Consider the following 230686-nt stretch of genomic DNA (forward strand, 5'->3'; position numbering starts at 1 on the left):
TAAAGAAGATAATCAGCAGGCGGACTACGCGATTATCCACAACACTTTACAAAAGGACCCTACCAACTCTGAAAAAGAAGCGGTAGAGCACATTTACCGTCAATTGCGTAACGCAGAACCGCCCGATGAGGAGACCGCACGTGGTATCATCAACAAGTTGTTCTTCTCTGACCAGAGATACAACTTGGGAGAGGTAGGACGTTACCGAATGAACAAAAAACTCGGTTTGGATATCGATATGGACAAGCAAGTGCTGACCAAAGAAGATATCATTACCATTATCAAGTATTTGATTGAATTGATCAACTCAAAAGCAGAGATCGATGATATCGACCACTTGTCTAACCGTCGTGTGCGTACGGTAGGAGAGCAGCTTTCGTCTCAGTTTGGCGTAGGTTTGGCTCGTATGGCCCGTACTATTCGTGAGCGAATGAACGTACGAGATAACGAGGTATTTACTCCGATCGACTTGATCAACGCGAAGACCCTTTCTTCTGTGATCAACTCTTTCTTTGGAACCAATCAGTTGTCTCAGTTCATGGACCAGACCAACCCACTGGCAGAGATCACGCACAAGCGTAGACTATCTGCACTAGGGCCTGGAGGTCTTTCTCGTGAGCGCGCCGGATTCGAGGTTCGAGACGTACACTACACCCACTACGGGCGTTTGTGTCCTATCGAAACTCCTGAAGGTCCGAACATTGGACTTATCTCTTCACTTTCTGTGTATGCCAAGGTGAACAACCTCGGATTCATTGAGACTCCTTACCGCAAGGTGCAGAACGGTAAAGTTGACTTGAAGTCAGAACCGATCTACCTATCTGCAGAAGAGGAAGAAGAGAAACTAATTGCTCAGGCAAACATTCCGCTTAAAAAAGACGGAACTATCGATAACGATCGTGTAATTGCTCGTATGGAAGGTGACTTCCCAGTAGTAGACCCTAAAGAGGTACACTACACGGATGTAGCGCCAAACCAGATCTCTTCGATCTCGGCTTCGCTTATTCCTTTCTTGGAGCACGATGATGCGAACCGTGCCTTGATGGGATCAAACATGATGCGTCAGGCAGTACCGCTTCTAATTGCAGATTCTCCAATTGTGGGAACTGGATTGGAGCGTCAGGTTGCTTCGGATTCACGAGTATTGATCAATGCAGAAGGCGATGGAGTTGTAGAATATGTTGACTCTCGTGAGATCACTATCAAATACGACCGCACCGATACGGAGCGTTTGGTAAGTTTTGATGGCGACTCTAAGACCTATCAGCTGATCAAATTCCGCAAGACCAACCAGAGTACTTCTATCAACCTGAAGCCTATTGTTCGCAAAGGCGACCGTGTGGCGAAAGGACAAGTACTTTGTCAAGGTTATGCAACAGAAGACGGAGAATTGGCACTTGGACGTAACATGAAAGTGGCCTTTATGCCATGGAAGGGTTACAACTTCGAGGATGCGATTGTGATCTCAGAAAAAGTGGTACGTGAAGATATCTTTACCTCTATCCATATCGATGAGTATTCTCTAGAAGTTCGCGATACCAAATTGGGTAACGAAGAATTGACTAGTGATATCCCGAACGTATCCGAAGAGGCTACCAAAGACTTGGACGAGCACGGTATGATCCGTGTGGGTGCCGAGGTGAAGCCTGGTGATATCCTTATCGGTAAGATCACTCCAAAAGGAGAGAGCGATCCGACTCCGGAAGAAAAACTACTACGCGCCATCTTTGGTGACAAAGCAGGTGATGTAAAAGATGCTTCTTTGAAAGCTTCTCCATCACTAAGTGGAGTAGTAATTGACAAAAAACTATTTGCACGCGCTATTAAAGACAAGCGCAAGCGTGCTAAAGATAAAGAAGACATCAACGAGCTTGAATTGAAGTACGAAACCAAATTCGCTGCTTTGAAAGACGTGCTTGTTGAGAAGCTCTTTGAGATCGTGGGTGGTAAAACTGCTCAAGGTGTAATGAATGACTTGGGCGAAGAGATCTTCCCTAAAGGAAAGAAATACACCCTTAAGATGCTTAACGCTGTAGACGATTATACGCACCTTACTCAAGGTACGTGGACTACAGATAAGGACACCAATAAATTGGTAGCCGAGTTGTTGCACAATTACAAGATCAAAGAGAATGACCTACAGGGTAACCTGAGACGCGAGAAGTTTACCATCTCTGTTGGAGATGAGCTTCCTTCTGGAATCTTGAAACTTGCTAAAGTGTACATCGCTAAGAAACGTAAGCTTAAGGTAGGTGATAAGATGGCAGGACGTCACGGTAACAAAGGTATCGTTGCACGTATTGTACGTGAAGAGGATATGCCATTCCTAGAAGACGGTACGCCTGTAGATATCGTACTTAACCCACTTGGGGTACCATCGCGTATGAACATCGGACAGATCTACGAAACGGTACTAGGATGGGCTGGTCAGAAATTGGGTCGCAAGTTTGCTACACCTATTTTCGACGGAGCCACTCTAGATCAGATCAATGAGTTGACCGACGAAGCTGGTATTCCACGATTCGGACACACCTATCTATATGACGGTGGAACTGGAGAGCGTTTTGATCAGCCGGCAACTGTTGGTGTGATCTACATGCTTAAGTTGGGTCACATGGTAGATGACAAGATGCACGCCCGTTCTATTGGACCTTACTCGCTCATTACGCAGCAGCCACTTGGTGGTAAGGCACAATTTGGTGGTCAGCGTTTTGGAGAGATGGAGGTATGGGCGCTCGAAGCATACGGAGCATCCAGCACCTTGCGCGAAATTCTAACGGTTAAATCCGATGACGTTATCGGACGTGCCAAGACTTATGAAGCAATCGTTAAAGGCGAAAGCATGCCAGAACCTGGTCTGCCGGAGTCGTTCAACGTATTGATGCACGAATTGAAAGGTCTTGGATTGGATATCCGTTTAGAAGAGTAATTGCCCGATTGGGGAAAAGATAAAGTGTAGCTCACTTTAGCAATAAAATAGCATAGCATATTAGCATTATGGCAAGAAATAAAGATAACAACACGGTAAAGAAATTCAACAAGATTTCTATTGGTTTGGCTTCGCCGGAGTCTATTTTGGCAGAATCTCGCGGAGAGGTACTAAAACCAGAAACCATTAACTACCGTACCCACAAACCCGAGCGCGACGGATTGTTCTGCGAGCGTATTTTTGGACCTGTTAAGGACTACGAATGTGCCTGTGGAAAGTACAAGCGTATCCGCTATAAAGGAATCGTTTGTGACCGTTGTGGGGTAGAAGTTACCGAAAAGAAAGTGCGTCGTGATCGTGTAGGTCACATCAACTTGGTTGTACCTGTTGCGCACATTTGGTACTTCAGAAGTCTTCCGAACAAGATCGGATACCTTCTTGGATTGCCGTCCAAGAAGTTGGATATGATTATCTATTATGAGCGTTATGTGGTAATTCAGCCAGGTATCGCCAAAAACGAAGAGGGAGAGCCATTGCAAAAAATGGATTTCCTCACTGAAGAAGAGTATTTGAACGTATTGGATACCCTTCCTCAAGAGAATATGTACTTAGAAGATTCAGACCCCAACAAATTCATCGCTAAGATGGGTGCGGAGTGTTTGATCGAATTGTTGAACCGCATCGATCTAGATGCCTTGTCTTATGACCTGCGTCATAAGGCTAACAACGAGACTTCTAAGCAGCGTAAAACAGAAGCCTTAAAGCGTCTGCAAGTAGTAGAGGCTTTACGCGAGGCTAACAACAATCGAGAAAACCGTCCAGAGTGGATGATCATGAAGGTAGTTCCGGTAATTCCACCAGAATTGCGTCCATTGGTACCGCTAGATGGTGGGCGTTTCGCAACTTCGGACTTGAACGACCTTTACCGTCGTGTGATCATCCGTAACAACCGTTTGAAGCGTTTGGTAGAGATCAAAGCTCCGGAAGTGATCTTGCGTAACGAAAAGCGTATGCTACAGGAATCTGTAGACTCACTATTCGACAATACCCGTAAGTCATCCGCAGTAAAAACAGACTCTAACCGTCCACTGAAGTCACTTTCTGACTCGCTAAAAGGTAAGCAAGGACGTTTCCGTCAGAACTTACTTGGTAAGCGTGTGGATTATTCAGCGCGTTCGGTAATTGTTGTTGGACCTGAATTGAAACTATACGAATGTGGTCTGCCTAAGAACATGGCTGCAGAACTATACAAGCCGTTTGTGATCCGTAAACTGATCGAGCGTGGTATCGTGAAGACGGTAAAATCGGCTAAAAAGATCATCGATAAGAAAGAGCCTGTAGTTTGGGATATCTTGGAGAACGTTCTTAAAGGACATCCAGTGCTCCTGAACCGTGCTCCTACGCTTCACCGTTTGGGTATCCAAGCGTTCCAGCCTAAGCTTATCGAAGGGAAAGCGATTCAGCTACACCCACTAGTGTGTACGGCATTTAACGCCGACTTTGATGGTGACCAAATGGCGGTTCACCTTCCACTTGGGCCAGAAGCGATTCTGGAAGCACAGCTGCTTATGCTTGCCTCTCACAACATTTTGAACCCAGCGAATGGGTCTCCGGTAGCTGTACCTTCCCAGGATATGGTATTGGGTCTGTACTACATGACCAAGCCGCGTAAATCTACCAAAGAGCACCTTGTTAAAGGAGAAGGCTTGACCTTCTACTCTGCAGAAGAGGTAATCATTGCATACAATGAGAAGCGTGTAGACCTTAACGCGATCATCAAGATCCGCACTAAGGACTTCAACGAAGCAGGAGAATTGGTATATCAGATCATCGAATCTACTGTAGGTCGTGTGATCTTTAACGAAGAAGTGCCAGAGGCTGCAGGTTATATCAACGAAGTATTGACCAAGAAATCCTTGCGTGATATCATTGGTGGTATTTTAAAGGTAACCGACGTACCTACAACTGCTGAGTTCTTAGACTCTATTAAAGACCTAGGATATAAGTTCGCTTTTGAAGGTGGTCTGTCCTTTAGCCTTGGGGATATCATTATTCCGCAGGAAAAGCACGGCATGATCGACGACGCGAACGAGCAAGTAGACGGTATCATTGCCAACTACAACATGGGTCTTATCACCAACAACGAGCGTTACAACCAGGTAATTGATATTTGGACTGCGACCAACGCGAACTTGACGGAGCTTTCTATGAAGCGTATCCGTGAAGATCAGCAAGGGTTTAACTCTGTGTATATGATGCTTGACTCTGGAGCGCGTGGTTCTAAGGAGCAGATCCGTCAGTTGACAGGTATGCGTGGTCTGATGGCCAAGCCGAAGAAATCGAACTCTGGTGGTGGTGAAATTATTGAAAACCCGATCCTTTCTAACTTTAAGGAAGGACTATCGATCTTAGAATACTTTATCTCTACGCACGGTGCGCGTAAAGGTCTTGCGGATACGGCTCTTAAGACGGCGGATGCAGGATACTTGACCCGTCGTTTGGTAGATGTATCTCAGGATGTGATTATCAACGAGCACGATTGTGGTACGCTACGAGGAGTAGAGGTAACTCCTTTGAAAAAGAACGAAGAAGTAGTGGAGTCCCTAGGAGAGCGTATCGTTGGACGTACTTCACTAAACGATGTTTACGATCCACTTACCAACGAGTTGTTGGTTAGCGCGGGAGATCACATTGACGAGGCTATCGCCAAAAAAGTTGATGCTTCTCCAGTTGAGAGCGTAGAGGTTCGTTCTGCTTTGACCTGTGAGGCCAAAAAAGGTATCTGTGCCCAGTGTTACGGCCGCAACTTGGCGACCGGAAAAATGGTACAGATCGGTGAAGCTGTTGGTGTTGTGGCTGCTCAGTCTATTGGAGAGCCTGGTACACAGCTTACACTACGTACCTTCCACGTGGGTGGTATTGCCGGAAACATCTCCGAAGAGAACAAACTCATCGTGAAGTTCGACGGAAAGGCCGAGATAGAAGACTTGAAGACCGTAAAAGGAGAAGATGCAGAAGGAAACGAGGTAGATATCGTGATCTCTCGCACTTCTGAGATCAAAGTGGTTGACAAGAAAACTGGAATTGTCCTAAGTACTAACAACATCCCATATGGTTCTTCCATCTTTGTAAAAGACGGACAGACCCTTAAGAAAGGTGATGTAGTATGTCAGTGGGATCCATATAACGGGGTAATCATCTCTGAATTTGCTGGTAAGATCAAGTACGAGAATATCGAACAAGGTGTTACGTATCAAGTAGAGATTGACGAACAAACCGGATTCCAAGAGAAAGTGATCTCTGAATCGAGAAACAAGAAACTGATCCCAACGCTTCATATCTGCGGCGCTAAAGGAGAAGTGATCCGTTCATACAACTTACCAGTAGGGGCTCACCTTATGGTAGACGATGCCGAGAAGATCAAGGTTGGTAAGATCTTGGTTAAGATTCCACGTAAATCTGCGAAAGCGGGTGATATTACAGGGGGTCTTCCACGAGTTACTGAGCTTTTCGAAGCGCGTAACCCATCGAACCCTGCAGTTGTAAGTGAGATCGACGGAGTTGTTTCTTTTGGTAAGATCAAGCGTGGTAACCGCGAGATCATTGTAGAATCTAAATTAGGTGACATTAAGAAATACTTGGTGAAGCTGTCTAATCAGATCCTGGTACAGGAGAACGATTACATCCGCGCCGGTATGCCACTTTCTGATGGTTCTATCACTCCGGAGGATATCTTGAAGATCAAAGGCCCATCCGCAGTACAACAATACTTGGTGAACGAAGTTCAAGAAGTATACCGTCTGCAAGGGGTGAAGATCAACGATAAGCACTTTGAGGTAGTAGTGCGTCAAATGATGCGTAAGGTGAAGATCAACGATCCGGGAGACACTATCTTCTTAGAGAATCAATTGACGCATAAATACGACTTCATCGAAGAGAACGACAAGATCTTTGGTATGAAGGTAGTATCTAGCGCAGGAGACTCAGAAACCTTGAAAGAGGGACAGATCGTTTCTCCACGTCAGTTGCGCGATGAGAACTCTATTTTGAGACGTGCAGATAAAGCCTTGGTAGAAGCTCGTGATGCAGTACCTGCAACAGCGACTCCTATCTTGCAAGGTATTACGCGTGCTTCGCTACAGACCAAGTCCTTCATTTCTGCGGCTTCCTTCCAGGAGACCACAAAGGTATTGAACGAGGCTGCGGTAAGCGGAAAAGTAGACAACCTAGAAGGCTTGAAAGAGAACGTAATAGTAGGTCACAGAATTCCTGCCGGAACCGGTATGCGTCATTACGACCATATCATTGTAGGTTCTAAAGAAGAGCTGGAGCAAATGACCGAAGAGAAGCAAGAGGTTAACTACAATTAATCCTTGACTATAAATAATTTGCAGAATCCCGTTATATAGCGGGATTCTGTGTTTATACACCTAAAATCATGAGCGATAATAAAGAACAAAAAAAAGGGCAGATCAATATTGAATTGGACGAAGCAGTAGCCGAAGGAATCTACAGCAATCTTGCCATTATAAACCACTCTGTTTCTGAGTTTGTGATCGATTATGTTACCATTATGCCGGGCACTCCTAAGAGCAAGGTTAAGGCGAGAATTATCCTAACTCCACAGCACGCCAAAAGATTCCACAAAGCTTTGGGAGATAATATCAAACGATTTGAAGCGGCTAATGGCAGTATTCAAGATGTTGAGCAGCCGCCAATTCCCTTGAATTTTGGCCCGACTGGAGAGGCCTAGCGGGCTTTTTCAAACTCGCTGACAAAATGTAGAGTAACGTTGGGATATTTTTGTTGTGTCATTTGCAGGGTAAAGGAAGAATCTGCAAAGAACACAAGCTGTCCGCGTTTGTCTTTAGCCAAGAATTTTGACTTCACTCTTTTGAATTCTGCAAACTCTGCACTTTTCGGATCCTTGGGGTCTACCCAACAGGCTTTATGAACGTTTAAGGTTTCGTAAGAACACTTGGCTCCGTATTCGTGTTCCAAGCGGTATTGAATCACCTCAAATTGTAGTGCGCCAACGGTACCAATGACTTTACGGCCGTTTAGCTCGAGTATGAACAACTGAGCAACACCTTCATCCATCAGCTGATCGATTCCTTTTTCCAGTTGTTTGGATTTCATCGGATCGGCATTGTTGATGTACTTAAAGTGCTCCGGAGAAAAACTCGGAATGCCCTTATAAAGCATCTCTTCTCCTTCAGTTAGGGTGTCTCCGATCTTGAAATTTCCTGTGTCATGCAGTCCAACTATATCTCCGGGATAGGAAAAATCTACAATCTGTTTCTTCTCAGCAAAAAAGGCGTTCGGACTGGAAAACTTGAATTTTTTACCCTGACGCACATGCAAATAGGGTTTGTTCCGCTCAAAGGTGCCTGAAACTACTTTTACGAACGCTAGGCGATCGCGGTGTTTCGGGTCCATATTGGCGTGAATCTTGAACACAAACCCACTAAAGGCATCTTCGCCAGGATTGACCAAACGCGTATCGCTTTCTTTTGGTCGAGGAGGAGGAGCTATATTCACAAAGCAATCTAGCAATTCTCTTACTCCGAAGTTATTCAAAGCAGAGCCAAAGAATACCGGCTGTAGTTTTCCGGCCAAATATGCTTGTTTGTCAAACTCCGGATATATACCCGTAACTAATTCCAGTTCTTCTCGAAGAACAGTGGCAGCATCTTCGCTGATGAGTTTATCGAGCTTGGTGTCGCTGAGATCGTTAATCTCTACTGTTTCTTCTATGTTTTTTCGAGAGTCTCCGCTGAAGAGATTCACATTGTTCTCCCAAAGATTGTAGATCCCCTTGAAATCATAACCCATTCCTATTGGGAAACTCATCGGAGTAACCTTCAGATCTAGCTTTTGTTCTATTTCGTCAAGGAGTTCAAAAGCGTCTTTTCCTTCTCGATCTAATTTGTTGATAAACACGATCATCGGAATATTACGCATCCTACAAACAGATACTAACTTCTCCGTTTGCTCCTCAACCCCTTTAGCCACGTCAATAACAACTATAACACTGTCTACAGCAGTTAATGTCCTAAAGGTATCCTCGGCAAAATCCTTGTGCCCGGGAGTATCGAGAATGTTGATCTTGGTGCCTTTATATTCAAATGCCAATACTGAAGTCGCCACAGAAATACCACGCTGACGTTCGATCTCCATAAAATCACTAGTCGCTCCTTTTTTGATCTTATTAGATTTAACAGCTCCGGCCTCTTGAATCGCTCCACCAAATAATAATAGCTTTTCGGTAAGTGTTGTTTTACCGGCATCGGGGTGCGAGATAATTCCGAAAGTTCGCCTACGGGCTATTTCTTTTTTTAAACTCATAAAAGGAGGGATCGACTTTTCGAATGCAAATATACAGTTTGTGTTAGGAGGTAATTCTTTACGGGCCCAATTTTTATCAAATTAAATTACTGATATGTGATTAGTCTCCTGCTAAATGTGATAATACTCCAACAGTAGCCTGAATCTTTCGATCTGATCACCTAACTATCTTAAATTGATGGTTTAAGATTGTTAAAGGGCATTGGAATTGGCTAAGATCTTAGTTGCTATGCAGCAATACCCAGAACTAGTAATTCATATAGAATCTCATACGGACAGTAGAGCTACTGACCGATATAACGAAATCCTATCCGAGCGTCGAGCGCAATCGACCATGGCTTGGTTGGTAGAGCGCGGAATTGCTCCGTCGCGACTATCTGCAAAGGGCTATGGAGAGACGCGATTGGTTAACCAGTGTGCCAACGGAGTGGAATGTAGTGAAGAAGAGCATCAGCTCAACAGACGATCCATGTTTATCATACAGGATTAAGACTTCCCAATTAACCTCACCAAAAAGGCGCTTGTATGAGCGCCTTTTTGCATTTATAGGAAAGCATTTTCGTACTTTTGTGTAAAAGCGTGTTTATGAAAGAAGAAATGGTGGTATTGGTCAATGAGCAGGACGAGCAAGTTGGGCTTATGCCAAAAATGGAGGCACACGAGAAAGCAATATTGCATCGTGCATTTTCTGTCTTCATCTTTAACCAAGACGGCGAACTGCTGCTGCAGCAGCGCGCCTTGTCGAAATACCATTCTCCAGGGCTTTGGACCAATACCTGTTGTAGTCATCAGCGCGAAGGGGAATCCAATTTGGAAGCTGGGGCCAGAAGGCTACAAGAAGAAATGGGTTTTCAAACGCCCTTGAAAGAAGTAACCTGGTTTATTTATAAGGCGCCCTTTGACAATGGTCTTACCGAACATGAGTTGGACCATATAATGGTAGGACATTACGAAGGAGAGCCGCAGATCAACCCAGAAGAGGTAGAGGCGTGGAAATGGATGCCTTTAGAAGATGTCAAGGCAGATATCGTGGCCCATCCGGAGCAATACACAGCTTGGTTTAAGATCATCTTTGAGAAGTATTATCAGCATATCAGTCTATAAATGAGTCTAACTGTATACAGAAGAGCCCATTTTAATGCAGCGCATCGTTTGTACAATCCCGCTTGGGATGAAGCCGAGAATGCTGCTGTATTCGGAAAATGCAGCAATCCACATTACCACGGCCACAATTACGAGTTGGTTGTAGGAGTGACGGGAGAGGTGGATCCTGAAACTGGCTTTGTAATAAGTATAGAAGACTTAAAGGCGATCATTAAGACGGAGGTTGAAGATCCTTACGATCATAAGAATCTCAATTTGGAGGTTAAGGATTTTGAGCAATTGAACCCTACGGCAGAGAATATCGCTATTTGTATTTACGATAGACTTCGTCCTCATTTAGCGGATAATCTAGAGTTGGAGGTTACTCTCTATGAAACCCCGCGCAATTTTGTAACCTACAAAGGATAAGTTATGGCCCTAGAAATTGGCGATCGACTACCTGCATTCAAATTAAAGGATCAAGAAGGTAATGAGTTTGACAGTCAAAAAGAATTGGCTGGACAAGCAGCCGTGATCTATTTTTATCCCAAGAATTTCACCCCGGGATGTACTGCTGAGGCTTGTAGTTTTAGAGATCATTTTGAAGACTTCACTGCAGCAGGAGTACGGGTGGTTGGCATCAGTGGAGATTCAGAGCAGTCTCATGCAAAGTTTGCAAAACGATTTAACTTACCCTTCACGTTATTGGTCGATGCCAAAAGGCAGGTTCGTCGAATGTTCGGTGTAAAAAGTGCATTGCTTGGTATCTTGCCGGGCAGAGAAACCTACGTGTTCAATGCAGATGGTATTTTAATAAAGCGTTTTAAGGCCTTGGCGGCCGATCCGCATATCCGCATGGCACTTAGGGAATTAAACAAATTATAAGCAATGGATGCAATGCCCCTTTACGCCCTTAAATTTGACCCTATCCTTAAAGACAAGGTGTGGGGAGGAACCAAACTCAAAACGCATTTTGGTAAACAGACAGCTCTCCCTAATGTAGGAGAAAGCTGGGAACTCTCTGGAGTTCCAGGAAGCATTTCTGTGGTTAACAATGGTCCTTTGGCGGGTAAGGATTTAAACACTTTACTCAAGCAATATCCTGCAGAGATGTTAGGAGAAAGGCTTTATGCCAAGCACGGTCCTGTGTTTCCTTTACTCTTTAAGTTTATAGACGCTGCCTTGGACCTTTCCGTTCAGGTGCATCCTGCGGATGAGTATGCAAAAAAGCACCACGATTCCTTTGGAAAATCGGAGATGTGGTACATCATGCAAGCCGATAAGGACGCAGGCCTAATCGTTGATTTCAAGGCTCCTACAAGTAAAGAGACCTATTCTGAGGCGCTCGATAATAAAGAATTAGGAACGCTCCTTAATTTCCATAAAGTTGAAGCCGGAGATAGCTATTTTATTGCCCCCGGTACCATACATGCTATTTGCGGAGGAGTTATGGTGGCCGAGATACAACAGACCTCGGACATAACCTATCGCGTTTACGATTGGGATAGACCAGGAACTGACGGAAAAATGCGCGAATTACACACCCAAGAGGCCTTGGATGTACTGAATTTTAATGCTCCTAACGACCAAAAGCTCAATTACACGAAAAAAGACAATACCAGCAACCAGGTGTGTAAATCCGATTTTTTTGATACGCGCTATTTGCCTTTAACAACTAATGTTACACAAGATCTGTCCGATACTGATTCTTTTGTGGTATATATGTGTTTGAGTGGAACCGTTAGTTTCACACTAAACGGATATGAGACCACTTTGATTAAAGGGCAAACAGCCATGATACCTGCCGCGGCAAGCGGTGTAGTTATTAAAACTGACGGTGCAGAACTTTTAGAAGTTCGTGTTCCATAATGTCGCTTAAAAGCTTACTTTTACCCCATAAAATAAAGTACTATGGCTAGTGTTAGAGATTTAAAGAAGGATTTGAATTTTGTTTTGGGAGACATCATCGAAGCCGTTTACGGCTGGGAGCTAGAAAACCCAAAGGCAGACAGTAAAAAATCCGAAGCCATTATAGACGAGGCTATCACCACTTTTGATGAGCTTACGGCTAAGATTAATCAGAAAGATGTTGAGAATAAAAAGGCGCATTTCAATGCCATTTCCAAAGAATTGGAAGACCGTGGCAACGCCCTTTTAGACAAACTCGCGAAGCTTTAATTATTGTTCATTGGCAGCGGCCTGCTGCTCTTTGATCAAGGCGTACAGGGCTTTTCCATAAGTTCCTGTTCTAACGCTGTCCTGTAGGGCATTGTATACTGTGTCCAGGTAATTCGTATTGGCTACACGTACCTCATTAAGCACCACATAAGGCGATGCGGCATAGGCGGTGTTGTTCGTGGCGAAGTTTATAGTGGCCAAATACTTTGAGCGAACCAGTTGTAGTTGTTGAGCTTCAATTGCTGCAGTTAGCGAATCGTTTTGCTGCTTTCCAGATTCTATCAAAGCCTTGATAAGCTCTAAGTTCCTATCCGTAAAACGACTCATATTCTGCTTGTATTCCATCCATTTGTCGTGGTTTTGAGAGCCTTTTATTACAGCCGCACCCTGCAGGTTGTTTAAGCGCGTGCTCAGTTCTACGGTGCCCTTTTCCATAAAGATTGGAATGCGGGTATCAATTAGCTCACTTGCATCTACCAAAACATGCACGTATAATACTTCTGGGCTCTCTAAGTTGGTGCCCAAAGTAAGGGGAGACTGTCCGTCTACCAAAACAGAATCAATGCGAATCAAACTGCTGTCTTGCAAGCGTTCCAAGTAGACCTTTCCTTTATTGAGGTCTTTGATGTTGGCCACTAAAATGCTATTATTTTCGGCTTGCTCGGAGCAGCTCAGCAAACCTAAAATCATCAAAACAGAAGCGAAAATTCGTGTGTGCATGGTTGAAATTATTTGCGGCAAATATCTGTATTTTTTGGCGCTTCTCCTAAGAGGCTGCAGCCAATTGCATTAAAAATGTACAAGCCACTGCACCTAAGGTTCCTATGGCATATCCAAAGACTGCTAAGAGTACTCCTACCGTGGTCAGAGAGCTGTGAAATGCAGAGGCTACGATAGGGGCAGAGGCGGCTCCACCCACATTGGCTTGACTCCCTACAGCCAAGAAAAAGTAGGGCGCGCGTATCAATTTAGCCATGCCAATTAGGATACCTGCATGAACTGCCATCCAAACAAAACCAACTACAATCAATCCAGGGTTATTAAAGATGAGTCTTAAGTCCATTTTCATACCTATGGTGGCTACAAGGATGTATATAAAGACGCTTCCCATTTTACTAGCGCCGGCTCCTTCTAAATTACGGGCTTTGGTGTAACTCAAGAGTACTCCGATCAAAGTCGCAATAGTGACCATCCAAAAGAATGAACTGCCTAAAAAGCTAAATACGTTCTTGGTCAGTCCGCTAAGTCCATCTACCCATCCGGAGAGCGCAGCAGCCATTATATCGCCTAACCAGTGCGAAGCTCCAACGGCTCCAAAAGCCAAGGCGCCTAAGACCATGAGTTCGCTTAAAGAGGGATTGTGACTCACTTTTTCGGTAAAAGCGGTCATTTTTTGCTTGAGCGATTCGATGGCAGTATTGTCTGCTTTGAGCCAGCGGTCTATGCGGGCTGACTTTCCAATCCCTATAAGGATGATAGCCATCCAAACGTTAGCTACCAAAATATCGACAAATACCATTTGTCCGTATAGTTTCTGATTGTAGCCATAGATCTCTAGCATAGCACTCTGATTGGCTCCACCACCGATCCAGCTTCCTGCCAGGGTCGATAGCCCTCGCCATACAGCATCGGCGCCTTCACCACCTACGGTTTCTGGAGAAATACTGCCTACAATAAGCACTGCTAAAGGTCCGCCTAAAATGATACCCGCGGTACCTGCCAAGAACATCCATAAGGCTTTTGGCCCCAGGTTGAATACGCCTTTTAGATCTAAGCTCAAGGTCATTAATACCAAAGCTGCTGGCAATAAATAGCGACTGGCCATATGGTAAAGATCAGAACTTGCTTCTGTCGCTGTTCCATCCGCAGCAACGCTAGTCCATTCTGGTGCTATGATGCCCGTAGTAGTTAAGATAGCCGGCACAAAATAGGCCATAAAGAGGGCAGGGATGTATTTGTAGAATTTTGCCCAAGGCCCACTTTTTTTGCTAGAGGTATAAAAAACAAAGCCCAAGCAGAGCATGAGTAGTCCAAAAACGATCTTGTCGTTAGTAATGAGAGGCGTGGTGTCTTTAACTACCTCGGTAATTAATAAGGTCATTTAGCAGTTGTTTGGCTGCAAAATACGATTTCCAAGTGGAAAGCGGAAGTACAATTGCTCAGTCCTTAGGGTCCTCCTTCTTTTTAGGCAACCTTTTCGCCTCTTTGAGCACCTGGTGCAGCATCCATTCGATCTGGCCATTGGTAGATCTGAACTCATCGGCTGCCCATTTCTCGACAGCCTTCATGAGGTCTTCATTGATCCGCAATGCAAAAGCCTTCTTTTTGGCCATGATTATTGGTTTACAAAGTCCACTACGATCTCTAAGAATCCTGGACTTAAAGGTTTGTTCGGTTCGTTATAGGATTTTGCGTTTTCCATATCGCTGCCTTCTATGAACTTTAGAACGTGATTCATGTTTTCCACTACAGCGAATTGGGCATCCGGTTTTGCCTGGGCAAGAAGTTGCGCTTCTTCTACATCTACCTGCAAGTCTTTGCTGCCATTTACTATTAGTACAGGGCAGCTTAATTTTGTGATCTCAACTTTTGGATCGTACTGCATCCAAGAAAGCATAAAGGGCTGTATGTCTTTTCTAAAAATTGAGGCTAAGCCCGGACTAAATTGTTCTGCCTTGCCTTGTGTGCGGAGGTCATTAAAGGCGGCTCTGGCATTTTCTGCCAATCCTGGAGCCTGTCTTTCTAGCTGGTCGATGATCACTTCGTCTATGGATTGACCTGCTCCTGCCAAAGAAATAAAACCGTCAGCTCCTTCTTGTGCAGCAAGCATACCAACTAACGACCCTTGAGAATGCCCTGCAATATGGATCTCACTAAAAGCTCCGCTGTTTTGAAAGTATGTCAGTACTGCTTTAGCATCGTCCACAAAGTCATTGAAAGAGAGTGTAGCTTCATTTAAGGTTCTGTTGCGCAACATGGGCATGATTCGTTTGTCGTAACGAAAACTGGCAATTCCAGCCTCACTTAAACCTTGCGCCAAATATTTTAAGGAGTTGTTCATCACCATAGGTTGGTTCCCATCACGATCTGTTGGTCCAGAGCCTTGAATGATGATCACTAAGGGCACTGCAGACTGATCCGCCGGGCGTAGTAAGGTTCCTTCCACCAAGGAAGTTACTTTCAGGTCTACACTTTCAAAGTTGACATCTTGTGCCAGTGCCTGAGCGGTTAGTATTGTGGATAAAATAAGGACCTTAATTAGCTTCATGACCAGTTGTTTTTAAGTAATAGTTTATGGCTGAGGTGGCCGCATCTTTTTGTTGAGTTCCGATAAGTACCTTCTTTCCGTTCTTGAGTTCGAGTTGTATTCCGACATTGCCGGAAACATTATAGGCCTTGCCTTTGGATTTACTAAAACTCACACGATAGCCCCAACCTCCGTATTCGCCAATCGCACTGTAGTTACGTACATAGACTTTAGAGATCGCATCCCACGATTGCAGATTGTTCTTGCCGGGAATCGGATGAAACCCGTAGTGGATCCCTTTTTCATCGATCCGAGTTTCCAACCGGAAGATGAACATAATAAAGAACAACAGACCTAAAGTCAATGCCATAGAGCCTCCAACAGCGATAAGCTCAGTTTGTCCAATGCCTTGCCAATCAACTAAAAAGAAAACAGGCAGTGTGGTCAAGCCTGCTACCGAGATCAGTACCACTCTTAACCACCCTTGATTGAACTTTTGTGTTTCGTTAAAAACGCGCATATTAAGTATTTAAAGTTCCTGTGTTAACTACGGGAGAAGCATCTTTATCTCCACATAAGATCACCATAAGATTACTAACCATGGCTGCCTTACGCTCCTCGTCCAAGTCTACTACTTGTTTTTTGCTGAGCTCTTCTAAGGCCATTTCTACCATGCTCACAGCGCCTTCCACGATCTTGTGTCGCGCAGCAACAATTGCAGTAGCTTGTTGACGCTTCAGCATCGCCGAGGCGATCTCATTGGAATAGGCTAAATAACCAATACGTGACTCCAGCACTTCGATTCCTGCTATTGCCAAACGATCTGTCAATTCGTTTTCTAGGGCCTGATTCACCTCTTGGGTGCTCGAGCGCAGGGTGATCTCTTCTTCAAGGCCTTCGTCTGCAAAGTTGTCGTACGGATACATACTGGCAAGTTCTCTTACAGCAGCATCAGTCTGCACGCGAACAAAATGCTCGTAGTTATCAACGTCAAAAGCCGCCTTATGCGTATCCTGAACACGCCAAACTAAAATAGTACTGATAATTACAGGGTTGCCCAGTTTGTCGTTCACCTTTAAACGCTCACTATCGAAGTTTCGAGCACGCAGAGAGATCTTTTTCTTGGTGTAAAAAGGATTGACCCAAAACAGGCCGTTCTTCTTTATAGTACCAACATACTTACCAAATAGCAGCAGAACGCGGCTTCCGTTTGGGTTGATCATTACAAAGCCAGGTAGGAGAAAGAAACCTAGAATCAGTAAACCGGCCATCCAAGGATTACGCAGGGCAATGATACCCACAATCCCACCGATAATAGCAGCAAGGGTAAAGAACAGCATGATATAGCCGTTCATGGGTACGATGATTTTTTCGTTTGTCATAGTGTTAGATTTAAAATGATATCAATATGATATAATAAAAGTATCACTTTTGTCAAAAACGTTACACTTTTTTCAAATTTTTTTTACGAGGCAATAGTTATCTTTGAAAAAAACCCAACTATGCGACTACGTACTTCCCTTTTAATATTGGTCTTTTTAATGACTGCTCAAGTTTCTTTTGCAGATTGGGGCAAGACCGGGCATCGCGCTACTGGTGAAATAGCCACCAAGTATCTAACTCCAAAAGCCCTTGCAGCTGTAAATGCCTTGCTGGATAATAAATCGCTTGCCTTGGTCTCTACCTATGCGGATGAGATTAAAAGCGACACGCTCTACAGAGCTTACGGGGCTTGGCATTATGTGAACTATCCCTTCGGAAGTGATTATGACAAACACCCCAAGAGTGAGTATGGTGATCTTATGGTAGGTATAGATACAGCTATTAAAGTGCTCAAAGATCCGAAATCGAGTAAAGAGGAAAAGGCCTTTCATTTAAAGATGCTTGTGCATTTTGTGGGTGATCTGCATCAGCCGTTACATGTAGGGATAGCTGACGACCGCGGCGGAAACCGTTTCCAAGTGCAGTGGTTTGACGAGGGAACAAACTTGCACAGAATTTGGGACAGCAGCCTTCTAGATTATTATAAAATGTCATACACAGAATTAGCTAATACAGCGCCTTATCTCAGTCCAGATGAGGTTGAGGCTGTCGCTCAAGGAACCCATTACGACTGGATGCGAGAATCTCGAGCTTTGTGTGAGGATATCTATGCCAACACCAAAGTTGGCGCCAACTTAAAATACCGCTACGCTTACCTTTATATGGATAAATTACGCATGCAATTGCACAAGGGAGGTATCCGTCTAGCCATTATTTTAAATGAGGTTTTTGCGTAAGAAATTCTGAGATGTTCTGCGTAATTTGCTTCTACCCATGAAGCAATCTACGAACCTCACTATATTCCTCCGCTATATGGCCGGTTTTCTGATCGGCGGTCACGGCATTTACAGAATACTTCTGTTGGAGCAGTATACGGCTTATGTAAGCACTCAATTTGACGAAGTACTTCCGCCAGGAAACCTTTCAGAAGCTCTTATAATGATGTTTCCCTTTGCCGAATTCTTTGTAGGCGCTTTAATTGTCAGTAATCTGGTCATACGCGAGGCCCTGAACCTTGGGGTGTATATCACCTTAATTATATTGGCTTTTTTGTTTATTCGGACACCAGACATCCATATTCTTTATCATGTAGGCACTTTGGCCATATTGATCTATTTAAAGTCGGCCTATCGCGCTCTAGAATGGACTAAATCAGAACTCTAAAGGTTAGATTTATCCTAGGGCCGACTTCTTTTTTTGTTTTAGGGATCTGATGTTGCCAGAGATGTTGCGTTGCGCCTTGCATTAGGAGTAAACTACCAGCTGATAGTTCTAGCTTATAGGTGTTGCTTTTGTCGGCTTTTTCGCGAAACTTAAACAGGCGTGATGCTCCAAAACTCAAGCTAGCTATTACAGGGTTTGGTCCCAATTCTTTTTCGTCGTCTGCATGCCAACCATTAGAATCGTTGCCATCGCGATACAAATTCAATAAGACTGTTGTAAAAGCTGTATCTGTGACTGTCTCTATCCGCTCTTTTAGATTAAGCAGTAAAGGAGTAAACGGCCTTGGGTACATGGTGATGTTGGAGTAGGAGTAGGGTTGTTCGTTTTCCGCATACAGGGCTGTAAGCCTTGGCTGGGCGTAGACCTTTCCAAATACCTTTATATTATCCTGCTGCCAGGCTGTTTCTAAGAGTAATTGCTCAAAAAGAACCTCAGACTCATTGGCAGCAATAAAATTAGGGTAGTACATGGCCTCTGCTCCAGCTAGGGGCAGGCGAATAGGTTCTGGTTCTCTATTGCCAAACAGATCAGACATATTGCCAAGCCCAATACATCAGTCCAAACTGTAAGGGAACACGCAGTAGCAATACCCAAACAGGTAATTTCATTCGCGCTTCCTTTTCCTGTAACATATAAATATGGACTGGTAAGAATAAGATCAGCAGTACAATGATACCCCAAGCAGCCACTCTGGTGGTTCCGTCACTGCTAACAAGCATAAGGCCAAAGACCATTTCTAGCATGCCGCTAATAATGATCAAGCTGTCATGTGCTGGTAAGTAGGGTGGCATGATCTTTTTATAGATCTGTGGCCATTTAAAATGTGCTGCGCCAGCCGCGATAAAGATCACGGCCAGTAAATATTGGTGCCAGGGAAAGTTCATTAGGGTTTCAGGGAATTGATCCAAGCATTGATTTTCTCTTCTAAAAGGGCGAGTGGCAAACTACCGCTTTCCAATACTTCATTATGGAACGATTTGATGTCAAAATTATCGCCCAACTCCTGTTCAGCTTTGGCGCGTAGCTCCAAGATCTTTAGCTGCCCGATCTTATAAGACAGCGCTTGTCCCGGAATAGCCATATAACGTTCTATCTCTGCAGTAATACTGGCTTCGCTTTCCGCTTCATTGTCTAAGGAGTATTGGATAGCCTTCTCACGGCTCCAGCCTTTGGTGTGAATTCCGGTGTCTACCACCAAGCGAATGGCGCGGTGCATCTCTGCGCTCAACATTCCAAAGTATTGATATGGATCGTCATAAAGACCCAATTCTTTACCTAAAGATTCTGTATACAAGGCCCAGCCCTCTCCATAAGCAGAATACCACAGCGTCTTGCGGAATTGAGGCAGATTCTCGTTCTCTTGGGTCAAGGATACTTGAAAGTGATGTCCAGGTATTGCCTCGTGCAAGAACAGATCCTCATCCGAATAAATATTATAGCTGGTAACGTCTGGAATCGGTACATAGAAAATCCCTGGGCGGGTACCGTCTAAGGATCCTGGGTTGTATTGCGCACTGGCAGAAGCCTCACGGAACTTTTCCGTTCTGCGGACCTCGAACTCGGTCTTGGGTTGCATGTCGAACAATTTGTCGATCTGCGGTTTCATTTTGTCGTGAATGGCGTTGAAGTTGTCTATTACTTGCTGCGGATCTGTAAAAGGCATGAGCTCCTTATTGGTGCGCACATGATCAAAGAAAGCCTTTAGATCTCCCTCAAAACCAACCTGAGCTTTTACTTGTTCCATGGCTGCACGAATACGCGCCACTTCGTTGAGCCCCAGTTGATGAATCTCATCCGCAGTCATATCTGTAGTGGTGTACAATTTGATCAAACGGTTGTATTGCTCAGCGCCTCCGGGAATATCAGAATAACCCGAGCTCTCACGACTGGCTGGCAAGTAGGTATTCTCAAGATAGTTGTACAGCTGCTCTAGTTTAGGGGAAAGCTTGTCGTTGATCATGGTGGTGTAGGCCTGGGTAAGGCTGTCTTTTACCGCTTGGTCCATATCTTCCGGCAGCATTCGTATTGGACTGTAAAACAAACTTTGCTCCGCAGATTCACTTACCAAGCTCTTAATTTGAGGCAATACCTTTTTGGTCAAAGCTTGAGGTAAAACAATGCCTTGAGCAATTCCTTTTTCCATATTCACCATGGCCGTATCTACTATGGGTAGCATAGCGTCAAGACGTTCTAACCAGTTGGTATAATCTTTTTTGTTAGTAAAGGGTTGCGCACTTTGTCCACTACCTAATTGAGCAAACATTAAAATAGGTGAGTTGAACTGATCTACAGGCAAGAGTTCTCCAGGAAAATCTTTGCCTTCTATGTTTCGCTCACATTCCCACAGCAAAATCTTTTTGCTCAGCAGTTCGTTCTCGTCCAGATCTGCGTCGTCTATGGCGCTAACAGCTTCTTTGTACTTCTTGTAATAAGCCAATTCTTTGTCGCGAAATTCCATGGTGTAAAAGTTGGGCAGCAAGTTATTAAAACGGCTGTCGCCTTCGAATGTGGCGTTCCACGGATAGAGTTCATAACTCTCGGCTTTAAAATCGTCGAGGAGTTGTCCTAAGGCTTCGGAGCCGTCAACGGCCGGACTTTTCTCTTCAGCTTCTTTACACGAAAAAAGTACAAACAGCAGTAACGATAGTGAAAATAGAATGCGCATTTTAGTTTGGTTTAGTCTTTTTGATGTTTCTAAGATACAAAAAAGCCGCCCTTTAAGGCGGCTTTGCATTGTTTTGTCAAGCTTACTTGATCATGTCATAACTGCGTTTTATGAACTCGGTAAGGGCTTCTCCCTTGAGTAAGTTCTGCGACAGTTTGGCCAAGTCTAGGGCCTGATTGATAAGGCGCTCTTTCTTTTTCTGGGTTTTGGTCTCCAAAATCTGTCCAATGAGCTCGTGGTTGGTATTGACCACCAAATTGTACATCTCCGGCATATTGCCCATTCCAAACATACCTCCTCCGGTCTGTTGCATCTCTTTCATACGACGCATGAATTCAGGTTGGGTGATCACAAATGGATTTGCTTCGGAGTCCATAGCTTCCAGTTGTACGCTGAATTTATCTTGGGGAATCACCTCGGTCAGCAAGCTAGAAAGTGTCTCTTTTTGCTCGTCAGAAAGCTTGGAGATGGTTGTATCGTCTTTTTTGATGAGATTGTCAATATGATCTCCATCTACACGAACAAAACTGGTGTTCTCAAACTTCGACTCCAATTTCTGGATCAGATGTGATACAATAGGACTGTCTAACAGCAATACCTCATAGCCTTTTGCTTTGGCCGTTTCTATATAAGCGTGCTGCGCCTCTATGTCAGAAGCGTAAAGCACGACCAATTTGTCGTCTTTGTCGGTTTGCGCGTCTTTGATCTTTTCGCGTAATTCTTCGAAGGTGTAATAGGTGCCATCTACTGTAGGATACAAGGCAAAATCCTGTGCTTTTTCGTAGAACTTATCCTCAGAGAGCATCCCGTATTCTATAACGATCTTAATGTCGTTCCACTTTTGCTCAAAAGCCTCGCGGTCATTCTTAAAGAGCGATTTTAGCTTATCTGCCACCTTGCGGGTAATGTAGCTTGAAATCTTCTTTACAGCGCCATCAGCTTGCAAGTAACTTCTTGAAACGTTTAGTGGAATATCCGGAGAATCTATCACCCCGCGGAGCATGGTCAAGAATTCCGGTACTATACCTTCTACATTGTCGGTTACGAATACCTGATTCTGATACAACTGAATACGATCTTTCTGAATGTTCAGATCGTTGCTGAGTTTGGGGAAATACAAGATTCCTGTCAAGTTGAACGGGTAGTCCACATTCAGGTGAATGTGGAACAGCGGCTGCTCGAACTGCATCGGGTACATCTCTCGATAGAAATCTGCATAGTCCTTTTCTTCAAGGTCTGCAGGAGCTTTGGTCCAAGCTGGGTTGGGGTTATTGACAATGCGATCTACCTCTACGGTTTCTGGTTTGGCATCGTCTGCAGCGTCTTCCGGTAGGGGAAGGGTTTCGGTCTTGGTTCCAAATTTGATCGGGATTGGCATGAACTTGTTGTATTTGGTCAACAATTCCATGATGCGGCCTTCTTCTAAAAACTCGGTGCTGTCTTCTGCAATGTGCAAAATGATCTCTGTACCGCGGTTGGCCTTATCGTGAGCTTCTAGTGTATATTTTGGAGAGCCATCACAAGTCCAGTGCGCTGCAGGAGCGTCGGTGTAGGACTTGGTTATGATCTCAACCTTATCGGCCACCATAAAGGCGGAATAGAATCCCAATCCAAAGTGACCAATGATACCTGCTTCATCGCCTTCTTTGTCCTTGTATTTTTCAATGAACTCTTCTGCGCCCGAGAAAGCGATCTGGTTGATGTATTTCTCTACCTCCTCTGCGCTCATACCAATTCCTTGGTCAATGATTCTCAGGGTGTTGGTGTCCTTATCGGCAATGATCTCGATCTTAGGATCGCCGTATTCTACTTTGGCTTCGCCAATAGAAGTGAGGTGTTTGAGTTTTAAAGTTGCATCCGTAGCATTAGAGATCAATTCTCGTAAAAAGATCTCGTGATCGCTGTAGAGGAACTTCTTGATTAATGGAAAGATGTTTTCTACTGATACATTGATATTTCCGGTGCTCATAGTGTAGCGTTTTTCATTTTTTAACGACAAACCAATAAGCAAATAAAATACCAAGCCTCCCTGGGCTGACAGCTTGTCACGAGCTGGCAAAAATATCCTTAATTTTTGTTTAAAGTATTTTATAAAAGATTAAACATTTAGTAAATTTGTACAAATTATCCACCATGACTGCAAAAAAGAAAAATTTATCGGCCAACGACATCATTAACAAGTATATGGAATATGTGATGGAGCACGAGCACGAGCCAGTTTCTGTCTATAAATTCTGCAAGCACGAAGAGATCCCCGAAGATCAGTTTTACCAAGTGGCAGGATCTTTCGAAGCCCTGAGAAAGAACATCTGGAAGCAATTCTTTGACAACACGCACGAGGTGATGCTGCAGGCAGACGGTTACGAGGCCCTCTCTGCCAAGGACAAAATGTTAACTATGTTTTACACCTTGTTCGAAGTGTTGACAGCCAACCGAAGCTATGTACTGTTTAGTTTGAAAGGCAAAAAGGATAAGATGAAATCGCTGAAAGAGCTCAGTGAGCTCAGAAAAGCGATCAAGGAGTTTTCCGGGGAGTTGATTCAAGAGAATAACGACGAAAAACAACTCAAAATATTAAAGCATCCGGTTTCTATCTTTTCAGAGGGTGCCTGGGTACAGTTCTTATTCCTGCTCAAATATTGGATGGATGACACCTCCAAAGGATTCGAAAAGACAGACGTGGCTATCGAGAAGTCGGTCCGTGTGATCTTTGACGTATTTGAGACTACGCCTTTAGAAAGTATAATCGATTTTGGAAAGTTCCTCTGGAAGGAAAAAATGGCATAATCGAATCTAACGATCACAAACAGAAACATATAGATGAAGACCATAGATAAGATCCCTACTAATAAATTACAGCGTGCCTCAAAGCTGGTTACTACAGGGGTTAAGGTTGGAGGCAATTATTTGAAGTACTACGGCGAAAAACTCGTCAACCCCGAGCTGTCAAAAGACAAGCTCAACGAAGACAATGCCGCAGACATCTATGACGGTTTAAAACAACTCAAAGGAAGTGCATTGAAAGTGGCACAGATGCTCAGTATGGAAAAGAGCATTTTGCCCAAAGCTTATGTAGAGAAATTCTCCTTGGCGCAGTTCTCAGTACCTCCTTTGTCGGCCCCTTTAGTACGTAAGACCTTTAAACGTTACTTCGGAGAGTATCCAGAGAGCTTATACGACGGCTTCAACCCGGAATCTGTAGCAGCTGCTTCCATTGGGCAAGTACACAAGGCAGAGAAAGACGGGAAGGAGCTTGCTGTTAAGATCCAATATCCTGGGGTAGCAGACAGTATTAGTAGTGATCTGGCCTTGGTAAAACCGGTAGCGACAAAAATGTTCAACCTGAAAGGAAAGGACTCCGCAAAATACTTTAAAGAAGTAGAAGAAAAACTTTTGGAAGAGACCGATTATGTCTTAGAGGTAAAACAAAGTCAAGACATTTCTAAAGCTTGTGGCCATATCGATAATTTGGTTTTCCCGACCTATTATCCAGAGCTTTCAAACGAGCGCATCATTACCATGGACTATATGCATGGGAAACACCTCAGTGAGTTTGCCGCCTTAAATGCGGATCAGGCTTTGGCCGATAAGATAGGGCAAACCCTTTGGGATTTTTATATGTATCAGATGCACGAGCTAAAAGCAGTGCATGCCGACCCGCATCCAGGGAATTTTTTGGTCAACGAAGCCGGTCAGCTAATCGCAATAGACTTTGGTTGCATCAAAAAAGTACCGGAAGAGTTCTACACGCCTTATTTTCAATTGGCCGAACCAGGAGCTATTGAGAATGAAAGCTTCTTTGCAGAGAAATTAGAACAATTAGAGATCATTAAGAACACCGATACTCCAGAAGAGCGTGTATTCTTTACAGAACTCTTTAAAGAAATGCTGAGTTTATTCACCCAACCATTCCACAAGGAGGTCTTCGACTTTTCTGATGAGGTCTTTTTTGGAAAGATCGCAGAGCTTGGTGAAAAGTATTCTAAGGACACTGAGTTGCGTAAAATGAACGGGAACCGAGGGTCTAAGCACTTCTTATACATTAACAGAACCTTCTTTGGATTGTATAATTTGCTCAACGATCTGGGAGCAACAGTCCGCATAAACAACTTCAAGGCTTTTGCGTAAGCTGATTAAACTACGCAAAAGCCTTGAAAGGTTTATTTTGTACGCTTCGATTAGTTCTTAAAACTCTCCGAACCAGTACTCAATTCTTGTGACTTCTTGTTCTTTACATAGGTCTCTAACCAAGTATCTTGTTCCCAAAGTAGGTGCATAATACTTTCCTTAGCACGATATCCATGACTTTCCTTAGGGAGCATCACCAAACGTGCCGTTGCCCCTAATCCTTTTAAAGCATTGAAATAACGCTCACTTTGCAGTGGGTAAGTCCCGGAGTTGTTATCGGCCTCCCCGTGTACTAACAACAGCGGAGTTTTCATTTTATCCGCATGCATAAACGGCGACATGGTGTAATAGGTCTCAGGAGAATCCCAATAGCTGCGTTGCTCGCTTTGGAATCCAAAAGGTGTCAAGGTTCTGTTGTAAGCTCCAGAACGCGCAATTCCGGCGGCAAACAGATCAGAATGACTCAGCAGGTTAGCAACCATAAAAGCGCCGTAACTGTGTCCGCCTACCCCAACTCGAGATCTGTCTATATAGCCCATGGCATCAACGGCATCAATTGCAGCCTTTGCATTGGCCACCAATTGCGGTCTAAAAGTATCATTGGGCTCTTCGTCTCCTTCGCCAACAATGGGGAATGCCGCATCATCCAAGATCACATAACCACGGGTTACCCAGTAAATAGGCGACCCATAATATGGGTATATGAACTCATTAGGGTTGGTGGTGCTTTGAGAAGCAGAGCTTTTGTCCTTGTATTCTCTAGGATAAGCCCAAAGGATCATCGGCATCTTCTCCTTTTTCTCTTTATCATATCCTATTGGCAGATATAGGGTTCCCTCCAGATCCAAACCGTCATCGCGCTTATAGGTGATTACTTCTTTGTGAACACCTTGCAGACTTTTGAACGGATTCTCAAAAGAGGTCAGTGGTTTTAGCGCATTTTTCTTTTTGATGTTTCTGATGTAATAATTCGGATACTCTGTTTGTCCTTCTATACGTACCAGGATCTCTCCTTTTTTCATATCGATGGCAGAGTAGAGGCGCTCTAACTTATCGGTGTATTCGGATTGATACAATCTTTTGGTCTTTTGTGTAGCTAGGTCCATTTCGTCCACAAAGGGGAATTGTCCTTCTGGAGTATAACCAGCTCCCATTAAAAAGGCCTTGCCGTTTTGAACGTCTAACACATAACGATCGTATTTGTTTTTTGTAGTCACAAAATCTCCCGGATCGCTATACTGATCCTGATAGTTTCTGTCTGTGATCACTTTTGGGTCCATTTCTGGCTTGGACGGACTGAACAAATAGGTCTTAGTGTTTCGAGTGTTCCACCAGTAATCATAAAGTACCGCAGTGTTTTCGGTTCCCCAAGTGATACCGCTAAAACGATTAATCGTTCTTGTCACCATTTCTTTTTCTCCCTTAAACGGAGCTTCCAATTGATAGACAAAATCCCGGAACGGCACTTCTATGGCAGGGTCACCTTCGTCTTGTGCTTCTGCCCAATAAAGAGTAGCAGCTTTGTCTGCGCGCCAACTCATGTTTCGCTTGCCTTTGCGGGTGGCCATAAAACCTTTGGGTTGTACCTCATTAAGCGGAACATCGTTTACTGTGGCAACAAAGTTTCCATCGTTGGTGTAAACAGTTTCATCGAATGTGAACCTGCTGTATGGTACTATATAGGAGAAGGGCTTTTTGATCTTGGTGATCATAACGTATTTCCCATCCGGAGAAAAACTCATCCCTCTGTACATGGCCGGAGGTAAAAAGTTACTGATGGTTCCGTTTAGACTAACTTTTTTGATCTCAGAAATGGCGAGCTGTTCAAAGTTGTGCTCGTCGTTCGGGTTTTTTAGCAGATCCTGATAGGTTCTGTTCTGTGCTTTGGCACCATCACTGACAGAGATGGTTGGTCCGGTCGGTACTGCTTCCGCAACATTTATAAGCGGTTTTCTGTTTTTGGGTAGCATTTTTACAAGCATGGCATCTCCAGATTTGAACCAGCGGATGGCTCCGCCCATATTGGCGTTCACAGAAGCGTCGGTTAGTTTGGTAACCTTAGCCTCAGCGATGTCCAGTACCCAAACTTCAACACCGCTATCCGTGGTGTTCAAACAAGCGATCTTGGATTCGTCAGGAGACCAGCTGAATCCGCTGAGTCTTGGATTTGCCGGCAAACCAGTAACTTGAGTGGCTTCCTTATCTTCGGTACGCTTAACTTTTAGGTTGTTGTAAAAGGTTGTACGACTCCCAATATTGGTTTTAGGATTGATCCTCAGACCACCCAAGCGCATCTCTGGAGCAGAGAGCTCTGCTATGCTTTTAAAGGCATCGCGATAGATCAAGACCGCATTTTCCCCTTTAGAATCGATTTGTACTCCAGGAGCTAATGGCGCATCGACCAGCTCTAGAATTTCTTGTGGTGGTTTTTGATATTCCAGGTTTTCTTGTGCTTGTGCCCAGCCAAAGCTCAGCAACAAGACAAGTAAAAAGAACTTGTTTTGCATGGTTGTGAATTTTCCCAAAAAGGTACTTCAAAATTTAGATAAAGTGATGTTAAAACTTATTATGCGCGCATAACAGATAAAGCCTTGATATTGGGGTCGGAGCGCGAATAACCGTATCTTTACCAGCTAATAATCTTTTATGTATACATCTCGAATTTCTGGCTTGGGATTCTACGTTCCTGAGCATGTGGTGACCAATGACGATCTTTCTAAAGTAATGGATACCAATGACGCTTGGATACAAGAGCGTACGGGTATCAAGGAGCGTCGCCACATTCTTCCCGGCGATGGTAATACTACCAGCGTTATGGGAACCAAGGCAGCCCGAATTGCTATTGAGCGTGCGGGAATTGACCCTAACGATATTGAACTTATAATCTTTGCCACTTTGAGTCCGGATATGTATTTTCCAGGCGGAGGGGTACAAGTACAAGACCAACTTGGAATAGGAACCGTACCAGCGCTAGACGTACGCAACCAGTGTAGCGGCTTTGTTTACGCACTTTCTACTGCAGATCAATACATTAAAACGGGGATGTACAAAAATGTATTGGTTATCGGTAGTGAGAACCACAGTGGTGGCTTGGACATGACCACTCGAGGTCGCGGAGTTTCTGTGATCTTTGGCGACGGGGCTGGAGCTGCTGTTGTTTCTAGAAATGAAACAGGGGCAGGAGGTATACTTTCTACGCATCTGCACTCCGAAGGAAAACACAAGGACGAATTAGCCCTACAAGGACCAAGTACCGGTTATTGGGTACCACAGATCATTGAAGAGGATCCGCAGGAAGACATTCCGTATTACCCTTATATGAATGGTCAGTTTGTATTTAAGAATGCCGTAGTGCGTTTCTCTGAAGTGATCCAAGAAGGCTTGCAAGCCAATGGGTTTGGTGTGGACGATATTGCCATGCTGATTCCGCATCAGGCTAACCTCAGAATCTCACAATTCATTCAAAAGAAGTTTGGACTGAGCGACGATCAGGTATTCAATAACATTCAAAAGTACGGAAACACCACTGCTGCTTCTATTCCTATTGCATTAACAGAAGCCTGGGAGGCCGGAAAGATCAAATCCGGAGACCTGGTAGTCTTAGCCGCTTTTGGTAGCGGATTCACTTGGGGAAGCGCTATTATTCGTTGGGCTTAAACTCAAAACAAATATAGAACGAAAAACGCCCTCCAAAAGAGGGCGTTTCTATTTTTGCTTCACGGGGTTTTAATACTTAAATGGCTAATTCAAATAAATTATAACCTTGCGAGTGAGTACTATAATAGACTCATAAACGGTGCCAATGTTTCATTGGCACCTTGAGTTTAACGTTTTTATAACAGTATCAGATAGTTAGAAGATTCCACCGCTGCCTTGTTTCTCGTCATTATCACGACGTTTTCTGGACTTGGCACGGTATTTTCCACCTCCGAAGCGGTAGTTGAGTCCAACAAACACGGTGTTGCTTTCCCAGTTGAACTGTCCTTGTTGCAAGTACGGATTCTGTCCGACGAATTTAAAGCGCATGCTGTTAAAGATGTCGTTGTAGTTCACCGAGAAAGTACCCTGTCCGTCCCAAAGCGAAACACGTGCGCCGAGGTTTACCATGACCATAGGGTCAACATCGAACTGAATGTTCTTGTTTTTACCGCGGTACATCCCAAAGGCGGTAAAGGTCACGGTCTTGGTCACTTTAAAGTTGTTGATCATTCTAAAGTTCCAGGCCGTGTTGGTAACGGCTACCGTATTGGTTTCTATATTGTCGGCTGTGGGGTTCTCTATGCTGCTGTCTATCTGTTCTGTGATCCCTTTTTGTTTTTGAGAGAACAGATCGAAGCTGGTATTGAAATTCCACCATTTTGTCGGACGGTAGTTGCTTGAAAGCTCAAAACCGTAGGCGGTTGTATTGCTAAAATTGTCAAAGGTCAAGATCACCTTGTTCACGTCTGTTCTATCAATGAACAGGGCACGGTTGATCTCGTCTTCAATGATTCTATAGAACACTCCGGCCGTGATGGATCCTTTTTCTAGGTTACGCGTGTAATTCGTCTCTATGGAGTTTGTGAACTGAGGCTCTAAGTTGGTATTACCGAAAGAAGAGATTAGTGGGGTACTCCATTCGCGAATAGGGTTTACTTGTCCAACTCCAGGACGGTCAACACGACGGCTGTAGCTCACCTGAAACTGATTCTTCTCAGAAGGTGAATAGGTCAAGAAAGCCGAGGGATACACCTGCACATAGTCATTGGTAAAGGCGCGAACCGAATTGGTGTCTGCGCGAACTTCTACCGTCTCTGCACGGGCCCCCAACTGCCAGCTCCATTTCTCATAATTCTTCCCTAAGCTCACATAAGCGGAGTAGATATCACGAGAGTACTTAAAATTAGTACTTGGCGTATTGATCAGATCACCGTTGGCGTTCAATGTTTGCCCAGTTGAGTTATAGTCGATATCGGTATTGAATAGTCGTGCTTGCATACCTGCTTCCAGCTTCATGCTTTCGCTTAATGGATTGGTGTAGTCCAAGTTAACGGTCAAGCGGCTGCGCTCGGTATCTACAAAGTCCATATAGTCTGTTGTGGTACTATTGCCTCTGAACCTGAAGTTGGCATCCTCGTCACTTTCAAAGTCGTTGTAATCTGCTTCCAACTCAACACTGTGGCCTTCTTTGGCAAGATCTAACTTATAGTTAAAGTTGTACTGCTGACTCATATTGTCAATGGCATTGTCAAAAAGTTGACTCTGATCCAAACTCGGATTGTCGAAGAACAAAATATCTGTTGTTCCGTCCACGCCTCCGTCAAAGAGGTTTTGGTTGGTAAAGAACGAAATGGTGTTCTTGTCGTTCAAATAAAAGTCGATCCCCACTTTAAAGAGATTGGACTTGTTGTTGTCTAAAAAGTTGAATCGTTGATCTGAATTGTCGTTGGGTCTAAATACATTCCCGAAGTTCTCATTCTTAGAGTAGTTTCCTCCGTAACTTCCGTAGAGGTTGAACTTTCCATTGCGGTAGTTGAGGTTTAGTCCGGTGTTGAATTTAGCCTGACGTTGATAGGTCAAGCCTACATTAATGTCTCCGTTAAAACCAACCAAGGCATTCTTTTTCAAAACGATATTAATGATCCCGCTCATCCCTTCCGGATTGTACTTAGCCGATGGGTTGGTGATCAATTCGATTTTCTCAATAGAGGTCGATGGGATCTGTCTTAAAAGTTGAGCCGCAGGAACATTGGTCAACTTGCCGTCTACCATCACCTGAACATTCTGGTTTCCTCTTAAAGCAATGGCTCCGGTTTGTTGGTCCACGCTCACAGAAGGCAGATTGTTCATAATGTCTGAGGCAGTTGGTCCTGCTGTGGTAAGGTCTTTTCCAACGGTGATCACTTTTCTGTCGAGTTTTTGCTCTATGGTGGTGCGTTCTGCAGTAACGACTACTTCGTCAAGAGATTCAATGTCTTCTTCTAGGTCTACGCGGCCCAGATCTATCTTGCGATTCGCTCTTGAGATCTCAACTTCCTTGATATAATTTTTGTATCCTATATATTGGATATCAACTTTAACCTTGCCGATAGGAATGTCTTTGATCTCGAATTGACCGTTGTCGTCCGTAATACCTCCGGTAATGACCTGACCTTCCATATCCATGATCGCCACGGTTACGTAAGGTATAGGTTCCTGAAGATTCTTGTCGTAAACTACTCCACTAATGGTCCCGATCTTTTCGCTATCAGGGTTCGGGTTGGAATAGGCAATAAAGGGTAGGCATAGCAATAGCCATACTGCTAACTGTTTCATTTTTCGATTGTTTGATTGATGATGAATTCAAAGCTTCTCTCCGCAGTAATGCTGATAAAAAAGCTATGTCAATAAGACTGCCTAGATAAAATCTTGTTACAAGAAATTTTCATTTTAACATTTTATAAGCATTAGCGCCCTAAAATGAACAAACCCGGACTAAAGTAGACCGGGTTTGAGACCTTACTGCAATAATTAACACTAACCATCAACGTAAAAAATTGTAGCAGTAAGAAAGAAATATTTCTATTCTATAGACGGCTTAGTAAGTCAGGTGTTACAGATAATTTCAATTTTAACTTTGTTTTAAGTTAATTTTGAAATTGAACTTCGACCCTTTATAAAAGACTAACGAGCTATGAATCAGAACAATGGAAAAACTTTAGTTTTAGGAGCTAGTTTAAAGCCCAATCGGTATTCCTATTACGCCATAGAGCGCTTGGTAGATAAGGGAGAGCAGGTTGTGGCCGTTGGGCTTCGGCAGGGAGAAGTTGCGGGGGTAGAAGTGGCAGCAACACTGCTGCCTTTTGAGGGTGTTGACACAGTTACGCTGTACTTGAACCTCGAGCGCCAAAAACAGTATTACGACTACATCATCGGGCTTAAGCCCAGACGTGTCATTTTCAATCCGGGAACTGAGAATCCGGAGTTCGAAAATAAGCTACACAGCCTAGGTATTTTGGCCGACCGTGCCTGTACGCTCGTCCTTCTCAGTACGGATCAGTACTAAGCCTAAAAGGGTCAAGGCGCCGTTGAGTATCAGAATAAAGAATCCCCAGTCGAAATTCAGATAAGCAGAAGATGCCCAGCTTATGGCATAACCTACAAAGGGTGTCACTATGGCAATAGCGGGAACCAAATGATCTTTCACCTTCCAGTTAGAGAATAATCCAAAGGCGTATAAGCCCAATAAGGGGCCGTAGGTATACCCAGCGTAAGTGAGTAGTTTGGTAATCACACTTTGGTCTGCTATAAGGTATTTAAAACCAATGATCACCAAGAGTAAAACAAAAGACATGGCCACGTGTACCCGTTTGCGGATGCGTTTCGCTTCTGCTTCGGATTTATTCTCTTCAATGTCTAATATGTCTATGCTAAAGCTCGTAGTCAGGGAAGTCAAGGCGCTGTCTGCGCTAGAATAGGCCGCTGCTATCAATCCTAACATGAAGAGCGCAGCTATGCCAATGCCCAGGCCAGATTCTACAGCAACTGTGGGGAATAGCTGATCCCGCACGGCATCTATGCCGTTGTTGTTGGCATAAACCGTAAGCAACAAGCCCAAGGCCAAGAAGATAAAGTTTACCACCGTTAGTACTATGGTGAACCAAAACATATTCTTTTGCGCATCGCCTATATTCTTACAGGTCAAATTCTTTTGCATCATGTCTTGATCCAAACCGGTCATCACTATAGCAATAAAGGCTCCGCTTATAAATTGTTTTACAAAATGTTGCCCAGACTTCCAGTCGTCAAAAAAGAACATCTTGGAAAGCTCGCTCTCTGCAATGAGATCCGTCAAACCTCCCAGAGACAAACCCATATCCGCAGCAATTATATATATGGCAACTCCAACGGCTACAAGCATGAACAAGGTCTGTAGGGTATCTGTCCAAACTATGGTCTTTATGCCACTTTTAAAAGTGTACAACCAGATCAAGAGAATGGTTATGGCTACAGTAACTGCAAAAGGAACTCCCGTACCACCCATAAATGGCATTTTGTCAAAAACTAAGTACTGCAACACGTTCGCCACCAAATAAAGCCTAAAACTTGCGCCGACTATTCGAGATAACAAGAAAAAAGAGGCTCCGGTCTTATAGGATTTTTCCCCAAATCGCACCTTTAAATATCCGTAGATAGAGGTCAGATTTAGTCGATAATAAAGCGGCATAAGCACCAAGCCAATTACTGCATAACCAACTGTGTATCCAAGCACAACCTGAAAGTAACTGAACTGAGAAGCGGCCACTTGGCCAGGGACCGAAATAAACGTAACCCCGCTTAAACTGGCGCCTATCATGCCAAAGGCAACTACGTACCATGGAGATCTGTTGCTAGCTTTAAAGAAATCTGCATTGCTGCCACCTTTGTTGGTGAGCATCGAGATTAGAATCAAGATTCCAAAATATCCGGCAATTAATAGGAGAATGTGGGTAGGGTTCATGAGCGCTAACTTGTTTAAAATGTATAAGAAATCCAAATTTCGATTCGTATATTTGAAAGTCTTCAAAAAAAATCAACCATGAAAAAACTACTACTACTTGCCGCAGTTGCTTTGACTGGCTGGGGCACCACTACTAGTCAGGCTCAAGAATACCTCGATATGATTGAGGCCGGAACATTCACAATCGACGAAATAAGAACCAGTGCAGAAGCCTACTTTGAAGTTGTAGGAACTGGTCGTGGCACCGGCTTTAAGCAATTCAAGCGCTGGGAATATATGGCAGAGCGCCAACAAGACGACGATGGTCGCTTAAAGCCAGAGACCTATTATATCAATGAGCTCAGACAATTCGAGGCTTATTTGAATGAGAACCCAAGTGCACGTTCTGCTGCTGGCGGAACAGGCGACTGGGTAGAAGAGGGGCCGACCTCTTGGGATGATTATCAAGGCTGGAACCCAGGAATCGGTCGTGTAACTGGTTTTGCTGTGGATCCTGCGGATAATAATCACATTGTTATAGGGTCGCAAACCGGAGGTGTTTGGAAAACCTTGGACGGAGGAACTAGCTGGATCCCACTTACCGATTATTTCATTAATCTGGATGTGTATTCTGTCGCTATGGATCCGCAAGATTCCAATACCTATTTTATCGGTTCTTTTTCTGGGATCATTTACAAATCTACAGATGCAGGAGCTACCTGGGCACAGATCGGAACTGCCGGAGGTGCTTCTGTGGTAAATAAGATTTTGATCCACCCAACAGACTCTAACATCATGTTCGCTAGCGTACAGAATCAAGGAATTTATCGATCTACAAACGGTGGAGCTACTTGGAGTGATGCTGTTCCGAGTGCAAACAGAGGTTACGACGTCGAGTTCAAGCCTGGTGATCCTATGACGGTATACGCTTCTGGAAATGGATTCTATAAATCAACAGACGGAGGGGCGACTTTTTCAACCATTAGCGGTTTCACTGTAAACCCTACCATGATAGGGGTTACTCCTGCAGATCCGGACCGCGTTTACGCAGTTCAATCTAACGGAAATCGTTTTGGTGGTTTCTTTAGTTCCGTGGACAGCGGTGATACTTTTACAAATATCCCGCACGGGTCGACCAATTATTTTGGTTACAGTGTCTTTGGTTCGGATACGGCCGGACAGGCACCAAGAGATATGGATATCATTGTTAGTCCTACTGATGCTGACGAGGTGCTGATCGCTGGAATTTTAGTGTGGCGCTCTTTTAATGCGGGTGTAGATTTCGAATGTACTTCGGGCTGGGCCTTGTTTGAGTCAAGTACTCATAATGTGGGTTACTGTCATGCCGATGTGGATATCTTGGAATATGTAGGTGATAAGGTATATGCAGGAACCGACGGTGGTTTGTTTATTGCCGAGGATCCTCAAGCGACCATGTCTCAGAGTTTCTGGACAGATCTATCCTTTGGTTTGGGAATCCGTCAATTCTACAAGATTGGGATCTCTCAGTCTGACCCAATTATCATTACCGGAGGATCTCAAGACAATGGAACATCAGTATACACTACTGCTGGCGAATGGAGAGACTGGCTAGGTGCAGACGGGATGGAGAGTTTTGTAGATAAGACCAACAACAATGTGCTTTACGGAACTACCCAATTTGGGCAGTTATACCGTTCTAATAATGGTGGAGTTTCTTATTCTAATTTAAACGAACCTTCGCCTGGAAGTGGGAACTGGGTAAGTCCTTTCGAGCAAGATCCAGTGGCTACCGGTACCGTATATGTTGCTTATAATCGTGTTCATAAGTCTACCAATTCTGGTGGATCTTGGACTCCGATATCGCAAGTCTTTCCGACAAATTTAGACAATCTGAAGATTGCCAACACAGATAGCAACGTCATGTGGGCTTCCTGGGATGCCGCGCTATTGAAAACAGAAGATGGTGGAGCTACTCCTTGGCAATCGGTTACCGGAGTTGCAGGAAATATTAACAGTATTGCAATTCACCCGAATGATCCAAATAAAGTGGCATTAGCTACTTCTTACTCTGGAGCGCGCGTTTACGTAACTCTAGATGGCGGAGCTACTTGGTTGAACTATAAAAAGAATCTTCCGAACTTTACGGCCTTGTCTGTGGTTTGGGATGATACCTCTGTAAATGGTCTATACGTAGGAATGAACTACGGTATTTTCTATATAGACGACACTATGAGCGACTGGCAAGTTTACAATACGAATCTGCCAAATGTACGTGTGAACGAGTTGGAGATCAATAATGCGACAGATCGCATTTACGCAGGAACATATGGTCGCGGCGTTTGGTCATCTCCGGTTTACGACAATCCGTTGAGTGTTGCAGATAACAACTTTGAATCTTTGGTGAGCTTGTATCCTAACCCAGCTCGCGACGAAGTAAGTATTAGTTGGCCAACCAACAGTGAGGTCGATGTGCAAGTATTTGATATCAATGGCCGTTTGCTTATCAATGAGAAAGATGTAAATGTGCAAGGCGTTTACAACCTAAATATTTCTAGACTCAATAGCGGAGTGCATTTTGTACGATTGTCTAGCGAGGGGAAAATGATCGTGAAAAAGTTGATCGTCAACTAATCCACAGCTCATAAAATCACAAATAAATTGCTCCGAGAGACCGCTGCGTTTCTCGGAGCTTTTTTATCTTTAGGCCTGTGGATTTCTCTTCAAAATTATTAGCCGAAGCGGTAGATGAGGTTTCGTTACTTCCTGGAATTGGAAAACGAACAGCACTCCGTTTGGTATTGCATTTGCTCAAACAGCCGCAAGGGCAAACCCTGCGATTGGCAGAAAGTCTCACGGCATTGCGAAGTCAGATCCAATTCTGTGAGAACTGTCACAACATTTCAGACAGCCCGCGTTGCGATATCTGTTCCAATCCTAATCGAGACGACAGCGTGGTTTGTGTGGTAGAAGACATACGCGATGTGATGGCAATAGAACACACGGCTCAATTTAGGGGCAAATATCATGTCTTAGGGGGGAAGATATCACCTATGGAGGGTATAGGTCCTGGCGATCTGCAAATAGACTCCTTAGTGCAGAAAGTGGCCTCGGGTCTGGTAAAAGAAGTCATCTTTGCCATGAGTTCGACCATGGAAGGAGATACTACCAATTTCTTTATCTACAAACAACTGGCGCCCTATGAGGTTGCCACAACTACTATTGCTCGTGGAATTGCAGTAGGCGATGAACTAGAGTACGCAGATCAGGTCACCTTAGGACGCAGTATACTGCAACGAATTCCCTTTGAAAATTCCCTTAAAAGTAACGGCTCGTGACCTTGTCGGTTGTCATTCTTAACTACAATGTGCGCTATTTTCTGGAGCACTGCCTTTACAGTGTGGTTAAGGCCACTCATAATATGGAAGCCGAGATCATCGTGGTAGACAATGCTTCTGCAGATGATAGTGTGGCCATGGTTCGTGACAAATTTCCACAAGTCAAACTTATCGAAAGCCCGAATAACGGTGGTTTTAGCGCCGGCAACAATTTGGGGGTAGCTGCTGCAAAAGGAAAGTATATCTGTCTGCTTAATCCAGACACCATGGTTGCAGAAGAGACTTTTGTAAAGGCCTTGGAGAAAGCAATTTCTTTAAAGGAACTCGGGACCTTGGGCGTAAAGATGATCGATGGAACGGGTTGTTTTTTGCCGGAGTCTAAACGCAAGGTACCTTTTATCTCGTCTGCTTTTAAAAAATTACTGGGCTTGGGCTCTGGTGCTGGCTATTATCAGCAAGAGATAGCAGAAAATGGCCAAGGTGAAGTAGGAGTGTTGGTCGGTGCGTTCATGTTATTTAGAAAAGACCGTTACCTGGAAGTTGGTGGCTTGGACGAACGTTATTTTATGTACGGTGAAGACATTGATCTGTCGTACAGTTTTACAAAGGCCGGTTATAAGAACTATTACTTGGGGACTACGGCGATCATACATTACAAAGGGGAAAGCACTGCCAGAGATAAGGCTTATTGGGACCGTTTCTACGGAGCCATGCAGCTCTTTTATGACAAACATTTCCCTAAACAGAAATGGTTGCAGCCGCTGCTTAAGATCGGTCTTTGGGTCTTAAAGCGTTTTGCGGTTTGGTCTTACAGAAACAAGAGCAATGCAATATTACCTGTAAGACAGACCGTCCTTTTATCCGAGCAGCTCAGTTTGCGCAAACAACTGGAACAAATGTCGGAGTTCGATACTCTTAGTACACGATCTAAATCTTGGGCCTTTGACGGTGCTATCTCGCAAACTCTGTTGGTCATGGATACTGACTATATAGAATACGAACAGATCATTCGTCTAATGCAAGAACTAAAAAATTCTGGGAATCGCTTTAGAATACATCCCAAAGGCAGTAATTTTATCCTTGGAAGCGATTATAGTGATCAAAAAGGAGAAATTATTCACTGGTAAATTATTGAAAACTATTTAGTGTTAGCCCGCTTTTTTGATTAATTTTGCAACGCATTACACCTTAGAACTCTATTTTTTGAGAATATGGCAAAGTTTGAATTAAAGCTCCCTAAGATGGGAGAAAGTGTAGCAGAAGCTACATTAACCGCTTGGCTTAAAGAGGTTGGCGATACCATCGAGGCCGATGAACCGGTTCTAGAAATCGCAACCGACAAGGTCGATTCTGAAGTCCCTAGCGAAGTGGATGGAGTTTTAGTGGAAAAACTTTTTGAGGTGGACGATGTGATCCAAGTAGGCCAAACCATTGCGATTATTGAAGTCGATGGCGATGAGGCTCCTGCAAGCGCTCCTGAACCTGCCGCAGTAGCTTCGGAGGCTCCTGCAGAGGTTGCCGCCGTAGCAGAGACTGTTGCAACTGCGCAAGCAAGCGTGGCTCCCGCTCAGAAAAGCAATAGCGAGGACCGTTTCTATTCACCATTGGTCAAGAATATTGCCAAGGCAGAAGGAATCTCTCAATCGGAATTGGATGCCATTCCAGGTTCTGGATTAGAGGGTCGCGTGACCAAGAATGATATTATGGGCTATCTGAAAAGTCGTGGTAGTAGTGCTGCTGCAACTTCGGCGCAAACAGCATCAGCTGTTGCAAGCCCTGCATCAGAAGCCAAAAAACCTGCAGCCCAAGCGGCTCCTGTTTCAGTAAATGGAGAAGATGAGGTTATTGAAATGACCCGTATGGGCAAACTCATTGCGCATCACATGCGAGCGAGCGTTGAAACTTCTGCGCACGTGCAGTCCTTTGTGGAGGTAGATGTGACCAACATTTGGAACTGGAGAAACAAGGTTAAAAAATCCTTTGAGACTAGAGAAGGAGAGAAGATCACTTTTACGCCGATCTTTATGGAAGCAGTTGCCAAGGCTTTGCGCGACTTCCCGATGATGAATATTCAGGTAGACGGAGATCGCATCATTAAAAAGAAAAACATCAACTTAGGTATGGCTGCTGCCCTGCCAGATGGTAACCTTATCGTTCCAGTGATCAAGAATGCCGATCAGCTTAATTTGGTTGGAATGACCAAAGCAGTTAACGACTTGGCGGGCCGTGCGCGAAACAATGCTTTAAAGCCAGATGAGATCCAAGGCGGAACTTATACCGTAACTAATGTGGGCACTTTTGGCAGCGTTATGGGAACCCCTATCATTAACCAACCTCAAGTGGGGATCTTAGCCTTAGGAGCTATTCGCAAAGTGCCAGCTGTCATTGAAACTGCGGAGGGCGACTTTATCGGTATCCGTCATAAAATGTTCTTGTCGCACTCTTATGATCACCGTGTGGTCAATGGAGCTTTGGGAGGAATGTTCGTAAAACGTGTTGCTGAGTACTTAGAGGCCTGGGACATGAATCGCGAGATCTAAGGTGTTTAGACCGGGAATATTCCCCTGCATTTTAGTAGTAATTTCCCTCAAATTATAAGTAAATTTGTGGGATAAACTCAATGCATGCAACTAGTTTTAAGACGACCTATTTGTTTTTTTGATCTCGAGACCACGGGAACCAATGTGGCCCAAGACCGAATCGTAGAGATTTCCATTTTAAAAGTATTTCCTAACGGTAACAAAGAGAGTCATACCTGGAAGGTAAATCCAGGAGTGCCCATACCAAAAGAAGCTTCAGATATTCACGGCATAACCGATGAGATGGTTGCGACCGAGCCGAGTTTCAAGGAATTGGCCCCAAAAGTGATGGCTTTGCTTAAAGATTGCGACTTGGGCGGATTCAACTCCAACCGTTTTGATATTCCACTCTTGGCCGAAGAACTCCTTAGAGCTGAGGTAGATCTAGACCTTAAAAAAGCCATGTCTGTTGATGTACAGACCATATTCCACAAAATGGAGAAGCGTACCTTGGGTGCGGCCTATAAGTTCTATTGCGACAAGAATTTAGAGGATGCCCACTCGGCAGAAGCAGACACCAATGCCACCTACGAAGTGCTATTGGCCCAATTGGAGAGATACCAAGACTTGGAGAACGATGTTAAATATTTAGCCGAATTCTCCTCACACAAAAATTTTGCAGACTTCGCTGGCTTTGTCGGTTTTGACAAAGAAGGGCGAGAGATTTTCACCTTTGGGAAATACAAAGGAACTCTGGTAGAAGAGGTATTAGACAAGGAGCCAGGTTACTTTGGTTGGTTATTAAATGCCGATTTCCCACTGTACACCAAAAAAGTATTAACGCGCATCAAACTGAATCGTTTCAATAATAAATTGCTGTAAATCATGAAGATCATTTGCATCGGAAGAAATTACACTAAGCATATTGAAGAATTGGACAACGAACGTCCGGAACATCCGGTGGTGTTCATGAAACCCGACACTTCAATTTTACTTAAGAAAAACCCTTTTATCATACCCGAATTCACTCAGGAGGTCCACCACGAGGTAGAAGTGCTGGTTAAGATCAATCGCATCGGTAAGCATATAGACAAAAAATTTGCGCATAAGTATTTTGACCAGATTGGTTTAGGGATCGATTTTACCGCTCGTGATATTCAAAATCAAGTAAAAGACAAGGGGCTTCCATGGGAAAAGGCAAAAGCATTTGACGGATCTGCAGTGATTGGCAAGTGGTTTGATAAGAACAAGTACGAAGACCTGAATAATTTGAATTTCAGTTTGCAAAGAAATGATACTGTAGTACAAGATGGGAATACCTCTTTAATGCTTTGGAAAATAGATGAGATCATCGAATATGTTTCCAGATATTTTACATTGAAGATCGGAGATATTATATTTACCGGCACTCCTGCCGGGGTAGGCCCGGTAGCCCCAAATGATCGTTTGGTTGGATTTTTAGAACAAGATCTCGCCTTCGATATAAAAGTTAAATAAATGAGTAAACACTATTCCCCAGAAAGCCTTGACGCCCTTGCTGACGGAGACGATGAGTTTAAAGCTGTTGTGGCAGAAACTTTTCTTGAGGAAATACCTACAGACCTAAGGGCTTTAGAAGAGGCTATCGCCGTAAACAATAAGGAACTCGCTTATCAGTTTGCGCATAAAATGAAGCCGAATCTAGAAATGTTTGGCATAGATGTCGTAGACGATGTTCGCGCCATTGAGGCTTGGACCAAGGCTTCGCAGCCAGTTTCTGCTGTTGAGGATATACTGACCAAAGTAAGCGGGATTCTCAATGCCGTTTTTGACGAACTAAGAGCCGATTTCAACCTGTAAATGCAAGCCGAGATCATCACCATAGGCGATGAGATCCTTATAGGGCAAATTGTAGATACCAATTCTGCCTACATTGCTGCGGAGTTGAACAAGATAGGCATCCAAGTCTATCAGATCACCTCGGTTCAAGACGAACGCCAACACATATTAGACGCTCTAGCTAAGGCAAAAGCTCGTTCTCAGGTAGTTATAGTTACTGGGGGCCTAGGGCCAACCAAAGACGATATTACCAAACAGACCTTTTGTGAATTCTTTGAGGATGAGTTGGTGGAGAATGCGGATGTAATCCGCCAGATTCATGAGCTTTTCACGACCTATGTAAAACGCAAACCACTACCAGCAAACCTAACGCAGGCCATGGTGCCTTCTAAGGCCATGGTGCTTCCCAATCAACACGGAACAGCACCTGGCATGTGGATGCAGCAAGATGGAGTGGTCTTTGTATCGCTTCCAGGGGTACCTTATGAAATGAAAGGGCTGATGCAAGATTCGGTCTTGCCAAAATTGCAAGAGACTTTTGACAGACCGTTCATATACCACAAAACATTATTGACCTATGGCGAAGGCGAGAGTAGTATTGCCAATCGCATTGAGGCCTGGGAAGACGCATTGCCAGCACATATAAAACTGGCTTATTTGCCTTCTTTAGGTCGCGTTCGGCTCAGACTTTCTGCAAAGGGCAAGGACAAAGATCAGGTCATATCAGATGTAGAGGCGCAGATCAAGGCTTTGATGCCTATGGTTGAGCATATTTTTGTAGGTTTTGAAGAAGACGGTGCTATAGAAGAAGCTGTGGCAAAACTATTGACCGATATGGGAAAGACCCTCAGCATAGCCGAGAGTTGCACTGGGGGGCGAATAGCACAGACCTTTATTTCTCGCTCCGGAGCCTCTGCCTATTTTAAAGGTGGTATAACGCCTTATGAGACTTACATGAAGGTGAAGCTCCTTGGCGTACCTCAGGCATTAATAGATAAGCATAGTGTGGTCAGCGCAGAAGTTGCTGCGTCAATGGCTACGCAAGTAAGAGAGTTATTTGGGAGTGATTACGCCATAAGTACTACCGGGAACGCTGGTCCTTCTCTGGGAGATAGTGCAGCACCCGTTGGAACCGTATTTATTGGAATTGCTGGACCTGAGGGAGTAATTACAGAAGAACATCGCTTTGGGAAACACCGCGATAAGGTGATACAAAGAGCTACAAATAAGGCCTTGGAGCTCCTGAGAAAGCAATTGGTAAAAAACAGCTGATTTTTCACTATTTGCAGGCTTGGATCAGAAAAATTGAAACTTTCTGAAAAAACACTGAATTCTCTTTTGCTCAGGAGATTTAATTTTGCTAAATTTGCACCCTGTTTAAAAATAACATTTTAAAGTATAGCACAATGTCAAGAGTTTGTGAGCTTACTGGAAAAAGAGCAATGGTAGGGAACAACGTATCTCACGCCATGAATAAGACAAAACGCACCTTCGATGTGAATTTGATCAAGAAGCGTTTTTATATCCCAGAGGAAGACAATTGGATCACCCTTAAGATCTCTACTTCTGCTTTGAAAGATATTAACAAGCGAGGAATCTCTGCTGTGCTTAAAGAAGCCCGCGAAAAAGGATTTCTTAAAAAATAACACCTAAAGGTCTCTAACCATGGCAAAGAAAGGAAACAGAGTACAGGTTATTTTGGAGTGCACAGAGCACAAGGAGTCAGGAATGCCTGGAACCTCTCGTTACATCACGACCAAGAATAAAAAAAATACGCCAGACCGTATCGAATTGAAAAAATTCAACCCGATCCTTAAGCGTATGACTGTTCACAAAGAAATTAAGTAAGTACGGAGCCGCTGGCACCTAAAAACTAGAATTATGGCAAAGAAATCAGTAGCATCCTTACAGACCGGATCAAAGCGATTGACCAAAGCGGTAAAAATGGTAAAGTCTCCTAAAACTGGAGCTTACACTTTTGTTGAGTCTATCATGGCTCCAGACGCCGTTAACGACTGGTTAAACAAGCAGTAAACGCTTTTAGCGTAACGATATTCAGGGCTGTCTTTTTAAAAAGACGGCCCTTTGTTTTTTGTATCTTTGCTAGCTCTTATAGTCAATAATCAAAAGCATTCATGAGCTTTTTCAAGAAAATATTTACCAAAGAAAAGAAGGAAACCCTAGACAAGGGCTTAGAGAAATCTAAGGAGAGCTTCTTTGACAAACTCTCTAAGGCCGTAGCCGGTAAGTCTAAAGTAGATGACGACGTACTCGATGAGCTGGAAGAGGTTTTGGTTCGATCTGATGTAGGTGTAAATACTACCCTTAAGATCATAGACCGTATTGAGGCCCGTGTGGCCAAAGACAAATACTTGGGTACTGACGAACTCAACCAGATCCTTCGCGAGGAGATTGCTGGTTTATTGTCCGAAACGCATGATGACCAGAACGATCCCTTCGGATTGGAAACGGCAGACAAGCCCTATGTGATCATGGTGGTAGGTGTTAACGGGGTCGGAAAAACAACGACTATCGGAAAGCTGGCTAGCCAGTATAAGGCTGCTGGTAAATCTGTGGTTTTAGGAGCTGCGGACACCTTTAGAGCCGCGGCCATAGATCAGTTACAGATCTGGGCAGATCGCGTGGATGTGCCCATCGTAAAGCAAAAGATGGGAAGCGACCCGGCTTCTGTGGCTTATGATTCTGTAGAGAACGGTAAAGCAAATGGGGCAGATGTGGTCATCATTGATACCGCAGGGCGTTTGCACAACAAGGTCAATTTAATGAACGAGCTGACCAAGATCAAGCGGGTTATGCAAAAGGTAGTTCCTGGAGCGCCGCATGAGGTTTTATTGGTATTGGACGGATCCACCGGACAAAACGCCTTTGAACAGGCCAAACAATTCTCCGCAGCAACAGAAGTTACCGCTCTTGCTATCACTAAACTAGACGGAACTGCCAAGGGTGGCGTAGTAATAGGCATTAGTGATCAATTGCAAGTGCCTGTAAAGTACATTGGAGTGGGCGAAGGCATAGACGACCTGCAGATCTTTGATCGTTTGGAATTTGTAGATTCATTCTTCAAGCAATAAGCCATGCGTACCAAAAGCAGAAAGAAGAACAAGATCAATGTGGTCACCTTAGGGTGCTCCAAGAACGTATACGATTCCGAAGTGTTGATGGGCCAATTGCGCGCCAACAACAAAGAAGTTGTGCACGAGGAGGAAGGCAATATCGTGGTGATCAATACCTGCGGATTCATTGCCAATGCCAAAGAGGAAAGTGTCAACACCATACTGGATTTTGTACAGCAAAAAGAAGATGGCCTTGTCGACAAGGTCTTTGTGACTGGATGCCTTTCTGAACGCTACAAGCCAGATCTGCAGCAAGAGATACCAGACGTTGACCAGTATTTTGGAACTACAGAGCTGCCTGGCCTTTTAAAGGCACTAGGAGCAGATTATAAGCACGAGCTCATCGGTGAGCGCTTAACTACTACACCTAAGAATTACGCTTATCTAAAAATTGCCGAGGGTTGTGACAGACCCTGTTCGTTCTGTGCAATTCCGCTAATGCGTGGCAAACACCGTTCTACACCGATTGAAGATCTAGTAGTTGAAGCAGAAAAGCTCGCTGCAGATGGTGTCAAAGAGCTTGTCCTGATCGCTCAGGATTTGACTTACTACGGACTGGATCTGTACAAAAAACGCCGTTTGGCAGACCTGCTCAAGGCCTTGGTACAGGTAGACGGTATCGAATGGATTCGATTACATTATGCCTTTCCAACGGGCTTTCCAGAAGATGTGCTAGATGTTATCAAAGAGGAGCCTAAGGTGTGCAATTATATTGACATTCCGCTACAGCATATCTCTACAGACATCTTAAAGTCCATGCGTCGTGGGACCACTTTTGAGAAGACCAACGCTTTATTGAAACTCTTCCGTGAGAAAGTTCCGGGAATGGCTATTCGAACTACTTTAATTGTCGGATATCCTGGCGAAACAGAAGAACACTTCCAAGAATTAAAGCAATGGGTTGCAGACATGCGTTTTGAACGCTTGGGCTGTTTTACCTATTCTCATGAAGAGAATACCCACGCCTACAATTTAGAGGACAATGTTCCTGAGGAGGTGAAACAAGACCGCGCCAATCAGATCATGGAACTGCAAGCGCAGATCTCTTGGGAGCTGAATCAGGAAAAGATCGGGCAGGAATTCAAGGTGCTTATAGACAGAAAAGAAGGCAATCACTACATTGGTCGTACTGAATTCGACTCTCCGGATGTAGATAACGAGGTGCTTCTAGATGCAACTAGCCAATACCTTAAAACGGGCGACTTTGTCCAGGTCAAGATCACGGAAGCTACTGATTTTGATTTATATGGTGAAGTGGTTAGGTAACACGAACAGATTTTTTGTATTAAGCATCCTACTTTTTGGTTTCTCCTGCCAGCAATCGGAGCAAGCATCCAATGAACCGTTTGAAATAGAGAATCCCAGTATGGGCTATGCGGGCATGTCTCGTTTGTATGCCACAGACGACTTACTCTATATGAGTTGGGTAGAACAGGCAGATTCACTGGCGGTGCTCAAATATGCCACTTACGATGGGAATACTTGGTCCGATAGTCAGACCATAACCTCGGGTTCAGATTGGTTTGTCAATTGGGCAGACTTTCCACAGATCGCGGTAAATAAGGGCAATATCTTTGTGCATTATCTGCAAAAATCGGCGCCAGATACCTACGCCTACGATATTAAATATCAAGTATACAATGCTGTAAACAAGCGTTGGACTCCTTCGCAGAAATTGCATACAGACAGCACACAAAGCGAACACGGATTTGTAGATGTAATCGCCTATAAAGACGGCTTTATGGCGAGCTGGTTAGACGGTCGAACTACGGTGAATCGTCCTGATTCCCTGCGACAAATGACTGTTAGGGCTGGGATCATTAATGCAGATGGTACCCTGGGCAAGCAGTGGCAATTGGACGAGCGTGTATGTGATTGCTGCGCTACTTCTATAGCCAATACTGCGGACGGACCTATGGTGGTCTACAGAGATCGTTCTGTCGATGAGGTTCGCGATATGTATGGAGTACGTTTACAGGATACTACATGGAGCACTCCCAAGGCCGTTTATAATGATAACTGGCAAATTGCCGGCTGTCCAGTCAATGGGCCTGCTATTGCTAGTAATGGACTTACAGCTGTTGGTTGGTTTACTATGGTAGATGACAAACCTATGGTCAAACTGGCCACGAAAAGAGCTGGATCGTGGTTCGATGAATTCTCTGTCCTAGAAGCCAGTAAAGCCATAGGACGCGTGGATGTAGCTGTAGACGCCAATAGCAATAGTTTTGCATTGTATCTGACCGACGAAGGCAGCACTGCCAATCTCAATCTTACTCAAATTAAAGCTTCCGGAGAAGAGGTCCGATATGTGCTCAGTAAAATGAGCCCAGAACGAGCGAGTGGGTTTCCGCAACTGCAATTGTTTCAAGGAGCCCTTATGGTCTCTTATACGGAGACCGATAGTATAGGCTCACGTATCCGAACACTGCAATTTCCTTACGATAGTTTCTCTCAATGATCGTCAAAAAAGTCTTGTTTATTGGTCACGGACTGCCTCAGCCACAGCATACTGGCGCCGGGGTATACATGATTCAATTATTAGACTTATTTGCCCAAGCGGGCTGTGAACTTTTGTTCTGTTCTGCAGCAGCTCCGCCTGAATCCGGAATACTTATAGAAAAGAATATTCCCTACACGCAAATAGCATTGAATGCAGATTCCTTTAATGATTTTCTGAAGGAATTACAGCCGGATATTGTTGTTTTTGATCGTTTTATGACCGAGGAACAATACAGTTGGCGTGTACAAGAGCATTGTCCGAATGCGCTACGGATCTTAGACACCGAAGACTTACATTTTTTAAGGGATCACAGAAAAAGTACAGGCAAGTTGGAAGCTCCAAAGACCTTGACCGACATGGCCAAACGCGAATTGGCTGCTATTTTTAGATCAGACTTAAGTTTGATCATCTCTGAGGCAGAAGTAAAACTGTTGACTCAACAGTATCAGGTGCCAAGCGAGCTGCTATTTCATTTACCTTTTTTGATCTCGGAGGTTCCCCAGACGTCATCCTTACCGAGTCTTGATACCCGTAGCGGCTTTTGTTTTGTCGGGACAGCCAAACACAAGCCCAATGTGCAGGCTATAAAAGATCTGGTCGCCTTATGGCCAAGCTTGCGCGAGCAACATCCGCAGGAAAGTTTGCACATCTACGGTTCTTATTTTACAGAGGCAATTTTACAATTACACAAGCCTAAGCTAGGAATCCATGTGCATGGTTTTGTAGCATATCTAGATGCTGCACTCCGATCGCACAAACTCTTGCTTGCACCTTTACAATTTGGGGCCGGTCAAAAGCGCAAAGTATTTGACGCGTGGCTAGCCGGATGTCCTGTGGTCACAACAGCGGTTGGCGCAGAAGGAATTGGGGTTGCAATAGATTTTGGAGGAGAAATCACTTCTGATGTGGCTGCGGACTTTATCGCATCCGTAGCAAAACTACTAGACCCTACAGCATGGCAAGCTGCCCAACAAAAAGGCTTGGAGCTACTCCATACACAATTCAATTTGGAAACTGGAGCTAATGGATTTAAGGCCTTAATTGACGATCGATTGCAGCATCTAGAATCTTACCGCCAAAACAATACTATAGGACAAATGCTCTGGCACCAGAGCTTACAAAGCAGTAAGTACCTCTCTAAGTGGATCATGGCTAAAAATAGCTAATCACTGCATGCGCGCTAAGTCTGCCTCCGCAGCGATAAAGCCAAAACTGGCCCAATCATCTCCGTCTAAGATATCCTCTATAATCATCATGGCCTGTTCTTGCTGCTCATTGAGATAGCTCCATCTGGCCAAACCGTATTTCAAGGCCGTATTGCTGGAGTTGATCTCGGCCTGCGGATTGTAGAGTTCTTGCAGAGATTTAACCCCTTTGTAATAAAGACAGGCATCTAGGTAAGAGGCGTTTTCTATAACTTCGAGATCTTCTGTTATAGGTTCTAAATAGGCAGCGATCTCAGCATCTCTCTCCAAGGCCTTAAGTGATAAAACGATCCAATGTGTGGCAGAAACTAGCCCGTCATTGTTTTGAGACAGTTCCAAACATTTCTTATAGGCAAATAGGGCTTGCTCGTAATTGCCCTTTAAATAATGCGCCAAGCCTAAATGATAATATATGTTTCCGTGCTTGGTGGTAAGCCGAATTCCTTGTGCATTGGGCATGCCGTCATCTTCTAAGGAGTTTTCTTGGTCCAGGATCAAGTTTACAGCGCACTGCAGATCCGCGATGGCCCTGTCGATCTTGCGAATAGAAATATTGCGATGCCCGCGGTGGCGCAGCAAACGGGAGTTCTTGGGAAACTGCTTCAGTCCTTCAGAATAGATTTGGATAGCGCCTTTGTAATCGCCGGTATAGGCAGTAAAGCGACCATACCAGATCAGTTTATCCAAGTCCGAGGAATCTTGCATATAAGCCTGTTGTTTTTCTACAAACTGCGCTTGAAGTTTATCATTCACAGACGGTGCATATAAGGTATCTCCCAAAAGTGAAATGGCTTGGTAATAGTCGGTTTTGGGCTCAGTTTCTAGAATTTGGTCTGGTTTGTTGGTTTCATTCTTGCAATTGCTTAGCAAGAGTAGGGTGCAAAAGGCGAGTGTTAGTTGAGTGGATTTCATAATCCCAAGATACTAATCACTGCGGATTTGAATCTCATATCTCATTAATTTTAAATAACTTAAAAAAAGTTTGGGCGTGTTATGTAACTAGTAGTGTTGCTCTGGCGTCAGATAAACAGTAAAATACCAGACATGAAACAACTAAAAAGAACAATTAGAGCCAGTGTAGTGTTTTTCGTGCTATTTGCTACTGGTCTAGCAACTGCTCAAGATCTTAAAACCAATATAGATGCCATGTTGGCTGCACAGTATCCTGCAGATGCGCCCGGCATCACTGCCCTTGTAGCCAAAGACAGAAAAGTGATCTACAAGAACGCCTTTGGCCTTGCGAACCTAGAACTACAAGTGCCTATGAACCCAGAAAACGTCTTTGAGTTGGGTTCCATTACCAAGCAATTTACCGCAGTGGCTATTTTAATGCTGCAAGAACAAGGAAAGCTCAGTGTTCAGGATCCGATCACTAAATTCTTTCCAGACTACCCAACAGACGGAAACGAGATCACCGTACATCATTTGCTCAATCACACCTCTGGGATAAAAAGCTATACTGGCATGCAGAGCTTTCAGGCTAATGCTCGTAAAGATATGACTCCTTTAGAGATCATCGATTTCTTTAAAAACGAGCCTATGGACTTCAAAACAGGAGAACAATGGCTCTACAATAACTCGGGCTATATCATTTTGGGAGCTATCATTGAAAAAGTGGCCAATATGAGCTATGCCGATTACATAGAAAAGAACATCTTTAAGCCACTTGGCATGAAGCATTCCTATTACGGTAGCAAAACAGCCTTGATACCCAACCGGGCTTGGGGCTATCAACCCACCGAAAGTGGATGGCGCAATGCAGATTATTTGAGTATGAGCCTTCCCTATGCAGCAGGGTCATTGATGAGTAATGTAGACGATATGCTGATCTGGCAAGAAGCCTTGAACGATGAAAAACTATTGCCAAAGGACAAATTGGCGGCTGCCTTTGTGAATACTAAGCTCAACAACGGGAAACCGACATACTACGGTTACGGCTGGCAAGTCAATGAGATCAATAACAGTCCAACGGTGGAACACGGGGGAGGTATCTTCGGATACAATACCTACGGAATTTATCTGCCTAAGGAAGATGTTTATGTGATCGCCTTGTGCAACTCCAACGGAAATTCACCTACCGAAGTAGCCATAAAGATGGCTGCTATGGCAATTGGGAAGCCCTATCCGGATGATGTTGCTGGAGTTTCATTGACCGATGAGCAGCTACAGGCATGGGTTGGCGCTTATAAATTTGACAATGACGTGGTCCGATTTATTACCAAAGAGAATGGCCAACTTTTCAGTCAGCGTGAAGGAAGTACCAAATTGCCGTTGGTGGCAGTTTCACCGACAGAATTCTTTTTTAAAGGCAGCACTACCAAATACACTTTTCAGGTAGGCGAGGGGAGCAAGCAGGTCTTGTTTGAAGATCGCATCAACAAATCCATGGGTGTTGAAACCGAAATGGAGGCGCCAGTTGCTCCGACGGAGATTACTCTTCCGGTTAGTGTTCTTAAGAATTACGAGGGTACTTACGAGCTGCAGCCCGGATTTGAGATCCGCGTGTTTGTTGAGGGCGGAAATTTAATGGTTCAGGCTACAGGTCAAAGCAAAGCACAGATCTTTGCCAGTGCAGAACACAAGTTCTTTTTAAAAGTAGTACCGGGGGAACTCATCTTTGATGTAGATGCCAATGGTAAGGCCACAGGACTCACCTTGAATCAAGGCGGGCAATCTTTACCTGCAAAACGGATCGACTAGCCGTTCAGACCATAAAAAAAAAGCCGAACGATTTGTTCGGCTTTCTTGTTTTTTTCTGAGGTCTTATAGTCTAAAAACATTACTGTTCACCATGAAAATACCGTTGACCAAAAGTAGTTTTCCATTTTCCCAAAACGAACGGAACATAGGGTTGTCTACCATATAGACCACGCTTCCGCGACCCATGCGTTGTTCGCCAAACACCAAGGAGTTCTTTAGTGAGGCCTTTGCAGCTGCTCCTGAGAACCCAGCTACACTTTCCGCGTCTCCATCTATATAGCCAACATTGTAGCCATTATCTAAATGTTTAAAGGAGCTGCTACCAAGTTTAAGGCTGTAATAGGTCTCACCAAAACCAAAGGCCATAGGGTGCGTATCGTCCATTTTGATCTTGTAGATCGCTCCAGTGATGAAGTTCTTTAAGCTCTCACGCTCACGCTGGTCATAGGGAGTAAGGTTACCACCCTCATTGTCACTGCTCTCGCTCTCATTATTCTCTAAACCAAACCCTTCTTTTCCGCTAAAGGCATTCACAGCGCGTCCAACGGCAATTAATTTTCCTCCACTGCGGATCCAACTTTTAAGATCGTCTAAAGTGTTTCCGTTGGTCACACTGCCGTACCAGCCTTCTGGCATGATAAGCACATCAAAGTCTTGCAGCATAGACGGTCTAAAGTTGTCTGTGTTTATAGAAGTGATGGGGTAGTGTAATTGTTGCTCGAAGAAATGCCATAGTGCACCATAACTCAGTGAAGAGGTGCCTTCACCTTGAAGCATTGCCACACGCTGCGGATTGATCAGTTTAATATCCGGAGATCCAAAATCTGGTGTACGATCTGCAAAAGATGTATTTGAAGCGTATAAAAAGCGATCGTGCTTTTTTGCGGCATCAATTAAGTTCTGAGGGAAATCCGGATTGTTTCTGTTGTCGCTTTTGGTGATCACCAAACTTCCACGTGCAAAGTTCTTGCCGTTGAGTTGCATAGGTTTTTCAGTAAAGCGAACGCGAACTCCCGCTTGCAATATACTTGATAAGAAACGAGCATCTGCCAAACTGTTCCATTTGGCAATATACCCTGCCGCAGTTGTATTTACTGTTTCATAATTCGTCCCAGGAGCGCTGCCGTTCCCGCTTACTTTAGTGGCGCTGGCAACACCATCAAGTCCGTAGGCGTGTACCAGATTCCAAGCAGTAATATCATAAGTAAGCGGTTCTTCCAAGGCTGCATCCGGTTCAAACAGTACTTTTACCATTTTTCCTTTAGGCTGATCGGTATGAATAATGAGCGCTCCTTGGTTACTCACGCTTCCTTTAGCTTGTGTTGAGTATTTATAACCGCTAGATGAGCCACTGCTGCCAAACTGATATTTGATCTCGTGTCTGTCGAGTAGCTTTGTCAAGGCTTTGATATTGTCCGCGTTCCCTGTCAACACAAAACTCTTGTAATTCAAATTAGAGGTATTGAAGAACTTCTGAAACTCGTCGTTTAGCTTTGTGGCATTTTTAGATCCCATTTCTACTGTAGATAAACCTGTAGTAGTATGGTGCAATACACGATCCACAAGCGTTAGCTCGTAGCCTTCGTCTGTATCTATTCCCAGGCCGGCACGCCCATGACCAGCTTGTTCGTAAGTCATACCAATGGCTCCCATAAAGGTAGGATAGGTATCTCCATAACTCGGATATAACAAATCAAAGCGCTCACGAGTAAAGAATAGCCAGCCTTCGCTGTCAAAGTATTTAGCGTGATTTCTTCCTATAGCCTCTTGGAAATCATATTGCCAATCGCTAATGATCTCATGGTATGGAGCCGCGGCAGGAGCAAAGTAATACGGCTCATTGATGCCTTGTTCGTGGAAATCCACGTGAATGTGTGGCATCCATTGGTTGTATAATTTTAAACGAGCTTGTGATTCTATCTGAGAAGCCCAGGCCCAATCTCTATTGAGGTCAAATAAGTAGTGGTTCGGACGCCCACCTGGCCAAGGCTCGTTGTGTTCTGTGGCGACTTGTGCACTGTTGTAAGGCGTAGCTTTAACCTGATTGTACCAATTGGCGTAACGATCACGACCATCCGGATTGATACAAGGGTCCATAATAACCACAGTGTTCTTAAGCCAATCTTGTTTTTCTGTGATCAGTTTGTACAAAGTCAACATAGAAGCTTCGGTACTAGAGGCTTCGTTGCCATGCACATTATAACTCAGCCAAACAATAGCTATCTCCGGATCCGCAGATCCGTTCGCCAACCCAATGCTTTTTAGGTTGTCTGTTCTAATCTGATCCAGCTTGGCTAGGTTCTCCGGAGTAGAGACCACCGCATAGGTAAGCGGTCTGCGCTCGTAAGTCTTTCCGTAAGTATCGTAAACAACCATAGGGCTGTTGTCTGCTACGTGATTAAAATAGGCGACAACATCCGCATGTCTGCTAAATTGGGTTCCAATAGGATAGCCTAAAAATTCTTCAGGTGATTGCAACTGCGCCTGCCCAACAAGACCGACAAACAGTAAAATGACTAAGGTAAATTTTCGCATTGGTTGGTTGTTAAAATAAGCTTCTAAACTACGAAAAATGGGACAATGCAAGTACATCGGCCTACTAACATTAACGAATCTTTTAGAATCGGTATTGGCGAAGTTCGTATTTTTACCTTCCAATTGCAGCCAACCCATATGTCCGCAGCATACGTACCCTATTCCAAGACCGGTTTTTTCTCAAAGACTGTATGCGATTATTTGGCACAGGAAGAAAGCATTCGCCCGTTTTACAATCGTTTCCCTTCCTTGGATTCCTTGGGAGCGCAGATTGCAGAAAAAGAGCAGTCGCAGGCTTGCTCGCCAGAATGGCGCAAAAAATTAGCGGACAATCTGTTGGCAGCATATGGCTCCGTCGCCATAAGTGAAGCAACGCAGCACAACATAGAATTGCTCGCGGCCACCAATAGCTTTACCATCACAACAGGACATCAGCTTAATTTGTTTACCGGACCCTTGTACTTTTTGTATAAGATCGTTTCTGTGATCAACTTTTGTAAGCAGGCCAAAGACGCATATCCGAAACACGAGTTCATTCCAGTTTATTGGATGGCCACAGAAGATCACGATTTCGATGAGATCAATTACTTTAATTTCAAAGGAAGTAAGATTGTTTGGAACCGCAAAGATGGCGGAGCTGTAGGTGAACTCACCACCGAGGGCTTGGAAGAGGTGGCAGAGGTTATCCGAGCTGCCACAGGCAAAAGTACACAAGCCGCGTATTTACAAGAGCTTTTTGAAAGTGCCTACCTAAAATACACCGACTTGGCAGCGGCAACCCGCTATCTGGCCAATGCGCTTTTTGCCGAGCAGGGCCTTGTAATTGTAGACGGCAACAACAGCGAGTTAAAAAAGGCCTTTGCTCCATACGCTAAACGGGAGCTGTTATCGCAAACCGGATACGAGGTCATTACGGCAAGCACGGAAAAGTTGGTCCTTTCTGGTTATAAGCAGCAAGTGCATCCGCGTGAGATCAACTTATTCTATCTAGATAAGGGTGTGCGGGAACGTATTGTAGCTCAAAATGGCAAATTCTATATAAACGAAACGGAGCTTGTTTTTTCTGAGGAGGAGATCCTAAAGCTGTTAGAATCGAATCCGGAGAAGTTTTCTCCGAATGCACTGCTAAGACCGCTTTTTCAAGAAGTCATCTTACCGAATCTCTGTTATATTGGAGGTGGCGGTGAATTGGCCTATTGGTTGCAGCTCAAAGCGTATTTCGAAACCGTGGGAGTTGTTTTTCCCATGCTGATGTTGCGAAACTCTGCCTTGCTCATAACCGAGAAGCAAATAGGTAAATGGGAGCGCTTAGACCTTAACATTGAAGATCTCTTTAAGACAGTCGATAAGCTGGCTGCTCGTTTGGTGGAGATTCACAGCAGTTTACCGGTCAATTTCGATTCGCAGAAAGAACATCTGAAAAAACAGTTCGAGGCGCTCTATGAACTGGCCAAACAAACGGATCCTTCTTTCTTAGGGGCGGTAGCAGCACAAGAGAAAAAACAGATCAACGGTCTTAACAACCTCGAGAAGCGCTTACGCAAAGCGGAGAAACGCAATCACAACGACCGTATTATTCGTGCTCAGGAATTGCAAGCTGCCTTATTCCCAGCAGGAAGTCTACAAGAGCGCAATACCAATTTCTCGGACTTCTATTTAGAAGTGGGCGACGGCCTGATTCCGTTGCTTCTAAAAGAGCTGGATCCCTTTAAATCGGAATTTTCGGTAATTCGTCTGTAAGTGTTGATTAGTGGTTAATTTTTTTGACCGACTTTTTTAGCGAGTCGTCAAATTTCAACTACTTTTGCACATGCAAAACAACGTACTCATTCTCGATTTTGGTTCGCAGTACACCCAACTCATCGCTAGACGCGTTCGCGAACTCAATATTTATTGTGAAATTCACCCTTATCACAAGGTTCCAGAAAATCTAGGCAACTTTAAAGCGGTTATCCTTTCTGGGAGTCCATTCTCTGTTCGTGCAGAAGACGCTCCTCACCCGGATCTTTCTCAAATTAAAGGCCACAAGCCACTCTTGGGGGTTTGCTACGGTGCCCAGTACCTAGCGCATTTTCACGGAGGAAACGTAGCTCCATCCAACACCAGAGAATACGGAAGAGCTCGTTTGGCTGAGATCACGCCTAATGAAACTTTGTTTGCCCATATAGAAGCAGGATCACAAGTGTGGATGAGTCATAGCGATACCATAGCAGAATTGCCGGAAGGAGCGGTACGCCTTGCATCTACGCATGACGTTGCCAATGCAGCTTATAAAATACAAGGAGAGGCTACTTATGCCATCCAATTCCACCCAGAAGTATATCACAGTACCGACGGAAAACAGCTTTTAGAGAACTTTTTGATCCATATCGCAGGGATCACTCCTGATTGGACTCCGGCGCACTTTGTAGAAACTACGGTAGCCGAACTTAAAGAAAAACTAGGGGACGATAAAGTTGTGCTTGGTCTTTCTGGGGGAGTAGATTCTAGCGTTGCTGCCGTGTTACTGCACAAGGCAATTGGAAAGAATCTCTATTGCATCTTTGTGAATAACGGATTGTTGCGCAAGAACGAGTTCGAGAACGTTCTAGAACAATACCAAGGCATGGGCTTGAATGTAAAAGGAGTAGACGCCTCGGCACGCTTTTTGGATGCCTTGAAAGGCGTAACAGATCCGGAAGCCAAACGCAAGGCTATTGGCCGTGTGTTTATCGAAGTTTTTGACGATGAAGCGCATCAAGTAGCAGGCGTGGACTGGCTTGGCCAAGGAACCATTTATCCAGACGTAATTGAAAGCGTTTCTGTAAATGGGCCTTCCGTTACCATCAAATCGCATCACAATGTGGGCGGTTTGCCGGATTTTATGAAATTAAAAGTCGTAGAACCCCTGCGTATGTTGTTTAAAGATGAGGTAAGACGCGTTGGGTCTCAATTAGAGATCAGCCCAGACATTTTAGGGCGTCATCCGTTTCCGGGTCCTGGTTTGGGGATTCGTATTCTGGGAGATATCACTTCAGAAAAAGTGCGTATCTTACAGGAGGTAGATCACATTTTTATTGACGGTTTAAAAAAATGGGGTCTTTACGACAAAGTATGGCAGGCAGGAGCAATGCTGCTACCCATACAATCTGTTGGTGTGATGGGGGACGAACGCACCTATGAACAGGTAGTTGCACTGCGCGCTGTAGAATCTACAGACGGAATGACTGCCGATTGGGTGGATTTACCACATGACTTCCTGCAGGAAACTTCCAACAGCATAATAAATCGAGTGAAAGGCGTTAATAGAGTAGTGTACGATATCAGTTCTAAACCGCCAGCAACTATTGAATGGGAATAATGAAAGGAATTAAAATTGGGTTTTTGCTGTTCTTTGTAGCCCTCACTACTGCCGCTGCAGCACAGACCAGTTACAAAAGCCACAATGTAAAACAAGGGGAAACCGTTTTTAGTATCGCCAAGCAATACGGTGTTACCGAGGAGGCTATTTATCGCTTGAACCCCGATGCCCGAAAAGGCATTCAAGAGAATAATATCCTGATCATTCCGGCACAGGATGATCAACAAAACTACAGCGAACAAGTTGTCGATTTTACAAGACATCGCGTAAAGCGCAAAGAGACCCTATTTAGTATTGCACAGAAATACGGGGTCACTGTAGAAGACATTAAAAAGTACAACAAGCAGCTTTACTCTGAGCAGCTTCGCAAGGGCGATAGGATCATGATCCCTGTTCTGACCCGAACTGTGGTGGTCACTACAGACAACAATACCGGAAATACTGGAACAGAGCTAGATACAATTGTGCTCAAGGACACTACAAAGACCCACACGGTATTGCCCAAAGAAACAAAATACGGGATTGCCCGTAAATACGGAATTAGTATTTCTGAGTTGGAAGCAATGAACCCCAATATGGGCGATACGCTTCAGATGGGGGTAGTACTTAAAGTGCCAGATCAGGAAGTAGTTGCAGATGCTACCGTAGACGATTCCATTTACGATTTTTACGAAGTGCAACCCAAAGAAGGATTCTACCGTCTTAAGGTAAAGTTTGGTTTGACAGAAGAAGAGATCGTGGCCCTGAATCCTTATGCGAAAGATGGCCTAAAGGCCGGAATGATTTTAAAGCTGCCAAAAATGGGAGCCGCCGGAACCGAGGCTAGCGCCAATACTGTTGATCTGGAATACCAACTAAACAATTACGAAACCAAGAATTTGGTCGTGATGTTGCCCTTTGATCTCTCTAAGGTTTCTAGGGACTCTGTCAAGGCCAATGAAGAACTCTTGGTCAACAGCAGAACGCTCAATATAGCCTTAGACTTCTACAGTGGAGTTATGATGGCTGCTGACTTTGCCAAGGACAAAGGTCTATCTGTCAACTTGGAGGTTATGGATACCCAGGGCAAGGCATCTCGTGTGGCTCAACTGATAGCCCAAGGCAGTTTTGATGAGGTAGATGCTGTTATTGGACCTCTGTTCCAAAAGAACGCCACTAGTGCTAGTAATGCCTTGCGCCGAGAAGATGTTCCGGTCTTGTCTCCACTGAGTAATCAGCAGGCCAATGGTGGGCGCAACTTTTTCAATACTGTTCCGTCTAACGAGTTCCTAGAAGCGCAAATGTTGGACTATCTAAAAGCCAATGCAGTTGGGAAGAATTTGATCATCATTGCAGATGCTAAAAAGTCCCGCGAGAAGAATTTGTTGCGCAATAATTTCCCGAATGCAAAGGTCTTGGATCCGCGCGACGAGCAGTTCCTCTATGTGGTCGATATTCAACAAAAATTAGATCCACTGGCAGAGAATTGGGTGATCTTAGCTTCGGATAACCCCGTGTTGGTGTCTAATGTTATCGGTTTGCTCAATGGTTTGCCGCCAGACAAAGGTGTACGCCTATTTACTTTGGACAAGTCCGATGCCTATGAGTTTGAAGATATTCAAAACACCAACTTGGCCCGTTTAAAATTCACTTATCCGTCTGTGTATCGCAGCTTTGACTACGACAATCCGGATGCTTTTGTAACCAGTTATAAGAACAAGTACGGAGTTTACCCAAATCGCTTTGCGATCCGTGGCTTTGATGTTACCTATGATTGTCTTTTGCGTCTGGGGATAGCCGAAAGTCTTTATGAGGCTGTTGATCTGGATGGGGAAACGCAATACGTTGGTAATAAATTCTTTTACGTCCGCAGCGGAAGTGGTTACGCCAATAACGCAGGATACATCATGATGTACGGAGAGGACCTTAAACTGATCGTGGTAGAATGAGCACAGCCAAAGTGACCTATTTGGGAGGTCTCAGAACCCAAAATCAACATATAAAATCTGGTGGGGAATACTACACGGACGCTCCAACTGACAATCACGGAAAAGGAGAAGCTTTTTCTCCTACAGATACCGTTGCTACAGGGCTCGCCAATTGTATGCTAACCGTTATGGGAATCAAGGCCAATCAAATGGAGGTCAATATGGATGGGAGTTATGCGGAGGTGACCAAAGTGATGGCAAGCGATCCACGAAGAATCTCTGAGATCCATGTTAGTTTACATTTACCAGCTGCTTTGGACTCTAAAACCCGTAGGATATTGCAGCGTATTGGAGAGACTTGCCCAGTGCACTACAGCTTACATCCAGACATTAAAAAGGTCGTTAATTTTAACTGGGACCTATAAGCGCACTCAATAATGCGCCTGGCTTTGCGTTATTGAACTATGCGAAGATTACTTCTTTATTTGTGTTGTGTTGTTTTTTTAACGGCTGCGGATACGGCCGAAGAACGCATTGCCTGGAATGAATCTTATAAGCTCACCTGGGCCGATTTTAAAGCTACCCCTAGAAGCGGCAATGTTTATGTGGCCAGCACCAGTTCCGGACTTTCATTTTCCTACGGATTTAAAACCATAAATGACCAACCCACCTCGGACTTTACATACGAAGTAACGGCTTATTTCTATCCGCAGAATTCTTGGTATGATCCTTCTCGGGTCAGTCCAAGGGTCCTACAGCACGAACAGACGCATTTTGATATTACCGAGCTGCATGCGCGCTTATTGCGCAAACGTATCGCTGAATTCAACTTCTCCACCAATGTGAAAGAAGAACTGGATGCTCTCTACGATCAAGTAGAGCGAGAACGCCGCGCCATGCAATCGCAATACGATTTGGAATCTGATCATTCGGTGATCCGCGATAGGGAGGCAGCCTGGGTTGCTCGTGTTCAAGAAATGCTAAAACAAACTGAAGCTTGGAGTCAGTAAATCCGCAGCGAGAGCATCTAATTGCACTGGCAAACTACAAAATGCCCTTTGGGAAATACAAAGACCGCTATCTCATAGATCTGCCCGAGGCCTATTTGGTCTGGTTCAGACAGAAAGGATTTCCCGAAGGAAAATTAGGCCGTTATTTGCAAGAAGTTCACGAACTTAAAATAAACGGCCTAGAGCCTTTAGTGCGAAAGTTTATTCGTTGAGGAACTAAATAGAAGCAGTCCAAATTCTGTGGAAAATATCTGTAATTATCCCTCGGGGTATCCCACATAAATTACTTACCTTTACATCCCGTAGAGTTGTTATACCCACCACAAGCATGGACACCACCAAATATATCTTCGTTACGGGCGGAGTATCTTCTTCATTAGGTAAAGGAATTATCGCAGCGTCACTGGCTAAGTTGTTACAAGCCAGAGGTTTTCGTGTGACCATTCAGAAATTAGATCCTTACATAAACGTTGACCCGGGAACGCTCAATCCTTATGAGCATGGCGAATGTTATGTAACTGATGATGGCGCAGAAACTGACCTTGACCTAGGGCATTATGAACGTTTCTTGAACGTGCCAACCTCTCAAGATAACAACGTAACTACCGGACGAATTTATCAGAGTGTGATCCAAAAGGAACGCAAAGGAGAATTTCTAGGTAAAACGGTACAGGTAATTCCACATATTACCAACGAGATCAAAGAGCGTGTTCAAATGCTCGGTAAATCTGGTGATTATGACATTGTCATTACAGAAATCGGGGGAACTGTAGGTGATATCGAGTCTTTGCCTTATATAGAATCTGTACGTCAACTTAAATGGGATTTAGGGAAAGACAACACCTTGGTGGTACATTTGACCTTGATCCCGTATTTGTCGGCAGCAGGGGAGCTTAAAACCAAACCAACACAACACTCGGTTAAGACCTTGATGGAAAGTGGTATCCAAGCTGATATACTCGTGTGTCGTACCGAACACGAACTCTCTGACGACTTGAAAAGAAAGTTAGCGTTGTTCTGCAACGTGGAGACTGAGGCAGTGATCCAATCCATAGATGCCTCCACGATCTATGATGTTCCAAACCTGATGTTAGAAGAAGGCTTGGACAAAATCGCTTTGAAGAAATTAAAACTCAGTACCGATTCCACGCCAAATCTAACTGGCTGGAACGCGTTCCTCAGCAGACATAGAAACCCAAAGGATGTAGTGAACATCGGATTGATAGGGAAATATGTGGAGCTGCAGGATTCTTATAAATCCATTTTAGAAAGCTTTATCCATGCCGGAGCGGCCAATGAGTTACAAGTAAACGTACACTCCATTCACTCCGAACACATAACCGAAGAGAACGCTGCAGAACAGATCGAAAAACTCGATGGGGTTTTAGTAGCTCCCGGATTTGGAGAACGCGGTATAGAAGGGAAGATAGAAGCGGTTCGCTTGGCAAGAGAGCACGGAATTCCGTTTTTAGGGATCTGCTTAGGTATGCAGATGGCCGTAATTGAGTACGCCCGAAACATACTACAGCTAGAAGATGCCAATTCTACCGAAATGAATCCTGACACGCCGCATCCAGTGATCGACCTAATGGAAGCACAAAAGAACATCACCAACATGGGTGGAACCATGCGTTTAGGAGCTTGGAAGTGTGAATTAATGCCGGGCAGTATTGCCTCCGAAGTATACGGAACTAAGATCATAGAAGAACGTCACAGACACCGTTACGAATATAACGACAACTACCGCGAAGCCCTTGAGAACGCTGGGCTTAAAGCTACAGGGTTGAATCCTAATACCGGCTTGGTAGAAATCGTGGAGTTGCCAGATCATCCTTGGTATGTAGGTGTGCAATACCACCCCGAATACAAGAGTACCGTTGCCAACCCGCATCCTTTGTTTGTTGCCTTTGTGGCAGCAGCCTATCGTTATGCAACGGCCAAAAAAGATGTCAGTATGGCATAATTGCCCTTTACGGCTAAGTTATTGTTGTAAGCGAGCAGATCAAAAAACTAATTAAACATCCCGCTTGAGGGAGTCACCATATGGAAGAAAAGAAGTTCGATTTAAATTCATTGATCGGTTTTATACTGATAGGGGTTATTATCCTGTACATGCTCTATCAAAATGCACCAACTCCGGAGGAGTTAGAAGAGCGCGCCAAGCAAGAACAAATTGACAAAGAAATTGAGCCGGAACAGCAGGCGGGTCAAGCTACTTTAGATCTTTCTGAAACTTCGGATGCAATAGTGTTAAATCCTACAGATTCACTGGCTACTGCCGCTGCCCAAAATGCCTTGGGCGCTTTTGCTTATTCGGCAGGGCTGTCATCTGCTACCGACAATGAAACCCTCTTTGAGAACGATGTTCTGGAACTTAAGATCAGTAACCGCGGAGGTTATATCACCGAGGCACGTCTTAAGGAGTTTGTGACCTACAAGGATGCACCTGTTTATTTGATCAAAGACGGAAATGCTTCTTTAGATCTGGTTTTTAACCATCAGAACAGAACCCTGCATTCTAAAGAACTCTTTTTTGAGCCTTCTCTTTCTGCGGATGGGAATACTCTTTCTATGAAGCTGAAGATCTCTCCAACCCAGTATTTGGAGTATCGATACACCTTGAAACCAGGTGATTATATGATGGACTTCTCAGTTCGTACGCAAGGTCTTTCTGATGTTTTGGACACCTCTAATGACGCTGTCTTGCATTGGGAATTGGCAGGATACCGTCGTGCCAAAAGTGTCGCTTACGAAAACCGCTACACCGAGCTTATCTGGGAATACGAAGGCGGAAAAGACGATTACCTAGGGCAACAGCAACGCACCACAGACGAATCTGTAGATGTTACTTATGTGGCCTTTAAACAACACTTCTTTAGTTCCATATTGCTAACGGACAAGCCCTGGAAAACGGCGAGCTTTGTTAGTGAGAATCTGGTGGAAGACGAGGATATAGATACGCTCTACACCAAAAAGTTCAAAGCAGAATTGCCTCTGGAGTACTCTGGAGGAGAATTGGCTTACGATATGGATTGGTACTACGGACCAACCGATTACAAGACCTTAAACGACTACAACCGCAATTTGGACGAGGTGGTGCCTTTGGGCTGGGGTATCTTCGGATGGATCAACCGCTATTTGTTCATTCCGCTCTTTGGATTCCTTTCGTCTTTCTTGCCTTATGGTATTTCGATCATTGTGATGACCATATTAGTCCGTTTAGCGCTGAGTCCTGTGACCTACAAATCGTATTTGTCTCAGGCTAAAATGAAAGTTTTAAGACCAGAGATCACTGAGATCAATGAAAAGCATAAAGACAATGCCATGAAGCGTCAACAAGAGACCATGGCCTTGTATCGCAAAGCAGGAGCAAGCCCAATGGCGGGATGTATTCCAGCCTTATTGCAGTTGCCAGTGTTCTATGCCTTGTTTCAATTCTTCCCCTCGGCCTTTGCCTTGAGACAAAAGAGTTTCCTATGGGCAGAAGACTTGTCAAGCTACGATACGGTATATGAATTGCCATTCCACATTCCGCTTTACGGAGACCATATCAGTTTGTTCCCAATTCTTGCGTCTATAGCGATCTTTATCTATATGACCATGACAACTGGACAAACCATGCAACAACAACAGCCGGGTATGCCAAACATGAAATTCATCATGTATATCTCTCCGCTGTTCATGTTGGTGTTCTTTAACAACTACGCCAGTGGTCTTTCTTTGTATTACTTTATCTCTAACCTGATCACAATCGGAATCATGTTGGTGATCAAGAATTATATCATAGACGAAGACAAGATCCACGCGAAGATCCAGGAGAACAAGAAAAAGCCTAAGAAGCAAAATCGTTTTCAGCGTAAGATGGCAGAGATGATGGAGCAGGCTGAGGCGCAGCAACAGCAGCGCGGAAAGAAAAAATAGCATAACATACTGCACTATTTTGCGTTAGCACTAAAAAGCGAAATCATGCGATTAAAAGCAGTTTACTTTCTATTATTCTTTAGCCTATCGGCAGTAGTTTCTGCTCAAGATGCAGTGAACCAATTCGATGCCGATGGCCAGCGTCATGGGATTTGGAAAAAATACTTTCCCAATAGCAAACAACTGCGCTATCAAGGGGAGTTCAATCATGGAAAAGAAGTAGGTACATTTAAGTTTTACTGCGAAGATTGTGGGGCGCAGCCGGCCCTTGTAAAGGAATTCGAAGCTGGTTCAGATCGCGCTACATTGACGTATTATTCCCAAAGCGGAAAACTGATCAGTACGGGTCAAATGGACGGTAAGCAAAAGACAGGAACTTGGCTTTACTATCACAAGGATGGTAAAACGGTCATGACCGAAGAGAATTACCTCAACGACCTCTTGGATGGTCCTATGACCACCTTTTATCCCAACGGAAATAAAACAGAGACCGTTGTTTACAAGCAAGGTAAAAAAGAAGGGGAGAGTCGTTATTATTCGCCCGCTGGTGTTGAGATCAAGTTCTTTACCTACGCTAATGACAAACTTAACGGCCCTGTTAAGTACTATGATGCCACGGGTAATCTGATCGTGAGTGGTTCGTATAAGAACGACGCAAAACACGGTTTGTGGCAGTATTATGACAAGGGTAAAGTGGTCAAAGAAGAACGTTTCCCGAAACCTAACGGGCAGCGTTAATCTGCTAATTTTTCGTATTTTTGCGCCCCAGAAATTTTTAAAATGAAACGAGTAGTCGTTGGACTTAGTGGAGGAGTAGATTCCAGTGTGGCCGCCTATTTGCTTAAAGAGCAAGGCTATGAGGTCATAGGGATCTTTATGAAGAATTGGCACGACGATTCGGTGACCATCTCTAACGAGTGTCCTTGGTTAGAAGATTCTAACGACGCCATGCTGGTGGCTGACAAACTGGGCATTCCTTTTCAAACGGTCGATTTAAGTGAGCAGTATAAGGAGCGAATTGTGGACTATATGTTCCGCGAATACGAAATGGGAAGAACCCCTAATCCGGATGTGCTTTGTAATAGGGAGATCAAGTTCGATGTGTTCCTTAAGATCGCTATGGATCTGGGTGCAGATTATGTAGCTACCGGACACTATTGCCGTAAAGGCACGCAATTCATTGACGGGCAAGAGGTGTATTCCTTATTGTCCGGAGCAGATCCGAATAAGGATCAATCTTACTTCTTGTGTCAGCTTTCCCAAGAACAATTGGCCAAAACACTTTTCCCTGTAGGAGAACTGCAAAAGGCTGAGGTGCGTAAAATTGCTGCGGAGCAGGACCTGATTACCGCAGAGAAGCGGGACTCACAAGGCCTTTGCTTTATCGGAAAAGTACGCTTGCCGGATTTCTTACAACAACAATTAGCCCCCAAAGAAGGACAAATTGTTGAAGTTCCTGCAGATCATCCGGCCTATGCAGCTATGGAACCGCAAGATAATACCCTGGAGACCTTAGTTTCTAAATACGCCTATGCTCCAGCAGATGGGAAGGTTGTTGGTAACCATCAGGGAGCACATTATTTTACCAAAGGGCAACGCAAAGGTTTGGCCGTTGGAGGAACTAAAGAGCCACTCTTTGTTATCGATACCGACGTAGAAAAGAACATCATCTATACCGGGCAGGGTAAGGATCATCCCGGCTTGTTTCGCAAAGGTTTGTACGTACAACAGCCGGAGGTGCATTGGGTACGAGAGGACCTGCGTTTAGAAGTAGACCAAACCCTAGAAGTTATGGCGCGAATCAGATACCGTCAACCTTTGCAAAAAGCAAGCTTACATCAAACTACGGCAGGTATGTATGTCATCTTTGAAGAGCCGCAGTCTGCTATTACCGAAGGTCAGTTCGTGGCCTGGTACCAAGACGATGAACTGCTTGGTAGTGGTGTTATTTCCTAGCCTGATCAGGCGTAAATCGGCCCAATTATTCGTACTTTTCTGAAGTCAAAATAAACTGCAGATGAGTAAGGCGATCACTTCATTATTCGGAATTCAATATCCAATAGTTCAAGGCGGTATGATTTGGAATAGCGGCTGGCGTTTGGCCAGTGCGGTCAGTAATGCAGGTGGTTTGGGACTTATCGGTGCAGGAAGTATGTATCCCGAAGTACTGCGCGAACACATCCAGAAATGTAAAAATGCCACAAGCAAACCCTTTGGTGTAAACGTGCCGATGCTGTATCCAGATATCGAAGAGATCATAGCAATTATCATTCAAGAAAGTGTGCCGATAGTATTCACCTCCGCAGGAAACCCAAAGACCTATACCCAGAAATTAAAGGATGAGGGGATTACCGTTGTGCACGTGGTGAGCAGTGTAAAATTTGCTTTGAAGGCACAAGAGGCAGGCGTCGACGCCGTTGTTGCAGAAGGTTTTGAGGCCGGAGGACATAACGGCAGAGAAGAGACCACTACGCTTACCCTTATCCCTATGGTCAAGGAGCACTTGAAAGTTCCGCTTATAGCCGCCGGGGGTATCGCTACAGGAAAGGCTATGCTGGCCGCCATGGTCTTGGGTGCAGATGGGGTTCAGCTTGGGAGTCGTTTTGTCGCTTCGGAAGAATCTTCTGCCCACCAATTATTTAAAGAGGCTGTAGTTGCTGCCAAAGAAGGCGATACCGAACTTACCTTAAAGGAATTAGCTCCTGTGCGACTTTTAAAGAACAAGTTCTATAAGGATGTAAAAGAGTTATATAAGACAGCCCCGACCGTTGAAGAGCTCAAAATGCTTTTAGGGAGGGCCAGAGCCAAGCGCGGTATGTTCGAAGGCGATATGGTAGAAGGCGAATTAGAGATCGGTCAGATCGCCGGACTTATTCACGATATTAAACCTGCTGGCGAGATCGTAGCGGAGATGATGACCGAGTATGAAGCCGCCAAGGCAGCTGTAAATCAGTTATTTTAATGGGAGCTGTCCATTTGCTTAACGGGGATGCACTTTTGGAACGCTTTCCGGATACTATTTCAGGTGACTTATTAGTTTGTCGCGAATGCCTTATTGATGGGCCATTGCAAGGTCGCAACCCAGAGACTTTCTTTGCCAATCGCATGGCTTATTTAGATGCAGCCTATGAAGATCCTGGAGCTGATTTTTACTTGGAGGCCGTATTGCCACAGTTCGAACTGATGATGAACATTCCGGAGCAATCTGAGGTCTATTTTTGGTTTGAGGCGGATCTGTTCTGTCAGTTCAACTTTTGGTTTTGCGCCTCTCTGATGGATACGAGCTCGAGCTGCGAGTACTATTTGGTATTACCACCAGAGCCACATCAATACGGTTTTTCAGGCTTGAAGAATTCTGAGCTTGAATCGTTACAACAAAATGCGATTCCCATCTCAGCCTTACTAATGGCTTCCATTCAAGAGTTGTGGAAAGCCACTCGGAAAGGCGATCGTAAAAAAGCACTCACCTTGGCAACCATGGTAAGTATAGCGGTGCCCGGCCTAAAACAGCTTCCGCAGCACTTAGAAGCCTATTATAAAGAAGAGCACTTAAAACTACTGGCAAGTTTGATAGCCGAAAACCCTAAGGGAGAATTTGGCTCTATTTTTAGGGCTTTCTGCCAGCAGGCGCCAGAATATGGTTTTGGAGATCTGCTACTGTTTAGGTTCTATCAAGAACTTATTTCTTAGGTAAATACTTCCCGATTGTGACCAAAGTCACATTTTAGATCATTGATTTTCACTACTTTTCTTCTATGAATAAAAAGTGGGTCAAAATGTTAATGGTTTGTGCTATTTGCTTGGGTGTGATATACCTCTTGGCTTTACTTATTCAATTTTTCAACAACTAAAAAACAGAGGTCATGAAAAAAAACATGGGAACTTTAGATCGTTTACTACGCATAGTCTTAGCTGTAGTTGCTGTCGCATTGTATTATTTTGAAGTGGTAAGCGGCACCTTGGGAATCGTATTAATGATCTTGGCTGCAGTATTTGTACTGACCAGCTTTGTGGCTTTTTGCCCTTTGTACTTGCCTTTCGGACTGAATACTTGCAAGGTCAAAGAATCTTAATGCTAGCGAAAACGTTAGCGTAAATAGTTTTGTGTTTGTGCCTCGGTTGATCGCCGTTCTATCCTTCAAATTCCTTAAATTTAAGTGATAATTGAGGGCTTATGCAACAGACCAAAATGGAGCGGTTTGACAATTATGTCAGATCGCGTTACAACGTTTACAACAGTATTTTTACAACGCTCCCGTTTGATTTGATCACCAACACGGGAGTATTGCTACCGCTATTTGCCAAAGTTTGCGAGCAGGGTTACAACAAGAAAGAGAACCCTACACAGATCGTCAATGCCTTCTTTGAGAAATACGCTGAAGATCTCAACGACAAACAGCGCTTGGATCTGTTGTTTCGCTTTATTCAATACATTGAGCGGCAAGTGGTGCTTTTTGACGCCATAGAAGATGCCGCTTTTCCAATAATTTACAACTTAGAAGGCCGAGGAACGCTCAGAGGGGTAAAAGAAGAAGCGCAAGAGACCTACGCCACCAAGGCATTGCGCGAATATATGAAGGGCTTTCAGGTGCGCACTGTGCTCACTGCCCACCCAACACAGTTCTACCCGGGCCAGGTACTAGGGATCATTACAGATCTGGCAAAGGCCATAGAGAACAATGCCTTGACAGATATTCAAAAGCTCTTGGGGCAGCTAGGTAAAACTCCCTTCTTCAAAAAAGAGAAGCCCACTCCGTATGAAGAGGCTGTGCGCCTAATATGGTATTTAGAGAATGTCTTTTACACTTCGGTATCCAATATCTTCAAATACATAAATACACACATCTTTGAGGGAGAAACTTTAGATAACCCTATTGTCAGCGTTGGTTTTTGGCCGGGAGGTGATAGAGATGGAAACCCTTTTGTGACCACTCAGACCACCTTAGATGTAGCGCAGCGTTTGCGTACAACCCTATTCAGGAATTATTACCGAGATATGCGGGCACTGAGACGCCGATTGACCTTTAAAGGCATCGATGAGCGAACAGCTGTCTTACAACAAGAACTATATGATCATATTTTCCTCAACCACGATGAGGTTCGCTTAACACCGGCCTATTTGCTTAAAGAACTGGGAGAAATTCGCGAAACCTTAATAACACAACATCAAAGTCTCTATTTAGACCAGTTGGATTCCTTTATTGGAAAGGTCAAGCTTTTCGGCTGTCATTTTGCAAGCTTGGATATCCGTCAGGACTCACGGGTGCACTCTCGGGTGGTAGAAGCCATAGCCTCTGAGACCGAGGGCGTTTTACCCGAAAATTATGCTAGCCTTTCTGACCAGGAGAAGATATCGGCCTTAGTGCAGATTCAGGCCAGTATCGATCCGCAGCAATTGCAAGACGAAATGGCGCAGAAGACCCTTGGCGCAATCTACGCCATGAAAACCATACAAAAGGCTAATGGAGAAGTGGGGTGTAGCCGATATATCATTTCTAACAACGGTTCTGTGTTAAACGTAATGGAGGCTTTTGCCATGCTGTTTATGTGTGACTGGCCAACGCCAACGGTCGATGTGGTTCCACTTTTTGAGACCATAGACGATCTCGCCATGGCAGATGAGGTTATGGCCACCTTATACCAACACCCAGATTATTTGGCACACCTTAAGCGTCGGGGTATGAAACAGACCGTTATGCTTGGTTTTAGTGATGGAACCAAGGACGGTGGTTATTTAATGGCCAATTGGTCCATTTACCGCGCTAAAGAGAATATCACTCGTGTGTCTAGACAACACGGGATCAGCGTGTCCTTTTTTGACGGTCGCGGCGGACCTCCTGCGCGAGGTGGTGGTAAAACCCATCAGTTCTACGCTTCTCTTGGGCCAAATATTGAGCATAATGTGGTAGAGCTAACCATCCAAGGGCAAACCATTAGTTCCAATTTTGGAACTCCAGAGAGTTGCCAGTACAACCTAGAACAACTGCTGAGTTCTGGAATTAGTGGTGAGGTGTTTGCTGCGGATAAGAATTTGTTTTCTCAGGCCGATAGGGCTACTATGGAAAAATTGGGTCAACGCAGTTATGCGGCCTATCAGGAATTTAAGAACCACGACTGCTTTTTACCCTATTTGGAGCGCATGAGTACGCTGAAGTATTACGCAAAGACGAATATAGGTAGCCGCCCTTCAAAGCGCGGGGGTAAAAGTGAATTGGTCTTTAGTGATCTGCGGGCAATTCCTTTTGTAGGTAGCTGGAGTCAATTAAAGCAGAATGTGCCTGGGTTCTATGGACTTGGAACTGCGCTGCAAGCTATGAAAGCGTCAGGACAGTGGGAGGATGCCGTTGCCCTTTACAAGAATTCGGTCTTTTTTAAGACCTTAGTGGAAAATGCGATGATGAGCATGTCCAAGTCGTTCTTTCCGCTAACTGCCTATATGCAAGACGATCCGGAATTCGGGGCCTTTTGGAATATGATCTTTGAGGAGTTCGAGCGCACTCGTGACCTGCTCTTGGAGCTTACCGGTAGTAAACAACTGATGGAAGACGCGCCGGTTATGCGCGCCTCCATTCAGATGAGAGAACAAATTGTATTACCCCTGTTGACCATTCAACAGTTTGCATTACGTGAAATTCAAAAACTCAGAGCTGCTGGTGCCAAAGAGGCATATCTGGCCGTATTCGAGAAAATGGTGACCCGTTCTCTCTTTGGGAATATCAATGCTGCACGGAATTCGGCTTAACACTTGATTTATCAGTAAAAAAAACCACTTGTTTAAAACAAGTGGTTTTGACTTTTATAAAATGGATAATCTAGTACTTTTCTTTTTTCCCGCCTCCGCAGTTCTTGATTGCATCGTTAAAAGCATTTATAAAACGCTCCGGGTTGTCAGTCAGTTCGCCAAGTTGGTTGTATTTGATAGCGAATTCATTCACCATAGCATTTTCACCCTGTTTAATAAGGTCTTTGCTGTTGTTGGTCTTGACAACGTAAGAATTCACGCCATAGTACGGACTGTTCTCCACGATCTCAATACTCTTAATATCGCTCAATTTGAATTCGTATTTGGTTTCAACATCGTAGTCGTTTCGGCCCGATCTGTCGTCCTTTACCCAAGAATACTTTTGGTTCAAAATCACTGCGCAATTTGCTGCATCGTAATCAATGGTATAGGTGTAGATCTCTGTGTAACCTCTACGCGTTAACGAACCTTCGAAATACTTGTTCATTTTAATATCCGGGAGTTTTCCGGAAATCCAGTCGAGCGCCTCTTGAACTGTTTCTGTTGCAGCAGGGGATAAGGCCGCATTTTGCGCCAAGCCGCTCATGGGGATCATGAAAAGCAGCATGAAAAGAAGTTTTAATTGCTTGGTCATTGTGTTAAAAGTTAAGTTTAATGTGCTAAAAATAAGATTTCTACGAAAAAATCAAAAAATCTAATAGTTTCCTTTTGAATATTGTTCGCATTGCTTCGGATGTTTATGCTCCAAAACCAATATTTTCTACAACAAAAATGCAAGGTGAAAAATCACATAGAAAAATAGTACCTTAGGGCGACATACTACTTAACTAACAACCAAACTCTTAGATGAAAAAAGTATTCCGTTTCCTCGGGTTGGCCCTTTTAGTGCTGATCGCGATAGTACTTATCAAAACCTTTACCTTAAGTTCCAAGCAAGTTCCAGCCGGCAGTATTGAATCCGTTACTGTAGCTGATGATGTATTTCAAAACCTTTCAGAAGCTGTTACCTACAAGACCATTTCCTTTAGCGAAGACACCCCGCCAGACTCTACAGCCTTTTACGGTTTTCACAGGTTTTTGGAGCGCGCCTTTCCGCTGATCCACAGTAAGCTGACCTTAGATAAGATCAATGATTACAGCTTACTATATACCTGGCAGGGCAGTGATGCTTCTTTAAAACCCATGATCTTGATGTCTCATATGGATGTAGTTCCTGTGGATCAACCCACCATTGGGGATTGGGAGGCCGGACCCTTTGAGGGAAAGATAACCCAGACCGACATTATCGGTAGAGGGACCATGGACGACAAAGGTACCCTGATGGCTGTGATGGAAGCTGTGGAGAAAATGCTGGAAGAGAATTTCTCACCCAAGCGAACAATTTACTTAGCATTTGGGCACGATGAAGAAGTGGGTGGCCCAAGAGGTGCCAAGCAGATCGCGGATCATCTTAAGAAACAAGGCGTGCAGGCTGCAATTACCATAGATGAAGGAGGCTTTCTTGCAGAAGATCTGGTTCCAGGAATAGACAGCCCTGTGGCCATGATCAATTTGGCGGAGAAGGGGTTTGCTTCCTTCCGCCTTATTGTGGAGACCAATGGCGGACACAGTTCAGCTCCACCAGAAGAGAATACCATCGGTATATTAGCCCAGGCAATAGTAGATTTAGAAGACAATCAGCGGCCCTATAAATTGGTAAATCCTGTCGATTATCAATTGGAGTATATGGGTCCGGAAATGCCCTTCATGCAGCGCATGGCTTTTGCCAACCCTTGGCTGTTCAAGAAGCCAATTCTCGAGGCATTGAATGCACACACAACTACTGCACCGACTATCATTGAGGGCGGTGTAAAAAACAATGTAATACCAACGGTTGCAGAGGCGACCATTAATTTTAGAATTCTGCCAGGGGAGACTATCGAGTCTGTTAAGGAGCATATCGTAAATACCGTATCAGATAAGGTTCGGGTAGAAGAGGTGGGCTTTTTGACAAATCCTTCGCCAGTTTCCAGCGTGGAGTCTGAGAATTTCAAGATCCTAGAACAAACCATTCGAGATATTTATCCAAACAGTATAGTGGTTCCTGGTCTGGTAGGCGGCGGAACCGATGCGCGTTATTTCTACGATATTTCAGACGATGTCTATCGATTTTACCCCATAAAGCTAGCGCCCGACAGTATGAGTCGGTTTCACGGCATAGACGAAAAGATCAGTAAAGAGAATTATATGGAGATCATAACCTTCTCCTATCATCTGATAAAACGCTTCAATTGATCCATCAGTAAGCAACTAACACAAACAATATGGAAAACACAAATAAAGGCGTTGATCGTCGCAAATTCTTAAAACAAGCTTCTCTGGCCACCTTGGCTTCTGGCGCTTTGCTCTCTTGGACTCCACCGCTCCCGCCAACTGCAGTGAGCGGATTGAACGATCTTAATATAGTAGGCCCTAAAGAAGGGTTTACCCCTCAAGTGGGGACTCTGGTCTCTATGATGAATTGGATGCGCTTTGTTATTTTAAGACCGGTAGAAGGGATGAGTGTTAAAGATCTGGACTATCTGGTAGACGACAAGGCCAATTCCATTGGTGCAATGTTGTATCATTTGGCAGCTACGGAGCGCTTTTATCAGATCCACACCTTTGAAAACCGCGATTGGGGCGATTGGGATAAGGCGGACGCCGAGGAGTTTGGTATTGCTATGGGCTTAGGAGATAATGCAAGAGCGAGCATTAAGGGAAATCCGCTGGAGTTCTATATGGAAAAACTTGAGCGCGTTCGCGCCACCTCTTTGGAAGAACTCGCCAAACGCGATGACGACTGGCTCTTGGCGGTAGACGAGGCCTGGCCTTGGGGTCCGACCAACAATTATTGCAAATGGTTCCATGTGGTGGAACACGAATCTAACCACAACGGACAGTTCAAGTTTATAAAAAGCCGTTTACCTGCCTAGATCATGTTGAAGTTCTTTCGGGATATTCGGCTAAAGTTAGTTCGAGATAAACGACTGGGGAATTATCTGATCTATGCCTTTGGGGAGATCATTTTGATTGTTGTCGGTATACTTTTGGCCTTACAGATCGATGCTTGGAAACAGCAAAGTGATGATAGAGCCACGGAGCGAATGCTCTTGGCGGAGTTGCATAACGAGTTTAAAGCCAATAAGACCCAATGGGATACCGTGATGCATTATCACAGACTCAGTTTGGCCTCGACAGCATATGTCTATTCGCAACTTCCTATTGACCTAAAAACGGTAGATCTGGATTCGCTTTCGCATCACCTGTACTATATGACCTGGGTTTTTACCTACAACCCTTCTAACGGGGTAGCCAAAAGCATTTTGGACAATTCCACTTTTGATGTGATCCGGAACGATGAGCTCAGACGCTTACTTATCCGTTGGAACGATATGTTGGTGGACTATCAGGAAGAAGAGATTCGGGCTTTTCGCAATTTTGAGAACAGGCTCAAGCCCTATATGAAAAAGCATTTGCTCTTTACCAGTGAAACTGAAAAGGCCTTGCGAGACCCGCGGATCGACCTGAATTTCTTGACCAGTTTGGAGTTCGATAATTTTGTCATGGACAGGTATTTGGATCTGGATGAGATTCTGGACAATATGACAGGAGAACTCGAGCTTATGGAGAATAGTATCAATCGTATATTGGAACTATCAGCTCCAGAGAATTAATTCGTACCTTAAAGCTTCTAAAAACCAGCAATTATGAAGCCGCTTAAAAAAGAAGATATCCCACAAGAGGTCTTTGATCTCTACGACGACTACGCCCATAACAAGATAGACCGCAGAGGTTTTGTACAACGCTTGGGCCTTTATGCGGCAGGTAGTGTTACCGTTGGTTCCCTGCTGAGTTTTATGGAGCCAAATTACCGCAATACTGCTATGGTCGCAGCAGACGATCAAGACATCCAATCAGACTATGTGTTGTATGACTCTCCCAAAGGTGGAGGCGAAATCAGAGGCTTATTGTCTATGCCCAAGGATCCCCAGGAAAAACTCCCTGGTATCGTGGTAGTTCATGAGAACAGAGGGCTAAATCCGTATATAGAAGATGTAGGTCGTCGAGCGGCTAAGGCTAATTTTATCAGTTTGGCTCCAGATGCGCTCTGGCCCTTGGGTGGCTATCCTGGAAACGATGACGATGGTAGAACCATGCAAAGGCAGCGCGATCGCGAAGAGATGCTGCAAGATTTCATCGCCGCCTTTGATTATTTAAAGAACCATCCGCAGTGCAGCGGCAAGATCGGAGTAGTTGGGTTTTGCTTCGGAGGTTATATTTCCAATATGATGGCGGTGCGCGTGCCAGAACTAGCCGCAGCCGTTCCTTATTATGGGAAGCAACCCTCTGCGGAAGATGCAGCTAAGGTCAAAGCGCCTTTATTGCTGCAATATGCGGAATTGGATACGCGAGTGAATGCCGGTTGGCCGGAATATGAAGCTATTTTAAAGGCGAACAATATTGAATATACTGCTCATATGTACGCGAAAGTGAATCACGGATTTCACAACAATACAACGCCGCGATATGACGAAGCTGCAGCCATGCTTTCTTGGGAACGGACCATAGCTTTCTTTGACAAACATTTGCGCTAATGGGAAGGTACATCATTCAGGCCGCAGAGGGTGTTTGCAGCCGTTTGGCTGAGGCCATGAAAGCCTGCCCACAAGTAAGCGATACTTTTACCGATAGCGGCTATTGGTACAGCAATGGGGAAACAGGGCCGGAGTGGTTTACCGTTACCTTAGAGGGCGATTACCGGCAGCGAGATAAGATCGATGAATTCCTAAAGCAAGTTTGCGAAAAATACAATTTAAGCTACGGCAATGCCTATTGGGGTTGAACCCAAATTTTGTAGTTAAATAAGCCGGATTAAAGCCGGCGTCTTCGTATCTTTATGTGTCCATAAAAAGGATAATGCTATGGACGATACCCGAACCGTCGTCATTGTGGGTGGAGGTTTTGCTGGCCTGGAACTCATTAAGCGTTTAGGAGGCGACAAACGCTACAATCTCATCCTAGTCGACGCCAATAATTACAACTTTTTTCCACCATTGATCTATCAGGTTTCTGCTGGTTTTATGGAACCGTCGGCCATTAGTTATCCTTTCCGGAAGATCTTGCGTAAACACAAGAACACGCGCTTTCGTTTGGGAGAGCTGCAAGCAATTCATCCGCAGCAAAACAAGATCGTACTCAACAACGGAGAACTGCATTACGACAAACTCGTTTTAGCAACAGGAGCGGAAACCAATTATTTCGGCAACGAGAATATAGCCAAGTACAGCCTTCCTATGAAGACCATTAGCGATGCGCTTTCTCTGCGCAATGTGATCTTTACGCGACTAGACAGAGCTACTCGTATGAAAGACCCGGTTCATCGCAAGCGTCACTTGACCTTTGTCATAGCCGGTGCAGGGCCTACTGGAGTAGAATTGTCTGGGATCTTTGCAGAAATGCAAACCCATGTTTTGCAGAAAGACTACCCGGAACTCGCTGTAGAAGACTTGGGAGAGATCTATCTCTTGGACGGAAACGATACTGTGCTGGCGCCTATGTCTGCGGCTTCTCAGCGCTATACCCATAAAAAGTTAGAAGAGCTAGGAGTGAAGATCCGCCTTAATACTCGGGTAAATGATTTCAAAGATAATGTGGTTTATCTTTCAGACGGAACTACCATAGAAGCCATTAATCTCATCTGGGCAGCGGGGGTCTCTGCCAAGACTTTTGAAGGTATTCCTGCCGATGCGCTGGGTCCTGGAAAACGCATGAAGACCAACGGGTTCAATCAGGTGGAAGGCTTTGAGAATATCTTTGCCTTGGGAGATTGCGCCTTTGTAGCCGATGATCCCGAGCATCCGCATGGGCATCCACAGTTAGCGCAGCCGGCAATTCAACAGGCTAAGAATTTAGCTGCAAATTTAAAACGAGCCCCAGAGTACTGGCGCCCGTTTCGTTATAAGGATCTCGGTGCCTTGGCTATTATTGGCCGCAATAAGGCCGTGATGGATACTCCTGGCCAAAAGACAACTTTTAAAGGTTTCTTTGCCTGGTTGATCTGGATCTTTGTCCATATCATGGGCTTAGTGAACTTTAAGAATCGCGTGCGAACCTTTTACAATTGGATAGGCTACTACATCTACAAAGACCAGTACTTTCGCATGATCATTAAACCGAGAGATCGGGATCTGGGTTAGTATTACACCAACTGATTTCTGATCAGATCTTCAAAGGTCTCCCGCTTGCGAATAAGCTTCCAATCCCCATCTATAAAAAGGGCTTCGGCTGGGCGGTAGCGGCTGTTGTAATTACTTGCCATAGTAAAACAGTACGCTCCGGCATTGCTAAAACTTAAGATGTCGCTTTCTGAAATTTCTGCAATACGCCTATTATTTGCAAAGGTATCTGTTTCGCAGATATAGCCTACTACGGAATAAAAACGCTCTTTTCCTTCTGGATTAGAGATATTTCTGATCTGATGCTGCGCGCCGTAGAGCATTGGGCGTATCAAATGATTAAAACCACTATCAACTTGTGCAAAAACCGTTGAGGTGGTTTGTTTAATGGCATTTACGCGCACTAAGAATTGTCCGGCTTGGCTGACCAAAAATTTTCCAGGCTCAAACGCCAAAGTAAGTGGACGTCCGTACTCTGCTTGGAAATCGTTGAAGCGTTGGCTTAGTTTTTCGCCAAATTCTTCCACATTGGTTTCGATATCGCCCGCTTTGTAGGGTACTTTAAATCCACTTCCGAAGTCGATAAAATCCAAAGTCTTGAAATGTTTGGCCGTTTCAAAGAGGATCTCTGAAGCATATAAGAACACCTCTACATCTAGAATGTCACTACCAGTATGCATATGGATACCGTTTATATGCATTCCGGTGTTCTCCACTATCCGCAGTATATGTGGCAACTGATGGATGGAGATACCGAATTTACTATCGATATGCCCTACGGAAATATTGGTATTGCCGCCGGCCATAACGTGTGGATTGATGCGGATACAAACAGGCACTTTAGGATGTGCAGTTCCGAACTGCTCTAAAATGGCCAGATTGTCGATATTGATCTGCACTCCCATACCGGCAACTTGTTCAATTTCTTCAAAAGAAACACCGTTGGGAGTATAAATAATGTCTTTCGGATCTACTCCTGCCTCCAAGCCCAAAAGCACTTCTTGAACAGAAACTGTATCCAATCCGGCACCAAGGCTGTTGATGAGCTTTAAAATGGACAAATTGTTCGAAGCTTTGACCGCGTAGTGGATCTTGAGCTTGTCTACCTGTTTAAATGCTGCGGTCAGGCGTTTGTATTGAGATGCGATCATATTGGCATCGTACACATACAAAGGGCTGTCAAAGCGATCTACAGCAGTTAAAAGGTCTTGATTTGTCATTGTTTTTAAATTTTAGCCCACTAAATTAAGCAAGCCTGTTAAATCTTCTGCAAGTCAGAGTCGCTAAAAAACTGTTAAGCTTTCGATAAGTGACTTATTTTCTAGGCAAATTTTGTTGGAACAGACCACTAGCATTTGCTACCTTTGCAGAACAGAAAAAAAGACTACCGAGCATATGAATCTACACGAATATCAAGGCAAGGAAATATTAAATAGTTTTGGCGTACAGATCCAAAGAGGATATGTGGCAGAAACTCCTGAGCAAGCTGTTGAGGCTGCCAAAAAACTAACCGAAGAAACCGGAACCGGCTGGCATGTTATCAAGGCCCAGGTTCACGCGGGAGGCCGCGGTAAAGGTGGCGGTGTAAAATTGGCCAAAAGCTTGGATGAGGTTCGCGATCTGTCTAACCAGATCTTGGGCATGCAACTCATCACCCCTCAAACATCCGCAGAAGGTAAAACAGTACACCAAGTTTTGATCGCAGAGGATGTTTACTATCCTGGAGATTCAGAGCCGAAAGAATATTATATGAGCGTCTTGTTAGACCGTGCGGCCGGAAAGAACATGATCATGTATTCTCCACAAGGAGGGATGGACATTGAAGCCGTTGCAGAAGAGACACCAGAATTGATCTTTACAGAAACTGTGGAGCCAGATACTGGTTTGCTTCCTTTCCAAGCCCGTCGTATAGCATTTAACTTAGGCTTGAGTGGAAAGGCTTTCAAGGAGATGACCAAGTTTGTCTTTGCGCTTTACAAAGCCTATGAGAATTCAGACAGTTCTCTTTTTGAGATCAACCCTGTGCTTAAGACCAGTGACGATCGTGTGATCGCGGTGGATTCTAAAGTAACTATAGATGATAATGCACTTTACCGTCACAAGGATTACGCTGAGATGCGTGATGTACGCGAGGAGAATCCTATTGAGGTTGAGGCGAAAGCCGTTGGACTAAACTACGTTGATCTAGACGGAAACGTTGGATGTATGGTTAACGGAGCAGGTTTGGCGATGGCTACTATGGATCTTATTAAAATGGCAGGTGGAGAGCCAGCTAACTTCCTTGACGTTGGAGGTACTGCAGACGCAGAGCGTGTGGAGACAGCCTTTAAGATCATCTTGCGCGACCCGAATGTTAAAGCCATCTTGGTGAACATCTTTGGTGGAATTGTACGTTGCGATCGTGTGGCACAAGGTATCGTTGATGCCTACAAGAATATTGGAGATATTCCTGTACCAATTATTGTTCGTCTGCAAGGAACCAATGCCGAGCTAGCTAAAGAAATTATCGATAATAGCGGTTTGGATGTGCATTCTGCAGTTGAGTTTAAAGAAGCTTCAGATAAAGTTCAGGCCTTACTAGCCTAAGACTTTGTAACATACTTGAACTCCCGTAAACACTGGTTTTCGGGAGTTTTTTAATGCCCTAATTTTAATGTTAAGCAGTTCAAATAATCGTTAAACTGTCGTTAAATCAGCAGCTTAGCGGTAACTATTTGATTTTTGAGCAGTCTATTAGGTGTACATCAATTAAAATCGAACAGTAATGCGAAAATTAAGTTTATTGGTAGTTGCCCTAGCGTTTTTTGTAGGGACTACCGCAAATGCGGCCACCGAGCCAAACGAATCGAACCCAGTAACGATCACTCAGGAGATCGGGAAGTTTTTAGCCAACCCAGATTTTGATTTTGGATCAGAGGAGATCGCCAAGGTTTCTTTTATGATCAACAAAGACAACGAGGTGGTTGTACTGTCGGTAGACTCAGAAAATGATACTGTGGTGTCTTACATCAAATCCAGACTGAATTACCAGAAATTGGAAGCTAATGCTCAGACAGGAATGGAATATACAGTGCCCGTGCGATTGAAGACGGTAGTGTAGGTAGTGCACTGTATTTAAAAGAAGAATCCCGATGCTATCGCTCGGGATTTTTTTTGTCCTCGCTTTTCCCTATTTTTACTCGGATTAACTACCATGGAAGACAAAGAGGAAAAATTAGGATTACTCAGCGACCTTATCGCACTGGCTCAAGCAGATCATCATATTTCTGAAGAGGAATATCAATTCATCATGACCTTGGCCAAACGTTTCGATATCGATAAAGAAACGGTTCACGACCTCTTTCACAATCCTGTCGAATCTAAGCCTATAGTTACTGAACTTGGGCGTATTACCCACTTCCATAAGTTGGTATTGATGATGAATATCGACCTTAAGACCAAGGATGCAGAAGTTGCTGCCTTGCGCAATTTTGGACTCAAAATGGGTATCCGCATGGAGATCATCGATCAGGTAATGCTCCGTATGGATAAGTACGAGAACAAGCTCATTCCTACAGAAGAATTGGTGCGTATCTTTCAGGCTTACTACAACTAAACTGTCAAAACGACATTCTATTTACCTTAAATTACGCCATAATGGCGTGAAAATAGCATTGGAATCGAATTTGCTATATACCAAGAGTAAATAAATTTTTCATGTTATGAGTTTAGTTAAAAGAAATACCCGATTCGGTTTTCCTTCACTTCTGGACGATCTATTTATGAACGATCGTTTAGACGTTTGGGGAGGACAACGTACCCAAGTGCCTGCGGCCAATATAAAAGAGACAGAAAATGATTTTCAAGTAGCTCTTGCAGCGCCAGGCCTTAAAAAAGAAGATTTTAAAATCGATATAGAAGATGACGTTCTAACTGTGTCTTCTAGCATTGAGAACACAACAGAGGTAAAAGAAGACCACGGGCGCTATACTCGCAAGGAGTTTAGCTTTGCGAGCTTTAGCAGATCGTTCAGCTTACCGGAAGATGTGAAACAAGAAGAGATTTCAGCCACCTATACCGATGGTGTTTTGACCATCTTTGTTCCAAAGAACAAAGAGGTGCAGCTGTCTCAGAAACGCACAATTGCAATTTCATAGTTATCCTAAAAGTCTATTAGGAAATTTGGTTAGTTAGTTGTAGTAAGCCGCACCTTGGCAATTGGGGTGCGGTTTTTTTATAGAACTCATTTATCCTTCTAGTCTAAATAAGTTCAGAAATTTATTCGAGTGACTATCGTCTGCGGCGTCTGCGCGGAGTTTGAGCTGCAGATACTTTAGAAGAAGTGCTGACCATCGCCTCGATCTCTTGTAGCTCTTTTGCTGTTAGATCTCGCCATTTGCCCTCTGGAATACCTTCTAAGGTGATATTCATGATGCGGACTCTTTGCAAACGGGTGACTTCATAGCCTAAATACTCACACATTCTGCGGATCTGCCTGTTAAGGCCTTGCACCAAGATGATCTTGAACACAAATCTGCTTAGGCGTTCGACCTTGCATTTTTTGGTCACGGTTCCTAAGATAGGAATACCACCAGCCATGCGCTTTACAAATTCTTCAGTGATCGGGCGATCTACGGTGACTATATATTCTTTTTCATGCTGATTTCCAGCACGTAAAATTTTATTGACTATATCACCATTGTTGGTCAAAAAGATCAATCCTTCACTGGGTTTGTCCAAGCGTCCAACATGAAAGATTCTTTCTGGATGATTGATATAACTGATTATATTACCCGGGATGCTTTCGTCTGTAGTACAGGTAATGCCTACAGGTTTGTTAAAAGCAATAAAGACATCTTCTTGTTTTTTATTGGCCGATTTTCCGTCTACTCGGATTTCATCATTGGGGAGCACACGATCACCTAATACAGCTTTGCGACCATTAATGGTAACTCGGCCTTGTTCGATTAGCGTATCTGCTTGTCGACGGGAGCAAAATCCTTGTTCGCTCAAGGCTTTATTGATCCGTATGGAGTCTGGTTCGTGTTCCATTATTCCAGAGTTTCCATTTCCTTTTGATATTGTTTTATCTGATCCCGAAGCTTAGCAGCCAACATAAAATCGAGCTCTTTGGCCGCTTTCTCCATGGCCTTACGGGTATCTCGAATCCGTTTTTCGATCTGCGGTTTGGTCAAATATTCTTCCGGACGCTCTTGCAGTAATTCCTCTGCCGTATCAAAGGAAAAGCGCTCTGTTTTCTTTTTGGTCAGCGCGTTGTCTAGGGATTTTTTAATTGCTGTTGGAGTGATCCCGTGCTTTTCATTGTAGGCGATCTGTTTTGCCCTACGATAATTTGTACCGTCCATGGTTTCTTGCATGCTGCGCGTTATCTTATCGGCATACATGATTGCCTTTCCGTTGATATGTCTTGCCGCCCGACCAACGGTCTGGGTGAGCGAGCGGTTGGATCGTAAGAATCCTTCTTTGTCTGCATCTAGGATCGCTACTAGAGATACCTCCGGCAAGTCCAATCCTTCACGCAATAAGTTTACACCGATCAAGACGTCGAATAGGCCCAAACGCAGATCCTGCATGATCTCAACGCGTTCTAAAGTGTCTACATCGCTGTGAATGTAGCGGCAACGAATCTGTATTCGGGTCAAGTATTTGGTCAGCTCTTCTGCCATGCGTTTGGTCAAGGTGGTTACCAACACCCGTTCGTCTTTTTCAACGCGAATTTGAATCTCTTCGATCAGATCGTCGATCTGATGCAAACTTGGCCTTATCTCGATCTCGGGATCCAATAAGCCCGTTGGTCTGATAATCTGCTCAATGTAGACTCCTTCGGTCTTGCCTAATTCGTAATCGGCTGGGGTGGCACTCACATAGATCACTTGGTTTTGTAGCATCTCGAATTCTTCAAACTTTAGCGGACGGTTATCCAAAGCAGCGGGCAATCTAAAACCGTATTCCACCAGATTTTCTTTTCGGGAGCGATCCCCACCGTACATGGCACTTACCTGCGGGATCGAAACGTGACTCTCATCCACCACCATCAAATAATCATCAGGAAAATAATCCAACAAACAGAAAGGACGGGTTCCTGGTTCTCGGCCATCTAAATAACGGGAATAGTTCTCAATTCCAGAGCAGTAGCCCAATTCTCGGATCATCTCCAAGTCAAAGTTGGTGCGCTCTTCCAAGCGTTTAGCCTCCAAAGGCTTACCTACTTCTCTAAAAAAATCCATCTGTTTGACCAGATCGTCTTGTATATTGTGGATCGCATGTTGTAAAACATCCGGAGAGGTCACAAACATATTGGCCGGATAGATAGTCAAACGGTCGTAACGCTCAATTCGGTCATTGGTCCCTGGGTCGAAAGCTTCGATTTCCTCGATCTCATCGCCAAAGAAATGAATGCGGAAAGCGATATCCGCATAACTCGGATAAACATCTAAGGTGTCTCCCTTTATTCTGAAGTTTCCATGGCTGAATTCCGCTTCGGTTCTGGAGTAAAGACTCTGCACCAATTTATGAAGCAAGTCCGTTCTGGAGATCATTTCACCTTCGTGTAGTTTGATCACGTTCTTCTGGAATTCTATAGGGTTTCCAATACCGTACAAACAAGAAACAGAAGCAACTACCAATACATCGCGTCTGCCCGAGAGGAGGGAAGAAGTGGCACTTAATCGCAACTTTTCTATCTCTTCGTTGATCGAAAGATCCTTTTCAATATAGGTTCCGCTGGTTGGAATATAGGCCTCCGGTTGGTAGTAATCGTAATAGGAAACAAAGTATTCCACGGCATTGTTTGGGAAGAATTGCTTAAACTCTGTATAAAGTTGCGCAGCCAGTGTCTTGTTGTGAGCCAATACCAAGGTGGGTCGCTGCACCTCTTCAATAACATTAGCCACTGTAAAGGTTTTTCCACTCCCGGTAACACCAAGTAGTGTCTGGTATCTTTCGCCAGATTCAATGCCTTCTGCGAGGGCTTTTATCGCATCAGGCTGATCTCCCGTCGGTTTAAAATCAGAAACAATGGTGAATTTCATATACTGCTATCTCTCCACAAAACGAACCTTAAAATTACGCTTTTTTAAGGGCATTCTAAAACAAAAACGGCTCGTATTGAAACGAGCCGTTTGGATTCATTGAGGAGGCTCATTGGCCTGCGTAATTAATAATTCAAATACACCCAACCGCTGTAGAGTTGCTCGGTTTCTGTGGATTGAGAACTATCTGGCGAATCGTTGAGTTGCAGGGTATAGAAATATGTTCCTACCGGTAACAACTCTCCGTTTTGCGCTGCAGCACGTCCGTCCCATTGATCAGTACTGGCATTGGCGCTATAAACCATGATACCGCGACGATCAAAGATCTTAAGTTCAAAGTTCGGATGATTCTCTAAGCCAAGAATTGCAAAGGTATCGTTGAAGCCATCGCCATTAGGAGAAATACCTTGTGGAATCTCAATAACACAACTGATTATACTGAAACCAGCCAAACCGACCGCGTAGCAACCATTTGCAGAGGTCCCTCGGACGTAGATTGTAGCTCCATCTCCACTGAAGGTATAATTCGCGGGATCACTTATCGGATTATCACCAGTTTCTGCGTCGTCCGCAGTGGTGTGATAAGTATAATTCAAACTAGCTTCTGAAGAGCCAATTTCTGCTATCAAAGTAGTCAGATCAAAATCTGCAGTCCCACTAGAACCAGTTGCGCAGAGTTCAATGAAATCCAAAGCGGCTAAGGGTGGAACCACATCAACGGTCAATTCCACCGTAGTGGTGTTGAAACAACCAGTAGCTAGATTCACCACCCGGATGTAAACGATCTCAGGGTTGCTTGAGTTGGTGTAATTCAATGGTAATGGATTATCGCCGCTAGCAGCATCAGCCTCACTGTTGTGGAAGGTCGCAGTTAGATCGGCATCGCCACCGCTCACAACAGCGATCAGTGGTTCAAGGTCGAACACGGCTGTTGGTCCATCGTTACTGCACTCCAGAAGTGGTTCTGGAGCAATTACCACCGGTAGCGGTAAAACAATCAAGGTCAATTCCGTAGTACTGAAACAGCCTGTTGCAGGATCGGTCACACGGACATAGACCGTTTGCGGATTGCTGGTATTGGTATACGGACTTACCAAGGCAGCTGTTCCGGCTTCTGCGTCAGCTTCGGTTTCGTGATAAGTCACCTCTAGACTAGCATCACCCCCAGCGATCTCAGCATCTTTAACAGTAAGGTCAAAGGCTTCGATCTCATCTCCAGGATTGTTATTATCGCACAATTCTAAAGGTGTTGGCGCTGTTATTGCTGGTCCTGCCAGGACTTCAAGAACCAAAGATTCAATGCTGAAACAGCCTGTGGCGTTATCTTCTACACGAGCAAAAACAGTCTGCGGATTCGTAGTATTGGTATATGGACTACTCAAGGCCGCAGCAGTGTCACCAGTTGCGGCTTCTTCCTCAGTCAAATAGTAGCTCACTGTAAGACCTGGAGCGCCTTCAGTGATCTCTACATCTCTCGAGGTCAAGTTGAATTCGGCAAAGCCATCAAAAGGCAGCATATCGCATAACTCATACGGAGCTGGTGCATTGGTCAAAGGTCCTGGGTTTACTATGAGTTCAAAACTTCCAACAGTAAAACAGCCTGTTGTCGGATCGCTTAGGCGCACCCATATCAGCTGCGGATTGGAAGTGTTCGTATAAGTGGTAGGATCTCCAATTGCTCCTGTATCTGCAACTGCGTCGGCCTCAGTCTCATGGAAACTTACGTCAACAGCAGTTTCTGTAGTGATCTCAGAGATCCAGAAGGTCAGGTCAAAAACGGTAGAACCGTCAGGCGTCTCATCATCACAGAGTTCAAAACTCCCAATAGGATCATTGATCTCTGGCGAATTCAAGACCGTAATGGTAAAGCTCACCACATCGAAACAACCTCCTGAATTCTCGATCCTAGCCCAAACCACTTGCGGATTCTCCACATTGGTATAAGGCATTGACAATTCCGAACCTGCTATACCTGCAATAGCCTCGGCTTCGGTCACATAATAGGTAACGACCGTATCGGGCTGACCGGCAATGATCTCCGCATCAGCCAGATTCAAGTCAAATTCGGCAAAACCGTCGTTATCATCATCACAGACCGTTAGATCTGTTGGTGTATTCGCTACAGGTGTATCAAAAAAGGTCACCACAACTGTATCAGCAACGGTACATTCCCCGTCGGTAGCCTCACAGCGATAGGTTCCTGAGGTAGTTGCGTCATAGGTGGGATCTGTGGCACCAACAATAGGAGCATCGTCTAAGAACCATTGATAAGTAACCCCTGCAGTTCCCGTATCGGCATCCAAAGTGATTGGGTCAGTATCGCAGGTCCCAATATCTTCTCCTAAATTAAAGCTAAAAGTGGCATTGGTCGTTACGGTTACGGTATCTTCTACGGTAACGGTTTCTCCATTACAGTTTAGGTAATCAACACGGGCGGTATAGGTTTGTGTGCCAGCAGGGCATACCGTAATATCTGCAGTGTCTCCAACAACTGCTCCCGATTCATCCAGCCAAGTGATGCTGGTAACGCTTGGTCCGTTAGGTATGAAGCGCCAAGCCTCAAATTCAGTTGTCCATGGAGAGTCCGAGGTATTCCTCCCCGGAGGAACAAATGCTTCGGTTCCTTCATTGTTTTGTATTCCAAGAACTGCGTTTCCGCTGTTCCAGGTCTCACAAGTGGGTTTGTTTAATATATATACATCTATGATGTTGGTGGTCTCATAAAGCACCGCCATTTGTGTAGCTAGTAGATCACCACAACTGGCTGAGAACATAGGTACCTCATAATACGAAACAACCAAAACTCGATTCGGGGCTGTTCCGAGCACTTCATAGCCGATCTCCTCTGTGTCACTTGTGGCAGGGTTGATATCGTGTCCGGGGGTAAAGATATTGGCCTCTCCCAAGGTTGGATTATCATTGTTGGGTAGGTCTTCGCTAAATGACCATCCATTGGAGGTGTCTGAAGCATCAACTTCAAAACGGATCACTCCATTGGAGCCCACTTGGAACTGGGTTTCAGTCCCTCCGAAGAAACAAAAGTCAAAAGGTAATTCTTCTACACCAGACCAGGCATCATCAATGTCAGGATTCAAACTATTGGCCAAACCATTAAAGGAGAATGGTGGGTCAAAAGGGATAGGCACTACATTATAGGTTGTCGTTTCTCCAATGGAGAGAAAGTCCGCACTCAGATCTGCACAGATCTCACCAGAAGAACAATCTAAGGTAACATCGGGTCCTGCATCCACAAAAGGATTCCCTACAGACACGTCAAACTCCACATCGGCTATCAGTTCAATGCGCGATTGATCAACGCAACCTGCTGCATCTGTTGCCGTGAAGCTAATTGGATAAAGGCCTGGCGAGCTGTAGGAGTGCATGGCTGTCAAGCCACTCATAATTGTCCCATCGCCAAAGTCCCATTCGTAGGTGGCTCCGACATCAGATCCGGCAAATACAGCAGAGGCATTAACGGTAATTAATTCGTCAACATCCGCAGCTATGATACCACCAGCCGCAGCAGGGGTAGAACCTTCAAAAGTGGTTGAGATCTCTTGACAACAGCTCAGTTGCGCTTCCCAGCCGATAGAGGTGAAGAATTCATTGGATGCAAATTCAAAGGTCAAACAACCAGAGGTGTTAGTCGGTGATGGACGCACGATTCCCGGGCTGTTGGTTCCGGAGAAATCTCCAATAACGGGTGAGGAGGTATCCGGTCCATCATAAATGGTCAAAACGTCGTTAGGCGTCTCTGTCGTAAAACTGGTAAAGTCTACCTGTAAAATGCCGCCGCTACCATCATCACATAAGGTCAAGACCAAGTTTTCATTGTTCGCATAGGGTCCGGCAGCGCCTCCTGAATCGTAGAAGTTTCCGGCACAGACGTTAAAGCTGCCGTTTTGCATATTGATATCTTGTGCCCAGCTTGTCCAACAAAGTAGCCCAAGAAGAAGTGAGATTTTTGTTTTCATGAGCTTATTGTTTGCGTTCTTGAGGTTGAATAACTATGAGATAATCTGTGCCGTCTATGCGATAGATGATCTTAGTCGCAGCGTAAAAATCGAACTGATATTTGAAAGGATTGAACTCCTGCAGATCGAACCCAGTATCTCTTGTCACTGCTGGATTGTAAAGATTGTATAGTGGTACTTCTGAAAGTAGTTTTAGGCTGTTATCTAGATCGAGCTTTTCTGCATCGCTCTTTACAAAAGTGATGCGGTTCTCATAAAGCGCTTTCATATAAGCATATCTGCGGGTATCTGGATTAATAAAATCGGCCCCAGAACCAGTGTATACCTGAGCGATAAATCGATCAAAATTAGCAGGATCGGGTTTACTTACTTGAGCCTGAAGTGAAGAAAGGTTGAAGGCAAGCAAAAGCAAGCTCAGCCAGACGGTTTTAATTAGTGACATTTTAGTTGAATTTTTACGGTAAGTTACGCAATTTCTAATCGTAAAAATCTTTCCGTTTATCGATAAAAAAAAGCCTTCAAATCTAAATTTGAAGGCTTTTTCTTAATAGTGGAAATCTACTTAGTAATTCAAATAGACCCAACCAGAGTATAGTTGTTCTACATCGGAGAAAGGATCTCCGGGCGCATCATTGAGTTGAAGCGTGTAGAAATAAGTTCCAACTGGTAGTAACTCACCATTCTTCTCTAGCGCTCTACCGTCCCATTCTTGAGTACTTCCGTTTCCGGAGTATACTAGAAGTCCGCGACGATCAAAGATCTTGAGCTCGAAATTCGGATGAAGTTCTAATCCGTTGATAGAGAAGGTGTCGTTGAATCCATCGCCGTTTGGTGAAATCCCTTGAGGAATCTCGATCTCACATGCTACCACACTGATCTCCACTGAAGTTGTTTGGAAACAACCTTCGTCATTGGCAACTCGGATATAAATGGTCTCCGGAGTTGTGGCGTTAGTGTAGCTTGTCGGATTTGCAATTGGATTACTACCGTCTTCTGCATCAGCCGTATTGGTGTGGTAAGTAACTGTCAGTCCAGAAACATCAATACCCAATTCAACGTTAAAGGCCGTAAGATCGAACTGATTCGTTAAGCCTGAAGCACCGTCTGCTGGGCAGCTTTCTACTGCAGCTGGCATAGCTAACGGATCGATCACTAAGGCAACCAATTCTAAAGTAGTCGTGCTGAAACAACCCGTAACATCGTCTAGAACACGGACATAAACCGTTTGAGGGTTTGAAGTGTTCGTATATGGAGATGTCAGTGGATTGTCTCCAGTTTCGGCATCTGCTTCAGATACGTGATAGGTCACTGTTACACCAGATGTTCCACCGGTGATCTCGCTGTCACGGCTGCTTAAGTCGAACTCCGCTACTCCCGCAGGGGTTCCGCAAAGTTCATAAGCAGCCGGCATGTTGATCGCAGGGCTGTCAGGATACATTATCTCATACGGCCCTGGATCGTCAGCTTGACAAGAACCAAGGTCAACCAAAATATCCGTGTAGGTTCCTTGATCCAATCCTGAGATAGTAATGGTACCTGTTCCATCGGCCGTTAAGGCTAATGGACCTTCAGGAGTGCCATTAAAGCTGTAGGATACATCGTAAGTCGTGCCTGCAGATAGACCAGAGATCACAATACTTCCGTCTGCAGAACAAGTTGCAGGATCATTCACGGTAACCGTAAATGTTGGGTTATCCGGATAATTGATCACAAATGGGCCAGCTAAAGTAGTGGCACATTCAACAATTTCTACGGTTACATCTGTATAAGTTCCTTGATCTAAACTTCCAATTATAATGTTACCCGAAGCATCGGTTGTAAAGGCAACTGGGCCAACTACAACTCCGTCTACTGTATAGGTCACATTGTAAGTTGTATCTGGGAGAAGACCTTCTATCAACAAGGCTCCGTTAGGTCCGCAGACGTCAGAATCTTCTTCGGTTATCGTAAAGCTTGGAGATTCTGGATCAAACAACTCGATCGGTGCGGGTTGCGTGAAAGAACAGTCGTTCAAGGTCAAAACCCCATCGGCATAAATACCAGCTAATAGCCCGGTGATCACTATGGTTCCTGAGGCATCAGAGGTCACAGTTATAGGACCAACTGGTACACCGTTAAAGGTATAAGTAAGGGTAAAGGACGTGTTCGGGAATACATTGCTAATGATCACCTCTCCTGTAGGACCACAAGTTACAGGATCAACGCCAGTGATAACGGCACCACCTAAAGATGGGCGTGTTAAAACGAACGGTCCGGCCGCTGTGTAGGTACATTCGTTGAGTACGATAGTAATGTCGGTATAAGAACCTTCGTCCAAACCACTGATTATGAATTGACCTGTGGCGTCTGTAGTCACTGTGATAGGGCCAACTAAAACTCCATCGAGTAAATAGGTAACCTCATAGGTGGTGTCTGGAGCAAGTCCGTCTACAGTAAGAGACCCATCAGAATCACAATTTACAGGATCCGCAGGAGTAACTACTGGAGTGAAGTCAGGATACTCAAGTGTGTAAGGTCCTGGATCTGTAAAGGAACAAGTACCTTGCTCTAATGTTATGTCTGTAATGGTAACTTCCCCTAGACCAGTAATAAAGATGCTTCCAGTTGCGTCAGATAGCACGGTAGCTGGTCCGATAACCGTTGCGTCTTGTGTATAGGTCAGGTCGTATGATGTTGCTGGCGCTAGGCCTTGAAGTTCAAGACTACCGTCCATGTCACACGCTACAGGTTGATTTACCACTACGGTGAACGTAGGAGCACCTGGATCTTCAATTACGATAGGCCCCGGATTTTCAAAGAAACATCCTGCATCGTTGGTGAATACAAAGTCTGTATACACACCTGCATCCAAACCTCCAATGATCAAAGAACCAGTCATGTCTGCTGGTAAAGTGATAGGTCCAACAGGAACACCATCATCCACATAGGAGATATTATAATCGATATCACCTAAAAGCCCAGTTACTACAATAGCACCGTCACTAGCACCACAAGCTGAAGGGCTCTGTGGGGTCAAGGTAATAAAGGTCGGATCAACTCCACCTCCAGTGAAGTCTCTAAATACGTAGAAGTAGGTAAAGGTTACAGATTCTCCAGGAGCAAGATCTCCGAAGAAATAGGCAATAGAAATGGCCTCATCTGCAGTATTTGTCGCCCCTTCTGTTTGTTCAAAACCAACCCCGTTCCAAATATCGGACGGATCACGGTTAGTGAAACCTCCAAAGGTCACACGAGCTCGCTCGTCTTGTACATAATAACAAACACTTGATCCGTTAGCGTCAACACCACCCAATGGACCTTGAGAAGCACAAACAAATCCCAAGATGTCCAATCCGCCAGAAGGCTGAGCAATCAGCTCCTGATCGGTGGTAAAACTTCCGTTAATCGTTTGGTTGTTGTCTGGATCCACATTGTTCATCCAGTACAAATTCGTTTTAGGCACATCGTCTAAGTTGGTCAAACGCTGCTCCATTCGAATGAAAAGTCCGTCGCGAGAAACAGAGAAATTACGAATAATTTCTATTCCATCGATAAAACCGTTCCATGAAACTTGGGCAAAATCTCCAAAACACGGATCGGTAAGTATTCCAGCGCCACTAACAGCACCAGGAATCTGATTAGGACTCGCCAAGTTGTTGTTCCAGGTAGCTCCGTCGTACTCGATGGCCCATCCTTCCTCTGGAGAACCAGGAGTAAAGAAATCTCCGTCATAATCGACCCATCCGTCCATTACCGGGTTAGCGATAAAGCCAAAAAGATCGTTTCCGGTTTCACGACTATCATGATACGGTGGACCAGGATTCTGGCTGTTTGGAACACCAAAAGTTCCGTTCTGGTTGATTCCAATTTCAATGAAATTCCCTTTTGCAAAGGCGTCGTCCAAAGACAACTGCGCATCTAGCTGTGCCTGACCTTGTTGAAGGCCTAGAAAAAGGAATGCCAGAGCGATTATTGATTGTAAGAATCTAGGAGTAATATTTCTCATAGAAGGCGGCTGTTAATTGTATGAATTGATGTCTAAAAGATAAATGTAAGAGATTATTTTAAGTCTGTAAAAGAATTGCACAAAACTTAGACGTAATTTTTGTTTTGAACGATGTAGGTAAAAAAATTGACCTAAAAACGGGGCTTAAATGTTAAAAAAAAAGTGCCTGCTCTTCGCGTGAAATGAGCTTATTCTCTATTTAAATAGAGCCAGCCACTCAAAGTATCATAATTTTCATCTCCCAAGAACAATACGTAGTAATAAACTCCCGGTGAGACAGGGCCGGAACTCCTCGCAAGTCCTTTGTTTGGTACTCCGTTCCAATGTCCAGTTTGGTTGTTACCCGTGTAGATCAAATTCCCGAGTCGGGAATAAATTTCCAAGCGATGATCGGGAAAAACATCCAACAGGCCAACAATTTCAAAGAGGTCGTTAATGCCATCGCCGTTCGGTGAGAAACCTTGGGGGATTACCGGAGGGCAATTTTCTACAGAAAGTTCAAAGCTAACAATGTCAAAACAGATCGAATTGTCGAATCGCACATAAATTTGCTGCGGATTGCTACTGTTGTTGAACTGCCTCGGATTCACTATCGCTCCGATTCCTAACAAAGCGTCAGAAGCAGAGGTGAAATAGCGAATCTCGCCTGTTAAGTCCTCAAAATTCTCTTCTGTAATTTGGGTAAGATCAAAGGTCGCAGTATCAAAACCGAGATCGCAAGCCGAGAGGTCTGGGAGTGTAGGAAGCTCCGGAATATTTTCAAAGCGCACTGTGGTCTTGAAAGTGTTATTGGTCTCGTCTAATTCTTCCACCGTGCCGCTTCCGTCTCCGAGGTCATCTACAACCGCCATTAGGCTAAATTCATCGGGCAGCGCTGTATCTAATGCTAGTTGAAATTCCAAGTCTATAAAACCACCGATTGCAATAGGTGTGGGAGTGTCTAGACCTAAGAAAAAAACACCGTCGACGTAAAGGGAGATAGGCGTTCCCGCGGGAAGTGGAGCTGTTCCTGCTGTGTTAAAAACCCTAAGGGTCAAATCCAAAATACGGCCTCGGCAAGCTGTGATCGGAACGGGTAAGGAGACTGATGCATCGGGTAGTGGACAAATGATCACTCGGATCTCAAAGGAGCTCACCACAAAACAGTCTGCATTAGCAACGCGCACATAGATGGTTTGCGTTGTGCTTAGGGGTAAATAATTTGTAGGATCAACTATAGGATTGTCTCCGGTATTTGCATCTGCTTCGGATTCGTGAAAGCTCAGTATCAATTCTGGGTCTATCCCTGTTAAGGCGTCGTTCAGATCAAAGAGTTCATCTCCAACGGTGTCACAGCGTTCCAGATCTTGCGGTAAAGGAAATTCCGGGAATTTGAGCAGACGTACAGGCAGCTCCGCTTCATTATTGGTCTCATTCAGCTCTGCAACCACACCAGTTCCGCTACCTGTATCATCGGCAACGATTCGCAAGTTAAAGGTATTGGGAACAGCTTCCAGGATATTCAGTGAGATAGCTTGTGACTCTTGCCCATCAATTGGAATATCGGCCAAAGTTGCTGCTGTACCAACCAAGGTAGCATCTGCATAAAAGGCTATAGGTGTGCCGGCCAAAAGGACATCCGTACTGTTTATGTTGTAAATGGTAAAGTCCACTAGTAGTTGGCGTTCTCCGCAGCTGGGGTCGCTTACTGTATCTATACTGGCAGTAGCATCGGGTAATTGACTGTTAAGAACGGTGACAATATTATTGATCATCACAAAATCTTGCCCTGAGGTTAGCTCTATGAGTGCCGAAGTGTCGCCAGGTTCTATATTGTCCTCAATGGAGTAGAAGTCAATGTCCATATTGTAAAGCACATCAGATCCAGTAAAGGAGTTGGTACTGTTAAAGGCATTATCTGCTGGGTTTAGCGGCGGATTGCTTATTATATCTCCATTGATGCTGAGGGTTTCCGTTACGCTCAGGGCAGCATCGCCCTCCCAAGCCAGAAAGCCGATCTTGGCACCTTCGTCGTCCAGCACATTAAGGCTCTCTAGTTCTATGCTGATGGTTTCCGGGACGCGCTCCAATCCTTCGTACATATTGAGTTGGTTCAAGGGCAAGTCCGGATCCTCATAAACGATCACAATAGACCAACCCGCAAAATTGGTTCCGGTTGGGCAGTAGGTCTCAATGATACTACTCAGGTCGAGTTCTGATAAGGTATAGGTGCCGCTTCCTGTGGATTGAACAAGTTCTGTTATGTCTGTCACGGCGGCAAAGAAAGAACGGGTATCGTCTAGGGCAAGGGCAAAGGTTCTGTCTGGCCTTATTTCACTGCCGTTGAGCTGTACTTCAAAATCTCCTGTGCCAGAGCCTGCCCAGTACAAAAGGGCATTGATGACCGTTTGGTCAGGCTCCAAAGAAAGCTCCGCAGCAGAAGAGGTTAAGATCTCACAAGGAGCACCTCCGCCGTTTTCTGCAGTATTTAGGGTATTGCCAATAGCAGTGTAGTCGTATCGGCCGTTGAATTGATTCAGCAAGCTAACCTCTTGTGCAACACAGTAGGCATGCCAGAAGAGCAGTAAAAGCCCTAAAGACCGATTCAGTTTCATAGCTATCTGATTTTCTTAAAGATATAAATATTTCTTTAGCGGACGAGACTAAAGTGCGAACGCAGCTCGCGTCCGTCTTCAAAGATCACGCGGAACCAATAGTCGCTAGACGGCATAGGGTTGCCGTTGTAGATTCCATCCCAACCTGGACTAAGGGGATTAAGGCGTGTCAGCATTTTCCCATAGCGATCGTAGATATAGATCTGGGCTTGGGATTCAAAATCAGGACGCACTCCCAAAACCTGCCAAAAGTCATTGATGCCATCGCCGTTTGGGGTGAAGAAATTCGGATATCCAAGCACAGAAACTACTTCTTCACTAATGCCACATCCCAATCGATCTCTTACATATACAGTATAGACCCCTGGTTTGACGTTCGTAAAAGTGTTTTCCAACTGATAAGGCCCTGTCGGGTCGTTCAAAGCGTATTCGTATTCTCCCGGACCGCTAACATTCACAATCAGCGTATTGGTCTCAGAAAGGTCTGTGACTACTATGCTTTCTATGGTCGCCGGACGCGAACCAACAACAGTAATGGTTCGTCTTTTGGAGCAGCCTTCCGGATTAATAATGTCCACAAAGTAAATACCTGCTTCATTGATTGCGATGGTGGGAGTGATCTCTCCCGTAGACCACAGATAACTATATGCTTCCAAGGGGCTGTCATCGTCAATTATAGGACCAACCTCTATGGTAATGGTATCTGGAAAGCTGTTCAGACAATACAAGGCCTCATCTTGAGTAACAATATTGGGCAGCTCGTACACTTTTAAGAAGATCCGAGCAATTCCAAAGCAGTCATTACCTTGCTCCAATCGGGCATAGACCGTTTGCTGGTAGGCTTGTTGGTTGGTGTAGGAAGTTGGGATGGGATTGGTCTCTGCTAGGACATCTTCTAAAGTGGCATAGAAGCTCAAGCTGAGATCTGCAGGTAAGCCGTCTAAGATAATTGCGGCCGCCTCTCCAAGGTCGAAGACAGTTATACCATCCTCAGTCGCATCATCACATTGGCTCAAAAAAACATTGTCTATCTGCGTTCCTGCTACAACTAATTCTAATTGCGCAATACTCGCACATCCCGCCTGATCAAAAACACGGGCAAAGATAGTTTGCGGATTGCTGAGGTTGGCGTAAGCAGTTTCTGGTAAAGGCGATTCGTTATTCTCTGCTTGCAATAGGGTCTGATGAAAACTCACATCCAAACCAGCAACACCTCCCGTTAAATCAGGGATGGCTTCTGTGAGGTTAAAAATACTAAAGCCATCATTGTTGCCGTCTGCATCACATTGGGTCAGCAAGCTGTCAAAGGCTTCTGGCAGTGGGTTGATGATCACATTGGCTTGCCCTATTATTGGACATTCGCCATTCATAGGGTCTATCTCTACACGATACACACCTGTGGTACTCACCACAAGATCAAAATCGGTTTCTGGTAGAAGCACCTCATCTCTGGTCCAAACATAGGTCGCTCCGGGAATATCTGGAGCCACTAGCGTAAAGCTGTCGCCTTCGCAAAGGTTTAAGGTGGTGGCAGATTCACCGTTCTGAATAATATCTACGGTATTGAGAAACAATGATTGAATAAACGGAGGCAAACCAAAATTTCCAGTCCTTCCGCCGAGCGATACCGCTGCTCGCTGATAATTGGCTCCTGTACCAGCCGTGTTGGGATCATTGATAACATCTAAGGAGGCTTGGTTCAAGATCACCCGATAGATTCGCCCATCGATACCCAATTGTAAAGCACCTGTGGAATTGTCATTAGTGCTCAATACCGTTCTGGTAGCCGATGGATCTGTAGCCGAAAGGTCGAATTGGTAGACCTCACCAAAAGCAAAGCCATCAGTATCATAAACGCCAGCGCAAGTATAAACTAAATTGGAATCCGGAGAGAATTCCACCCCATAAGGCGAGTTTCCATTTACATCCAGATCAAGCCCGCCGGAGGCAACTCCCGTTGCTGTATCAAAATCATAGACCAAGAGCGCTCCTGGTGAACCAGCATCACTTGCAGGGTTCTCATTCAAGGTAGCGTGAGCAATGGCAAGTTTACTACCATCCGGGCTGGATTTTAAGTAACCTAAAGCGTTGTCTCGATAGCCAATAAGAGGAACTTCTGGTTCTACCAACGATTCAACAGGCGTTGTGTTAACGCCGGCTCCGCTCACATCGTAAGCATAGAATCGGTCTACAAAATGCGTAATGACCCAAATGGATTCACAGTCGGCATTGCGCACCGCAGTGATCTTCTCCGAATTGGTTGGCAGCAGATTGATATTCTTCTCTGCCGCAACAACATCGCCCAGACCTCCATCTAAATTCATGTCTACGGTGGAATAGTTCAATCCGCGAAGTGCAGCAGGATCGTTCTCCCCAGGAAACAAGCCATCTACCGTAAATATGTAATAGATATTGGCTTGCTGCGGATTGGGTACTATGATAGCCGATTGGGTAGAAGTATCTTCTCCTAAAAGGCCTGTCCCATTGGGCATAACCTGATGGTCTCGGTTCCAGACCAGAGTTCCATTGGTGTAAAAAAGTAAGTTTCCGGCACTGTCGCTTATTGTTGCACAGCCTTCTAAAGTTTCTAAGGCTCCGTCTGTCAAGGGCGTTGGTGGACTAGTATTGAAATTAAGCCCAGCCCGATCTCCAAAATACCAATTCGCTGCTTCTCCCTGTGCCTGAACGTTTAGGGCAAAGAGCAGCCAAAAGAGACCGAAAATAAATAACTTTTTCATTGCAATGAGGTGAAGGCAGCGGCGCACTGGCAGCTGCCCTTCCGATTGTTCGGAAGCCTCAGCAAGATACTATAAATCTCGTTTTTTCAGAATGAGTAAGGACCAATAATTGAATAAGAAGGTCCACGCAGAAACAATAGCCACTTTCAATAAGGTCACATCATATGACTTTGTGAATTCGGCCCCCAATTGGGTCGCAGCAGATTGTACCGCATTAAAGCGCGTGAATGGTTCAATGATCAAATTCTGCATACTCGTAAGCGGAAGGAATTGCATGATCTGATCTGGTAAATCCGAGCCATCTGGTAGTTTGGTCATCAAAATCAAATACATCGCTCCTTCAAGTATCCACCATATTAACAGGAACCCTAATGCAAACGCTGATCGCTTGACAAGTACTCCTAAGAATAAGCAGAAGGAGAAAAAGGCCAAGAGTTTCAAGAAATAGGCAAAGACGTATTCTAAGTCACGCACTATGATCCCGAACTCGGTATAATCAGAAAAAATCAAACCTAAGATCAGCGATACGATAAATATGAAAGCCGTAGAAACCGCAGCAAACACAAAGACTGTAATGAACTTAGACAAGACGAACTCGCGCTTGCTCAAACCGTCAATTAGGTTTTGTTTTAGGGTTCTGTGGGTGTATTCATTAGCCATCATAGAGACGATGACTATAGCTAGGAACATTTTTAGCAATGCTGCGATCCAGGTATTGAAATGCCAGATGAAGGGGAAGTTAAAGATCCCTTGATCGGCCAGTCTGAAACTGAAGTTCCCAAAATTGAATTTGATCGAAGCCAGTAGCGACATCAAAGAGATCAATATAAAATAGACGGCTGTGATTACGCGTGCCGATTTGTTATGGATGAGTTTGTGGTATTCTATCTGAAGTAATCTAAGCATGCTGTTCGATTTTGTTGGTTAATTCTAGGAATTGCTCTTCTAGGCTTTCTTTGCGCTTGTCTAGTTTAGACAACACAATTCCTTCTTTGAATAACATTTCGTTGAGCATGCTGGCTTCTAATGGCTCGTTCAAATAAGCAACCAGACTTTCGCCTTCTTCTTTGATTTTTCCGAAACTAACATTGCCTTCCAAATAGGCACGTAAGCGAACCATATCATTAGCTTGCAGAGTAAAGAACCCGTGGCTAGCATTCATGCCTTCTACAGGACCTGAATACAGGGAAACTCCTTTACGCAAGATCACTACGTGCGAACACACCTTTTCAACCTCATCCAAAAGGTGAGAGGCCAAAAGTATGGTAGTACCGCCTTTGGCGATCTTCTTGATAATTTCTCTGATTTGATGAATTCCCTGCGGATCTAAACCGTTAGTAGGTTCATCTAAGATCAGGATCTCAGGGTCGTTGAGCAGCGCCGAGGCGATGGCCAGGCGTTGTTTCATTCCTAAAGAAAAGGTTTTAAAGCGACTATCCTTGCGATCTAGCAGCCCTACCAATTCTAATTTCTCTTCGATCTTATCTTCGCCAACTCCTTTGATCTTGGCCACCAAGGCTAAGTTCTGAACCGCACTCATGTACGGATAGAAGTTTGGACGTTCAATAATAGCGCCCACGCGTTTAAGTGCATCGTGGGTAGAGGTGTTGCCGTCGAACCAGGTAAAGTCACCTGAGCTTCTGTTTACGACATTCAATACGATTCCGAGTGTGGTTGATTTTCCACTTCCGTTAGGGCCCAAAATACCGTAAACATTACCTTTCTCTATGGTAAAAGAGAGGTTATTTACTGCAGTCAATGGCCCAAAACGTTTGGTGAGATTGGTAAGCGTTAGGATGGGTTGCATTTATGGTTGTTTAGTAAAACTGATGTCTGTAAGACGAAGCAGTCCCATAAATGTTACACGGCTTTAAAATTCATTTTTAGACAGGTCTAGGAGCTTTGCTCTCGGTTAAAGTAAACCAGATAATAGTACATCTGGCGTTCCTCGTCCCAGCCTTTTTCTACAAATTTATCGGCACTCTCTGGGTTGATAAAATCCATTTTGATCTGAATGTTGGTGTCTAATTGAATCACATTCTTGATCTTTTTACGCGCAGCGGTTACAGCCGTGTTGGCAATGGAAAAATCTGAAAGGTCTTCTATGCTGTATTTCGGGCCGCGTTCTGCTTTGAAGTGTTTAAACTCTGGGATCAGCTCCGGATTGTCTATCACTTCGTTGAGGAACTTGGTTTCTTCGAACTGGTCGTTCTTGGCAAAGTGGTTTACCGCACGGTTCATAAACAAGACCTCTTCGCGTTTGTCTTCTGCTGGTAACACAACATCTTTGGCAAAATCCTGACAGAATTTCAAGTATTTCTTGGTGTAGAAGTTGTCATCGGCTAAGGTTTCTACGCCTAAAAAGCTCTCCAACCAATAACGCGCATCATAGCGGTTACTGTCTACACTTAAGATCTTATATCCAGTCTCCTCTTCTACATTGAAAACAATACAACCCTTGTCTAATTTGTTGAGATTGATCCCTTGTTGCAATTGCATTTCCAATTGCTGCGGACCTTGATTGAACTGCAAAAAGTCTTGCTTCAATTCCGATTTAAAGATCCCAACCCCATCTACTTTTTGGTTGTTTATCTGTAGATTTTCTAAGTAGGCCACATAGACCTCCCCATTCTTTATATGCGGATGCTCACTCTGGTTGTAAAGATGGGTAGTGATCTTAGTGCTTACCTCATGGGCATTGTTAGGGTCTGCCAACAGCTCTTTAACCAACTTATAGAGTTCGTGGTATTCCAGATCCACATCGTGGGTAAAGCTCAGATAATTCTCCTCCTTTTCTCGAAAAGGTTTAAAGAAGAACTCGCGAATCAACGGATTGAGTTCGTCAGTGAGTTTACATGGTGCTCCGGAGAGGAATAAACCCTCTGCGCGACTTTTATTGCCCACGCGGTGCAGGCTTAGGGAAGCGATCTGTGCGCTGTATAAGTTGATCATAAATAAGGGAAAATTAATTCCAGGAATCGATATCTAAAGAGTCAAAATCATCGTCCTCATAGTCCAAGTCATCGTCCAGGTCGCCTTCCATGGATTCTCCAACGAATTCCTTGTCTGGCGCTTCTTCTGGCAATTCGCCGTGTACATACATCAGGTTGGGATACTGCATTCCCGGTTGGGGTTCGGCAATCTCGGCCAATTCCACCAAAAAGGTCCACATGGAAAGAAAATCGTAAACGTAGATCATTTTGGTCTGATCTTCGTTTAAAACGTCTTCTAGCAAAGTTTCGGCCATGATACGAGTAGGCTCGGGGCCTTCTGACATGTCAAAAAGCGCGATCTCTTCGCCTTGTTCCCACTGATCGTCACTGAGGTAAAAAGAGGCCATTTCCTGACCACCAAAACCAAAGGCTTGAGTAATGGCGTTGTGAAAGTCCTCCATAGTGGCGTCTTGCAAGATCTCTAGATCTCTAAAGACGTCTTCTTGGGTATCTAAAATGATTCTGAATCTAAAAACCATAAGGCCGTAAAATTAAGATATTTTCACCGTTTTCTTCGGGATCAAAACCTGTAAAATCAAATAGGATTGCAAGCCGAATAAAACAGCAGCAAAAACCAAGTGGATCGGCTGTGTCAAAAATGGAAAGTCAAAATAATACATCGCGATTCCCGTGAGTACTTCTACACCTAGAATTGCCAGTATACCATTCATGCCGTACAGGCCGTAGCCGTTCTTTTGATTGCCACGCCAGAGCAGTACATTGATCAGTACCACTAAAATAGAGAAGGAGCGGTGAACGTAAAAGCTTAGTTCCGGATAGGCAAGCCAAGCCTCCTTGGCCTCATAACCGACAACTTTTACCTGATCGTCCACAAATTGGCGCACCTGTGTACCCAATACTATTTGTACTAAGGTTAATCCTAAGGCAGCCCACAATAGCGTTTTGAACCCAGTTGTGACACCTTGAGGCCGCTGTTTGCCACTTGCCTGACGCAGAATCAGCAACAACACCAAAACGATCAATAATGCCATTACCATATGAATGGTAATACGCACAGGCGCTAAGACAGAGTAAACCACCGTAGCTCCTAACCAACCTTGAAACCCGATCATAAAGACACTGAGCCATGATAAGATAGTGAGCCATTTGTTTTGTTTCCATTTCCAAATGGAGAGTATGGCCATGATAAGAATAGCTAGGCCGGAGAGCGCTCCTAACAACCGGTTTATATATTCTATCCAGGTATGCCAAACGTTAAATATGGCATAGTCATGCTCGGTATAGGCTTCCCAGTTTGCTGCGGAGTAAGTATCACTAGTTGTAAAGTCGGCTTTAGCAACCTCAAGTGCCTCGTCTTTGATGATCACTTGGCCCTTTTTAAACTCCCTGTCGGGTGCCCAAAGCAGGGTGGCTTCTTCCGCAGGAGGTATATAATAACCAAAACATTTGGGCCAGTCCGGACAGCCCATACCGCTTCCTGTCATCCGCACCACAGCCCCGGCTATGATAACCAGGTAGATCAAGATCAGCGATATTCTAACAAATCGTACAAACATCCTATTGCGGTTTTAAATTCAAGGACTTGCCTTTTTCTAGCATGAACACTTTGGCGGCTTCGTATTCGTTTGGGATAACCCCATCTAAAATAGCTTCTTTAATAGCTTCTTTAATAATACCGATCTCCTTAGAAGGCGGTAAACCAAAAGTTTCCATGATCTCCTCACCACTCACCGGAGGCTGAAAATTCCGAACGTGGTCCTTTTCTTCTACGGTGACGATCTTGTCGCGCACCTTTTTAAAGTTGTTGTGGTAGCGTTTGAATTTCTTCGGATTCTTGGTGGTGATGTCTGCTTCGCACAAAGTCATTAGATCTTCTACGTGATCGCCTGCATCAAAGATCAAGCGGCGTACCGCGCTATCGGTAACTTCTGTTGCTAAAACGATAGGGCGGGAGCTCATCCGAACCATGTTTTGCACGTACTTCATCTTTTCGTTCAAAGGCATGCGTAGGCGTTTAAAGAGCTTGTAGACCATTTTAGAACCTACAAATTCGTGCCCGTGAAAGGTCCAACCTTGTTTTTGATTGAACTTCTTGGTGGGAGCCTTACCAATATCGTGAAGCAGCGCTGCCCAGCGCAACCAGAGGTTGTCTGTCGATTGAGCAATATTATCAACCACTTCCAAGGTGTGCCAAAAATTGTCTTTGTGACGCTGACCTTCTACCTCGTCAATACCTTCTAAAGCGAGAAGCTCTGGGAGTATGTGTTTAAGCAGTCCGGTCTGGTGTAAAAGCCCGAATCCCACAGAAGGTTTATCGCTCATCAAGATCTTGTTGAGCTCTTCTACCACGCGCTCCTTAGAAATAATGCCAATTCGCTCATTTTGTGCTGTAATAGCAGCTAAGGAATCCTGTTGGATCTCAAAATTCAGTTGATTCGCAAAACGTATGGCACGCAACATGCGCAAAGGGTCATCACTGTAAGTTACTTTAGGATCTAAAGGTGTTCTGATCAGCTTGTTCTCAAGATCCTCCAGACCATTAAAAGGGTCTAATAATTGACCAAAACGGTCCCCGTTAAGGCCCAAAGCTAAAGCGTTAATGGTAAAATCACGACGGTTCTGGTCGTCCTCTAAAGTTCCATTCTCTACGGCCGGATTCCGCGAATCTTCGGTGTAAGATTCTTTACGGGCTCCAACAAATTCCAACTGTATATCTTCATGTTGGATCATGGCCGTACCATAGGTCTTAAAGATCGATACTTTTGGGTTCTCGGGTAAGGCTTTGGCAACGGCTTTGGCCAACGCTATTCCACTGCCAATTGCTACCACATCGATATCCTTATGGGTACCGCGATCTAAAAAGAAATCACGCACATAACCCCCAATCACATAGGCCTCCAGATTCAACTGATCAGCAACCTCAGAAAGGGTCTTAAAAATCGGAGCGTCTAGCGCCTCTTTAAAGTGGGTTTTAGCCTGCATTTATTGTCGGATCACCTTCACGGCTCCATCCACACTCAGCTTAATAATACTGGAGGGTTTGGCCGCTTTTCTATCGCGGTGCAAATTTACGACATAGTCTACGCCCTCCAAAATTAACGGATTGATTTCTGAGAAGGTCTTAGCCGTGGGTTCCCCACTGATATTGGCCGAGGTAGACACTAAAGGACGCTTTAGTTTTCTGATAAGCGCCTTACAAAAGGCATCGTTCACAACACGTACACCCAAACTTCCGTCTGGAGCAATAACATTTTCAGATACTCTGATTGCGTTGTCTAGGATCAAGGTGGTCGGCTTATCGGCATATTTTAAAATCTGAAAAGCCGTTTCCGGAAGGTTTTCAAAGTATTCATTGAGCATACGCAGGGAGTCTACCAAACAGATCATGCTTTTTTCTGCAGGACGCTTTTTAATCTCAAATACACGTTCCACACTGTCAAAATTGGTGGCATCACAACCGAGACCCCAAACCGTATCTGTTGGGTAAGCAATGGTTCCGCCGCGTTTTACAATTTCGTAGGTCTTATTAACTTCTGCCGTCATTTTACAACAAAGATTTATAAACGTCAATGTATGCTGCTGCAGCAGTTTTCCAATTAAAACTGTCTGCTTGCGCTTTTAAAGCTTTACTTTTTTCCTCTGGATCCCTGTGATAATCGGCCATCCCTTCTTTAAATATTGCTGCCATTTGCTGCGGATTTAGATCGTGCCAATAATAGGCAACCTCGCCACCAACTTCTGGTAAAGAAGTTCTATGAGCAAGAAATACAGGCTTGCCAAATTTCATAGCCTCGATAGGAGGTAAGCCGAAACCTTCCCGTAAACTGGCAAATAGAAAGGCCTCGCAATTCGCGAGCAGGTATTGTTTTTCAGCATCTCCTACGCGTCCCGCTAAGATCACTCGGTTTTCTAGTCTGTGTTTTGCAATGGTTGCTCGCACCTTTTCACCATAAGGTCTGGAGTCGTTTCCCCCGATAACCAATTGATGCTCGGGCAAATGCACAAGCATCTCCACTAAGAGGTGAAAATTCTTGCGTTCCCAAAAATCACCCAAAGTGAACAAATATTTACCCTTTAGCTGAGTTGTTGGCGTATAGCTGGATAAGTCCAACAGCTTTTCTGTGGGGTTACCGTTTAAGATCACGTATTCGGGCACCTTAGGCATATCGAAATGCTGGTGAGCGCTCTGTTTGGCAAAATCAGAGATATAGGTGATCGCGCTTGCTCTAGCTAGTTTTTCTTTGAATCTCAAGTTTCTCGAATGGTTCAGATCCGAAGAGATTTCCTCAATAAAATTTACATCGTGAATCGTTAAAACGTACGGCAGGTCTCGTTTGGGTTCTACTTTGGTGTTCTGGTTAACAGAATGCCATAGCTCGTATTTAGTTCTAATACGTGCCCAATCGTACCGGCGTAGCCCCAGATAGTATTTGTAGTCAAAAAAGTTACCGAATTCTTCTTTGAGCGGCTTGAGGTATTGGGCGTGAACCACAAATCGCAAATCCTGGTCGTTATTGGCTTGGATCCCGCGTAGCAAATGCAAATTGAACTGCCCAAAACCCGTATACGGATTTTTGAGATTGTGCATTTCTAAAAAGATGCGTTTGGGCATTTAATTCGGGCTTTCTGAGTTTTTACAAAGGTATTTGATTTGCTGCAGTTCTAAAGAATTATAAGTGTATTTTTGCAGCAGATGAAGCAGTCCTTTCATTACGATTTTCAAATTGCCGAGGCTTTTGTAGAACAGCATCAAGCCGTTTTGGCTTGTGTGCTTAAGTTTGACCAAGAAGGTGAATTGTTCGGTGATGGCGAACGCAATGAGATCCGTCTTTTTGACACCTTGGGCATGAAGGTCAATGTGAAGCGTTTTAAGAATCCAAATGCGCTTAACACCTGGGTTTATCGCTATCTAAGACCTTCTAAGGCAGAACGTTCTTTTCGGTATGCAGAGAAATTACTGGCTATGGGTTTGGGAACACCAAGACCAATTGCCTATGCCGAGAATAAAAAGTGGAACGGACTAAAGGATAGCTATTATTTGAGCGAACACTTAAACTGTGATCTGACCTACCGCGAATTGGTGCACGATCCGAATTATCCGGAGCACGAACAGATCTTAAGAGCCTTTACCCGCTTTACCTTTGAGCTTCATGAAAATGGCGTCTTGTTTAAAGATCACTCTCCTGGAAACACCTTGATCAAAAAGACAAGTGACGGATATAATTTCTATTTGGTAGACTTGAACAGAATGGAGTTTAAATCACTCACCCAGGCGGAGCGCATCTATAATTTTTCTCGTTTAACTCCTGTAAAGGATATGGTCCGAGTTATGAGCGAAGAGTATGCAACCTTGGCAGGTTACGACCAGCACCAAACCTTTACTGCCATGTGGGGCCACGTGAGTCATTTTCAAGAGAAGTATCACAGAAAACAACGCCTAAAGAAAAAGTTACTCTTTTGGCGCAAGCGTTAATCGTCGCAATTCTTTATAACGTTCCCATACGCTTAAAGCATTTAGTTTAGAAACTATAAAGCCGCGCTTGCCGTCTAAAATACCTAAACGAATAATATAGTGATTCAAGAACTTGTAAGCCGATTTTAAATAGTGCTTAAGTAGGGTATAGCGCTTTCCGCGATGATATAATTCCTTACCTCTCATTTTACCGTAAGTGATCATTTTAGAACGATAAACCTGATAATCGTCAAAGAAGTAATGATCTAATTTGTGCTTTAGAATTCCAATAGGAGGCGCAATGTCCAAGGTTTCGTGGACTATCTTTTCGCTTTTATATCGGCCTTTGGTTTTGTCAAACAGTCGGAGTGCTTTATCTGTTTGCAGGCCGCTAAAATTCAATTTTTTACGCTTGTAATAGAACTGCCGGTAGATCTGATATCCGTTGGCGAGTTCCTTTTGGGCAAGTAGCTCTTTTATTTCTGCCGATAGGGACGCAGAAACACGTTCGTCTGCATCAATAAACAATACCCAGTCGTTGCTGGCTAGGTCCAAACAGAAATTGCGTTGGATGGGATAATCGATAAAGGTATTTTGAACCACGCGCACCCGAGGATCGGCCTGCAAGATCTCAAAAGTACCATCGTCGCTAAAAGAATCAACAGCAATGATCTCATCGGCAAAGGTGATACTGTCTATTACCTCTGGCAGATGTTTACTTTCATTCTTGACAATGAGTAGTGCAGAAAGTTTTCGCATGAAAATTACGTACTTTTGAGCCGTTCAAAGGTAGCGTTTGCAACTGAAATGCACAGCGCTCTTAGCAGAAACTATGTCAAAACCTCAGATTTCAGTCATCCTCAGTACCTATAACCAACCGGAATGGTTGGAAAAAGTGCTTTGGGGATACGCGCAACAAGAATTCACAGATTTTGAGGTTGTAATTGCAGACGATGGTTCAACCGAAGCTACCAGAGCCAAAATCGAGCAAATGACTCCTGAATTGCCGTTCCCATTACAACATGTGTGGCATCCTGATAATGGCTTTCAGAAAACGATCATCTTGAATGAGGCTATAAAAGTAGCTCAGGCAGATTACCTCTTGTTCTCTGACGGCGATTGTATTCCTCGAAAAGATTTTCTCTCTGTGCATGCTAAGCATATGGAGCCGGGATTTTTCCTTTCTGGAGGTTATTTTAAGCTTCCCATGGACATTTCAAAGGCCATTTCTAAAAGCGATATCGAAGCACAAAATTGCTTTGAACTGTCTTGGCTTAAGCAGCGCGGATTAAAAACTTCTTTTAAAAACAACAAGCTTACCCAAAGTTCGCTTAAGCAAAAATTCTTGAACTGGATCACTCCAACAGAGGCCACCTGGAACGGCCACAATTCTTCTGGTTGGCGCAGTGATATAGTCGCAGCAAATGGTTTCGATGAGCGCATGCAATACGGGGGCGAGGACAGGGAGCTAGGAGAGCGCCTTTTCAACGCCGGAATAAAAGCCAAACAATTGCGTTATTCGGCAATTTGTGTGCATTTGGATCATCCTAGAGGTTATGTAAAACCAGAGATGCTCAGTAAGAATGCGGCTATTCGCAAGCGTACCAAAACTGAAAAATTAGTGCGTACCTCTTACGGTTTAGACACCGAAAAATCGTGATGATCTAAAAAGGCGATCATTTTTTCTATAACAAATTCAGGATCCAACTTTGCGTAGTAGGAAGTGGCTTGTTTTTTATACTTCTTCGGATGTTGACGGTACAAGTCCGGATGTAGATCTGCCAAATGAACCGAGCGATTTTCGCCATCTGCTTCATAACTGTTCCAAGCCGATTTGAGGATCCATGGAGAAAAGATCGAAAAAGTAGGGAGTTCAAGGGCCTTACCCATATTCACTGCGCCTCCTTCATTACCGATCACTGCAGTGCAACATGAGGCCAACGCGAGGAATTCCCGCAAACCTTTACCGTAAATGTCGGGTCTTAAATGACTTTGAGTATTGGGTTTGCATAGCTTTATCAATTCATCCAATTGCGGGCGTTGCTCGGGTAAATAATTGAACAATAAATGGGCCTGAGTGCGTGTTACAAGTTCATCCAGTACTTTGGCCATATATGGCAGCGGATAAGTCTTATCTGGACTGCTTCCAAAAGCAGCTATCATAAAAACTTTAGCTTTTGGGCTCAGCTGCGCTTGCCTTATTTGAGCCAGAGCGAGATTCTTTTCGGTTTCGCCTATATAGATCTTTGGGCGAGGGATAATCAGGTCTTGAAAGTCCAAAGCCTCTAGCAAAAGCACCCGGTTTACCAAAGCGAGACCTTCGTCTTTTGTAGTGTGACTTAATGGTTTTACCGTTCGTTTGTATGCCCGTTTGGTGTACCATTTGCGGTAGGACACACTATCATTTGGCTTTAGTTTTCTACTCAGCCGTGCCGATCTGAGTTTAGCATAAACGTCTATGACCAGATCGAAATTCTCGGCTTGAAGTCCTTCAGTAAAGCTCCGGTAATATCTTTTTTGCTTGGCTTTCTTCGGATCGAAGAGATGTAGCTTGTCTATAAAGGGATTGTTCACTACCACGGCCTGAGTATTCGTGTTTATCAAATAGTGTAAGGTGGTGGCAGGATATTGCTTGCGTAACAACTCAAAAAGAACCGTAGACGTGAGTACGTCTCCGATCATTTTGTGCTGTATTACAAGGATCTTATTCAAATCATTCTTTTACTAGACGGCTACGTCATAGGTGCGTAGGGCGTCGTTTAATGAGGTCTTTTTATTGGTGCTCTCTTTGCGTTGACCAATAATCAGTGCACAAGATACTTGGTATTCCCCAGCTGGGAATTTCTTAGTGTAACTCCCCGGAATTACAACCGATCTGGCCGGGATCACACCTTTGTACTCCTTGGGCTCGCTTCCGGTCACATCGATGATCTTGGTAGAGGCTGTAACTACCACATTTGCTCCAAGAACAGCTTCTCGCTCAACGCGAACACCTTCTACCACTATGCTTCGGGAACCGATAAAAGCGTTGTCTTCGATTATTACAGGAGCAGCTTGCAAGGGCTCCAATACCCCACCAATACCAACGCCACCACTAAGGTGAACATCTTTCCCGATCTGTGCACAGCTTCCAACGGTAGCCCAAGTATCTACCATGGTTCCGGCGTCCACATAGGCGCCAATATTCACATAGCTCGGCATCATGATCACGCCTTTGGAAATATAGGCTCCATGTCTGGCAACAGCATTGGGCACCACGCGAATTCCTTTTTCTTCATAACCTCTTTTGAGTGGCATTTTGTCGTGGTATTCAAAAATTCCAGCCTCTAAGGTTTCCATTTTCTGGATAGGGAAATAGAGTACTACCGCTTTTTTAACCCATTCGTTTACCTGCCAACCTGATGCTGTTGGAGAGGCGCAACGCAGTTTTCCACTGTCCAAATGGTTGATCACCTCTCGGATTGCTGCTATGGTTTCAGGGTTTTGCAAGAGGGATCTATCTTCCCAAGCTTGTTCAATTAGCGGTCTTAAGTGCTCCATGGTTGTTTTTTTGACAAAGATAATAAGCTGTCTCGGAATAGTTGCGGATTGTTTGCTACTATTGGCGAATCCCGTATTTTTGCAGCGTAGATGCCAAGAATTATTGCCATAGACTACGGAAGCAAACGCTGCGGATTAGCAGTTACAGATCCGCTGCGATTGATCGCCTCGGGATTAACCACCGTCGCGACCCCAGACTTGATACCCTATTTACAGGAGTATTTTAAAGTTGAGGAAGTAGATCTAATTGTATTGGGGCAACCCAAGCGACATGACGGCAGTTTTTCGGACATTGAAAGTGAGATCCTCGTTTTTATTGAGAAGCTGCGTCTGTCTTTTCCCGACTTGGACGTACAAAGAGTGGATGAGCGGTTCACCAGTAAAATGGCTTTTAGAGCCATGATAGACGGCGGCTTGTCTAAAAAACAACGCCAGAACAAAGCAATGGTTGACCAAGTGAGTGCAACCATTATATTACAAGACTATTTAGAATACCATTTATGATTTTACCTATAGTGGCATACGGCGATCCCGTTTTGCGAAAAAAAGCGGTCAACATTGATAAGGACTATCCGGAGCTCGATGTCTTATTAGAGAATATGTTCGAAACCATGTATGGGGCCCACGGTATAGGGTTGGCAGCTCCCCAGATAGGTCGGGCAATCCGCATATTTTTGGTCGATGCAACTCCTTTTGAAGATGACGAAGACCTCTCCGAAGAAGAAAGAAAAATGCTTTCCACCTTTAAGAAGGTGTTTATCAATGCCGAGATCATAGAAGAAACAGGAGATGAATGGGCTTTTAACGAAGGTTGTTTAAGCATTCCGGATATCCGAGAAGATGTATTCCGACAGGATACTATCACCATAAAATATCAAGACGAGAATTTTAAAGAACACACCGAGACTTATAGCGGCATTGCGGCGCGAATCATTCAACACGAATACGATCATATAGAAGGAATCTTATTCACAGATAAACTTTCGCCCTTAAAAAAACGCCTCATAAAAGGTAAGCTCAATAACATCAGCAAGGGGAAGGTCAGTATTGACTACCGAATGCGATTCCCAAATCAAAAAAAGAAACGTTAAGAGGTTTGTCTGTTAAAGGGAAAGCCCTTTAATTTGCAGCCAAAATTTAGCCTTTACTATGAGTTTAGAAAAGATCATGGCCATTTCTGGCAAACCGGGACTTTACGAATTGAAAACCCAAACCCGTACCGGTTTTTTAGCACAGTCTTTAGCAGATGGTAAAACCTTAAGCGTAAGCGCGCGTCATAACGTGAGCTTGCTCTCAGAGATCGCTATTTACACCTTGTCAGAGGAGGTGCCTTTAGCGGAGGTATTTGAAAAGATCAGCAATAAAGAAAATGGAGGAGAAGCCATCAGCCATAAAAGCTCTAAAGATGAACTAGAAGCTTATTTTTTTGAAGTGCTTCCAGACTATGATGAAGATCGTGTCTATGCCAGTGACATCAAAAAAGTGGTGCAGTGGTACAATCTTTTACAGAAGAATGGGCATACTTCTTTCGCTGCAGATGAAGAAGAATAAGTTAAAATCTTTTAATAAAATCTTTCCATAGCCATCTACGTGATGGCTATTTTTATTTAATTGAAAATTTTAGTTTTCCGGTTAATCATGTAAACAAAAATTTTCTGTTTAAATCAACGGCTTCGCTTTGGTAAAAGAAATTTAATCATTGGAGTGCTCCCCTTATTAATTAAATTTGTTTCTACTCATCTTATACCATGAACTCACGTCAAGATCAACTCCAGGCTTTAAACCGATTATTAACCATAATGGATGAGCTGCGCGAGCAGTGCCCTTGGGACAGGAAGCAGACCATGGAGTCGCTACGCCATTTGACCATAGAAGAAACCTATGAACTCGGCGATGCTATATTAGATAAGGACTTGGAGGGAGTGCGTGGTGAACTTGGAGATCTGCTTTTACATATTTTCTTTTACGCCAAGATCGGGAGTGAGAAAAAGGCCTTTGATATAGCCGATGTTGCTCACGCGATCTCAGAAAAGCTTATAAACAGGCATCCGCACATCTATGGCGATATAGAAGTGGCCAATGAAGAAGAAGTGAAGCAGAATTGGGAAAAGCTCAAATTAAAAGAAGGGAAAAAGAGTGTTTTGGAGGGAGTTCCTAAATCCCTGCCTGCGATGGTTAAAGCCAACCGAATTCAAGACAAGGTAGCCGGAGTCGGTTTTGACTGGGAAGCTCCGCATCAGGTTTTTGAAAAACTACAGGAAGAGCTCGCGGAGTTTCAGCACGAGGTAGATAAGGGTGATAAAACGGCTATGGAAGCGGAGTTTGGAGATGTGCTCTTTTCTATGATCAACTACGCCCGCTTTTTAAAGATCGACCCGGAGAGCGCTTTAGAGCGCACCAACAAGAAATTCAGCAAACGTTTTCAATTCTTAGAAAAAGTAGCAGCGGCCCAAAACAAAAGTCTGTCGGAGATGTCATTAGATGAGATGGACCTTATTTGGGAACAAGCTAAGCGGGACGCTTAAAGACAACTGTTCTTTCGTCTAGAAAGTTGAGTTCATATCCTTGGGAAGCGGCAAGCTGCTCCACACTATTTTTATGGTAAATGAAAACATGGGTAGGGTCGTTCTTATAATACCATTTTTTAAAGTCGATGTTTGCTGCATAGAGGTCGGTCTTGCAGATTAGTGCCCCTCCCGGATTCAACAAGGCGTAAAGCTTCTCAAATTCTATTTTTGGATCTTGAAAATGTTCCATGACCTCGCAACAGATTATAAAATCATAGCTGTGGTCAAGCGGGGAGGTCTGCGGGTGAAAGAACGGATCGTATAAACTTATCGAATATCCTGCTTCCTCTAGCATTACTGCAGCTACAGGTCCAGTTCCAGCGCCGTAATCGAGCCCTTTGCTTTGGGTACTAAAATTAGATAGGACATAATTTACTATGGAGCTGACAAATTTTCGATACCCAGGGTCATTCACATCGTTATTGTGGGTAAGATATCGTGCCTTTTCTTCTGCTGGCTTGGGTAAGTTGGCCGGATCTCTGTAAAGTCCGGAGCAATTTTTACACTGCCAGAAATGATTCAAGCCGTCCTTGAAGAACGGTAGTGCGTCTTTACTATGACAGAGCGGGCAGGTCAAATTCAATCCAAGGCTCTGAGCTTATTCAACTTAGCACGCCATAACTCTAAATTTTCTTTGTGCTTATCAATATTGTTTTGAACCTCCGTAAAAAGTGGGTTGGACGCATCGCTATTCTGGAAAAATCCTAAATTATTTTCCAATTGATTGATCTCTTGCACCACCTCGTCGATCTTTTTGCTCACGTAGATCTTTTCGTTGTTGAGTTTACGCGGATCATTATTGGATTTAAGCGATTCCAGTTTGGCGTCGTATTTGATCATCTCGGCGTCCATTTTATCCATGTTTAAGGCACCAAAGGCTTGATTTAAAGACTTTTGGAACTTCGACTCTATATTCTTCTTATTAAAAGGTACACGCCCGGCGGCTTTCCAATCTTCTAAAAGCGTTTTTAGGCTCGCAAGGTCTTTTTCTGCATCCTTGGAGGCTTTGAATCCTGACAATTTGTCCAACAATGCCTTTTTCTTCTCAAAGGCTTCAACCTCCTCTTTATTGGCAGCGTTGCGTTTGTTGTGCAAGCGGTCAAAATAGTGGTTGCAAGCTGCTTTAAATTCGCTCCAAATCCGATCGCTATCCTTGCGTGGTACGTGCCCGATCTGTTTCCATTCTGTCTGGATACGCTTCATTATTGGAGTTACTTCCTCGAAATTGTCGGAATCTTTATGTTTTTCTGCCGTAGCGATAAGTTCCAGCTTCTTTTCCAGATTGGTATACTGTTGCTTCTTTTGCTGCTTGTAGAAGTCGTTCTTGTGTTTGTTGAAATCGCGCGTGGTGGCTTTAAAAGTATCCCAGATCTCTTGATTCTTTTCGCGCGGAACCTTACCGATCTCGAAAAACAGATTTCTCAGATCTTGTACTTTTCTTATGGCTTGTTGCCAGGCTTGATGCGTAGGTTTTACTTGTGCAGTTGCCTCTTTGATACTGTTTATGACCTCTTGCTTTTGCAAATAGTTGTTTTCATAGGATTTCTCCATTTCCTGCTGCGCAGCGACCCGCTTGTCGTGAATGACCTTGGTTGCAGCGCTGAACTTCTCCCAGACCTCATCTCTATATTGTTTGGCTACAGGACCCAGTTCCTCTTTCCAAACCTTGTGTAGCATTTGCAGCTCTCTAAAGGCCTTAGAAACATCGGCTTCTTGCGCCAGTTCTTCTGCCCGCGTAATGATCTTAAGCTTCTGATCCAGGTTGTGCTTAAAGTCCATATCCCTGAACTCTCGGTTCAGGTGTAAGAAATCGTAAAAATTCTCAACGTGGTGGTGATAGGTATTCCAAACGGTGTTGTACTTATCGCGTTGAATAGGTCCGGCCTCTCTCCAGCGGTCTTGGATGTCTTTAAAGTGCTTGTAGGTAGTGTTGATATTCTCGTCGATAGCCAACAATCCTTTAAGTTCCTCTATAAGTTCCAGGCGCTTGTCGAGATTCGCTTGCAGGTCCTTTTTTAAGTTTTTATAGTGGTTGTTGAGCTTTTCCTTGTAGTTGAAAATTAGGGTGCTGAAGGCTTTCTTTTCCGGAGTTGAATAATGAAAGTCCACAATATTTCCACCCTCGGCCAAAAAGGCTTCTTTTTGTTTTTCAAAAGCTTCTTGAAATTGTGTGTTGAATGCTTCCTTTAAAGCCTCCACCTTGGGTTTAATTGAAGCTACCTTGCCACTCTTTAAAAGTTCTTCAAAAGCGCTGACCATGCCTTGAGGGTCCAGTTCGTCGTAATCTGGAAGTTCCTCTTCTGAATCGGATTCGTCATGGTCTGAATCGTCTGAACTCACAGTCTCTTCAGAATCCTCTGTGGTCTCTAAGTCAGAATCTGATTCCGTAACTATTGAATCTTCAGGGGTTTGTGCCTCTTCTTGAGATTCTTGAGCGGCTTGAGCTTTTGGATCTTCTGCGGGTAAATCGGGCTGGTCTTTTGGGTCAGACATGTCTTTCAATGTTAAGGTTCAAGGAAAAATATACTGTTAAGATAAGAACTCCCCCCTGATTTTGCAAGAGCTTATTTTAGGCGGATTCGATTATATGCACTTCTAGTTTAGGAATTCCAGATTTCCCAGGCCTTTTCTGCTTGCCCAACTAGCATCTTATAGCCATTGGTGACGCGAGCCCCTCTTTCGGCGCCCAAACGCATAAAAGTGGTCTCTTCCGGGTTGTAGACCAGATCGAAAAGCAAGTGGTTGTTGCTCAAGAAATCATAAGGAATATCTGGATGCGCCTCTACTTTGGGGAAGGTTCCTAAAGGGGTGCAATTCACGATCAGTAAGTGATCTAGAATTACATAACGATTGACCTGCTCGTAGCTCAAGGCTGTTTCCGAAGCCTCTCGAGAAACAAATTGGATTCTGAAGTCCAAGTTGGCTAAGGCGTGCACAATTGCTGCGGCTGCCCCACCTGTGCCAAGGATTAGAGCGGAACGATCTTCCAGCGGCAAAAAGGGTTCTAAGGCTTTAACAAAGCCGTGGTGATCGGTGTTGAATCCAATGCGTCGGTTGTCTGCGGTGATCTTGATGGTATTTACCGCTCCAATAGACTCCGCTACCGGGTCTAATTCATCTAAGAACGGTATTACAGCGCTTTTATAAGGAATGGTGACATTGAGACCTTTAAAATCCGGCATATTAGCAAAGAAGTGCTCCAAGTTCGCTTCGGATGGCAGATCGACATTCTCATAGGTATGGTCAAGCCTTAAGTTCTGAAACTTTTCTTTGAAATATCCGCGACTAAAGGAATAGTCTATATTCTTCCCGATCAATCCAAAGCGTGCCATCAGCGTCTTTTATAAGTATCGTACCAACCCAAGGATAAAATGAGAAGGATTCCCAGGGCGATGAAAACTACCGCCCAAAGCGTATGACTGCTCATGATTTCAGGAAAATACCGTTCGTAATTGCTTACTATTGCGTCGCCATTGGCGTCTATAGCGATGGCGCCCGAAGCGTCCAGTTCATAGATCTTGTTCTTCCAAGGCCAAACCACGCCCAGCGAACCGGTAATAAAACCAATAATGGCTGCATAGGTTGCTCCTTTAAAGCGCTTAAGCACATAACCTAGTCCGTGCGAGAGCGTGACAAGTCCAGTTAGCGACCCTAAAGCGAACACAGTTAAGACCAAGAGTAATCTAAGCCGCTGCGGATCGTCCGTAAAGGAGAAATCCCAACTGAGAATGTTGGCCACCGTGTCGTAAAGGGCGTTTACTGCATCGACCAACAATAAAACATAGTTGCCAAAAAGGATCAGAATGAACGAACCGGACAGTCCCGGTAGGGTCATCCCTGAGACCCCAACTATTCCACAGAAGAATACGAACAATAAATTGTCGTTCTCTTTTGCAGGTTCTAAAAAACTAATGCTAATGCCTAAAAGCGCACCTACTATCAAAAGACTGATGGTCTGTTTGTTCCATTTTTTGAAATCGCGGCCAATGTAGTAGATGGAGCCTAAGATCATTCCAAAGAATCCGCTCCAAACATAGAGCTCGTAATGCTGCAACCAATAATCCAAGATCTTAGATACACTGAAATAACTGATCAGCATCCCCAAGATGAGCAGGCCTAAGAACTGCCCGTTCACATAGTCGTAAAAACTGCGGAAGCGTCCGTTAAAAAGTAAGGCAAATGCCTTTCTATTTATCTTTTGAAGGGAGTAAATGAACTCTTCGTAAAAGCCAGCAACAAAGGCGACCACACCTCCTGAAACTCCAGGAACTTTGTTGGCCGCTCCCATAGCCAGACCCTTTAGGACCAACCAAATTCCGTCTGCAAAACTACGCTTGGCGGCCATCTGCAAGTGTGGATTTACGTTTTGCAAGCCATTCGAAGCCTAATATCAATACACAGCCGGCTACAGCGCAGCTAATTGCTCCCACTAATTGTGGATCTCCGTTGAAATTCGCTGGCGCAATGCTTTCTTCTAATAAGGGAACTTCGATTCCTTTGCTGTTAATACGGGTAGAAAGTACTTCTTTCCAGGGCCATACTTTGTTAAGTGCGCCCAGCATAAAACCTGTCAATACGGCCAGAGTTATTGCTTTGTAGTTGTTGAACATCCAATTCAATACTCCTGAGAATGCTTTGAGTCCTGCAATAGCTCCAACAGCAAATACACTCAATTTTAAAACCGATTCCCACATTAGATCAGATTCCCCACTCAAACCATCTATAAGGCCAGATATGGCTCCTATCACCGGTTCATAAGCCCCTAGGAGCAAGAGAATAAAGGCTCCCGAAAGACCAGGTAAGATCATAGCGATTATGGCTATAAAACCAGCTAGAGCCATAAACCAAAGGCTATCTTGAGACCCTATGGGTTCTGCAATGGTAATGCTGTATGAAACGGCTGTTCCCACAACTAGCGCTATAAGGACACCTATATTCCATCGTTCGATCTGTTTGCCCACATAGATGATACTGGCTACGATCAATCCGAAGAAAAACGCCCAGACCAAAACCGGATGAGATTCTAACAGATGAGTGATCAGCTTGGCCAATGAGAATATACTGGTAGCGATTCCCATAAAAAGTACAGCCAGAAAGCCCAAGTTGTAATGACGCCACATGGCTTTAAAGCCGTCTTGCTTCCACAACTTGAACAAGCCCAGATCCAATTTGTGGATAGTGCCTATTAGTTCTTCATAAATACCTGTAATAAAGGCTATAGTTCCACCAGAAACTCCGGGTACCACGTCTGCGGCGCCCATGGCGATTCCTTTTAGATAGGTGGTAAGGTGGGAAATAAGCGCGTTAGATGCCATAGATCCGTAATGGAATTCCCCCAAAAATAACGATTCCTAGCGAGAAGCGTTTTCGTATTGACGAATAATTTTTTGCACGATAGCTTTGGCAAAAACAGTAGGGAACAACTCTTCGATAATGATGCTGTATTCAACATCTAAACGCAAGGCGTTGTTCAGGTGGAACTGCCCTTTGTTCTCTTCTCCCAACAGATAATGCAAACCAGCCAAACGGAACTCGATCTCAACGGCATCGGGGTAAAATTCGGCAGCCTGATGCAGGTTGTTAATTGCTGCTTCGTATTCACCGAGCTGGATCAAGATATCGGTTCTGGAGGTCCAGGAATCGATCTCGTAGTTGCCCAGTTCAATGGTTCTGCGATAACCGTGCTCTGCCTCTTCAAAAAGATTCAGATTCTTATTGATAACCGCATAACGCTTCCAATAAAGCACGTTCTCACTATCAATATTCAAGGCCTTGTCTATGTAATACAGCGCTTTTTGATAGTTCTTCTTACGGTTGTAGTAGTCGGTAATGGCTATCCATCCCTTGTCTAAAAGGCCATCTTCTTCTATGCATTTGTGGTAGAACTGCAAGGCGAGCTCGTCGTTGCGTAGTTTTTCATGACATTTTCCAATGCGTAGCAGCGCAAAGGAAGTTGGGTCATCCAATTCCAAGGTGATGGTATAACTGCTAATGGCCTCGTTGTAACGCCCCAGTTTCTCTAAGACCTTTCCCTTTTCTAGATAAGCGCCAATAAAGGTATCGTCCGAAATAATGGCAAAGTCATAAGCGGCAAGCGCCTTTTTGTATTCTTTAAGGGTGTAATATTGTTTCCCAACCTGATGCCATCCCACCTCAGAGTAGGGGTTAGCATTCAAAAAGTCATTCAAATAGTCAATAGCTTCTTGATGCTGTTCCAAATAGTCGAAACAATAGATCACATTGTAAAGGGCCGAATAGTCTTGATTGTCTATCTCTAGACATCGCATGAAGTTGTTCTTGGCCTTTTCAAAATCTTCCAAGAACAAATACTCCATCCCAATAAGAGAGAGTACATCCGCAGCATCGTTGGTGATCTCTAGCGCTTTCCCTAACAGGTCAATGGCTTCTTTGTGCTTATCGCGACGCGACAGTACATTGGCTTTTTGGATCAAGATCTCCTCGTTGGAAGACTCTAAGCTGTAGAGTTCGTCCAAAAGGGTATCCGCCAGGTCGAGTTTATTCTCAAATATGTAAACCTCTACTTTGTACAACTTCAAATTCGTGGCAGTTGGGTGCTGCTCCAAACCGAGTTTGGTTGCCTTTTTAGCAAGCGCCATTTTACCGTTATCCAAATAATGCTGAATGATCTCTTCGAACTCTTCTGCGTCAAAGAAGAGCACATTGTTAGTTTTCAGCATGGATTCGAAACGGGTAAGTGAGAAGTTAGTAGAGTCCTTATCGCCAAATTGCATAAGCGGGGTTTTAAGTTTCTTCCATATTAAAGGTAACAATGTAATTGGGGGTTCAATTCTCGTGCCGATTATGTTGTCAACAAAGTAATTAACAGAATTTTAAGGGCAATATTAACTGATAATCAGATGCTTACAAAAGTCTACTTCTTATCAATTTTTTCCAATAGGTCGAGAATAACCTGACAACCTTTCCGAATTTCACTTTCTGAGACTGTTAGTGGTGGGGTAATTCGTACGGCCTTGGGTTCAAAAAGCAACCAAAACAAGATCAATCCGGCCTTTTGCGCTTCCAGAACCAAGGTGTTGGCTATTTCTGCACTTTCCATAATCAGCGCCAGCATAAGGCCTTTCCCCCGAACTTCCTTGATAAGCGGGTGTTTTAACAGACTTCTAAAGAGAGCTTCTTTTTTTAAAGTATCGGCCATTAAGGTCGATTCTTGCAGTTCTTCTAGTGTAGCAAGGGCAGCCGCCGCAATTACCGGATTCCCCCCAAAAGTGGTTATATGTCCTAGCTTTGGCTTGTCTTGTAGTTGTTTCATCTGCGCAGCGCTGGCTGTGAATGCACCAACCGGCAGACCGCCGCCCATACCTTTACCCATAACCACAATATCCGGTATCAGATCGTAATGCATGAAACCAAAGAGCTCACCGGTACGTCCAAAACCTGGTTGGATCTCATCTAAGATCAATAGCGCACCAACTTCTTTGCAACGTGCCGAAAGGGCTTTGAGGTAACCCTTTTTTGGAACTATAAAGCCTGCCCCTCCTTGAATGGTCTCGACCACAACCCCGGCGGTTTTTGTAGTGATCTTTTCGATTTCATCAAAATGATTGAAATTGATGAATCTGCAGTCTGGAATGAGAGGTCTAAAGGCCGATTTTCGCTCCTCGAAGCCCATAAGACTCAGAGAACCCATAGTACTGCCGTGATAAGCCTTGTTGGCTCCAATGAGTTCACTGCGTCCGGTAACGCGTCTGGCGAGTTTTATGGCACCTTCTATGGCCTCAGTCCCAGAATTTGTAAAATAGGTAGTGTCTAAAGGATCAGGCAGGGCCTCAGCTAACTTTTTCGCTAAAGTGACAACGGGCTCTTGTACGTATTCACCATAGACCATTACATGCAAGTAACTATCTAGCTGCTTTTTTACTGCGGATACGACCCGTGGATGTCTATGGCCTAGGCTACAAGCCGATACTCCGGCAACAAAATCTAAATGGGCATTCCCTGCTGCGTCATAGATATAAGAGCCTTCTGCCCGCTGCACTTCCATGGCCAGTGGGTGTGGAGTAGTCTGCGCCTGATGTTTAAAAAAATCCTCGAGCATCTATTGACCTCCTTCGTCTTGTTCGTTGTCTTGATTGTCTTTCTTGGTCGTTTTACCTGGAAAGAATTTTGCCTTTTCTTGCGCGGCCTTGTCTTGTATAGTATCGCGGACCTGAGCTTTGGGCCCTTCCGGGTCGTTTAAGAGGTCCTTGGGCTTTAAGTTCGAATATTCTGGGATATCCAGTTCGTCTTCTGGGACATCCTCGAAAAATTCCCCTTCGTCTTCTGGCAGAGGAATACCGCGGATTTTAACCAATTTTGGAGGCGGTTTACCCAAGAACAGATCGTCTACAGATCGCAAACGTTCATCACCGCGCCAATTAAATCCGGGCAAGAGCTTTTTCTCCTCCGGATACATACCTACTGGAAAAAACTTACCGGTTCCACGATTGATGAAGCGAATGCCAATAATGTCTTGATTCTCTAAGGTGATCTGTATACTACTGCCAATAGTGTTGTTTATGCCTTCTAGTTTGTTAGTATCTGTATTGCGAGCGTAATAGACTACCTCCGCGTTCTGATCTACATTCACAGTGTCTAATTCATTCTCTGTGAACAAACCGGTTAATCGAACTCCAGAAACTTGATTGTAGCCCGCACTGTCCTTTTGTATCAAAAAGGCATTTTCAAATACTTTAAGGGTATCTAATTGCTCGGTCACTGTATTGGACAGGATGTGAATGGTATCACCCGTCATTTGGTTCTCCCCACTCCAAAGCACCGGATTGGTAATCATCTTAGTAAGTCCAATGCGTTCAGAAGTATAGATAGAGTCGCATTTACCGCTCATATCGCTTTTGTAGAGGCGCGCTCTGTGAAAACCTTTTAGTATTCTATTGTCCTCCGGACCTGTAACTCGTAAGGTGTCAGCGTGTACGTAGATCGAATCCCCGTCGCGAACTGTTATTGCTACGGCGCGTTTGGTTATAAATAAGGAATCCTTTGGCCTAAAGACCTCCGCATAATGACCTCTGATCACCGAACTGTTAACCGTATCTAAGATCTTAATGTTGTTGGTAGCGCTAGCAAAGCCGGTGTTTCGATTAAAATAGATACTGTCCCCATATAAGGTACGTGTCTCGTAGTCTATCTTGGAATTCTTTACAAAGTAACCGGTATCGCCTCGGGTGTCATAATAACCGCGTTCGCAATAAACGGTACTGGTTTCGCTGACTATAGTAGAAGGTCCGTAGAGATAAGCGCCTCCCGATTCCGAATAGAAATCCAATTGGTTGGAATTTACCGTATACTCCGGATTGACGATTTTAACGTCGGATAAGAACTGATACTTCTTATTGTTGGCAAAATAGCGTCCTACATTACTGGTCAGCGTACTGGCCGTATCTATAACGGTTCCGCCGCTGCGGTAAAAGGCTTGTTGTTTAATGCGGTCAAAATAGAGGGTATCTGTCCTTAAGGTTGTTTTAGGTTCTTTTAGAACGACATCGCCGGTGGCAAATGCAAATTGTGTGTTGCCGTTGTATTCGGCATACTTGGAATTCATAACCACCGTATCACCCTGAGAGATTCGGACCTTGCCATAGGCTTTGACAAAATTCTCTTTGAGGTATACAAAAGCCTGATCACACCACATTTCTACACCTTCGTGTACTATAAATACTTGACCACTATTGTCTTTGGTGTAAATAACAGCATCTGGAAAATCAGGGCGTTTTTCCAAATAGCCAGACTTGATGTCCACCTTAGAAGGCTTAGGGTCGTTTTGTGCTGTAGCCGAAAAGGGCAGAGTCAGCAACACCAAAGCGAGTAAGGCTTTTATGAAATTAGCGCGATGCATGCTCAAAAGTACACAAATGCCAGCAGGCGAACTGTGAAAAAAGATATAATTTCCTATCGGTGAATGGTCTGAGTACGGTCGGGTCCAACAGAAACGATCTTGATCGGTACTTGAAGTTCCTGCTCCAAATAAGCAATGTAATCATTCAGCGCTTCTGGCAATTGGTCTGCCTTTGTCATTCCGGTCAGATCCTGCGACCAACCTTTCATTTCGGTATAGATCGGCTCCACGTTCTCTGGCTCGATATTATACGGCAAGTGCGTAATGGTCTCGCCTTTGTATTTATAAGCGGTAGCAACCATCAACTTGTCGAATCCACTCAATACATCGCCTTTCATCATCATGAGCTGCGTAACTCCGTTCACTTGAACGGCGTATTTCAGGGCTACAAGGTCTAACCATCCGCAGCGTCTAGGACGACCTGTGGTAGCTCCGAATTCACGACCTACGCGTCCCATGGTCTCTCCATAGTCGTCAAAAAGCTCAGTAGGGAAGGGGCCACTACCCACACGGGTGGTGTACGCCTTGAAAATTCCAAAGACTTCTCCTATCTTATTTGGTGCCACGCCTAAACCAGTACAGGCTCCTGCAGCAGTGGTGTTGGAGGAGGTCACGTAAGGGTAAGTCCCAAAGTCTATGTCGAGTAAGGATCCTTGAGCACCTTCTGCCAAGATCTTTTTTCCGTCTTGTTGTGCGCGGTACAAATATTCTTCGCTATCTATGAAGGTCAATTCTTTAAGTACTTTTACAGCTGCAAAGAATTCGGCCTCTAATTCTTTTAAATCATACTCGATCTCTGCATTGTAATAATCGATCATAGCCTCATGCTTGTCGGCTAAAGCGCGATAGCGAGCTTTCCAATCCTTCATTTCTATATCCCCTACACGAATACCGTTTCGTCCGGTCTTGTCCATATAGGTTGGGCCAATTCCTTTAAGGGTTGAACCGATCTTGGCCTTTCCCTTAGATGCTTCACTGGCTGCATCCAACAATCGATGGGTAGGCAAGATCAAATGGGCTTTACGGGAGATAAGCAGTCTCGACTTAATGTCTATATTGAATTGCTTCAGATTGTCCAATTCGCGCTTAAAGATCACCGGATCGATAACAACACCATTACCAACCACGTTTACAGCGTTTTCGTGAAAGATCCCACTCGGGATAGTATGTAAAACGTGTTTAATTCCGTCAAACTCCAAGGTGTGTCCTGCATTAGGGCCTCCTTGAAAGCGTGCAATTATGTCGTAATTCTGGGTAAGTACATCAACGATTTTTCCTTTTCCTTCATCTCCCCACTGGAGTCCTAGAAGCAAATCTACTGCCATATAAGCTTATTTAGTCGGTTGTTTTCGGTTGCCGTAAAAGTAGAGTGAGTGTTTGGTGATCTCGATATCAAAAATCTCTTCTATCGTTTTTTTGATCGATTGGATCCGTGGATCGCAGAATTCGATCACTTCGCCATCTTCCAAGATGACGTGATCGTGTTGCCTGTCAAAATAGGACTTTTCGTAATGCGCCTGATTTTTCCCAAACTGATGCTTGCGAACCAAGCCGCACTCCAACAGCAATTCTATGGTATTGTAGAGCGTCGCGCGACTAACGCGGTATTTTTTATTCTTCATTTTGATGTAGAGGGATTCGATATCGAAATGCTCCTCACTGTCGTAGATCTCTTGAAGAATTGCGAAGCGTTCTGGCGTTTTACGGTGCCCTTTTTCTTCCAGGTAACCGGTAAAGACGTTTTTAACTATCGCTTGGTTGTTGTTAGCCGTTTTCGCACTCATAGTATGCGGCAAAGTTACACTTTTTTAGAGTCTTGATACTTTATCGATTCCGTTAATTTTCTTGATGTTATTCACCAAATTATTAAGGATGGTCTTGTTCTTTACTACCACTGTGATCAAGCCTGTGAATATGCCGTCATTACTGCTAAAATTGATAGAACGCATATTGATATGCATATTGTTACTGATCACCTTGGTCACTTCGTTTACCAGACCGATGTTATCAATTCCTGTGATCTCCAGATCGACACTGAAATCTTGCTGGCTAGAATCTATCCATTTAGCGGGTAAAATGCGGTAGCTGTAATTGCTCTGCATTTGAATCGCATTCGGGCAGTTCTTTTTATGCACTTTAATGCCATCGTTCACCGTGGTAAAACCAAAAACTGGGTCGCCTGGAATAGGATTACAGCAGTTGGCCATGGTGAAATCTAGCTTTTGCTCATCTTTCCCAAAAACAAGCTGATCGTAGTTTACCGAGATCTCATCTTTGTTGATGTTCTCTTTCTCTTGTGGCTTGCGGATACGATTCTTAAAGAAACTGATCAAGGCGTTGTTGCGCGAGGCAGCAAAATCCTTGAGCATTTTGTTGTCGATGATCCCTGAGCCCACGCGGTAAAAAAGATCTAAACTGGTTTGCAGCTTAAAGTACACCACCAATTGATTCACCGTTTTTTCGTCTAATGCGATCTTGAGCGATTTGAGTTTACGCGCCAGTACAACCTTGCCTTCTGCGGCTATCTCCTTGACCTCTTCCTTTAACGAGGATTTGATTTTAGAGCGCGCCCGCCCTGTGGTTACGTAATCTAACCAACTGGCAGAAGGTTTTGCTTTCTCAGAGGTTAATACCTCCACCTGATCCCCACTTTTTAGTTCGTGACTCAGTGGTACCAGCTTGCCATTTACTTTGGCACCTCGTGTACGCATACCCACTTCGGTATGGATAGAAAAGGCAAAGTCTAGTGGCGTAGCACCTTTAGGTAAGGATTTTAGATCCCCTTGCGGCGTAAAGACAAAGATCTCTTTGGCATAGAGATTCAGTTTAAAATCGGCAACAAAATCCACCGCATTGATCTCTGAATTCTCCAAGGTCTCTTGAAGCTTGTTCAACCAGTCGTCTAATCCTTGGTCTTCTTTTTCGGTATTCTTGTATTTGTAATGCGCTGCATAGCCTTTCTCGGCGATCTCGTTCATGCGCTGAGAACGGATCTGTACCTCCACCCATCGGCCTTTTGGCCCCATAACGGTAATGTGCAGGGCTTCATAACCTGTACTTTTAGGCGAGGAGATCCAATCGCGCAGTCGTGTTGGGTTTGGTCTAAAATGATCTGTTACTATGGAGTAGATCTTCCAGGCGATGAACTTCTCATTCTCCGGATCTGATTTGTAGATGATCCGCACGGCAAACTTGTCGTAAACCTCGTCAAAGGTTACGTTTTGCTTAAGCATTTTTCTGCGGATGGAAAAGATAGACTTTGGACGCCCTTTGATCTCATAGCTGAGCTTTTCCTCGTCTAAAGAAGTTTGAATGACCTTAGAAAATTCTTTGATATAGGCCGTTTGCTCTTCTTTGCTGTCTTCTTTGCTGTCTTCGATTTTGTCAAAGATGTCTTGGTAAACCTCGGGTTCTGTGTATTTGAGTCCGAGGTCCTCTAGCTCCGTCTTTATATTGTAAAGGCCAATACGATGGGCTAGCGGAGCATAGATGTAAAGTGTTTCAGAGGCGATCTTGACCTGTTTGTGCGCCGGCATGCTCTCCATGGTCTGCATATTGTGCAAACGATCTGCGATCTTGATGATGATCACCCGCACATCCTCATTGAGGGTGAGTAACATCTTTCTAAAATTCTCCGCTTGGAGCGATACGTCTTTTTCTGACTGCAGGTTAGAGATCTTAGTGAGTCCGTCTACAATACGGGCTACCGTCTCGCCAAACATCTGTTCAATATCCTTAAGGGTGTACTCTGTGTCTTCTACTACATCGTGGAGTAGGGCTGCGGCAATAGAGGTTGCGTCCAAGCCAATCTCTGAAGCGACAATTTTCGCAACAGCGATAGGGTGGAATATGTAAGCCTCGCCAGATTTTCGGCGCTGATCTTTGTGGGCGTCTACCGCAATGTCAAAGGCATCGCGGATCAGTTTTTTATCTTCCCGGCTCAGGGTCTGATAACTGATACGCAGCAGCTCCTTATACTCTTTAGCGATCTGCTTGTTCTCTTCTTCTATAAACTCCTCAGTCATTACTTAAAAGTACAATTTCGTCTTACAATACACAACAATTTCCATGCCCATAGTAAACCCCTGCTAGCTTGTCAGCTTTATGCGCCTTGAGCTCCTTGTTTGGCAAGGGCCTCAATCCGCTGATCCAGTGGTGGATGCGAGTAGTGCACAAACACATAGGTAGGATGTGGACTCAGATTGCTGAGGTTGTTCTTGGCGAGTTTTTTTAGTGCATCTATAAGTGGTTGTGCCTTAAAGGTCTTTGCAGCATAGGCATCGGCCTGAAATTCAAAACGCCGTGAGATAAAGTTCATAAGTAGTCCGGTGATCTCCGATAGCGGGGAGTAGAGTATTCCAAAGGCGATCAGTCCCAAATGAAAAGAAGGCTCTGTCACCGCAAGCGCTTCTGACAATATGGGATTGTCTACCAAGAGGGAGAAAATGAACAGGGTGAATCCTGTAGTCGCGATACCCAGAAACAGATTGATGGGAATATGGTTGCGTTTATAATGCCCAATTTCGTGCGCCAAGACAGCGACAACCTCTTCTTCGCTAAGATCGTCCAGCAAGGTGTCGTAGAGCGTTACTTGTTTTTGACGCCCAAAGCCCGAGAAATAGGCATTGGCACGGGTACTGCGTTTAGATCCGTCTATAACCATGATCTTAGACAGCGTAAAGCCTACTTTTTCTGCATAGGTCTGTAATTTCTCTTTTAGTGGCCCAGCCTCTAAAGGGGATTGTTTGTTAAAAAGCGGAACGACAAGTCGGGTGTAAAAGAAGTTCATCAGCAGGCTGAATATCGTTATGACTATCCAAGCATACCACCAGAAATTATTGCCCGTTTCTTGATAGATCAAAATCAGCGCAGTTAGGAGTCCTCCACCAATAAGTCCTCCGAGCAAGGCGCCTTTTATCTTGTCCAAGACAAAGGTCTTTTTGTTGGTTTTATTGAATCCGAAGCGTTCTTCCAACACAAAAGTGCGATAATAGGAGAATGGCAAGGAGATAATACTGCTGGCTAGCAAAATGACACCAAAGAAAACTAAGGCCACCACGATTTCATTGGAGCTCCAGCTACGCGCTAGAGCATCTGCCCAAGCAAATCCGTCTAACAAAAAGAAAGCTAAGGTTGCGAGGAACGAAACACCGCCACTGAGTAAGCCAAAACGATAACTTGCAGCCTTGTAGGCTTGAGACCGTTGGTATTCGTCTGCATCGTAAAGATCTGCCAAAACTTCCGGCGGATCGTTCTTAAAACGTTTGGCGTTCAAATACCCTAAAAACAGGTCAAAAAGGTAATTGACCACTAACAATCCAATGAGGAGTAGAAATAAGTTCTGCGGAGTCATTAACTTTTAAAATTGCGTTGGCGTTTGGCTTCAAAAATGAGTATCCCTGCAGCGACAGAGACATTCATAGAATCAATACTTCCTTGCATAGGGATCTTAATTCGCGCGTCCGAATTATCGAGCCACTGCTCGCTAAGTCCATCCGCTTCTGTACCCACAACTAGGGCCGAAGCTTGTGAAAAGTCTTGCAGGTGATAAGGTTCTGCGCCTTCTAAGCAGGCGGCATAGGTTTTAATTCTGTTCTCTTTCAAATAGCTGAGTACTTCTTCAGTAGTTCCAGTAGCCACCTGATTGGAGAACAAACAACCCACGCTAGAGCGAATGATGTTTGGGTTGTACAGATCGGTTCTAGGATTAGCAATGATCACGGCATCCAAATTGGCCGCATCTGCGGTGCGTAGCAATGCGCCTATATTCCCAGGTTTTTCTGGGGCCTCGGCCACAAGCACAAGCGGAGCTTGGCTTGTGAGGCGAAGCGCCTCCAAATCGTGAGATTTGGCCGAGGCCACTGCCAAGATTCCTTCTGTGGAATCTCTGAGGGCCAATTTGGCGTAAACCTCTTGATTGATATGAATGTGTTCTTGCGCCGGAACTTGGGTCCAGTTCTCAAGTTCAATATCGCTCAGTAAGTCGGTACACAATAACAGCTGATTTATTATGTAATCGTGCTTCAGTGCAATGCGTAGTTCCCGTTGACCTTCTATAAAAAAGGTGCCACTTTGACGTCTAGATCGAGACTTGTCCCGCAATGGGATCAAGGATTTGATAAAAGAGTTCTGCGGACTTGTAATTAATTTGGTCATGGACAGACTAAAGCACTTATTTAATATCTTGTAAAGATAAACTAACCCTATGAAACCATTACTATTGGGCCTTGTCGCTTTCACGCTCTTGGCTTGTAACCAAAATCAATCCCAAAAAGAACAACAAACTCCACAGCAATCAGAAGAAGTTACTAATACTGTGCCCCCGCGAGTGTTCCCAAAAAGCATTGGTCCCTTATTTGAGGCTCACGGTGGAATTGCGCAATGGGACCGTATGAACAATTTGTGTTTTGAGATCGACAAAGCTAGTGGTAGCGAAAAGCATTCTACAGACCTTAAAAGTAGAAGAGCCCGAATTGAGCATAAGGACTGGGTGATCGGTTATGATGGTACTAACGTATGGTTAGACCAAGATACAACGGCTTATAAGGGCAATGCGCGCTTTTACCACAATTTGTATTTCTATTTCTATGCTATGCCCTTTATTGTGGCAGATCCGGGGGTAAACTATCAGCAATTGGCAGAACCCTTGGAGTTTGAAGGTAAGAAATACCTGGGGACACTGATCTCCTATAATGATGGGGTGGGTGATTCTCCAAAGGACGAATACATCATCTATCGCGACCCAGAAACTGGACAAATGGCCTGGTTGGCCTATACCGTGACCTATCGCGACAATGAAAAGAAAGAGAATTTTTCCTTCATTAAATACTCCGAATGGCAAGAGATCAATGGATTGGTCTTGCCTAAAACCTTGACCTGGTATACTGTAGAAGACGGAAAGCCCACAAAGCCAAGAAACGAGGTGAATTTCAATAAGGTGAACATTACAGAAACCCAATTGGACAATTCTCTTTTTACCAAGCCAGAAGGGGCAGAAATAGTGCCGCACTAAATTTTTACGCAACCTTTTAACAAGTTGCAGTCTATTAAGAAAGCAGCTTGTTATGAGAATTCTTTATTATTTACCGATCTTCTTCTTATTTACCGCCTTTCTGTGTGAATCTGATGAACCTACGGAGGCTATTGATCCTGTAATCGCTTCATTAGTGGCGGAGCCTGGTGAGATCGTTGTCGAAGCAGACGGTGCCGTGGCTACTTTGACTACAGTAAATGCTATGAGTTATTATGAAAGTGGCTGTGAAGTTGACGGAGAAGAAGTGGACAGAATACGAATCTGGCATCAACAGGAGAATGCGGACGGTACCAGATTATTTCTTGTTTTACATGTGGTAAAAGTTGAACTGGGAACTTTAAATAATACATTGGACCCTGGTCTGTCTTGTATTCAATACTCCAATTTTAACAGTCGAATTAGACTTGGCCTGTGGTTTGCGGAAGCCGATGGTAGCGTCACTGAAAGTTATTATTCGGACGCCGAACTCGACAGCGAAAGTTTTTTGGAACTTACCGAATTCGTATTGCCCGAATGCTGTGATCTGCCAATTTTCTATGGTTTCGCCCCTGATGAAGATCTGTTCGGATATGTCAGCGGGAATTTTGACATTATGCTCTACAGCAGTTTAACTGGGGAGGCTTTGCGCTTGCGCGGAGTGATAAATCTCGCACCTTTGATCCACGCTTTTGAAACAAGTCCTTATCTTTAGACTAAGTGAACACTACCTATGAAAAAACTTCTATTACTTCCGCTTTTCGCGCTGCTTACGGCTACTACCTGTGATGTGACAGAAGATCCCTTGGAGGACGATCTGAGCCTTATCCCAGAAGCCGCACCTGGAACCATGTCTGTAGAGGCGGATGGCGCATTGTTAATATTAAGCGATAGAGTAGAAGGTGCTGGCAATGAAGGTTGTTTGGTGACTATGCTTGCAGAAAATTTTAATCCGGACGGTTCTTCAGTTTCTGTTCGCATCCGCATCACCAATGTAGGTTTTATAAGTTATGCCTTGGGAGATTATGAGGCTTCAAGACCCGATCCTTGCTTGGATGTACGCGTACTTTTATCCTATCAAGCAGCGGGTGATGATGGGGAATTGGTACAATATAGTTCATATAACTCCTATAATGGTTCGGGAGAGCTTGTTGTGACTGACTTTGAACTCAATTTTGACGATTCAACTCCAGACTATATTAGCGGAACTTTTACCGTTATTGGTGGTTTGGTAAGCACGCCTGTAGGCAGTTCTGATGAGGTTTTAGAATTTAGAGGATCCTTTACAGAAATCCCCATTCAATACGCCTGCCCTTCTGCTTCTTGTTAATTAAAAACTGTGAAACACGCCCAATTGCAATTGGGTCTTATCTACATTGTTGGTTATCTGTCGCATGGCGCCAAGCTGTATTTTTAGGTTGGATTTTATCGCGTATCCCAAAGAACCAAATAAGCGGTTTCTGTCAAAAGTACTGACTCTTCTCCCGTCGCCAATATTGCGTTCCCCATTGATGAACAATTCGTTGTAGAATCCTAGATACCAGGTTTTGGCCACAATTTTCTTACCACTAAGCGGAATGTTCAAAAAGAGTCCATAACGGAATCTGGTTCTAAAATCTTGTCCTTCGTTAAAGCGCTGTTCGTAACGGAATCTGTGGGTAAAATACAAACGCCCGCCTACCTTTTGAGGCATGAGCGCTTCTTGATAAATACGGCTTTCATTTACGGTCGAGGAGTCATCGCCAAAGGCGCCTGTAGTGATGTTGGCGTAACCCAAAGCCAATTTAACATTAGTGTCCTTGGGGCGATAGGTCACAGCGCCGCGGAGCAATAGCTGCTCCAAATCGCCAATAACATCCCAGTTTCTATATTGGATATCTCCTTGGAATCCCCAACGGGAATTCTCCAGATCAGCCGTCCAAAAATACATGTACCAAGCCCCAAGCTGGTCTTCGTCTACCTGGGCCTGGCTCTGTCCAGAAAACATCAGCAAAGCAAATACCCCTAAAAATAATCGTCTCATAACTCCAAAAATAAAGGAACCGCCATAAATGACGGTTCCTTTAGTAGTCTAAATACTTATTAATTCTGACCGTACTTCTTGCTGTAACGCTTCCAAAGCTCGGTCTGGTGTGTTTCTAATGAAACAGCACGTCCATCTATAAACACATGGGTCAAGATGTTGGTGCGCATGTCTAAGGCATCTCCTTCGGATACGAAGAAGGTAGCACTTTTACCAACCGCTAAGGTGCCGTACATATCGTCGATACCCAAGATCTTTGCATTGTTCCCTGTGATAAGCTGTAAAGCTCGTTCTTTATCCATGCCTTGTCCTACTACTTGCCCGGCATAAAATGCCATGTTTCGGGTCTGGAAGTTAGACATATCAGCATTTTGAATACCTACCAAAAGGCCTGCATCGTCTAACAATTTTGGCAATTTATATGGCAGGTCGTAATCGTCGTCTTGAAAGTTTGGTAAGGCGTGCGTTTGGCTCACTAGAACGGGTACATTATTACGCTTTAAGAAGTCTGTGATCTTATAAGCGTGGTAGCCGCCAACAAGCACGTATTTCTTGATACCGTTGTCACGTGCCCAGTTTACCGCGTCTATGATCTCCTTTTCGCCATCAGCATAAAGATACAAGGTCTTACCGCCGTCAAAAAGCGGTAGGGTAGCCTCAAAGGCTAGGTTGCGTTCTGCATCCGTAGCTTTTCCATAGGCCTTGGCGTTGTTCATAAAATTGGCGATCTCGCTAACTTGCTCGCTATAGTCTTTGTTGGGTTGGAAACCTCTTGGCTCTCCCAACCACCAACGTCCACGTCTAAAGCTACGCGGCCAATTTAGGTGTATGCCATCGTCTTCTTTTACTGCAGCATCTTCCCAGTTCCAGGCATCAAACTGTACTATCGAAGATGTACCGGAAATGCGTCCTCCTTGAGGAGTAGTTTGCCCAAGAAGCACACCATTGGGGCGCATGGACTCTACCACTTTAGATTCTGCGTTGTAAGCAATAAGACTGCGGATGTGAGGAATGAACTCACCCAATTCGTCTTGGTCATCACTGGCTCTAACGGCGTTTACCTCTACCAGACCTAAGGATTTGGCTGGCGCGATTATGCCTGGATACATATGTTTACCATTGGCATTTATAACCGTACCACGAGTTGGGGTAGACGCATCACCTAAGGCGGTGATCTTTCCGTTCTCAAAAACTATAGTTGCATTCTCTATCACGGTTCCGTCGCCTATATGAGCGGTTACCCCTGTAACGGAGATAGCACCACTTTGCGCATCTCCCGGGGTTTGCTGTGCTAAGCTTGTCCCTGAAACGATCAGGGCAAAGGCTAAAAGGTATTTGAATATATTTTTCATCTTTTCCTGAGTTTTAAAGGGTTTCACATGTGAATCGTTGCTTCGGACGGCTTCCCGGACGGCGTTTAGCTCCGTTGTTTCCGCCTTTGTCGTCGAGCATCATCTTAATGAGCTCGTTGCGTTCTTGCTGAATCGCTGCACGCATAGCAGCGTCCTTGGTCATATCAAAGAAAAGGGCTCCTTCTATATAGGTTTGCTCCGCCTTGGCATAAACCGATAACGGATTGTCTGTCCACAATACCAAGTCTGCGTCTTTGCCTACTTTGATGCTTCCTACGCGATCGTCTATGTGTAAGAGTTTAGCCGGATTGAGCGTAACCATCTTCCAGGCTTCTTCTTCGCTCATGCCTCCGTACTTAACAGTTTTGGCCGCCTCTTGATTCAAACGACGCGACATTTCTCCGTCGTCACTGTTAATAGCCACAACAACTCCTTCGCGCGCCATGATCGCCGCGTTATATGGAATAGCGTCGTTTACTTCGTACTTATAGGCCCACCAGTCACTAAAGGTCGAGCCGCCCACACCATGCGCTGCCATTTTATCGGCAACTTTATAACCTTCTAAGATGTGGGTGAAGGTGTTGACTCTAAAGTCGAATTTCTCGGCCACCTTCATTAACATATTGATCTCACTTTGCACATAAGAGTGACAAGAGATAAAACGTTCTCCGTTTAAGATCTCTGCAAGGACTTCCAATTCTTCGTCATAGCGAATATTGGCACCGCTTTTCTTTTTAGCGTCGTATTCTTTAGCTCTGCTGAAATAGTTCATATAAAGCTGTTCAACACCCATACGCGTTTGTGGGAAACGACTAAAGCTCTGCCAGTTAGACTGCTTCACGTTTTCTCCTAAAGCAAACTTTATGAACTTAGGCGTGTTGTCATAGATCATATTGTCTGCACTTTCTCCCCATTTGAGTTTGATTATTGCAGAACGTCCACCAATTGGGTTGGCCGATCCGTGTAAGATCTGAATAGAAGTTACTCCTCCTGCCAAATTGCGATAAATGTCAATGTCTTCCGGGTCTACTACATCTTCTATGGTAACTTCTGCGGAGCTGTTATGTCCAGCTTCGTTAATGGCTAAGGCGGCAATGTGGGAGTGTTCATCTATGACACCCGCCGTGAGATGTTTTCCGGTGGCGTCTACAACGCGTGCACCTCTAGCGTTGAGGTTCTGGCCAATCGCGGCGATCTTTCCGTCGCGAACCAAAACATCTGTATTCATGAGTATTCCTTCTGCTTCACCTGTCCAAACCGTTGCATTCTTGAATAAGATATTCTGCGACTGCGGAACCGATTTGTATCCGTAACCAATGTTCGGATAGGTAATACCAACAACTGTAGGTGCTTCGCTATCATCGCCTTCGGCTTGCTTTTCTGCTTCCTCTGGGCCCGCGGTTTTGTTTGCGTTAAAACTAGTTTCTCTGCCGTTGGGCAAGACCAATCTTCCACTTAAATTGTCCGAGGAGCTCATCACAGCAGCTGTCATTCGATAGATGTCGTTGTTTGCTTCGTCGGTCATAGAAAGGATCACCCAACCGTCGTCATAAGAAAGTTTGGCCGGAAATTTGGTCTCTCCTTGCTTTACTTCGATTTTTGGCTTTCCGGCATCTCCAGATAAGATCATCTCATAAGACTTTCCACCTGCATTGAGCGTATAGGTTCCTCTTATGTCTTTTTTGTTGCGATCATTAATGACGTTCTTGGTTCCTTGTACCCAGTTCTCGTAAAGCGTTGTGCTGTTTTCAAAGATGTCACCAGAAGTGATCAAAAAGTTGGCTTGAGCTCCAGGATTCAAATTCCCCAAGGTTTCGCTCATACCTAAAATACGAGCAGGTACCGTGGTTAGCGCTTCTAAGGCTTTGGTCTTGTCTAAACCGTATTTGATCGCTTTCATGAGTTTGCCTTTAAAGTCTGCCGCAGATTTTAGATCGTGCGTCGTAAAGGCAAATGGCACGCCATTCTCTGCCATAACTTTTGGATTGCTCGGCGCCTGATTCCAGGCACGCATGTCTGCCAAGGTCACGTAGTCTGCCTGATAAGGATTCGATACATCATATGCGTCCGGAAAGTTAATCGGCAAAATATAGGTGGCATTGGTCGCCTTGATATCGGCTATGGCTTCGTACTCATCACCACCGCCAACAATAACGTATTGAATGCCAAACTGATCTCCGATCTTATCAGCTCTAAGGTCATTTCCTTTGTCTCCTGCATTAAATATGGCAGTCATTCCCTTGTTGGCAATTAAGGCCTCTAAAGAACGGTCTGTAGTATTGCTGTTGCCAGCTTCGTACCAACGCATATCGTGATACATTTGTCTTAGCAGGGCCATAGCGCCCATAAGCGAAGTAGGGTAGGACTGTCTGGAAGCAACACTCTTATTAAATGAAAAGAATTGCCCAGAAGCAGTGTTCATTACACGGTCTGCATCGTCTCCCTTGCTGTTCAAAGCCACCAAGACTCCAGAACCTTGAGCGATTCCATCGTTACGGTGGGCATTTACGACTCCAAACCCTGCATTGCGCATGGTGGCAGCAGTTTTATCGTCGAATTTAAAGTCTGCAATGGCGTTGTACTCTGGCATTATATGGTCGTTCCAATAATAACCCGCTCTAGTCGGGCTGTACTGCGGAGAGCGACCTCCACCTTGGGCGCGTTGCGCTTTTTTCACTCCGAATTCGGAATAAGGGTCAATAAATGACGGATAGATCGTAGTACCACTGGCATCTACCATAATAGAATTCTGCGGAATTCGAACATTGGTGCCAACGGCCACAACTTTTCCATCTCTGATGACCAAAGTGGCATTGTCAAATTTTTTGGTTGGAGTCACATAGATAGTGGCTCCTGTAAACGCAGTGTAATTCGTGTTCTGTTCTTTTACACTGTCGTTGTCAGGAAAATATTCCTGCGCTGCTAAGGGTCCGCACAGCAGCAGTCCCAAAAGGAGGAGTACTTTATACTTCATACATGTTTGATTTGAATTTTCGATAAACGTAAGTAGAGCGGCCTTTGTGGATCTCGGCCAGAAATTGCTGCACTGCGATGCTAATGCCATCGAGGATTTTCACGTTTAATCTAAAATGGTTGGTTTTCTGTTTAAAGATACTAAGGGTTAGCGGCCGAGTCGGACGCTATAACAAATCTTTAACAGCGTGTTAAAGGCCTATTAGAGCGGATTCTTTTCAAAATAGTTTACTGCCAGAGCCACCATATAACTGTAGCTCATTATACCTCTTTCTTGGTTGTTGGCCTTTAAGAAATTGTCCCAGAAGGCTTTGGACAGGTCTTCGAAAGGGTTGTTATAACTCTCCCAAAAGTCACGCATCTCTTTGTAGCTCTTGAGTATTCCCGGATTTATGGTGGTCAAGACTTCTCGATATGCGGCCTCGTCTCTGCGCGCGATCTCATTCACACAGTAGCGCAACATAAAAATATATCCGGTGTATTGAATATAGGTGTCCGGATTGTGTATAGTTGCCAAAGCGGCGATAAAATTGGCTTCGTTCTCTGCGGCATAACCCATCTGATGCGCCTCTTCATGACAAGCCACCACCGGAAATTTATAGGATTTTATAAGTCGATTCACCTGCGCCTCTCCTGTAAAAGGATTGTAATACCCGCTGTACCCCATATAGGTCAAGCCCAAACTCAAGCCAGACTTTTTGACCGAGCGCGGTTTGTACTTAAACATTGGATGTTTTTTCGCCAATTCCTCATAACCCGCTAAAGAGCGTTTAAAGATCTCTCGCTGTGAATAGGGAAGGTCTATCTTAGTGCTGTCTGCATAGCCCAGTTCGCTATGCAATTCATTGGACCTCGATATTAAGCGCTCTGTTAGGTCTAAGAGCTGCTCATTCGTATAGGATGTCTCCAGTTCTAGGGTTTTATAAAGCGGATTGCGGTAATAGTTAATTCCCCAAACTAGGTTAAAAAGCAGATAGGCAAGAGACAAGGTCGCGGCTATATCCAGAAAGAAACCCCAAGGCCCTGTCTTTAAGCGTCTCATGTTCAAATACAGCCAGCGGATCGCATAGATAATAAGGCCTAGGTAAATGAAGTCACCTACAGAGAATGGGATCCATCCGAAGATATATCGACTCAGTTTGGAGAAAAAAGGGTAGATTCCCAAACTGTAATATTGTTCTACAAAATCCGGGAAGTATCGCAATAAACGCAGCCCAAATATTTGAACAACAAGCAGAATTGCCAGGCCGAGTTTGATCTTGAATCGCATTGTTCAAACATACAAACAATTCTTTGTTTTTTAATTTCACGGACGGCATGAAAACCGCTAAATTTGTTAAAATTTTCAAGATGAACGAGACCATAAGACAACTCGAACCCCAAGCAATTTGGAATTATTTCGCAGACTTGAACGCTGTGCCACGCGCTTCTAAGAAAGAAGAACGGGTAATCGCTTTTATTAAAGATTTTGGGCAGCAATTGGGCTTAGAGACCCTAGAGGATGAGGTAGGAAATGTGATCATTCGCAAACCAGCTAGTCCTGGAATGGAAGAACGCACACCAATAGTTATGCAGTCCCATTTAGATATGGTGCATCAAAAGAACAATGACACTAATTTCGATTTCGACACCCAAGGGATTGAAATGTATGTCGATGGGGATTGGGTCCGTGCCAAGGGTACGACCTTAGGCGCCGATAACGGTTTAGGAGTTGCCACCATTATGGCTGTTTTAGCTTCGGATGATATTGTGCATCCGGCAATCGAAGGGCTGTTTACCATAGACGAAGAAACGGGTATGACAGGAGCCATGGGCTTAAAAGGAGGTTTGCTACAAGGCAAGATCTTGCTCAATCTTGACACCGAAGAAGACGACGAGATAGGAGTAGGCTGCGCCGGAGGTGTAGATATTACTGCCAACCGATCTTATAAGACCGAGAATACAGACGCAAGTTTTACCGGATTCCGTCTAAGTGTTACCGGTTTACAAGGTGGTCATAGTGGCATGGACATTCACAAAGGTTTGGGAAATGCCAACAAACTTATGAATCGCTTGCTTTATGTCATAGGTGATTCAGTTAGAATAGGAAGCATTGATGGCGGAAGTCTTAGAAATGCTATTCCTAGAGAAAGCAGTGCCATAGTCGCTATAGAATCCGAAGACATTGCCAAGGTCAAGAGAATTTTCGAAGCAGAGAAAGAGGTTATAAGCAATGAATTTAGGTTGTTAGAACCAGAATTGAATATCAGTATAGAAGCTTTTCAGGCTCCTGCCACTGTTATGGAAAGTAAGGGGCAGCAGCAACTCATAAATGCTTTGTATAGTGCACACAACGGTGTTTATAGAATGAGTCCTGCCATTGTCGATCTGGTAGAGACATCGAATAATATTGCACGAGTTTTGGTAGGCGATGGAAAGATCCACGTGGGCTGTTTGACCCGCTCTTCTGTGGAGTCTTCTAAGGCCGATCTGGCTAACGCCTTACGCGCTAATTTTGAGAATGCGGGATTTGAAGTGTCCCTTTCTGGTGACTATCCGGGTTGGGCGCCAAATATGGAAAGTCCAATTCTCAACGTCATGGAAGGTCTCTATACAGAGTTGTTTGACCAAAAGCCGAATGTAGCAGCTTGTCACGCAGGTCTGGAATGCGGTATCCTTGGGCAGAACTATCCAGGCATGGACATGATCTCCTTTGGACCAACAATAAAAGGAGCACATTCGCCAGACGAGCGCGCCAGTATCTCTTCGGTTAAAAAGTATTGGAAGTACGTAAAGGAAACCCTGAAACGAATTCCGCAACAAGCATAAAAAAAGCCCCGAGATCGGGGCTTTTTAATTTTTTGGGCTGACGATTACTGCTTTATTCCAGTCATCTTCATTCTAAAGATAAGATCGGTATTTGGTGGAATTGCTCTGGAGCCTTGTTCACCATAAGCCAAATGAGACGGCAAGTAAACCATTATCTCGTCTCCAACCTGCATACTTAGCATTGCTTCTTTAAATCCAGGGATCATACGAGCATCTGCCGAGAACGGGATCTCCAATGCACCGTAACGTCCAGCTTCTTTACGCGCCAGGTTCATTACATCAAATTTCTCTGCCAGATCAGGATCCGAAGTATCAAAAAGTAGTCCGTCTGTGTAGTAACCTTCGTATTCTATAAGTACGATCTGTCCTTCTACAGGTGCTTCGCCTTCTCCTTTGTTAACATAAGCACGGCGCAGGCCAGAGGCTAATTCTTCTGCATCCGCAAGAATGGCCTCGTTCTTTGCCTTGTATTCTGCAGCAGTGTTTGTAATCTCTTCTGCTCTGGCTGCGGCTTTTTCTGCTTTAATGGTCAAAGCCTCTTTAAGTGTAGGGACAACGATATCGCCTTTGGTAAGTATGTTCACTTCTTGCATTACTACGTCTTCTACAGGTTTATCTCCAGGCTTGCTGGTCTCTACAGCACCAATACTGTCAACAATGTCTTGCCCAATAACAATCTCACCAAAAACAGCGTGCTTGTAGTCCAAGTGCGGTGTTTCTTTTAAGGTGATAAAGAATTGACTTCCGTTGGTGTTTGGTCCGCTATTGGCCATAGAGAGGATTCCCTTTTTGTTGTGAACCAAACCTTGTACAAACTCATCTGGGAAGGCATAGCCTGGGCTACCCATTCCGTTGCCCAAAGGGCATCCACCTTGGATCATAAAATCATTGATGACACGGTGAAAGATAAGGCCGTTGTAGTATGGCTTGCCCATATAGGTTGAATCTGCCATCTCACTTTTACCACTGGCCAAGGTTACAAAGTTAGATACAGTAACCGGAGCCTGCTCGTGGAAAAGCTTGGCGACAAAAGTACCTTTATTGGTTACGAACTCTGCATAGACACCATCTGCCAAGTCCGGGTATTTTGGATTTTGACAAGAGGCTGCAAAGAGTCCTGCAAATACTAGTAATAGAGTGATTTTCTTCATTTCTATCTTTTAATTATTGGATTCATTTTTATTTTGAGGATCTATGCTCAAGAGGTCTACTTTGACCTTCAATGGATAATTGATCCCTATTTTGTTGTCGTCCCCATAATAGCCAAAGGCGGTATATGAGGGTAAGAATAATATCATGGATTCGCCCTGATGCATCAATTTTAATCCTTGACGCAAACCACTTATCAACTCTTGTTGGTCCATGGAGTAAGTTCTTGGGCTTATTTGTTGCTTCGGATAGATGATGTTGCCGTAAATATCCTCTATTTGGTAGTCAAAAGTGAGTTGGTCTCCAAACTGCGGCAAATAGGTCGCTGTAGAATCTACCACGGTTTTGGTATACCAAAAGCCGTTTTCAGAAGCTGTAAAAGTTGCGGTGGTGTCTTTGGCGATCACCGCTTTTATTGCTGCTTCTTGTTGAGCCACCAGCTCTTGATTGCGACTCACGGAGGCGTTTACAAAGCTGCCAGAGTTTTGGCTTACCGGTCTACGCGCTTCGGGTTGAGCACAAGATCCCATCAGTAGTAAAACAAAGAGAAAAACTAGGGGCTTAGGCATTCAAAAGGGCATTTTGATAGGAGGGCAATATACTAATAAAATACATTATGGTATCTGCCATATTTCGAGTTGATTTTCCGCCGGCAGCATTGATGTGTCCGCCACCTTCAAAGTGTTCGCGTGCCACTTCATTGACAGAGAAATCGCCCTTACTTCTCAGCGATATCTTAATGATCTCATCTTTTTCACTTTCAATAAAAATAGCTGCTAACACAACATTCTCTATAGACAGTGCGTAATTGACAAACCCTTCCGTGTCGCCCTTTTTAAAATCACAGGCATCTAATTCTTGCTGGCTTAGGCTAATGTATGCGGTACGCTGTTCTGGTAAGACGCGTAGGTTGTTCAAGGCCTTGCCCAAGAGTTGCATGCGATTCTCGCTGTTGTTGTCGTAAACCGCTCTGTGGATATCAGAGTTCTGTGCACCGTGGTCTATCAGGTCTGCCACTACGCGGTGGGTCGTACTCGTTGTTGCAGGAAAGCGAAACGAGCCTGAGTCTGTCATTATTCCCACATAAAGATTGGTTGCTATCTCCGCATCCAAGAACTGTAAATGACCCATCATCTTCATAAAATGGTAGACCATTTCGGAAGTGGACCCCATGCTGGCATCACTATAGGTAAAGCGCGCATAATCGTCCGGTTGCTGGTGGTGATCTATCATGACAAACGGGCAATCCAATTTGTCGAGTACTGCTTCCATCTCTGGCCCTAAACGATGCAAGGCATTAAAATCTAGCGTGAAGACCAAATGTGCTTTTTTAAGCAAGGTTCCGCAGTTGTCACTATGCGTCTCGAACTTGAGGATGTCCTCATTTCCGGGCATCCACTTTAAAAACTTGGGGTAATCGTTCGGAACCATAACGCGTACATTATGGCCTAGTTTTTCCAAATAGGTGCTGAGGCCCAAGGTAGACCCTATGGCGTCTCCGTCCGGATTTTTATGTCCAATGACCACAATGCGCTTGGGTTCGCTTAAGAGTGCTTTTAACTCAGTAATTTCGGCAGTATTCATCAGGCGCGAAGATACAATTTAATAATGAGAGCTAAGGAGGAGTTACGGGCAATATTGGTTAACTTTATCACAATAAACTCAACCATCATGATGCGTCAATTTTTAGTTTTTGCCTTAGGGATTATTGCTCTTGTAAGTTGCAAGAATACCAAAGAGCAAAGTTCAGATCAAAACCCATCCGCAGCAATCAATGACACGCTAAGCTTTGTTTTTGCCAGTTGTAATGACCAAGAGCGAGAACAACCGCTATGGGATCCTATAATAAGCCACAAACCAGCCTTGTTCGTTTGGGGAGGCGATAATATTTACAGCGACACCAGAGACAGTTCTAAAATGCGCGCAGATTACGAGAAACAGTTCAAGCAGCCTGGCTACGCCAAATTAAGACAGCAAACAAAGGTGATAGGAACTTGGGATGACCACGATTACGGCGAGAACGATGCCGGCGCTCAATACCCAATGAAGATCAAAGCGAGCGAACTCTTTTGGGATTTTCTCGAGCTGCCCAAAAACGATAGTTTGCGCGATCAACCTGGAGTTTTTCACACCTATGTGCACCAAACAGAGCAGGGGTCTATTAAGTTCATCATGCTGGATACCCGTTATTACCGCGATCCGCTGTTAAAAAGTGATGACCCTGACAAACGCTATACCCCTTGGCCTGCAGACCATGATGGTTGGTTCTTGGGGCCGCTACAATGGGCTTGGTTAGAAAACCAACTTCAGGATACCGCTCACGATTTCACCTTTGTTGTTAGCAGTGTGCAGTTCTTGAACAATGCCGATCACGGCTGGGAGAAATGGGGCAACTTTCCTGCGGAGCACCAAAAGATGTATGAGGTCTTACAGGGAGCCAAATCTAAGAATATCATACTACTCTCCGGAGATCGCCATCATGCAGAAATGTCTAAGGACGACAATGCAGGTCTGGGATATCCGCTGCTCGATTTCACTTCCAGTGGCTTGACACATACGTTTCCTGGATCTCCTTTAGAGCCCAATGAATACCGCTGGGGCGAAGGCACAAAGGCCATTAATTTTGGTGTGATCAAGGTGCACCAAGCTTCTAAAACAGTAGTTTTTGAGATCCGAGGACGCGACAATGTACTCATAGAAAGCTTTACGCAACAGTATGCGGAATAGTTTGCGGCTCTAAGGTATTGTTTATTTGCGGTTAAAGAATCGTTAAGCGCTTGTAGTCTGCCTTAAAAGGGCTACTTTTGCACAAATTTTTTACACCTGACATGAGAACAGACAGAACATTTACAATGTTAAAGCCCGATGCCGTAGAAAAAGGACATATCGGAGCCATCTTAGAAAAAATCACTGCTGCTGGTTTTAGAATTGTAGCCATGAAGCTTACGCAAATGACTGCAGACGATGCCAAAGCATTTTACGCTATCCACAAAGAGCGTCCGTTCTTTGGAGAGTTGGTAGAATATATGACTCGCGGTCCTATTGTTGCTGCGATCTTAGAAAAGGAGAACGCGGTTGCCGACTTTAGAACACTTATCGGTGCTACTAACCCGGAGGAAGCTGCAGAAGGAACTATCCGTAAGTTGTATGCCGCTTCGATTGGCGAGAACGCTGTACACGGTAGCGATAGCGACGAGAATGCTGCTATCGAAGGGAACTTCCACTTTGCTGGTAGAGAGCAGTTCTAATTAGACCGGCGCTTAGCGCAAAACTAATTTCTTGATCATTTCTGTGCCCAATTCTTCATTGAGCATGGAAATGATTTTTTGTTTTCCATAACTCAGTTCTTCACGAAGTACTGAAGAACTCAGGCGCACGTAGAGTGTGCCAGATTCCAACCGAATATCTTGGGTGTACCCCGCAATGGCTGGCCCCATCATTTTGTTCCAACAGTCGCGTACATTGATCTGGTCCATACCGCGCTTGAGTTTTCCTTGTCCCAAAAACTCTTTCAAGGCATCGCCCAAACTCATATGTTCCCTATTGCGCTTATTCATTGTCTAAAATATTTATGGCTGAATAGGGTTTATACTGATAGCGCGTACCGCTGGTGTCTTCTAGAATCAGCTGCTCTTCTGTTATAACGAGAATTTGCTCCTGCCACTCGGCATAAGGCGTTTTATAGTTTAAATAATAAGCTGCTGCGGAGTCGATTAGGCTAAATCGCTCACTATTTTTTGTACTGGCATAAGTGCCATCTAATTTTGGAGCCAATTTCTTTCTAAGGCCAGCTGTATCGTTTTGCAATTCAAAATAGTCGACCACCAAATTGGTCTGATATGCCTTGATAAGCTCTCCGTTTGCGGTTACCTCTTCGATCTGCCAATAACCTTGTAGAGGGCTCAGGTCTCCATTGAATTTAGTCTGGCAACAGCTCAGTATGAGTAGGCTAAAAACTGCTAAAAGCTGCTTCATAAGGCGATCATTTTATAAGATTGGTGAATACTGCTAATAACAGCTTCTGTGCGCTGCGCATGTGTATCGCTAATAAAGATCTGTCCAAAATTATCCTCCTTGACCAACTGCAAGAGTTGGGCCACCCGAGACTCATCGAGTTTGTCAAAGATGTCATCTAGCAGTAAAATTGGGTTTTGCTCGGCCTTGTCCTTTACAAAGTCGAATTGCGCCAACTTTAAGGCAATTAAAAACGACTTTTGTTGGCCTTGAGAGCCGAATTTCTTGATCGGGTGACTGTCTATTTCAAAGTTCAGATCGTCTTTGTGAATACCTTGACTTGTGTATTGCAGTGCCTTGTCTTTGTTCAGGTTTTGGGCAAAAAGCGCCATAAGCGGCATTTCTTGTAGCTGACTCTTGTAGTTGAGACTAACGGCTTCGTGCCCGCCACTGATCTCCTGGTAGCGCGTATTGAAAATAGGCGTGAACTGTGCAATGAATTCCTCGCGCCGCTTGTGTAAAGGTGTACCGAGTTGGTCTAACTGCTCGTTGTAAACTCCTAAAGTGTCTTCGTTATAGGTGTTGTTGAGCGCAAAGTACTTCAACAGGGAGTTACGCTGAGACAAAACCTTGTTGTAATCCAATAGGTTCTGCAGATAAGCCGGGTCGTTGAGCGAAAGTACCCCGTCCATGAACTTTCTGCGGACATCACTGCCCTCTGTTATCAGATCGCGGTCCGCAGGCGAAATGATCACTACCGGAATTAGCCCAATATGGTCCGAAAAGCGCTCATAGGCTTTACCGTTTCTTTTGATGACCTTTTTCTGCCCTTTTTTATTGCTGATGAGAATCCGTTGGGGTTGCTCATTATGGGTGAAATTCCCATCGATGACAAAAAAATCGGCCCCATGTCTGATATTCTGACTACTAATGGGATTGAAATAGCTTTTGCCATAAGCCAAATGATATACGGCATCTAAAACAGTGGTTTTACCCACACCGTTATTGCCCACCATGCAATTGATCTTGTGGTCAAAGCTAAAACTTTGGCTCTCAAAATTCTTGTAATTCACTAAGGACAAGTCGGTTAAAATCATGCTAGGTACTTCGGTGAAGCGGTGTTGCCGTGGGCTGTCGCTGCTACAATCCGCAGCGAAAAACAGCTTGCAAATTATTGAAAATTAACGAATAAATTGTCTTTCAAATTCTAATAAAAATTATATTTTTGCCCCGCAATAAATCAGCAGTATGGCAACGTATAAAAAACGCGGAGGGAGACCTAAAACAAAGGTTGAACAGCAAACCAAGATAGAAGAAGGAAGTGCAACGGCAGAGGTATTCAACACCTTAGACGAGGGCGCTAACAAAGCCGAGCAATGGGTAGCCAATAACCAGAAGTATATTTTTGGTGTGATCGGCGTTGTTGCCTTGGCCATTTTGGGTTACTTGGCTTATCAAACATACATTCAGGAGCCTAAGGAGGCTAAAGCCATGAATGAGATGTTCCAGGCTCAGAACTACTGGGAGCAGGCCATGACCGCTGTAGAGAATGATTCCTTGTTCAATTTGGCTCTTAAAGGAGGAAACGGACAATACGGTTTTGAAGAGATCATTTCTAAGTACGGTGGGACCGATGCGGGTAACCTTGCCAAGTACTATGCTGGAATTGCTTATTTGCAAACTGGTGATTACAAGAAAGCCATTGAAAGTCTAGACGGTTTTAAAGCCACCGATGAGATCCTTGCGCCACAGGCTAAGGGAGGAATTGGAGATGCTTTTGCTGCCTTGGGTGAGTTTGGAGATGCTATGGATTACTACAAGCAGGCAGCCAGTTTGAATACCAACGACTATACTACACCAAAATACTTATTGAAAGCTGGTAAGAGCGCTATTGAGGCCGGTAACTACAGTGAGGCCATATCTTTACTAAGTCAGATCAAAGAGCGTTTCCCAGAATCAACTTTCGTACAAGAGGCCGATATCTTCTTAGGGCAGGCCGAGGTGATGCAGTAATTATGGCAACCGCAGGAAACAACTTATCGGCATATAATAAGGCCGAGGTTCCAAACGCCAAGGATTTTAGATTTGGCTTGGTGGTTTCTAAGTGGAACAATGAAATTACCGAAGGGCTCTTTCAAGGTGCTTTTGATGCGCTTAAAGATTGCGGAGCTATTAACGATAATATTGTGCGCTGGAACGTACCGGGAAGCTATGAGCTTATCTACGGAGCACAACGCATGCGTGAATCCTACGATATGTTGGATGCCGTTATCGTGATTGGAAGCGTCATTCAAGGAGAGACCAAGCATTTTGACTTTGTTTGTCAAGGGGTGACCAATGGAATTGCACAACTCAACGCAGCTGGAGGCATTCCTGTAATTTTCTGTGTACTTACCGATAACAACATGCAACAAGCCATAGATCGTTCTGGTGGTAAGCACGGTAACAAAGGTACAGAAGCTGCTATTGCCGCCATAGAAATGGCGCAACTCAGAAAAGAAAGTAAATTCTAGATCAAGCCTTATTTGCTCTGGCATTGTTTTTGTTTTGTTAAAGGAGAAAAGCTACTTTAACAAACGCAGCTATTTTAGTAAATTTGGTTGAGTACAATGGGAATATTCAAAACACGCAGGAACAAAAGGTACGACTACGAACCTCGATACTATAAGAACGGGGGTAAGCGTCCTTTTGAGATGGGCAATCGTTTTGATGAATATCGCACAGCATCTTCGCCAGCTCGAGGACTTAAGAACAAGTTCAAACACGCATGGGCCGATTACAAAGGCAATCCGAGTCAAGAAGTAAATCGCCGTGTGCTGATCATCGTTTTGGTGCTGATCATCTTGTTCTTATTTCTCATTGATTTTGATCTATCCATCTTTACGACAACTCGATAAATGGCAGTTACAATAACGCGTTTACCTGAACATGTGGCCAACCAGATCGCTGCAGGAGAGGTTGTTCAAAGACCTGCTTCTGTTGTGAAGGAGTTGCTAGAGAATGCTGTAGATGCAGGAGCAACCGAGTTGCAATTGGTAGTCAAAGATTCGGGGAAGACCTTAATTCAACTTATAGATAACGGTTCGGGTATGTCCGCAGAAGACGCCCAAGCCTGTTTTGAAAGGCACGCGACCTCTAAGATCCACCAGGCGGAAGATCTTTTTAAGCTTCACACCAAAGGATTCAGAGGGGAAGCATTAGCCTCTATCGCTGCGGTGGCCCAAGTAAGCCTAAAAACACGTACCGCAGACGCAGAAGTCGGAACCGAGGTGAAGATAGCCGGTAGTGAGATCTCTGAAGTTTCAGAATGTGTCACTCCAGTAGGAACAGTAATCTCTGTAAAGAATCTGTTTTTTAATATTCCGGCGCGTCGTAACTTTTTAAAGAGCAATCCTGTAGAATTGCGACACATCATAGACGAATTTCACCGCGTGGCCTTAGCGCATCCTGATCTTGCATTTAGTTTGCACTCGAATGATTCGCTGCTCTTCTCCTTGCCTCAGGCTAATTTGAAACAGCGCATCACAGGAATATTTGGTCCAAAGACCAAAGAACGTCTAGTGCCTGTAACAGAAGAAACAGAGGTGGTTGCCGTAAGCGGTTTTGTGATCAAGCCTGAGTTTGCTAAAAAATCGCGAGGAGATCAGTTCTTTTTTGTAAACGATCGATTCATCAAATCGTCTTATTTGCATCATGCTGTCACTGCAGCTTTTGAAGGACTGCTTAAAGATAAAACCGTACCCGGATATTTCTTGTTCTTAAAGGTGCCAACAGACAGCATTGATATTAATATCCATCCAACCAAAACAGAGATCAAATTCGACGACGACCACACCATTTACGCCATGCTACAAGCTGCGGTAAAACACAGTTTGGGGCAGTTCAACGTGGCGCCGGTCTTAGATTTTACTCGTGACGATTCTTTGGATACGCCTTATGAGATGAAGCAGGCTGCGCCTAAAATGCCTAGCATTGCTGTAGATCCGAGCTTTAATCCGTTTAAAGAAAAGTCCAGCAGTGGGCGTTCCAATTACCAACGCTTGCAAGAGCATCAACCGTCTTGGGAGGCCCTTTATACTCAGGTGGATAATAAAGAATTTGGAGAAACTTCTTTGGAGGAGATCACCTTGGAGAGTCAAGAGGTCAGTGGTCAATTTTTCGAAGATGCAGAAGACCAGGCGCAGTTGCCAAGTATGCAATTGTTTGGAAAGTATTTGGCTAGCCCTACTAAGGGAGGTATGCTTTTAGTGCATCAGCAAAGAGCACATCAACGCGTGCTTTATGAAGATTACCTAAAAAGAATGACTGCCGATGCCGCCAACAGTCAAGCCCTGTTGTTTCCCATAAGTTTAGACTTAGACAGCAAGCAAAAGGCTTTATTGGAGGAAGTAAAAGACGGCTTGGATCATTTAGGTTTTAGTTTTTCTGCAGAGGAGCAAGTAACCTTAAGTGCTATACCGACAGCAGTAAAGCCTGAACAAGTCGGACAGATCATAGAAAATCTATTGGCAGATCTCAGCACCGATGTGCCGGGCATGAGCTTTAGTGCCAATGACGTTCTTGCCAAGTCCATGGCGAAAAGCTTAAGTGTAAAAACAGGAGCTAAACTCAGCAAAGATGAGCAGCAGCACATGATCAATCAGTTGTTTGCCTGCAAGGAGTCTAATTTGAGTCCTTTTGGAAAGCCGACCTTTAAAATAATTACGAACACCGAAATAGATAATAAGTTCTAGTGTATTCCATCTCAGAAACAGTAAAGGTTCTTTTGATCATAAACGTCATAGTGTTTGTGGGTACTATGACTATGCCAGATACTATGTATCAACTGTTTTCGCTCTACTATTACGAGAATCCATCGTTCAAATTCTGGCAGCCGGTCACCCATATGTTCATGCACGGTGGTGTGTCGCACATCGCATTTAATATGTTAGGACTCTGGATGTTCGGTACGCCTTTAGAACGACAGTGGGGGTCTAAGCGCTTTTTATTCTTTTATTTCTCTGCCGGATTGGGTGCAGCGCTCATCCATACCATAGCTAATTATATTGATCTGCAATTAGATATCAACGAACTGATGCAGGCTGGTATTGGCAGAGATATGATAGATCAGGCCATAGCCCAAGGTCAGATATTTGTGAACTATCCTCAGGTTAATTTTGAAGGATACTTCGTGCCGGCTGTGGGAGCCTCTGGTGCAGTTTATGGTATAATGACTGCTTTCGCTGTCTATTACCCGAATGCGCAATTGATGATGATATTCTTCCCGGTGCCTATTAAGGCCAAATACTTTGTACCCTTGATCTTGATAGGTTATACAGTTATGAACCTAACAGACAACCTCCCCGGAATAGCCCACTGGGCACACGTAGGCGGGGCTTTATTTGGTTTTATAATGGCCTGGAGTTGGCGTAAATCTAGATTTAATCCCCAATAGAATGGCGCAAGACCTTTTACAGAAATACAGAATGTCTAGTGTATTGATCAAACTCATAGTGGTCAATGCCATAGTCTTTTTTGTCTTCTATTTAGGCGCCTTTATTTTTAGGCTGAATGAGGCCGATCTGAAGTCTTGGTTCGTACTTCCTTTACAGACTTGGGATTTTCTCTATAAACCATGGACCTTCTTTAGCTATGCCTTTTTGCACAGTGGTTTTTGGCATATTTTCTGGAACATGCTTATCTTGTATTGGTTTGGGAATATAGTGCTCAATCTGTTCAAAGAAAAAACCTTATTGACCCTTTATTTACTCGGAGGAGTGGCGGGAGGAGCCCTTACCATACTGGCCTTTAATTTGTTCCCTGCCTTTAACGATTTTACTGTTGGTAACTTACAAGGAGCCTCTGCAGCAGTTTTTGCCATAATGGTTTTTATAGCGACATATACGCCAAATGCAGAAATGCGCGTTTTTATGTTTAACATAAAGCTTTGGCAGATTGCTGCGTTCTTTGTTTTGAAAGATTTGATTGCTTTGCCCGCTTCAGATAATGCTGGGGGCTTAATGGCGCACATGGGTGGTGCCATCTTTGGTTATACTTATGCCAAACAATTGGCCAAAGGCAATAATATAGGAGCTGGTTTTGAACGTTTAATGGATAGCTTGGTGAGCTATTTTAGCCCGCGTAAAAAGCGGCCTTTTAAAAAAGTGCACCGCAATCCTCAAGGTCCGCGGCAAAGTAGTGCCAAGGCTAAAGAATCTAAAGACGAGCAGCAAAAGAAGATCGATGCCATTTTGGACAAGATCGGAAAGAGTGGTTATGACTCCTTGAGCAAGGCCGAAAAGGACTTCTTGTTCAAAGCGGGGAATGACTCGAATTAAAAAAAATCCGCGATCATTGAAACTGATCGATAAAATCCTTTACGCGCTAAATGTTGTGGCAGCAATTTTGCTGACACTGTCTTTTCTTACCCCTTATATTGCTCCGGATAGTTTCCCACTGCTCAGCGCGCTTTCGCTACTAGTTTCACCATTGTTGGCGATCAACTTTGCTTTTGTGATCTATTGGTTGTTTCGTCTTAAGAAACGAATTTGGGTTTCTTTTGTACTACTTATAGTTGCCTATTTTCATTTCAATGCCTTTTGGGGCTGGGGATCGGGCGAGCAGACCACTACAGCCAAATCTTTAAAGGTACTTTCCTTTAATGTGGAGTTGTTCGAAGCATATCGTGAAAATCCAGATCCGGATGTAATCAAAAAGATGCAACAGCTTATCGATGATCACCAACCCGATGTTCTTCTTTTACAAGAATTCTATAAGCTAGAAAGCAATCCGTTCGAATTGTTTGCGCATCGTTACACCCATTTCAAAGGAAATAGGCGTTTGGGGCATGCTATATTCTCTAAACATCCAATAATAAATAAAGGAGCTTTTGACTTTAATAAGACAGGGAATAATGCACTTTTTGCTGATATCGTCGCCCACCAAGACACCCTCAGGGTCTACAATGTACACTTGCAGTCCTTTAAAATATCACCCAGTGTGGCCAACTTACAAGAAGGTTCTGGGAATTTGATAAGACGTCGCATAAGCGAAGCTTTTAAACAGCAGCAAGAACAGGCAGTGGAGGTTTTAGCACACAGCCAGCAATCTGGTTATCCGGTTATTATGGGAGGGGATCTCAATAATACAGCCTTTAGCTATGTGTACCGGAAGTTTGCCTTAGATTATCAAGATGCCTATGCAGAGGCAGGTTCGGGATTGGGAAGTACTTTTACCTTTGATTTTTATCCTATTCGGATCGACTACATCTTTGCCGATAAGGAGCTTAAGATCAACAGTTTTAAAACCTTAGACAGGCCTTTTGGCGATCACGCGCCCATTCTAGGTGTAGTGGGTTGGGAATGATCAGAATTCCAAGTTTTCTAAGTAGCTAACGCTTTCCGGGCCTAGATTGAAAAGTAGGTCTAAAACACTCAAATTATTTAAAAATCCGTGCTGGTTTTGGTGTACCTGATGGTAGGGAGGAGTTGGTATTTCTGGTACTTTTTTAGAGCGCACCAAGATTCGATGGTCGTTAATTTCGCCTGGATCTGGATCTGTGGCATAACTTTGTGTAAACTCGTACTTAAACGGAATACCTATGAGCTCCGCGACCAGCTTCATACTTTCTAAGTTACAATCAAAGAGCCGCTTATGCTTTTGGTCAAAGAAGGGTTTTATCTCATCCTCATAAAATTCAAAGAAAGGTGAACTACGATACCCTGCCTCCAAGCTACGCCAATGATCGCGCTGCCAGTGGAAGTTATTCTCAATAGAAACTGTGGCGGTTTTTTGACGCTCGCCATCTTTGCTGTGCTTCACCGGGATATTTAAACCGAGTTTGCCATTGCTGTGGGCAATATACAAGCGATTGCGATAGGTTTGTTTTTGATAGTTGTCACAGCGCTCTAAAAGCAAGGATTCTGCCTTTAAGATCACGTTCCACAAGGCGATATTCCCAAAATAGGCCGGATGGATGAGTGCCGATTTCATCAGAGCTTAGGCCTTTTGCTTACGTCGTTTTCTAAAGAAACTGAATACAAACCACGCAACCAAGAGTCCCAAGAAGATCTTAAAGTAGGAGACAGGCTGCCCGGATCCACCTACGGTGGTGAAAAAGCGTTCCCAACGGAATTTATTGGCCAAACCACGGGCTTGCCCATCGATGCTCATCCATACGAATACTGGTTTACCAACCACGTGGTTAAAGGGCACATAACCCCATGTACGCGAATCTTCACTGTTGTTTCGGTTGTCACCCATCATCCAGTAGTAGTCTTGCAAGAAAGTGTATTCTGTGATAGGACGTTCGTTGAGTAGCACTTCGTCTTTGGTCACACGTATGCTTTGATTAACCCCCATCTCATAGCCTTCGTACACTTCTATAATGCGCTTGTAAAAACCAACGCTCTCTGGCGTTATGGCAACAGTAGCGCCTTTTTTAGGAATATAGATGGGTCCAAAATGTACGTTGTTGTTCGGGTAGCGCGGATCATAAGGAAAGATATCACGAGACCATTTCCTGTCCTCCTCATAGTTGCGCAAAGACTCCACTTGTAATACCTTGGCGAAGTTCCTGAATTGCTCCAGAGTCGCGTCGGTGATCTGCATATAATAGGTATTTGGCTGACGGTATTCCGGAATTATATCTGTAATGTCAAAGCGCTTTCTAATATAATCTATGTCGCTTTCTGTCAAAGCTTCTTTGGTGTAGACTACATAACCAAATTGCAACTTCGCTCGCTCTGGCAATACATTTTGCTCTCCGTTCACAAAGACATAGCCGTTGCGTACTTCTAGCGAGTCGCCAGGGAGGCCTACACAGCGTTTTACATAATTGGTTTTCTTGTCTATGGGTTTGTAGTGGAACCTGCCGTCATTAGGGGCGCTAACTATGTTTACGGTATCTACCGGCCAGTTAAAAACCACGATGTCGTTGCGCTCTATCTTTTGAAAGCCCGGCATGCGTAAATAGGGTGAATTTAGCTGCGGACTGTACGATTTGCTGTTAACCAAAGGCACCGTATCGTGTACCATAGGGAAAGAGATTGGTGTCATAGGCGTACGTGCTCCGTAGTGAAACTTACTTACAAAGAGATAATCACCCACCAAAAGCGTTTTTTCCAAGGAAGATGTTGGAATGGTAAAAGGTTGCATAAAATAGGTATGCACCAAGGTTGCTGCTACTACGGCAAATAAAATAGAGCTGATCCATTCTCCAGCAACAGTGCGAGGCTGCAAAGAACGATCTGGAATATGTGTGACATCTACGCCGTAATTGATATAGTAGATATAGAACCCTAAGGTCACCACCCCTAAGAGGGTATCAGTGTTGGAATTTCGGCCAAAGCTGCGCAGGGTCTCTACCCAGACTACCGGGAACATAATTAGATTTACTATTGGCACAAACAACAAGATCGTATACCACCAAGGCCGGTTAATGATCTTCATTAAGATCACAGCATTGTATAACGGGATAGCGGCTTCCCAGGCCTGTCTGCCCGCTTTCTGATAAAGTTTCCAGGTTCCTGCAAAGTGAATGATCTGTACGGCGAGAATGAATAGTAAAAGACCTTCGAAAGTCATGCGTTGCTTTTTAGACTGCTAGTTTACTTATAATTTGGTTCAAATATAGGGCTTTAACTCAGGTTTAATACATCCTGCATACTAAACACGCCCTGTTTGCCAATGATCCATTGAGCGGCGTAGATGGCTCCTAAAGCAAAGCCATCTCTGCTGTGCGCCTCATGACTAATGGTCAAGGTGTCTACTGCGGATTTGTACTGCACATGATGCGTACCTTTTACGTCTCCTTCTCGTATGGAATCGATCCATAAGTCGTTGGGGTTGTTGTTTTGTAACGTCCATGCCTGCTTTTGTGAAAACTTTAGTACTTGTTCGGCGAGGGTGATGGCTGTACCGCTGGGTTTGTCCAGCTTTTGGGTGTGATGGATCTCTGTGATCTGCGATTGGTACTGCGGCTGTTGCCCCATCAATTCTGCCAATTTTTTATTTATGGCAAAGAAGATATTCACGCCTACACTAAAATTGGAGGCGTATAAGAATGCCCCCTTCTTTTCTTGACAGTAAGATTCTATACGCGGTAATTCTTCTAACCAGCCCGTGGTTCCCGAGATCACTGGAACGCCAGTATCTAAAGCGAATTTGATGTTATTGTAGGCCGCTGTCGGGATAGAAAAATCTATGGCTACTTCGGCTCCGTTAAAATCGCTAATGCTGCTGCTGTCGTTGGTGGCCACTACTATTTCGTGTCTATTTTCTTTGGCAAGACGGGCTATGGTTTGCCCCATTTTTCCGTATCCGAGCAGGGCTATTTTCATTCTTGTCCGAAGTTGAATCTTAAACTCAATCCATAAGTAGCCTGAGTAGAGACTGGGTCTATCTGAAGTTGAGGTGTTAGTGAAAGGTCGTCGTTGATGTTGTATTGGCGCAGATGGGCATCTACATTAGCATCTATAATGTTCACAAGGTAAAAGGCAACCGCTACGATAAGACTAATGTCTTTGTTCTTTTGCGCCTGTCGTTGAGCGTCTATTAAGCGGTCATTAGAAACCAAGGGTGTTTGTCCATCTCCGTAGAACTCGTCGTCCGTAAAACCAGCCAAACGGCGTTTAAAGGCATTTCTAAAACGGTCGTATTCTTGATCTTGTTGGATCCAAAAATAGATTCCAGTTCCTATTCCGGCGTAAACGATAGGGATCTTCCAGTATTTTTTGTTGTAGGCTTGCCCGAGACCTGGCAGTACTGCCGAATAAAAGGCCGCCTTAGAAGGTGCTAAGGGATCGTAGCCGAGTAGGGTAGCAGTATTTACAGCAACAGTATCTTTAACGCGCACATCGAGCTCATCGTCTTGCGCCCAGCCAAGCTCCGCAGTAAAAAGAACAAGAAAAAGCAGTACTAATTTAGTCTTCACCTTGAATACGTTTGGCAATACGTTCCAAATCCGCTTCAGAATCAAATGGAATTACGAGCTTTCCTTTGCCTTTAGCGTTCATGTTGATGCTGGTCTTGGCGCTTAAGAAAGCTCCTAAACTGGCGTTGTATTTCTTGGCGGCTGCAGGAAGTGCTTTTACAGTTTTGCTAGGTGTCGCCTCAGGATCCTTAAAACTTCTTACTAAAGCTTCTGTAGCGCGGACCGAAAGATTCTTATCGATGATCTTTTCGTAGATATCTAACTGTGTTTCTGTGTCTTCTATATTGATCAAGGCTCGACCGTGCCCCATGCTTATAAAGCCATCGCGCATGCCGGTTTGGATTATGGGATCCAATTTGAGCAACCTTAGATAATTGGCAATGGTAGAACGCTTTTTACCCACCCGATCTGAAAGTGCTTCTTGGGTGAGGTCTATCTCTTCGATCAGACGTTGGTAGGACAGGGCGATCTCTATCGGATCGAGATCTTGCCGCTGAATGTTCTCAACCAAGGCCATTTCTAAAGACTCCTGATCGTTGGCAATGCGGATATAGGCCGGAATGGTCTCTAAGCCTAAAAGCTTGGAGGCCCTAAAACGGCGCTCCCCAGAAACCAATTGGTATTTGTTAAAGGCCAGTTTACGAACAGTGATGGGCTGAATAACCCCTAACTCTCTAATGGAGCTAGCCAATTCGCGCAAGTGCTCTTCGTTAAAGCTGGTTCTTGGCTGAAAAGGGTTTACTTCGATAAAGTCCAATTCCAGCTCAACGATATTACCAACTACCTTATCGGCATTCTTATCACTAACGGAATTGATATCGTTCTCCGGATCCTTCAACAAAGCCGAAAGCCCTCTCCCTAATGCCTGCTTTTTCGTCGCCTTGGCCATTAATTGCTATTTTTTTCAATGAGTTCTTGAGCCAAACTTAAGTAATTATTGGCACCTTTACTACCAGCGTCGTAACTAATGATGCTTTCTCCATAGCTAGGCGCTTCACTTAAACGCACATTGCGCTGTATAATTGTCTCAAAAACCATTTGATCAAAGTGCTTACGAACCTCTTCTACGACTTGATTGCTCAAGCGCAGGCGCGAATCGTACATGGTTAACAACAAACCTTCAATGTCCAAGTCTGCATTGTGGATTTTCTGTACACTTTTAATAGTGTTCAAGAGTTTGCCCAAACCCTCTAATGCGAAATACTCACATTGAATTGGAATCATAACAGAATCTGCAGCAGTAAGTGCGTTCAAGGTTAAAAGTCCAAGCGAGGGCGCGCAATCGATAATGATATAATCGTAACGCGATTTTAGATCCTCTATGGCTCGTTTGAGCATATATTCTCTAGCTTCTTTGTCGACGAGTTCTATCTCAATAGCAACAAGATCGATATGCGCTGGGATCAGATCGAGATTTGGGGAATCCGTTTTGACAATAACTTCGTCCGCACCAGCTGTGTGCTCCAAAAGCTGATAAGTACCTTGTTGGACTTGAGCTACTTCTATACCCAGGCCAGAAGTGCTGTTGGCCTGAGGGTCGGCATCTATAAGCAATACCGATTGCTCCAGTACGCCCAAACAGGCGGCCAGATTAACCGAGGTGGTCGTCTTTCCGACACCTCCTTTCTGATTGGCCACAGCGATAATTTTACCCATAAGTAGTTTCCGTTTTGAGAATTTAAAAATACAATTATTCGCCCGTATTGGAAAGCCTAATTGTTAACAGGAAGTGAACAGTAAAACCTGGGCAAAACGTACTTTTTAACAAGCCTTGGGTGTGGTTTAAGGCCCGAATTACGTCAAGATATGGCAGTCTTTTACTTTTTCTTCTTAGATCGGATCATCATTTCGAGCATGTCCCACATTTCTTGAGGGATCTCCTCTAACAAATTGAATTGTCCAGCACCTTTAAGCCATTCTCCTCCGTCTATGGTTATTACTTCTCCATTGAGATAATGCGAAAAGTCAGAGGCCAGATAGGCGGCGAGATTCGCCAGTTCTTGGTGATCGCCAACGCGGTTTAGTGGTACTTTCTTGGCCAGATCGAACTTCTCTTTAAGTTCTCCAGGCAATAAACGATCCCAAGCTCCTTTGGTAGGAAAAGGCCCAGGGGCAATTGCGTTAAAGCGTATTCCGTATTTGGCCCATTCAACTGCTAAGGAACGAGTCATAGCCAATACTCCAGCTTTTGCTGTAGCACTCGGTACTACATAAGCAGAGCCTGTCCAAGCATAGGTGGTCACGATATTCAAAACGGTTTTGTTGGTCTCTTTTTGAGCGATCCAATATTTACCAAAAGCTAAAGTGCAGTTCTTGGTTCCCTTTAGAACAATGTCGATAATGGTATCAAAGGCATTGGCAGAAAGGCGCTCGGTGGGTGAAATAAAGTTCCCTGCAGCATTGTTGAGCAGTATATCGGGACTTCCAAAGGCCTCAACCGTCTTGGCTAACACATTCTCTACAGCTTCATAATCGCGAACATCGCAGGCTAATGGGAGGACCTGTCCGCCGGTCTCGGCTTCAAGTTCGGCTTTGGCAGCTTCTAGTTTTTCTTGGTTTCTAGAAGTGATAACTACCTTGGCGCCTAGTTCCAAGAAATAACGGGTCATAGATTTTCCCAATCCGGAGCCACCACCGGTCACTACGATAACTTTTCCTTGGAGCGCATCATCGCGCATCATTTTAGCTGAATAATTCATGAGTTGCTGTTTTGTTCAAATTTACGCTTTTCTTACTAAAAGCTATGCATGCATAATAAAATTATTTCGACTTATTGACTTTCCATAGATAAGCGACACAAGTTTTCAAGTCTGGATAATCCAATAGTTTGGGATGGTCAAAGCTTCCGGCAAAACACATCCCGATTCGCTCCATGACCTTGATGGAACCGGTATTTGCTAGGGTAGCGAAAGCGTAAATATCTTCTGCCTTACAAAGTTCATGCGCTTGTTCTAGCATAGCTTTTGCACCTTCTGAGGCCAAACCTTTACGCCAATGTTCAGGTACAATTCGCCAACCGATATCTACACTAGGTGTGAATTCGGAATCGTAGTCTTGGTTCATAAGTCCGATCATCCCTATGGCTTCTCCTGTTTCTAAAAGATCAACCACAAAATAACAATAGCCATTGGTTGTGAAACTGTCTTGCAGACGCTTGAAAAAGATTTGTACTACCTCTTCTTCAAGAGCCCCTGGAAAGTGCTCCATGATCTTCGGATCCTGATTTAAACGTCTGAGTAGTGGCAGGTCATCTTGCGTCCAAGGTCGAAAACCAAGACGTTTAGATTTTAAAATGTAATCCATGATCTAATTAACTGAGTCTATCAAGATCTCTAACATTTCGATAGCGGCGTCTGCAATGCGTGTTCCTGGTCCGTATACCGCCACAGCTCCCGCATCGAACAAGAATTGATAGTCCTGTACGGGGATAACTCCTCCAACAATTACCATTATATCTTCGCGCCCGTATTTTTTAAGCTCTTCGATAACTTGAGGCACTAAGGTTTTATGGCCAGCTGCCAAAGATGAAACTCCAAGAATATGCACATCGTTCTCTACTGCTTGCTTAGCCGCTTCCGCAGGTGTTTGAAATAGTGGACCTATGTCTACGTCAAAACCAACGTCTGCATAACCGGTGGCGACAACTTTTGCACCGCGGTCGTGCCCGTCCTGGCCCATTTTAGCGATCATTATGCGAGGTCTACGGCCTTCAAGGGCTGCAAATTCATCTGCCATGGTTCTGGCTTTTTCGAAAGTTGGGTCTTTTTTAATCTCTTTGCTATACACGCCGCTAAATGATCTGATTTGTGCTTTATAACGTCCAAAAGAAGCTTCCAGCGCATCACTGATCTCACCCAGGGTAGCTCGCGCTTTTGCGGCTTCTACAGCTAAAGCTAGTAAATTTTCTTCACCCGAGTTCGCAGCAGCGGTAATGCGATCTAAACAGTTAGATACCGCTTCATTATCACGGGTAGACTTGATCTGCTGCAAACGCACCATTTGGGCGGCACGCACTTTTTGGTTGTCAACATCTAAGATGTGTATTGGATCTTCTTGCTCCAAACGGTATTTGTTCACGCCAACTATCACGTCTTGGCCACTGTCAATTCGCGCTTGTTTGCGCGCTGCAGCTTCTTCTATGCGAAGCTTAGGAATTCCAGCTTCTATGGCCTGGGTCATTCCACCTAGTTCTTCAACTTCTCGGATCAAACTCCAAGCCTTATCTGCAATATCCTTGGTTAATCGCTCTACGTAATAACTCCCTGCCCAAGGGTCCACTGTTTTAGTGATACCTGTTTCTTGTTGCAGATAGATCTGTGTGTTTCTGGCAATACGCGCAGAGAAATCTGTAGGCAAGGCAATAGCCTCGTCCAATGCGTTAGTGTGTAAAGATTGGGTCCCGCCAAAGGCTGCCGCTGCAGCCTCGATGCAGGTGCGAGCCACATTGTTAAAAGGATCTTGTTCTGTTAGACTCCAACCGCTGGTCTGGCTGTGGGTGCGTAAGGTCAGTGATTTAGGATTACTTGGTTTAAACTCAGAAACGATCTTTGCCCAGAGCATACGCCCAGCACGCATTTTAGCGATCTCCATAAAGTGATTCATCCCAACCGCCCAGAAAAAAGAGAGGCGAGGGGCAAAACTGTCTATATTCATTCCGGCTGCAATGCCGGTTCTTATATATTCCAATCCGTCTGCAAGGGTGTAGGCCAGCTCAATATCACAAGTAGCTCCAGCCTCCTGCATATGGTAACCAGAAATACTAATGGAGTTGAATTTGGGCATCTTAGCAGCGGTGAACTCAAAGATGTCGGAGATGATCTTCATAGAAGGTGCAGGCGGATAGATATAAGTGTTTCTCACCATGAATTCCTTTAAGATATCGTTCTGAATGGTTCCAGAGAGCTGCTCCAAGGCTACACCTTGTTCCTGGGCGGCAACGATATAAAAGGCCATAATGGGCAATACCGCTCCATTCATGGTCATAGAGACGCTCATTTTGTCCAAAGGGATCCCATCAAAAAGGATCTTCATGTCTTCCACACTATCTATAGCTACTCCGGCTTTACCTACATCGCCAACCACCCGTTCGTGATCACTGTCATAGCCACGATGGGTAGGCAGGTCAAAGGCTACAGAAAGTCCTTTTTGACCAGCAGCGAGATTGCGGCGGTAAAAAGCGTTACTTTCCTCCGCAGTAGAAAAACCAGCATACTGCCGTATGGTCCAAGGGCGCTGTACGTACATGGTCGGGTAGGGACCGCGTAAATAGGGCGGGATCCCAGCAGCAAAATTCAAGTGCTTTAACGAACTTAGGTCTTCTGGCCCATAGACTGATTTTACCTGGATATCTTCTGCGGTATCATAGGTCTTAACGCCTTTTTTCGATGTAGGAACGGTACTTTTTAGGCTGATATTTTGCAGGTCTTTTCTACTCATTCCCGTAGCTTAAATGCAAGTTGCGATTTAGCAAATTCTTATAATAGGCTTCTAAGGCCACTACCATTGCAAGTTCTGGGTCATTTACGGTGTTTACGGCTCTTTTGCGTAAGGGTGGGGCCAAAAGTCGAGATTCTATAGCATCGGCCTCTATAAGCGATTGTAAGATCTCGCGGATCTCCGTATCGTCGATACCTGCTACCAGACAAGAAACAAACTGACTCTTGTAATTCACAGCGTACTGTCCGTCTTTTTTAACCCAAAGTTCGTCTCTATCGCTGATCACTTTGGCAACCGTTTGAGAATGTTCGTCCATGATCTCTACAAAAGGTGCTGTATCGGTAATGCCAGCATACATGAACTGTGCATAGCCATTCTGTTTGTAGGTTGCAGTGGTCGGGCTGTAATTGCGAAAGTTGTAATGTTCTGATATCGCCTCTTCAAAGCTGTATAAGGCCTCATGCATAAGCTTTAAATTCGATCCTGAACAGCTTACCGCTTGGGGTTTGTCTTGATGACGATACTCCATGGGCTCCGAACAACTTCCCAGAAGAAGCAGACTGCAAATTGTTATAACAAATCCTTTTTTACTCATTATCCAATCTGTTTTTTTCATGATTTTCTGCAATTCTTTTAATGATCAAAGGTTCTATTATGGTCTTTCTTTGTTCTTGTTTTAAGAAGGGATACAATTCCACAGTTTGTCCAACTTTTTCGTCGGATTTTGGGTAGAGATTCGTCCCTAGAAGCGGAAGCGTATTATTGTCGAATGCTTCCTGAGCAGCTTTGGCTTGCTCCTTTATTTTACGTTGGATTGTTCCTGCTTTTAAGGCCTTGATAAAACCGCCGCTCGCTTCGATCTGTTTAAATACCTCCAAAGCTTTTTCCGCTAGGTCTTTGGTTAGATCTTCAATAAAATAGGCCCCATCCGCAGCATTGATCACCTGATCAAAATAGCTTTCGTGTTTTAGGATCAGCAATTGATTTCTAGAAATGCGCTCCCCAAAATCATTGCTTTTGTGGTAAACTGTATCGTAAGGCAGATTACAAACGGCGTCTACACCTCCTAAGACAGCGCTCATGCACTCTGTCGTAGTTCTAAGCATATTTACATTTGGGTCATAGATGGTTTTGTTGCGGCGCGAAGGACGTGCCAAATGCACCCCTCGAATATTGGTGTCGTATTCGTGCTGAAGACTGGCCAATAAAAGTTTAAAAGCTCTGAACTTGGCGATCTCCATAAAGTAGTTTGGTCCTATGGACCAGTGATAAGAAATGGATAGCTCCGCAGGCAAGGCGTCTTTTTGGGCTAAATAATTCAGATATTCATTGGTGTGCGCCAAACCATAGGCCAATTGCTGCATAGCATTAGCTCCGGCGTTTCCGTAGTTGTCTATATGTACGCCAAGGCCAGAGGCCAATGGCGTCTTTATATTTTCAATTAAGAGTTGGTGGTCTTGCTCATTGCTGTGAATCCAATTCCCGCTACGCGCCAAGTGTCCAATGATATCTATACCTAAATGCACCTCAGCTCCGCTTTGCTGCGCCGCAGTGGTAAAATCCTTGAGAAAATCCGAAGTATAAAAATCAAAATCGCAATAGAGTGTTATGCCCGCTAGTTGCAGTCCTTCAAAAAGGGCTGCGGCATTGAAAACCGTTTTGGCTTGTAACAAGATAGCTTCTGCACCACCAGCTATACTTTTAAGCATCAAACCTCGTGCTACACGCGTGTCGTGCACAAAAATAGCCTGAGTTACCAACCAATTCTCCGGGTAGGAGACCTCGTAATTGTTTGTCGTAGTCTCTGCGTTGTAGAAAGGTTTAATGGTAATGCCTTCAGGCGTCTGGGTGAGCAGTGTTTCGTTGTAATCTGCTCCTCTTAGGCCTGCTTGTATGCTTTGTTTCCATTGTTTGGCGGAAACCGGATCGAATTGCTCAAATAGTTCTTCACTCATGGCTTTTGCTCCGTGCTGTCTTGATGGGTTATAATGAAGATGTCTTCGTTCTCTTTTTTAAGATAATAAGCCTCGCGACCGTATTTTTCCAGTTCGTTGGTGTCTTGTAATTTTTCCAACTGTTCTTTATCTGTTGCAATGTCTTGCTGATACTTTTCGGTGGTGCCCTCTAAGGTTTCTATCTCTTGATTGAGTTCTTGATGGATAAAGAAATTGTTGGAGTCAAAGGCGAGCATCCAAACGGCAAAGATCAAGGCGATCAACACATATTTGTTGGTCAACCATTTGAACCATTTGCTAGCGGTGATATGCTCGAATTTTTGCTTCATTAAGACAAGCGCTCGTTAATTATTGTTCTAACGATATCTACGGCAACCGTATTATAACGATGGGTCGGGATGATGATATCCGCATAAGCCTTGCTAGGCTCTATGAACTGCTGATGCATGGGCTTCAAGGTTGTCTGATATCGATCTAACACCTCGATGAGATCCCTGCCGCGTTCGCAAATGTCGCGTTTTAGTCTGCGAATGAGGCGCTCGTCACTGTCAGTGTCTACAAAGATCTTGATGTCAAAAAGATCCCGCAGTTCCGGTTGAGTGAGTACTAAGATGCCTTCTACTATTATGACTGGTTTTGGCGAAATAGTAATGGTTTCTCCCGTGCGGTTGTGTTCTTTAAAAGAATATACCGGCTGATCTATGGCTGCTCCCGCCTTGAGCTTTTTAACGTGCTCAATAAGCAAAGGAAAATCAATAGAATTCGGATGGTCAAAATTGATCTTCACCCGCTGCTCATAAGTGAGCTCGCTGGTGTCTTTATAATAGGAATCTTGTGTGATCACCGCCAATTCTGCCTCTGGCAGTTCTTCTACGATCTGGTTCACCACAGTGGTTTTACCACTTCCTGTTCCTCCGGCAATGCCAATAATCAACATGCGTGCTTTGTTTGTGCAAAAGTAGGGGTTTTGGCCTTTTTTTGCGGCCAAATCAAAAGGGTTTTCTGCTTATTTTGTAACAGCTTTTACCTCCTCTACGGTCACCATTTTGTCTTGGGTGTTACTCCAAGAATTCATCACGTAGTTCAAGACATCTGCAACTTCCTGATCACTAAGGCCAAGAGGCGCCATTACACCATTGTAGGTTTCTCCGTTTACTACGATCTCACCTTGTTGCCCGTATTTGACACTGTGAATACTTTCCGCGCGTTTTTCGGTTAGCCAATTAGAACCGTCCAAAGGAGGAAAAGCACCTTTTATACCTTGGCCGTTCCCCATGTGACAAGCCACGCAAAGACTGGTATAGACTTCTTCACCGCGTTCCATGCTAGCCTTTAGATCAGCTTTGCTGGTTGAGGTTTTTTGTCCGCCCAATTTCACACCAGAACTTTGATCGTTCTCTTCTTTTTGGTCTGATTTACAAGCGACTAAACTGGCAAATACGGTAGCTAAAAGCAATAATTTCTTCATTTTGATTGTGTTAATTGATGTTTAATTGGGTAATAATCGTACTATTCCCTGGCCTTCCAGAGCGATGTAAATATAACCATTTGGCCCGACTCTTACGTTGCGAACCCGGCCAATTCCGTCTGCGATTTTTTCGCGCCCAATAACTTTGTTACCATCGAGTTTGAGCAACTCCACATAATTGAATTTTAGGCTACCTACCAGCAATTGATTCTTCCAAGCTGGGAATTTATCGCCCGTTACAAAGGCCATACCACAAGGAGCTAGAGAAGGGACCCAATAATGTACAGGCTGCTCCATGCCTTCTTTTTCGGTAAGGTCTGTAAAGGAAGTTCCGCTGTAATTCACGCCATAGGAAATAACAGGCCAACCGTAGTTTGCCCCTTTTTTTATAATGTTCACTTCATCGCCTCCTTTAGGGCCGTGTTCATGGGTCCAGATCTCACCGGTAAGTGGGTGAACGTCCATGCCTTGTGGGTTGCGGTGTCCGTATGAAAAAACAGCCTCTTTGGCCCCTGATACGCCTACAAATGGATTGTCTGCCGGGATGCGACCATCGTCGTGCAGGCGGTAGATCTTTCCGCCATCTCTACCAATATCTTGAGGATTCACATCGCGATTCCCGCGATCTCCTACGCTGAAATAGAGGTATCCCTCCTTGTCGAACGCTACACGAGAACCAAAATGCTGCCCTTTGGTAGTGTTGGGCATGGCTTTGTACAAGGATTCAATATTGGTCAAACGATCACCATCTAATTTGGCGCGGATCAATTTGGTGTTACCTCCTTCGCCACCTCCTTCGCTAGAGGCGTGGGTGAAATAGATCCAACCGTTGGTCTTGTAATTTGGGTGCAATACCACATCTAAAAATCCTCCCTGCCCGCGCACATAAATTTCGGGTATGTTTTGTATTTGCGTTTTCTTACCGTCCTTAAAATGGATGAGTTCCCCACTTTTTTCTGTGATTAGCATAGCACCGTCTGGCAGCCAAGTCATACCCCAGGGATTATTGAGCTCAGGCACCACGGTCTCTATACGATAGCTGCTTGTAGTGCCACTGTCTAAAGCAAGGCCATCATTTGGGTCTTTATGCTCCGAGCGGCAGCTAAGCATTGCTGCTGCGGATACTATCATCAAGAAAAAACGCATAGGGTAAATTTTAATCTAATTTACAAAATCTGTCTTTGGAGATCAATACTTTTCGAACCAATCAAAAGTGTCTTTGATGATTCTGTCTTTATTGTCATTTACATAGTTCAAATATGCTTCAGCAACGGGCGAAAGCTTCTTGGCGGAACGCCAAACCAAGTTCCAAGTGGTCTTTACCGGTAATCCTTGATAGGGTATAATCTGTAAATCTCCATTTTGCAAATCGTTTCGGATTCCAATTAGCGGCATGATCGAATATCCAATACCCGAGATAACAGCTTGCTTAAGGGCTTCATTGGATTGTAAGGTGATGTTTTTAGAGGTCGGAAGCTTGTTTTTACTTATGAATTCTTCCATAGCCGCTCTCGTTGCAGAACCGCGCTCCCTGTAGATCAAAGGCAATTCCGTTAGCACTTTTTTTCCACTGGGTCTGCCATCTGCTTCGTAACGTTGTCCTCCAACCAAGAAGAGTTTATTTTGCATTAGTTCTACACGTTCGAGTTTGATTTGATCTGGAATGACAGACACCATGGCAAAATCCACTTCGTTACTCTCTAAACTATTCACCACAGTAGCTTTATTTGTCACATTCATATCCAGATCAACGGCTTTGTTCTGCTGCATGAATTCTGACAAAAAATAAGGCATTAGATATTTGGCCGTAGAAACTATAGCGATCTTAAGTTTACCTGAGATCTGTCCTTGAAACGCCTGACTCCTGTAATTGATCTGCTCAACTTGGTCCAAGATCGTCTGAGCTGCCTGGGCGATCTCTTGTCCAAAATCGGTGACATACAACTGTCTGCCAACAATTTCTGTCAGTGGAATTGAGAACTGATCCTGAAATTTTTTAAGCTGAATGCTCACCGCGGGTTGGGTTAGATAGAGTGCCTCAGATGCCTTGGTAATGCTCTTTAATTCAGCGATTTTGAGGAAAATCTGCAGTTGATGTAAAGTGTAGTTCATAATATTTATTAATGTAAAACATTATAAAGATAAATAAAAATATATAATTATTTCACAGGATATTTGCAGCGCAAGAAAAAGAAATCAACATGAATCAACATTTACAAGCGCGCAGTCAAAGTCTTAGCAAAACGGCGAGCAAGAGTCTGGGAAAAATAAAAAGAAGGCAATGGAATGTGGCCTTGGGGCTTATTTCTTACGGCCTTTTACTCAATGCTGCTGTGAATTCTGGAGGCATGTTTTTAGAGGAACTGCTAAGCGTTGGCTTCATTCTATTGTGTCTGGGCTGTTTAGCATCAACCCAAAGACAAGCCTTTTCGGCCGAATTACGCGCTATAAATCAAAAATCAAAAGAATAAATCAAAATCTATGGAAACTTTAACTCCCGTAACTCAAAAATTCAAACTCATCGACGGAAATTTCACTGCTCAAGAAGCGCAAGACCTTATCAATGCACTCTTGAACGAGAAGATCAACTTTCACAAATTGCAACGCTTGGCTGCCTGTGAGGGAGACCTTTGTGCAGATACCCGTTTTCCGGACGGACGCATCCAAGAACTGGAAGCCGAAAAACAGCATGTTCGTGCGTTTATCAACCTAAAAGAATCGACACAAAAGCGATTCCGCATCAACGGGACTATTGAATTGGAACTTATTGAGGATTAATCACCAAGAGTTAGCCACACAGAGATTATGGACTTGCATTTGCTGATAGATAACCTGACCAACCCGGCCTTATTGTTTTTCTTTTTGGGAATCATTGCAGTACAACTAAAAAGCGATCTGGCCATCCCTTCAACTTCTGCAAAATTCATATCACTCTACCTGTTATTCTCAATAGGGTTTAAGGGTGGGCAAGAACTGGCGCACAGCACTTGGAGTGCCGAAATCGCTTACTCCCTCTTGTTTGGGGTCGTTCTTGCCACCGTTATTCCGCTCATCGCATTTTTTGTATTAAGACAGCGTTTTGATGTTTCAAATTCAGGAGCGATCGCTGCTTCCTACGGTTCGGTTAGTGCAGTGACCTTTGTAACGGCCATTTCATTTTTGGAGATGGAACACATTGCATTTGGCGGCCATATGGTGGCAGTGATGGCCCTGATGGAAGCTCCTTCTATAGTAGTGGGGGTATTGCTCATAGCTCTGTTTAGTGCAACACGCGGTAAGCCAAAGGTTGGAGAGCACGTAAAACATGCGGTTACCAACGGATCTGTTTTGTTGATCACCGGGAGTTTGATCATAGGTCTTTTGGCCAGCGATGAACAAGCCCAAGGGATAAAACCCTTCACCACCGATATCTTTAAAGGATTTTTAGCGGTCTTTCTATTGGATATGGGGATCACTTCTGGGAGAAAACTAAAGAGCTTTTTAAAGAAAGGGAAATTTGCGGTGATGTTCTCTATTGTAGTTCCAATTATAAACGGACTCACGGCAGCCTATATTAGTTCGCTCTTTACAGACAATATAGGAAACCAATTCTTGTTCAGTATTCTGGCGGCTAGCGCCTCTTACATAGCTGTGCCTGCAGCCATGCAGTTAGCTGCTCCAAAGGCGAACCCGAGCTTGTATCTACCGATGGCCTTGGGAGTGACCTTTCCCTTTAATATAACATTAGGCATGCCTTTATACCTGATCTTCATTACATGGATCAATTAAAAGGCGAGCCTTTCATTTCCTTATTTTAAAGATCTCCGCGGCGTTTTGACCGCGGTTTTTTATTGCTTCAAAGCGGGGAATTGTTTATATTTTTTGTTCGATGACTACCAATCTGGCACATATTACGCTAGCACTAGCTTCAATACTATGTGTGTTCTCATACTTACCGTTGGTACCTTCAAGGCATTGGTTCTTTAGACTCTCTGATTTTATCCGCTTGCAGCTTTTAGCCTTACCGATCTTACTCTTTTTGGTGCTATTGCTCTTTGCTTTTAAGGCGTGGAGTAGTACAATTTTATTTGGGCTTGTAGCAATAGGTGCAACTATAATTTATCAGCTTCGGGTGGTGGCGCCTTATTTTTCTAAAGGATCTTTTGCAGTTACTTCGGATGGCATCCGGCTTTTGAGCCTTAATGTGATGCAGCAGAACAACTCCTATCAAAAAGTGCTAGACCCGGTGGAGCGATTAGCTCCAGACATTGTCTTACTCATGGAGACAGATTCCAACTGGGACAAAGCAATGGAATCCCTTGAAAAAACACATCCGCAGCATATAAAAATCCCGAAGGACAATAAATACGGAATGCATTGCTACACCCGTCTAGCTATGATTCAAGGAGAGATCAAATACTTGATATCAGAAGAGCACCCTTCTGTACGCATGGAACTGAGAACAGCCAACGGTAGTGGCTTTTGTTTTTGGGGGATTCATCCGCCACCACCTAGTCCTACAGAGAAACCAACGGCCAAGCAAAAAGATGCCGAACTCTTAAAATTGGCAGCGCTACTAGCAGAATCAAAATGTCCAACAATAGTGGCCGGTGATTTTAATGTGGTCTGTTGGTCGCAAATTTCCAAGCGTTTTGCGGAACTTTCAAGGCTAAAGGACGCGAGAATTGGGCGTGGCTTCTTTAGTACCTTCCCGGCCAGATCGCCACTGCTGCGTTTTCCCTTGGACCTGCTTTTTCATTCAAAGGGTATTCGTATTAACCAACTCCGAGTTTTGAAGCCAGTTGATTCTGACCATTTGCCACTTTTTACTGCCTTTGAGATTCAAGAGTATGCTAAGAAAGAACAAGAATCGCTAAGCTCCGAACAGCGACAAGAGGTCCAAGAAATTGTGGTCGCAGGTAAAGCCGCAGCTCAAAAAGAGAATTAAAAATAGAGTTACCGACAATATCAATTGTAAGCGCGCCATGGCCAAGCTCGATTTTACCCACGAGAAAACGCTAGTGGCTGCCAAGCAGAAAGCCGGTAGATCTATCGATGTGGAGGTATACGTTAAGACGGCTTAAGTTCTTATCTTTAGAAGCTGTTACCAAAAATAAAATTATCATCAACTAACTCATATCTATGAATATCTTTTTTAAAATCCTAGTCGTGTCCGTAGTAGCACTTTTATCTCTAAGCTGTAATCAGGAAAATTCTGAGAAATCAGAAGGGATAGCGCTTTACACCCTTCGCGACGCAATGGCGACCAAACCTAAAGAAGTGTTGCGAGAAGTGAGTGAGCTCGGCTATGATTATATAGAAGATGCTGGCTATGCAGACGGTAAGTTTTACGGAATGAGTCCGGAGGAATTCAAGGCTTATCTAGGAGAAGTTGGTTTAGAGCCAGTGAGTTCTCACCAAAGTGGTATTACCTATGAAAATGCAGACCAGATCATTGCTGATCTTAAAACGGTTGGATTCGAGTATTTGGTAATTCCGATTCCTCCTATGGGACATTTTACCTTTGATATGGAAACCCGTAGTATGGGAATGACTGGGGGAGCAGAGAATTTGGCTCAAATTTTGAACACCATAGGAGAAAAGTGCAAGGCAGCAGGAATTAAACTGTTGTATCACAATCACGATTTTGAACTGAAACCCGATGCCGATGGGGTAGTCGTTTTGGATTATTTGTTGGAGCATACAGATCCTGCTGTAGTTAATTTTGAGATCGACCTCTATTGGACGGCTAAGGCCGAAGCAGATGCGCTGAAATATTTTGAAAAGTATCCGGGGCGTTTTGTCGCTTGGCATTTAAAAGATATGGACGGCGCTGGGCAATTTGCTCCAATTGGTGAAGGACAATTGGATTTTGCGAGCTACTTGACCAAAAAGGAGCAAGCAGGAATGAAGTACTTTTTTGTAGAACAAGATATGACCTTTGACGGCATGACCCCTATGGAAGCGGTAACCATAAGCCATAAAGCCATTACCGAACTGGGGTATGAATAATAATTAAATCTATTAGCCTAAATCTACCTTTGAAATTGAACATGAAAAAAACCGTTTTTCTTACTGTTTTAAACCTAGTTATGGCCTGGAGTATACAGGCACAATTTTTACAACGTGGACTCAATAAAGATCTTCCGTCTGACGCCTTTGTCAAGATGATGTATCTAACCGATAACGACAGTATAGTTACGGGCTTTGGATTCCCGGACCCTGTGGTCAAAAACCGCATTGTTTATGCCAAGCAACAGCCAGAAGGAGAAATCACCCAAGATTGGAAGTCTATACGCGTTAAGTATGCCGAATTCTATTACAACGAGATCGTCATGCTTACACGTGATCTGGTGGAAGTAGAGTATTCCACCGATGCCCAATACTTATCGGATACATTGCGCGTTTATCCGCTGCGGATCAAGGGAGCGGTAGCTAACGGCCTAAAGAAAATCGGCTACGAGAATGCCGCCATTCAGATGTTTGAAGATTTTTATTGGGAAGAGCATTTTTTTCCTAGCCAGTTAGTCTATGTGCGCACCCAAGAGGAAGCAGCCTCAGATGCCTCAACTTTCGTTTTGAATTACAACAACGAAAGAGCCTTTAAACGATCGGCAAAGAAATTTTTTAAAGCTTGTGAGGAGGTCGTGCAAAAAATTGAAGCTGGTGCCTATTTCCCAAAATCCAAAAAGAACATAAAGGCATTGGCAGATGACTACGCAGCCTGGTGTGGGCAACAGTAGTCACGCACAGCCGCTAGCTAGAATTTTATCGAATAAGACTTATATCATCGGCCTTAAAAAGCAGCAAACACAAATGAAATACCAAAAGAACTCCCTTTTAATTCTTGCGGTGATTTTTTCTGGCGCCTCGTGAATTAGCATTGAATGCACTTCATGGCCGCGCTCTTCGCTGTTTCTTGGTCGCTGGCGCGGGGGATTTTTTCATATTTTAAAACTCCACGAGTATCTTTTAGGTATCTTTATTTCGCCATTCAGAAATCCCATGAATTCAACCAAAATATTAGCCCGAACCTTTTTCATCCTGAGCCATCTCGGTTTGTTTTTCATGTTTTTATTTGAGAATGAATTGCAAGAAAACGATTTTCCGTTTTTAGCTGTTCTTTGGGGATTGAGTATTCTTAGTCTTGGCTTTAATATTTACTGGGCAGATCAATTGAATATTAGTAAATGGGTCTTGATTTTACTCACAATTAGCGGTCTGGTTTGGGCCTTTCCACCAGCGTTAGCAACCTATTTTGGAATTCCTTTTTTAATCATCTTTTTAGTATTAGGAATCTTTATTCATAGTAGAGCTAGCAGAAAGATTCGGGATTGATTGCTAAGGATTTATAGAAGATAACCCAAAAAACATTAACTAGTGTTGTTTTACCATGCAAAACCAAACGTCCGGTGGACGTTTGATTGAGGCACCCGCGAAGCGGCAGGCCTAAATTTTGTAGATGGTCTTTCAAAGGGATTCATTGCCTGCGGCAATGATACTTGGTGGGGGAGATGCTCAAAGAAAGCCAGAAAGCTATGGACATCGAGTGATTTGCGCAGCAAATTGTATCGAGATGTCATTGGAAAGCCCCTGTTGTATGCTAAAAAGTAACAACAAAAGGATTACTCGCTTACGCTCGTGATCCTTATTTTCTTTTGTTTTTATTGAGGATTCAATCACTTTGTGATTGATCCTTGGGTGGGGAAGATGCTCAAAGAAAGCCAAAATCGCAAGGCGATTTTTAGGCTTTTTTGTTTTCAATGCTCGCTAGAAACAAGTTTCTGCTCGCTTTTAAAAACAAAAAGCCAGCAATCAATGATTGCTGGCTTTCTTTGTCGGGATGAGAGGATTCGAACCTCCGATCTCTGGTCCCCCAGACCAGCACTTTAACCGGACTAAGCTACATCCCGAACTAGGTCTGCGAAATTAGCGAATTTTGAGAAATCTCTGTTATAAATTCAGAAGGATTCCTTGCTTTTGGCAATGATCCTTCGTGGTGTGGAAGATGCTAATGGAAATCCAATGCCAATGGCATTGGATTTCCTTTGTCGGGGTGGACAGGTTGGTGAAGTGGAGTTTTGCCTTTTGCAAAACCGAACGTCCAGTGGACGTTTGACGGAAGCACCCCCGAAGGGGAAGAACCTGCGGTCTTTTACTCCAACATTTTGCTTTGCAAAATCAAATGTCCGGTGGACATTTGGTTGAGCTACACCGCGGAAGCGGCCTGCGACCTTCTGTTTCAGTATTTTGTGTTGAGTTATTTACAGGTAACTATCGTTGGATTCTTTTGCGTTGCAAAAGATCCTTAGTTGGGGAAGATGCTAAAGGAAATCCAAATGTCGCTTTGCGACATTCTAGATTTTTTGTTTCCAATCACTTATGCAAGTAAGCTTGCAACGTTTCAGAAAACAAAAAATCCAATGCCAATGGCATTGGATTTCCTTTGTCGGGGTGGCAGGATTCGAACCTGCGACCTCCTGCTCCCAAAGCAGGCGCGATAACCGGGCTACGCTACACCCCGTAAGAGGATGCAAATTTATTCAAATTCTTAATTGTGGCAAGGCTAAATGTCAAAAAAGAAAAAAGAGCGCTTTGAGGCGCTCTTTTGTTCTTGTTGAACAAGATTACTTCTTCCGCAAGTACACGGTTCCGAATTCTGTTTTAATGTCGAATTTGGTGCCGCCACCGTTGAGCTCGGCGTTGACCATTTTTTGATTGACTTGATAGTCTTCTTGCAAGATCTTAAAATCAAGATTGCTTAAGATCTCTTGACCGATTATGCTAGCGCTAATCTTGCTAAGTTGTGGCATGGTGATATCTATATCGCCGTCGTTGCTAATTATTGAAAAGAGCTCGTCTGGGCGCTTCTTGTCAAATACTACCTTCACATCACCGCCAAGGGTATTCACTAGAGCAGGACCGCTAACATCGGTTAGCTCAATGGCCTTGTACTGGCTAGAGATCATCAGCTCACCGGCATAATTGTCGATCTTTAAGGCCTCTGAAGAAAAAATAAGTCTACTGCTTTGACTTTTCTTGCATTTGCCGGTATCGATAACCAGTTTAACCGAATTGGGTACCAAGATCTCGTAAGATGTACTGTTAACAAATAACACATTGGATTGATTGTCCACCTGCTTGTCGGTAATGGTTAAGCGGCTGCCAAACTGCTGAATGTCAAAGTTCATGTCTACAGCGGTGTGATCTTCTTTACTGCTTCCCAATGGCTTCAATCCTTTAGATTTTTCTTTTTTGTCCTTGTCAAAATTGCTAAAGTAGAGGAAACTGATAGAGTCTGTGCTGGTTGTGTTCACGCGAGCTTGGCCATTGATAACAAAACTATTCCCTTTTCCGGAGTAGAACACATTCTCAGGGGTATTGCTTTTTATGACCACTTGATCACCATTATAGCCAGAGATCTGGATCTTGGCTGAGGTGCAAATTTCTAAAGTGCCTTTTTTAAAGTCGATTTTCTTCTCTTGCGCAGAAAGGCTCACTGCCGCTAAAAGCATTACTAAAGTGATGAACGTTTTTTTCATGATGAAGTTTTATTGATTATTAAAAGCAGCCACCGCCAGAGAAGCCGTATTGCGCACTGCGGCTTCCTGGTTGCGGTCTGCTACGATTTGTTCCAGCGGATCTGTGGCTCTTGTTTCCTTGAGTTCCGCTAGTGTTTTTATGAGTTTTATTTGCACCAATGCTTCGGATTCCTTTTGTAAGGCGAGTAGTAGCGCGTCTCTAACTTCTTGCTCTTGTCCAAATCCTTGCAAGGCAGAAATGGCTTCGATTTTTACATTGGTTTGTGTCTGCTCATGGAGCAAAGAGAGCAATACTTCTTTAAAGTTGGCGTCGGCTGCATTGTCGTTTTTAGCTCTATATGCGGCTATAGCTTCAAGTTGTTCACTGGGATATTCCATGGCCGCGATTTGCTCCAACATTTGTTGTTTAGCCGGATCCACTTCAGGCCCACTAAACCAGAAGGGACTACTTAAGAGTCCGATCAATAGTACAGCGGCCGCAGCATACCACCACAGCGAACGGTTTTTTGATCGCTCTGAATGCAACTCGTCTTTTAAGCGCTTAGCGAAAACAGCGTCCTGCTCGTCGGGCCAGGTGTTTAAAGGATTTTCTGTCTTCAAGCGTTCTAATTGTTTTTCTAAGGACATGTCTTTAATTTTTGTTCTATGGCCTTTTTAAGGGCGATTTTAGCGCGTCTGTACTGATTGCGTACAGTACTTTCTTTTAACTCTAAATGTTCGGCGATCTCGCTGTGCGAATAACCTTCTATGGCATAGAGCACCACTACTATTCGATGCTGCTCCTTAAGTTCCTCCAAGGCTTGACGCATCAATTGTAAAGGCAATTCCTCGTCGAATTCATCCTCCTCATGACTCAAGGCGAAAGAGGCATCTTCTTCATCTTGCCAGTCAAAACGATGTTCCTTGCGCAAGGCGTCTATAGCCAAATTGGTGGCTATTCTATAAAGCCAGGCGCCAAGGTTACTGTCTTCGCCAAGATCTCCGATGCGCTGAAATCCTTTTATAAAGGCTTCTTGGACAACATCTTGGGCCAGACTAGGGCGTTTCAGAATTCGTATCGCCGCTGTGTAAAGCAGTTCCTTATAGGTGTTGAACACCTGCAGCTGTGCACTGTAAGAATTTGCTTGGCAAGCTTTGATCAATGGTTTGCTATCTGTCACGCTCTGCTTGTTGGTTGTAGTATAAACGGAAGCCTTTTAAAAATGTCGCAAAAAAAATTCAAAAAATTCAGATCAGGTTAAATCCGTAGATCGAATTTATTTTGTCTTGTAAGTAATTTCTGTAAATTTGCTCAGCAACTTTTGATACTAGACAGTTCCTATTTTGAAGAAGGATGTTCTTTTTGTCCTGGTTCAATTCTTACTATTTGTTTGTTATTTATTGAACTGGGGACTCCTGGAATTTGAGACACCACAGCTGCTTCGACATGCCGCGAGTGCAGGTGTTGCCCTGGGGATTATTGTGGTAATACTTGGGATTATCAACCTGAGCGATAATTTGAGCCCGTTCCCATCGCCTCGCAAGAATTCGGAGCTCATTCAGAACGGTATCTACAAATACGTGCGTCACCCAATTTACTTGGGCATTCTTATCGGTTTGTACTCTTATGCGATCTATGCGGCATCCTTAGAAAAATTCCTAATTACCTTGATGCTTAATTTGGTGTTTTACTTCAAGTCGAGTTATGAAGAAGAGTTGTTGGTGCAACGCTATTCCAGTTATTCCAAATACCAAAGATTAACAGGTAGATTTTGGCCTAAATTCAATAGTAAAAGGGCACAATAAGGTTATCAACAATCTTGATAACTTTCCTGTAAGGATTCCCTTGAATCTACTACTTTTACTGTATCAAATCAGAATGAAATGTCAGATACTATAGAACGCGTTAAATGTTTGATCATTGGCTCCGGACCAGCAGGTTATACCGCAGCCATATATGCTTCTCGAGCCAATATGTTCCCAGTGCTTTATCAGGGAATGCAGCCAGGAGGTCAACTTACTACCACAAACGATGTGGAGAACTTTCCAGGCTACCCAGACGGGATCACTGGCCCAGAAATGATGATAGAATTACAAAAGCAGGCCCAACGATTTGGTACAGACGTACGTGACGGCTGGATCACCAAGGTAGATTTTACGGGTCCTGTGCATAAAGTGTGGGTCAACGAAACTACAGAGATCCACGCAGATACCATCATTATTAGTACTGGAGCTTCTGCCAAGTACCTCGGCTTGGAGTCCGAACAAAAATATTTGAACCTCGGGGGCGGTGTTTCTGCCTGTGCTGTATGCGACGGTTTCTTTTACCGCAACCAAGAGGTTGTGATCGTTGGAGCAGGGGACTCTGCTTGTGAAGAAGCACATTATCTTTCTAAACTGTGTAAAAAGGTGACCATGTTGGTGCGACGTGAAGTGTTCCGAGCATCTGTTATCATGGAGAACCGTGTTCGCAACACGGAGAACATCGAGATCCTCTATAACACAGAGACCGAAGAAGTCTTGGGAGATGGACAAGTGGTTACTGGAGTTCGTGTTAAGAACAATCTAACAGGTGCTACTCATGATATTCCGGCAACCGGATTCTTTGTGGCTATTGGTCACAAGCCCAATACTGACATCTTTAAAGGTTGGTTAGATATGGACGAGACGGGATATATCATTAACAAACCTGGAACAGCCCATACCAATGTTCCCGGTGTATTTGTTTCTGGAGATGCCGCAGACCACGTTTACAGACAAGCCATAACGGCAGCAGGTACAGGATGTATGGCTGCTTTAGACGCCGAACGTTATTTAGCTGCTGTAGAAAGCGAGCATACGGTAGCTTCTTAAATTAGATATTCAATCCAATAAAAAAGCCGCTTTAAAAGCGGCTTTTTTATTGTTGTGGTTTGTGGTCATAACTATATGACCGCTGTAGCATCCAGTTTTCTCCTTCTTTGATCCAAAGGTGGGAGAAAAGGGCAATGGCGCCTTTTTGCTCCGGGCCACCATTCATGCTGAAATAGAATTTATGTTCTCCTTTTTGGAGTAAACCGTATAGGGTTCCGTCGTTTTGATAGAGCGGATAGATCTTTGTTGATCCTGCAACCAATTCTCTGCGGCTTTTACGACCGGGAAAGTTGCAGATGTTCTTATCAATAGACTCAATAAAAGGCTGTTTGCCTTTGGTGATTCCCCCTTGATCGTGGTAGAATTCAAAATCTTCACTGATCAGATCTTGAAGTACTTCATTTTGGCATTGGTTAAAGCTCAGTTCAAAGAGCAGACTGTCTTTGGCCATGATCATTTGGTAATGTTCATCTTGAGGGGCTAGTTGTGCAAAACTCAAGGCTGGAACGAGCAGAATAAGTAGCAGTTTAATAGTTTTCATAGTGGTTGATTGATGTATTAAATTGAAAGACCGCCACAGCTGTAGCGGTCCACTTCAACGTATGAATGAGCGTTATGGAGTAATGTCGCTCATTACTTTAGGCGCTACATCTTGCGAATAGCGCTAGATTTTCCGTCTTTTTTGTTAACGGTCATTGGGTCTCCGTAGTACTTGATATCCCCGCCACTGCTGGCTTTGGCATCTAAGCTTTCAATCACGTTGACTACAATGTCTGCACCGCTAGAAACCTCGGCACGTACCTTGGTTGCTTCCAAATTACGCGCGTTGATATCGCTGCCACTAGAGGCATCTGCAGTAAGATATTTGGCACGCCCGGTTACTTTAATGTCGGCTCCGCTGCTGCATTTTACCATTACCTCTCGAGCGTCGATCTCTAATTCCAGATCTGCGCCACTGCTACTGCTTAGGTCCAATTTTTCAGCTCTAATAATATCGCTGGCAATGACATCAGCACCACTACTGGCCTCAACACTATTCAAACTGGTATAGGTCACATAAACCTTCTTGCTCTTTGCGCGGTTGATGTTCTTGGTCGTTCTGATCTTTAATACACCGTTACTCACTTCAGTCTCGATGTATTCGTGTAGGTTAGAATCTGCTTCTACCACCACTTTGTTCTCTGAGCCTTCTTCTAAAAAGACATCCAGCCCGCTAGATCCTCTGACTCCGGTAAAATCGTCGTCCAGGTTGCGCGTCTTGGTCACTACATCGCCATTGCCGTTCTCTGCATTGACCACTAGGTCAAAGTTGCAGGAACTTAGGGTAAAGGCTGTTAAAATTGCTAAAATTGAAAGTCGCATACGTTTAAAGATTTAGTTGTTATTGATTTGATGAATTGTTAATGCTATCGTTTACCACTGCGGATTGCGTTGCAGTAGAATCCGTTGAGGTTGCTTGCTCACTCTCTGTAGCTTCTGTGGATTGCTCCACATCGTCTACCCAAGTATCGCTATTGCCCCAGTCGTCGTCGGTCCAATCGTCGCTGCTCCAGTCGTCATCATCCCAACCACTGGTGGTTCTGTCACCGTTGTAGTTAGATTCCCGACCATCTGGACAGTTCAGACATGTTGTCTTTCCTTTTTCTATGCGGAGGAAGTATTCTTCATCTCCACGAGTTAGAATATCGTCATAGTAGGAGCTGTTGGAGTGGAAACTGCGTGTATTCTTGTCTGCAAACAATACAGATCCTTCTGGCAGATACACAATCACTTCTACTTCTTGGTCGCGGTATTTATCGGCCACATCGACCAAGAAATAACCGTCCAGGTACAAGGTGTTCCCCTTGAGCTCATAGTTGTAATTGATACGCTCGGCATACTCCCTAGAACGTTGATAGTCTGTAGAATTTGCAGTTTTTTCTATACTAATTCTACCTTCTGGTTTACTGGTAGAACGCACTATTAAGCGCACATCATTACTGTAAATGACACGGTTTCCGTCTTCGTCTCTTTTGATCTCAAAGCCACCGCTTCTGTTGGCGCGGTATTCAAAATCTTCATTGGAGACTATTTTTAAGCGTAGGGTGTCGTTTACTGCTACGGCCAATGGGTTTACCGTTTTGACGCTTCCTTCGTTGCTTATCTCGGTCACCTCGCGAATGGCAAAGATCCCCATCATTATCACAGCTGCTATCCAAGCCACTCCTAGGGTGATCTTAGCTGGAGTCCCTATTGATTTGATATTCGGAATAAGGATCTTCAATCCCAAAAGGAACAACACAAAGAATGGGATCCCAACGGCCAATAGAACCGAGATTGAGATCAACCAGATCGGTGCACCAGAGGTGTTCACCACGCCGATGTAATCGGTCAGGTCGCTGCCCCAAAAGCTCACAGATCCCAAAGAGAACATGCTCACAATAAGGCTTACCAAGGTAGAGATCGCTGTGATTAGTAAAATGATCCCGATGAACTTGAAAATGATCTTAAAAAAGACGCTGAAAACACTTCCTAAGCCGTCAAAAAAGCTAGAAGCTCCAGATTTGGCACGTTTTGCCGCACCATCGAAATCGACATCTTTTACCTTATCGGCGACGCGTTCGTACTCGTCCTTAATCTTTTTTTCAATGTTCTCTATTGTCACCGCTTCGCCCTGCATGGTCAATTTATCTGCAGTGCTTTCGGCAGCTGGAACCAAGATCCAGAATAAGATATATACGACTAAGAAGAATCCGCTAGAGAAAACGGTTAGCAAGATCCAAAGCAGACGTACCCAAATGGTATCGATCCCCAAATAGTGACCCAATCCGGCAGCCACACCAGAAATGAATTTATTGTCTACATCTCTAAAGAGCTGCTTATAGCTGGTACGCTGCTGATACTGGCGTTGGCGCTGTTGTTTTGGTGGAGCATCGTCAAAGATCTCTTCGTCTACCATATAATCTTCTGGCTGGCCCATAACGGTAATAACCTCGTCTAGTTCTTTTATAGAGATCACCTGAGAGACAGAATCTCTTTTCTCTGCGAATAGTTCGGCAATTCGGGCTTCTATATCGCGGATGATCTCATCCTGTCCCTGAGGATCGGTAAAGGATTTTTTGATGGCATCCAGATAGCGATTCAGCTTGGCAAAGGCATCCTCGTCAATGTGGAAAAAGGTTCCGCCCAAATTTATATTGATTGTCTTTTTCATTTTGTTGATTTTACGCTAATTACTGTATTCACTGCGTCTTGCAGCTCGTCCCAGGTGTTGTTGAGTTCCTTGAGGAACAGCTTACCGGTTTCGGTTAGTTCATAATATTTACGAGGTGGCCCACTGGTGGACTCTTCCCAGCGATAGGAAAGCAATCCGGCATTTTTAAGCCGTGTTAACAAAGGGTAAATCGTCCCTTCTACGACCAGCATCTTTGCCTCTTTCAATGCGTCCAGGATATCTGAAGTGTAAGCCTCGCCGTCTCTAAGTATGGACAGGATGCAAAACTCCAGTACGCCTTTTCTCATTTGTGCTTTTGTGTTCTCAATTTTCATGTTCTTTTCGTTTAATGAGAATTAACAATTCTCGGTTCCGAAGCGGATGGTAGTTGCTACACAATCGATCTGCACCGATTGCTCAACAACCGCTTCGATGGTCTTTGCATTGTCGACTGCAGGAAATGCAGGTGCAGCGGGCCCCATTAGGTTTAATACTGCGGCCATGACCATATTAACTAGACTGCTCATTTTCTGATGATTTTTGTTCGTTTGATGATGATTGTTCTGTAAAGTCGACTTCTTGATCGGTTTCTGCGGTAGCTTCTGCAGCCCCAGCAGTTGCCGGTGTCATAGTGTCGTTTTCTGTTCTGATGAATCGAATGGATAGGGGATAGCGATACAGTTCTCCATTGTTTGCTTTCATAGCAGCCGTGATCACCGCGTAGATCTCAAAAATAAAGATGCAGAACGCGAGCAGTACCGCTAAGAAGATCACAGTCAAGTATCCGCCCAATTCATTGGCGTTGACCGAGCGACTTCTGTAATAGGCATCGTCCAATTGCTCTAAGATGCTTATAAAGTCTCCAGCGTGAAAGAACACGAACGGAAGACATACTGCGGCGATGATTACGCCATAGAGTAATAGACTTAGCTGAAAGTTGATAGCCTCCCGTCCGTGGTGATCAATAAAAGCTTTTTCTCTGTTTGTGGTCCATAATACTAAAGGACCAATAAAGTTTCCGAATGGGAAAAAGTACTTTAAAAAGGTCGCTAGGTGGATTGCCATTCCCAACGATTTGTCATTTTTTGATAAGCCAGTATTGTCCATTGCTTGTTATTTTCTTATGCAAATATATGTTTAAAAAACAGTACTTTGTTACGCATAGTACCTAATATTAACATTTTTTTAACAAAATTAACTGGAGATTGAATTGTGCCGAGAATGCTTATCTTAGCGCTTTAATCCCTTGCTATGCCGCTAACTCCAGGAAAGATCAACACTTTTATCGCCTTGAAATTACCCTCCGCATTTTTGACAGGAGTCCGGCTTAAGAGTATTTCCCAAGAGAGCTGTACAACGACTGTAAAACACAGGTGGATCAATCAAAATCCATTCAATTCTATGTTTTGGGCCGTTCAAGGAATGGCTGCGGAGCTAGCTACAGGAGCCTTAGTCATGGATGAGATCAAGGTCCATGGAAAACCGGTTTCTATGTTAGTGGCTAACAACAAAGCCAACTTCAGTAAAAAGGCAAAGGGGAGAATCACCTTTACCTGTAACGATGGCCTTGCGATTCGTCAAGCAATCCAAAAAGCAATAGCAAGCGGAGAAGGGCAAACCTGTTGGATGCATGCAGAAGGTACCAACCGCGATGGTGTCGTAGTCTCTTCTTTCGATTTTGAGTGGACGGTAAAGCTGCGATCCTAACGAGTACCCTCAGCCTTAACATCTAAATAATATATATAGGTGTAACAATCTTGTGCTACTTACACTAATTGAATAAACCAAACATTCAATATGACAGCACACGAAATTGATTATCATATCTACGGAGAGGAAATGCAATATGTCGAGATAGAACTCGACCCAAACGAATCCGTAATTGCAGAGGCAGGCAGCCTAATGATGATGGAAACCGAGATTGAGATGCAAACCATCTTTGGCGACGGTTCTAAACAAGACAAGAGTTTTATGGGAAAGCTTTGGGGAGCAGGTAAACGCTTGCTTACTGGAGAGAGCCTATTTATGACAGCCTACCTGAACAATGCCTATGACAAACGCAAAGTGAGCTTTGCTTCGCCTTACCCAGGTAAGATCATTGCTATAGACCTGGCCAAGCAAGGCGGTAAGTTCATCTGTCAAAAAGACGCCTTTCTCTGTGCGGCCAAAGGTGTATCCGTCGGCATTGAATTCTCTAAGAAGCTAGGCCGTGGCCTCTTTGGTGGAGAAGGCTTTATCATGCAAAAGCTAGAAGGAGACGGATTGGCCTTTGTACATGCAGGGGGAACTACAGCAGTAAAAGAGCTGCGTCCTGGGGAGAAACTCAAAGTAGATACAGGTTGTATTATTGGTTTTGACCAAACTGTAGACTATGACATTGAGTTTGTTGGCGGTATCAAGAATACCATCTTTGGAGGAGAAGGCATGTTCTTTGCTAGTTTAACAGGGCCGGGCACGGTATATATTCAATCTTTGCCCTTTAGCCGTTTGGCTGGTCGTGTTTGGGCAGCAGCTCCTAGAGGAGGTGGTAAGGATAAAGGAGAAGGCAGTATACTCGGTGGTTTAGGCGATCTCTTAGACGGAGACCGCAGCTTCTAAGGGCGAGGCAAACTGTTATTTTAGTCTTAAAAAATGGCAATATTGGTGTTAAAACTGACTTTAAAGTGAATTTCTATATTGAATTTTTTATTATCTTGAGGTCAAGATTAAACAAAACGCCTATTGCAACATCATTACGCTTTTTACCCTAACTTAATTAAATTAAACTATGGCAAGAGCGATGTTTGATTACACCAAAGCGGTGCTGGCTAAGGTCAGCTTTGATCCGCAGTTGTTCTGCAAAGAGTTAAAAAAAGCAATGAATAGATTGCTTCCCCATGAAATTGAGGAACTCCGAATTTGGGTAAATTCACTGATCAAGCAGAACCCTGAATTAAATCAATGTCTTATTTATTTAAACCCATAAAAAAAAGCCTCTGCTAAAGAGGCTTTTTTAATGCTTCATAACCTGCGGTAAAGTTCTATTACGGACTTAAACAGCTGCTTCAACAATTTTAAACTACTTTTCAATTTTTGCGTAGCGCTGCTACGCGTAAAATTTCCAAAGTAGTTGTTTCCTTGCTTTTTAAGCCCTCATCACGAACTTCACTTGCAGCCTGTGAAGCTATGAGTTTATTTATTTCTTGTTGTTAGGTAGCGGACTGATGATCTGCACGTCCTGATAAGCAATTGCCCCACGTACAACACCAGAGATCACATCGAACATGGCGTCTATGATCTGTATTTTAAGCTCACTCTTTGGATAGATCAAACTCACCTCTCGGGCGGGAGCAGGATCGTTAAAGTGATGTAGGTTGGCCTTTTGCTTTTCGCCCAGATCTAAGGTGTGTAGATAGGGCAATAAGGTCATGCCCATCCCTTCTTCTGAGAGTTTTACGAGGGTTTCAAAACTTCCACTCTCTATTTGAAAACGGTCGTCTAAGTTCGTTTTAGCCGATTTACATAGGTTAATAACACCATCTCTAAAGCAGTGACCATCTTCTAAAAGCAAGATATCATCTATGTTCAAATCGCCAATGGTAATGCGGCTCGTGCTGGCCAAGCGGTGTTGCTGCGGAATATAGCCAACAAAAGGCTCGTAATAGAGTACCCGTTCCTTGATATTCTCTTGCAAAAGCGGAGTGGCAGCGATTCCCGCATCTAGGTGGCCTTCGTCTAATTTCTGGATCAGATCGTCTGTGTTGAGCTCTTCGATCTTGAGGTGTACCTTGGGAAATTTGTTGGTGAAATTTCTGAGAAACATTGGCAATAGGGTAGGCATCACCGTGGGAATGATCCCCAATTTGAATTCTCCGCCTATAAATCCTTTTTGTTGATCCACTATGTCTTGGATCCTGTCGGCCTCATTGACAATATTTTTGGCCTGCTGCACAATTTTCTTGCCGATCTCTGTGAGCGCTATCGGTTTTTTTGTGCGGTCAAAGATCAACACATCTAATTGATCTTCAAGTTTTTGTATTTGCATACTCAAAGTAGGCTGCGTTACAAAGGTCTTTTCTGCGGCCTTTGTAAAATTCTGATGTTCCGCTACTGCGAGTACGTATTTAAGCTGTGTAATGGTCATGCTGCTGCTTTGCTGCAAAGATACGATAATAGTTAAAACTTATTGCAAGCTACCATCTGTTAGAGATTGCTTATAAAAAAAAAGAGATTCCCATTTTCAAGGAATCTCTTTTTTACAAACTAAGAGAAGCGATTTACATGCGGATCTCTAATTCCAGGTTTTGCGTGCCTACTTCGAATTTAGCATCGCTCCAGCTAGGAGGTCCCATAGCCATATTGTTGTTAGATACTCCATAGTCTTCTAGCGGCATGCCGTTGGCCTGAAAGTTCATCTGATCGTCGTTGTTACGGTCGTGGAAGCACATTACGGCATAAGTGCCCGGAGCCACACCGCTAAAGGTCACGGTTGCTTTTCCGTCTACAATTTGACTGATCTGTCCTTGTAGTGGCGCTTTCATAAAGGTAGCTTCGTTGTGAAGACCAAAGATCACTTTGCCCTCTGTACTTTGCATGGGCACGGTTACGGTGATACTTATTCCGGTTGCTGCGGATTCTTGTTGCGCAAAGGCCGATTGGATCGCTCCTAAGAGCATTAAGGTTAGTGTAAAGATGATGTTTCTGACTGACATGGCGTGTGTTTTTATTGTTATACAGCACAAAGATGCAGCAGGACTATCGGCCTACATAAAACAAAAGACCGAACTGTAAAAAAAGCAGGGTGAACTGTTAGAGCAGTCCTCTCGCCTTGATTTCTAGATACTTATTAATGGTATTTATGGTGAGATTCTCGGGTGCGGTAAGTATGGCTTGAATCCCGTATTTCTTAAGCTCGTTGGCAATGAGCTTTTTCTCATAAATGAATTTTTCCGCTATGGTCTTTTGAAAGATAGCCCGAGTGGTTTCTGCCGACTCCTTGGCCATGGCAGCCAATTCTGTATTCTCAAAGAAGATCACCACCAAGAGATGCGTTTTAGCAATGGCCTGCAAATAGGGCAGCTGTCTGTGCAAGGCATCCAAGGTCTCAAAATTGGTGTAGAGTAGGAGCAGACTTCTTGATTTGATCCGGCGTTTGATATCCACGTACAAACGTGAAAAATCACTTTCTGCAAAGTCTGTGTTGATATTGTAAAGCGTTTCTAAGATCAAATTCATCTGCGAACGCCTTTGCTTGGCCACGATCTGATTTTCCACCTTGCGCGAAAAGGTGAACATGCCGGCTTTGTCTTGTTTCTTTAAAACAATATTCGAGATCACCAGGGTGGCATTAATGGCATAATCCAATAGGCTGAGCTGGTTAAAAGGCATCTTCATTACGCGTCCGGTATCGATCACCGAGTAAACAGGCTGTGATTTTTCGTCCTGATACTGGTTCACCATCAGGTCGTTCTTCTTGGCAGTGGCCTTCCAATTTATATTGCGCACATCGTCTCCGCTTACGTAATCTTTGATCTGTTCGAATTCTAGGGTGTGTCCAATTCTGCGGATCTTCTTGAGGCCAAACATTTTCAACTTATTGGTAAATGCCACGAACTCGTACTTTTTCAGTTGTAAGAAAGACGGGTAATTGGGCACCATGGCATTGTGGTCGTATTGTTGCCTGCGCCAAACCAAACCTAAAATGGTTGCACTGAACACATTCAAATTACCAAAATGATATTCGCCACGTTGGGTAGGGCGTACTTGATAAGTAATGGCCTTTGCTGCTGCGGATGCGATCTGGGTGTGGATCTCAAAATCGCGGATTTGCCATTGTTTGGGCAGTTCGTCAATAATTCTAGCACCCACCGGGAATCGATAACTGTTGCGCAATTGCAGCTTTACATCGTTCTCATCGCCATTGGAGAGTTTCTCTGGTAAAGACCTCGAAGCTTCTATTCCTGTTTTGTTGCGATACAATAAAAGCATATCCAGTAGTGTCAAAACCACTAGTACAGTGAGCAGCAGTCGGGCAACTCCAAAGAGATCTTCGTAAAAATACGAGATCACAAAGAGCAACACTATGCCGATCAGCGCAGCAAAGAAGCGGTTTCTCAGATATAGACTTTTAAAGAAGCTGCGCACTTATCGAGGTATTTCTTGGGTTTCTATGATCTGTGCAATTACACGGTCTGCCGTAAAGCCTTCCATTTCGCGCTCTGGAGTTACTATTACTCTATGGCGCAGTACTGGTACGGTAACTGTTTTAATATCGTCTGGGGTTACAAAGTCGCGTCCTTCTATAGCGGCTTTTGCCTTGGCGCTATTCATAATGGCTATGGAGGCTCGTGGAGAGGCTCCCAAATACAAATTCGCATTGGTACGGGTTTGATTTACCAAACCGGCGATGTATTTGATCAGGTTATCCTCTATTAAGATCTTTTTTACTGTTTGCTGATATCCAATGATCTTTTCGGCCGTCAGTACGGGTTTGATATCCTCAAAAGGGTCGTGATCTTCTTGCTTATGTTCGTTTTGTAGAATCAGTATTTCTTCTTCTAGCTGCGGATAATCGACATTGATCTTAAAGAGAAAACGGTCCAGTTGTGCCTCAGGCAAGGCATAGGTACCTTCTTGTTCAATGGGATTCTGCGTGGCGAAGACCAAGAAAGGACGGTTCATGTTATTTTGAACTCCATCTATGGTGATCTGTCTTTCTGCCATAACTTCAAAGAGTGCAGCCTGTGTTTTGGCAGGAGCTCGGTTTATCTCATCGATCAAAACTATATTGGAGAAGATGGGTCCGGCTTTGAATTCGAATTCTTGATCCTTTACATTGAAAATTGAAGTTCCCAATATATCACTTGGCATAAGGTCTGGTGTGAACTGTATACGGTTAAAATCCACATTTAACGATTTGGCCAGTAGTTTCGCTGTAACTGTTTTGGCAACTCCCGGTACGCCTTCAATAAGCGAGTGTCCATTGGCCAGTAAAGAGATGACCAGCAGTTCTACCATTTGCTCTTGCCCAACAATGATCTTCCCGATCTCTGCTTTTATCTGTGTTACGGCCTCACTTAAGGCGCTTAGGTCTATACGCGCGTTAAAGCCCATATCGTTAGTGGGTTCGCTTGCCGCTTCTGCTTGCTGCGGGATTTGCTGCTCTTGTGACTGCTCGTCTTGCGGCTTGTTCTGCTCTTCCATAATGCTTATTTATAAAAATTCTCTAATGCTTTATTGAGTCGAATAAGATCGGACTCTGTATGTAAACTTTTTCCTTTTAGGCTATTGATTAGCCCAATTAGTTTTTGAGTGTCTTCTTTGCTATTTCCACTTTTACTGGCCAGTCGATCTGTAAAAGCCTGGTCTAGCTCCTCAGTATTTAAAAAATAATCCGAACGCACTCTTTCTAAAAAGTAGGTGATGCGCTTGGCTATGATATTACTGTAATTCTTGTATTGAAAATGCAGATTGCCTATGGTAGCAGTAAAATCCTTACTGTCGTTGCGCAGGGGTTCCACCAAGGGAATCATTCTTTGTTCTCGTTTGGCTCTAACTAATACGAACATTAACAACCCGAGCAAGGCTAAATAATATGCCCATTTCAGTCCCGGCTGATTCAACACATAACGCAGCGGACTACCAATAAATACGCGTCCGGCCTTGAGGTGTTCATCCCAATAGACCTTTTCCGGATCAAGATAGGAGAGCACCGCTTCCGCGTAGGTCTGGTGCTCATCTAACATATAATAGTTGCTAAAGGCCTGTGGTAGGGTATGTAAATAAAAAGCGCCCTTGCCCACAGGAACTCTAATGAAATTCAGTAGGCCTTCTTCGCGTTCTTCGGTGACCAATTTCTTGTTCACCACATCCATATAACCCAAAACTGTGGTGTTGAGGGTGTCTATCTCGGTGAATTGAACTGGGATCACCGTCTTTTGGAAAATCGGTCGCTGCTTTAGTTTGAGATTGTCGTTGTATAACTGCGGACGGATCTCGGCTTCTCTAAAGGTATACTCGCTAGAAAGCGCTATTTTGAGTGTGTCCTCCAGCGGCTCTCCAAAATAAGTGGCAGACAGAAAGACCGTGTTTCCTGCTTCTGCGAATTGCAGCAAACGATCCACTTGGTTATCATCTAGATTCAAACGCGAGTTGACAAAGAAATAGAGTTCCCCAGAGCCGAATTCTGTGCGTTGCAAGAATTCAAAGGGATCTTCTGTAACCCGTTTAAGCTCAGTATTGAAGAAACTAGGCAGTTCTTCGAAAGTGACATGAGCCCCAAGCGGGGACTTGGCCGTTGTTGTATAATTAGGGGACCAATCCAGCGGTTTTGGCCGCATGATCTCTACGACCATTAGTACAACCAGGGCAATACCAAAGGCCGCCAGTATGCGTTTAGAGCGTTTATCCATGGCGTGCAATGATTTTTTGGAGTTGTTCAAAACGCTGCTGCGCCTGATCAAAACGCTGTTGATCTATGGGAAATTCACCATACCACACATAGTCGTAAAGCCTGCTCACTGCGCGAAATTCCGTTTTTATTTCTACGGATTCCAATTCATTGAGGTAGTCGTTATTAGTCTTTTCAAAATGCCAGTCGATGAGCCTTTTTCCAGAAAGGTCCTTGAGGCTTTTTAAAAATAGATAACGCACGGCTAAACGAAAATCTCCTTGTTGTAAGGCCTCGTTTATCAGGGCCTGTAAGTCAATTTGAGTCAGGTCTTCTTCTTGGGTGCGCATGGGCGCTAAAGCCGTATTATTGCCTCCAAAGAAAGCTGTGGCCTGTTGCCCTAAAAGCAAGCGCACCATCAAATATAAACCTACAGCAATAAGCAATACGTAAAGTATTGTTTCTACCACCTTATAGGTTTCTGGACTCAATTCCACTCCAAAGAGCTCTGCTAACCATTCTAAGAATCCACCAATTACTCGACCGATGAGATTCTCACCGGTTCCGCCACCTTCTTCATAATTAAAACTGCTACCGCTGTATTTATCTTGTAACTCGCCGTCAAAGCTGCGGGCTTCCATTGGCTCGTTATCATAAGTAATAGGCGTAGCTTGCTGTTGCCCAAAAGAAAGCAAAGGCAAAACGAGTAAGAGTAAGAATATGAGCTGTTTATTCCCCAACGCCAATCTGTTCAATTTTGGTGCGTAAAAATGTATTGGTCTTGGTTTCTTGCAGGGAGAGGTACAGGCCGGCGTTCATGAATTGACTTATTGCCTGTGCATAGATAGAAACCAAGGTTGCTATAGATAAGAACAGCGTCCAAATAATAGTCACGATGCTGTCTGTCATTTGTGCGCTTTGTTCGTTCACGGCATGATAGAATACCACTCCGGCTATGATCATGGGAATGCTCAAGATAGCTATCCGCAGAAAACCTATGATAAGCCCCATGACAAAGTTTACCCCAACACATTTCCAAAAGCTGGACATGACCAAGTTCCAGCCAACGCCCAAAGCGTCTGCAGGCCCTAGATCTTCGTGTATCATTGCCATACACGATACACCCGCCCATGCCACGAGCATGAACAAGATCGCATATCCAACAAAAAAACCGAGTACCGGAATAAAATTCACAATGACAAAAAGGATAAACCATCCGATAAACAGCAGCACCAATAAGATCATAAAAACGGCCAGACTACCGGAGCGTTTTTTAAGCAATCGCCACACTTCTTTGCCGTCTATTGGTGTCTCGGTATTATCGCGCATAAAATACACCGACATATAGGCCGAACTAAGGCCGTAGTTCACGGCTCCGACCAATAAGAGCATCAGCAAATAAAGAATTACCCCAAAACCGGCCATGGCCGCATAGCTGTCTGTATTCCTACCTTCTGTATAGATTCCTAGTCCACTAATCACTCCAAAATAACCAGAGACCATTAAATAACTCACTCCAATAAAGACAAGCATGAACCAACCGTTATAACGCAAGAAAATATTGCTGAAATCTTTCCAGTTGACTTTTACGAAATCAAAGAAATACGAAATGAGCTGGCCAAAATCAAGCTTCTGTCTAAACTCTACTTTATCTTGCTGCATGGGATCTGTGGAGTTGGATCGGGTAAATGATATAATAAAAGATGATCAAGGCAAAAGAACCACCAATGATCACCAGAGCTAGCCAAACTGGCATATTGTTGTATCGCGTAATAAAGCCTTCTATAAATCCCGCTATAATAAAGAACGGAAAGGTGCTGACCACTATTTTGAGTCCGTCCTTGGCGGCTCGGGTAAAAGACAATCTTCTAGAAAAGGTCTTGGGGAATAAGATCCCGTTACCCATTACCATCCCGGCGCAGCCCGCTACCACAATTACAGAAAGCTCAATGGCTCCGTGTAACATGATGTTCTTAGAGGCTTGCCAAAAAACCTCATTGTTGGCAAACATGGTAAAAAAGGCGCCCACCATGACTCCGTTAGTGAACAAGATATAGGCACTGCCCACAGAAGTAATGACCCCAAAGGCAAATGCCAAGATAGACACCCGAATATTATTGACGGTTATAGCCAAAAAGGTTCCCCAGTTACTTCCACTGCCGTAAATGGCCGTTGGGTTGCCGCTCTCGATGTTGTTCAAGGTTTCGTTCACATAACGATCGCCCAAAATAAGGCGTACAAAAGTGTCGTCGTATAAACTGCTTATCGCTCCAATAAATATGGCCACTGCAAAGACGAGAAAGGCATAGAGCAGCGTACGTTGATGCTGATAGAAAAAGAGCGGGAACTCCTCTTTCCAAAAACTAATGACTCTGTTCTTGTCTTCTTTTTTGTTCTTGTATATCTGCTGATGCGCTTGGGCAGTTAAGGAATTGAGGTACTGTAGGGTTTTAGACTCCGGATAGTAGGTCTGGGCGTAGGCCAAATCGTTGGTCAAATGAATGTAATGATCTGCCAGCGTATCTGGATTGATCTGCGACTTAAGTGCGATTGCCTTTTCAAAAGCGATCCATTTTTCTTTATTTTGCTTAACAAAAGCCGCCTCGCGCATTCAGTAATTTTTTTCTTAAAGATAAGCACTTGCAAGCAAATGGCAAACTTACAAATTAGCACTACCCAGAACGTAAATTTAGGTTATACCGTGGCCAGTGCAGGCGAGCGCATTCTGGCCGTGCTTATTGATTTTGTGATCTTTTTTCTGTACTTCTACATCTTGAGTCAAGTGAGTCAACTCTTTGACCGTATGTTCGCAGATGATTGGTCTATTTTTGGCTTGCAGTCCCTCTTGCTATTACCGGTAATGTTCTACTCATTGTATATGCATATTCTCTTTAACGGCCGTACGGTGGGGAAGATGTGTTTGCAGATCCGCGTGGTGAAAATAGACGGGTCTCCGGTGCATTGGTCTAATTATATGGTTCGATGGATGATGCGCTTAGTTGATCTTTGGGTCTTTCCTGCCATTGGAATATTGACCATGATCTTTAGTGATAAGCATCAGCGCATTGGTGATTCGGCTGCTGGTACAGTGGTTATAAGCACTAAAAAGCGGTACAATATTAGCAGTACTATTTTAGAAGAGATTGAACAAGAATACACCCCGCAATTCACTACGGTAACCCAGCTTACAGATAAAGACGCTCGTCTTATTAAAGAGACCTTTCGCATTGCGGTGCGCTCTAACGACTACAAGACCTTGAATTTGTTGCGCGTTAAAGTGGAAACTATAATCGGTAGTAATTCAGACCTCTACGACCGCCAGTATATAGATACGGTACTTAAGGATTACAACTACTATACCCAGCGTTTATGAGTTTGCTCTTGTGGGTGGATCTTTTAGGAACCGTTGCCTTTGCCATATCCGGAGTCTTGACGGCCATGAAAAAAGGTTTGGATCCTTTCGGGATCTTTATTATTGCCTTTGTGACCTCTGTAGGTGGTGGCACAGTGCGCGATCTGCTTATGGACGCCCCAGTATTTTGGATGTATGATCTGATGTATATCTACACCATAGCCGGAGCCGCTGTTTTTGCAATTATTTTCCGATCGCGTTTGAGCTATTTGCGACGTTCCTTATTCTTGTTTGACACCATTGGAATTGCCTTGTACACTTTGGTTGGTATTCAAAAGGGTATCGCTGCGGATTTTCACCCGATCATTTGTATCATACTGGGTACCTTGAGTGCTAGCTTTGGTGGTGTGATCCGAGATATCTTGTGCAATGAGATCCCAATAATCTTTAGAAAGGAGATCTACGCTACGGCATGTATTGCCGGAGGTGTGGTGTTCTTTGCTTCAGAATACGGCAACTTCCCAGCCTGGTTGCAATTTAGCCTAGCGGCCGGAGTGATAATTACAGTAAGATTAATTGCTGTGGTCTTTAAGTTGACCCTGCCCAGTTTCTATCCGCAGGGAAAACAACACTAATCCAAAAGTTCAATACTTATATAAACATTGTTGAGCGGCCATTCGCCTTCGTCTGCAGGGAGGTTGGCAATAGTATCTACCACGTCCATTCCCTTGGTGACCTGCCCAAAAATGGTGTATTTATTGTTCAAATGTCCGGTACTTTTTTCCGGTCCTAAAAAGATAAAGAATTCATAGGCTGCGGATTTATTATCCGGATTCTCTCTATACCATTTAGCCCCAGAAATGGTGCCTCGTTTGTGTTTTCGCCCGTTCTCCAGCTCGGCAGAAAGTCTGTATTTACCAATTTTAGCCCGTTTGCGATTGGTGTCGGCATTGTCACTGTTGCCGGCTTGAATGATAAAATTAGGCACTACTCTGTGAAAGTAAGTGTTGTTAAAATATCCTTCTTTGACGAGGTAGACAAAGTTTGCGCGGTGCACAGGTGTGTCTTTAAAGAGTTCGATTTCTATTTCACCGTATTTGGTAGTGATCTTTGCTCGAGTCTCCGGGTTTTCCTTTCCATAAGCTCTTAAGATACTGTCTGCCGTCGCTTCGGTTAGCAGGGGAAGTGCCTGAGTTCGCAGGTCTTTCGTTTCGATTTTCTCAGGCTTTTTCGCCGTGGTGTCTACCTTTTTACTTACTGCGGATGGGGTATTAGCCTCGGATTGTTTTTTAGTATCTTCACAAGCCGTAAGGGTCAAAAGCGCAAAAAAGAGCAACAGGAATCGCATGCTATGGATTTTTCTCAATTCGCCTCAAAAATATCAAAAGTTCAGCAGATGCCACTCCCCGGAGAGGCCGCGCAATTAAAAATGGCACCATTAGAGCGTCTGCAAGAATTAAAACGCAAGGCTATAGAGGCCCAATCTGCGCGTAGGGCAGGAGTAATGGTTCTTTTTTATCCAGACGCTCAGGTGCAGACCCGCTTTGCGCTCATCCTCAGAAAAACATATAAAGGTGTGCATTCTGCCCAGATCGGGTTCCCTGGAGGTAGTTATGAAAAGCAAGACGAGAATCTAATGCAAACGGCTTTGCGAGAGACCGAAGAGGAGATCGGCGTGCCTACGCATCAGATCAAGGTGCTTAAAGAGTTGACTCATGTTTATATTCCGCCGAGTAATTTTTATGTGCATCCGTATATGGGACTGGCTGAATCGACTCCAGAATTTAGCTTACAAGAATCTGAGGTGGATGCCTTAGTTGAGGTGGACTTGCCGCAGTTCCTTTCGGACGACAGATTGACAACACGCATATTATCAACTTCTTATGCGCATAAAATCAAAGTTCCTGCCTTTGAGCTCAACGGACATATTGTCTGGGGAGCCACCGCCATGATGCTCAATGAGGTGAGAGAGCTGTTAAAGCAGCTGTAGTTAGGAGCGCATTTTTGTATCTTTGCCGGGCAAATAATAGTACATGGGGCTTTTTAAGCGAAATCCATTCGGACATATTCTATTCATTAAACGTTGGTTGATCCGTATTCTCGGAGCTATGACACACCGCCGTTTCAAAGGTTTTAACGAATTACAGATAGAAGGCTCAGAGATCATCAAAGAGCTACCCGATACTAACGTGCTCTTTGTATCGAATCACCAGACTTATTTTGCAGACGTGGTAGCCATGTTCCATGTTTTCAACGCAAGCCTTAGTGGGCGTGTAGACAGTATCAAGAACATCGGTTATCTCTGGCAGCCCAAATTGAATCTTTATTTTGTCGCAGCAAAAGAGACCATGAGTGCTGGCCTTTTACCTAAGATTTTGGCCTATACTGGTTCGGTGAGCATCGAGCGGACCTGGCGCGAAAAGGGGAAAGAGATCAACAGGCAAGTAAAACTCAGCGATGTAAACAATATTTCCGTTGCCCTGCAAGACGGTTGGGTGATCACCTTTCCGCAGGGAACTACCAAACCTTGGAAGCCTATTCGCCGTGGAACAGCCCATATCATTAAGCAGAATAAACCTTTGGTTGTACCTATAGTTATAGACGGTTTTAGACGGTCTTTTGACCGCAAGGGCTTGCGTATCAAAAAGCGTAATATCCTGCAATCTATGGTGATCAAAGAGCCTTTAGAGATCGATTACGAAAACGAATCTGTAGACGAGATCGTAGAGAAGTTGCAATACGCTATAGAGCAACATCCATCTTTCTTAAAGGTGATTCCTCAAGAAGAACTCGCGCAGGCAGAAGAGTTGAACAAGAAGCGTCGCTACCGTCAGGATTAATCCTCTAGACTTCCATTTTCTTTAATTCCACATAATTGCGCTTGAGTCGGCGCAGCATCAGGCCATAGACCAGATAGTAGATCAAGGCAATAAAGGCAATAAATAGAATACCCACCACAATCTGTGAAACAAAGAACACACTGGTAAAGGTGGCCAAATCTAACTCGGCGAAACCATCGGTAAAGGTAGATTTCATGAGTTCGTAAAGCAGTTCTTTGTTAAAATAGTAATAGATGTTTACGGCAAATAGGGTCAGTATAGAAGTACCGATATTGTAGTAGACAAAATAGCGAACCGTGCGGCGGGTCTTTAGTATCTTCCACATAAGTTCTTTAATGGTATCGGTGCTGTTTATCGCTTGGTAGTTGCGGTAGAACAAATAAATGAAGCCGGCAAAAATGGTGTAATGTATAACATTGACCAAGGTAAAGACTCGGTTTAGGCCCATCCCTTGATTTATCGTTTTACTCGATTCTGGCATTATAAAATTAAGACCTATCCAAATAGCGATCTCTATCACACTGGCGATCAAGATCCATTTCGTAACAGAAGAAGACTTCTTCAAGATCATCGGATAGATCTCATCAAAACTAAGCTTAGGAAGCTCTTGCTCCCGGGCTTGCCACTGCTGTTTTAAAAGTTCGAGTTGATCCATAATTTCTACGGATTTAAGATTTTACGCAACTTTTCCTTTATTCTGTTCATTTTTACTCTTGCATTAACTTCTGAAATACCCATGGTCTCAGAGATTTCACGATACGACTTGTCTTCCAGATACAAGAACACCAAGGCCTTGTCAATATCGTTCAAGTCTTTTACGGCGGTATACATCAGCTTTAACTGTTGTTCAACAGTGTCATCATACTTCTCCGACGCGATCTTAAAACTAACTCCTTCGAACTCCTGAGTCGCTACACCCTTCTTATTCTTACGGTATAAGGTAATTGCTGTATTCAGAGCTACACGATACATCCAAGTACTGAATTTTGCATCGCCACGAAACTTAGGATACGCCTTCCATAATTGTATAGTGATCTCCTGAAATAGGTCGTTATGCGCATCCTGATTACGGGTGTACAGACGACATATTTTATGAACCACGTTTTGATGCTCCTCGAGCTGTTTTACAAAACTATGTTCCAGGCTTTGATCCAAAGGTTGATTGTTAGTGTTAGAAGTTTGTTATTTCCTTAAATCTCTTAAGAAATCAAAAGTAAAACAACTTCATAAGTTTGTTAGCATTGGCTATAGTTTGTTACAGCATTCAACAAGAAAATAGCGTTATTAATGTATAACTAGTTCTGAATCTGAACCTTAAGAGGGCCTCCCGGGTTGAGCCAACTTCCGCCTAGTTCGTCAATATTTACATCTAACTCATCCGAAGTATCAATGCTTTTGATATTGATATTCACCTCTTCTGAGGTATCAACACCGCGCAGATTCACATAGAGTTCATCATAGGTGTTAACATCTTTTATGCTAACTTCTACCAGGCCGTCTTCATTGAGCGGTACCAAACCGAATTGGTTGTGAGGCTTTAATTCATTGAGGTCGTTGTTTGCATAGGCGGAGGGGACCAACTCCAGTTTCATGGCGGTATTCACGGTTAGGCAAACGGCAATGACCGTAAGAATTACTTTGGTGTATGTATCTGATTTCATAATAAATGGTTTTGCTGATTTTAATCAATTACTGTTCCGTAAAAGTGACGAGCTCCAGATCTTCTGATTTTCCCTTTAAGGGATGAGCCCCTAGTGGTTTACTGCGGATGCCATTTGGTAGCTGCATTAAGAGTTCGGTAAAATCCTTACTGGCAAGTATGTCAACCTCAAAGACGTTGCACTGGCTTTGTATTCGAGCGGCAGTGTTCAGCACGTCGCCAGAAAAGGCGATCTCGCGCTTGATCTGTCCTAATTCGCCACTGACCACATTGCCGCAATGATAACCCACTTTAAATTCGGGGACCAAGCCGTAGCGCTCTTTGTAGCGACTTGCTTTGTTGTTTATGAGTTCTTGCATCAAGTAAAAGCAGCGCAGGGCATTTGCGTTCTTAAGTCCGCGTTTCATCTTCCAACTTAGCACCACTTCGTCTCCCACATACTGATATACCTCTCCGTAGGTGTGCACTACCGCAGGAGCTATGTCTCTAAAAAAATCCTTGAGCAGGTTGAAATATTGGCGCTCGCCCAGTTGTTCGGCTATTCCAGTAGCATTGCGAATGTCTACGAACATAAAGATCCGACGTTCTTGTTTTGGCCTAAAGTACTTGCCCAAGAGATAATCTTTAAAGACTCCAGGCCCGAATCTGTCGTTGACCATTAAAACCACAAGGGTAGTTAAAACAATAAAGAGCCAGATGAGATAATTCTTAATGAACATCCAACTGGAAAAGAAGAAAAAGGTCTCTTCCATGACATCTTCGTCAAAATAGGGCAGATCCATATTTTGGCCCTGCAAGTAAATTGTGCCTGCTGCACTTACCAAAAATGCAGTTATGGTGTAGATCACTAAAATTATCAGAAAGGCCTGTAAGAACGAGAACTTGCGCAAGGCTCTTTCCATTAAATGTATGGTGAGTAAGCCGCCAATGATCCCTGCAGAGCAGGAAATGATCAAGACCGCAATAAAGTTTGAAAGAAAGTCGTATTCTGAAGTGAGAACTTTGTTGCTAGCCAGTATGCTGTATTCGTAAAAGAACATAACGATACTAATAAGCACCCAAGCCACAAGCACCCAAAATGCGCGTTTCAGGTAGGCAAAAAATTGCCTTCTGGAAGATCTAAAGGTTTTACCGCTCATAGCAGTTTAGCAGTTCTTGTACTTATCGTGAAGTCCTTTGCCTTGCTTCTGATTGGCTATGGCTTCTAAGGCGTAAGTGCGAACCAAGTCAAGGTCAACTTCGTCCAATGAATTCCAATTGAGTTGCCGCATTCCACGGGTTTTGCCTTCTTGCGCATTGCGAAGCACACCTTTAGAATCGCTCAAGAAAGAGCCATTAAAGAACCAAAGCCCAAAGTGATTCTTAAAGGCGCCAATTTCCATAACATTCTTGCCGTTTACCGTGTAGGTCGGGATTCCCCATTTGACAGTTTCTACAGCTTCGGTCTGTTTTAGCACAGCTCTTAGTTCACTTAAGGCCTCTTTCCAATTGCTGTGTTTTTCTATATAGGCATTGATCTTAGCAGCATCACTCATATTCTAATTGTTTAGTTAGTCGCTTAGGAGCGGATAAAGCTGATGGTCTGTCTGTAACCATCGGCCATGAGCTGTACAAAATATACACCTTTAGGCAGATCTGCAACGGAGAAATTCACTTTTCCTTGACCTAATTCCTGTGGCGTGATATTCAAGCGCTTTCCACTAATATCAAATAGGGTATAAGTATCTATCTGCACATTCGGGTTGTGGGCAATGGTGACGAATTCAGAGGCCGGATTCGGATAAGCGCGCAATTGCATGTCCAAACCATTGTCTTGCACAGCAAGGAATTCGTCATAAAGGGTTTGCAAGGAATCAATGGGCTCTTCTCCAAAAGGCATTTCTTCTATGTTTAGACGCAAATAAGGATTTCCAGGAGTATCATCCGGACGGTAAACTTGCAAAAAAGCGGAGGTTGAGGAGGTCCCACGATCCAAACAACGCGCATCTGCTCCCGCAAAATTCGCGCCTTGCATAGCGGCCATTAGCTTGTCTGCTAAAGTACCTGTGGTGCTTATAAAGTTGGCTTCCATGTTTTCCAATACAGTAGCGTTGAGTAAGATGTTTCCTTGAACGCTATAGGTAGCTCCTTGAATGTCGTCTTTGTAGTCATCTGTACTAGAACCGGTATAGCCAGCGGTACGAGGAACTCCAGTATCTGGATTAAAATCGGCAATTCCGTATTGGCGATAGGTCGGATCGTCAAATGGGCCGCCACTTCCACAAGGAAAGCTGTCATTGGTAAACAACCAAGAGATGATCTCCGCCGGAGAAGCTCCGGCTTCCATTTGAGCAATTCCGTTTTGCAGATTCACATTGGGAATACAAACATAGGCCTGAGAATTTATGCCACCACGCCCTGGAATGATCGCACTGATAATGTCGATAAGTCCGCCCAGGTCGCCCACGCCATCTACACAAGAGGCGCCTGCAGCACCTACTTCGCCAGTGGCTGGGTCTACCGCAACTATAGAGAATGTGTCTTGCGCTTTGACTCCTGAGTAAGCAAAGCACAGCAGTAAAGCAAGAGTAATTTTTCGCATTTCTTTTTTTGAATTGGTTACCCTTAAAGATACCACTTTTTCAGTTGAGGGTCTGTTTTTTACAGTTCGGTAGAAATAATTAGAAACCCCCATCAGTTGCGCCCACCTTTGTTTCATCAATCAGAAAAAAACAAGCAGATGCAAAAAGTCGTAACCACACTTGTACTTACACTTAGTCTAATATTATTTGGCTTTATAGCCAACAGTTTTGCACAGCAACAGATAAGCGGAGTGGTCAAAGATCCATCCGGGAACGCAGTGGCGGGAGCCAATGTTTATTTGGTTGGCACTTATGACGGAGCCTCTACAGCCGATGACGGCAGTTTTAGCTTTGAATCCGAAGAGACCGGACAGCAAACACTTTCGGTATCATATATTGGTTTTGAGACCTTGGAATTGACAGTAGAAATAAAGTCCATGCAAAAGCTGGAACTCAAGCTTCGCGAAGATCTCAACGCCTTGGAAACTGTAGTACTCTCTGCGGGAACCTTTGAAGCAGGAGATAACTCTAAGGTCTCGGTATTAAAACCGCTAGATGTGGTTACCACGGCCAGTGCCTTAGGAGATTTTGTAGGGGCGCTTCAAACCTTACCCGGAACCACAACGGTATCAGAAGACGGGAGACTCTTTGTGCGCGGAGGCGATGCCGGAGAGACACAGATCTTTATCGATGGGATCCGCGTTTTTACACCCTATACACCCACAACCAACAATATACCTACTCGCGGGCGCTATTCGCCATTCCTCTTTGACGGGATCACCTTTTCTACCGGAGGGTATTCTGCGGAGTTTGGTCAGGGCCTTTCCAGTGTGCTCTTGCTCAATACCATAGACGAGCCGCTGCAAAACAAGACCGACATTGCCCTTATGACCGTTGGAGGCTCTTTGGGACACACCAAGCTCTGGGAAAAGAGTTCTGTGAGTGTAAATGCCTCATACATTAATTTAGCACCTTATTTAGTGCTCTATCCGGACAGAAACGATTGGGAAAAGCCCTTTGAGACCTTCGCGGGCGAAGCAGTTTACAGACACAAGATAGGACAGGGGCTATTAAAGGTCTATACTGCATTTGACAACTCCAACTTTAGCCTGACCCAAGAAGACATCAATTTAGAAGAAGGACTCTTCTTTAGTTTAAAGAACCGCAATTGGTATACCAACAGTTCCTATTACCAACGCTTAGAGAACGGCTGGAAGCTCGATCTTGGAGCTAGTTTAACTTTGGCCGGAACCGATCTTACAGTTATAGACAACGACATTGACAACACAGAGTACTCGGTGCATACCAAGCTTAAATTAAGGAAGCGATTTAACAGCAGGTTTAAATTGGCCTTTGGAGCAGAACAATTCTGGACCGATTTTGACGAGACCTTTAACAACCAAGATTTCTCTGCCACCTATGGATTTAACAACAACATCAGCGCTGCTTTTGCAGAGAGCGATATTATCTTTTCTAAAAAGTTTGCCGTTAAACTGGGTTTGCGCGGTGAATACACCCAAGCAAATGACAGATTCAGTCTGGCGCCGCGTATCTCCTCGGCCTATAAAATGGGAGACCACAGCCAACTTTCTGTAGCCTACGGAAATTTCTACCAGCAAGTAGGGAGCGACTTTTTAAAGTTTGCGCCTGGTTTGGATCCGCAGATGACCCAGCACTATATCTTGAACTATCAGTTCAGCCACGAAGGAAAGATATTCCGAGCTGAATTGTACCGCAAAGATTACAAAGACCTAGTCACTTTTGATACTCAAATGGCGGGCTTTGAGAGTCAGTTCGCAAACGCTGGAGATGGTTATGCCCAAGGCTTCGACCTGTTTTGGCGCGACAATACTTCGGTGAAGAATTTGGATTATTGGGTGAGTTACTCCTATTTGGATACCGAGCGACAGTATCAGAATTTTCCAACAGCCGCGACTCCGAACTTTGCCAATACCCACAACCTTTCTGTGGTGGCTAAACTCTGGGTAGATAAACTTAAGAGTCAACTGGGATGGAGTTATCAATACGGTAGTGGTAGGCCGTTTACCGACCTGAATAGACCGGGGTTTTTACAGGAGCAGACCAAAGATTTTCACAGCCTGAGCTTTAACTGGGCCTATTTGATAGATCAGCAGAAGATCTTGTATTTCTCTGTCAATAACCTGCTTGGCTTTCGCAATGTCAATGGTTATCAGTACGCCAATACGGCTAATGCAAACGGGCAGTTTGATCGCAGGGCCTTGCGTCCGGCAGCCGATCAGTTCTTCTTTGTGGGCTTCTTTTGGACCATTTCTGACAAGGGTACCGACAATCAATTGGACAACCTTTAAGGTAGCCATAACACTTCAGCAGTAAAAAATGACAATTGGGTCATTCAAATTGTGAAACCCTATAACATCAACAGACATTTACGACAAATAAATCACAACAGTCATGCAAACAATCGTATTTACACTCGCCTTAATGATCTCCGTAGTCTTTACTGGGACAGGGCAAACACAGTACCAAAAAGGAATGGAAAAAGCGTTGACTACTTGGCAAAGTGGCAAGCCTTTGGAGGCCTCGAATATTTTTGAGCGCATTGCTACAGCAGAGGCAGATCAATGGTTGCCGGCTTATTATATAGCCCTTATCAATACAATAGAGAGCTATCAACAGCCGGAATTGGAAAAACGTAAGGCTATGCTCAATAAGGCTCAGGAGTATTTGAATCTGGCCAAAGGAATTAGCCCGAACAATCCGGAGCTCTTAGTCGTAGAAGCGCAGTGGTATACCTCTTGGGTTGCCTTTGACGGTGAAAAGTACGGCATGCAATACGCACCCAAGGTCGCAGCGATCTATCAACAAGCAGAGCAATTGGCTCCAGAGAACCCTAGAGTGGCCTTTGGGAAGCTCGAATGGGATATGGGGACAGCGCGCTTTTTTGGGCAAGATCCAACGGAATTCTGTGAAGCTTTGCAAAAAGCCATACTTTTATATGACAACTTTGAGGCTACAGAAGAGTTCTATCCGCAGCACGGAAAGGACTATGGCCTAGAGGTAATAGAAAGAACTTGTAAACAATAATTATGAACCGATTCTTTAAAGAAGCCGCACGCGGTTTTGGTTTTGGGATTGTCATCTTCATCGTGTTGATGATCATTAGCTATCTCTTAGGATGGCGGATGGAATCCTTTGGCGAATTGCTCACAGAGTTTACGATCAATCAGATCTACTCTGTCACGCTGTTCGTGCTCAATGGCTATATCATTAGTTATTACCTTCAAAAACACCGCAAGAACTTCTTTAAAGCCAAGAATCTAACCCAGTCGATCTTATCGAGCTTGGGAGCCACCATTGGAGCGATTGTTATTATTCGTCTTTTTATTCACAGCATCTTAGAAGGCAAGCCGATTAGAGAATTCCTGGCCTCCGAGAAACCGGAGTACTATATGGTAGCCCTTTTGATCACCGTAGTGATGCTGACCATTTATTACACCTTCTATTATTATAAGTCGACACGTGATAGTCAGGTAAAGGAACAAAAGAAGATAGCCGGTTCTGCGGCAGCCAGCTTCGATGCGCTTAAGAATCAGTTAGACCCGCATTTTCTGTTCAACAGTTTGAATGTGTTGACCAGTCTTATAGAAGAGAACCCTCGGGCGGCAACCAAGTTCACCACTTCGCTCTCTAAGGTGTATCGCTACGTTTTGGAGCAGAAGAACAAAGATCTGGTGACCTTGCAAGAAGAGCTCGAATTTGCGCAGCTGTATATGTCGCTACTCAAAATGCGCTTTGAGGATAGCATAGAATACAACACTCCGCAGCAACTAGAGAACCCAGAGGCCAAGGTAGTGCCGCTGAGTTTGCAACTGCTTCTTGAGAATGCAGTAAAGCACAATATGGTAACGCCTAGCAAGCGCCTTATCATTACTATATATGAGCAAGACGGTGCCTTGGTTGTGAAGAACAACATCCAACCCAAACAAGTGGTCAAAAAGAGCAGTGGTGTAGGTTTACAGAATATTAGACAACGCTATCAATTGCTCACTGACAGACCGGTTTTGATCTCTGAATTGAACAATGAATTTGTAGTGGCCTTGCCGCTACTCACCAAACAAAAAGCTACTACGATGAACCTACAAGAAGAATTTATAAATGAAAAGCGCTATCTGCGGGCGCAGGAACGCGTAGAGAAGATCAAAGGATTCTATGTGCACTTTTCGATCTATCTGATCTTTGTGCCCATCTTTATATACTTGAATTTAAAATCTACGGATTTCCCCTGGGCTTTATTTCCTATCGGCGGATGGGGACTGGGAGTCATAGGTCATGCTATGGAGGTTTTCAATTACAACCCGCTCTTAGGCAAGAATTGGGAGGAACGCAAGATCCGTCAGTTTATGGATAAAGACGATTTCTAATACAATTCATCCTTAAAAATCGACCGTTGGGTCCTAAGGAATTGTAAAGGCCTTATCCCTTAAATATCTTTGAGTATCAATAATAGAAAACATGAGTAATAGTCCTAAAAATCCGAACAAATACATCCGTGCTAAAGAGCGTGTGGAAGAACTTAAAAAATTCTACACCAGTTTGATGTGGTACATTATTATGATCCCATTTTTGGCTTGGATCAACTATGCGACCAACGGTTGGAGGTACGCTTGGTTCTTGTGGGCTGCATTCGGATGGGGAATAGGCTTGGCCTTTCAGGCAGTTAAAGCATTTAGACTGAGCCCAATGTTCAATAAGGATTGGGAAGAGCGTAAGATCAGAGAGTTTATGCGCGAAGAAGAATTCCACGAAAATGGCGGCGCTCAAGATGAATCTTGGGACGACAAGATCAAATGGGATACCGATAACAATTACAGTTCCAACCAGCGTTGGGAGTAAACAGCAACAACCAGACAATCATGGCAAATAAAAAATCATACGAGAATTCAAAATACGGCAGAGCCAAGAAAAAGGTAGACGATATCAAAGGCTTCTATAATCACTTCATAGTTTATTTGATTATAAATACAGCGATTATACTGCTGCGAGTGGTTGTTTTTAACGAAGGTCGTATTGGTGTTGAAATTCCGCATTGGACCATATTTACTACACCTTTGTTCTGGGGAATAGGGCTGTTCTTCCACGGTGTTTGGGTATTTAGCGATAAGTTGGGCTTTATCCGCAATTGGGAAGAGCGCAAGATCCGCGAATTCATGCAAGAAGAGGAAGAGGAAGAAAAGAATCTCCGATATTAATCCAGCCAAAAAATTGCTATGCAAGTAATCATCATTGAAGACGAAAAACCATCTGCTCGCAGATTGATGCGGATGTTAGAATCACATCAGGTAGAAGTGCTCACCATGCTGCATTCTGTTGAAGAATCCATTGCCTGGTTCGAGACCAATAAACATCCAGATCTTATCTTTCTAGATATCCAACTCAGTGACGGGCTCTCCTTTGAGATCTTCGATAAGATCGAGATAAAAAGTGCGATCATCTTCACCACGGCTTATGACGAATACGCCCTGCAGGCCTTTAAGTTGAACAGCATAGATTATTTGCTTAAACCCATAGACGAAGACGAGCTTAAGGCAGCCATTGCCCAATTCAAGAGTCAGCAGAAGCAGAGTAGTAATGTGCAACTCAATTTTGAGGACATCAAGAAGCTTTTGACCAATCCAGTAGAACGCGAGTACAAGAAGCGGTTTACCGTGAAAATTGGACAACACCTGAGAATGATCCCTGTAGATGAGATCGAGTGCTTCTACAGCGAGAATAAGGGCACTTATGCGCACACCTTCGAAGGTCGAAACTACTTGCTCGACACCACTTTGGAACAATTGGAATCTGAGTTGGAGCCAGGGGTGTTCTTTCGGATCAATCGGAAGTTTTTCATCAATATAAATGCGATTAAGGACATCATATCCTATACGAATTCCAGGTTGCAGATCAAGCTTAACAGTTATAAAGAGCAAGAGGTAATTGTAGCGAGGGAGCGGGTCAAGGACTTTAAACTTTGGTTGGAATAAACCGCTAATTCCCTGATAGCGAAACTTTAAACAAAATTATTCCCAAATGTTAAAAAAACTAACATTTGATAGTTTTTGTTAAATTTCTGTTATCAAATTCATCGAATTTTTAATACTTTAGGGCACGTTTAGAAAAACAAATACGCTAAATCAAAAATTCTATGAAAAAATGTACCCTGGTTGTACTCCTGGGGATCATTGGGATTTTTACCTCCCAATCGTTCGCTCAGGATGCGACAACAACCATCACCAACTACTTAACCCAACAAATAGAAAATCACGGACTGACTCCCCAAGACGTTCAGTTCGAAATCACCAGCCAAAGTACCAGTAAGGTAAGTGGTCTTACCCACGTGTATTACCGTCAATTGGTCAATGGCATTCCTGTTTATGGTTCTGAATCATCTGCACACATCAAGGCAGACGGAACGCTTATCAAGATGAACAACGGTTTTGTTGCTCAGTCCATTGAGAAATCAAGTGGAATGACCAGCCCTGGACTTACCGCTGCTGCTGCTATTTCGGCTGCTGCGAACGAGCTTGGTTATACCCCGTCTAAAGCCATTACTGTGATCGAAGATCTTTCAGAAGGATCTCCAAAAATGATTATGAGCGATGGTGGAATTTCTAAATTGGACATTCCAGTGGCATTGACCTATCAGAAGACCGAAACAGGCGATATCGTTTTGGCTTGGGATCTTTCTATTTTAGAGTTGACCCAAGAGAATTGGTGGTCTGTTCGCGTGGATGCTTCTACCGGACGCATCATTGACCGTGTGAACTGGATGGTTACCTGTGAGTTCGATCACGACCACGGTGACCACGAGAACGCTATGAACTTCAACTTGAACTTACAACCTGCCGTAGATAAATCAGCGGCGGCTGGTTGTATTGAGTGTTACGAAGTATTCGCTTTGCCTTTGGAGAGCCCGTTCTTTGGAGCGCGTACTTTCGAGGTAAATCCTGCGGACCCAACTGCTTCTCCTTTTGGATGGCACGATACTAACGGGGCTCCAGGAGCGGAATTTACCACTACTCGTGGTAATAACGCAAACGCTTACGAAGATGGTGATAACCCAGGATTCCAACCAGATGGAGGAGCTAACTTGTTCTTCGGAGGAGTTGGTTACGAATGGGACATCAACTATTCACCTTCTACACAATACGAAGCTGCGGCTGTAACTAACTTGTTCTACTGGACCAACATCATCCACGATGTACTTTATCAGTATGGATTTGATGAGGCCGCAGGAAACTTCCAAGAAAATAATTACGGAGGCGGTGGAGCCGGTTCTGACTCAGTAGATTCAGAGGCTCAAGACGGTTCTGGTACTTGTAATGCAAACTTTGGTACTCCGCCAGATGGTGGTAACCCGCGTATGCAAATGTATACTTGTGGTTCTCGTGACGGGGACTTCGATAACCTTGTGATCATTCACGAATACGGACACGGAATCTCTAACCGTTTGACAGGAGGACCTGGAGCTGCTGGCTGTTTAGGTAACTCTGAGCAAATGGGAGAAGGATGGTCTGACTGGTATGGTCTTGTAATGACCATGGAACCTGGAGATGCTGGTGTAGACGCTCGTGGAGTAGGAACTTATCTTTTCAACGAAGGTCCTGATGGAGGTGGAATTCGTCCATTCCCTTACAGTACCGATATGAATATCAATCCACAGACCTATGACTTTATTGGGTCTTCTGCTATTCCTCATGGGGTAGGATCTGTTTGGGCGATGATGCTTTGGGAAATGACCTGGGGTCTTATCGACGCTAGCGGATGGGATGCTGATATTTACAATTTCACTGGAGACACCTCATTGGATGCCGGTAACGTTAAAGCATTGGCCTTGGTGACTGAGGCGTTGAAATTGCAGCCTTGTAGTCCTGGATTTGTAGACGGACGTGACGCGATCATCGCCGCAGATAATGCAATTTACGGAGGAGCGAACGTATGTATCATTTGGGATGCTTTTGCCAAGCGTGGTCTTGGTGTAAACGCTGTTCAAGGTTCTTCTTTCAGTACTACAGATGGTTCTGAAAACTTCGATACACCAACAGGAGAGGCAACTTTCACTGCTCCAGAAGACGTTTGTGATTCGGAGACTGCCTTTACTGTAGTAGGAGCAGGTACTCCACTAGGAGGAATCTATAGCGGACCTGGAGTTACCGATAACGGTGACGGAAGCAGCTATACTTTTGACCCAGCAGTTGCTGGCGTTGGTATCCATACCATCAGCTACGAGATCGCAGATTCTGAATGTGCTACAGCTTCTATTGCTTCAGATGATATTGAAGTGCTAGAAACACCAGATTCTCCATTAACCACAGACGTTACCGACGTTTGTATTGGAGACGAGGTAACTGTAACAGCTACACCAGTAAATCCTGCAAACAACATTCGTTGGTTTGACGCTGAGGTAGGTGGAGCTTTTCTTTTCCAAGGAACAAATTACACCTTTACACCAACAGGATCTATTGACCTTTGGGCAGAAGAGACTCCAGATGACTTCTTGTCTAAATTGGTTATTTCTGAGGTTACTATGCAAACTCCAGACCGTTTGGAGATCCAAAACGTTGGAGTGCAAACGGATTATACCGGATACCGCGTTGTTCTTAGTGAAGAGCCATTCTCTAACATCAACACTGTGAATCCAATTGTAAAGACGCTTGGTGTAATGGAAGAGAACGAGGCTATCGCTTGGAGTGATCAACCAGGTTCCGCAGATTATTGGGGTAATAATATCTGGTGGGGTAATGATACAGCTGATGCTGGTTGGATCCTTATCTTAGACCCAGACGGAAACGTAGTTGACTCTGCATTCTGGAATGTGACAGCTTCTATTTTATCGACCTTCGATATCACCGTAGCTGGTTTCAATATTACTGCTGCGGACCTTGATTGGACAGGAGCAGGAGCGGATCTTACTAATTTGTGTTCTGATTCCTTCCAGAGAAATGGAGATACTGACAGCGCTGCCGATTGGCCAAACGCATGTTTAGAGGCTTCTTTTGGAGTTGCTAATGACAATATTGGAATTGGATTTGCCGGATGTCTTGCAGCTCGTACCTTGACACAAGTTGTGGCAGAGGACGTTGCTCCGGAAATCACTTGTCCAGATGACGAATTGTACATCATAGACGATGGACTTCCATATGTAGTACCAGATTACTCATTAACTGCGACTTTCTCGGACAACTGTCCAGAAGATCCTACTATCACTCAAGATCCTGCTGTAGGGGCTGAATTAGGTCCTGGCGTTTATACGGTAACGCTTACGGCTACAGATGCGGCCGGAAACTTCAGCGACTGTACCTTTACCTTGACTGTAGAGGGTGTATTGAGTGTAGACGAATTTGGAATAGACAACGTAATTACACTATATCCTAACCCGAGTCAAGGAGAGCTTACCCTGCGCAATCGCAGCACAGCGATCTTAGAAGACGTGAACCTATACGACGTGAATGGTCGTTTGATCAAGCGATTCAATGTACAGGGTGTGGGAGCTGAGATCCAGTTTAATCTAAACGATGTGGCCTCAGGAATGTATTTTGTTCAGATCGTAACAGATCAAGGACAAACCGTTAAACGTGTCGTTAAACAATAATGACAGACCTTTAGCAACAAAAAACCCTCGCTTTTGGCGGGGGTTTTTTTATTTGTTGTCGTCTATGCGATTTTCGTTAAAGGCAGAAGGCAGAAGCTTTGGAATGAATTTAATGAACAAAGGCAGCAGTAAACTCCCGCCTGGCAATAGGAAAATGGTTAGCGACGGTATGCTCTTGAACATATCTAGCAATTGTTCCTTAACCTTGTCCTTTTCTTTTGCATCTAGTTCGCGCAGCGTGGATTGTCCTAACAATACCAACAATTCTCCACTTTCGCTCAGTTCTTTAAGTAGGCGTTTTTTATTTCTTAAGATCAAGCGTTCTACCGTGCTGCTAGTTTGTTTGTAAAAATGCTGTACGGGATGTGTATGGTTAAAGAAGTGAATGGCATTCTCGTGCTCATCCATAAACTCCTCCAACTCGTCTAAAGCCAATTCGGCCTCGCTCTGATCTAATCCGAGTTGTATTGCCAAATGCATGATATAGGCGCGTTCCGAGGGTTCAACCTTGAGATCGTCCTTTATGGCCATACAGCAGAGATCTAGCAGATACGGAGCCGTTAACGACATTTGGGTATCGCTAAAGAACATCTCTAACGGAGCTGCCGTTGTACTCAAGCCTGCCATTTCAAAGAGTTCTAAAAGTAGCAGGTCGTATTTGTCTTGCTTGGTTTTAGATTGTAAGGCTCCGAAGCAATACGTAGCAATAGCTTTTTCTAAGGATGTAGCATAGTTCTTAGCCAGCATAGGAGATTCGCAATAGATCTGATAGGTGAGTAGGTCTGTTGCCAATAACACATTAGAAAAGGCATAAGTCTGCTCTTTTTTTAGCGTTGCATCGCTTTCTAATATTCGGGCCGAGAGGATCTTCTCTAGGTTCTTGCTCAATGATTTTCCCAGTGATAATTTAGACAACAAGCTCATACGGCCTCTATCTATCTCACGGTAAAAACTAATGGCGTGTTCTAAGAATTTTTTAACCCCTACAATTCCTGTCTGTTTGTAATAGATCACATACAAACTGTGGAGTAGGTTGGCTTTGTTGTATTCTGCGGATGTTAGTTTGAGTTCACTGATCGGTCTATCGACCAAGGCACAGACCGAGTTCCCGTAGACAAACCCCGTTTTGCGTAAACGCGCGTAAAAACGGCCCTTAGATTCAAATGGGGTAAGCAGGTCTTCTTGAGAAAACTCGTGGAAAAATTTATCTATCCAACCGGCTGCAGAGGGATTCATTGACTCAAAAGTATAAATAAAAAAACTCCTGTAGCACTGACAGGAGTTTTTCTATGCTATTTTGTAAAAACTATTCGATAATTCCTCCGCAGCTAACACGAGCTCCAGCAGCGCCAGAAGGCTGAGAAGTGAAGTCGTCTGCTCCTTGGTGCACAATAATGGCCTTTCCGAGTATATCTTTTTTCTCATCACCACAGCCCATGCACCACAGCTCGGTTTCAAAGGTAACCGTAGCATTACCTTCTGCGTCCGCGGTAAAGTTTCCTATATCTCCTAGGTGGTATCCGGCTTCTGCTCCCCACGCTCCGTGAGGTTGAAAGGTGGGATTCCAGTGTCCTCCGGTCGATTTACCATCTGGAGAACTACAGTCTGCTTTTTCGTGGATATGAATGGCGTGTACTCCTTCTGTTAGGCCTTTTAGTTCTGCCAACATACTTACTTTGCCGTTCTCTGCTGTGAATTTCACTGCTCCGGTAGCTCCAGACTCACTTTTAGACTCCAACTTGAACTTAATTGCAGTTACTTCCTCGGTAACTTCAACTTCTTTTTCAACTGCGGTCTCCTCTGTGGTTTCGGATTCCTTTTCTTTGGCTTCGTTCTTACAACTGCTAAAGGCGATAGCCAAAGCTAAAATGGACATTATAGATATGCGTTTCATAATCAATTGGATTGGTTTGTTTAAAATTACAGCTTTATTAATCAATTAAAAAATAAATGGTATAACCAGCTTTAAAAAGATAAATAGCAGACCAATTGCCAGTAGATTTAAGAAGAAACCCGCTCGAACCATATCTTTGATCTTGATATAACCACTGGCAAATACAATGGCGTTAGGCGGAGTGGCCATGGGCAGCATAAAGGCACAACTAGAAGCCATTGCAACGGGAATCAACAAATGCTCCATCGGCATGTCGAGTCCTAAAGCAATACCTGCAACAACAGGTGCAAAGATCGCCACCAAGGCTACATTGCTCATTAGTTCGGTCATAAAGAGCATGACCGCAATGATAAGGATTGCTATAGTGGTCGTACTCAGGCCATCCATAGCAGCGATATAATTGGCAATAGTGGTGATAATACCTACTTGCGAGAGGCCAGAGGCCAAGGCCAACCCACCGCCGAATAGGATCAATATCCCCCAAGCCAATTTTGAAGTGTCTTCCCAGTCTAGAATGAACTGTCCCTTAGAGAAGCTGTTTGGGATCACAAAGAGCGCAATAGCGGCATACATACTTATTTCGGTATCTGTAAGGCCCAAACCGGGGAATTGGCTGTTCAGCACGCCTCTAAAGATCCATAGAGAGATGGCCACGGCAAATACTGCCAAGACTTGTTTCTCTTTGCGGCTCAGGCCACCGAGTTTCTTTAGTTCCTCATCGATGAGTTCCTTAGATGCATCAAAGCGTTTTAAGCGGTTGGGAAATGCAACGTGTACCAAAATAAAATATACCAAGGCGATCATCACTAGCGAAAAGGGAAGTCCCATAACCATCCAATTCAAAAAAGAAATGGTGGTATTGTATTCGTTCTCCAGAAATCCGATGAGCACGGAATTCGGTGGTGTTCCTATAATGGTCGCTATTCCTCCGGAGTTGGCTGCATAAGCTATTCCGAGCATTACGCTTAAGGCAAAATTTCGGTCGTTCTTAGTAAAGCCGTCTGCATCGTCTATAAGCAAGTTGATCACAGAGAGTCCAATGGGCAGCATTACCAAAGCGCTGGCGGTATTGCTGATCCACATGCTCAGTAAAGCCGTGGCCAGCATGAATCCAAGGATGATTCTATTTGGGCTCGTTCCGGTGATCTTAATGATAGAAAGCGCGAGGCGTTTGTGCAGATTGACTTTCTCTAAGGCTAGGGCCATTACAAAGCCTCCGAAGAATAAGAAAACAATACTACTGCCGTAATGAGGTGCTACTTCTTTAATGGGCATCACGTTGGTGAGCGGAAAAAGAATCAAAGGTAATAGTGCAGTCACTGAAATGGACACAGCTTCTGTGATCCACCAGCAGATCATCCAGGCTGCTACGGCTATAACAGGATCAGCTGCTTCACTGAGTAGCTGCCCTTTAAAAAGCCAAAGAATAACGAACAAAACAGGCCCCAAAATGAGGCCTGCTTTTTTAGTGTTGGTATAGTTGCGTTCCATAAAAGCGGTCTTCGAACCGAATTTAGGCAATTTAATTTTGCAAACTGAATTGTTTTACCTCTTTAAAAGATGAGGTGTTTATTGCTTCCATAGCCTGACGGTATTCTGGCCACTTTTCACTGAAGAAACTGTTGGTTGCTTCCAAACCTGCTTGCAATGCTGTTCTGGCTTGGGTCATCAGACGTGTTTCTGTAGCAGTGGTTCCTGTCGGACGACTCGTAGCATATTGTCTAGCCAGACCAATACGCTGCATAATGTTCACTTCTGGGTTGCGTGTGATTCCCTGACGTTCGTCCACTTTGCCCAAATAAAGTGCGATCACCTCGTCTATCGCTTTAACGATTTCTTTGCTTTGGTCTATCGCTTCTTTATGAGTCTCCTTATCGAGCTTGGTTAGCATTGATTTGTACTCTTCTGCTATGTTTTTGCTTTCCACCAATTGTTTTACTGCGTCTGCCGCAGTTTGTGTCATGGCTTCTAAAGTCTTGCCGTTCTGGTAAGCGTTTTCAATGGCTTGAGGCGGAACATCCAATCTCGGGTCCATTTTTACGGTGATCTCGCTGTTTGCGGTTTGATCACCATAGATCATCTCTAAACGATAAGTGCCAGGCTTTACTTGAACTCCTCCGGGTTCTCCGAAGTTTCTGGTTCGAATTCGTCGACTTGGTCGGTCTACGCCCTTTTCGCGTAAGAACCAAGTAAAGCTGTTCACTTTATTGTCCTTAGGTGCTTTTTGCTTCAGGGTTCTTATTAGGCGTTGTCCGTCGTAAATATTTAAAGTGATGGAATCCCACTTCACGGCTTTTTCACCTGCTTCAGCCTCGCCTTCTTCTTTTTCGTCTTTGGCTGGTTTGTTGATCAAATAGCGAATAGGAGCTCCAAAGCTGCGGTTCTCACCGTTGTACAGCGCATCTCCTCCGAAACGACTTCCAGTTGGCTGCTGATATGCGGCTAGATAAGTCATTGCCGGATCGAACATAGCAAGGGTAGCTTTTGCCTTGGCGGCATCTGCAGCTAGTGCACGCAGTGGTCTAATGTCATCCAATACCCAAGCCGCACGCCCAAAAGTTCCTATAACTAGGTCGTGCTCTCTCGGATGGATCACCAAGTCCTTGACTGGAACCGTAGGGAAGCCGTTGGTCCATTTTACCCAATCGCCACCAGCGTTTATTGACACATAAAGGCCGTCATCAGTTCCCAAAAAGAGTAGGTTTTCCTGTTCAGGATCTTCTACCACACAAAGAGTATAACTAATTACATCATTGTTATCTACAATGCGCTGCCATGTTTTACCGTAATCCTTGGTGCGGTAGACATAAGCGTCGTAGTTGTATCTTCTGTAGTCGTTGGCTACCAAAAGGGCTTCTCCTTTGCGTTTGTTGGAGGCTTTGATCTGTACAATCCAACTTCCTGCTGGTAAACCTTTAATATTCTTAGAAACGTCGGTCCAATTAGTTCCGCCGTTAGTGGTGTAATGAACACGGCCATCGTCCGTACCCACCCACATCATATTCTGTTCTAACGGAGAAGGTTCAATGACCAATACTGTGGTGTGGTTTTCTGCTCCCGTAGCATCCATGGTAAGACCTCCACTTTCTGATTGTTTTTGTTTCTCCGGATCGTTGGTGGTGAGGTCTGGAGAAATGATCTCCCAGGTTAAACCTTTGTCTGTGGATTTGTGTACAAATTGAGATCCGAAGTAAATGGTACTGTTGTCAAAGGGATCTATATTGATAGCAGAGTTCCAGTTAAATCGCAGTTGCACATCCGGATCAGGATGCGTTGGGCGCACCGAATAGTTATTACCGGTCTGCCAATCGTAGCGAGAAACATAACCTTGCTGACTCATGGACCATCCAAAACGCGAATCATCGCGGTCTGGAACCACATCAAATCCGTCTCCGAAACTGATCTCTTGCCAATACGAATTTCGTATTCCTTGTGCACGCCAAACATAGGCCGGACCTCGCCAAGAACCGTTGTCTTGCATTCCTCCATAAACGTTGTATGGAAACTCGTTGTCAACTGCTATGTGATAGAATTGCGCCACAGGAATGTTCCCGACAAAGCGCCAATTTTTTCCACCATCTCGGGTAATATTAAGACCTCCGTCGTTTCCGTCGATCATAAAATTGCCGTCTTTTGGATGGATCCACCATGCGTGGTGGTCTGGGTGTACTCCGTTGGAAACGCCATAGGCAGGCATCAATTCAGTGAAATTCTTCCCGCCATCTTCAGATACGTTTACATAGGTGAAAATGCTATATACGCGGTTTTCGTTCTGCGGATCCACATAGATCTCTGAATAGTAGAACGGACGATTCCCAATATCGCTCTTGTTGTTGATCATCTTCCAAGATTCTCCGCCATCTGTACTTTTATACAAGGCGTTCTTTTTAGACTCCACCAAGGCGTAAACCACATTGGGTTTGCTTCTGGCAATGGCAATTCCTATACGCCCTAGATCGCCCGCAGGCAGGCCGTCTTCTTCTGTTTTTTCGCTCCAGTTCTCACCGCCGTCGTAGGTGATGAAAAGCCCGGAACCTTCACCTCCAGAATTGAAGAACCAAGGGTCACGCTTGTGCTCCCATAAGGCCACAATGATTTTGTTTGGGTTGGACGGATCCATAACCATGTCTGCAACTCCAGTTTTGTTATTGGCACTTAGTATCTTTTTCCAGCTTTTTCCACCGTCTGTGGTCTTGTACACGCCTCGCTGCGGATGTTCTCCCCAAGGGCTTCCAATTGCTCCCACATAAACGGTGTTCGGGTCGTTCGGATGAATAATGATACGGTGGATATGACGGGTCTCTTCCAGTCCCATGGACTGCCAGGTCTTACCGCCATCTAGAGATCGGTATACTCCAAAGCCGCCATTAAGGCTGTTTCTTGGGTTACCTTCTCCGGTTCCAACCCAGATAACACTTGGGTTAGATTGTTGAATAGCTACGGCGCCGATAGAAGCTGTGGGCTGATCGTCAAATACAGGTTCCCAGTCGATCCCTCCGGAGTCAGACATCCAAAGGCCACCGGAAGCTGTTCCGGCGTACATTACTTGTGGGTTGTCATGCACTACGTCTATGGCCGTAACACGACCACTCATTCCCCCTGGACCGATGTTTCGGGGCTGCATGTTTTCAAATTGTTCTAAGTCTAGAGTTTGGCTCCATCCGCCTAGTGAGAACAGGATGGCAACGCCTAATAAAAGGTGTTTCATTGTCAGGTTGGTTTACAGAATGCTTAAAGGTACTACATAACAATTTTACATTTCTTAAAGCAGTGTTAACACCTAGCTATTGGCCTTAGAATGTCTTAATTTTATAAAATGAAGAAACCCAATCGATCTATCGGTTTTGCTTTTACCAGACACGAAGCCAAAGAGCAGTTGCCCTTCGATCGTCTGTTCGAGGTTTTTCAAGAGCTGATCACGCATACTTCTGGGGATTTCGACGAAGCAATGGATTGGTTGGAGCAGTTGGACCAAGAGTACCAACTGACCACAGAGGATTACACCCTGGACGATTTTGTAGAAGATCTCAAAAAGAAAGGATATATCCGAGAAGAAATTAAACCAGACGGTTCCGGCGGTGTTGCTTTGACAGAGAAGACCGAGCGTGCCCTGCGTAAGCGAGCCTTAGAACAGATCTTTGGTAAGCTCAAGCGCAGTGGTTCTGGAAATCACAAGACCAAGTATACCGGAAACGGAGACGAGATGGCAGGGGAGTTCCGCAACTATCAGTTTGGAGATGCTCTGGATAGAATATCCATGACAGAGAGTTTGCGCAATGCACAGATCAATAATGGTTTGGATAGTTTCCATTTGACTGAGAATGACCTGGTGGTAGAAGAGTCCATGTATAAGGCCCAGATGAGCACGGTCTTGATGATCGACATAAGCCACAGCATGATCCTCTACGGAGAAGATCGGATCACTCCGGCGAAGAAAGTGGCCATGGCGCTTTCAGAATTGATCATGACGCGTTACCCTAAGGACACTTTAGACATCCTTGTTTTTGGAAACGATGCTTGGCCAATAAAGGTCAAAGATCTGCCGTATCTGCAGGTAGGGCCCTATCATACCAATACGGTCGCTGGGCTACAGCTCGCGATGGATATGCTCCGCAGAAAAAGAAATACCAACAAACAGATCTTTATGATCACCGATGGGAAACCGAGTTGTATGCAATTGCCAGACGGGCGTTATTACAAGAACAGTAACGGTTTGGATCCACATATTGTTAGTAAATGCTATACCATGGCGGCCCAGGCGCGCAAACTACACATACCCATTACCACCTTTATGATAGCTCAAGACCCATATTTGATGCAGTTTGTAGATCATTTTACCGCTGCAAATCAAGGTAAGGCCTTTTACACCGGTCTTAAGGGATTGGGCGAAATGATATTTACGGATTATGAAGCCAATCGCAAAAAACGAATTAAAGGATAAAGAGCTATGAATACAGAAGCTATTAAAACGCTTAAAGAACTAAAGGCTGCGGGCTACGGCTATCAGTCGGTCAAAGATGAATTACGCAAGAATCTTATTGAAAAATTGCAGGCCAAGCAAACAGTTTTCGAAGGTATTCACGGTTACGAATACTCGGTGATTCCAGAGCTGGAGCGTGCCATATTGAGTAAGCACAACATCAACCTTTTAGGTTTGCGAGGGCAGGCTAAAACCCGATTGGCACGGCAAATGGTTAGCCTGTTAGACGAATATATTCCTGTGGTTGCCGGAAGCGAGATCAACGACGACCCTTTTGCACCAGTTTCGAGATATGCTCGTGAAGTACTGGCCGAGCAGGGAGACGATACACCGATCAGCTGGTTGCATCGTGAAGATCGCTTTGCAGAGAAACTGGCCACACCAGATGTAACTGTGGCCGATCTGATTGGCGATGTAGACCCGATAAAGGCCGCCAATTTAAAACTGACCTATGCAGACGACAGAGTAATTCACTTTGGAATGATCCCCAGAGCCAACCGTTGCATCTTTGTGATCAATGAATTGCCAGACCTGCAAGCTCGCATTCAGGTGGCACTCTTTAATATTTTGCAAGAAGGCGATGTGCAGATCCGTGGTTTTAAGTTGCGGTTGCCTTTGGATATTCAATTTGTCTTTACTGCAAACCCGGAAGATTATACCAATCGCGGGAGCATAGTAACTCCACTAAAAGATCGTATAGGTTCACAGATCTTAACACACTATCCAGACAGTTTAGAGATCGCTCGTAAGATCACAGCCCAAGAGACAGATGTTGCTGCAGCAGAGAAGGGGAATGTCTATGTGCCTGACATGGCTAAAGATATTTTGGAACAGATAAGTTTTGAGGCTCGCAAAAGCGAGTTCATAGATGCGAAGAGCGGTGTAAGCGCTCGAATGAGCATTACGGCCTATCAAAACCTCTTGAGTACGGCAGAACGAAGAGCTTTACTGAATAAAGAAACCGAAACCATTGCTCGTTTGGGTGACTTTATGGGCGTTATCCCTGCCATTACCGGTAAGGTGGAGCTGGTTTACGAAGGCGAGCAAGAAGGAGCAGCCCAGGTGGCGCAACAGTTAATTGCAGATGCTGTCTTGGCTTGTTTTGAGAAGCACTTCCCAAAAGTAGAAAAACTGCAACGCGATGGCGACAAGGATCCTTATGCCGAAGTAGTGGCTTGGTTCTTCGAAGAACCGGGATTTGAACTGCTAGACAATTTATCGGACAAAGAATATATAGCCGCTTTAAATCGAATCCATCCTTTGGATGATCTGGTACGTGAATACACCCCAGATATACCCAAAGAAGACCGCGCCTTCTACAAAGAGAGTATTCTTTGGGCCTTGGCCGAGTATAAAAAGCTTAGCAAGCATCCTATGGGCGATGGACTTCATTTTAAGGATCTCTACGGAAGCTATATTAGTGGGTTATAGTGGTTAGGCTCTAATGGTTTAATTTTCAATCCTTCCTTTTTCATCTTCGATGGCTGTTTTGCGTTTGCGGGCTTGTTTGATCTCATCACTACCGAAGTTATAGTTGAGACTCAATCGGAATTGCCTGCTGTCGGAGCCACCACTTCCGTCTATTACCAGATCTCCGAATTCGGTAACTCCAGACCAGGGGGAGGTAAATAAGATGTCGCTTCCAGCCACTCTCACCGTGAGTTTATCGTTAAAGAACTTTTTCTGAAGCGCCACATCTAAAGACCCAAGGCTATCCGTGCGGTAGGTGCCACCCCAGATCGATGGCGATTGAAACCAACCGGAAACCTCAAAGGTCAGGCCTGCTGGTAGGCTAAAGGTGTTCTGTCCGTAAAAGCTCAAAGTGTTCTGACTCACCGGAAGAAAATCTGGCGAAGTGGCTTCGTACTCACTTCTAAAGGCATTCAGACTCAAATAAATCGACCACCAACCATTAATACGAGTAGGATAAGAGACACCAATATTATACACCCGTTGATTGGCCACATTACGTTGATTGATAAAGTTTTGATCTTCTCCTAAGGCCTCCGTCACTTGCGCGAAGAAGTCCGAGATATAGGTATAGGTAAAAGAGGTTGTCAAACGGTAATTATAAGTATGCGAAAGTTTGATGTTATTTGTGTACTGCGGTTGCAAGAAGGGATTCCCTTGCCTAAAGGTCAATTCATCGATCTTGAATTGAAAAGGATTTAGACTTTGATAGGTCGGTCGTTGAATTCTGCGACTGTAGGTCAGTGCTAAACTGTTCTTCTGATTGAGCTGGTAGGTAATTCCACCACTGGGGAACCAATTGGTGTAATTGCGCTCTACCAAGGCGTTGGCATTGTCCTGCGCCGAGGTTAGGTCTCCTTCTGAAATGGTTTGCTCTACGCGTAGGCCAAATTGCAAATTCCATTTATCCCAGCGGATGTTGTAGTTCAAATAAGCGGCATTGATCTGTTCGGTATAATCAAAAGTGTTGGTTTGTTCTAAATTCAAGATCTCCATTCCATCGATCAAATCAAAGAAGTCAAAGACATTGTTGGTCTGTACATAGGAGTAACGAAGTCCGGCTCCAAGTTTTCCTCCCCACAAAGGCTGCTCGTAGTCTACCTGACCCGCAAAAATGTCAATTTCAATAGGAGTGATGAACCGCGCAATAGACTCACTCACCGTATCTTGCTCGGCTCCGTCTAAATAGTAATTGGGCTGAAAGTTATTGCGATCGCTGTAGAAGTTGCCGTAGTTGAGATCTACGGTAAATTCACGTCCAATAGTGTCCTTGTATTTATAGTTGAGGTTTCCGTTCAAATTGGCAGCAACATTGTCTGAATTACTCTGAGCTATTAGAACCTCCACGGGCATGGGCTGCCCAGCCGGAATAATTGGGGTTCTACTTTTGGTATTATTGATCACATTGCTAAAATTGGCCGTAAACAAAGCCCCAAAAGTGTGGCGGTCGTTGATATAATAGTCAATTCCGGTCTTGATATTGTGGTTATTGTTGTCTAAAACAGTTGTACTGCGTTGGTCAAAGGTGGTACCGTTCTGACGTCTAAAAAGGTCAATGAATCCAAAGCCTTGCCCAAAGCGGTTGGAATAGGTACCGTAAATGTTCGTCTTTTTACCTCTATTGTTCAGGTTGATGGAACTGTTAACTCTGGGGTATTTTCCTTGAATATAACCTAAGGTCAAACTTCCGTTGGTCCCAAGACCTTTATTGCGTTTTAATATAATGTTGATAATCCCCGCATTTCCTGCGGCTTCGTATTTAGAAGAAGGTTGGGTTATGATCTCTATGGATTCAATATCGGTAGATTGAAGCGTTTCTAAATAATTGATCAGGTCTTGGCCCGCCAGGACAGAAGGGCGTCCGTCTATATAGATCTGTACGCCTGCTTTTCCTTCTACAATAATGCTGTTGTTGTTATCAATTAGGACTCCCGGGGCTTTTCTAAGCAGCTCAAATCCGGTGCTTCCGGTAGCGTTAATGGTCTTGTCTACATTAAAGACGGTCTTGTCTGCCAATACCTCTACAATTGGTTTTTCTGCCACTATAGTCACTTGATCTAAGGCTTCTGCAGTTTCTTCCAGCACGATATGAGGTAACGTCATACTCTCATTAAGTGTAATTGCTGCGGAGGTGTACGGAGCAAACCCCAGACTGTTGAGTTGTAAATAATAGGAGCCAGGCTGCAATTCTTTAATGATAAAGTTTCCAGCTTCATCGCTAATGGTAGCTTTTACCAAGGTGCTGTCTTGTACCTGATATAAATAGGTAGTAGCAAAGGCAATGGGCACTTCGTTTTGGTCTACTAGGCTTCCCCGGAGTTCCAGATCTTGGGCCTGTAGCATGAAACTGCTAAGGGCGAAAAATAGAAGACTGATTCGTTTTTTGATTGTAATGTCCATAATGTTGATCTTAGCTCGACAGCACAAATATGCAGCGACTATTGCACAATTAAAAACATAATCCGACCAGTTGACCTATCTGCCGATGAATGAACCCGGGCCATTCGTCGGGCTATAGGGCCATTCGTCTGATGCTCTTATTCAGATCACTCTCAAGTCCTTACATTTGAGAAAAATGCATCATCATGACCAAACGAATAATAGTTTTATTTACCATTTGCTTATTCACTACAAATCTTTTTAGAGCGCAAGCCGTAGATAAGGCAGCTTTAAATGCGCTGATCGATAGCCGTATCAGTCCCGGAACTCCGGGCATAGCCGTAGGAGTAGTCTACCAAGGAGAAGTAGTATACGAGCATTATACAGGCCTTGCTAATTTGGAATTCGAAGTTCCTGTTGATGCTAAGTCTGTCTTTAATATTGCCTCGGTAGCCAAACAGTTTACTGCCGCTATGGTCTTAGACCTCAGTATAAAAGGAAGGCTAGACTTAAAGGATGATATACGAACCTATTTGCCAGATCTTTATAATGGTATAAAAGATCCAATCACTTTAGCGCAGATCATCACTCATACGAGCGGTATTCGTGATTACAGCGACCTTATGGGCATTCAACGCAATCCGTGGTGGCGCCGCGAAGGACTTGATAATAAGGATGTAGTTGAGCTTCTTGAAAAACAAGAGAGCCTCAATTTCAATCCGGGAACGGATTATACCTATAGCAATAGCGGATACATTTTGCTCACTGAGGTCATAGCCAAAGTGAGTGGAGAACCCTTTGCTGACTATGCTAAGAAATGGTTTGCCGCTTTGGGAATGGAACACACCCAGTATTCCGACAACTATATGGAGGTGTTTCCTAACAAAGCTACTGCTTATGCCAATTGGGGCGATGGTCGCTGGCAGATCTATCCAATGATTACCAACTTATACGGCGATGGTTTTTTATATACGACTTTGGCCGATATGCTCCATTATGAGAAGCAAGTGCAAGCTGCGGTTTTAGCGGCAGGAGCTTCGTGGATGGCAGCGAGTCAACAAGCATTAGACTTGTCTCCCACTGGTTATAGTTATGGTCTGGAGCACGGCAGTTTTAGAGACCAGCCCATGATCTTTCACTCAGGTGCAACTGGCGCTTATGGAGCTCATGTGGTTCGCTTGCCTCAGGATCAACTGGCTGTCTTTGTAATGAACAATGGGATAGTAGATGCGAGTCGTCTGGCCATGCAAGTTTTAGAGACTATCTATGGGCCGCAGGAGGCTAAAGCTCCCCAAGCTGTTATGCCGGCCAAGATTGGGAGCAAACCAAAAGAAGCTGCTCTATTGGGAACCTATCTTTTGGAATCCAGTACAAAGGTGGATATTGTAAAACGCAACGACAGTCTGTATCGAGAAATAGAAGGAGCTACCCCTGTAGCATTAGCACATATAAAGGGAAATGTATATAAGTATACCAACGGATCTGGCCTGGTTCTGGCATTTGTAAAAAGTACGCAGACCGCCGGCCAGTATGACTTTGAGTTGTATCATCCGGAGATTCCAATGCGCAAAGGAGCGTGGTTACCTCCTCTGGTAATCAACCCGGAGGAATTAAATGCATTAGCGGGCCAATACAAAAACGATGAATTGGACTCTCAAATGGAATTACAATACCTTGGAGAAGATCAGTTTAGCATCAAACTAAAAGAACGGGTGCTAGAAGCGACTCTCATTCGGGCGAATACCATTCGCGTTAACGGTGGATATATTTTAAGGCCACAGTTTGCCACAGACGGTTCCCTAAGCGGTTTTTTACTAAATTATGGTCGGGTGCAAAATGTGTTTTACGCTAAAATGGATCCGAAATAATAATTATGGATAATACCAAAACAGCCTGGTTTGACCGGACAATTGCCAGTGTGCGGATAAAAGATATCCTGATCACCTTTGGACTGTACATGCTCTTTGCACTGATGTATCATATTACCCTTTGGGTCAATCGTGCCGGTTATAACGATCCAGAAGATGCGCTCTTTCAACTGGTGCCTTTTATCCGCCGCGGTGGTATGCAATACACCATATTCTTTCTATTGACTATCCCAGTTTGGTTGTTGATCTTTAGAGGACTCAAGGAATGGAAGCTGTATCAACGGCTTTTGGTTCATATAGTGACCTTGCCTGTCTTTGTCTTTGCGGCCAAGTATATCTACTACGAGCTCAGTGAGGCTTGGGGTATGTGGCATTTGCAAGGAGGAGCCGAGGTATGGGATGTCTATATCCCTGCGCTTTTCTATATGATACAGTTTGGCTTTTTTCACGCTTACGAATATTTTAGAAAGAATCAGGAAAAATTGAAATTAGAAGGTGAGTTGCGCCAAGCGGCTCTAAAGAGTGAGCTTTCTGCCATTAAGGCGCAGTTGAATCCACACTTTTTGTACAACGTATTCAATACCATAAACGCCTCTGTGCCTCCTGGACAAGAAAAGACCAGAACCATGATAGCACAGCTGTCTGACCTGTTTCGTTATCAACTCAGAGCGTCTCAAGAAGAATTAGTTACCCTAGGCGAAGAGCTCGAATTCGTGACCAAATATTTAGATCTGGAAAAAGCGCGCTACGGAGATCGTCTAGAACTCAATTTCAATGTCGACAAGGCCTTGTATAAAGAAAAGATCCCGCCTATGCTATTGCAGCCTCTGGTAGAGAATTCTATCAAGCACGGTTTATCAAGTATTATTGAAGGCGGATCGATCAGCATAAGCATATTCAAAAGAGGCGATAAACTGATGTTCGAGCTTGCCGATACTGGCATAGGGATCAAAGACAAGGAAGCGGCATTTACTAAGGGTATAGGGCTTGCCAATACGCAATTGCGCCTGCAGAAGATGTATCAATCCCAATTGGAGATCTTTGACAATCAACCTCAAGGAGCTGTTATAAAATTTGCCATTTAATGCAGAAGGTTATTATTGTTGACGATGAGCAGGCGGGCCGTTCCTTGATTCGTGAGTACTTAGAAGATTATCCTGACCTTATTGTAATGGCAGAGGTTAATAATGGAGTAGATGCTGTTAAGGAGATCAATCGTTTTAAGCCAGACCTGGTCTTTTTAGATATTCAGATGCCAGGATTGACCGGTTTTGAGGTCATTACCCGTTTGGACGAATTGCCGCAAATCATCTTTTCTACTGCTTATGATAAATACGCGCTTAAGGCCTTTGAGGTTCATGCGGTGGATTACTTGCTTAAACCTTACACCAAAGATCGATTCCGCGTGGCCGTAGAACGCCTTGGCAAATCCAATGCTCAAGATGCTTTAGCTCCACTGACCAATACTTTGTTGATGGAATCCAACCATTATCCGGAGCGTGTTCTGGTGTCATCAAACAAAAAATTGATCATTGTAGAAGTGGCGCAGATAGCCTGGATAGAAGCTTATGGTGATTATTCTAAATTACACACGCCTGCAGGGAGTTTTGTGAGTAATTACGGGATCAGCTCTTTGGTCGATAAACTCAACCCAAAACTGTTTTTGCGCGTGCATCGATCTGCCATGGTTAATCTAACAGCTATAAAAGAAGTGGCCAAATACGGTAAGAGCTATGAGATCACTGTAAAGAGCGGAGAAAAAGTACGGGTGAGCCGAGGTTATGCCGAAGCGGTCAAAAATCTAATTGTATAAACACAAAAAACCGCCCTTAGGCGGTTTTTCTTGTTTTATGCTATTATTCCTTATAGGTTAGGAATAATTAGTTCTTGTCCTAGGTGGATCATATCAGGATTCTTCAAGATATCGGTATTTGCTTCAAAGATCGCTTGATACTTCATAGGATCTTTGTAGTAGTGCTTAGCGATCTTGCTCAAAGATTCTCCGCTAGCTACCGTATGACGGTGGTAAACAGACTCGTCATCACTTTAATATCTGCCATGATGTCTGCAGGATTTTCTCCTCCAACCTTTTTGATCTCGTCCCATAGCAAGTTCTTTTCGTATGGCGTAGCAGCTGTACCCCAAACTTTAAGTTGTCCTGCTTCTTCTCTTACGTCTCCGTCTTGAATGTTGAGTTTCTCTCCTAGATCAAGAACGCTTTGGTATTTTGATTTTATCATGTCTTAATGTGTTTAGTGATTTCTACTTTAAAGATACGAATAGGAGACAATACCCCATAATGGCGCGTAAAAATTTAATATACAGCTCCGTTTACAGAATATTTTTGCATCTTATCGGATGTACTTTAAGGCCTTGAGGTCCTTTTTATCTGTTACTTCTATCAATTTCCCCTGGTGTAAAATTTGAGTCTTTTGGCAGATTTCAAGGACATCGTGGTAATAATGATCGGTGATCAGGATTGCTTTTGCTGCGGATGTTTTGAGTAAAAGCTCCTTTATTTGTTCTATGGTCTTAGGGTCGGTCATGGAAAAGGGCTCGTCCATAAGTACAACCCCATGGGGTAAATGACAAGCCAATACCACGCCTAGAAACGTACGCTGCCCTTCTGAAAGGGATCCAACCCATTTTTTGGTCAACTCATGTATGCCTGGGGTATAAAAAATTCGATCTTGAACATCTGCGTCCGGGCAGGTCATAGGGATGAGGTCTTTCACCTTTAATTGCTTCGGATACATGTGATTTTGTGGTAGGTAACCGATCTTTTGCAATCTAAACTTCTTATAGACCTCCAAAGGTTCTTGGTTTAAAAAGAGCGAGCCTGCATCCGCCTTTAGGCTTCCAAAAAGAATTTTAAGCAAGGTAGACTTTCCGGCTCCGTTGCTACCTAAAAGTCCGCAGATACCTCCTTTATCCAATTGCAATGAAACATCTTCAAGTACAGTTTTATCGCCAAAGGATTTGCGAATATTTAAGGCAACCAACTTCATAGGAGCAAGGCGGCTATACCAGCTATTATACTGGCTAGGACCAACGTTAATATTAGGTTTAGGTAAAATGCCAAGGTGATTAAGCGTGCTTTTGTAAAACCGAGGTTGTGATAGTAAAGTAGCTGCTCTTTGTAGAAAGTACTAAAGGCCAGTTGTCCAAAAAGACTGCCTAGCAATATAAATACCACTATAGCCCACACTGCATCAATAAAGATGTAAGTAAGTGCAGACAAAGCCAATCCTGCTGGGAGTTGACTCCAATAATAATGGAGTATTGCTCTCCAGTAACGCATGCTAATTTACTTGATGCCCTATGTGACAGCCACAACCTGGTCTTAAGAAGCTGTTACTTTCTTCATGCCAAGGAAAGGCTTGGTTGTAGCCGGGTTGTTCCCAATAGAAAGGCAAACGCTTTTTGGGCGAGTTGCCAACTTCGTCCATGGTGTTGGTGTCATACAAGCGGCCATTGACCATAGTATATATGACCGAATTGGTGTTTTGAATGTCTTCTAAAGGATTCTCGTCCAGAATGACCAGATCTGCGAGTTTACCAACTTTTAAAGACCCGATGTCGTTCCCTGCACCTATGTATTGAGCTCCATTTATAGTAGCGGCTCGTAAGGCTTGCATAGGAGTCATCCCGCCTTGAGCCAGCATCCAGGTTTCCCAATGTGCTCCTAGACCTTGTAATTGTCCATGCGCTCCCATATTTACTTTCACCCCAGCATTCGCTAGGGCAGTGGTGGTCTGCGAATTCAAGATATGTCCGTTGGTGTATTCCTCCATGGGAATCATGGTTCTGTGTCTGGATCGCGCATCAATCACACTTCTGGGAGTGTATTTAAGCAATTTTTCATTTTCCCAAACATTGCTGGTCTGATACCAATAGTATTCACCGCTCATGCTGGAATAGTTCACAATATGTGTTGGGGTATAACCAGTGCCCGATGTTTTCCAAAGTTCAATAACGTCTTTATATACCGGGGCAATAGGAATATTGTGTTCCACACCTGTATGGCCATCCATTACCATGGTCATGTTGTGGAAAAAGGTAGACCCGCCTTCTGGCACCACATTGATACCTAACTCTCTGGCCGCCTGCATTACTTGTTGGCGTTGCTCGCGTCTTGGTTGGTTGTAGCTCTTAACCGAAGTAGCGCCAAAGGCCTTAGTACGTTTTATGGCAGATCTAGCATCGTCTAAATTATTTATCACGGCTTTAAAGTCTCCATCGGCTCCATAAAGAATAAAACCAGTGGAGTAGATTCGAGGCCCTACCAGATTACCGGCCTTTACCATTTCAGATAAGGTAAACACAGTTTCCGTGTTTGCAGAAGGATCGTGAGCCGTGGTGACACCAAAAGCCAAGTTGGCCGTAAGTTGCCAGTTTTGTTGCGTCGTTAATCCGTAGCGGAAGGCACCTAAATGAGCATGAGCGTCCACTAAACCGGGAATTATGGTCTTGCCACTCATATCCATAACAATAGCTCCGGATGGGATAGTAACAGCTGCCGCGGCGCCTACTGCCGTTATGCGATTGCCATTTACCACAAGTGTACCGTTCTCTATGACCTGGTCCCCTTCCATAGTAATAATGCGGGCTCCCGTAAATGCAATAATCCCGCTGGGTTTATCTACTGCTGGATTGAGTCCGATCTTGATCCCGGATTCGCTCATGTCCGTAGCTTCTTCTTTTCCGCCTGGAATAAAACCGAATTTGTCTGTTAGGTCGTTTTTAAAATACTCGTCTCCCAAGGTCCACATCATGGCCTTACTGTCTTTGGACCAATGCAGATTGATCCCTGCGTCCTTGCTTACCTGCACCACAGGTACATTTTTGCTGTTTGGGGTAAGGTCTTGTGTTTTTCCGTTCAAGACCAGAGGAGCTATATAAGCTCTGTGCAAATTGCTAAAGCCGATCCATTTGTCATCTGGAGAAGGCACCAAGCGGTTGGCATATTTTGAGCTTACATGCGTTTGTTTGTCTTGCCCGCTCAAGTCTACACTGTGCAAGGTCTTGGTCGTGTTTCCAAAGTAGGTGCCTCCGGTCTGATAATAAATACGACTATCGGTACTGTTATATGTTGGATATTCTCCTTCTGAGGTCAATTTTTTCATACCACCGCCGTTAGCGTTCATAGTGTAAAGACCGCTGTTTTTGGTATAGGTAAAACCTTGGTCGGTATTACCGCCTTCGCGTCTAAAAGCAATTTGAGTTCCGGAACGATTAAAGGATGGTGTGCGATAAATGGCCTTTTCTGTTGTCAAACGGGTTGCCGAACCTCCATTGACTGGAACAGATAAAACGGCACCTTTTTCTAGGTCGTTCCAAGTAACGAAAACGATAGTGTTTCCGTTTGGGGAGAAGCTTGGCTCGAATTCGAAATCGGTGCCTTGAGTTAATCTTTTTGGTGTGCCATTGGGAAGCGCTTTGGTCCAAAGATAGCCTAAAGCGTGAAATACTAATGTTTTTCCATTCGGAGAAGTTACCGCCTGCCTTATGGCTTTAGAGGTAAAGGTTTTATCTGGAATAAGGGTATCGAAATGCACCGTTTTGGCAATTTCGAGTTTTACATTGGCCTCGAACGGAATAACAGAAACACTCAGATCGGCTATATTGAGTTTATGGATCTTGCCCTGGGTCCAAAATACCAGATGCTTGTTATCTGGCATCCAATCAAAGTTTGGGTAAACTCCAAAAATTGCCCAGGCCTCTTGTTGGTCTTTGTTCAATGCATCATATACAGGATATTCTACGCCTGTTTCCAGATCGTGGATATATAGGGTAGATTTAGTTCGCACTCGTTTTACAAATGCGAGCAACTTCCCGTCTGGCGATATTTGCGGGCGGGCTGCTCCTCCAGGTCCTCCGGTTAATTGGGTGGTCTCTCCAGTGGCAAATTCATAGCGTTTTATCACATAGATCTGTTTGTTCGGATCTTTATTGTACTGAAAGAATCCGCCGGGATAAACATCTTCACTGTAATACAGATACTTCCCATCTGGACTAATTACAGGCTCATTGACATCTTGCTGATCGTTCTTGCGTTTGCTAAGCTGCATTCCACTTCCTCCAGTAATGTGATACTGCCACATTTCTCCAGCTCCTAAGGAACGGCCAGAGGTAAAATGTTTGCGAGCCACAAAGGAATAACCGTCTGGCATCCATGCAGCGTTGTTGAGTAATCTGAAGTTCTCTTTGGTGATCTGCTTCGGATTGGAGCCGTCTGCATCCATGATCCAAATATTATCGCCTCCTCCGGCATCGCTGGTAAAGAGGATCTTACTGCCATCTGGGCTAAATCGCGGTTGGATCTCAAAGGGAATACCGCCGCGCAGCACTTTTGCCTTTCCACCAGTGGCTGGCATGGAGTAAATATCTCCCAACATATCGAAGACTATGGTCTTGCCGTCGGGGCTTACGTCTAGATTCATCCAGGTACCTTCTGAGGTTGTAAAGCGATGGGTTTTGTATTCGAATTCGTCTCCGGGAGCATTCACGTCCCATTTTGCTTCTTCCTTTTGGGCAAAGCTTAAAGTGATGCTCAGAAAGCAAATAAGGCTTAAGAATCTAGTCATGTCGATGAAATTTTTTAAAGATACTCTTTTAGCGGGATTTAATATTGGCCAAACATAGCTGAATGATCTCGTCGATTCGTTTTTGTCTTGTTGCCTCTCGTTTGGCGCTGTGCAGCCAGCTCAAATAACTCTTGCGGTAACCCCGACTAAAATTGCTGTAATTGTCAAAGGCTTGTGGAAATTTATCAAAGGCCTCTTGCAGGTCCTTGGGTATGATCAGGTTTTCTACCGCATCCATAGCGGTCCAAGTGCCGGTCTCTTTGGCCAGGTCGATCATCCGATAACCAGCTTCGTGTAAAAGTCCAGAAGCCTCGAGTTCGGCAACATATTTTTTGTTTAGTGCGCTCCAAGTGCTCTTGGGGTTTCTGGGGCAAAAATATTGTCGGCGTTTGCCGCCCCCCAAACTTTTTACGGTAGAATCTATCCATCCGAAGCAAATAGAAACCCGCACGGCTTCTTCCCACCGCATGGTGTCTATGCCAGTCTCCAACTTATAGAATATCAAATAAACACCTTTTGGGTACTGATCGTGATTTAGACTGAGCCATTCGCGCCAGGCTACATCTCTGGGGAAATATAAGACCGGGCGCTCTTCCATTAATTTGCTATAAGCTGGTAATCCACATAAAAGTCACGTTTAACAGCGAAGAATTTTAGATCCAGATCTAATTCTTCGGTTTTCCACTCACTGCTTGGGAAGATCCATTTTTCGGTATCATTCAGCATTGTAATCACTGGCATATCAAAGTTCTCTACGATATTGGTGTAACGGTAGCTGAGTTTATTGCCGTCCATCTTGACCTCTAGCTTTGGAATCATGGTGGTGCGCAGATATTGATTAAAGAAGGCCGAAAGATCTTTGCCTGTAGCCTTGCTAATATAGTCTTCTACTTGCTTACTGCTTACGGTCTGATGTCTAAAATCCTCATTCAAACCTCGCAGTATACTACGCCATTGCAGATCGTCCTCTATCAACTGGCGCAAAGTGTGCAGCATATTGGCCCCTTTGTAGTACATATCACTACTGCCAGAACTTCGAACCCCGTAGGTGCCAACAATAGGGGTGTCATTCATGATAATCTTTCGGGTGCCGATAACATAGTCTGCCGCCGCATCAGCTCCGAAGTGATAATCTAAATACAAGTTTTCGCTATAGGCGGTAAAACCTTCATGGATCCACATGTCTGCCACATCATTGTTGGTGATATTATTAGCGAACCATTCGTGTCCTGCCTCGTGTATGATGATAAAATCGAACTTCATACCCCAACCGCTTCCGGAGAGATCATAACCACGATACCCGTTCTTGTAGCCGTTACCATAGGTCACGGAACTTTGATGTTCCATCCCTAAGTAGGGAGCTTCCACTAGTTTGAATCCGTCTTCGTAAAAAGGGTAGGGGCCAAACCAATATTCGAATGCTGCGAGCATTCCTGTGGTTTGCTCGAATTGTTTGCGAGCCATAGCTTCATTTTCTCTCAGTACGTAATAATCGACATCTAGATTGCCTTTTTCTCCTTCGTGAATTTCTCTGAAATGGACGTAGTCACCAATATTTATATTGATCCCATAGTTGTTTATGGGGTTCACCACTTGCCATGTCCAGGTCTTGGTAGTAGCAGTGCTGTCAACCTTGATCAAGCGGCCGTTAGACACATCCATTAGGTCTTTCGGAGTGGTCACACTAATAACAGTGCCTTGATCTGGCTCGTCGTAAGGGTGGTCCTTGTTGGGCCACCAGATACTAGCTCCAATTCCTTGGTTTGCGTTTGCTACAAAAGCTTTTCCGTTGCTATCTTGGGTAAATACAAAGCCGCCATCCCAAGGTGGATTCTTTGCAATTCGAGGCTTACCGCTAAAGAAAACTTTGATCTGCTCTTCTTTACCGGGCTTCATTTTCTTTTTGAGCTTTACAAAGTGCGCAATTCCCTCTGAGGTCCATTCGAGCTCTTTTCCGTCTTGAACTACCTTCTCTATACGCATGGGTTCTTGCAGATCCAGTTGTAGACGATCTCCGTTTTCTATTACTTTATAAGTGATAATATTGGAGCCGGAAAGGCTATGGTTGTCAATATCTACAGTGACATCCAGTTGGTAATGCTGTAAGTCCCACCAAGCGCGTTCGGCAGTAATTTGGCCCCGTAAGGAATCCTGACGGCTATAATTTTGACCAAAGGAAATATTACAGATCAGCAGTAAAAAAAGAAAACGATAATTCATCTAACGGATAATTTTATTAGGGAATACTACCACGCTTTCGTGCCCATTGGCACCCACGGCGGCAACTCCGAAGAAGTAGTTGTCAATAACAATGCCATCTAGAGTGGCAGAAGTGGCTCCAGTAACCAATCTTGCGTTGTCCCAGGTAGGAGAAGTTGTATCACGCCAGTAGATCTTATAGGCAACAGCCCCTTTGACCGGAGACCATTCCAAACGCGCGCTAGCTTCTACTATTCCTCCAATACCCACTTCTGACGGCGCTGGAGGTGCCCAAGCCAAACTCGCCAAGTTTATAGCGTTTACCGCGGTTAGTTTTTTGGCGTAGGGAAAATTGACATGTTCAAAAGTGTCTCCATAGGCAATACCATCTTCTAGGCGTATATCCTGATGTTGCTGGGTGTAATTCTCATGGGCTTCCATGATGCGGATTCCGGCAAAACCAGCGTCATTGAAAGGTCGGTGATGCCCGCCGCGTCCAAAACGATCCAAGCGGTAGATCATCATCGGGTTCATTTCTGGCATATAGGTTTTGGTGGTCTTGTGTACATATCTTGCCAATTGACGAGAGATACCGTCTACCTCGCCGCCATAAAAACGCATAGCACGCAAACGTCTGGCATCTGGCTCTGGTGGATAAGGCTCGCTAAAAATTCTAAAGGTTCTGTTGTCGACCACCCCGTCAACTCCGGTGATATTCCCGATCATGTCATTGTTAAGGATCCCAATAATGTCCCAGCCTTGGGCCTTGGCATAAGCGGCTAGGCCTTTTCCGCCGTATAGGCCTTGTTCTTCGCCACTAAGACCAACATAGATAATGCTGTTCTCAAACTTATATTTAGAGAGTACGCGCGCGGCCTCTATGGTCCCGGCCATACCACTGGCATTGTCATTAGCTCCAGGAGAATCTGAAGTATAATCAGTAGGGTCGCTAACGCGGGAGTCTATATCTCCACTCATGATAATAAAACGATTCGGGTATTTAGTGCCGCGTTGAATGGCTACCACATTGACCACATTGACATCCTTAACTATGCGCTGAGAATCGCCTTTTGGTACAAAGTCACTCTGGTAAAAGACTTCCAAACAACCGCTGCAGGCCGCAGAGGTCTTGTCGAATTCACTTTTAATCCAGCGACGGGCAGCGCCAATTCCGCGAGTGTTAGAAACCGTGTCACTCAGGGTGTGACGGGTGCCAAAATCGGCCAAGGTCTTAACGTCTTGCTCTATCCTATCGGCAGAAACAGCGTCTATGATGTCATAAATTCTTGGGTCTTGTTGGGCGTGAGAAACACTGCTAACTAGCAGTAGTAAAAGGATAAAATTCCGCATGTTGGTCTTTTTGCCTAAAATTAGCCAAAAAGATTCAGAAAAGATGTTAATACGGCTCCGCTAAATAAGATACTCCGCTGGTCAAACTCTTAGGGTTGGGTTCGGTATTGCGAAAATTGTAAGGCACAGAAACATAGGGGTAGGTCCACCCACCCACGGTGACCACAAAATGTAAATGCGGATAACCTGCTAAGCCTGTGGATCCGCTGTAACCAATTTCATCACCTTGGTTCACCATATAATTAACTTCCACTATAGCGCCTTCGAAAGTAAGATGCATATAATGCGCATAGGTGTTATCGTCGTGTTGTACAACAACCAGATTGTTCGGAAAGTTGCCGTCCATTCCACTTTCTTCTACATAGATCACTCGACCAGGACGTGCTGCAGTGATCAGCGTGCCTATCATCATATCAAAATCTACAGCAAATTGGTCTGGTTCTCCTTCTGAATGAAAGCTCCCTCCGCAGTGACTCAAACCAACGTTGTAAGATTTACCCACCGGATAGGGCAATACATAGAGCGAGGTAGACCACTCTGGGTATTGGGCGTCTGCACAAGAGGTTTGTTCAAAGTCGGGGATCTGATTCGGTAATTCCCGTACAGGGTCTCACGCTTGCTGCAAGCCATAAGGACGCAACA

Annotated in this window: 212 protein-coding genes, 2 tRNA genes and 2 pseudogenes (1 of these 216 running past the window's edge); 102 read left to right on the forward strand and 114 right to left on the reverse strand. The window is 44.2% G+C overall.

Annotated features, from left to right (window positions below; all coding sequences use genetic code 11):
* The 3 genes from rpoB to AC0J2F_RS11195 all read left to right on the forward strand — a co-directional run.
* A protein-coding gene (gene rpoB / locus AC0J2F_RS11185; protein WP_473007714.1) for a DNA-directed RNA polymerase subunit beta crosses the window boundary here: on the forward strand, nt 1-2929 show its 3' portion. The gene continues 884 nt to the left of window position 1, outside the view; only the last 2929 of its 3813 coding nucleotides appear in the window; its start codon lies beyond the left edge, outside the window; the stop codon is at nt 2927-2929.
* Between the two features lie 68 nt (nt 2930-2997).
* Nucleotides 2998-7299, forward strand: a complete 4302-nt coding sequence (gene rpoC, locus AC0J2F_RS11190; protein WP_473007715.1) for a DNA-directed RNA polymerase subunit beta' — start codon at nt 2998-3000, stop codon at nt 7297-7299.
* A gap of 68 nt (nt 7300-7367) precedes the next feature.
* Nucleotides 7368-7682, forward strand: coding sequence for a DUF3467 domain-containing protein (locus tag AC0J2F_RS11195; RefSeq protein ID WP_420379014.1), 315 nt, complete (start codon nt 7368-7370; stop codon nt 7680-7682).
* Here AC0J2F_RS11195 and AC0J2F_RS11200 read toward each other — a convergent pair.
* Entirely contained in the window at nt 7679-9277 is a 1599-nt protein-coding gene (locus tag AC0J2F_RS11200) for a peptide chain release factor 3 (RefSeq protein WP_473007716.1), read from the reverse strand. The genes AC0J2F_RS11195 and AC0J2F_RS11200 overlap by 4 nt on opposite strands.
* A gap of 199 nt (nt 9278-9476) precedes the next feature.
* Here AC0J2F_RS11200 and AC0J2F_RS11205 point away from each other — a divergent pair.
* The 6 genes and pseudogenes from AC0J2F_RS11205 to AC0J2F_RS11230 all read left to right on the forward strand — a co-directional run.
* Nucleotides 9477-9767: pseudogene (locus AC0J2F_RS11205) on the forward strand (OmpA family protein); the annotation flags it as partial.
* Between the two features lie 95 nt (nt 9768-9862).
* The gene (gene idi / locus AC0J2F_RS11210) at nt 9863-10381 is read left to right on the forward strand and encodes an isopentenyl-diphosphate Delta-isomerase (RefSeq protein WP_473007717.1); all 519 of its coding nucleotides are present in this window, start codon (nt 9863-9865) and stop codon (nt 10379-10381) included.
* Nucleotides 10382-10789, forward strand: a complete 408-nt coding sequence (locus tag AC0J2F_RS11215) for a 6-pyruvoyl trahydropterin synthase family protein (protein WP_473007718.1) — start codon at nt 10382-10384, stop codon at nt 10787-10789.
* Nucleotides 10790-10792: 3 nt separating this feature from the next.
* The gene (locus tag AC0J2F_RS11220) at nt 10793-11245 is read left to right on the forward strand and encodes a peroxiredoxin (RefSeq protein WP_473007719.1); all 453 of its coding nucleotides are present in this window, start codon (nt 10793-10795) and stop codon (nt 11243-11245) included.
* A gap of 3 nt (nt 11246-11248) precedes the next feature.
* Nucleotides 11249-12229, forward strand: coding sequence for a type I phosphomannose isomerase catalytic subunit (locus AC0J2F_RS11225; RefSeq protein WP_473007720.1), 981 nt, complete (start codon nt 11249-11251; stop codon nt 12227-12229).
* A 42-nt stretch (nt 12230-12271) separates the two neighbouring features.
* Nucleotides 12272-12538: a hypothetical protein gene (locus AC0J2F_RS11230; RefSeq protein ID WP_087523066.1), complete on the forward strand. Its 267-nt coding sequence runs from the start codon at nt 12272-12274 to the stop codon at nt 12536-12538.
* On the opposite strand, the gene AC0J2F_RS11235 is transcribed toward AC0J2F_RS11230, so the two are convergent.
* Genes AC0J2F_RS11235 through AC0J2F_RS11260 form a run of 6 tightly spaced genes read right to left on the reverse strand, consistent with a single transcriptional unit; the run spans nt 12539 to nt 17167 of the window.
* Complete coding sequence (locus AC0J2F_RS11235) at nt 12539-13258, reverse strand: DUF4369 domain-containing protein (protein ID WP_473007721.1); 720 nt, start codon at nt 13256-13258, stop codon at nt 12539-12541.
* Between the two features lie 46 nt (nt 13259-13304).
* The gene (locus tag AC0J2F_RS11240; protein WP_473007722.1) at nt 13305-14639 is read right to left on the reverse strand and encodes a DUF819 family protein; all 1335 of its coding nucleotides are present in this window, start codon (nt 14637-14639) and stop codon (nt 13305-13307) included.
* Nucleotides 14640-14697: 58 nt separating this feature from the next.
* The gene (locus tag AC0J2F_RS11245) at nt 14698-14871 is read right to left on the reverse strand and encodes a type II toxin-antitoxin system antitoxin (protein WP_473007723.1); all 174 of its coding nucleotides are present in this window, start codon (nt 14869-14871) and stop codon (nt 14698-14700) included.
* A gap of 2 nt (nt 14872-14873) precedes the next feature.
* On the reverse strand, nt 14874-15806 hold the full coding sequence (locus AC0J2F_RS11250; protein WP_473007724.1) for an alpha/beta hydrolase family protein: 933 nt from the start codon (nt 15804-15806) through the stop codon (nt 14874-14876).
* Nucleotides 15793-16305 (reverse strand): hypothetical protein, encoded by a 513-nt coding sequence (locus tag AC0J2F_RS11255; protein ID WP_473007725.1) that lies wholly within the window; start codon nt 16303-16305, stop codon nt 15793-15795. Before AC0J2F_RS11255 ends, AC0J2F_RS11250 begins: the two co-directional genes overlap by 14 nt.
* A gap of 1 nt (nt 16306) precedes the next feature.
* Nucleotides 16307-17167 (reverse strand): SPFH domain-containing protein, encoded by an 861-nt coding sequence (locus AC0J2F_RS11260; RefSeq protein WP_473007726.1) that lies wholly within the window; start codon nt 17165-17167, stop codon nt 16307-16309.
* A 120-nt stretch (nt 17168-17287) separates the two neighbouring features.
* Between AC0J2F_RS11260 and AC0J2F_RS11265 the strand changes: the two genes are divergently transcribed.
* A complete protein-coding gene (locus AC0J2F_RS11265) occupies nt 17288-18064 on the forward strand; it encodes a S1/P1 nuclease (protein WP_473007727.1) in 777 nt (258 codons plus the stop codon).
* A 37-nt stretch (nt 18065-18101) separates the two neighbouring features.
* Entirely contained in the window at nt 18102-18491 is a 390-nt protein-coding gene (locus AC0J2F_RS11270; protein WP_473007728.1) for a hypothetical protein, read from the forward strand.
* Here the strand turns inward: AC0J2F_RS11270 and AC0J2F_RS11275 are convergent.
* From AC0J2F_RS11275 to htpG, 4 genes are all read right to left on the reverse strand, one after another.
* The gene (locus AC0J2F_RS11275) at nt 18475-19086 is read right to left on the reverse strand and encodes an alpha-ketoglutarate-dependent dioxygenase AlkB family protein (protein ID WP_473007729.1); all 612 of its coding nucleotides are present in this window, start codon (nt 19084-19086) and stop codon (nt 18475-18477) included. The genes AC0J2F_RS11270 and AC0J2F_RS11275 overlap by 17 nt on opposite strands.
* Complete coding sequence (locus AC0J2F_RS11280; protein WP_473007730.1) at nt 19079-19435, reverse strand: DoxX family protein; 357 nt, start codon at nt 19433-19435, stop codon at nt 19079-19081. Before AC0J2F_RS11280 ends, AC0J2F_RS11275 begins: the two co-directional genes overlap by 8 nt.
* Entirely contained in the window at nt 19435-21216 is a 1782-nt protein-coding gene (locus tag AC0J2F_RS11285) for a DUF885 domain-containing protein (protein WP_473007731.1), read from the reverse strand. The genes AC0J2F_RS11280 and AC0J2F_RS11285 overlap by 1 nt, the downstream gene beginning before the upstream one ends.
* Before the next feature lie 82 nt (nt 21217-21298).
* Nucleotides 21299-23185, reverse strand: a complete 1887-nt coding sequence (gene htpG, locus AC0J2F_RS11290; RefSeq protein WP_473007732.1) for a molecular chaperone HtpG — start codon at nt 23183-23185, stop codon at nt 21299-21301.
* Nucleotides 23186-23349: 164 nt separating this feature from the next.
* Here htpG and AC0J2F_RS11295 point away from each other — a divergent pair, with 164 nt between their 5' ends.
* Nucleotides 23350-24003: a TetR family transcriptional regulator C-terminal domain-containing protein gene (locus AC0J2F_RS11295; RefSeq protein WP_473007733.1), complete on the forward strand. Its 654-nt coding sequence runs from the start codon at nt 23350-23352 to the stop codon at nt 24001-24003.
* A gap of 33 nt (nt 24004-24036) precedes the next feature.
* Nucleotides 24037-25344, forward strand: a complete 1308-nt coding sequence (locus tag AC0J2F_RS11300) for an ABC1 kinase family protein (protein ID WP_473007734.1) — start codon at nt 24037-24039, stop codon at nt 25342-25344.
* A gap of 50 nt (nt 25345-25394) precedes the next feature.
* Here the strand turns inward: AC0J2F_RS11300 and AC0J2F_RS11305 are convergent, their stop codons facing one another.
* Entirely contained in the window at nt 25395-27851 is a 2457-nt protein-coding gene (locus AC0J2F_RS11305) for a S9 family peptidase (protein ID WP_473007735.1), read from the reverse strand.
* Nucleotides 27852-27990: 139 nt separating this feature from the next.
* On the opposite strand from AC0J2F_RS11305, the gene AC0J2F_RS11310 reads away from it, so the two are divergent.
* Nucleotides 27991-29001, forward strand: a complete 1011-nt coding sequence (locus AC0J2F_RS11310) for a 3-oxoacyl-ACP synthase III family protein (RefSeq protein ID WP_473007736.1) — start codon at nt 27991-27993, stop codon at nt 28999-29001.
* Nucleotides 29002-29196: 195 nt separating this feature from the next.
* Here AC0J2F_RS11310 and AC0J2F_RS11315 read toward each other — a convergent pair whose 3' ends face one another.
* The gene (locus AC0J2F_RS11315; RefSeq protein ID WP_473007737.1) at nt 29197-31638 is read right to left on the reverse strand and encodes a TonB-dependent receptor; all 2442 of its coding nucleotides are present in this window, start codon (nt 31636-31638) and stop codon (nt 29197-29199) included.
* A gap of 358 nt (nt 31639-31996) precedes the next feature.
* Here AC0J2F_RS11315 and AC0J2F_RS11320 point away from each other — a divergent pair, with 358 nt between their 5' ends.
* The gene (locus AC0J2F_RS11320) at nt 31997-32368 is read left to right on the forward strand and encodes a CoA-binding protein (RefSeq protein ID WP_473007738.1); all 372 of its coding nucleotides are present in this window, start codon (nt 31997-31999) and stop codon (nt 32366-32368) included.
* On the opposite strand, the gene AC0J2F_RS11325 is transcribed toward AC0J2F_RS11320, so the two are convergent.
* Entirely contained in the window at nt 32309-33802 is a 1494-nt protein-coding gene (locus AC0J2F_RS11325) for a sodium:solute symporter (RefSeq protein WP_473007739.1), read from the reverse strand. The genes AC0J2F_RS11320 and AC0J2F_RS11325 overlap by 60 nt on opposite strands.
* A gap of 78 nt (nt 33803-33880) precedes the next feature.
* Here AC0J2F_RS11325 and AC0J2F_RS11330 point away from each other — a divergent pair, with 78 nt between their 5' ends.
* The 15 genes from AC0J2F_RS11330 to AC0J2F_RS11400 all read left to right on the forward strand — a co-directional run bounded on the left by AC0J2F_RS11330 (nt 33881) and on the right by AC0J2F_RS11400 (nt 48238).
* Nucleotides 33881-36394: a T9SS type A sorting domain-containing protein gene (locus AC0J2F_RS11330; RefSeq protein WP_473007740.1), complete on the forward strand. Its 2514-nt coding sequence runs from the start codon at nt 33881-33883 to the stop codon at nt 36392-36394.
* A 77-nt stretch (nt 36395-36471) separates the two neighbouring features.
* The gene (gene recR / locus AC0J2F_RS11335) at nt 36472-37098 is read left to right on the forward strand and encodes a recombination mediator RecR (protein WP_087523047.1); all 627 of its coding nucleotides are present in this window, start codon (nt 36472-36474) and stop codon (nt 37096-37098) included.
* Nucleotides 37095-38225, forward strand: a complete 1131-nt coding sequence (locus tag AC0J2F_RS11340) for a glycosyltransferase family 2 protein (RefSeq protein WP_473007741.1) — start codon at nt 37095-37097, stop codon at nt 38223-38225. The genes recR and AC0J2F_RS11340 overlap by 4 nt, the downstream gene beginning before the upstream one ends.
* Before the next feature lie 84 nt (nt 38226-38309).
* Nucleotides 38310-39638, forward strand: a complete 1329-nt coding sequence (locus tag AC0J2F_RS11345) for a dihydrolipoamide acetyltransferase family protein (protein ID WP_473007742.1) — start codon at nt 38310-38312, stop codon at nt 39636-39638.
* 84 nt (nt 39639-39722) lie between these two features.
* Nucleotides 39723-40499: an exonuclease domain-containing protein gene (locus AC0J2F_RS11350; protein ID WP_473007743.1), complete on the forward strand. Its 777-nt coding sequence runs from the start codon at nt 39723-39725 to the stop codon at nt 40497-40499.
* Nucleotides 40500-40502: 3 nt separating this feature from the next.
* Nucleotides 40503-41114 (forward strand): fumarylacetoacetate hydrolase family protein, encoded by a 612-nt coding sequence (locus tag AC0J2F_RS11355; protein ID WP_473007744.1) that lies wholly within the window; start codon nt 40503-40505, stop codon nt 41112-41114.
* Nucleotides 41115-41456, forward strand: coding sequence for an Hpt domain-containing protein (locus tag AC0J2F_RS11360; RefSeq protein ID WP_473007745.1), 342 nt, complete (start codon nt 41115-41117; stop codon nt 41454-41456).
* Nucleotides 41457-42707 carry a competence/damage-inducible protein A gene (locus AC0J2F_RS11365; protein ID WP_473007746.1) on the forward strand — a complete coding sequence of 417 codons (1251 nt, stop codon included), beginning with the start codon at nt 41457-41459 and terminating at the stop codon, nt 42705-42707.
* A gap of 134 nt (nt 42708-42841) precedes the next feature.
* Nucleotides 42842-43081, forward strand: a complete 240-nt coding sequence (gene rpmB, locus AC0J2F_RS11370; RefSeq protein WP_473007747.1) for a 50S ribosomal protein L28 — start codon at nt 42842-42844, stop codon at nt 43079-43081.
* Nucleotides 43082-43100: 19 nt separating this feature from the next.
* On the forward strand, nt 43101-43283 hold the full coding sequence (rpmG, locus tag AC0J2F_RS11375; RefSeq protein WP_087523039.1) for a 50S ribosomal protein L33: 183 nt from the start codon (nt 43101-43103) through the stop codon (nt 43281-43283).
* Between the two features lie 33 nt (nt 43284-43316).
* Nucleotides 43317-43469: a DUF4295 domain-containing protein gene (locus AC0J2F_RS11380; RefSeq protein WP_087523038.1), complete on the forward strand. Its 153-nt coding sequence runs from the start codon at nt 43317-43319 to the stop codon at nt 43467-43469.
* 101 nt (nt 43470-43570) lie between these two features.
* Complete coding sequence (ftsY, locus tag AC0J2F_RS11385; protein ID WP_473007748.1) at nt 43571-44527, forward strand: signal recognition particle-docking protein FtsY; 957 nt, start codon at nt 43571-43573, stop codon at nt 44525-44527.
* A 3-nt stretch (nt 44528-44530) separates the two neighbouring features.
* Complete coding sequence (gene rimO / locus AC0J2F_RS11390) at nt 44531-45835, forward strand: 30S ribosomal protein S12 methylthiotransferase RimO (RefSeq protein WP_473007749.1); 1305 nt, start codon at nt 44531-44533, stop codon at nt 45833-45835.
* The gene (locus AC0J2F_RS11395; protein ID WP_473007750.1) at nt 45816-47030 is read left to right on the forward strand and encodes a hypothetical protein; all 1215 of its coding nucleotides are present in this window, start codon (nt 45816-45818) and stop codon (nt 47028-47030) included. Before rimO ends, AC0J2F_RS11395 begins: the two co-directional genes overlap by 20 nt.
* A complete protein-coding gene (locus AC0J2F_RS11400) occupies nt 47027-48238 on the forward strand; it encodes a glycosyltransferase family 4 protein (protein ID WP_473007751.1) in 1212 nt (403 codons plus the stop codon). Before AC0J2F_RS11395 ends, AC0J2F_RS11400 begins: the two co-directional genes overlap by 4 nt.
* On the opposite strand, the gene AC0J2F_RS11405 is transcribed toward AC0J2F_RS11400, so the two are convergent.
* Nucleotides 48239-49189, reverse strand: a complete 951-nt coding sequence (locus AC0J2F_RS11405) for a tetratricopeptide repeat protein (RefSeq protein ID WP_473007752.1) — start codon at nt 49187-49189, stop codon at nt 48239-48241.
* A 132-nt stretch (nt 49190-49321) separates the two neighbouring features.
* On the opposite strand from AC0J2F_RS11405, the gene AC0J2F_RS11410 reads away from it, so the two are divergent.
* Complete coding sequence (locus AC0J2F_RS11410) at nt 49322-50977, forward strand: serine hydrolase (protein WP_473007753.1); 1656 nt, start codon at nt 49322-49324, stop codon at nt 50975-50977.
* A gap of 63 nt (nt 50978-51040) precedes the next feature.
* Here the strand turns inward: AC0J2F_RS11410 and AC0J2F_RS11415 are convergent, their stop codons facing one another.
* Nucleotides 51041-53512, reverse strand: a complete 2472-nt coding sequence (locus AC0J2F_RS11415; RefSeq protein ID WP_473007754.1) for a M14 family metallopeptidase — start codon at nt 53510-53512, stop codon at nt 51041-51043.
* 45 nt (nt 53513-53557) lie between these two features.
* Between AC0J2F_RS11415 and bshC the strand changes: the two genes are divergently transcribed.
* The 14 genes from bshC (at nt 53558) to AC0J2F_RS11485 (ending at nt 70432) form a co-directional block, all read left to right on the forward strand.
* Nucleotides 53558-55252, forward strand: coding sequence for a bacillithiol biosynthesis cysteine-adding enzyme BshC (gene bshC / locus AC0J2F_RS11420; RefSeq protein WP_473007755.1), 1695 nt, complete (start codon nt 53558-53560; stop codon nt 55250-55252).
* 70 nt (nt 55253-55322) lie between these two features.
* Nucleotides 55323-56852, forward strand: coding sequence for a glutamine-hydrolyzing GMP synthase (gene guaA / locus AC0J2F_RS11425; RefSeq protein ID WP_473007756.1), 1530 nt, complete (start codon nt 55323-55325; stop codon nt 56850-56852).
* The gene (locus AC0J2F_RS11430; protein WP_473007757.1) at nt 56852-58780 is read left to right on the forward strand and encodes a LysM peptidoglycan-binding domain-containing protein; all 1929 of its coding nucleotides are present in this window, start codon (nt 56852-56854) and stop codon (nt 58778-58780) included. Before guaA ends, AC0J2F_RS11430 begins: the two co-directional genes overlap by 1 nt.
* Nucleotides 58777-59184, forward strand: a complete 408-nt coding sequence (locus tag AC0J2F_RS11435) for an OsmC family protein (RefSeq protein WP_473007758.1) — start codon at nt 58777-58779, stop codon at nt 59182-59184. Before AC0J2F_RS11430 ends, AC0J2F_RS11435 begins: the two co-directional genes overlap by 4 nt.
* Nucleotides 59185-59223: 39 nt before the next feature.
* Nucleotides 59224-59769, forward strand: coding sequence for a DUF922 domain-containing protein (locus tag AC0J2F_RS11440; protein ID WP_473007759.1), 546 nt, complete (start codon nt 59224-59226; stop codon nt 59767-59769).
* Nucleotides 59757-59981, forward strand: coding sequence for a DUF3820 family protein (locus AC0J2F_RS11445; protein ID WP_473007760.1), 225 nt, complete (start codon nt 59757-59759; stop codon nt 59979-59981). Before AC0J2F_RS11440 ends, AC0J2F_RS11445 begins: the two co-directional genes overlap by 13 nt.
* A 116-nt stretch (nt 59982-60097) precedes the next feature.
* Nucleotides 60098-61732, forward strand: coding sequence for a CTP synthase (locus tag AC0J2F_RS11450; RefSeq protein WP_473007761.1), 1635 nt, complete (start codon nt 60098-60100; stop codon nt 61730-61732).
* An 80-nt stretch (nt 61733-61812) separates the two neighbouring features.
* On the forward strand, nt 61813-63690 hold the full coding sequence (gene yidC / locus AC0J2F_RS11455) for a membrane protein insertase YidC (RefSeq protein WP_473007762.1): 1878 nt from the start codon (nt 61813-61815) through the stop codon (nt 63688-63690).
* A 45-nt stretch (nt 63691-63735) separates the two neighbouring features.
* Nucleotides 63736-64428, forward strand: coding sequence for a toxin-antitoxin system YwqK family antitoxin (locus AC0J2F_RS11460; protein WP_473007763.1), 693 nt, complete (start codon nt 63736-63738; stop codon nt 64426-64428).
* 42 nt (nt 64429-64470) lie between these two features.
* Entirely contained in the window at nt 64471-65646 is a 1176-nt protein-coding gene (mnmA, locus tag AC0J2F_RS11465) for a tRNA 2-thiouridine(34) synthase MnmA (protein WP_473007764.1), read from the forward strand.
* A 61-nt stretch (nt 65647-65707) separates the two neighbouring features.
* Complete coding sequence (locus AC0J2F_RS11470) at nt 65708-66652, forward strand: NAD(P)H-dependent flavin oxidoreductase (RefSeq protein ID WP_473007765.1); 945 nt, start codon at nt 65708-65710, stop codon at nt 66650-66652.
* Nucleotides 66652-67380 carry a hypothetical protein gene (locus AC0J2F_RS11475; protein ID WP_473007766.1) on the forward strand — a complete coding sequence of 243 codons (729 nt, stop codon included), beginning with the start codon at nt 66652-66654 and terminating at the stop codon, nt 67378-67380. The genes AC0J2F_RS11470 and AC0J2F_RS11475 overlap by 1 nt, the downstream gene beginning before the upstream one ends.
* Nucleotides 67381-67553: 173 nt before the next feature.
* On the forward strand, nt 67554-67763 hold the full coding sequence (locus tag AC0J2F_RS11480; protein ID WP_473007767.1) for a YgaP family membrane protein: 210 nt from the start codon (nt 67554-67556) through the stop codon (nt 67761-67763).
* Between the two features lie 101 nt (nt 67764-67864).
* Complete coding sequence (locus AC0J2F_RS11485) at nt 67865-70432, forward strand: phosphoenolpyruvate carboxylase (protein ID WP_473007768.1); 2568 nt, start codon at nt 67865-67867, stop codon at nt 70430-70432.
* 70 nt (nt 70433-70502) lie between these two features.
* On the opposite strand, the gene AC0J2F_RS11490 is transcribed toward AC0J2F_RS11485, so the two are convergent.
* The gene (locus tag AC0J2F_RS11490) at nt 70503-71066 is read right to left on the reverse strand and encodes a hypothetical protein (RefSeq protein ID WP_374958304.1); all 564 of its coding nucleotides are present in this window, start codon (nt 71064-71066) and stop codon (nt 70503-70505) included.
* Nucleotides 71067-71278: 212 nt separating this feature from the next.
* On the opposite strand from AC0J2F_RS11490, the gene AC0J2F_RS11495 reads away from it, so the two are divergent.
* From AC0J2F_RS11495 to AC0J2F_RS11520, 6 genes are all read left to right on the forward strand, one after another.
* Nucleotides 71279-72706, forward strand: coding sequence for a M20 family peptidase (locus AC0J2F_RS11495; protein ID WP_473007769.1), 1428 nt, complete (start codon nt 71279-71281; stop codon nt 72704-72706).
* 29 nt (nt 72707-72735) lie between these two features.
* Nucleotides 72736-73386, forward strand: coding sequence for a mycothiol transferase (locus AC0J2F_RS11500; RefSeq protein WP_473007770.1), 651 nt, complete (start codon nt 72736-72738; stop codon nt 73384-73386).
* 3 nt (nt 73387-73389) lie between these two features.
* Nucleotides 73390-74127 (forward strand): DUF6090 family protein, encoded by a 738-nt coding sequence (locus AC0J2F_RS11505; RefSeq protein ID WP_374958307.1) that lies wholly within the window; start codon nt 73390-73392, stop codon nt 74125-74127.
* A 33-nt stretch (nt 74128-74160) separates the two neighbouring features.
* Nucleotides 74161-75048, forward strand: a complete 888-nt coding sequence (locus AC0J2F_RS11510; RefSeq protein WP_473007771.1) for a dienelactone hydrolase family protein — start codon at nt 74161-74163, stop codon at nt 75046-75048.
* On the forward strand, nt 75048-75296 hold the full coding sequence (locus tag AC0J2F_RS11515) for a hypothetical protein (RefSeq protein WP_374958309.1): 249 nt from the start codon (nt 75048-75050) through the stop codon (nt 75294-75296). The genes AC0J2F_RS11510 and AC0J2F_RS11515 overlap by 1 nt, the downstream gene beginning before the upstream one ends.
* Nucleotides 75297-75375: 79 nt before the next feature.
* Nucleotides 75376-76650: an NAD(P)/FAD-dependent oxidoreductase gene (locus AC0J2F_RS11520; protein WP_473007772.1), complete on the forward strand. Its 1275-nt coding sequence runs from the start codon at nt 75376-75378 to the stop codon at nt 76648-76650.
* 2 nt (nt 76651-76652) lie between these two features.
* Here AC0J2F_RS11520 and lysA read toward each other — a convergent pair whose 3' ends face one another.
* On the reverse strand, nt 76653-77849 hold the full coding sequence (gene lysA, locus AC0J2F_RS11525; RefSeq protein ID WP_473007773.1) for a diaminopimelate decarboxylase: 1197 nt from the start codon (nt 77847-77849) through the stop codon (nt 76653-76655).
* A gap of 175 nt (nt 77850-78024) precedes the next feature.
* On the opposite strand from lysA, the gene sucC reads away from it, so the two are divergent.
* The 4 genes from sucC (at nt 78025) to AC0J2F_RS11545 (ending at nt 80765) form a co-directional block, all read left to right on the forward strand.
* Entirely contained in the window at nt 78025-79215 is a 1191-nt protein-coding gene (gene sucC / locus AC0J2F_RS11530; protein WP_374958311.1) for an ADP-forming succinate--CoA ligase subunit beta, read from the forward strand.
* A 178-nt stretch (nt 79216-79393) separates the two neighbouring features.
* Nucleotides 79394-79729, forward strand: coding sequence for a hypothetical protein (locus AC0J2F_RS11535; protein WP_473007774.1), 336 nt, complete (start codon nt 79394-79396; stop codon nt 79727-79729).
* Between the two features lie 93 nt (nt 79730-79822).
* Nucleotides 79823-80224 carry a tellurite resistance TerB family protein gene (locus AC0J2F_RS11540; protein ID WP_087523003.1) on the forward strand — a complete coding sequence of 134 codons (402 nt, stop codon included), beginning with the start codon at nt 79823-79825 and terminating at the stop codon, nt 80222-80224.
* 106 nt (nt 80225-80330) lie between these two features.
* Nucleotides 80331-80765, forward strand: coding sequence for an Hsp20/alpha crystallin family protein (locus AC0J2F_RS11545; RefSeq protein WP_473007775.1), 435 nt, complete (start codon nt 80331-80333; stop codon nt 80763-80765).
* A gap of 133 nt (nt 80766-80898) precedes the next feature.
* On the opposite strand, the gene rluF is transcribed toward AC0J2F_RS11545, so the two are convergent.
* From rluF to AC0J2F_RS11620, 15 genes are all read right to left on the reverse strand, one after another.
* A complete protein-coding gene (rluF, locus tag AC0J2F_RS11550; protein WP_473007776.1) occupies nt 80899-81660 on the reverse strand; it encodes a 23S rRNA pseudouridine(2604) synthase RluF in 762 nt (253 codons plus the stop codon).
* On the reverse strand, nt 81660-83660 hold the full coding sequence (gene uvrB / locus AC0J2F_RS11555; protein WP_473007777.1) for an excinuclease ABC subunit UvrB: 2001 nt from the start codon (nt 83658-83660) through the stop codon (nt 81660-81662). The genes rluF and uvrB overlap by 1 nt, the downstream gene beginning before the upstream one ends.
* Before the next feature lie 125 nt (nt 83661-83785).
* Nucleotides 83786-87634 (reverse strand): T9SS type B sorting domain-containing protein, encoded by a 3849-nt coding sequence (locus AC0J2F_RS11560; RefSeq protein ID WP_473007778.1) that lies wholly within the window; start codon nt 87632-87634, stop codon nt 83786-83788.
* 4 nt (nt 87635-87638) lie between these two features.
* Complete coding sequence (locus tag AC0J2F_RS11565) at nt 87639-88076, reverse strand: hypothetical protein (RefSeq protein ID WP_374958860.1); 438 nt, start codon at nt 88074-88076, stop codon at nt 87639-87641.
* Nucleotides 88077-88196: 120 nt separating this feature from the next.
* Nucleotides 88197-91619: a T9SS type B sorting domain-containing protein gene (locus AC0J2F_RS11570; RefSeq protein WP_473007779.1), complete on the reverse strand. Its 3423-nt coding sequence runs from the start codon at nt 91617-91619 to the stop codon at nt 88197-88199.
* Between the two features lie 188 nt (nt 91620-91807).
* Nucleotides 91808-94213: a T9SS type B sorting domain-containing protein gene (locus tag AC0J2F_RS11575; protein ID WP_473007780.1), complete on the reverse strand. Its 2406-nt coding sequence runs from the start codon at nt 94211-94213 to the stop codon at nt 91808-91810.
* Between the two features lie 35 nt (nt 94214-94248).
* Entirely contained in the window at nt 94249-96951 is a 2703-nt protein-coding gene (locus tag AC0J2F_RS11580; RefSeq protein ID WP_473007781.1) for a T9SS type B sorting domain-containing protein, read from the reverse strand.
* A gap of 69 nt (nt 96952-97020) precedes the next feature.
* Nucleotides 97021-97857: an ABC transporter permease gene (locus AC0J2F_RS11585; RefSeq protein WP_374958319.1), complete on the reverse strand. Its 837-nt coding sequence runs from the start codon at nt 97855-97857 to the stop codon at nt 97021-97023.
* Entirely contained in the window at nt 97850-98758 is a 909-nt protein-coding gene (locus AC0J2F_RS11590) for an ABC transporter ATP-binding protein (RefSeq protein ID WP_473007782.1), read from the reverse strand. The genes AC0J2F_RS11585 and AC0J2F_RS11590 overlap by 8 nt, the downstream gene beginning before the upstream one ends.
* Nucleotides 98759-98844: 86 nt before the next feature.
* Nucleotides 98845-99903 carry a nucleoid-associated protein gene (locus AC0J2F_RS11595; protein WP_473007783.1) on the reverse strand — a complete coding sequence of 353 codons (1059 nt, stop codon included), beginning with the start codon at nt 99901-99903 and terminating at the stop codon, nt 98845-98847.
* A gap of 13 nt (nt 99904-99916) precedes the next feature.
* Nucleotides 99917-100423 (reverse strand): IS1096 element passenger TnpR family protein, encoded by a 507-nt coding sequence (locus AC0J2F_RS11600; protein ID WP_473007784.1) that lies wholly within the window; start codon nt 100421-100423, stop codon nt 99917-99919.
* Nucleotides 100424-100435: 12 nt separating this feature from the next.
* Entirely contained in the window at nt 100436-101461 is a 1026-nt protein-coding gene (locus AC0J2F_RS11605; RefSeq protein ID WP_473007785.1) for a COX15/CtaA family protein, read from the reverse strand.
* A gap of 1 nt (nt 101462) precedes the next feature.
* Nucleotides 101463-102887, reverse strand: a complete 1425-nt coding sequence (locus AC0J2F_RS11610) for a CCA tRNA nucleotidyltransferase (protein ID WP_473007786.1) — start codon at nt 102885-102887, stop codon at nt 101463-101465.
* Nucleotides 102888-103448, reverse strand: coding sequence for an L-threonylcarbamoyladenylate synthase (locus AC0J2F_RS11615; protein ID WP_473007787.1), 561 nt, complete (start codon nt 103446-103448; stop codon nt 102888-102890).
* 1 nt (nt 103449) lies between these two features.
* Nucleotides 103450-104517, reverse strand: coding sequence for a glycosyltransferase family 4 protein (locus AC0J2F_RS11620; protein ID WP_473007788.1), 1068 nt, complete (start codon nt 104515-104517; stop codon nt 103450-103452).
* Between the two features lie 81 nt (nt 104518-104598).
* Between AC0J2F_RS11620 and AC0J2F_RS11625 the strand changes: the two genes are divergently transcribed.
* Nucleotides 104599-105378 (forward strand): lipopolysaccharide kinase InaA family protein, encoded by a 780-nt coding sequence (locus AC0J2F_RS11625; RefSeq protein WP_473007789.1) that lies wholly within the window; start codon nt 104599-104601, stop codon nt 105376-105378.
* Here the strand turns inward: AC0J2F_RS11625 and AC0J2F_RS11630 are convergent.
* On the reverse strand, nt 105355-106116 hold the full coding sequence (locus tag AC0J2F_RS11630) for a glycosyltransferase family 2 protein (RefSeq protein WP_473007790.1): 762 nt from the start codon (nt 106114-106116) through the stop codon (nt 105355-105357). The genes AC0J2F_RS11625 and AC0J2F_RS11630 overlap by 24 nt on opposite strands.
* 73 nt (nt 106117-106189) lie before the next feature.
* Between AC0J2F_RS11630 and AC0J2F_RS11635 the strand changes: the two genes are divergently transcribed.
* Complete coding sequence (locus AC0J2F_RS11635; protein ID WP_473007791.1) at nt 106190-107017, forward strand: glycosyltransferase family 2 protein; 828 nt, start codon at nt 106190-106192, stop codon at nt 107015-107017.
* On the opposite strand, the gene AC0J2F_RS11640 is transcribed toward AC0J2F_RS11635, so the two are convergent.
* Entirely contained in the window at nt 106990-108039 is a 1050-nt protein-coding gene (locus AC0J2F_RS11640) for a glycosyltransferase family 9 protein (RefSeq protein ID WP_473007792.1), read from the reverse strand. The two genes, AC0J2F_RS11635 and AC0J2F_RS11640, sit on opposite strands and share 28 nt — an antisense overlap.
* Nucleotides 108040-108081: 42 nt before the next feature.
* Entirely contained in the window at nt 108082-108897 is an 816-nt protein-coding gene (locus AC0J2F_RS11645) for a 2,3,4,5-tetrahydropyridine-2,6-dicarboxylate N-succinyltransferase (RefSeq protein ID WP_473007793.1), read from the reverse strand.
* Between the two features lie 90 nt (nt 108898-108987).
* Here AC0J2F_RS11645 and ruvX point away from each other — a divergent pair, with 90 nt between their 5' ends.
* The 4 genes from ruvX to mazG all read left to right on the forward strand — a co-directional run bounded on the left by ruvX (nt 108988) and on the right by mazG (nt 111422).
* The gene (ruvX, locus tag AC0J2F_RS11650) at nt 108988-109401 is read left to right on the forward strand and encodes a Holliday junction resolvase RuvX (protein WP_473007794.1); all 414 of its coding nucleotides are present in this window, start codon (nt 108988-108990) and stop codon (nt 109399-109401) included.
* Nucleotides 109398-109988: a peptide deformylase gene (gene def, locus AC0J2F_RS11655; protein WP_473007795.1), complete on the forward strand. Its 591-nt coding sequence runs from the start codon at nt 109398-109400 to the stop codon at nt 109986-109988. Before ruvX ends, def begins: the two co-directional genes overlap by 4 nt.
* A 58-nt stretch (nt 109989-110046) precedes the next feature.
* The gene (locus AC0J2F_RS11660; RefSeq protein WP_087522976.1) at nt 110047-110448 is read left to right on the forward strand and encodes a DUF5606 family protein; all 402 of its coding nucleotides are present in this window, start codon (nt 110047-110049) and stop codon (nt 110446-110448) included.
* 197 nt (nt 110449-110645) lie between these two features.
* Nucleotides 110646-111422, forward strand: a complete 777-nt coding sequence (gene mazG, locus AC0J2F_RS11665) for a nucleoside triphosphate pyrophosphohydrolase (protein WP_473007796.1) — start codon at nt 110646-110648, stop codon at nt 111420-111422.
* Here mazG and AC0J2F_RS11670 read toward each other — a convergent pair.
* From AC0J2F_RS11670 to AC0J2F_RS11730, 13 genes are all read right to left on the reverse strand, one after another.
* Nucleotides 111406-112047, reverse strand: a complete 642-nt coding sequence (locus AC0J2F_RS11670) for a class I SAM-dependent methyltransferase (protein ID WP_473007797.1) — start codon at nt 112045-112047, stop codon at nt 111406-111408. The genes mazG and AC0J2F_RS11670 overlap by 17 nt on opposite strands.
* Nucleotides 112044-113957 (reverse strand): DUF349 domain-containing protein, encoded by a 1914-nt coding sequence (locus AC0J2F_RS11675; protein ID WP_473007798.1) that lies wholly within the window; start codon nt 113955-113957, stop codon nt 112044-112046. The genes AC0J2F_RS11670 and AC0J2F_RS11675 overlap by 4 nt, the downstream gene beginning before the upstream one ends.
* A gap of 107 nt (nt 113958-114064) precedes the next feature.
* Nucleotides 114065-114796 (reverse strand): shikimate dehydrogenase family protein, encoded by a 732-nt coding sequence (locus AC0J2F_RS11680; RefSeq protein ID WP_473007800.1) that lies wholly within the window; start codon nt 114794-114796, stop codon nt 114065-114067.
* Entirely contained in the window at nt 114796-115809 is a 1014-nt protein-coding gene (locus AC0J2F_RS11685; RefSeq protein ID WP_473007801.1) for a DUF368 domain-containing protein, read from the reverse strand. Before AC0J2F_RS11685 ends, AC0J2F_RS11680 begins: the two co-directional genes overlap by 1 nt.
* Nucleotides 115793-116779 carry a DUF368 domain-containing protein gene (locus tag AC0J2F_RS11690; RefSeq protein ID WP_473007802.1) on the reverse strand — a complete coding sequence of 329 codons (987 nt, stop codon included), beginning with the start codon at nt 116777-116779 and terminating at the stop codon, nt 115793-115795. The genes AC0J2F_RS11685 and AC0J2F_RS11690 overlap by 17 nt, the downstream gene beginning before the upstream one ends.
* A gap of 36 nt (nt 116780-116815) precedes the next feature.
* Nucleotides 116816-118216, reverse strand: coding sequence for a tetratricopeptide repeat protein (locus AC0J2F_RS11695; RefSeq protein WP_087522970.1), 1401 nt, complete (start codon nt 118214-118216; stop codon nt 116816-116818).
* Nucleotides 118217-118356: 140 nt separating this feature from the next.
* Complete coding sequence (locus AC0J2F_RS11700) at nt 118357-119541, reverse strand: aspartate aminotransferase family protein (RefSeq protein ID WP_473007803.1); 1185 nt, start codon at nt 119539-119541, stop codon at nt 118357-118359.
* Nucleotides 119542-121338 (reverse strand): OstA-like protein, encoded by a 1797-nt coding sequence (locus tag AC0J2F_RS11705; protein WP_473007805.1) that lies wholly within the window; start codon nt 121336-121338, stop codon nt 119542-119544.
* 53 nt (nt 121339-121391) lie between these two features.
* Complete coding sequence (locus AC0J2F_RS11710) at nt 121392-122663, reverse strand: adenylosuccinate synthase (protein WP_473007806.1); 1272 nt, start codon at nt 122661-122663, stop codon at nt 121392-121394.
* 6 nt (nt 122664-122669) lie between these two features.
* Entirely contained in the window at nt 122670-123122 is a 453-nt protein-coding gene (locus AC0J2F_RS11715) for a Fur family transcriptional regulator (protein ID WP_374958342.1), read from the reverse strand.
* 24 nt (nt 123123-123146) lie between these two features.
* Nucleotides 123147-125363: a RelA/SpoT family protein gene (locus AC0J2F_RS11720; RefSeq protein WP_473007808.1), complete on the reverse strand. Its 2217-nt coding sequence runs from the start codon at nt 125361-125363 to the stop codon at nt 123147-123149.
* 77 nt (nt 125364-125440) lie between these two features.
* Nucleotides 125441-126691, reverse strand: coding sequence for a M48 family metallopeptidase (locus AC0J2F_RS11725; RefSeq protein WP_473007810.1), 1251 nt, complete (start codon nt 126689-126691; stop codon nt 125441-125443).
* Nucleotides 126691-127494, reverse strand: a complete 804-nt coding sequence (locus AC0J2F_RS11730; protein WP_473007811.1) for a TrmH family RNA methyltransferase — start codon at nt 127492-127494, stop codon at nt 126691-126693. The genes AC0J2F_RS11725 and AC0J2F_RS11730 overlap by 1 nt, the downstream gene beginning before the upstream one ends.
* Nucleotides 127495-127543: 49 nt before the next feature.
* Between AC0J2F_RS11730 and AC0J2F_RS11735 the strand changes: the two genes are divergently transcribed.
* Genes AC0J2F_RS11735 through AC0J2F_RS11745 form a run of 3 tightly spaced genes read left to right on the forward strand, consistent with a single transcriptional unit; the run spans nt 127544 to nt 129677 of the window.
* The gene (locus AC0J2F_RS11735) at nt 127544-128350 is read left to right on the forward strand and encodes a DUF6503 family protein (RefSeq protein ID WP_473007812.1); all 807 of its coding nucleotides are present in this window, start codon (nt 127544-127546) and stop codon (nt 128348-128350) included.
* A gap of 52 nt (nt 128351-128402) precedes the next feature.
* Nucleotides 128403-129062, forward strand: coding sequence for a hypothetical protein (locus AC0J2F_RS11740; RefSeq protein WP_473007813.1), 660 nt, complete (start codon nt 128403-128405; stop codon nt 129060-129062).
* A gap of 18 nt (nt 129063-129080) precedes the next feature.
* Entirely contained in the window at nt 129081-129677 is a 597-nt protein-coding gene (locus AC0J2F_RS11745; RefSeq protein ID WP_473007814.1) for a hypothetical protein, read from the forward strand.
* On the opposite strand, the gene AC0J2F_RS11750 is transcribed toward AC0J2F_RS11745, so the two are convergent.
* The 4 genes from AC0J2F_RS11750 to AC0J2F_RS11765 all read right to left on the reverse strand — a co-directional run bounded on the left by AC0J2F_RS11750 (nt 129678) and on the right by AC0J2F_RS11765 (nt 135965).
* Entirely contained in the window at nt 129678-130370 is a 693-nt protein-coding gene (locus AC0J2F_RS11750) for a DUF2490 domain-containing protein (RefSeq protein WP_473007815.1), read from the reverse strand.
* Nucleotides 130371-130429: 59 nt separating this feature from the next.
* A complete protein-coding gene (locus tag AC0J2F_RS11755; protein WP_473007816.1) occupies nt 130430-131722 on the reverse strand; it encodes an amidohydrolase family protein in 1293 nt (430 codons plus the stop codon).
* A 13-nt stretch (nt 131723-131735) separates the two neighbouring features.
* Complete coding sequence (locus AC0J2F_RS11760) at nt 131736-134696, reverse strand: amidohydrolase family protein (protein ID WP_473007817.1); 2961 nt, start codon at nt 134694-134696, stop codon at nt 131736-131738.
* A 201-nt stretch (nt 134697-134897) separates the two neighbouring features.
* Nucleotides 134898-135965 carry a DUF3810 domain-containing protein gene (locus AC0J2F_RS11765; protein WP_473007818.1) on the reverse strand — a complete coding sequence of 356 codons (1068 nt, stop codon included), beginning with the start codon at nt 135963-135965 and terminating at the stop codon, nt 134898-134900.
* Between the two features lie 80 nt (nt 135966-136045).
* On the opposite strand from AC0J2F_RS11765, the gene AC0J2F_RS11770 reads away from it, so the two are divergent.
* Entirely contained in the window at nt 136046-137503 is a 1458-nt protein-coding gene (locus AC0J2F_RS11770) for an aminoacyl-histidine dipeptidase (protein ID WP_473007819.1), read from the forward strand.
* A 44-nt stretch (nt 137504-137547) separates the two neighbouring features.
* On the opposite strand, the gene AC0J2F_RS11775 is transcribed toward AC0J2F_RS11770, so the two are convergent.
* From AC0J2F_RS11775 to AC0J2F_RS11785, 3 genes are read right to left on the reverse strand one after another with little or no spacing between them, the layout of a single operon-like run.
* Nucleotides 137548-138654 (reverse strand): peptidylprolyl isomerase, encoded by a 1107-nt coding sequence (locus AC0J2F_RS11775; protein ID WP_473007820.1) that lies wholly within the window; start codon nt 138652-138654, stop codon nt 137548-137550.
* A gap of 9 nt (nt 138655-138663) precedes the next feature.
* Nucleotides 138664-139221: a gliding motility-associated peptidyl-prolyl isomerase GldI gene (gene gldI / locus AC0J2F_RS11780; RefSeq protein WP_473007821.1), complete on the reverse strand. Its 558-nt coding sequence runs from the start codon at nt 139219-139221 to the stop codon at nt 138664-138666.
* A complete protein-coding gene (locus AC0J2F_RS11785; protein WP_473007822.1) occupies nt 139214-140236 on the reverse strand; it encodes a DHH family phosphoesterase in 1023 nt (340 codons plus the stop codon). The genes gldI and AC0J2F_RS11785 overlap by 8 nt, the downstream gene beginning before the upstream one ends.
* 87 nt (nt 140237-140323) lie before the next feature.
* Here AC0J2F_RS11785 and AC0J2F_RS11790 point away from each other — a divergent pair, with 87 nt between their 5' ends.
* On the forward strand, nt 140324-141379 hold the full coding sequence (locus AC0J2F_RS11790; RefSeq protein ID WP_473007823.1) for an alkaline phosphatase D family protein: 1056 nt from the start codon (nt 140324-140326) through the stop codon (nt 141377-141379).
* Nucleotides 141380-141480: 101 nt separating this feature from the next.
* The gene (locus tag AC0J2F_RS11795) at nt 141481-141900 is read left to right on the forward strand and encodes a nucleoside-diphosphate kinase (protein WP_087522949.1); all 420 of its coding nucleotides are present in this window, start codon (nt 141481-141483) and stop codon (nt 141898-141900) included.
* Between the two features lie 12 nt (nt 141901-141912).
* On the opposite strand, the gene AC0J2F_RS11800 is transcribed toward AC0J2F_RS11795, so the two are convergent.
* Genes AC0J2F_RS11800 through recF form a run of 3 tightly spaced genes read right to left on the reverse strand, consistent with a single transcriptional unit; the run spans nt 141913 to nt 143703 of the window.
* Nucleotides 141913-142209: a DUF721 domain-containing protein gene (locus tag AC0J2F_RS11800; protein ID WP_374958166.1), complete on the reverse strand. Its 297-nt coding sequence runs from the start codon at nt 142207-142209 to the stop codon at nt 141913-141915.
* On the reverse strand, nt 142202-142627 hold the full coding sequence (locus AC0J2F_RS11805) for a lipocalin family protein (RefSeq protein WP_473007824.1): 426 nt from the start codon (nt 142625-142627) through the stop codon (nt 142202-142204). Before AC0J2F_RS11805 ends, AC0J2F_RS11800 begins: the two co-directional genes overlap by 8 nt.
* Nucleotides 142624-143703: a DNA replication/repair protein RecF gene (gene recF, locus AC0J2F_RS11810; protein WP_473007825.1), complete on the reverse strand. Its 1080-nt coding sequence runs from the start codon at nt 143701-143703 to the stop codon at nt 142624-142626. Before recF ends, AC0J2F_RS11805 begins: the two co-directional genes overlap by 4 nt.
* 151 nt (nt 143704-143854) lie before the next feature.
* On the opposite strand from recF, the gene AC0J2F_RS11815 reads away from it, so the two are divergent.
* The 7 genes from AC0J2F_RS11815 to AC0J2F_RS11845 all read left to right on the forward strand — a co-directional run bounded on the left by AC0J2F_RS11815 (nt 143855) and on the right by AC0J2F_RS11845 (nt 149950).
* Nucleotides 143855-144619 carry a tetratricopeptide repeat protein gene (locus tag AC0J2F_RS11815; RefSeq protein WP_473007826.1) on the forward strand — a complete coding sequence of 255 codons (765 nt, stop codon included), beginning with the start codon at nt 143855-143857 and terminating at the stop codon, nt 144617-144619.
* A gap of 2 nt (nt 144620-144621) precedes the next feature.
* On the forward strand, nt 144622-145119 hold the full coding sequence (gene ribH, locus AC0J2F_RS11820; protein ID WP_473007827.1) for a 6,7-dimethyl-8-ribityllumazine synthase: 498 nt from the start codon (nt 144622-144624) through the stop codon (nt 145117-145119).
* Nucleotides 145120-145215: 96 nt separating this feature from the next.
* Nucleotides 145216-145503: a riboflavin synthase subunit beta gene (locus AC0J2F_RS11825; protein ID WP_473007828.1), complete on the forward strand. Its 288-nt coding sequence runs from the start codon at nt 145216-145218 to the stop codon at nt 145501-145503.
* Nucleotides 145504-147339, forward strand: coding sequence for a DNA mismatch repair endonuclease MutL (gene mutL / locus AC0J2F_RS11830; RefSeq protein WP_473007829.1), 1836 nt, complete (start codon nt 145504-145506; stop codon nt 147337-147339).
* Nucleotides 147339-148040 (forward strand): rhomboid family intramembrane serine protease, encoded by a 702-nt coding sequence (locus tag AC0J2F_RS11835; RefSeq protein ID WP_473007830.1) that lies wholly within the window; start codon nt 147339-147341, stop codon nt 148038-148040. Before mutL ends, AC0J2F_RS11835 begins: the two co-directional genes overlap by 1 nt.
* Before the next feature lies 1 nt (nt 148041).
* Nucleotides 148042-148923, forward strand: coding sequence for a rhomboid family intramembrane serine protease (locus AC0J2F_RS11840; RefSeq protein WP_473007831.1), 882 nt, complete (start codon nt 148042-148044; stop codon nt 148921-148923).
* Nucleotides 148910-149950 carry an endonuclease/exonuclease/phosphatase family protein gene (locus tag AC0J2F_RS11845; RefSeq protein ID WP_473007832.1) on the forward strand — a complete coding sequence of 347 codons (1041 nt, stop codon included), beginning with the start codon at nt 148910-148912 and terminating at the stop codon, nt 149948-149950. Before AC0J2F_RS11840 ends, AC0J2F_RS11845 begins: the two co-directional genes overlap by 14 nt.
* Here the strand turns inward: AC0J2F_RS11845 and AC0J2F_RS11850 are convergent, their stop codons facing one another.
* From AC0J2F_RS11850 to AC0J2F_RS11925, 16 genes are all read right to left on the reverse strand, one after another.
* Nucleotides 149951-150577 (reverse strand): WbqC family protein, encoded by a 627-nt coding sequence (locus tag AC0J2F_RS11850; RefSeq protein WP_473007833.1) that lies wholly within the window; start codon nt 150575-150577, stop codon nt 149951-149953.
* Between the two features lie 6 nt (nt 150578-150583).
* Nucleotides 150584-152170: a signal peptidase I gene (gene lepB, locus AC0J2F_RS11855; RefSeq protein ID WP_473007834.1), complete on the reverse strand. Its 1587-nt coding sequence runs from the start codon at nt 152168-152170 to the stop codon at nt 150584-150586.
* Between the two features lie 53 nt (nt 152171-152223).
* A complete protein-coding gene (dapB, locus tag AC0J2F_RS11860; protein ID WP_473007835.1) occupies nt 152224-152925 on the reverse strand; it encodes a 4-hydroxy-tetrahydrodipicolinate reductase in 702 nt (233 codons plus the stop codon).
* Complete coding sequence (locus AC0J2F_RS11865) at nt 152922-153518, reverse strand: DUF5683 domain-containing protein (protein ID WP_473007836.1); 597 nt, start codon at nt 153516-153518, stop codon at nt 152922-152924. Before AC0J2F_RS11865 ends, dapB begins: the two co-directional genes overlap by 4 nt.
* On the reverse strand, nt 153508-154407 hold the full coding sequence (locus AC0J2F_RS11870; protein ID WP_473007837.1) for a ParB/RepB/Spo0J family partition protein: 900 nt from the start codon (nt 154405-154407) through the stop codon (nt 153508-153510). Before AC0J2F_RS11870 ends, AC0J2F_RS11865 begins: the two co-directional genes overlap by 11 nt.
* The gene (locus AC0J2F_RS11875) at nt 154407-155174 is read right to left on the reverse strand and encodes a ParA family protein (RefSeq protein WP_473007838.1); all 768 of its coding nucleotides are present in this window, start codon (nt 155172-155174) and stop codon (nt 154407-154409) included. The genes AC0J2F_RS11870 and AC0J2F_RS11875 overlap by 1 nt, the downstream gene beginning before the upstream one ends.
* A gap of 161 nt (nt 155175-155335) precedes the next feature.
* Nucleotides 155336-156217 carry an SDR family oxidoreductase gene (locus AC0J2F_RS11880; protein WP_473007839.1) on the reverse strand — a complete coding sequence of 294 codons (882 nt, stop codon included), beginning with the start codon at nt 156215-156217 and terminating at the stop codon, nt 155336-155338.
* A gap of 61 nt (nt 156218-156278) precedes the next feature.
* Complete coding sequence (locus AC0J2F_RS11885) at nt 156279-156821, reverse strand: GNAT family N-acetyltransferase (protein ID WP_473007840.1); 543 nt, start codon at nt 156819-156821, stop codon at nt 156279-156281.
* Nucleotides 156822-156824: 3 nt separating this feature from the next.
* A complete protein-coding gene (gene scpA, locus AC0J2F_RS11890; RefSeq protein WP_473007841.1) occupies nt 156825-158954 on the reverse strand; it encodes a methylmalonyl-CoA mutase in 2130 nt (709 codons plus the stop codon).
* The gene (locus tag AC0J2F_RS11895) at nt 158947-159549 is read right to left on the reverse strand and encodes a hypothetical protein (RefSeq protein ID WP_473007842.1); all 603 of its coding nucleotides are present in this window, start codon (nt 159547-159549) and stop codon (nt 158947-158949) included. Before AC0J2F_RS11895 ends, scpA begins: the two co-directional genes overlap by 8 nt.
* Nucleotides 159542-160909 (reverse strand): methylmalonyl-CoA mutase subunit beta, encoded by a 1368-nt coding sequence (locus AC0J2F_RS11900; RefSeq protein WP_473007843.1) that lies wholly within the window; start codon nt 160907-160909, stop codon nt 159542-159544. Before AC0J2F_RS11900 ends, AC0J2F_RS11895 begins: the two co-directional genes overlap by 8 nt.
* A complete protein-coding gene (locus tag AC0J2F_RS11905) occupies nt 160906-161238 on the reverse strand; it encodes an FtsB family cell division protein (RefSeq protein ID WP_473007844.1) in 333 nt (110 codons plus the stop codon). Before AC0J2F_RS11905 ends, AC0J2F_RS11900 begins: the two co-directional genes overlap by 4 nt.
* Complete coding sequence (gene udk, locus AC0J2F_RS11910) at nt 161238-161846, reverse strand: uridine kinase (RefSeq protein ID WP_473007845.1); 609 nt, start codon at nt 161844-161846, stop codon at nt 161238-161240. The genes AC0J2F_RS11905 and udk overlap by 1 nt, the downstream gene beginning before the upstream one ends.
* A gap of 69 nt (nt 161847-161915) precedes the next feature.
* A complete protein-coding gene (locus AC0J2F_RS11915) occupies nt 161916-162377 on the reverse strand; it encodes a c-type cytochrome (RefSeq protein ID WP_473007846.1) in 462 nt (153 codons plus the stop codon).
* A gap of 21 nt (nt 162378-162398) precedes the next feature.
* The gene (locus AC0J2F_RS11920; protein ID WP_473007847.1) at nt 162399-163523 is read right to left on the reverse strand and encodes a PQQ-dependent sugar dehydrogenase; all 1125 of its coding nucleotides are present in this window, start codon (nt 163521-163523) and stop codon (nt 162399-162401) included.
* Between the two features lie 42 nt (nt 163524-163565).
* Nucleotides 163566-164489, reverse strand: a complete 924-nt coding sequence (locus tag AC0J2F_RS11925; RefSeq protein WP_473007848.1) for a LysR family transcriptional regulator — start codon at nt 164487-164489, stop codon at nt 163566-163568.
* A gap of 89 nt (nt 164490-164578) precedes the next feature.
* Between AC0J2F_RS11925 and AC0J2F_RS11930 the strand changes: the two genes are divergently transcribed.
* The 7 genes from AC0J2F_RS11930 to AC0J2F_RS11960 all read left to right on the forward strand — a co-directional run bounded on the left by AC0J2F_RS11930 (nt 164579) and on the right by AC0J2F_RS11960 (nt 169694).
* A complete protein-coding gene (locus AC0J2F_RS11930) occupies nt 164579-164848 on the forward strand; it encodes a hypothetical protein (protein WP_473007849.1) in 270 nt (89 codons plus the stop codon).
* 10 nt (nt 164849-164858) lie between these two features.
* The gene (locus AC0J2F_RS11935; protein ID WP_473007850.1) at nt 164859-165155 is read left to right on the forward strand and encodes a hypothetical protein; all 297 of its coding nucleotides are present in this window, start codon (nt 164859-164861) and stop codon (nt 165153-165155) included.
* A 27-nt stretch (nt 165156-165182) separates the two neighbouring features.
* On the forward strand, nt 165183-166145 hold the full coding sequence (locus AC0J2F_RS11940) for a sodium-dependent bicarbonate transport family permease (RefSeq protein WP_473007851.1): 963 nt from the start codon (nt 165183-165185) through the stop codon (nt 166143-166145).
* Nucleotides 166146-166245: 100 nt separating this feature from the next.
* A complete protein-coding gene (locus AC0J2F_RS11945; protein ID WP_473007852.1) occupies nt 166246-167304 on the forward strand; it encodes an endonuclease/exonuclease/phosphatase family protein in 1059 nt (352 codons plus the stop codon).
* 194 nt (nt 167305-167498) lie between these two features.
* Nucleotides 167499-168368 (forward strand): sugar phosphate isomerase/epimerase family protein, encoded by an 870-nt coding sequence (locus AC0J2F_RS11950; RefSeq protein ID WP_473007853.1) that lies wholly within the window; start codon nt 167499-167501, stop codon nt 168366-168368.
* A 41-nt stretch (nt 168369-168409) separates the two neighbouring features.
* Entirely contained in the window at nt 168410-169099 is a 690-nt protein-coding gene (locus AC0J2F_RS11955) for a hypothetical protein (protein ID WP_473007854.1), read from the forward strand.
* A 262-nt stretch (nt 169100-169361) separates the two neighbouring features.
* A complete protein-coding gene (locus AC0J2F_RS11960) occupies nt 169362-169694 on the forward strand; it encodes a hypothetical protein (protein WP_473007855.1) in 333 nt (110 codons plus the stop codon).
* A gap of 500 nt (nt 169695-170194) precedes the next feature.
* Here AC0J2F_RS11960 and AC0J2F_RS11965 read toward each other — a convergent pair.
* From AC0J2F_RS11965 to AC0J2F_RS11985, 5 genes are all read right to left on the reverse strand, one after another.
* A tRNA-Pro gene (locus tag AC0J2F_RS11965) sits at nt 170195-170269 on the reverse strand.
* Between the two features lie 536 nt (nt 170270-170805).
* Nucleotides 170806-170880, reverse strand: a tRNA-Pro gene (locus AC0J2F_RS11970).
* Nucleotides 170881-170983: 103 nt separating this feature from the next.
* Nucleotides 170984-171898, reverse strand: coding sequence for a hypothetical protein (locus tag AC0J2F_RS11975; RefSeq protein WP_473007856.1), 915 nt, complete (start codon nt 171896-171898; stop codon nt 170984-170986).
* Nucleotides 171899-171907: 9 nt separating this feature from the next.
* Entirely contained in the window at nt 171908-172525 is a 618-nt protein-coding gene (locus tag AC0J2F_RS11980) for a HEAT repeat domain-containing protein (RefSeq protein ID WP_473007857.1), read from the reverse strand.
* Complete coding sequence (locus AC0J2F_RS11985; RefSeq protein ID WP_473007858.1) at nt 172516-173058, reverse strand: RNA polymerase sigma factor; 543 nt, start codon at nt 173056-173058, stop codon at nt 172516-172518. The genes AC0J2F_RS11980 and AC0J2F_RS11985 overlap by 10 nt, the downstream gene beginning before the upstream one ends.
* A gap of 163 nt (nt 173059-173221) precedes the next feature.
* Between AC0J2F_RS11985 and AC0J2F_RS11990 the strand changes: the two genes are divergently transcribed.
* Together AC0J2F_RS11990 and trxB are read left to right on the forward strand one after the other, a co-directional pair.
* A complete protein-coding gene (locus AC0J2F_RS11990; protein ID WP_473007859.1) occupies nt 173222-173683 on the forward strand; it encodes a methyltransferase family protein in 462 nt (153 codons plus the stop codon).
* Nucleotides 173684-173761: 78 nt separating this feature from the next.
* A complete protein-coding gene (trxB, locus tag AC0J2F_RS11995) occupies nt 173762-174730 on the forward strand; it encodes a thioredoxin-disulfide reductase (protein WP_473007860.1) in 969 nt (322 codons plus the stop codon).
* 46 nt (nt 174731-174776) lie between these two features.
* On the opposite strand, the gene AC0J2F_RS12000 is transcribed toward trxB, so the two are convergent.
* The 6 genes from AC0J2F_RS12000 to AC0J2F_RS12025 form a co-directional block, all read right to left on the reverse strand.
* Nucleotides 174777-175271 (reverse strand): nuclear transport factor 2 family protein, encoded by a 495-nt coding sequence (locus AC0J2F_RS12000; protein WP_473007861.1) that lies wholly within the window; start codon nt 175269-175271, stop codon nt 174777-174779.
* Nucleotides 175272-175375: 104 nt separating this feature from the next.
* On the reverse strand, nt 175376-176092 hold the full coding sequence (locus AC0J2F_RS12005; RefSeq protein ID WP_473007862.1) for a head GIN domain-containing protein: 717 nt from the start codon (nt 176090-176092) through the stop codon (nt 175376-175378).
* A gap of 19 nt (nt 176093-176111) precedes the next feature.
* Nucleotides 176112-177923: a PspC domain-containing protein gene (locus tag AC0J2F_RS12010; RefSeq protein WP_473007863.1), complete on the reverse strand. Its 1812-nt coding sequence runs from the start codon at nt 177921-177923 to the stop codon at nt 176112-176114.
* Entirely contained in the window at nt 177920-178258 is a 339-nt protein-coding gene (locus tag AC0J2F_RS12015; RefSeq protein ID WP_087522901.1) for a PadR family transcriptional regulator, read from the reverse strand. Before AC0J2F_RS12015 ends, AC0J2F_RS12010 begins: the two co-directional genes overlap by 4 nt.
* Before the next feature lie 21 nt (nt 178259-178279).
* Nucleotides 178280-178450 (reverse strand): hypothetical protein, encoded by a 171-nt coding sequence (locus AC0J2F_RS12020; RefSeq protein WP_157663393.1) that lies wholly within the window; start codon nt 178448-178450, stop codon nt 178280-178282.
* Nucleotides 178434-179030 (reverse strand): DUF4870 domain-containing protein, encoded by a 597-nt coding sequence (locus tag AC0J2F_RS12025; RefSeq protein WP_374960084.1) that lies wholly within the window; start codon nt 179028-179030, stop codon nt 178434-178436. Before AC0J2F_RS12025 ends, AC0J2F_RS12020 begins: the two co-directional genes overlap by 17 nt.
* A 144-nt stretch (nt 179031-179174) precedes the next feature.
* Here AC0J2F_RS12025 and AC0J2F_RS12030 point away from each other — a divergent pair, with 144 nt between their 5' ends.
* The 3 genes from AC0J2F_RS12030 (at nt 179175) to AC0J2F_RS12040 (ending at nt 180888) form a co-directional block, all read left to right on the forward strand.
* On the forward strand, nt 179175-179630 hold the full coding sequence (locus tag AC0J2F_RS12030; RefSeq protein ID WP_374960083.1) for a DUF4442 domain-containing protein: 456 nt from the start codon (nt 179175-179177) through the stop codon (nt 179628-179630).
* A gap of 90 nt (nt 179631-179720) precedes the next feature.
* Nucleotides 179721-180521 carry a TIGR00266 family protein gene (locus AC0J2F_RS12035; protein ID WP_087522898.1) on the forward strand — a complete coding sequence of 267 codons (801 nt, stop codon included), beginning with the start codon at nt 179721-179723 and terminating at the stop codon, nt 180519-180521.
* A gap of 169 nt (nt 180522-180690) precedes the next feature.
* Nucleotides 180691-180888, forward strand: a complete 198-nt coding sequence (locus tag AC0J2F_RS12040; RefSeq protein WP_087522897.1) for a hypothetical protein — start codon at nt 180691-180693, stop codon at nt 180886-180888.
* A 210-nt stretch (nt 180889-181098) separates the two neighbouring features.
* Here the strand turns inward: AC0J2F_RS12040 and AC0J2F_RS12045 are convergent, their stop codons facing one another.
* The 8 genes from AC0J2F_RS12045 to AC0J2F_RS12080 form a co-directional block, all read right to left on the reverse strand.
* Nucleotides 181099-182046 carry a LysR substrate-binding domain-containing protein gene (locus AC0J2F_RS12045; protein WP_374960082.1) on the reverse strand — a complete coding sequence of 316 codons (948 nt, stop codon included), beginning with the start codon at nt 182044-182046 and terminating at the stop codon, nt 181099-181101.
* A 133-nt stretch (nt 182047-182179) separates the two neighbouring features.
* On the reverse strand, nt 182180-182614 hold the full coding sequence (locus AC0J2F_RS12050; protein WP_374960081.1) for a DUF2141 domain-containing protein: 435 nt from the start codon (nt 182612-182614) through the stop codon (nt 182180-182182).
* Between the two features lie 97 nt (nt 182615-182711).
* Nucleotides 182712-184046 (reverse strand): DUF58 domain-containing protein, encoded by a 1335-nt coding sequence (locus tag AC0J2F_RS12055; RefSeq protein ID WP_473007864.1) that lies wholly within the window; start codon nt 184044-184046, stop codon nt 182712-182714.
* Complete coding sequence (locus tag AC0J2F_RS12060) at nt 184047-185105, reverse strand: AAA family ATPase (RefSeq protein ID WP_473007865.1); 1059 nt, start codon at nt 185103-185105, stop codon at nt 184047-184049.
* 5 nt (nt 185106-185110) lie between these two features.
* Nucleotides 185111-186313 (reverse strand): DUF4350 domain-containing protein, encoded by a 1203-nt coding sequence (locus tag AC0J2F_RS12065; protein WP_473007866.1) that lies wholly within the window; start codon nt 186311-186313, stop codon nt 185111-185113.
* Nucleotides 186306-187031 carry a DUF4129 domain-containing protein gene (locus tag AC0J2F_RS12070; protein WP_473007867.1) on the reverse strand — a complete coding sequence of 242 codons (726 nt, stop codon included), beginning with the start codon at nt 187029-187031 and terminating at the stop codon, nt 186306-186308. The genes AC0J2F_RS12065 and AC0J2F_RS12070 overlap by 8 nt, the downstream gene beginning before the upstream one ends.
* Complete coding sequence (locus tag AC0J2F_RS12075; RefSeq protein ID WP_473007868.1) at nt 187021-187953, reverse strand: hypothetical protein; 933 nt, start codon at nt 187951-187953, stop codon at nt 187021-187023. Before AC0J2F_RS12075 ends, AC0J2F_RS12070 begins: the two co-directional genes overlap by 11 nt.
* Entirely contained in the window at nt 187940-188902 is a 963-nt protein-coding gene (locus tag AC0J2F_RS12080; RefSeq protein WP_473007869.1) for a stage II sporulation protein M, read from the reverse strand. The genes AC0J2F_RS12075 and AC0J2F_RS12080 overlap by 14 nt, the downstream gene beginning before the upstream one ends.
* 39 nt (nt 188903-188941) lie before the next feature.
* Between AC0J2F_RS12080 and AC0J2F_RS12085 the strand changes: the two genes are divergently transcribed.
* Entirely contained in the window at nt 188942-189664 is a 723-nt protein-coding gene (locus AC0J2F_RS12085) for an RDD family protein (RefSeq protein ID WP_374959511.1), read from the forward strand.
* A complete protein-coding gene (locus AC0J2F_RS12090; protein WP_374959512.1) occupies nt 189661-190278 on the forward strand; it encodes a trimeric intracellular cation channel family protein in 618 nt (205 codons plus the stop codon). Before AC0J2F_RS12085 ends, AC0J2F_RS12090 begins: the two co-directional genes overlap by 4 nt.
* On the opposite strand, the gene AC0J2F_RS12095 is transcribed toward AC0J2F_RS12090, so the two are convergent.
* On the reverse strand, nt 190275-190991 hold the full coding sequence (locus AC0J2F_RS12095) for a peptidylprolyl isomerase (RefSeq protein ID WP_473007870.1): 717 nt from the start codon (nt 190989-190991) through the stop codon (nt 190275-190277). The two genes, AC0J2F_RS12090 and AC0J2F_RS12095, sit on opposite strands and share 4 nt — an antisense overlap.
* 48 nt (nt 190992-191039) lie before the next feature.
* On the opposite strand from AC0J2F_RS12095, the gene AC0J2F_RS12100 reads away from it, so the two are divergent.
* Nucleotides 191040-191633 carry an NUDIX hydrolase gene (locus AC0J2F_RS12100; RefSeq protein ID WP_374959514.1) on the forward strand — a complete coding sequence of 198 codons (594 nt, stop codon included), beginning with the start codon at nt 191040-191042 and terminating at the stop codon, nt 191631-191633.
* A gap of 43 nt (nt 191634-191676) precedes the next feature.
* Nucleotides 191677-192483, forward strand: coding sequence for a lysophospholipid acyltransferase family protein (locus AC0J2F_RS12105; protein ID WP_473007871.1), 807 nt, complete (start codon nt 191677-191679; stop codon nt 192481-192483).
* Nucleotides 192484-192487: 4 nt separating this feature from the next.
* Here the strand turns inward: AC0J2F_RS12105 and AC0J2F_RS12110 are convergent, their stop codons facing one another.
* The 6 genes from AC0J2F_RS12110 to AC0J2F_RS12135 form a co-directional block, all read right to left on the reverse strand.
* Entirely contained in the window at nt 192488-193138 is a 651-nt protein-coding gene (locus AC0J2F_RS12110; RefSeq protein ID WP_473007872.1) for a hypothetical protein, read from the reverse strand.
* A gap of 5 nt (nt 193139-193143) precedes the next feature.
* Nucleotides 193144-193638 carry an RNA polymerase sigma factor gene (locus tag AC0J2F_RS12115; protein WP_473007873.1) on the reverse strand — a complete coding sequence of 165 codons (495 nt, stop codon included), beginning with the start codon at nt 193636-193638 and terminating at the stop codon, nt 193144-193146.
* Nucleotides 193639-193778: 140 nt separating this feature from the next.
* Complete coding sequence (locus AC0J2F_RS12120; protein ID WP_087522883.1) at nt 193779-194144, reverse strand: hypothetical protein; 366 nt, start codon at nt 194142-194144, stop codon at nt 193779-193781.
* A gap of 28 nt (nt 194145-194172) precedes the next feature.
* Nucleotides 194173-195282, reverse strand: a complete 1110-nt coding sequence (locus tag AC0J2F_RS12125; RefSeq protein ID WP_473007874.1) for an adenylate/guanylate cyclase domain-containing protein — start codon at nt 195280-195282, stop codon at nt 194173-194175.
* Nucleotides 195283-195288: 6 nt separating this feature from the next.
* The gene (locus AC0J2F_RS12130) at nt 195289-195678 is read right to left on the reverse strand and encodes a DUF1801 domain-containing protein (protein WP_473007875.1); all 390 of its coding nucleotides are present in this window, start codon (nt 195676-195678) and stop codon (nt 195289-195291) included.
* Nucleotides 195679-195701: 23 nt separating this feature from the next.
* The gene (locus AC0J2F_RS12135; protein WP_473007876.1) at nt 195702-196724 is read right to left on the reverse strand and encodes a DUF1028 domain-containing protein; all 1023 of its coding nucleotides are present in this window, start codon (nt 196722-196724) and stop codon (nt 195702-195704) included.
* 138 nt (nt 196725-196862) lie between these two features.
* Here AC0J2F_RS12135 and AC0J2F_RS12140 point away from each other — a divergent pair, with 138 nt between their 5' ends.
* The 7 genes from AC0J2F_RS12140 (at nt 196863) to AC0J2F_RS12170 (ending at nt 206317) form a co-directional block, all read left to right on the forward strand.
* Complete coding sequence (locus AC0J2F_RS12140) at nt 196863-199034, forward strand: TonB-dependent receptor (RefSeq protein WP_473007877.1); 2172 nt, start codon at nt 196863-196865, stop codon at nt 199032-199034.
* 103 nt (nt 199035-199137) lie between these two features.
* On the forward strand, nt 199138-199770 hold the full coding sequence (locus tag AC0J2F_RS12145; RefSeq protein ID WP_473007878.1) for a hypothetical protein: 633 nt from the start codon (nt 199138-199140) through the stop codon (nt 199768-199770).
* A gap of 2 nt (nt 199771-199772) precedes the next feature.
* Nucleotides 199773-201107, forward strand: a complete 1335-nt coding sequence (locus tag AC0J2F_RS12150) for a 2TM domain-containing protein (protein ID WP_473007879.1) — start codon at nt 199773-199775, stop codon at nt 201105-201107.
* 91 nt (nt 201108-201198) lie between these two features.
* Nucleotides 201199-201579 (forward strand): 2TM domain-containing protein, encoded by a 381-nt coding sequence (locus AC0J2F_RS12155; protein WP_473007880.1) that lies wholly within the window; start codon nt 201199-201201, stop codon nt 201577-201579.
* 20 nt (nt 201580-201599) lie between these two features.
* On the forward strand, nt 201600-201935 hold the full coding sequence (locus tag AC0J2F_RS12160; RefSeq protein ID WP_473007881.1) for a 2TM domain-containing protein: 336 nt from the start codon (nt 201600-201602) through the stop codon (nt 201933-201935).
* An 18-nt stretch (nt 201936-201953) separates the two neighbouring features.
* Nucleotides 201954-202709, forward strand: coding sequence for a LytR/AlgR family response regulator transcription factor (locus tag AC0J2F_RS12165; RefSeq protein WP_473007882.1), 756 nt, complete (start codon nt 201954-201956; stop codon nt 202707-202709).
* A gap of 161 nt (nt 202710-202870) precedes the next feature.
* Complete coding sequence (locus AC0J2F_RS12170) at nt 202871-206317, forward strand: M36 family metallopeptidase (RefSeq protein ID WP_473007883.1); 3447 nt, start codon at nt 202871-202873, stop codon at nt 206315-206317.
* A 48-nt stretch (nt 206318-206365) separates the two neighbouring features.
* Here the strand turns inward: AC0J2F_RS12170 and AC0J2F_RS12175 are convergent, their stop codons facing one another.
* From AC0J2F_RS12175 to AC0J2F_RS12190, 4 genes are all read right to left on the reverse strand, one after another.
* On the reverse strand, nt 206366-207553 hold the full coding sequence (locus AC0J2F_RS12175; protein WP_087522872.1) for an LETM1-related biofilm-associated protein: 1188 nt from the start codon (nt 207551-207553) through the stop codon (nt 206366-206368).
* Nucleotides 207554-207623: 70 nt separating this feature from the next.
* Complete coding sequence (locus tag AC0J2F_RS12180) at nt 207624-208211, reverse strand: superoxide dismutase family protein (RefSeq protein ID WP_473007884.1); 588 nt, start codon at nt 208209-208211, stop codon at nt 207624-207626.
* Between the two features lie 45 nt (nt 208212-208256).
* A complete protein-coding gene (locus tag AC0J2F_RS12185) occupies nt 208257-209702 on the reverse strand; it encodes an SLC13 family permease (protein ID WP_087522871.1) in 1446 nt (481 codons plus the stop codon).
* 31 nt (nt 209703-209733) lie between these two features.
* A complete protein-coding gene (locus AC0J2F_RS12190) occupies nt 209734-212919 on the reverse strand; it encodes a WD40/YVTN/BNR-like repeat-containing protein (RefSeq protein WP_473007885.1) in 3186 nt (1061 codons plus the stop codon).
* A 108-nt stretch (nt 212920-213027) separates the two neighbouring features.
* Between AC0J2F_RS12190 and AC0J2F_RS12195 the strand changes: the two genes are divergently transcribed.
* Both AC0J2F_RS12195 and AC0J2F_RS12200 read left to right on the forward strand, forming a co-directional pair.
* Nucleotides 213028-214152, forward strand: a complete 1125-nt coding sequence (locus tag AC0J2F_RS12195) for a vWA domain-containing protein (RefSeq protein ID WP_420379181.1) — start codon at nt 213028-213030, stop codon at nt 214150-214152.
* 6 nt (nt 214153-214158) lie between these two features.
* A complete protein-coding gene (locus AC0J2F_RS12200; protein WP_473007886.1) occupies nt 214159-215622 on the forward strand; it encodes a MoxR family ATPase in 1464 nt (487 codons plus the stop codon).
* An 18-nt stretch (nt 215623-215640) separates the two neighbouring features.
* On the opposite strand, the gene AC0J2F_RS12205 is transcribed toward AC0J2F_RS12200, so the two are convergent.
* Nucleotides 215641-218061, reverse strand: coding sequence for a TonB-dependent receptor domain-containing protein (locus AC0J2F_RS12205; RefSeq protein ID WP_473007887.1), 2421 nt, complete (start codon nt 218059-218061; stop codon nt 215641-215643).
* Between the two features lie 185 nt (nt 218062-218246).
* Between AC0J2F_RS12205 and AC0J2F_RS12210 the strand changes: the two genes are divergently transcribed.
* Genes AC0J2F_RS12210 through AC0J2F_RS12220 form a run of 3 tightly spaced genes read left to right on the forward strand, consistent with a single transcriptional unit; the run spans nt 218247 to nt 221721 of the window.
* Nucleotides 218247-219908, forward strand: coding sequence for a serine hydrolase domain-containing protein (locus AC0J2F_RS12210; protein WP_473007888.1), 1662 nt, complete (start codon nt 218247-218249; stop codon nt 219906-219908).
* Nucleotides 219909-219913: 5 nt separating this feature from the next.
* Complete coding sequence (locus AC0J2F_RS12215; RefSeq protein WP_473007889.1) at nt 219914-220993, forward strand: sensor histidine kinase; 1080 nt, start codon at nt 219914-219916, stop codon at nt 220991-220993.
* The gene (locus tag AC0J2F_RS12220) at nt 220993-221721 is read left to right on the forward strand and encodes a LytR/AlgR family response regulator transcription factor (RefSeq protein ID WP_473007890.1); all 729 of its coding nucleotides are present in this window, start codon (nt 220993-220995) and stop codon (nt 221719-221721) included. The genes AC0J2F_RS12215 and AC0J2F_RS12220 overlap by 1 nt, the downstream gene beginning before the upstream one ends.
* A gap of 50 nt (nt 221722-221771) precedes the next feature.
* Here the strand turns inward: AC0J2F_RS12220 and AC0J2F_RS12225 are convergent.
* The 8 genes and pseudogenes from AC0J2F_RS12225 to AC0J2F_RS12260 all read right to left on the reverse strand — a co-directional run bounded on the left by AC0J2F_RS12225 (nt 221772) and on the right by AC0J2F_RS12260 (nt 230546).
* Nucleotides 221772-222148 (reverse strand): annotated as a pseudogene (locus AC0J2F_RS12225) (LysM peptidoglycan-binding domain-containing protein).
* Between the two features lie 111 nt (nt 222149-222259).
* Nucleotides 222260-222916, reverse strand: coding sequence for an ATP-binding cassette domain-containing protein (locus AC0J2F_RS12230; RefSeq protein WP_473007891.1), 657 nt, complete (start codon nt 222914-222916; stop codon nt 222260-222262).
* Nucleotides 222913-223209, reverse strand: a complete 297-nt coding sequence (locus tag AC0J2F_RS12235; protein WP_473007892.1) for a hypothetical protein — start codon at nt 223207-223209, stop codon at nt 222913-222915. Before AC0J2F_RS12235 ends, AC0J2F_RS12230 begins: the two co-directional genes overlap by 4 nt.
* A gap of 1 nt (nt 223210) precedes the next feature.
* Nucleotides 223211-226495: an amidohydrolase family protein gene (locus AC0J2F_RS12240; RefSeq protein WP_473007893.1), complete on the reverse strand. Its 3285-nt coding sequence runs from the start codon at nt 226493-226495 to the stop codon at nt 223211-223213.
* 28 nt (nt 226496-226523) lie between these two features.
* A complete protein-coding gene (locus AC0J2F_RS12245; protein ID WP_473007894.1) occupies nt 226524-227093 on the reverse strand; it encodes a YdeI/OmpD-associated family protein in 570 nt (189 codons plus the stop codon).
* On the reverse strand, nt 227093-228715 hold the full coding sequence (locus AC0J2F_RS12250; protein ID WP_473007895.1) for a M1 family metallopeptidase: 1623 nt from the start codon (nt 228713-228715) through the stop codon (nt 227093-227095). Before AC0J2F_RS12250 ends, AC0J2F_RS12245 begins: the two co-directional genes overlap by 1 nt.
* A complete protein-coding gene (locus AC0J2F_RS12255; protein ID WP_473007896.1) occupies nt 228716-230044 on the reverse strand; it encodes a M28 family peptidase in 1329 nt (442 codons plus the stop codon).
* A gap of 46 nt (nt 230045-230090) precedes the next feature.
* Nucleotides 230091-230546 (reverse strand): M23 family metallopeptidase, encoded by a 456-nt coding sequence (locus AC0J2F_RS12260; protein ID WP_473007897.1) that lies wholly within the window; start codon nt 230544-230546, stop codon nt 230091-230093.
* Nucleotides 230547-230686 lie beyond the last annotated feature (140 nt).

It is taken from the genome of Gilvibacter sp. CC01, from assembly GCF_055755295.1.

What these genes read in the sequence shown, in the direction of transcription:
- rpoC (WP_473007715.1), top strand. Translation starts at nt 2,998, where the DNA reads ATGGCAAGAAATAAAGATAACAACACGGTAAAGAAATTCAACAAGATT.
- AC0J2F_RS11195 (WP_420379014.1), top strand. Translation starts at nt 7,368, where the DNA reads ATGAGCGATAATAAAGAACAAAAAAAAGGGCAGATCAATATTGAATTG.
- AC0J2F_RS11200 (WP_473007716.1), bottom strand. Translation starts at nt 9,277, where the DNA reads ATGAGTTTAAAAAAAGAAATAGCCCGTAGGCGAACTTTCGGAATTATC.
- idi (WP_473007717.1), top strand. Translation starts at nt 9,863, where the DNA reads ATGAAAGAAGAAATGGTGGTATTGGTCAATGAGCAGGACGAGCAAGTT.
- AC0J2F_RS11215 (WP_473007718.1), top strand. Translation starts at nt 10,382, where the DNA reads ATGAGTCTAACTGTATACAGAAGAGCCCATTTTAATGCAGCGCATCGT.
- AC0J2F_RS11220 (WP_473007719.1), top strand. Translation starts at nt 10,793, where the DNA reads ATGGCCCTAGAAATTGGCGATCGACTACCTGCATTCAAATTAAAGGAT.
- AC0J2F_RS11225 (WP_473007720.1), top strand. Translation starts at nt 11,249, where the DNA reads ATGGATGCAATGCCCCTTTACGCCCTTAAATTTGACCCTATCCTTAAA.
- AC0J2F_RS11230 (WP_087523066.1), top strand. Translation starts at nt 12,272, where the DNA reads ATGGCTAGTGTTAGAGATTTAAAGAAGGATTTGAATTTTGTTTTGGGA.
- AC0J2F_RS11235 (WP_473007721.1), bottom strand. Translation starts at nt 13,258, where the DNA reads ATGCACACACGAATTTTCGCTTCTGTTTTGATGATTTTAGGTTTGCTG.
- AC0J2F_RS11240 (WP_473007722.1), bottom strand. Translation starts at nt 14,639, where the DNA reads ATGACCTTATTAATTACCGAGGTAGTTAAAGACACCACGCCTCTCATT.
- AC0J2F_RS11245 (WP_473007723.1), bottom strand. Translation starts at nt 14,871, where the DNA reads ATGGCCAAAAAGAAGGCTTTTGCATTGCGGATCAATGAAGACCTCATG.
- AC0J2F_RS11250 (WP_473007724.1), bottom strand. Translation starts at nt 15,806, where the DNA reads ATGAAGCTAATTAAGGTCCTTATTTTATCCACAATACTAACCGCTCAG.
- AC0J2F_RS11255 (WP_473007725.1), bottom strand. Translation starts at nt 16,305, where the DNA reads ATGCGCGTTTTTAACGAAACACAAAAGTTCAATCAAGGGTGGTTAAGA.
- AC0J2F_RS11260 (WP_473007726.1), bottom strand. Translation starts at nt 17,167, where the DNA reads ATGACAAACGAAAAAATCATCGTACCCATGAACGGCTATATCATGCTG.
- AC0J2F_RS11265 (WP_473007727.1), top strand. Translation starts at nt 17,288, where the DNA reads ATGCGACTACGTACTTCCCTTTTAATATTGGTCTTTTTAATGACTGCT.
- AC0J2F_RS11270 (WP_473007728.1), top strand. Translation starts at nt 18,102, where the DNA reads ATGAAGCAATCTACGAACCTCACTATATTCCTCCGCTATATGGCCGGT.
- AC0J2F_RS11275 (WP_473007729.1), bottom strand. Translation starts at nt 19,086, where the DNA reads ATGTCTGATCTGTTTGGCAATAGAGAACCAGAACCTATTCGCCTGCCC.
- AC0J2F_RS11280 (WP_473007730.1), bottom strand. Translation starts at nt 19,435, where the DNA reads ATGAACTTTCCCTGGCACCAATATTTACTGGCCGTGATCTTTATCGCG.
- AC0J2F_RS11285 (WP_473007731.1), bottom strand. Translation starts at nt 21,216, where the DNA reads ATGCGCATTCTATTTTCACTATCGTTACTGCTGTTTGTACTTTTTTCG.
- htpG (WP_473007732.1), bottom strand. Translation starts at nt 23,185, where the DNA reads ATGAGCACCGGAAATATCAATGTATCAGTAGAAAACATCTTTCCATTA.
- AC0J2F_RS11295 (WP_473007733.1), top strand. Translation starts at nt 23,350, where the DNA reads ATGACTGCAAAAAAGAAAAATTTATCGGCCAACGACATCATTAACAAG.
- AC0J2F_RS11300 (WP_473007734.1), top strand. Translation starts at nt 24,037, where the DNA reads ATGAAGACCATAGATAAGATCCCTACTAATAAATTACAGCGTGCCTCA.
- AC0J2F_RS11305 (WP_473007735.1), bottom strand. Translation starts at nt 27,851, where the DNA reads ATGCAAAACAAGTTCTTTTTACTTGTCTTGTTGCTGAGCTTTGGCTGG.
- AC0J2F_RS11310 (WP_473007736.1), top strand. Translation starts at nt 27,991, where the DNA reads ATGTATACATCTCGAATTTCTGGCTTGGGATTCTACGTTCCTGAGCAT.
- AC0J2F_RS11315 (WP_473007737.1), bottom strand. Translation starts at nt 31,638, where the DNA reads ATGAAACAGTTAGCAGTATGGCTATTGCTATGCCTACCCTTTATTGCC.
- AC0J2F_RS11320 (WP_473007738.1), top strand. Translation starts at nt 31,997, where the DNA reads ATGAATCAGAACAATGGAAAAACTTTAGTTTTAGGAGCTAGTTTAAAG.
- AC0J2F_RS11325 (WP_473007739.1), bottom strand. Translation starts at nt 33,802, where the DNA reads ATGAACCCTACCCACATTCTCCTATTAATTGCCGGATATTTTGGAATC.
- AC0J2F_RS11330 (WP_473007740.1), top strand. Translation starts at nt 33,881, where the DNA reads ATGAAAAAACTACTACTACTTGCCGCAGTTGCTTTGACTGGCTGGGGC.
- AC0J2F_RS11345 (WP_473007742.1), top strand. Translation starts at nt 38,310, where the DNA reads ATGGCAAAGTTTGAATTAAAGCTCCCTAAGATGGGAGAAAGTGTAGCA.
- AC0J2F_RS11350 (WP_473007743.1), top strand. Translation starts at nt 39,723, where the DNA reads ATGCAACTAGTTTTAAGACGACCTATTTGTTTTTTTGATCTCGAGACC.
- AC0J2F_RS11355 (WP_473007744.1), top strand. Translation starts at nt 40,503, where the DNA reads ATGAAGATCATTTGCATCGGAAGAAATTACACTAAGCATATTGAAGAA.
- AC0J2F_RS11360 (WP_473007745.1), top strand. Translation starts at nt 41,115, where the DNA reads ATGAGTAAACACTATTCCCCAGAAAGCCTTGACGCCCTTGCTGACGGA.
- AC0J2F_RS11365 (WP_473007746.1), top strand. Translation starts at nt 41,457, where the DNA reads ATGCAAGCCGAGATCATCACCATAGGCGATGAGATCCTTATAGGGCAA.
- rpmB (WP_473007747.1), top strand. Translation starts at nt 42,842, where the DNA reads ATGTCAAGAGTTTGTGAGCTTACTGGAAAAAGAGCAATGGTAGGGAAC.
- rpmG (WP_087523039.1), top strand. Translation starts at nt 43,101, where the DNA reads ATGGCAAAGAAAGGAAACAGAGTACAGGTTATTTTGGAGTGCACAGAG.
- AC0J2F_RS11380 (WP_087523038.1), top strand. Translation starts at nt 43,317, where the DNA reads ATGGCAAAGAAATCAGTAGCATCCTTACAGACCGGATCAAAGCGATTG.
- ftsY (WP_473007748.1), top strand. Translation starts at nt 43,571, where the DNA reads ATGAGCTTTTTCAAGAAAATATTTACCAAAGAAAAGAAGGAAACCCTA.
- rimO (WP_473007749.1), top strand. Translation starts at nt 44,531, where the DNA reads ATGCGTACCAAAAGCAGAAAGAAGAACAAGATCAATGTGGTCACCTTA.
- AC0J2F_RS11395 (WP_473007750.1), top strand. Translation starts at nt 45,816, where the DNA reads ATGGTGAAGTGGTTAGGTAACACGAACAGATTTTTTGTATTAAGCATC.
- AC0J2F_RS11400 (WP_473007751.1), top strand. Translation starts at nt 47,027, where the DNA reads ATGATCGTCAAAAAAGTCTTGTTTATTGGTCACGGACTGCCTCAGCCA.
- AC0J2F_RS11405 (WP_473007752.1), bottom strand. Translation starts at nt 49,189, where the DNA reads ATGAAATCCACTCAACTAACACTCGCCTTTTGCACCCTACTCTTGCTA.
- AC0J2F_RS11410 (WP_473007753.1), top strand. Translation starts at nt 49,322, where the DNA reads ATGAAACAACTAAAAAGAACAATTAGAGCCAGTGTAGTGTTTTTCGTG.
- AC0J2F_RS11415 (WP_473007754.1), bottom strand. Translation starts at nt 53,512, where the DNA reads ATGCGAAAATTTACCTTAGTCATTTTACTGTTTGTCGGTCTTGTTGGG.
- bshC (WP_473007755.1), top strand. Translation starts at nt 53,558, where the DNA reads ATGCAAGTACATCGGCCTACTAACATTAACGAATCTTTTAGAATCGGT.
- guaA (WP_473007756.1), top strand. Translation starts at nt 55,323, where the DNA reads ATGCAAAACAACGTACTCATTCTCGATTTTGGTTCGCAGTACACCCAA.
- AC0J2F_RS11430 (WP_473007757.1), top strand. Translation starts at nt 56,852, where the DNA reads ATGAAAGGAATTAAAATTGGGTTTTTGCTGTTCTTTGTAGCCCTCACT.
- AC0J2F_RS11435 (WP_473007758.1), top strand. Translation starts at nt 58,777, where the DNA reads ATGAGCACAGCCAAAGTGACCTATTTGGGAGGTCTCAGAACCCAAAAT.
- AC0J2F_RS11440 (WP_473007759.1), top strand. Translation starts at nt 59,224, where the DNA reads ATGCGAAGATTACTTCTTTATTTGTGTTGTGTTGTTTTTTTAACGGCT.
- AC0J2F_RS11450 (WP_473007761.1), top strand. Translation starts at nt 60,098, where the DNA reads ATGGACACCACCAAATATATCTTCGTTACGGGCGGAGTATCTTCTTCA.
- yidC (WP_473007762.1), top strand. Translation starts at nt 61,813, where the DNA reads ATGGAAGAAAAGAAGTTCGATTTAAATTCATTGATCGGTTTTATACTG.
- AC0J2F_RS11460 (WP_473007763.1), top strand. Translation starts at nt 63,736, where the DNA reads ATGCGATTAAAAGCAGTTTACTTTCTATTATTCTTTAGCCTATCGGCA.
- mnmA (WP_473007764.1), top strand. Translation starts at nt 64,471, where the DNA reads ATGAAACGAGTAGTCGTTGGACTTAGTGGAGGAGTAGATTCCAGTGTG.
- AC0J2F_RS11470 (WP_473007765.1), top strand. Translation starts at nt 65,708, where the DNA reads ATGAGTAAGGCGATCACTTCATTATTCGGAATTCAATATCCAATAGTT.
- AC0J2F_RS11475 (WP_473007766.1), top strand. Translation starts at nt 66,652, where the DNA reads ATGGGAGCTGTCCATTTGCTTAACGGGGATGCACTTTTGGAACGCTTT.
- AC0J2F_RS11480 (WP_473007767.1), top strand. Translation starts at nt 67,554, where the DNA reads ATGAAAAAAAACATGGGAACTTTAGATCGTTTACTACGCATAGTCTTA.
- AC0J2F_RS11485 (WP_473007768.1), top strand. Translation starts at nt 67,865, where the DNA reads ATGCAACAGACCAAAATGGAGCGGTTTGACAATTATGTCAGATCGCGT.
- AC0J2F_RS11490 (WP_374958304.1), bottom strand. Translation starts at nt 71,066, where the DNA reads ATGACCAAGCAATTAAAACTTCTTTTCATGCTGCTTTTCATGATCCCC.
- AC0J2F_RS11495 (WP_473007769.1), top strand. Translation starts at nt 71,279, where the DNA reads ATGAAAAAAGTATTCCGTTTCCTCGGGTTGGCCCTTTTAGTGCTGATC.
- AC0J2F_RS11500 (WP_473007770.1), top strand. Translation starts at nt 72,736, where the DNA reads ATGGAAAACACAAATAAAGGCGTTGATCGTCGCAAATTCTTAAAACAA.
- AC0J2F_RS11505 (WP_374958307.1), top strand. Translation starts at nt 73,390, where the DNA reads ATGTTGAAGTTCTTTCGGGATATTCGGCTAAAGTTAGTTCGAGATAAA.
- AC0J2F_RS11510 (WP_473007771.1), top strand. Translation starts at nt 74,161, where the DNA reads ATGAAGCCGCTTAAAAAAGAAGATATCCCACAAGAGGTCTTTGATCTC.
- AC0J2F_RS11515 (WP_374958309.1), top strand. Translation starts at nt 75,048, where the DNA reads ATGGGAAGGTACATCATTCAGGCCGCAGAGGGTGTTTGCAGCCGTTTG.
- AC0J2F_RS11520 (WP_473007772.1), top strand. Translation starts at nt 75,376, where the DNA reads ATGGACGATACCCGAACCGTCGTCATTGTGGGTGGAGGTTTTGCTGGC.
- lysA (WP_473007773.1), bottom strand. Translation starts at nt 77,849, where the DNA reads ATGACAAATCAAGACCTTTTAACTGCTGTAGATCGCTTTGACAGCCCT.
- sucC (WP_374958311.1), top strand. Translation starts at nt 78,025, where the DNA reads ATGAATCTACACGAATATCAAGGCAAGGAAATATTAAATAGTTTTGGC.
- AC0J2F_RS11535 (WP_473007774.1), top strand. Translation starts at nt 79,394, where the DNA reads ATGCGAAAATTAAGTTTATTGGTAGTTGCCCTAGCGTTTTTTGTAGGG.
- AC0J2F_RS11540 (WP_087523003.1), top strand. Translation starts at nt 79,823, where the DNA reads ATGGAAGACAAAGAGGAAAAATTAGGATTACTCAGCGACCTTATCGCA.
- AC0J2F_RS11545 (WP_473007775.1), top strand. Translation starts at nt 80,331, where the DNA reads ATGAGTTTAGTTAAAAGAAATACCCGATTCGGTTTTCCTTCACTTCTG.
- rluF (WP_473007776.1), bottom strand. Translation starts at nt 81,660, where the DNA reads ATGGAACACGAACCAGACTCCATACGGATCAATAAAGCCTTGAGCGAA.
- uvrB (WP_473007777.1), bottom strand. Translation starts at nt 83,660, where the DNA reads ATGAAATTCACCATTGTTTCTGATTTTAAACCGACGGGAGATCAGCCT.
- AC0J2F_RS11560 (WP_473007778.1), bottom strand. Translation starts at nt 87,634, where the DNA reads ATGAAAACAAAAATCTCACTTCTTCTTGGGCTACTTTGTTGGACAAGC.
- AC0J2F_RS11565 (WP_374958860.1), bottom strand. Translation starts at nt 88,076, where the DNA reads ATGTCACTAATTAAAACCGTCTGGCTGAGCTTGCTTTTGCTTGCCTTC.
- AC0J2F_RS11570 (WP_473007779.1), bottom strand. Translation starts at nt 91,619, where the DNA reads ATGAGAAATATTACTCCTAGATTCTTACAATCAATAATCGCTCTGGCA.
- AC0J2F_RS11575 (WP_473007780.1), bottom strand. Translation starts at nt 94,213, where the DNA reads ATGAAACTGAATCGGTCTTTAGGGCTTTTACTGCTCTTCTGGCATGCC.
- AC0J2F_RS11580 (WP_473007781.1), bottom strand. Translation starts at nt 96,951, where the DNA reads ATGAAAAAGTTATTTATTTTCGGTCTCTTTTGGCTGCTCTTTGCCCTA.
- AC0J2F_RS11585 (WP_374958319.1), bottom strand. Translation starts at nt 97,857, where the DNA reads ATGCTTAGATTACTTCAGATAGAATACCACAAACTCATCCATAACAAA.
- AC0J2F_RS11590 (WP_473007782.1), bottom strand. Translation starts at nt 98,758, where the DNA reads ATGCAACCCATCCTAACGCTTACCAATCTCACCAAACGTTTTGGGCCA.
- AC0J2F_RS11595 (WP_473007783.1), bottom strand. Translation starts at nt 99,903, where the DNA reads ATGATCAACTTATACAGCGCACAGATCGCTTCCCTAAGCCTGCACCGC.
- AC0J2F_RS11600 (WP_473007784.1), bottom strand. Translation starts at nt 100,423, where the DNA reads ATGGTTTTTAGATTCAGAATCATTTTAGATACCCAAGAAGACGTCTTT.
- AC0J2F_RS11605 (WP_473007785.1), bottom strand. Translation starts at nt 101,461, where the DNA reads ATGTTTGTACGATTTGTTAGAATATCGCTGATCTTGATCTACCTGGTT.
- AC0J2F_RS11610 (WP_473007786.1), bottom strand. Translation starts at nt 102,887, where the DNA reads ATGCAGGCTAAAACCCACTTTAAAGAGGCGCTAGACGCTCCGATTTTT.
- AC0J2F_RS11615 (WP_473007787.1), bottom strand. Translation starts at nt 103,448, where the DNA reads ATGACGGCAGAAGTTAATAAGACCTACGAAATTGTAAAACGCGGCGGA.
- AC0J2F_RS11620 (WP_473007788.1), bottom strand. Translation starts at nt 104,517, where the DNA reads ATGCCCAAACGCATCTTTTTAGAAATGCACAATCTCAAAAATCCGTAT.
- AC0J2F_RS11625 (WP_473007789.1), top strand. Translation starts at nt 104,599, where the DNA reads ATGAAGCAGTCCTTTCATTACGATTTTCAAATTGCCGAGGCTTTTGTA.
- AC0J2F_RS11630 (WP_473007790.1), bottom strand. Translation starts at nt 106,116, where the DNA reads ATGCGAAAACTTTCTGCACTACTCATTGTCAAGAATGAAAGTAAACAT.
- AC0J2F_RS11635 (WP_473007791.1), top strand. Translation starts at nt 106,190, where the DNA reads ATGTCAAAACCTCAGATTTCAGTCATCCTCAGTACCTATAACCAACCG.
- AC0J2F_RS11640 (WP_473007792.1), bottom strand. Translation starts at nt 108,039, where the DNA reads ATGATCGGAGACGTACTCACGTCTACGGTTCTTTTTGAGTTGTTACGC.
- AC0J2F_RS11645 (WP_473007793.1), bottom strand. Translation starts at nt 108,897, where the DNA reads ATGGAGCACTTAAGACCGCTAATTGAACAAGCTTGGGAAGATAGATCC.
- ruvX (WP_473007794.1), top strand. Translation starts at nt 108,988, where the DNA reads ATGCCAAGAATTATTGCCATAGACTACGGAAGCAAACGCTGCGGATTA.
- def (WP_473007795.1), top strand. Translation starts at nt 109,398, where the DNA reads ATGATTTTACCTATAGTGGCATACGGCGATCCCGTTTTGCGAAAAAAA.
- AC0J2F_RS11660 (WP_087522976.1), top strand. Translation starts at nt 110,047, where the DNA reads ATGAGTTTAGAAAAGATCATGGCCATTTCTGGCAAACCGGGACTTTAC.
- mazG (WP_473007796.1), top strand. Translation starts at nt 110,646, where the DNA reads ATGAACTCACGTCAAGATCAACTCCAGGCTTTAAACCGATTATTAACC.
- AC0J2F_RS11675 (WP_473007798.1), bottom strand. Translation starts at nt 113,957, where the DNA reads ATGTCTGACCCAAAAGACCAGCCCGATTTACCCGCAGAAGATCCAAAA.
- AC0J2F_RS11680 (WP_473007800.1), bottom strand. Translation starts at nt 114,796, where the DNA reads ATGGCACGCTTTGGATTGATCGGGAAGAATATAGACTATTCCTTTAGT.
- AC0J2F_RS11685 (WP_473007801.1), bottom strand. Translation starts at nt 115,809, where the DNA reads ATGGCCGCCAAGCGTAGTTTTGCAGACGGAATTTGGTTGGTCCTAAAG.
- AC0J2F_RS11690 (WP_473007802.1), bottom strand. Translation starts at nt 116,779, where the DNA reads ATGGCATCTAACGCGCTTATTTCCCACCTTACCACCTATCTAAAAGGA.
- AC0J2F_RS11695 (WP_087522970.1), bottom strand. Translation starts at nt 118,216, where the DNA reads ATGCAATTTGGCGATAAGGACTCTACTAACTTCTCACTTACCCGTTTC.
- AC0J2F_RS11700 (WP_473007803.1), bottom strand. Translation starts at nt 119,541, where the DNA reads ATGCTCGAGGATTTTTTTAAACATCAGGCGCAGACTACTCCACACCCA.
- AC0J2F_RS11705 (WP_473007805.1), bottom strand. Translation starts at nt 121,338, where the DNA reads ATGCATCGCGCTAATTTCATAAAAGCCTTACTCGCTTTGGTGTTGCTG.
- AC0J2F_RS11710 (WP_473007806.1), bottom strand. Translation starts at nt 122,663, where the DNA reads ATGGCAGTAGATTTGCTTCTAGGACTCCAGTGGGGAGATGAAGGAAAA.
- AC0J2F_RS11715 (WP_374958342.1), bottom strand. Translation starts at nt 123,122, where the DNA reads ATGAGTGCGAAAACGGCTAACAACAACCAAGCGATAGTTAAAAACGTC.
- AC0J2F_RS11720 (WP_473007808.1), bottom strand. Translation starts at nt 125,363, where the DNA reads ATGACTGAGGAGTTTATAGAAGAAGAGAACAAGCAGATCGCTAAAGAG.
- AC0J2F_RS11725 (WP_473007810.1), bottom strand. Translation starts at nt 126,691, where the DNA reads ATGACTCCGCAGAACTTATTTCTACTCCTCATTGGATTGTTAGTGGTC.
- AC0J2F_RS11730 (WP_473007811.1), bottom strand. Translation starts at nt 127,494, where the DNA reads ATGACCAAATTAATTACAAGTCCGCAGAACTCTTTTATCAAATCCTTG.
- AC0J2F_RS11735 (WP_473007812.1), top strand. Translation starts at nt 127,544, where the DNA reads ATGAAACCATTACTATTGGGCCTTGTCGCTTTCACGCTCTTGGCTTGT.
- AC0J2F_RS11740 (WP_473007813.1), top strand. Translation starts at nt 128,403, where the DNA reads ATGAGAATTCTTTATTATTTACCGATCTTCTTCTTATTTACCGCCTTT.
- AC0J2F_RS11745 (WP_473007814.1), top strand. Translation starts at nt 129,081, where the DNA reads ATGAAAAAACTTCTATTACTTCCGCTTTTCGCGCTGCTTACGGCTACT.
- AC0J2F_RS11750 (WP_473007815.1), bottom strand. Translation starts at nt 130,370, where the DNA reads ATGAGACGATTATTTTTAGGGGTATTTGCTTTGCTGATGTTTTCTGGA.
- AC0J2F_RS11755 (WP_473007816.1), bottom strand. Translation starts at nt 131,722, where the DNA reads ATGAAAAATATATTCAAATACCTTTTAGCCTTTGCCCTGATCGTTTCA.
- AC0J2F_RS11760 (WP_473007817.1), bottom strand. Translation starts at nt 134,696, where the DNA reads ATGAAGTATAAAGTACTCCTCCTTTTGGGACTGCTGCTGTGCGGACCC.
- AC0J2F_RS11765 (WP_473007818.1), bottom strand. Translation starts at nt 135,965, where the DNA reads ATGCGATTCAAGATCAAACTCGGCCTGGCAATTCTGCTTGTTGTTCAA.
- AC0J2F_RS11770 (WP_473007819.1), top strand. Translation starts at nt 136,046, where the DNA reads ATGAACGAGACCATAAGACAACTCGAACCCCAAGCAATTTGGAATTAT.
- AC0J2F_RS11775 (WP_473007820.1), bottom strand. Translation starts at nt 138,654, where the DNA reads ATGAAGAAAATCACTCTATTACTAGTATTTGCAGGACTCTTTGCAGCC.
- gldI (WP_473007821.1), bottom strand. Translation starts at nt 139,221, where the DNA reads ATGCCTAAGCCCCTAGTTTTTCTCTTTGTTTTACTACTGATGGGATCT.
- AC0J2F_RS11785 (WP_473007822.1), bottom strand. Translation starts at nt 140,236, where the DNA reads ATGAATACTGCCGAAATTACTGAGTTAAAAGCACTCTTAAGCGAACCC.
- AC0J2F_RS11790 (WP_473007823.1), top strand. Translation starts at nt 140,324, where the DNA reads ATGATGCGTCAATTTTTAGTTTTTGCCTTAGGGATTATTGCTCTTGTA.
- AC0J2F_RS11795 (WP_087522949.1), top strand. Translation starts at nt 141,481, where the DNA reads ATGAGAACAGACAGAACATTTACAATGTTAAAGCCCGATGCCGTAGAA.
- AC0J2F_RS11800 (WP_374958166.1), bottom strand. Translation starts at nt 142,209, where the DNA reads ATGAATAAGCGCAATAGGGAACATATGAGTTTGGGCGATGCCTTGAAA.
- AC0J2F_RS11805 (WP_473007824.1), bottom strand. Translation starts at nt 142,627, where the DNA reads ATGAAGCAGCTTTTAGCAGTTTTTAGCCTACTCATACTGAGCTGTTGC.
- recF (WP_473007825.1), bottom strand. Translation starts at nt 143,703, where the DNA reads ATGATTTTAACCGACTTGTCCTTAGTGAATTACAAGAATTTTGAGAGC.
- AC0J2F_RS11815 (WP_473007826.1), top strand. Translation starts at nt 143,855, where the DNA reads ATGGCAACGTATAAAAAACGCGGAGGGAGACCTAAAACAAAGGTTGAA.
- ribH (WP_473007827.1), top strand. Translation starts at nt 144,622, where the DNA reads ATGGCAACCGCAGGAAACAACTTATCGGCATATAATAAGGCCGAGGTT.
- AC0J2F_RS11825 (WP_473007828.1), top strand. Translation starts at nt 145,216, where the DNA reads ATGGGAATATTCAAAACACGCAGGAACAAAAGGTACGACTACGAACCT.
- mutL (WP_473007829.1), top strand. Translation starts at nt 145,504, where the DNA reads ATGGCAGTTACAATAACGCGTTTACCTGAACATGTGGCCAACCAGATC.
- AC0J2F_RS11840 (WP_473007831.1), top strand. Translation starts at nt 148,042, where the DNA reads ATGGCGCAAGACCTTTTACAGAAATACAGAATGTCTAGTGTATTGATC.
- AC0J2F_RS11845 (WP_473007832.1), top strand. Translation starts at nt 148,910, where the DNA reads ATGACTCGAATTAAAAAAAATCCGCGATCATTGAAACTGATCGATAAA.
- AC0J2F_RS11850 (WP_473007833.1), bottom strand. Translation starts at nt 150,577, where the DNA reads ATGAAATCGGCACTCATCCATCCGGCCTATTTTGGGAATATCGCCTTG.
- lepB (WP_473007834.1), bottom strand. Translation starts at nt 152,170, where the DNA reads ATGACTTTCGAAGGTCTTTTACTATTCATTCTCGCCGTACAGATCATT.
- dapB (WP_473007835.1), bottom strand. Translation starts at nt 152,925, where the DNA reads ATGAAAATAGCCCTGCTCGGATACGGAAAAATGGGGCAAACCATAGCC.
- AC0J2F_RS11870 (WP_473007837.1), bottom strand. Translation starts at nt 154,407, where the DNA reads ATGGCCAAGGCGACGAAAAAGCAGGCATTAGGGAGAGGGCTTTCGGCT.
- AC0J2F_RS11875 (WP_473007838.1), bottom strand. Translation starts at nt 155,174, where the DNA reads ATGGGTAAAATTATCGCTGTGGCCAATCAGAAAGGAGGTGTCGGAAAG.
- AC0J2F_RS11880 (WP_473007839.1), bottom strand. Translation starts at nt 156,217, where the DNA reads ATGAATTATTCAGCTAAAATGATGCGCGATGATGCGCTCCAAGGAAAA.
- AC0J2F_RS11885 (WP_473007840.1), bottom strand. Translation starts at nt 156,821, where the DNA reads ATGGATTACATTTTAAAATCTAAACGTCTTGGTTTTCGACCTTGGACG.
- scpA (WP_473007841.1), bottom strand. Translation starts at nt 158,954, where the DNA reads ATGAGTAGAAAAGACCTGCAAAATATCAGCCTAAAAAGTACCGTTCCT.
- AC0J2F_RS11895 (WP_473007842.1), bottom strand. Translation starts at nt 159,549, where the DNA reads ATGAGTAAAAAAGGATTTGTTATAACAATTTGCAGTCTGCTTCTTCTG.
- AC0J2F_RS11900 (WP_473007843.1), bottom strand. Translation starts at nt 160,909, where the DNA reads ATGAGTGAAGAACTATTTGAGCAATTCGATCCGGTTTCCGCCAAACAA.
- AC0J2F_RS11905 (WP_473007844.1), bottom strand. Translation starts at nt 161,238, where the DNA reads ATGAAGCAAAAATTCGAGCATATCACCGCTAGCAAATGGTTCAAATGG.
- udk (WP_473007845.1), bottom strand. Translation starts at nt 161,846, where the DNA reads ATGTTGATTATTGGCATTGCCGGAGGAACAGGAAGTGGTAAAACCACT.
- AC0J2F_RS11915 (WP_473007846.1), bottom strand. Translation starts at nt 162,377, where the DNA reads ATGAAGAAATTATTGCTTTTAGCTACCGTATTTGCCAGTTTAGTCGCT.
- AC0J2F_RS11920 (WP_473007847.1), bottom strand. Translation starts at nt 163,523, where the DNA reads ATGCGTTTTTTCTTGATGATAGTATCCGCAGCAGCAATGCTTAGCTGC.
- AC0J2F_RS11925 (WP_473007848.1), bottom strand. Translation starts at nt 164,489, where the DNA reads ATGAACTACACTTTACATCAACTGCAGATTTTCCTCAAAATCGCTGAA.
- AC0J2F_RS11930 (WP_473007849.1), top strand. Translation starts at nt 164,579, where the DNA reads ATGAATCAACATTTACAAGCGCGCAGTCAAAGTCTTAGCAAAACGGCG.
- AC0J2F_RS11935 (WP_473007850.1), top strand. Translation starts at nt 164,859, where the DNA reads ATGGAAACTTTAACTCCCGTAACTCAAAAATTCAAACTCATCGACGGA.
- AC0J2F_RS11940 (WP_473007851.1), top strand. Translation starts at nt 165,183, where the DNA reads ATGGACTTGCATTTGCTGATAGATAACCTGACCAACCCGGCCTTATTG.
- AC0J2F_RS11945 (WP_473007852.1), top strand. Translation starts at nt 166,246, where the DNA reads ATGACTACCAATCTGGCACATATTACGCTAGCACTAGCTTCAATACTA.
- AC0J2F_RS11950 (WP_473007853.1), top strand. Translation starts at nt 167,499, where the DNA reads ATGAATATCTTTTTTAAAATCCTAGTCGTGTCCGTAGTAGCACTTTTA.
- AC0J2F_RS11955 (WP_473007854.1), top strand. Translation starts at nt 168,410, where the DNA reads ATGAAAAAAACCGTTTTTCTTACTGTTTTAAACCTAGTTATGGCCTGG.
- AC0J2F_RS11960 (WP_473007855.1), top strand. Translation starts at nt 169,362, where the DNA reads ATGAATTCAACCAAAATATTAGCCCGAACCTTTTTCATCCTGAGCCAT.
- AC0J2F_RS11975 (WP_473007856.1), bottom strand. Translation starts at nt 171,898, where the DNA reads ATGAAAAAAACGTTCATCACTTTAGTAATGCTTTTAGCGGCAGTGAGC.
- AC0J2F_RS11980 (WP_473007857.1), bottom strand. Translation starts at nt 172,525, where the DNA reads ATGTCCTTAGAAAAACAATTAGAACGCTTGAAGACAGAAAATCCTTTA.
- trxB (WP_473007860.1), top strand. Translation starts at nt 173,762, where the DNA reads ATGTCAGATACTATAGAACGCGTTAAATGTTTGATCATTGGCTCCGGA.
- AC0J2F_RS12000 (WP_473007861.1), bottom strand. Translation starts at nt 175,271, where the DNA reads ATGAAAACTATTAAACTGCTACTTATTCTGCTCGTTCCAGCCTTGAGT.
- AC0J2F_RS12005 (WP_473007862.1), bottom strand. Translation starts at nt 176,092, where the DNA reads ATGCGACTTTCAATTTTAGCAATTTTAACAGCCTTTACCCTAAGTTCC.
- AC0J2F_RS12010 (WP_473007863.1), bottom strand. Translation starts at nt 177,923, where the DNA reads ATGAAAAAGACAATCAATATAAATTTGGGCGGAACCTTTTTCCACATT.
- AC0J2F_RS12015 (WP_087522901.1), bottom strand. Translation starts at nt 178,258, where the DNA reads ATGAAAATTGAGAACACAAAAGCACAAATGAGAAAAGGCGTACTGGAG.
- AC0J2F_RS12020 (WP_157663393.1), bottom strand. Translation starts at nt 178,450, where the DNA reads ATGAGCAGTCTAGTTAATATGGTCATGGCCGCAGTATTAAACCTAATG.
- AC0J2F_RS12025 (WP_374960084.1), bottom strand. Translation starts at nt 179,030, where the DNA reads ATGGACAATACTGGCTTATCAAAAAATGACAAATCGTTGGGAATGGCA.
- AC0J2F_RS12030 (WP_374960083.1), top strand. Translation starts at nt 179,175, where the DNA reads ATGCCGCTAACTCCAGGAAAGATCAACACTTTTATCGCCTTGAAATTA.
- AC0J2F_RS12035 (WP_087522898.1), top strand. Translation starts at nt 179,721, where the DNA reads ATGACAGCACACGAAATTGATTATCATATCTACGGAGAGGAAATGCAA.
- AC0J2F_RS12040 (WP_087522897.1), top strand. Translation starts at nt 180,691, where the DNA reads ATGGCAAGAGCGATGTTTGATTACACCAAAGCGGTGCTGGCTAAGGTC.
- AC0J2F_RS12045 (WP_374960082.1), bottom strand. Translation starts at nt 182,046, where the DNA reads ATGACCATTACACAGCTTAAATACGTACTCGCAGTAGCGGAACATCAG.
- AC0J2F_RS12050 (WP_374960081.1), bottom strand. Translation starts at nt 182,614, where the DNA reads ATGTCAGTCAGAAACATCATCTTTACACTAACCTTAATGCTCTTAGGA.
- AC0J2F_RS12060 (WP_473007865.1), bottom strand. Translation starts at nt 185,105, where the DNA reads ATGGAAGAGCAGAACAAGCCGCAAGACGAGCAGTCACAAGAGCAGCAA.
- AC0J2F_RS12065 (WP_473007866.1), bottom strand. Translation starts at nt 186,313, where the DNA reads ATGGATAAACGCTCTAAACGCATACTGGCGGCCTTTGGTATTGCCCTG.
- AC0J2F_RS12075 (WP_473007868.1), bottom strand. Translation starts at nt 187,953, where the DNA reads ATGCAGCAAGATAAAGTAGAGTTTAGACAGAAGCTTGATTTTGGCCAG.
- AC0J2F_RS12080 (WP_473007869.1), bottom strand. Translation starts at nt 188,902, where the DNA reads ATGCGCGAGGCGGCTTTTGTTAAGCAAAATAAAGAAAAATGGATCGCT.
- AC0J2F_RS12085 (WP_374959511.1), top strand. Translation starts at nt 188,942, where the DNA reads ATGGCAAACTTACAAATTAGCACTACCCAGAACGTAAATTTAGGTTAT.
- AC0J2F_RS12090 (WP_374959512.1), top strand. Translation starts at nt 189,661, where the DNA reads ATGAGTTTGCTCTTGTGGGTGGATCTTTTAGGAACCGTTGCCTTTGCC.
- AC0J2F_RS12095 (WP_473007870.1), bottom strand. Translation starts at nt 190,991, where the DNA reads ATGCGATTCCTGTTGCTCTTTTTTGCGCTTTTGACCCTTACGGCTTGT.
- AC0J2F_RS12100 (WP_374959514.1), top strand. Translation starts at nt 191,040, where the DNA reads ATGCCACTCCCCGGAGAGGCCGCGCAATTAAAAATGGCACCATTAGAG.
- AC0J2F_RS12105 (WP_473007871.1), top strand. Translation starts at nt 191,677, where the DNA reads ATGGGGCTTTTTAAGCGAAATCCATTCGGACATATTCTATTCATTAAA.
- AC0J2F_RS12110 (WP_473007872.1), bottom strand. Translation starts at nt 193,138, where the DNA reads ATGGATCAACTCGAACTTTTAAAACAGCAGTGGCAAGCCCGGGAGCAA.
- AC0J2F_RS12120 (WP_087522883.1), bottom strand. Translation starts at nt 194,144, where the DNA reads ATGAAATCAGATACATACACCAAAGTAATTCTTACGGTCATTGCCGTT.
- AC0J2F_RS12125 (WP_473007874.1), bottom strand. Translation starts at nt 195,282, where the DNA reads ATGAGCGGTAAAACCTTTAGATCTTCCAGAAGGCAATTTTTTGCCTAC.
- AC0J2F_RS12130 (WP_473007875.1), bottom strand. Translation starts at nt 195,678, where the DNA reads ATGAGTGATGCTGCTAAGATCAATGCCTATATAGAAAAACACAGCAAT.
- AC0J2F_RS12135 (WP_473007876.1), bottom strand. Translation starts at nt 196,724, where the DNA reads ATGCGAAAAATTACTCTTGCTTTACTGCTGTGCTTTGCTTACTCAGGA.
- AC0J2F_RS12140 (WP_473007877.1), top strand. Translation starts at nt 196,863, where the DNA reads ATGCAAAAAGTCGTAACCACACTTGTACTTACACTTAGTCTAATATTA.
- AC0J2F_RS12145 (WP_473007878.1), top strand. Translation starts at nt 199,138, where the DNA reads ATGCAAACAATCGTATTTACACTCGCCTTAATGATCTCCGTAGTCTTT.
- AC0J2F_RS12150 (WP_473007879.1), top strand. Translation starts at nt 199,773, where the DNA reads ATGAACCGATTCTTTAAAGAAGCCGCACGCGGTTTTGGTTTTGGGATT.
- AC0J2F_RS12155 (WP_473007880.1), top strand. Translation starts at nt 201,199, where the DNA reads ATGAGTAATAGTCCTAAAAATCCGAACAAATACATCCGTGCTAAAGAG.
- AC0J2F_RS12160 (WP_473007881.1), top strand. Translation starts at nt 201,600, where the DNA reads ATGGCAAATAAAAAATCATACGAGAATTCAAAATACGGCAGAGCCAAG.
- AC0J2F_RS12165 (WP_473007882.1), top strand. Translation starts at nt 201,954, where the DNA reads ATGCAAGTAATCATCATTGAAGACGAAAAACCATCTGCTCGCAGATTG.
- AC0J2F_RS12170 (WP_473007883.1), top strand. Translation starts at nt 202,871, where the DNA reads ATGAAAAAATGTACCCTGGTTGTACTCCTGGGGATCATTGGGATTTTT.
- AC0J2F_RS12175 (WP_087522872.1), bottom strand. Translation starts at nt 207,553, where the DNA reads ATGAATCCCTCTGCAGCCGGTTGGATAGATAAATTTTTCCACGAGTTT.
- AC0J2F_RS12180 (WP_473007884.1), bottom strand. Translation starts at nt 208,211, where the DNA reads ATGAAACGCATATCTATAATGTCCATTTTAGCTTTGGCTATCGCCTTT.
- AC0J2F_RS12185 (WP_087522871.1), bottom strand. Translation starts at nt 209,702, where the DNA reads ATGGAACGCAACTATACCAACACTAAAAAAGCAGGCCTCATTTTGGGG.
- AC0J2F_RS12190 (WP_473007885.1), bottom strand. Translation starts at nt 212,919, where the DNA reads ATGAAACACCTTTTATTAGGCGTTGCCATCCTGTTCTCACTAGGCGGA.
- AC0J2F_RS12195 (WP_420379181.1), top strand. Translation starts at nt 213,028, where the DNA reads ATGAAGAAACCCAATCGATCTATCGGTTTTGCTTTTACCAGACACGAA.
- AC0J2F_RS12200 (WP_473007886.1), top strand. Translation starts at nt 214,159, where the DNA reads ATGAATACAGAAGCTATTAAAACGCTTAAAGAACTAAAGGCTGCGGGC.
- AC0J2F_RS12205 (WP_473007887.1), bottom strand. Translation starts at nt 218,061, where the DNA reads ATGGACATTACAATCAAAAAACGAATCAGTCTTCTATTTTTCGCCCTT.
- AC0J2F_RS12210 (WP_473007888.1), top strand. Translation starts at nt 218,247, where the DNA reads ATGACCAAACGAATAATAGTTTTATTTACCATTTGCTTATTCACTACA.
- AC0J2F_RS12215 (WP_473007889.1), top strand. Translation starts at nt 219,914, where the DNA reads ATGGATAATACCAAAACAGCCTGGTTTGACCGGACAATTGCCAGTGTG.
- AC0J2F_RS12220 (WP_473007890.1), top strand. Translation starts at nt 220,993, where the DNA reads ATGCAGAAGGTTATTATTGTTGACGATGAGCAGGCGGGCCGTTCCTTG.
- AC0J2F_RS12230 (WP_473007891.1), bottom strand. Translation starts at nt 222,916, where the DNA reads ATGAAGTTGGTTGCCTTAAATATTCGCAAATCCTTTGGCGATAAAACT.
- AC0J2F_RS12235 (WP_473007892.1), bottom strand. Translation starts at nt 223,209, where the DNA reads ATGCGTTACTGGAGAGCAATACTCCATTATTATTGGAGTCAACTCCCA.
- AC0J2F_RS12240 (WP_473007893.1), bottom strand. Translation starts at nt 226,495, where the DNA reads ATGACTAGATTCTTAAGCCTTATTTGCTTTCTGAGCATCACTTTAAGC.
- AC0J2F_RS12245 (WP_473007894.1), bottom strand. Translation starts at nt 227,093, where the DNA reads ATGGAAGAGCGCCCGGTCTTATATTTCCCCAGAGATGTAGCCTGGCGC.
- AC0J2F_RS12250 (WP_473007895.1), bottom strand. Translation starts at nt 228,715, where the DNA reads ATGAATTATCGTTTTCTTTTTTTACTGCTGATCTGTAATATTTCCTTT.
- AC0J2F_RS12255 (WP_473007896.1), bottom strand. Translation starts at nt 230,044, where the DNA reads ATGCGGAATTTTATCCTTTTACTACTGCTAGTTAGCAGTGTTTCTCAC.